This is a genomic window from Rhodoligotrophos defluvii (assembly GCF_005281615.1).
Lineage (GTDB): Bacteria > Pseudomonadota > Alphaproteobacteria > Rhizobiales > Im1 > Rhodoligotrophos > Rhodoligotrophos defluvii.
The window spans coordinates 56,148-257,745 of record NZ_SZZM01000007.1; the positions used below are offsets into that span (position 1 = coordinate 56,148).

Sequence of the window (201,598 nt, forward strand, 5' to 3'; positions counted from 1 at the left end):
CGAGAGAATCTTCTTCAGCGATGCAACTTGTGGACTGGTGGTGCCCTGTTCAATCAGCGAAATTGTGCCGTTCGTGAGACCTGCCCGCCGCGCCAGCTCGCGCTGTGAAAGGCCGTAAGCCGTGCGTAGCGCGGCGAGCCTTGCGCCAACACCATCCGGATCATTCTTCTGTTTCTGATCGTTCATGCTCACTGTCTATCTACCACCATCTGAATCTGCCGCCGCAGAGGAATGTTCCTCAGCCGCCAATACTGCCTCACGTCATCGCCCAGGAGAATCCACTTTTCCGCTCTAGACACGGCTCCCTTGTTATGTAATGTTTGAAAAATCAAACACACTAAATGACGGGGAGGGTTGGAGTGGATTTCCAGCTTACCGATCAGCAGGCCCTTATTGTCGAAACGGCGCGCCGGTTCGTGACGACGCACCTCATGCCTCATGAAGAGAATATCGAACAGTCCGGGGAAGTTCCAGATGAACTTCGGCACGAGCTGGGCAGGCTGGCGCGCGAAGCCGGCCTCTATGCCGCGAACATGCCGGAGTCGGTGGGCGGCGCCGGCCTCGACAATGTGGAGTTCGCGCTCCTGGAACGGGAGCTCGGCCGGGTCAGTCTCGCCCTCTCGGCCTGTGTGCTGCGGCCGGCGCCGATCCTCAAGGCGTGCCGCGGGGAGCAGATCGAGCGCTATTTGAAGCCGACGGTAGCGGGAGAACGGATCGACTGCTTCGCCCTGACCGAGCCGGGCGCGGGGTCGGATGCCTCCAATATCGCCACCACGGCAAAGGCTGACGGCGATGACTTCATCCTCAATGGCACCAAGCACTTCATCAGCCATGCGGATGTCGCCGATTTCGCCATCGTGTTCGCGGTTACCGGGGTGAGTGACGGCCCGAGACCACGAAAGAAGATCACCGCATTTCTCGTCGACAAGGGCACACCGGGCTTCGAGGTACGGCGCATGCGGCGGGCGGTCGGCAACCGCGGCTATCACCAGTGCGAGTTGTTCTTCACCGATTGCCGGTTGCCGCGCACCCAAGTGCTCGGCGAGGTGGACCGTGGCTTTGATGTCGCCAAGGAGTGGCTGTTCGCCAGCCGCCTTGCGATCGCGGCCAACTGTGTGGGGCGGGCGGAGCGCATCCTGGACATGGCGCTCGAATGGGCATCCTCGCGCAAGACCTTCGGCCGGCCCATCGCCGAACATCAGGGCATCGGCTTCAAGCTGGCCGATATGGCCACCGAGCTCGAAGCGGCGCGGCTTCTGACCCTGCAGCTTGCCTGGAAGATGGACCGGGGCGAGGCCACCGAGGCCCTGGTCGCCATGGCGAAGATGTATTCGAGCGAGATGCTCGGGCGCGTTGCCGACGATGCGGTGCAGATCTTCGGTGGGATGGGCGTCATGCAGGAAATGCCCATCGAGCGCTTCTGGCGCGATGCCAGGGTCGAGCGGATCTGGGACGGCACATCCGAGATCCAGCGCCACATGATCGCGCGCGAACTGACGCGCCCATACAAGCAATGAGGGGAGAGATGACGACCCAATCATCGGTCAGGATCACGCGGCGCGGCAAGATCAGCATCGTCACGCTGGACCGGCCGAAGGCGAATGCCATCAACATCGCGACGAGCGAAGCCCTGGCGGCAGCGTTCAGGGAGTTCCGGGAGGACCCCGAGCTTTCCGTGGCGATCGTGACCGGCGCCGGCGAGAAGTTCTTCTGCGGCGGATGGGATATGAACGAGGCTGCCAGCGGGATTAAGGACAGCGAGGAACATGGGGCAGGCGGCTTCGCCGGGCTCCACGAACTGCTCGACTGCAACAAGCCGGTGATCGCCGCCTTGAACGGGCTGACGGTCGGCGGCGGCTGGGAGATCGCCCTGGCCTGCGACCTCGTGCTGGCAACGCCCAATACGCGCTTCTGGTTTCCGGAGGTTCAGCGCGGATTCATCGCGGATGCGGGCGGCGTGCAGCGCTTGCCGCGCATGCTGCCGAAGCGCATCGCCATGGAGGTGCTGCTCACCGGCCGCTGGTTCGAGCTCGCCGAGGCGGAACACTGGGGCATGATCAACGCGGTCGTCCCCGCGAACGAGCTGCTGCCGCGGGCGATCGCGCTGGCCGAGACGATCTGCGAAGGGGCGCCTTTGTCCGTTCAGGCGACCAAGGAGGTGGTGCGGGCCACCGAAATGCTGAGCGACCGCGAGGCGCTCACGGGCCTCGCCAAGCTCAACCTGCCCATTCACCGCCGCATGATGGCGTCGTCCGACTTCATCGAGGGCCCGACCGCCTTCACCGAGGGTCGTGCGCCAGTGTGGACCGGGCGGTAGGGACATCCCATGGCCGATCCGAAGAAGACCATCATCACCTGTGCGGTGACGGGCTCGATCCATACCCCCAGCATGTCGCCTTACCTGCCAGTGACGCCGAAGGAAATCGCCGAGCAGGCGATCGAGGCGGCGCAGGCGGGCGCGGCGATCGTGCACATTCACGCGCGCGATCCTCAAACCGGCGAGCCCGCATCGTCGCCCGCGCTTTACCGCGAGATCGTCACGCGCATTTCGGACGGTTGCGACGCGGTCATCAACATCACCACGGGCGGCGGCAACAATATGAGCGTGGAGCAGCGCCTGGCGGCGGCCGTCGAGCTGAGGCCGGAAATCTGCTCGCTGAACATGGGCTCGATGAATTTTCCCATGCACACGCTGCTCAGGAAATACCGCGCGTTCCGGTACGAATGGGAGCGCAGTTACATCGAGGAAAGCCGCGACTTCGTCTTCAAGAGCACCTTCAAGGATATCGAGGAGACGATCGCCTTGCTTTCGCCACTGGGCACGCGCTTCGAGTTCGAATGCTATGACGTGGGCCATCTCTACACCCTGGCTTTTTTCGAGCGCGAGGGCTCGCTGAACGCGCCCTATGCGGTCCAGTTCGTGATGGGGATTCTTGGCGGCATCGGCGCCTCCATCGAAGAGCTGGTCCACATGAAATCGGCCGCGGACCGGTTGTTCGCGGACAGGTACCGCTTTTCGGTCCTGGCGGGCGGCAAGGCGCAGATGCAGATCGCGGCCGCGGGGGCCGCAATGGGCGGGAATATCCGGGTCGGGCTCGAGGACAGTCTCTACATAGCGGCGGGCGAGCTCGCCAAGAGCAACGCCGAGCAGGTGCGCAAGGCGGTACGGATCCTCACCGAGCTGTCCTGCCCCATCGCCACGCCCGAAGAGGCGCGGCGCATATTGCACCTGAAGGGCAGGGGAGGTTAGGTGCCGTGGCTGCGGCGCAGATCTGCTGCCTTGTCGCCAGTCCCCGGCGCGATGGCAATTCTCACCTTCTGGCGCAGGCCCTGGCCGAGGGCGCGCGCGAGGCGGGGCATTCGGCTTCCACGTTGTTCGTGGACGATTTCGTCGCCGGCTTCCTGCGGGATTGCCGTTCCTGCCGCAGCGCGGATGGCACATGCAGCATCAACGATCGCTATGACGAACTCCTGTTGGAGCACCTCTTGCCGGCAGGCGCCGTTGCCATGGCAGCGCCGATCTACTGGTACGGCCTTCCCGCCCAGCTCAAATGTATCATCGATCGCCTCGTCTGCTACACGAGCCGCGCCCATCCCCGGTCCGAGGACGTGATGCGGGGCCTGGCCGGCAAGCGCTATGCGCTTCTGCTGTCCTCAGAGGAAAGCAGCTATGGGATGTCGGTCGGCATCGTGCAGCAGATCTCGGATTTCAGCCGCTATACCCACGGCTCGCTGGTGGCCCTGCTGAACGCGGTGGGCAACCGCCGGGGCGAAATCAAGCATGACCCCGCAGAACCGCTGACTGCCGCGCGGCGGATCGGCCGCGACCTGTTTCGGCTGCGCGCCACGGACTACAGGATTGACACACAAAGGCCGGGCGCAGTGTGGGGCGCGGGAGGAGATCATCCATGACTTGCGCAAGTCCGGTCAGTTTGCCGGTAATGGACAGGGTTGAGCGCCCGCAGGCGGTGCTCTCCACCTTCGAGAGCGTGAGCAAGACCTATGACGGCAAGATACGGGTCGTTGCGGATCTCGATCTCGAGATCATGGAGGGCGAGTTCCTGACGCTGTTGGGGCCGTCCGGCTCGGGCAAGACCACCACCTTGATGATGCTGGCGGGCTTCGAGCATCCGAGTGCCGGGGATATCCGGTTCCAGGGCGCTTCACTGCTCGATGTGCCGGCCTATCGGCGCAATATCGGGATGGTCTTCCAGAATTACGCGCTCTTCCCGCACATGACCGTGGCACAGAATCTCGCCTTTCCGCTGCTCATGCGCGGGGTCGGCAAGGCGGAACGGGAAAAGCGCGTGAAAGCGATGCTCGACATGGTCCGGCTGCCGGAGGCGTTGGACCGCCGGCCGGGCCAACTTTCCGGCGGCCAGCAGCAACGCATCGCGCTCGCCCGCGCCCTGATCTTCGAACCGCAGCTGGTGCTCATGGATGAACCGCTCGGCGCGCTCGACCGGCAGCTGCGCGAGCACATGCAGCTGGAAATACGTCATCTGCACGAACGCCTCGGCATCACGGTCGTCTATGTGACGCACGATCAGGCGGAAGCGCTGACCATGTCCGACCGGGTCGCGGTCTTTGCGCGCGGACGCATCCAGCAGGTGGCCAAGCCGGTGGACATCTACGAACGGCCGGCCAATGCCTTCGTGGCCGATTTCATCGGCGACAACAACCGGATGCAGGGTGTCGTGCGGGCGCGCAACGGCCATCGCTACGAGGTCGATTGCGGCGGCCTCACGCTGCTCACCATATCGGAGGCGGCCCATGCCATCGGCGATGACGTGGTCGTGGTGTTCCGCCCGGAAGATGCCGTGATCGGGCATCCGATTCCGCCGATGCCAAACCGCATGGACGTGGAGGTGGTCGAGAAGATCTATCTAGGCGACCATTTGCGGCTGCGCTGCCGGGCTGCGAACCGGGAATTGGTATCGGTTAAAATTTCAAACAAACGGGGCGGTGGAGATCTGGTGCCGGGACGGTGCGCTGTTCTTTACTGGCCTGCCGAACACTGCCGTTGCTTGCCCATCGTTGATGAAATACGCCCGGCCACAGCAATGTAGCAAGGGACTAGACGGGAGACTTGGTTGTGCGGTAAGTTTAAAATATTAAACATAAGGGGAGAACGACTATGCACAGAGCAATGGTTCGATCTGTCATCGGCGTGGCTTTCATGGCCGCCGGAGCATCAGCAAACGCGCGCGACCTGACGATCGTCGCCTGGGGCGGGGTAGGGCAGGAGGCCCAGCGGGCGGCATTCTTCGATCCCTATACCAAGGCCACCGGCAAGGTTGTTCTCGAGGACCAGACGCCGGTATTGGCCAAAATCCGTAGCATGGTTGAGTCCGGCAACGTGACGTGGGACCTCGTCGATCAGGAATCGGCCGAGGTAATGATCGGCTGCGAGGAGGGTCTCTTCGAGAAGATCGACTGGAGCCAGATCGACCGTTCGAAATATGCCGAGCACGTCCATAGCGACTGCGGCTATGGGATCTATACGGCCGGAAATGTGCTGGCCTATGACGGGAATCGCCTCAAGGACAATCCGCCGAAGAGCTGGGCGGACTTCTTCGATACAAAGAAATATCCGGGCAAGCGGGGCTTGTGGAACACGCCCAAGGGTGCGCTGGAAGTGGCGTTGATGGCGGATGGCGTGCCCCCGGCGGAAGTCTACAAGGTGCTGAGGACCCCGGAAGGTGTCGACCGCGCCTTCGCCAAGCTCGACACGATCAAGCCCGATATCCTGCTCTGGAGTTCCGGATCCGAGTTCTTGAGCCGGCTGGCGAGCGGCGAATACGTGATGACCTACGCCTGGAACGGGCGTATCCCGACCGCCAACAAGTCGGACAAGAAGAACCTCAAGATCGCTTGGGATGCGGGCTACACCTACGTGACCGACCAGCTGGCGATCGTCAAGGGAAGCCCCAACGCCGCCCAGGCGATGGACTATATCAAATTCATCCACCAGCATCCCGAGCTGCAGGCCGAATATGCCAAGCGAACATACTACAGTTCGACAAGCCTCGCCTCGCTCGACTACCTCTCGCCGGAGGTGAAGGAGCAGCTGCCGCTCATTCCCGAACGCCTCAAATACGGGGTGGCGGTCGATGACGAATTCTGGGTGGAGAACCTGGACAGCCTGACCGAACGCTTCAACGTCTGGGCCGCCCAGTAGGCCGATCTGACAGATCCTGTTAAGCGGCGACCACGGGTCGCCGCCGTTCCCGGAGAACATCGTGAACACGTCCGCGAGAGCAACCCGCCTTCAGTTCATGGGCAACGCAGCATTGATCGCACCATTGCTGCTCTTTCTCACCGTGTTCTATTTCTATCCCATCGCCGCCTTTCTGTTCCGCAGCGTGAGCACGCAGGAAGTCACCAACGTGATTCCCCGGACGACGGCGGCGCTGCGCAACTGGGACGGTGAAGACCTGCCGGAACCGGCGGCCTACGCAGCCCTCGTGGCCGATCTCAATTCATCCAGCCAGGGCGCTGCCATTCTGGGCCGCCGGCTCAACGCGCTGGCGCCCGGCCTGCGCACGGCCGTGCGCAAAGCCACCAGTGCCGCTCAGGATCACGGGGCCGCCACGCCGAGCGAGGTGAAGGCGGCACTGATCGCTGCCGACGGCCGATGGGGTGAGCCGGAGACATGGCAGCTGATCCGGCGCGAAACCGGTCCGGTCACCGGAACATTCCTGCTTGCCGCCGTCGATCTCGAGCGTGGCGAGCAGGGACTGCACACGAGAGGCGGCGGCGAGAGCCTGTTCGTTCCGATCTTCCTGCGCACATTGGCGATCTCCCTCGCCGTGACGATCATCTGCACCGCGATCGGCTATCCCGTCGCCTGGGTGATCGCACAGGCCCCGCCCCGCACCGCGACCTGGCTGATGCTGCTCGTGCTCGTGCCGTTCTGGCTGTCCATCCTGGCGCGGACGGCAGCCTGGGTCATCGTGCTGCAGGGCAGCGGCCCCATCAACAGCTTCCTCGTCTGGACGGGGCTTGCAAGCGCGCCGGTTCCCCTCATCTTCAACCGCTTCGGCGTCATCCTCGTGATGGTCCACGTCATGCTGCCCTTCGTGGTCCTTCCGGTGGTCAACGCCATCCGCGCCATACCCAAATCCTATTTCCAGGCCGCTGCCAATCTGGGCGCGCCCCCGGCCAGCGCCTTCCTCCGCGTGATCCTGCCCTTGACCCTGCCAGGCATCTGGGCCGGCGCCTTCATCGTGTTCATCCTGTCGATCGGCTATTACATCACCCCGGCGCTGGTCGGCGGGCCGAGCGACCAGATGATCAGTTCTTTCATCGCCTTCTACACGAACCAGTCGGTGAACTGGTCGCTTGCCTCTGCATTGAGCGCCTGGCTGCTCGGCGGCATGCTGGTGCTGGTGATGGTCAGCCAGCGTTTTGTCGGCCCGATGATCAAGAGGGCGACATGAATCGCGAACCGGCCAGTGGATGGACATTGCTGGTGCGCGGCTTTGCGGCGCTGGTCTTTGCCTTCCTGCTCCTGCCGTTGCTGGTGCTGATCCCGGTGTCGCTCACCTCCGGCACGCTGCTGGTCCTGCCGACCCCGGGCTATTCGCTGCGTTGGTATGAGGATGTGTTCCACAACCCGCTCTGGATGAACGCCCTGCGCAACAGCCTCATCATCGCCGCGATTACCACCTCGGTGTCGGTCGTGCTGGGCACGGCCGCGGCGATCGGCATATGGCGGATGGCGCCGCGAGTTCGCGGTCTTGCGCTGGCCGTGGTGAGCGTGCCGATCGTCACCCCGGCCGTGATCGCCGCCGTTGCCATGTTCATCTTCCATGCGAGCCTCGGGCTCGGCGGAACCATGACCAGCATCGTGGTGGCTCACATCACCATTGCAGCACCCTTTGTCGTCATTGCCGTGCTGGCGAGCCTCGACGTCTTCGACAAACGCCTGGCGCTCGCCGCCGCCAGCCTCGGCGCGCCGCCACTCTCGGCGTTCCGTCACGTCATGCTGCCCATCCTGGCGCCGGGAATCCTGTCAGGCGCGATCTTTGCGTTCCTCACCTCGTTCGACGAGATCGTGCTCGTGCTTTTCCTGGGCAGCCCGAGCACACGCACCCTGCCGCTGGAGCTGTTCAGCGGCATCCGGGAACAGATGAGCCCGTCCGTTACCGTGGTGGCCAACCTCCTCATCGTCGTGGCGACCGCCGCGATCATCGCGGTCGAGGTGCTGCGCCGGCGCGCCACGGCGGCAAGCACCGAGAAAGCTGCAGTGCCAGCGCATTGATGGCGCCACCCCCACGCTGATCATCTGAAAGAGACATCTCGTCATGCAACCAGTCGCGCGTGAACCCGTCCAGGATTGTCTGGAGCGGTCGTGCCGGGAACAGCTTCTGGCTTTCCAGCTGCAGCGCCTGAAGGCGCTGCTCGCCCATGTTTCGAGCACCAATGCCTTCTATTCGGAGGTCTGGCGCCGGCACGGCGTCGACATCGACCGTATCGACAGCCTAGAAGACTTCACCACCGGGATCCCGGCCGTGGAGAAGGCCGACTTCATCGCTGACCAAGAAGCCGAACCACCGTTCGGCAAGCGGTTGAGGCACCTCGCCGGCGTGCCGGAGCCGCTGATGCTGTTCACCACCAGCGGCACCTCCGGCCAGGGACAGGAGCTGCATGCGCAAACCCGGCGCGAGCTGCAGGGAAGCGCGGAGGTCTATTCGCACATGCTGCGCTGGGCGGGGCTGCGCCCGGGCGATGTGGCGCTGCTCACCCTGCCGCTGACCATGCTGGGCGGCGGCAGGCTGGAATATCACGGGGCACATGATTACGGGCTGACCGTGCTGCCGGCAGGGAATTACGACGTGGAACGGAAACTGGCGCTGATCCGCCGCTTCCGACCGAAGGCGCTGATCGGCACAACGTCCTATTTCTGGCATTTGGCGGCGGTAGGGGGCAAGGCGGTGCGCGAGCAGGGCGTCGAGGTACTCTTCTGCGGCGGCGAGGGCGCCTCGCTGCCCTGGTATCGCCGGCTCGAAGAGGAATGGGGCGCGCGGGTGTTCGATCGTTACGGCTCAACCCAATCGCGCAACGACCACATGTTCACGTGTGAGGAGGGAATAGGCTCGCCCGATCGGCCCGGCCTCCTCCACAACATCGACTCTCACGTCCTGCTCGAGGTGATCGATCCGCGGACAGGCCGGCATGTGCGCGACGGGGAGCGGGGCGAGGTGGTGATCACCAGCCTCTATCATTTCGATACGCCGGTGATCCGCTGCCGCATGAAGGATCTCGCCACCTATCGTAGCGGCGCCTATTGCCGCTGCGGCCGCCAGTTCTCCGGCATCGAGATCGGCTCCATCACCCGGCTGGATGACATGTACCGCATCAAGGGCATCAACGTCTGGCCGCAATCGATCGAGCAGGCCCTGCTGTCCTTCCGAGAGGTGGACGAATATGAAGTGGTTCTGTCGACGAGCAAGGACGGCTCCGACCACGCGGAACTGCTGTTCATGCCGAAGAGCGCGCTCAGCGAAGACGGGGCGGAGGCTCTGTGCGCGCAACTGGCTGAGGCCATCCGCAGCCGGATCGGGCTGCGCTTCCAGGTGCGGGCGCTGGCGCCGGGCGGCCTCGCCCGCAGCGAATACAAGGCCCGGCGTTGGATAGATCGGCGCGAGCACATTTTTGATCCCGCCCGAAGGCAATCCTAGATCCGCGCCACGGGCGACCTATGCCCGGCCGCTCCCAATCGTTGTCATGGAGCGGTAGCGCTGGCGATAGCGGCTCGGCGTCGTGCCCGTCATGCGCTTGAACAGGCGGCGGAAGAACACCGGGTCCTGGTATCCCACCGCATGGGCGATCGCATCAGTCGGATCAGCGGTCGTCTCCAGCATCTGCTTGGCTTCTTCGATCCTCAGCGCCTGCACATAGTCCATCGGCGCATAGCCCGTCGCCATCTTGAACCGCCGCTTGAACGTCCGCTCCGGCAGTCCGGAAAATCCTGCCATCCGGGCCACCGGATTGGGCTGCGCATAATGGTCGGCGACCCACTCCTGGCATCGGCCTATGGCGGCATCGGGGTGCCCGGCTACCCGCCCCATGGCGGCGAAAGGAAGCTGGCCCTCGCTGCGGTCGCCGAGAACGAAGATCTTGGCGATGCGCACCGCTTCCGCCGGACCGCAGAACCGGGCAATGAGATAGAGGGCGAGGTCGGTCCAACTGCCTGCGCCACCTCCGGTGATGATGCGATGCTCCGGTCCGGACGGGCAGATGATGCGCTCTGGGCACAGCTTCACACCCGGATAGTGCTTCGCGAAAAGCCGCGCTGTGCCCCAATGGGTTGTCGCCTCGATACCGTCGAGCAGGCCTGCCTCGGCCAGGAACACCGAGCCCGTGCAGACGGAGCAGATGGCAGCGCCCCTGGCGAACTGATCTCGTACCCAAGCTGCCTCCGTTCTCCATCGGCCGCCGGGGCAGCAGTCAGGCGCGAGAGCAAGGTCGGTGACGATCACCGCGTCCGCCGCCACCTCATCCAGCGCCGCGTGCGGCACGATGGGCAGGCCGAGCGGCGAGGGGAAGGGCGCAGCATCCCGGGCGACGATCCGCGCATCGAGGCGCCGCGCCTCGACAGCCTCGCCGGTCATTTCAGCCCAGGCCACGCCGACGGCGGAGAAGATCTCGTAAAGCCCGTAGATTGCCGTTGGCGTCGCCTCCGGCAGAGCAAGCAGCCTTATCTGCGCCGGTCCCGGGATCGGTGAAGCACTCATGGGGAGATCTTTGGCACGAAAGCCCTTGTCTTGTCCATTTCCGCACTTCGACCCCCGCGTGCTCCTGGTTATTCCCAAGCGCAGGTCAACCGCAGCAGGAGAGGACAATGGATCTGGCGCTGGAGCAAAGCACGTTCGACATGCAGGCGGCGGAAGCGTTCGCCGGCAGAATGGGCGACATTCTCAATGCAGGCGCCGTGGCGGTGATGGTGTCGATCGGCCACCGGCTCGGCCTGTTCGATGCCATGGCCGCGCTTCCGCCCTCGACCAGCACGGCCATCGCGCAGCGGGCCGGCCTAGCCGAGCGCTATGTCCGGGAATGGCTCGCGGTCATGGTAACGGGCGGCATCGCGACCTACGATCCGGCCAGGAAGGCCTATGGCCTGCCGGCCGAACATGCCGCCTGCCTCACGCAGGGCGCGCCGCTCGGCAATCTGGCAGTCTATGCCCAGACCGTCGCGCTGATCGGGCAAATGCAGGAGAGACTTCTATCGTGCTTCAGAACGGGTGAAGGGCTCGCCTATGGCGATTATCCCTGCTTCCACCAGGTCATGGCCGAAGACAGCGCCCAGACCGTGGTGGCGCGGCTGTTCGACGCGATCCTGCCGCTGGCCGACGGCCTTTGCGAGCGGCTCGACAAGGGGATCGACGTGCTCGATGCGGGCTGCGGGCGTGGCCTGGCCCTGATCGAAATGGCGAGGCGGTACCCGAAAAGCCGCTTTATCGGCTACGATCTGTGCGCCGATGCCATCGCATTCGCCAGCGAGGCGGCCGGCAAGGCAGGTCTCACCAATATCCGTTTCGAGCGGCGCGATCTGACGGGCTACGACGAGAAGCAATGCTTCGACCTTATCACCAGCTTCGATGCCGTGCACGACCAGAAGGACCCGCAAGCACTGGTTCTCAGCCTTCGCGCTGCCCTGAAGCCCGGCGGGGTCTATCTAATGCAGGATATCGGCGGCTCGGCCCATCTGGAAAACAATGCCAATTTTCCCATGGCCGCACTGCTCTATGCCATCTCCTGCTCACATTGCATGCCCGTTTCACTCGGCCAGGGTGGCCTAGGCCTCGGCACGATGTGGGGGTGGGAGACGGCACAGGACATGCTCAAAGCGGCGGGCTTCCGCTTAATCGAGCGGCACATCCTGCCGCACGATCCCATGAATGTCTGGTTCGTGGCGCGGGCGTGAGCCCCATGTCCCGCCAGCGGGCGTGGGGCTGCGGCGGTCAGCTCGCCTTCTTCGTCACCAGAACGAGCGTGCCGTCGGACTCCACATTCGCCGCAATGACGTGCCCCGAGTTCAGGCCCTTTGCTTCGAGGGCTGCCTTGATTTCGGCATTGCCATCGATCAAGCCGCGTAGCTCCTGGAGGGCATCGTCGCCCTGCTGGGCCACGATCTCGTTGACCTGCGACTGCGCCTCCGGCGGGAGCTCCTGAATGTCGACGATGGCGAGGGCGCGAATGACCGGCGTCTGCGACTGCGCCTCGGGTGTGTTCGCCTGCGGCGCAGCCGGCTGCTGCGCATAGCTAGGCGCGGCAAGAGCGAGCACGGTGCTCATCGCCAGTATCGAGAGCATGCGCATGGAAACTATCCTTATGTTGAGGGGTGAAACGGGCATTAAACACGCCCATTGCGTTGATAGGCGGGTTTTCCCACGTCCGTTCCGTGGCCATAGAAAGGCGAGAATGCGTCGAAACGGGGTGAAAAACGGCTTAACGGCGTACGGTGTCAGATTTCGTTCATGCTTTGCGGAATAAGCTCGCGCGCCCGCTGTCCCACAGGACGGCGCGGCAGCCAGCGTCCCCGCCGCCGTTTGCATGAATGGCCCCCATGATGATGCCGCGCCGCCTTCTGTCGATTGCCACCACTGTCGGCTGCCTCTTGCTCGTTGACTGCACGAAGGTCGCCGCGCCACCGCCTCTTACGCCATCGGTCCCCATCGTCCAGTCAAACAAGAACGAGCCGGTGATCTTTGACGGTCAGCGCTTTACGGTCAGCTTCGACTATCTGAGCGAGCAGGGCGTCTATGACGTGAGCGTGAGACGCACCGCGCGTCCCTTAAGCGAACGGGAAGGCGACCTCAAGGCTGCCGAACGGGTCGCACAGTCCACGCTCACGCACTATGCCTGCCCCGGCGCGAGCAAGGCCCGCAGGGTCGATGATCGCGCTATGCTGGACAAGAAGGGCGAATGGCGGTCGCAGTTCCGCTGCGCCTGAGGGCGGGAAAATCAGCCTGAGGGGCGGTACGCAGCCCCCGGGCATTCCGCGTCAATGAGATGGTGGTGAAACGTGCTGCCGGACGAGCTGCAGGGCCGTCTCGCGCAGGTCGGCGGGCGTGGCCTGCCGCGGATTGAGCGACCAGTCGAGCCAGAGCCCGTTCTGCAATGCCGCCAGGGCGGCGGTCACGCTCTTGACCTCCTGGTCGGACATGCGGTTGCCGACGACATCGCTCAAGAGGCGTGACATCAGCCGGCGATAGCGCTGGTTTACCTCGCTATGCACCTGGCGGATGACAGGGTCGGTCATGGCCACGCCCCAGAGCACGAACCGCACCGTAATATAGTCCTTCGAGAGAATAGGCGGCGTGAAGCCGGCCTCAATGAATGTCACCAGTTTTGCCCAGTCGTCCCCTTGGGCCGCATCGACTGCATTCTTGATGTGGTTGAACAACAGGTCGGAGGCGTAGCGGTAAGTGGCTGAAATCAACTGCTTCTTCTCACCGAAATGATGGCGGATCAATCCCGGCGAAACACCGGCCTCGGCGGCGATCACCCGCACGCTTGTTCGAGCATGGCCATGTTTTCCCAAGCAACGGAATGTGGCTTCGATCAATTCCTGACGGCGAACCTGGGGATCCTCGCGAGAATAGGTCCGCCGGGCGTTTTGGGTGGCTGCTCCAGCGCTCACATGGCGCATTTGCAATCTCCGGTTTATGATTATTTCCAATGCACGCAACTCTAATGAGCCGCGCGAGGAATGCAACCATAGGATACGTTTAAGTAGAAAAATCGCCTAAAGATTGTAAAACGAATGTGCGTCTGCGAACCGAATAACAAGGTCCGTTCAATTGGTTAGCGCCTCGCACGCGCAGCACCGGTTGCAACCTGAAGCAACGGTAACGAAGAGGATGCGCCTGCCGTTCTAGCGTGCAGCAAGGGAGGATGGGGCCGACTCAGGTTAGGGCCGCGAGCATTGGGGAGCCAAAAAAAATCGCGCTATCCCGTGGTGCTGTAGTGCAGGCTGAATGCCTCTCTACAGCCTAAGGCGTGCAGCCTGCGTCAGCCTCGCTCCAGTTCGGCTTGTCGGGAGGACAGACACAGGCGATCTTCTCCGCACTCCACACGCGACCACCGCTGCAAATCTGCAGTTGTGGCTTGGGCGGCTCGCTTTGCCGCGGCGTCGCTGCCCGCGGTTCGCTCGTGCGAGGGGGCGAATCGCTCTCGTCCTCCCCATCTTGGCGCGGTGAGGTCGTGCCCGGCGATGCGATGCAAGAGCTGGAGATCTTGTCCCAGATCGGGCGCTCAGCCGGACATTTGCATTGCTTGGACTCCGCATCCCATCGCTGATCGCCAGGGCAGACGATCGCCGTGGGCGCAGGCTCGCTCCTCGGCTGACTGGGTGCAGGTCCGCCATCGCCCGGCACGGCGGGTTGGGCCGAAGAGGATGGGGGTGGAGTTGCGGCATCCGGCTCTGGTTGCGGTGCGGCGTCCGGCTCTGGCGCGGGGGGCGCGGGCTCGGTCGAGGGCGTGGGCTCGGCGGAGGGCTCAGGCTCGGCGGGGGGCGCCGGCTCTGGCGCGGAGGGCTCAGGCTCTGCCTGGGTCGGTTCCGATGGGGCGCTGCCGTCGGCGCCTCCACGGCTCATACGCAGGCGCGGCTGATAAGGGGAGCAACGGCCCTGCGTCACGTCCCAAAGCGGGGCGTCGCTCGGGCAGGCACAACGGTTCTCACCCGCATCGAACTGACGGCCGCCGCTGCACATCGTCTGCAGAGGTACGCAGCGGCCCTCGATCAGCAGGCTGGATGCGTTGCAGTCCGGGGCGGCGCTCAGCGCTCTGCCTGCCCGCCGCAGAGGGATGCTCGCGCAGTCGCGATCGCCTGACGATCGCAAGTCGCCGTTGCCCCATTGTCCGAACAGATCCGAGAGCAGAGCGTCGTCGATCTCACCGCCGCCGCGGCGGCCCTCATCGGCGGCAAAAGCGCGAAGAGCCTCGCGGGTCTTGGGGCCCGCAAGCCCATCCACCGGTCCGACGTCGTAGCCGAGCTTGGCCAGGCTCTCCTGCACGAGGCTGTTGCGGGCCCTCAGCATGCCGTCCGACCAGGACAGCCGAGCACAGTTCTGCACGCGAACGGCTGGCACTCGCCACGGTACGAAATCGACGCGCAGCGATACGCTGGCACCAGGCTCGAGCGAAACATTAGGGCGTGTGCAGGCGAAAGTCGTCGCCCGTCTCTGGCACGACCAGCTGCGTGGCGACCAGTCCGCGAGATTGGCGACCGCGGTGTCCACCTCCTCGGCGATGGTAATCGGTCCGCGGTAAGGGCCGGGGCCGTTATTGGTCACGATGATGGTGAATGGGCAGCCGTAAGTCGGAGCACAGCGCTCCACGCCGCCGCGCACCGCGATGCTGAGGTCGTAGGGTGCCGGCAGCGCCACTTGGCCTGGGGCCGCTTGCTGCGAGGGTTCGGTGCTGGCCCCGGGGTCGGTCACATCCGTTCCCTGCTGCGGTGAAGCGCTGGGCGTCTCCGGCTGCTCTCCCGCCTCGGGCAGTCGGACCGGATTGCCGAACTGATCGACCGCTCCTCCCTCAGCTGGCCCGGCCTGCTGCCCCGGCGATGCCTGCTCGTTCTGCGACGCTCCCGTGCCGGAGTCGGCGCCGGCTTCCCCGCTCTCGGCCGCCGCCACCGCGCGGCTGCCGGCACAGTTCTGCACGGCGGCGATATCGCCCACATGGCCGGCGACATTCGGGTCTTCGAAGCGGTCGTCATAGTCGAGGTAATAGCTCTTGAACGGGGGCAGGTTGTCGGCGCGGGTCAGCGCGAGTGGCAGGCCCTGCGCGCCGTGCACCACGAGCGGACCGCCTCGGCTCAGGCGCTCCGCATCCCGGCTGCTCTCCCGCAGGCTGTCGCCGGTGACCCACAGGGTGCCCCAGCACGATTGGGTATCCAGCTTGCCGTCGCGGTCATAGCCATAGCCGAGCGCGACACCGCCGGCCGCGTTCTGATGGGTGGCGGGAAAGCCGACTGCATATTCGAGCGGATCAGGCGACCACGCGCCATCCGCCGCAGGGGTGAAGCGCAGGACCCGTGACCGGCGGGGCAGGGCGAAGGTGCCGTAATCGTAGCGCGAGCGGATCTCGCCTCGCTGAGCGGCGTAGAGCCGGCCCTCCCCGTCGAAGGCAAGGCTCGCCACGGGATAGGGCTTTGGTTCGGGCGACAGGGTGATCTCCCGCCGCGCGTCATTGGCGAAGGCACCGCTGTCTGTGATGCCCACCGACCAGATCTCCGACCCACCCCATACCGCGTAATAGAGACGGCCACGGGTGTAGGCGAGGCCCCAGATGCGGCGCTCGACCGGGGTGAGGCCCCAGCTCTCCGGGTCCTCACTGTCAAAGGCGGCAGAGGTGATGTCGGCGCGCTTACCATCATCCGGCACGGGCGCGAGGTCCGCGGCCTTGCGGCCGTCCACCCCGTGGTCGAAACGGCCGAGATGCTTACCCGAGATATCGAGCGCATGGATGAGGCCGGTATCGAAATCGGAGACGAAGAACTGCTGATGGTCGGGATCGAAGGCGATATCGCCGAGCCCTGGGCCGCTATTGGCCGCATCGCTGTCGCCGATGGTCGCGAAGAGGGTGACCGCGCCGGTGCGTCCGTCGATGCGCCAGATGCTGCCCGGACCGCCACCCTCACCGAACTGGCCGGGCATCCAGGCCGCATCCGCCTCACCGGTCTTGATACGGATCGCCTCGCCGTCTGCCGGCTTTCGGATCAGCTGCAGGCCGAAGGCCGAGCTGGCGGCGGCATAGATGTTCGGCGCTTCCGCGTCGTCCAGGGCAATGCCGAACACCTGGCCGATCCGCCGCGCCGGCACCGACAGGATTGGCGCCCCACGCAGCAGCTGCGCGTCGGGCGCGCCGCCCGCATTGGCCACATTGAACACCTTGAGCGAGCCGCCATCGAGGTCGATCATGGTCTCATCGAGGCTCGGCGTGGACCGGAACAGACCCCCGCCTCGAGACGACGTGCCTGAAAAGCCCGAAATGACGAGCGCGCCGTCAGCGCTCACCGGCGGCTTCACCTCCTGCGCCTGCGCCGGGGCGAAGAGGCCGGCCGCGGTCGCCAGCGCCAAGGCAAAAGAGAGGCCCCGCCCAAAGCCTGATCTGGTCATACGCTCACGCTTCCCAACCAAACGGTCCTGCAACCCTGTGCACGCAGCCATTGGTCATGGGCCGCGTCAATCGTCAACCGCTACACCACATGAGAGAAACGGCAGAAATCAGGCGCGGACCTCAGAGCACCACGCCAATCACGGCTCGATGTCCCGCCAGCCGGGGTCAGGCGCAAATCGCGATCCGTGCTGATCGGCCAGCTCCTCCAGAACCGAGACGACCCGCTCCACGCCGCGGCGCCGGGCATAGTGGATAGGACCGCCGCGAAACGGCGCAAACCCGGTGCCGAAGATCACCCCGGCATCGGCCGCATCCGTATCTTCCACCACTCCCTCGCGCACGCAGCTGACGGCCGCGTTCACCAGCGGCAGAATGAGACGGTCCTCTAGGAAAAGGTCGGGCTTGCTATCGACCTTGGCCTTTTGCGGCTTGCCGTCGACCCACTTGTAAAGGCCCTGGCCGGTCTTGCGGCCGAGCTTGCCTTCCGCCACCAGCTTGGTGAACCAGTCCGGCAGTTCCGGGGTGGCACCACCCACCGCGGCCTTCATGGTCTGGGCCACGTGCTGCGCCACATCGAGGCCGACCGTATCGGCAAGCTCCAGCGGGCCCATGGGCATGCCGAAATCCACCGCCACCGCATCGATGAGCTCGGGCTTGATGCCCTCGTCATAGGCGAGCAGCGCCTCCAGCATGTAGGGGGTGAGCGTCCGGTTGACGAGGAAGCCCGGCGCCGACTTCACCGGCAGCGGCAGCTTGTCAAGCGCGTTGACGAAGGCGAGCGCCGCGCTCTTCACTGCAGGATCGAGCCGGTCATGGGTGACGACCTCGACCAGCGGCATCTTGGCCACCGGGTTGAAGAAATGGATGCCGACGAAGCGCTCGGGGTGGGCCAGGCCCTCCCGCAGCGTCTCCAGCCGCAAGCTGGAGGTGTTGGTGGCCAAGATCGCATCCGGCCGCATCCGCCGCTCCGCCTGCGCATAGACCGCCTGCTTGATCTCGGGCTTCTCCGGCACGGCTTCGATGACGAGATCGGCCCGGGCAAGCCCGATGCCCTCGGGGTCCGGAATGAGGCGGTCGAGCGCACTGCGCCGCTCTATCTCGCTGCCGCGCCGGCCGAAAAGTTCGCTTGCCCGTTTCACCGCCGGCCCGATCAGGGCATAGCTCTGGTCCTGCAGCGTCACGCGGAGGCCGCGGGCCACGCACCAGGCGGCGATGTCGCCGCCCATGATCCCGGCGCCAATCACATGCACATGCCCGATTTTGCGCGCCTCGCCCTTGCCATAGGCCTTGAGCCGCTCGCGCAGGAAGAACACGCGAATCAGGTTCTGCGCAGTCTCGCCGGTAATCAGCCGGGCGAAGCTCTCGGTCTCGGCCGGGCGCATGGCCGCCGCGCTGCCGCCATGCTCGCGCCAGAGGTCGATCAGCGCATAGGGCGCGGGATAGTGCTTGCGGGGCGCGCGCTTCTCCGCTTCCGCCGCCATGCGGGTGGCAATCAGCGCCCGTGCCGGGGGTAGGCGCATCGCGAGGGCCTTGGCGGAGCGCTTGCGGGAAAGCTCGAGCTTACCGTCCGCCGCCCATTGCACCGCAGTCGCGATATGGCGCTCGGGCACCACCACGTCGACCAGGTTCATGCGCTTGGCCCGGCGCGCGTCCAGCGTGCGCCCGGTGAGCATCAAGGTCATCGCCTCGATCGGGTCGGCAGCAATGTCGAGCGACCGCCATGTCCCGGACAGGCCGGGATGCAGGCCGAGCAGGATCTCGGGAAAGCCGAGCCGCGTATCATCGCGCGCGATACGGATGCGGCACGCAAGAGCAAGTTCGAGGCCGCCGCCCAGGCAGAATCCGTGCACGACGGCAATGGTCGGCGCCCTGAACTTCGCCAGCCGGTCGAGCACCGCCACGCCCTGGCTCACCAGGTTACGGACGTCGGCTTCCACCACCATGCTGCGGAAGTCGCCGATCTCGGCGCCGGCGGCAAAGCCGTTGGGCTTGGCGGACCGCAGCACCAGGGCCCGGGGCGCTGCCGTCTCCACCTCGCTGATCAGTCGGTCGAGCTCGGTCATCACGTCGGCGGAAAGCGTGTTGGTGCTGGCGCCCTGCTTGTCGAAGATGACCCAGGCGAGACGGGCATCGCCCATATACCAGCGCCAATGCCGGTAGGGCTCGGCCGCCGCGGGTTGCCCGGCGGCCGGGTGCCCCAGCGTCAAGCGTTCCTCGGTCAGCTGCTCCAGGGCGGCGTGGCGGACGGGATCGATCATGCGCATCTGTCTACTCCGTCAGCTCGAGCAGCATGGCGCCGCCGAGGCCGCCGCCGACGCATTCGGTGGCAACCCCCAGCCGGGCGCCGAGCCTGCGCATCACATGAGCGAGATGCAGGGTGATGCGGTTGCCGCTGCTGCCCACCGGATGGCCGAGGCTGATGGCGCCGCCATCCACGTTCAGAATGGCGCGGTCGATTGCACCGAAGGGCTGATCCAGTCCGAGAATATCGCGGCAGAACCCCTTGTCCCGCCAGGCGGCGAGGCAGGCGAGCACCTGGGCGGCAAAGGCCTCGTTCAGTTCCCAGGCGCCGATGTCCTCGCGCTTGAGGCCGTTGCGTTGGAGCAGTGCGGTGGCACTGAGCACAGGGCCAAGGCCCATCACCGACGGATCGAGCGCCGACCACACGCAATCGACAATGCGGGCCATGGGCTTGAGCCCATATTTCTCGACAGCCGCTTCGGAGGCGACGATCGTCCAGCTCGCGCCATCGGTGATCTGGGAGGAATTGCCGGCCGTCACCTTGCCGAAAGGACGCTCGAACACCGGCTTGAGGCTGGCCAGCTGTTCCAGCGTGTTCTCCGGCCGCACGCCGTCATCATGATCATAGACCGTGCCATCCGGCGCAATCACGGGCATAACCTCTGTCAGCCAGCCTTCCTGCCGTGCCCGGGCGAGCCGCTGGTGGCTTTCCAGCGCATAGGCATCGGCCTGTTCGCGGCTGATGCCGAACTGGTGCGCTAGCCGCTCGGCGGTCTGGCCCATGTTGAGCTTCACCACCGGGTCGGTCAGGCCCCGCAAGATGCCGATGGACGGACTGAGGTAGCCGGGCCGGAACTTGCTGATCTGGGCGAGCTTGCCGCCAAGCCCCTTGGCGGCATTGAGCCCGCCGAACCAGCGGACCGCCTCCTCCTTGTAGAGCAGGGGCGCGTGGCTCAGCGCCTCTGCCCCGCCGGCGAGGATCAGGTCGCCATCCCCCGCGGCAATGTATTTGAAGGCGGTATCGATCGACTGCATGCCCGAGGCGCAATTGCGCTGCACGGTCCAGCCGGGCATCTCGATGCCGCAGCCCAGGCGTAGCGCGGCGACCCGACCGGGATTGACCTCGTCCGGATGCACGTTTACGCAGCCCAGGATCACCTCGTCGAAACCATCGGACGGAAAGGGCTGGCGGGCGAGCAGCAGCCGGCCGGCCTGCACCGCGAGATCCACCGGCGTGAACGGGCCAGGCCCGGTGCGCGCCTTGAGATAGGGCGTCCGCGCGCCGTCGACCAGGTAAACCCGGCGCCTTCCGGCACCGGCTGCAGCGCGGCGCAGCACCTGGGGCGGGGTGGCCGGTATGGCAGTCGCAGGCTCGGGCGGAGCCGCTGCTGGCGCAGGCGTGGCCGGCTCCGCCTGGGGCGGTTCTACCGTCGCCCGATCATCAGTCGCGACCGGTTTCACCTCGTCGCGGATCGTATCGGTGGTGATGGTGGCCTCCCTATGTGAGTCCCGGATGGATCTCGGTGCCGGCATCGAGGAACTCGCCAGGGTGCGGCGTCGATGTGGCTGGCTTTGCCTCGCCCTTCCGGGCTGCAGGGCCGCCGCTACTCAGGCCCTTGATCTCATCCAACGTGAAATGGTCGACTTCGAGCACCGCATGCACCATGTCGTTCGTGCGCCGCAAGTCTTGCGCTTCATCGGCGCTGATCACCCCCTGGGCCACCGCCGCATCGAGATCGCGCAGCTTCGCCTGACGCAGCCTGAGCCGCACCGGCTCGAGCCGCGCCACTGCAAGGAAGGCCTGTTCCAGCCGGCCAAGCGGCGTCTCGTCGCTGCCGATATAGATGCCTGCGGTCAGCCGGTCGCGCACCGGCCCCGGTTGGATCACCAGGTCCGCAACATCGCGCGTTAGCCCGTCGGACGGGGCGGGGTAGAGCGCGCCCAGCGGCCGGATGATCGCCTTGAGCGAGAGGGCGAGCGCCCGGCTCGGCAGGTTGTCCAGCGCATCCTTCAGGCGCTGCTCGGCCACGTGCAACGAGGACTGCGCGGCCCAATGGACCAGCGGCAGGTCCTCCCGCGGCCGGCCGTCATCGCGCCAGCGCTTGAGGATGGCCGATACGAAATAGAGCTCGGACAGTACGTCCCCCAGCCGCGCCGAAATCATTTCACGCCGCTTGAGCGCGCCGCCCAAGGTGGCCAGCGTGGCGTCGGTGACCAGGGCGAGCGCCGCGGACAGCTGCGCAATGCCGCGGAAATAGCGGGCGGTCTCGTCATGCACCGGCGAGGGGCCGATGCGCCCGAGGCTCAGGCCGCGCACAAGGGCACGCATCTTGTTCTTGGTGACGTGGCCGAGATGCGCAAACAGTGCCTTATCGAAGTCGCTGAGACCTTGGTCCTGGTTCGGGTTATGGGCAGCCGCCATCTCGCGCAGGAGGAAGGGATGGCAACGGATCGAGCCCTGGCCGAAAATGATCAGCGAGCGCGTGAGGATATTGGCGCCTTCCACGGTGATGCCGATCGGCACCGCCCGATAGAGATTGCCGAGATAATTGTTGGGGCCGTCACAAATGCCGCGGCCGCCATGGATGTCGAGCGCATCATCCACCACGCGCCGCAGCGCCTCGGTCGCGTGATATTTCAGGAGTCCGGAGATGACCGCCGGCTTCTCCCCCATATCCAGGGCCGCCAGGGTCAAGCGCCGGCCCGAATCGATCTTGTAGGTGGTGGCAGCCATGCGGGCGAGCACCTCCTGCACGCCCTCGAACTTGCCGACCGGCAGGTTGAACTGCTCGCGGATGCGTGCATAGGCACCGCTGGTGCGCACGCTGAGCTTCATGCCGCTGGTGGAGAGCGAGGGCAGGGAGATGCCGCGGCCGGCGGCGAGCGCCGCCGTCAGCATGCGCCAGCCCTGGCCGATGCGATCTGCCCCGCCGATGATCGCATCCAGCGGCAGGAACACGTCGCGTCCCCAGTTCGGGCCATTGGCGAAGACCTGCATGGCCGGATAATGGCGGCGGCCGATTTCCACACCCGGCGTATCGGTGGGAACGAGCGCGAGCGTGATGCCGAGATCCTCCCTCTCGCCCAGAAGGTGCTCGGGGTCGCGCAGCTTGAAGGCCAGGCCAAGCACCGTGCAGATCGGCCCTAAGGAGATGTAGCGCTTGGCCCAGTTGAGCCGCATGCCGAGCACCCGCTCGCCCTTCCATTCACCATAGGCGACCACGCCGGTGTCGGTCATGGCGGCGGCATCCGACCCTGCATCGACGCTGGTGAGCCCGAAGGCGGGGATCTCCCGCCCATCCGCAAGCCGCGGCAGGTAATAATTCTTCTGTTCATCCGTGCCGTAATGCACCAGCAATTCGCCCGGTCCGAGCGAGTTGGGCACGATGACCGAGACGGCAGCGGAGGCGGAGCGGGAGGCAAGTTTCATCACCACGGCCGAATGCGCCGTGGCCGAGAAGCCGAGACCCCCGTACGCCTTCGGGATGATCATCCCCAGGAACTTGTGCGCCTTGATGAAGTCCCAGATATGCGCCGGCACATCACGCTCGATGAAGCAGATCTGCCAATCGTCGATCATGCCGCAGAGCTCTTCCACCGGGCCGTCGAGAAAGGTCTGTTCTTCGGCCGTGAGCTTGGGCGCCGGCGTCGCCAGCAGCCGGTCGAAATCCGGCGAGCCGCTCATGAGCTCGGCATCCCACCATACGGTGCCGGCCTCCAGCGCCTCGCGCTCGGTGTCGGACATGGAGGGCAGGATGCGGCGCACCCGCTCCAGCACCGGGCGCGAGATCCGCTCTTGCCGGAATGTCGCAAGGTCTATCGCCATGTCCGGTCATTCCTCGAAGGGGGTATCGAACCACTGGGCATCAGGCCGGTGCATTGAACCACAAGTCAGATGAGGGGCACAATCGGCTCAGCCGGAGGTGCTAGGATATCAGCAGCTTAGAGCCGATCCCATACTGGCCGGCCGGGCAGTATCTGAACATCTCTTGCTGACAGATCCCAGCAGCGGCCATGTCGATGTTTAATCAGTTGTTGCAAAAGGAAAAGCCCGCGCATGGACAGCGCGGGCTGGTCGATAGACGTTCGTGCTTCAGGCTTCAGGAGACGCTCGGGCCTTCCGGCGCGACCTGACGGCGCTCGGCCATGAACCGATCGAACTCCTCCTGGTCGCGGGCGGCGCGCAGCCGCTCCACATAGTCGCTGAACGCGCGCTGCTCTTCCTCGAGCCGCCGCAGCGTCTCGCGCTTATACTTGTCGAAGGCGGCATTGCCTGTGCTGGTATGCATGTGCATGCCGGAGCACCAGGTCCGGCTGAAGCCGAAGCGGTGGTTCGAGCCATTGCGCTCGCTCAAACGGTCGCGCAGCCTCCGGAAATCGTCATCGATCTGGCCACCCCAGAGGATATAGGCGAGAACCGCCAAGCCGATCGGCCACCACACCATGAAACCGAGGACCAGCGTGGCGACGCTCAGTGGGGTCCACCGGCGGCCGGTCGTCTTCGTGAGTGTCATCGAGAACCCTCCATGCTAGGCATGGTGGTATATGGTGGGTAAATGCGCCCCTTCAAGGTGATAGCGGGAAGACCTGGAGGCGAGAGGATGAGTATCGAAGAGGTTCAGCTGCCGAGATATGAGGACGTTGCGGCGGCAGCACGGCGCCTGCGCGGGCGTGCGGTGCGAACGCCGCTCCTGGGCACGCCCAGCCTCGACGACAAGCTCGGCTTCAGGCTGCGCATCAAGGCCGAGACTCTGCAGCGTACCGGCTCGTTCAAGTTCCGCGGCGCCTTCAACCGCATTTCACAGATCGACCGCGCGCAGAACCCCGGCGGGGTTGTCGCCTATTCCTCGGGCAATCACGGCCAGGGCGTGGCCGCCGCAGCCGCCCTCTGCGGCCTTCCGGCTGTCGTGGTGATGCCGGCTGATTCCCCGCAAATAAAATTGCGCAACACTGCCGGCTACGGCGCGGAGGTCGTGACGTTCGACCGGGCGAAAGAAGATCGCGAGGTGATCGCCGCCCGAATAGCGCACGACCGCAAGGCGGTGATCGTGCCGCCCTATGACGACCCAGCCATCATCGCGGGCCAGGGCACCGCGGGCCTGGAGGTCGCGGAACAGGCCAAGGCGGCGGAGTTGGCGATCGATCATCTCGTGGCGCCGGTCAGCGGCGGCGGCCTGATCGCCGGCATCGCGCTCGCCATGGAGCAGCTGTCGCGCGGCACCAAGCTGTGGACGGCCGAGCCGGCTCAATTCGACGACCATGCCCGCTCACTGGCCGCGGGCCGCCGGGAACAGAACGCGGCGCTGAGCGGGTCGATCTGCGACGCGCTCATGGCCCGGTCCCCGGGCGTGCTGACCTTCGCCATCAACCAGCCGCGGCTGGCCGGCGGTCTGGTGGTCTCGGACGACGAAGTGCGCGATGCCATGGCGGTCGCCTTCGATGTCCTCAAGCTGGTGATCGAGCCGGGCGGAGCGGTGGCGCTTGCGGCAGTGCTTACGGGCAAGCTCGACATCGCTGCGGGTGAAACCGTGGTTGTTGTGGCCTCGGGCGGCAATGTCGACCGCCGCAGCTTTGCGGAGGCTCTGGCCGCGGGCGGCTCTCTCTAACGCCAAGGAGGCAGGCGTCTGTCGCGTGGCCCTAGACCTCATGTGCCGGCTTAGCGGTCTTCCCCAACGTCATCCGTCTCGGATGGGCTCTCGGGCGCCTCCTCGGCGAAGTCGGGGAGGGGCGTCAGCGCGGCGCTGGGCTTGCGCACGATGACGATGCGGCCCTGCGCGCCACCATCTTCGCCTCCTTTCGTTTCCGCCTTGTCTGCGGCGGGCTGGGACGGGCGGGCGCTCGGCTCGGCATTTCCCGAAACGGCAGCCTGCCCCGCGGGCCGACGATCGGGCGGCAGTATTTCCGCCTTGCTGGCCATGGATGGAGTGCCGGTACGGCTGCGTTCGTCCGCGAGGGCCTGGTCCAGGGTGCGCAGGAGGGTCAGGCCGCGGCGGACTGCCAGCGCCACGCCGTGGTGGTTCTTCGACAGCTTGGCCAGCTTTTCGACCGCTCGCGCCAGCCGCCGGCGTGTTTCGGGGCTGGACGTCTCCGTGGCGATATCGTTGTGAGCGCTGCGCAAGATCAGGATCAGCTCGTCCAGATCGGCGCTCTGCCGGCTCAAGCGGCTGTCGATGGAGCGGAATGCGTCGCTGCGGGCCTCGATACGGTCGGCCTCGCTGCCGGTGCTCGCCAGGATGGCGGTGACGTCGCTCAGCGCATCCCGCAGGAGGCCGCGGATCTTATGAACCGCGTTGGAGCTCTCGAGCGAGGGCACGAACTCGACGGTCTGCGCGCTGACCACCCGTTCCAGCCGTTTGATCGCATCGAGCAGGATGCGGGTGTCCGCCGCGCGATTGCGCCTGGCATATTCGGCCAGGAACCAGCGGCCGCGTGGGGTTTCCATGACCGCCTGTTCGATCAGCTCGTAGTCTTCCTCGCGAACCGGCGTCAGTCTGCGGCCATCGCTCATACTCGAACATCCCACCACAATCCTCGACGGACGCCCTCTCCGCGCCCGTAGCCGATATCGGCCATACGTGCACTCGGCCGCGCCCACGCGCGTCCGGCGTGTTTAACGGAGTATTGTGTGGAATGATTGAGGAAGCGTTGCCCGCAACCCGATGCGTTAACCCCAGAGTTCCGGCGGTGGCGGGAACATCGTGCTGCCCTCGAAACGAATGCCCGGTTCGCGGTCGCGGGCCAGGAGCAGCGGCCCATCGAGATCCACCACCGCGGCGCGCTGGGCCACGATCATCGCAGGCGCCATGGCAAGGGAGGTGGCCAACATGCAGCCGACCATGATGCGCATGTTCCGGTCCGCCGCCGCCTGGGCCAGCAGCAACGCCTCGGTGAGGCCACCCGTCTTGTCGAGCTTGATGTTCACTGCGTCGTATTTCCCGACCAGTCCGTCGAGCGTCTGCAGGTCGTGCACCGCTTCGTCCGCGCAGACCGCAACCGGCCGCTCGATACCGGCGAGGGGGGAATCATCGAGAGCCGGCAGCGGCTGCTCGATCAGTTCGACGCCCAATTCCGCACAAGCCCGGAACAAGTCCGGCAGCTGGTCGGGGGTCCAGCCCTCATTCGCATCGACGATGAGGCGACTGTCGGGGGCAGCGCGCCGCACCGCCTTAAGGCGCGCGATATCACCATCTCCGGTGCCAAGCTTCAGCTTGAGAAGCGGCCGGTCCGCATAGCGGGCAGCCTGCTCGCCCATGGCTTCGGCACTCGCGAGGCTCAGCGTGTAGGCCGTGACCAGGGGCTTGAGCTCGGGCAGTCCGGCCATCAGCCATGCGGGCCGGCCCGAACGCTTTGCCGCCAGATCCCACAGAGCGCAGTCGATCGCATTGCGCGCCGCGCCCGCCGGCATGCTGGTCCGCAGCGCCTCCCGGTTAATGCCGTTCTCGATATCGCGCCGCAGCCCCTCGATTGCCGCCGTGACGGATTCGACCGTCTCGCCGTAATGGGCGTAAGGCACGCATTCGCCCCGGCCAATGGCGCCGCCTTCCTCCAGGGTGACCACGACCACCTCCGCCGAGGTCTTCGAGCCGCGCGAGATGGTGAACGAACCGGCGATCGGCCAGCTCTCATGGGCTATCTTGAGGGTGGGCATGGGCGGCGGCCTACAGCTTAGCGAGGGAATTGCGCAATGACATTATCGACAATCGAGGCAATTCCATAGCGAATCGGGTCGGTCGCGGGGAGACTGTAGTCGCGCGAAACGCTATCGAGATAGGCCTTGGCCTCGTTATCCCCCAGGGCTTGGGTGTTGACCGCAATGCCCACGCAGCGGATTGCCGGATTGGTGAGCTGCCCCTCGAGGATGGTGCGGTCGATCACCTGGCCGATGGTCGGCAAGGGGTGCTCGACCCCGCGCATGGTCTTGCGGGTCGGCTCGTGGCACACCACGAAGGCATCGGGCTGGGCACCGTGCAGCAGGCCGAGCGTCACTCCGGCGAAGGAGGGATGGAAGAGCGAGCCTTGGCCCTCGATCACATCCCAGTGGCTGGGTGCGGCCGCGGGCGAGATCCATTCGGCCGCGCCCGAGATGAAGTCGGCAACCACCGCATCGATCGCAACGCCGCGCCCGGAGATCAGCACGCCCGTCTGGCCGGTGGCGCGGAACTCTGCGTCGAGCCCGCGGGCCCGCATTTCCTTTTCCAGCGCCAGGGCGGTGTATTTCTTGCCGACGGAGCAGTCGGTGCCTACCGTCAGAAGCCGCAGCCCCGGCCGCTTGGTGCCCTTGCCGGTCGCGAAGGCGTGATCGGAGAACCGCACATCATGCAGCTTGCGGCCGTGCCTCCGCGCAGCCTCGGCGATGGCCGGCACCGAGGCCAAGCGCTTATGGAGGCCGGTTGCCACATCAAGCCCCGAGTCCAGCGCCTCCACGATGGCCGAGACCCAGTGGTCCGGCAGCACGCCGCCCGCATTGACCACGCCGACGACCATGGTCTTCGCCCCCGCGGCAGCCGCTTGCGCAATGGTCATGTCCTGCAGTCCGCAGTCCGCCTTGCATCCGGGCAGCCGCATTTGCCCGATGCACCAATCACGTCGCCAGTCCACCACGCCCTGCGCCGTCTTGGCCGCCAGCTGGTCATGAACATCGCCCAAAAACATCAGGTAGGGCTTGGCAATTTCCATGAATACGTCTCCCGAGATCCCGCCGCAGCGACATGACGCGCGGACAGCATGTCAAACACTGAAACGCGCCTGTCCGCAAGGGGCGGGCAGGCGCCTATGTCGTCGCAGGATGGGAGCGTCATCCGGGGGTAGGGCGCTGCCGGCTCGCCTGGGCTGAGAGAGGCGAGCCGGCGGCTGGAGTCAGCCTTTGATCCGCCCGGAGGACTTGCCGAGCATCAGGTAGATCTTGCCGGCTTCGGTGGCGAGGCAGGCATCCACGAGGTCATCGCCGTTTCGCGCACCGGAGACTGCGTCGAGCAAGCTCTCGAACTCAGACATGTAGCTGCGGACGTCGGCCTGGAACGCCGCCTCATTGCGATAGCGCTGAGCGATGCTCTGACGCAGCGCGTCGCTTTCGAGCTCCCACAGCCGGCGCATGAAGGCATCGCGCTCGCCGCCCTTGTAGCGGCGCCAGATATCCGCGGGGGGCGTTTCGTCGAGGGCCCGCGTCAGGTCGACGGAAATGTCGTAGAGCCGCGCGAAGATCTTCTGTGCCCGATCCGGCAGCAGCGAGAGCGGCATCTCGGCGCTTTCCTCGAGTGACGGTGCCGGGGCCTCTTCCGGCTCGTCGGCCGGCACCGCAAGGATGGGCTCTGCGAGGCGGCTCGAGGCGCTGTCCTTCGCCTGCGGCGCGCCCCCGGGGAGCTCAACCTGGGCGGCGGCGGGATCGTGGGGTCCCGCCTCGGCAGCGAAGCTCCGCTCCGGCTGCCACGGTTTCAGGGCGCCAGACGTCCTGGCCGTAGCGACCATGGACGTGGCGCCCTCAGATTTTCCCAGGCGACGGCCCCCGTCCACCTTTTCGGGAATCTGGATGCCGGGACCGGACAGGTCCAGCGACTTGCCGTGCCGCTTGACCACCTCGGCCAGCGCCGTGAGCGCCGCCAGCTGGTCGGCCACCACCTGCCGCATAGCATCCGCGTTGCTGCGGGTCTCCTCAGGCAGCTCGAAGATCGCGCGCCGCATCTCGTCGCGGGTCGCCTCGATCTCTTTCACCACCGTTTGGGCGGCCGCGCGCATTTCCTGGGCCGTCTCGTTGAAATGGCCGCTCGTGTTGGACAGAAGCTCGCTCATCGCGGCGAGCGCCCGGTCATATTGCGCCTGCAGCTTCTCGGCGGCAGCCGCAATCTGGCTGTCGGCCTCGACCTGGAGCCGTTTCAGCTCCTGGTCGAAGCTGCGCACCGTCTGACCGGTCTGGTTCTCGAGCTGGGTGCCGACCTCGCGCGCCCGGCGCTCGACAAGGAGCAGCGACTCCTCCACCAGCCCGGTGAAGCTGCGCATGACGTTGTCGAGCTCTTCCGTCTTCTTGCCCAGGCGGTCCAGTACCGCATCGAAGCTTTCCTCGCGGCTGTCGACGATGCGGTCGACCTCGGACTTGAACGCCTGCATGGTCTCGGTCAGCAGGCGCGTCATGTCGCCCATACGCGCGACCACCGCCTCGCTGGTGCCGCCAACGCTGTTGGTCACCTCCGATCCGGTCCGGGCAAACTGCTCCATCACGGCGCGGCTGCGCTCCTCGAGCTGGCGGTTCATATCGAGGCCCATGGTTTCCAGCTGACGGGTGAGCTGCTCGGCCGTACCCGTGAAGCTCTCCATCGTGGATTGGGTGAGGGTGCTCACCTGCGTGGACAGCTTCGTGGTCAGCTCGCTCAGCTCGCCGGACAGCTTGCCGCCGATCGAGCCGAACTCCTCCATGGCGGTGGTGCTCGCGGTCTCCAGCTGATCGTGGAGGGCGCTGGTGATGAGCTGAAGATCGGTCGTGATCCTGGCGCTCGTGCCCTGCACGCGGCTGGTGATATCGTTGCCCTGTGCCGAGAGCGCGCCGAGAATGTCTTCGACCGCCTTCTGCAACTCTCCTGTGAGGCCTTGGCTGATCCGCTCGAGGCGGGTGTCGAGGTCGGTTGCGCTCTCCGCCAGCTGGGAGGTGAAGTAGTCGTTCGCCGCAGTCAGGTGCTTGGCGAACTTGGCCCCGGCATCCTCCAGGCGCAACGCCGTCTCCGAACCGGTGGTCTCCAGCGTGATCGTGGCCCGGTCGAGATGGTGGGATACGTCGCTGGTCGCCCGCTCGAACCGGTCGGCAATGCTGCTGCCGACGATCCCGACCCGGTCGGCCACCTGCTCCACCACCCGGTCCACGTCCTCGAAGATCTGGTTGCCGGCCTTCTCCACCACATCCTTGAAGATGATGCTGGCCGACTGAAGCTTCTCCGTCACCGCGGCTGCCGTGCGATCGAAACGGTCGGTCGACTCGTCCAGCCGGTGGGTGACCTCCGCGGACGTGCTGTTGAAGCGCTCCACCACCTCCGTGCCGATCTTGGCGATGCTTTCGCGGACCGAGCCTGCGGCCTGGTCCATATGGGCGAAGACCTCGTCATTGGTCGACAGTATGGTGCGGTTGAAGTTGTCCGCAGCGAGATGCACCTGGCTGACGAGCTTGCTGCCGGCGATCTCCAGGTTCTGGTTGACGCCGGACGCAGCCTCGCCGAACTCGTCGAGCACCCGCCGGCTGATCGTGTCGAGGGTGGTGGAGATATTGCCGGCGAGGCTGCCCACGTCGGCGCGCATGCGCTCGCGGGCGCCCTCGACGGTGGTCGAGAGAGATTCGAGCAGCTTGTCGATATTGCTGCCCACCTCGGTTCCGGTCTGGTTGACGGCGAAGGTGAGGGAAGCCACCGTCTCGCCAAATCTGCCCACGACGGTCTCGCCGGTATCGCCCACCGACTTGGTGATGATCCCTGCCGTGTCGTTGAGCTGCGCCACGAGGCGCTCGCTCGTGCTCTCCAGGTCGCGATGCACGGTGTCCACCAGGAGCCCCACGCGCCCGACCAGCTGGTCGCTCGTGGCGCTGATGGCTTGGTTGACCCCATCCAGCGCATCGCCGACCTCGCCGACGATCCGCTCCCGGGTCGCCGCAAGGTCGCTCTGCACGAGCCCTGCAATCTGACCGAGACTGCCGACCACCTCCTCGCCGGTGGCGGACAGCTGGCGGCTGACGCTGCCGGTCATCTCGCTGACTTCGCTGACCACCCGACCGCTGGTTGCGGACAGGCTCTCGGTCAGGGTGCCGATGACGCTGCCAAGCTCGTCGCCCACCCGCATGGCGGAGTTGTCGAGCTCGGAGCGGATCGAGCCCGCCACCTGTTCCACATGGTTGATGGTCCGCTCGCTCGCCACTTCCAGGTTGCGGGCCACCGTGCCGGCCAGCGAGCTGATGCGGCCGACCACCTTGTCGCCGGCGCTTTCCAGCGACAGGTTGACCGAGCTGACCATATCGCCGATCTCGCCGAGCAGACGCTCGCCGGTGGCGTGCAGCCCCTCGGTGACCGAGCCGGTGAGAGTGGCGATCTGCGCCACCGTGCGTTCCCCGGTGCTGTCGAGGCTGCTGGTGACCGCGCCGACCATGTCCCCGATTTCCTGCACCACTCGGGTGCTGGTCTGGTCCAGGCTCTCGTTGATCGAACCGGCGACATCGCCGACCTGCGACACGAGGCGGACGCTCGTCGCCTCGAGATTCCCGGCGATCATTCGCACCGAACGATCGAGCTCCTCCGCCACCCGCTGCGTCGAGCTGTCGAGGCTCGCGTGCACGAGCTCCACCGCCTCGCCAACCTTGGTGGACAGGCGGTCGCCCGCGCTCTCCACGATCCGGTTCACCTCGCCCGTGGCGCTGTCGATCTGGCTCGACAACCGCTCGCTCGCGCCCTCGAAGCTGCTGCGGAACGTCTCGGTGGCATTGTCGAAGTGTTCGATCACCCGGTCGCCCAGGCTGCCAACCGCGTTATTGGTCCGCCCGGCGGCATCCTCGATCTGGCCGACAAGCCGCTGGGTGGTGCCGTCGAGAGTGTAGGTGACGCTGGTCGCGGCCTCCTCGATGCGGCCCAGGACACGCTCGCTGACCCCCTCCACATCGCGGGCAAAGCGCACGCCGGTTCCATCGATGCGGCCGGTGACGTCCGTGGTGATCCGCTCGAACAGCGAACTTGCCTCATCCAGACGGTTTCCGAGGCTCTTGACCGTGTCGTCCAGCCGGATGAACAGCTGGTCGCCGGCTTGGTCGAGCGTCTGCGCCACGTCCCCGGCCCGGGCGTCGAACCGGCTGAGAATGGAATCGGCGGACCGGTCCATAATCGTCGCGACCTGGTCGGATGTCGCCCTGAAGTGATCGGCCACCCGGGCGTGGGTTGAATCGAACCGCTCGAGGACGCGCAAGGCGTTCTGTTCCATCCGTTCGGAGATCTCCGCATTCGCGGAATCGAACCGGTCGATGAACTGCGCCGAGCTCTGCTCCATCCGCTCGGTGATCTCGCTGCCGGAGCGCTCGAGGTAATCGAACAGTTCGGATCGGGCGCGCGAGAGGTTCTCGATGAAGCCTGAACTCGCGCTCAGCAGTCGTTCGGCGACGGCGCCCCCGGCCATATCGATCTGCTCGGCGAGTTCGGAGCCCGACCGTTGCAGCTGCTGGGCGACCTCATGGGACGATTCACGCAGCTGATAGCTCACGTTCGAGCCGGTGGTCTGAAGCAGCTCCAGCACCTCCCCGGTCGACTCCCGCAGCTCCTCGTGGAACTTGCTGCTGATCTCGCCGAGGTTTGATACGGCCTCCGCATGGGCGCCCGAGACATCGCTGCTGGTTGCGCGAATAAGCTGCACGAATTCTTCGCTGGCCTGCTTGAAGCGGGCATGAATGGCATCCGCCGTGCCGTTGACGTGGTTGACGAAGCCCTGGTTGGCCTCGTCGATCCCGGATGTGGCGAGCCGCAGGGACTGCACCACGTCGCTGGCGCTCTGCTGGATCTGGCCGGAGAACTGCTCGGTCATCCGGCCCATCTCGGTCGAGATCTGCAGGTTGGTGTCGGTAAGCGACTTGGCGGAGTGCGACAGGGCCTCCACCTGTGACGACAACTCGCCTGAGAAGACGCGGATATCGTCCAGCACCTTGGTCGACAGCGACTCGAGGCGCCCGGTCTGTGCCGTGATCTCCGCGCTCGCGGAGCTGGTCCGGTTCGCAATGGTCTCGATCGTGCCGGCAAGTTCCTCAGTCGAGGATTTCAAGCCGTGCTCGAGAGAGTGCAGAGTGGCGCTGGCCTGGTCAATGATGTTGCGCAGCGAGCCTGAGCTGTCCTCCACACGGGTGAGCAGCGGTCCGGTCTCGGAGCTCAACATATAGACGGTTTCTTCCAGCGCAGTCCGTTGGCTCTCCAGGCCGCTCACCAGCGTGCGGATGCGCTCCTCGTTGCCGCCGAAGGCTCGTTCCAGCGCGGAGATCTCCTTGTGGACCAGCGTCTCGAGCTCGCTTGCCCTCTGGATCGCCTGCTCCACGCTGCTCAAGAGATTCGCCACCTCGCGCCGCACGGTCTCGGTGACCGTGGACAGCTCCTCGCTGGCGACGTCCTGCGGGCGCACCAGGCGGATGGCCGTCTGGACCAGCGTTTCGGAGACCTGCCGCATGTGCTGGGCGCGGCGCATCATATAGGCAATGCTCCAGATCAGCAGCACCGGCAGGCCGGCCACGATGGCGAGAGTGGCCGCCGGCAAAGTGGGCGCTGAGGCCGCGAGGTTGCGCCCCGGCTCGGAGCCGAAATAGCCGATCAGGGAAGTGACCGCGATGACGACCCACAGGACGGAAATGACGGCAGCACCCCAGTATGGCAAGCTCGACGGCTTCCGCTTCAAGCTGCCGATCAGGGCTGCCGTCGTGGGCTCGTTCTCATTGGCCGGGCGACCGGACAGCGGCGCCCCGCCGCGCCGGCGGTCGACCTCAGGCGCGGCATCGTCAGCCGGCACGGTCCGCGATCGTTCGAGTTCGCTTGCGGATCGCCTCATGAGACGCCTCTGCGACCTTCTGCGTGGGTCGATAGGGTTGCTGGTCATACTCTGGTTCTCCGCAACGCACTTAATCCCGCCCGCTGAATCATCAGACTCACGTGCATCTGTTTTCCGCCGAGGAGGACACTAAACAGTGGGAATACCAGCTGAACAAATGTATTTAGTGCGTCTGTCCCCATCATTCACCATATATGGTAGTCATGCCGCTGCCCAACCCGCCGCACGGGCGCAATCCATCCTCACCGCTTATTCCGCAAACGGTGTTGCATGACAACCACAGACGTGTGGATCAAACGCTGCAGCGTGGCCTCCGCTCGTCCCTCCAAGTGCAGTCGCCTACAATACCTTAATAAATGAAACGGACAAACCCACCCTGAATTCACCCTTTTGGCTAAATGTATTGTTGGTTAATATCCTTCGTTTTCAAGGGGTTATGATGGGAAAGGCGTAGCTGGCGCGAACTCATGGTCTCCGGTGCGAGTCGAGGCCAGGTCCGTTTTGTTAACCATTTGACAACGGTTGGCGGCTATGGATATTTGTTTTTTCGTCCTGGATCGGTATGGCTTCAGCCCGCAATGACAGGGGTCCCGTGCGGTCGACGGGAGGGCCGCCGATGCCGATCGATTTCGAGCACTTGAATCAGTATACCGCCGGGGACAAATCCCTGGAGGCGGAGGTGTTGCGTCTGTTCGCCGAAACCGCGGCGGCGGCGCAGGCTGTGCTCGACACGACGAGCTCCGCGGAGGAATGGCGGCGCGCCGCCCATAAGCTGAAGGGGTCGGCTCTGGCCATCGGGGCCTGGCAGCTGGCCGATCTCGCTGCCCGCGCGGAAATGTCCGGCCCGGCGCCGCCCGAGGGCCTGCAGCTGCTCGAAGCCGTGCGGTCAGAGGTCGCGGTGGTCACGGCCGCCATCGCAAGCGCTCCCGGATGCCTTGCTGATCGCTGATGCGACAAATGCGCGTCCGCCGAGAGCTGCCCAGCGCCCATATCGGACTATTCGTCGCGCGTGGTTTCATGCTAGAGGCTGGCGGCCGCCCCGGCCGGATGGATAACGACTTCCAATAGAGCAATGCCGAAGATTACCTTCATCGAATCCAATGGCACCACCCACATTGTCGATGCCGAGCCCGGTATGACGCTTATGGAAACCGCGGTGCGCAACATGGTGCCCGGCATAGACGCGGACTGCGGCGGAGCCTGCGCCTGCGCCACGTGCCATGTCTATGTGGATCCCGAGTGGTTCGACAAGCTCGGCACGCGCAATGAGATGGAGGAGGACATGCTCGACTTCGCCTTTGATGTGCGCGAGAACAGCCGGCTGTCCTGCCAGGTGAAGGTCACCGACGCGTTCGACGGGCTTGTGGTCCGCATTCCGGAAAAGCAATTCTAAGCCGGGCCCGCGCGCTCTTTCATCATTTGGCCAGACTTGCACCGAACAGACCCTCGCTTGGGTGTGCGATGCGCGAGGTGCTCTTTGAATGCAACTTCAGGTATTGAAGAATCAGTGGCTTTCTCTAAGGTGGTGCCACAACATGTCAGCATGGGAGGCTGATCATGAACAGGGCACGTCGTCCCGGGCGGGCGAAGTGTTGGTCCGTGTTCTGTATCGTTCTCAGTGGCGTGATGGTTCAGGGGTGCGTACCCAAGGTCGGGTCGGAATGGTTCAGCAGGGTGACGGCGAGGCCCTTGGCGCAAGGTGAGTTGACGCCGGTTGCCGCGGTCGAGCAGCATCTGGTGACCGCCCCCGGCCCCGAAGTTTCGGTGGAATTCGAAGCCATCGTACCCCGGCCGAAACCGGCCGACCGGCCGAGCGTCCGCGCCACGCGCTCAGCAAAGCCGGCGCGCGCCGTCGCCATGAAACGACAGCAGCTGCCGGAGGACCGGGCCGGGATGCCTCCGGTCGAGGTGCCGTCGAACAGCGATCCGGCGGCGGCCCTCGACAGCGGCGCGGAACCCGTGCCGGATACGACGACGCCGGCACCTGCTCAGCCGGCGCTGGCGGTCGCATCCGCCCCGTCGGCGCCTGCGAAGGCGCCAGCTGCATCTCAGCCGAGCTCCGCGGCCGTCGCCACGCCCAACCCGAGCACGCCACCACCCTCGGCTAACGCCCGGAGAGTGAGCGACTCGGCCGGTCCGCGCGTGGTCAGCGCGCGCAAGTCGGACGCGGGCGAGCCGAATGCTCTGATCTTTCAGGTGCAAACGGTGCCGGATGTCACGATACCGCAATTCACTTTCGACAGTCTGGCGAGCCATCCGCCGGTTGCCGGCGGCACGGCCTCGGACATGGTTCTGGAGTAGGACGATCTGTCAGGTACGACTTAGCGGTCATGTGCGCTGGCGAAAAGGGCCTGACGGCTTGCGCTTGAGCAAGCCGCGCCGGTCTGTCATGAGGGGGTCGAGCACAGCAGTTCCAGGATGACGATGGCCCAGCCCGTGTACGCGAGTAAATCCAGCACCTGCACGAAGGTGACCGACGATAAGCCGTCGGTCTGGGTGCTGGCGGGCGTCCACGCTGGCGATACGGCGCAAGCGCTGGCTCTGGCACGCAGCCTTGGATGGCGCTGCGAGCTGAAGCAGCTCATCTTCAACCACTTATATGTGATTCCTAACGTCATTTCGCGGCATCGTCTGTGGGGGCTCAGCCCTGCGGCGCGGAAGGTGATCCAGGCGCCCTGGCCTGATCTGGTGATCGCGGTCGGCCGCCGGTCGGTCCCGGCCGCACAATGGATCAAACGCCAATCCGGTGGCCACACGAAGCTCGTCCATCTCGGCCGGCCGCAAGCGCCGCTCGCCTGGTTCGACCTGATCATCACCACCCCGCAATACGGTCTGCCCCAGGGCCCCAACGTGCTCCACAATCTCACACCGCTGACGGAGGACCCCGCCCTGGTCCCCGCGGATGAACTCGCCACATGGCAGGCACGGATCCAGCACCTGCCGCGGCCGTGGATTGGCGTATTGGTGGGCGGCAGCCGCGAGCCCTATGTCCTCGACGAGAATGCCGCACGGGACCTGGCAGAGGCGGTATCCGCTCGCGCCAGGGCCGCGGGCGGATCGCTGCTGGTCTCCACCTCGCCACGAACCGGTGCGGCCGCGGCCGCCGTGCTCCAGCAGAGCGTAAGCGCACCGGCCCATGTCCATATCTGGACACGCGGCGGCGAAAATCCGCATAAGGCCTTCCTCGCCTTGGCCGACCGCTTCATCGTGACGGGCGAGAGTGTGTCGATGATGACCGAGGCTTGCCGGACCGGACGGCCCACCGAAGTTTACGCGCTGCCGCGCGCCGAGCGCGCGCTTTTCGGCGCACGTCGGAGCCGAAGCCCATCCGCGCCCGGTCAAGCGAATTGGCGAGAGAGGCTCCGGGCGCGGCTGCATGCGGCCGGCTTGATCTCGCCGCGGCGAAACGTGGAGCTGTTTGTGGATGAGCTGGTGGCCAGAAGGCATCTCACCCGGCTCGGGGAACCGGAGCTGCGGCAGATTGCGCCGCTGCCCAATCCCATGGACGAGGCGCTCATCCGGGTGAGGGCGCTGTTCGGCGCAGCCTCCTAATAGTCTCTAGGAGCGCGACAGGCGCTCGTGTAGCTTCGGGGCGAAGGAGCCCCGCCCATGACTGAAGCCGCCGGTCCCGAAAATCAGCCCACGCCGCCGAACCAGAGCGCCGCCACGCGCAGCCATGCCCAACCGGCGGGACAGGACTCCTACACGGCTTTGATCGTAGCCTTCGTGCTCTGCTTTGCGGTAGCGGCCATCGGCAGCGCGTTCATCATCTCCAACCTGTCACCCTGGTATGCCGGCCTCGTCAAGCCCGCCTTTGCCCTGCCGAGCTGGCTCATCTGGCCCATCCAGATCATGCTCTATTCCTTGATGGCCGTATCGTTGTGGCTGGTCTGGAAAGCGCCTGCCGCGCGCAGCCTGAAATTCCCCGCGCTCTTCATCTTCGGTGTGCAGCTCGTGCTGAACATCGCTTGGCCGGCCCTATTTTTCGGCGCGCAGAGCCCGGTTCTGGGGCTGCTGGTGCTCATCTTCCTGCTTGCGGCGGTTCTGGCGACCGTATTCAGTTTCTACCGAATTAACCGGTGGGCCTCTTTACTATTGTGGCCGCATTTGGTCTGGATCACATATGATCTTCTGCTGAATATCGCGATCTGGTGGCTGAATTGACAGGGTATGTCCCAAGAAAAAGGCGTGTCGAAGTCGCCCTCGACACGCCCTACGCATTGGCCGGAGCGGCCAGCCAGTTACGCAACTCACTTAGCTAAAATTATGGGAGCTCTCTTAAAACTTTCCTAAACGGTAGGGTACCCGCTGCACGGCTGCGCACCTCTAGTAGAAGAATTGTTCAGCAAGCACCCGGTCGGCCAGATTATGCCCGGGATCAAAGAGCATTGTGACGCTGACTTCAGTATCCTGTTCAACATCGACCTGCATCACGTCCCGGAACTCCGTGTGATCGGCCACCGCGCTGACCGGGCGCTTGTCCGGCTCGATCACCTCGATGCGTACCTTGGCCTGCTGGGGCAGGATGGCTCCGCGCCAGCGCCGCGGGCGGAAGGCGCTGATCGGCGTGAGCGCCAGCAGGGGCGAGTTGATGGGCAGGATCGGCCCATGCGCCGACAGGTTGTAGGCGGTGCTGCCCACCGGGGTTGCAACGAGGACGCCGTCGCAGATCAGCTCGCTCATGCGCACGATGCCGTCGATGGAGATGCGCAGCTTGGCTGTCTGGAAGGTCTCGCGCAGAAGATAGACGTCGTTGAACGCAAGGGCCCGGTGGCCATTGCCGTCCCGGGTCAGGGCCTGCATGCGCAGCGGCCTGATCTCGGTGCGCTCGGCCTTGGCGATCCGCTCGAGCAGGCCCTCTTCCGCATAGCTATTGGTGAGGAAGCCCAGAGAGCCGCGGTTCATACCGTAGATTGCCTTCTGCTGGCTGACGAACCGGTGCAAGGTCTGCAGCATCAGCCCGTCGCCACCAAGGGCGATGATGATCTCGGCCTCCTCGGGCGTGGTCGAGGGGTATCGGCGCATCAGCCGACGCCTCGCCCGCCGTGCGGAGTCGTTATCGGCGGCAATAAACGCGACCTTGATTGACATAGGATCTTGCCCTCCGAATCCGGACGGCGTTTATTGCCATAGGCCGGGCCGAAAGGCGACAACGTCCTCGCGAGCGAAAGACATGCCAAATCATCGCCTTGCTGCCGCAAGGACAGCAGCCGGGACATGAGAACGTTCGCGTCAGCTGGATGCGGGGCCAGGCGGCGTGCCCCCTCGCGGCGTGTCCGCTCGCGGCTTGCCGCCTCGCGGGTTGCGGCCTTGCTGATCGGCGTGAGCAATGCCGCGGTGCCGGCCCTTGCGCAGGAGGCGCAATTTGCCGTTCTCGAAGGGCTGTCTGGTCAGTGGAGAGGGCTTGGCGCCCTGCGAACCAGCGCGTCCGCTGCGCCGCAGCGGGTGGAATGCAGCCTCGACGTTCAGTGGTCGGCGGGATCCCGCCGGATGCAGCAGAGCCTGGCCTGCAGCGGACGCGGCACGCGCTTCGTGCTCGCCGGAGAACTGGTTCTCCTCGGCAGCCATCCCTTGCTGTCCGGTTTCTTCTCGGCATCCGACCAGGCCGGTGGCAGCTTCGCCCATTGCGAGTTCCGGGGCAGGGGGCTCTACATCACCATGGTCAGCCGCCCTCATGGCGATAACGATCGGCAATCGATCAAGTCGGGCGGCACCAGCCATTGGGTCCTGGTGCTCAACCGCGGCGACCGGCGCCTGGGCAGCGTGGTGCGCCGACAAGACGCGCGGGGCCGCAGCTATGAGGCCTTGAGTCTCACTCTGGTGAAGCAGAGTAGCGCGGCTCCAACCCGCCCGCTGGTGGCAGCACCGCTGCCGAATGCGCCGAAATCCCAGGGGTTTGCCGACCCGCCCGTTGCCCGATGAGTATGCGAAGCGCATGGCTGTCGTGCGGCTCGTTCACCTGCCGAATGCCGTTGCAGCACAGTCCGCACGAGCAGAAGGCACGCGGGTAGGCTCGATGATCCGTTCATCGCCAATTTAGTTTTAAATTGCAAGAAACATCAGTCCGGCACACGGCCGAGCAATGTTGATACATTGCTCATATTTAATTGTCGCGAGCATTGTGCTCGCTATGGTTGTATGCTAGTTATTCTGCGTGAATTTCATGAGATTGCGTATCATAAGGTTATTTGAAGGTGGACTATGGCTATAGGTGAGAGCTTTGTCGCCGCTCTTGAGGACGGTGCCCTTGAAGAAAATGCAATTCTAAATGCTGAAAGGTCAGTTTTGGGAGCGCCCGGGGCCTTCAGGGATTGGGGTCTGGCGGAGCACAGCTACAACCCGTTAGAGGCTGAGGGCGCCGTCGGAGCGGGCTTCAACGCGCCGCTGGAGCGGGGCGCACCAGGCGGGTTCAGGGCCTATGAATCGCCGAGCGGTGAGGCGAATCTCAGCTTCGAGCGCGAGCAACAAGGGCTGCGGTGGGTAAAAGAAGGCGATCAGTGGCACCAGTACACGAAAGATAGCGAGGGATATTGGGGAAGGTCCTCGAGTGATGGCGGAACACATACGAGCCCCACGGCGGACAGCCATGGCGCCACGCATTTCGAAACTCCTGTCGAAACCAACCGGGAAGTGGACGTAACCTGGACCGCAGGAAATCCCAAAATCGAAATGCAGGCCGTAACCGCAGATCCGGTCGTACATTTTGCAAAGTCTCATCCTGTTGAAGGCACGCCTGACGGTGAATTGAACACCACGCAGACGCTGACCCGAACCGAGGACATGCCGCATGTGCAGACGCTGACCCGGACCGAGGACATGCCGCATGTGCAGACGCTGACCCGGACCGAGGACATGCCGCATGAGCAGACGCTGACCCGGACCGAGGATATGCCGCATGAGCAGACGCTGAACCGGACCGAGGACATGCCAAATATTCCCCTGACCGCGTCCACCGGATCCAGCACGGACCATGCCTTGACCGCGTCAGCCGAGACCCAAACCGAGGCGTCGGGTGGATCATCCAAAGGCGCGCTGCTCGGTGTCCTGGCCGTTGGCACACCCCTCGCGGCCGCTGGAGCGGCGGCAGCGGGAGCCTATCTCGGCACCCATGGCAGCGGCTCCGACGACAAGGGTCCGGTGAACCCACCGTTAGAGCACCGTGGCGACCTGCTGCCGCACGACCCGGTACCGTTGCACCCGGACGACCAGGTGCATCACCAGACGCCGCACGATATGAGCTCGATGTCGTGACGTCAGAACCCAAGCAAGGACGTGCGCTTGACTCCCAGCTGAACTTCATCACATGGCGCGATATGTATATTCGTTAATATAAGCAGTTGCCGCGAGCATTACAGGTTGTGTTATGGCTGGTCCTTTTTTTGAGCCTGTTTTAGAAAGTATTCCCGAAGAGGAAGAGCTTATTCTCAATTCCTCGCGCGGATCTAACATCCTCAGCAGCCCCAGCGGGCCTTTTGCTCGTCTAGACAAGCTGGTCGACGACTTGGTGACGCTGCCTCAGAAGGCGGATTGGGGGGCGAGTCCGCTCGCCCCCGAAGCCCCGGTGGGCAAATTTGACGTCTTCGTGCAGGAGCGAGTGGAACCGCTTCCGACGGTGCGTGGCGCGCCGGACGGGTTCAAGGGCTATGACACGCCAAGCGGTGAGGCTAATCTCAGCTTCGAGCGCGAGCAACAAGGGCTGCGGTGGGTAAGAGAAGGCGATCAGTGGCACCAGTACACGAAAGAGGCCGATGGGATTTGGGTGAGGTCCGCCGCCATCGAAGCGCATACCAGCCCTACAGTGGACGCAGCCGATAACCCCATTCTGGACGACAGCTTTTTTGATAGACTGACAAATGAAATCCAGCAGGATAGACACATAGATCTAAAAGATCTGGCCAACTCGAAAATAAATCAGCTTGTTATGGAGCATAGTCTTGATGGCCGAGACGCCAATGCTTTGAGAGAATATGTTTACAACGTTGCCAAGGACGTACATGACCGCTTGTACGGTCAGGTAGAGCAGGTTTCTGCTCATGATATTACGCATGAACTCACTGCACGGGAGAGCGCGCATTCTGAGCCACATAGCCCTGTGCCTACGCTGAACCCGACCGAGGACATGCCGCATGTGCAGACGCTGAACCGGACAGAGGACGTGACAAGTTCTCCCCTGACCGCGTCCGCCGGAACCAGCACGGAACCTGCCCTGACCGTGTCCGCTGGAACCAATACGGAGCCTGCCCTGACCGTGTCCAAGGAAACCAGCACGGATGCCCCCCTGACCACCTCGGCTGGAACCAACACGGATCACACCCTGACCACGTCCACCGGGACCAGCACGGACCATGCCCGGGTCGCGTCAGCCGAGACCCAAACCGGGGCATCGGGCATGTCTCACATCCAGACGCTGAGCCGGACCGAGGACATGCCAAATGCTCCGCTGACAGCGTCCACGTCCACCGGATCCAACGCCGATCACACCTTTATCGCGTCCACCGGACCTAGCGCGGACCATGCCCGGGTCGCGTCAGCCGAGACCCACACCGAGGCATCGGGTGGATCATCGAAAGGTGCGCTGCTCGGCGTCCTGGCCGTCGGCACACCCGTCGTGGCTGCTGGGGCGGCGGCAGCGGGAGCCTATCTCGGTACCCATAGCAATGGTTCTGACGACAAAGCGGATCCGGCTCTGAAGCAGCCTGCTGACCTGCTGCCGCACGCCCCGGCACCGTTGCACACGGATGACCAGGCGCATCATCAGGTGCCGCACGACATTGGCCCGGTATCCTGAGGGATCGAGAAATGATGTCGCGGCATTCACAAGACCTGGCGCGCACTTCCCGACGGGGGCTGCGCGCGCGCTTGGGGCGCGTCACGCATGGCTTGATTGCGTGGCTTTTGGGCATCCCTACGAGCGCGGGTGGGGAGGACGGCCCCCAGACGTGGCGGGAAGCGGATCCTTCGGCTGACGCCGTCACCGCGAGCACGAGCGCTATGCTGGCCTTGCCGCGCGCCGCCTTTGAGCCGCAAGCGCCAGCTCTGCCGGCCGATGGACGCGAGGATAGCTCAGCGGCGGCACCACTGCTGGACGCAGCGGTCCATCGTCCAGTGCCGGTCATGCTGACCGAGCAGGACACGTCCACGTCCCAGGTCGGCATCGATCATTCCGCGCACGCCGATCACGCCTACGCGCCGGCAGATGAGGTGCGCGGCGCGGAAGATACCCATTCGGCGGCTGTACGAGACGAGATCGTCTCATAGAGCAGGGACGACTTGCGTTCGAGCAAGGCCCTGCTCAGCCGATGCTGCGGATGATGTGATTGTCCCAATGCCCGGCGGCCACGGGCAGCTCCCCGCCGGTAGATCCGCGCCATTGCCGTGCAATGCCGTGCAGGGACAGCGACCCGTCGCCGCTCGAGAGCAGGAAGCGATGCCGTCCCGCTGCAGCTATGCCGCAGCCGTCACTGATCTCAGCCGTATCCAGCAGGCGCCCGTCGGCCATGGACCAGAAGGTCATGATGCCGCCGCGCGGCGCAGAGATCCCCAGCACCGACCCGCTCTCGTCCAGCGCTGCCGAGCCGCAGTAATTGCTCATGCGGCGCAGCACCGGCTCGGATGCCTCGAGCAGCTGCGGCGCCTTGCCCCGCCAGATGAACACGAGCGGCGGCAAGTCGCTGCGCGGGCCTTCATACTGCATGGCCACCCCGATCTGCCCGGCGTCATTCACCGCCATATGGCGGATGGAAAGCTTGTGCAGTTCCCGCGGCAGCTTGACCTCGGATACGAGCTTGCCGGTGCGCGCATCCACCAGCACGAGCGAGGGGCTCATCTCCGGGATGTTCAGCTTGCGGCGGCCAAGATCGGGATGGGTGAGAATGCCGCCATTGGCGATGGCCAGTGTGTATCCGTCCGGCATCAGACGGATGTCGTGCGGGTCGATGCCGAAGGACGGGAACTCGCCGACCCGGCGGTAGCCGTCCCGTGCATCCCAGACGCCGATCACCCCGTCGCCGCTTTCATAGGCGTTTTCGGTCGTATAGAGCACGCGGCCCTTGCGGTCATAGATGCCGTGACCGAAGAAATGCCGGCCTTCGGGCGAAGAGAGGCTTGCCAGAACCCGCCCTGACCGGCGGTCGAACACCACTGCGAAGGTGCCGGGCCGCCGGGCGAAGATCACCGTGTCGGCGGCCACGGGCGAGAACGCGCCGCCATGGCCGCGCGCCGGCAGGCCGATGCGGGCACGCGTCTTGCCTTTGTCGTCGAACACCACCGCGAAGTGATCTTTGTCATCCCCGGTAAAGGCCGAGAGATAAAGCGGCGTCTGGGGCGCCTTGGCCAGAACCTCCGCCGCCCCGGCCAGCGGCAGGGCGGCAAGCCCGGCAAGAACGGCCCGCCGGTCGAGGGAAGACGCGCGGGCCATGCTCAATCTCCGTCCCGGGAATTGAAGCCAAGGGAAGCATCGAGGGCTGCGCCGAGTACCTCGACTGCATGATCGCGCACCCCGGCGAGGTGGAGCTTGAGGAAATCCGCCGCCTTCCATCCGGCCTCGCTCTCCAGGGGCTCGCCGAGCAGCTGGGGATGCCCGGCCACGAATTCCGCCGCATAGGTGAGGCCCTCTGCGGCCGCCTTGCGCAGGTCGGCCGCGGGGCCGCCGTTCGCTGTCTTGGCCTTTGGGTCGATGGCTGCCGCAAGCCCCGGCACCGCGCCCGCTTTCGGCCCCGAAAACAGGTCAGCCAGAGCGCGCAGATTGGTTTCGAGATTGCGCTCCGCCATGTGGCTGCGCCAGGTTTCGGCACTCTTCGGGCGCGCGCTCTCCGGCGACTTGCCCATGGGCGCGCCGAGTTTGAGGTCGCGCAGAACTTCGAGCTGCTCGACGAAGGCCCGGTAGAAGTCGGTCACGATGGCACGGGCTTGCGCATCGGTGAGACTTGCCGCGGGCGCCACATAGTCCCGCTGCCAAGCTTCCGCCGTGCCCTTGGCCATGGCGGCGAGATTGCGCGCGATGGCCAAGGCAAGATTGCAGGCTGGCGCGCTTTCCGGGGCGGTATCGGCGAGGCCCTCGGCGGCATCGCCATAGAGGACCCGCTCGAGCGCGGGGAAGCCTTGTATGGCGACGCTAGCCTGGGCGATGCGGTTGAGGTCGAAGCCGGCCAGCCCGCCGGGCCCTAGGAGTTTGCGCAGCTGCTTCTCGCCCTGGCCGTGCTTGTCCGGCCAGTATTCGATCCGGTAGTAGCGGTCGTCCTGCATCACAGGGCCGAAGCGAATGTGCTGGACGCGCTGCCAAGCCGTGAGGGCGGCGGTGAAGGCCTGGCGCACCGCCTCCAGCCGCCGCGGATTGGGCGCACCGCAGAGTTCGGCGGTGGCCGCCGCGAGCTTGGCGCTCTCAGCGGCAAAGCTGCGGTAGCCCGGCGCGGCGTGTTCCGCAACCAAGCCCTTGGCCAGCTCCACCATGCCGACGGGCTGCACCTCCATTTGCGGGGCGCGGGGTTCGGCCGTACCGTTCTCTGGCGTGGTGCTGTCGGCGGGCGCAGCCGGTGCCTGCGCTGTGTCGGGCGCCATCTGTGCCCGCAGCTGACCGGGCAACGCAACGGCCAGCGCTACCGCCGCAAGCCTTGCAAGTGCATTCAGGCGCTTGCTTCGATCCACCGCTGCCGCCACCGTCATATCCCTTCGCAGCTCAGAGGGCGTTCACGAAAGCCAGCAGGCTTGCACGCTCCTCCGGCGACAATGTGATCACCCTCTGTTTCGCCGTCTCGGCCTCACCGCCATGCCAGAGGATCGCCTCCAGCACGCTACGTGCCCGACCGTCATGCAGGAAAGTGCTATGGCCAGCAACGGTTTCGGTCAAGCCTATGCCCCAGAGAGGGGCCGTGCGCCACTGTCGTCCGTCCGCCGCCCTCTCGCGGAATCCGTCGGCGAGGCCGGGCCCCATGTCATGCAGCAGCAGGTCGGTGTAGGGCCAGATGGTCTGGCCGGCAAGCTCCGGCTGAATGTCAGGGCCGCTGCCGGTGACGAAGCTGGGCCTGTGGCAGGCAGCGCAGCCACTGCGGTAGAAAATCGCGCGCCCGGCAAGAAACTCAGGGCTTCCAGCGTTGCGCGCCTGCGGAACCGCCAGATTTCGGGAATAGAAGACCACCAGGTCGAACATGGAGTCCGCCACCTCGTTCGGGCCGCGCCGCGGCGTCGCCCCGTTCGGTGCGGTAAGACAGTCTTTCTGATGCGCGGTGCAGTCGCCCGCGTGGGCAGTCACGAGCCGCGTGGACAGCCCCATGTCGCCGGCAAAGGCGGCCGCCGCCTGATCGGCAATGGTGGCCTGGCCAGCCTTCCAGCCGAAGCGTCCCAGCATCACTCGGCCGTTGGCCGGGCTCCAGACCCGGTTGGGCTGGCCGACGATACCTTCTGCCTTGGCGGCCGGCATCTCCGGACCGGCCAGGATGTCCTCCTCGCGAATGGCTTCGAGCAGCCCGAGCCCGATCATCTGCGGGGCAACCCGCGGCGAGGTCATGAGGTCGGGGGAGGGCGGTCCATAGCGCGGCTCGCGGATCTCGTAGCGCGGCTTCCGCAAGGTTACGGTTTCGCCACCGGGTAGGGTGATGGGCGGCAGTTCCTGGTAAGTTATCGCCAGGCGTCCTTCGGGCTGATGTCCCTGGATGGCGAATTCCTGAAATTGCGCGCCATAGACCGGATCGGGGATGCTGCCGAGGCTCGCCCCCGCGAGCTTTGCGCGCTCCTCCTCGTTCCGCGGCGGCACGCCGAGCTTGAGCAGCATCGATACCGCACGGTCGTCCGCATTGCCGACGGCCGGGGGACGCCCGCGGCCATCCTTCAGATGGCAGTTCTGGCAGGCGCGGGCATTGTAGAGCGGCCCCAGCCCATCAGAAGCGGTGGTCGAAGAGGGCGCCGATACCCATTGCTTGCGGAAGACGCCGTTGCCGATCTTGAAATCGAACTCGCGCGCAAACGGCAGGTTGGCGGAGGAATGGGAAAAGGCGTTCCGGTCCGCCGGACTGAGCGATGTGGCAGCACCCCCTGGCAAGGCTTCCGATGGCCGGTACTCGGGAACGGCGCAGTCGGCCAGAAGCTCAGTCTTCGGCGAGGGGTCTGGGGACGGCAATCCGGCTGCGAAGGCGCAAACAGAGCATCCGCCGAGGACGCAGGCGAAAGCAAGCAGGCGTGATAAAGCGGAACGAAGCCCCTCACGGACCAGCATCGGTCCGTCTCCGCCCCGTGACCGAGTCGATCTCACTGCAGCACGGCCTCGGGATTGTCGAGACTCTCCGATCCTTCGAAACCGACGTCCTTGAGCCCGAGCGTCTCCACGGCGGCCTCGATCGAGCGGGTTTGGTTGAGCAGTGCGGTGATTGCGGCCTCGATGACAGCATTCCCCTGCGCATTGTCGGCCGCAAGCATCTGGTCATAGTGCTCGCCGCTCTTCGCCCGCTCCACGATGGCCTTCATCGCGGCAAGGGTGACGCTCAGCTTGGCTTTGAGATCCTCGTCCACTGCGGGGCTCTTCGCCGCGACGAGCTCGGAGAGGCTTGCGCCCTTCACCTCGCTGTCATCAATGCGCTTGTAGCGGCCGAGATAGACATTCTCGATCCCCAGCACGTCGTAATAGTGGCTGGCGGGCGTGTTGTCGGAGAAGCAGTCGTGCTCTTCCTCCGGGTCGTGCAGCAAGAGGCCCAGCTTCATGCGCTCGCCCGCGAGCTCGCCATAGGACAAGCTGCCCATGCCCACCAGCATAGCGCGCAAGCCGTCTTCCGGCGTGCCGTCCAGCACGGCTTTGCGCGCGTCCCCCTCCGGCTTCCAGGCGTCCGCCATGTCGCTTAAGTCTTTCACCAGCAAGTCGGTTGCCGCCTGGAGGTAGGCGGCGCGCCGGTCGCAATTGCCATTGGTGCAGTTCGCCATATCGAAATCGGTGGGCGGCCGGTCGCCCGCGCCGGGGCCGGTGCTGTTCCGGTCCTGGCCCCACAGCAGGAACTCGATCGCGTGATAACCGGTGGTCACATTGGTCTCGATATCGCCGGCTTCCTGCAGCTGCTCCAGCAGCTCCGGGGTGATGGTCGAGGCATCCACCGTCTCGCCACCCACGGTGATGGTCTTGTTCGCAATAATGTTGGCCGTATAGAGCGGGTTCTCGTCAGACTCGCTGCCATAGGTCGCCTGGTCGACATAGTCGATCAGCCCTTCGTCCAGCGGCCAGGCATTCACCTTGCCTTCCCACTCGTCCACGATCGGGTTGCCGAAGCGGAAGACCTCGGTCTGCTGGTAGGGCACACGCGCGGCAATCCATGCCTCGCGCGCCTTGTTCAGGTTTTCCTGGGTTGGCGTGGCGATGAACTGCTTCACCGTCTCGTTGAGGCTGCGGGCCGCATTGAGCGAGTCCTCGTAGGCTGCCTGTGCGATATCGGCGTAGTTGGTCAACACATCCTTGACCTCGACGGCGCCCGCCGATCCGGACATGAGCATGAGCGTGGCGAGCCCCGCGCCGGCCAATTTAACGAGATGCCTCATCGTGATTTCCCTCGGACTGGTTGCCGTTCCATCGCTTTCATATTGGGCCTGATCATGGCCGAATATTGAGGTGCTCCATCCCTCGAGGCCTCGTTTGCCGCGTTCGCGGAACCTCAACCCCGATCGGCCGGGGCAAAAGAAGGGAGCCTATCCGTACGCCCATAGGCGTCGTCGCGCCGACGCGCCGAGAAACGCGCCACCCCCGACCATGTGGCAGAGCTGGCCATAATTGTCCAACGGATTCAGGGTCTTGGAATTAGATTAGTTCTAATGTTGCTGCGACCTTGTGCCCGGGGCGTAGAATTCCCAACTTTTTATTGCAACATTAGCGGGGTCGCGATACAGGACTTGGCATCGGTTTCGTGATGCGTCGTCCGGCGCGCGGCCGGAGCGCACTCTTGGGGCTTCTGCATGTACGTCTGCTCGTGCAATGTCATCACCTCGCTTGAGATCAAGCGGGCTATCGCCGAGCTGCGCACGGCAGACCCGATGCGAGTCCTCACTCCTGGCCTCATCTATCGCGCCATCGGCTATCGGCCCAAATGCGGGTCGTGCCTGCCCCATGTCAGCAAGCTGATCGCTGCTGCCGACGAGCTCGGCGTCGAGCTCGTGCTGGAGGAAGATTATCCCTTGGCACGGACCGCCTGATGGGGCCGTCGGTCAGGGCCCCGGCCTAGGCGTGTCGCGGCCGTGCCGAAGGGCGCGCGCCGCCCAGGCTTGGCGATGGTTCTCGATCACCCACGGGCGCCTGCCGGCGGCGCGGCGGGCGGTCGCGACGGTGAGGCGGCCGTCGGCTTCCCTGTCGATGCGATGAGCGCCTTCCGCGAGCAGAACGCGCCGGTCGATGAAGACTTCCGCAGAGGGGCAATCCCGATTGTCGGCACGGAAGGGGACGATCACCACCCGAGCGTGTCGGCAGACCAGCCGCAAGGCATCAGGCTCGTTCACATAGGCCAGCGCGATCTCTCCGCGCAATAGGCCGGTGCAGTTGCGCTTCTCGCAGGCCAGGCCTTCACGCCGCGCGGCGTCACCGTGGCTTGCTTCGTCTCCATCCCGCGCCAGCCAGACCTTGGCGGCGAACCGGCCGCGCCGCCCATCGCTCAGGGCCAGCAGGCCCGCCTCGTTGCGCAAGGCGATGATCCGGCCCTCTCGCTCGACAAGGAGATCCGGCCTTGCCCCATGCGGGGCCAGGGCGAGGCCGGCAAGGATCGGCGCAAGTCCGGCAAATCGCAGGAGCGTTCGGGAGAGGCAGAGCCAGAGAATGCCAGCCAGGATCAGAAGAATGGCGCCGATCGGCTGCACGGGTATCATGCTGGCTGCTCCGGGAAGGGCCGCCACGGCGTTGGCGATGCGGATGAGCCCGTCGATCCCTATGCCGGCGACCACGAGGGGCGGGAACTCGAGGCCAACCGGCATCAGCAGCAAGGACACCAGCAGAAAGGGCATGACCAAAAGGCCCAGCACCGGTGCGCCCAGCAGGTTGGCGAGCAGGCTGTAGCCCGATACCCGCTGGAAATGGAACGCGGCGACCGGCGCCGTCGCCAGCCCGGCAGTGACCGTGGTGATCAGATCGATCATCACCATGGCGCCAAACAGGCGCAGACCGCGCCGGGTCCAGCCGGAGGGGGCGGCCATCGGCATCTGCAGCCGCTTTGCGCGATAGTGATTGACCGCCTCGAACATGGCGACAAGCGCGATCACCGCCAGGAACGACAGCTGAAAGCTGGCGGAGAGCACCGTCTCCGGCGAGATCAGCAGCACCACAATCGCCGCCAGCGCCACGTTGCGCATGGAAATGGCCGGGCGATCGAGCAGGACGGCCATCAGCATGATGACGATCATGATATAGGCCCGCTGGGCGGCGACCGCTTGGCCGGAGATCAGGAAATAGCCGGTCGCAGCGCCCAAGGCGGCCATTGCCGCGATTTTCTTGACGGGCCAGGCGACCGCCAGCGGGAGCAGGGCGAGCAGGGCCCGTACCAGCCCATAGGCGCAACCCGCGATCATGCTCATGTGCATGCCCGAGATGGAGATCATGTGGGCGAGGCCGGAGATCTGAAACGCCTCGGTCACCTGAGCGGGAATGCCGCTGCGGTCGCCATTGACCAGGGCCACCGCCAGGCCGCCGGTCGCGCCAGGCAGCACGGCGCGGATCCGGGTGCCGATCGTATCGCGCAGCCGCTCCACCGAGACGTACAGGCGCCGTACGAGACCTGGCTCGTAAGGCAGAACCTTGACCTCGCCCATGGCGAAGCCGGTCGCGCCGATACCCTGAAACCATAGGGACCGACCGAAATCATAACCGCCGGGCACCGCCGGGCCCGCCAGGGGGAACAGCCGCGCCTTCACCCTGATCCGTGCGCCTGCCTTGAGCGCGGCACCGGCCTTGCCGACCGCGAGGCGCACCCGCTGCAACGGCCGCCCGCCGGTCACGTCATCGTGGTCCAGGGTCTCGACCGTTTCCATGTCGAGCACCACCATGCGCCTGCGGCCCGGCTCGCCCTCCACATGCCTGACGGTGCCGGTCAGGGTTACCATGTGGCTTGCCCAGATCAGGCTCGGCGTGTCCACCAGCGCCGTTCGGAGGCTGCCGAGGGCAAATCCTGCACAGACCAGCGCCACGAGAAAGGTTACCGCGACGGCGCGCCGGCAGGAGATCGAGAGCGCCAGCAGGCCCATGGCGGCAACGGCCACCGCCAGCGTCTGGCGCCAATCGGGCTCGAACGGCAAGGCGAAATAGAGCGCGATTCCGGCAGCGAGAAACACCGGGCACCACAGCACCGCGGCGGCCGTCTCTTCCATGAGGGCATGGTTGAGCCAGCGCCAAACGGCGCCGGCCGCTTGCCGGCGCGCCTCCTGATCCCGCAGCCAGACCAGCTGCCCGGAAAGGGCAGCGCGCGAGCTGCGAAGCCCGCCGATGAAGTCCATCGCCATGGCGCCCCCGAGGCCTTGCGATCAGACAACCACCCGATCGGCACCGCGCGCCGTATCGGACTTTTGCAAGGCCTGGCGTCGCGTGCTATTGGGCGCGTTGCACCATGCTAGCGCCGCGCATTCCAGATGCACCAGCCGGATTCCATGTGATGTCCACAAGTGTCGTGACCCGATTTGCTCCTTCGCCCACCGGTTATCTCCATATCGGTGGCGCACGCACGGCTCTGTTCAACTGGCTCTATGCCCGCCACACCGGCGGCAAGATGCTGCTCAGGATCGAGGACACCGATCGGGAACGGTCCACCGCCCAGGCGATCGACGCCATATTCGAGGGACTGCGCTGGCTCGGCCTCAGCTGGGACGACGAGGTCGTGATGCAGTCGACCCGCATCGCCCGCCATCAGGAGATCGCCCATGCGCTGCTGGCGGCCGGCCGCGCCTATTACTGCTATGCCACGCCCGAAGAGCTCGCCGAGATGCGCGAGAAGGCTCGTGCCCAGGGCCGGCCGCCGCGTTATGACGGCCGTTGGCGCGATCGGGACCCGTCGGAGGCGCCGGCGGGCATCAAGCCGGTTGTGCGTCTGAAGGCGCCGCAGACCGGGGAGACCGTGGTCGAGGACCAGGTCCAGGGCCGGGTGGTGTTCCCCAACAGCGATCTCGATGATCTGGTGCTGCTACGCTCCGACGGCACGCCGACCTACATGCTGTCGGTGGTGGTCGACGACCATGACATGGGCGTCACCCACATCATCCGCGGCGATGACCACCTCACCAATGCGGCCCGCCAGACCCACATCTACCTTGGCATGGGCTGGGACGTGCCGGGCTTCGCGCATGTGCCGCTGATCCATGGACCCGACGGGGCCAAGCTGTCGAAGCGGCATGGGGCGCTGGGCGTCGAGGCCTATCGCGCCATGGGCTACTTGCCGGAGGCCATGCGAAATTATCTCGTGCGCTTGGGCTGGGCCCACGGCGATGACGAGATCATGTCGCTCGATCAGATGATCGCCTGGTTCGATCTGCCCGGTATCGGCCGCTCGCCCGCCCGTTTCGATTTCACCAAGCTGGAGAATCTCAACGGTCATTACATCAGGCACAAGGACGATGCCGCCCTGCTCGATGCGCTGATCGCGGTTCTGCCGGTGATCGAGGGCGGGCCGGCCATGCTGGCCAAGCTCGACGATGGCATGCGCGAAAGGCTCCTGGCAGCCATGCCGGGCCTCAAGGAGCGTGCCAAGACCCTGGTCGAGCTGGCCGGCAATGCCAGCTTCCTGTTCGCCGAACGCCCCCTCGCACTGGACGAGAAGGCCCAGGCGCTGCTGGATACGGAGGCCCGCCGGCTGCTCGGCCGGCTGATCCCCCGCCTGGAGCAGGTGGGCGCGTGGCAGCCGGGTCCGCTGGAGCAGATCGTGCGCCAGCTTGCCGACGAGGAAGGACTGAAACTCGGGAAGATCGCACAGCCTCTGCGGGCGGCGCTGACCGGCACCACCGTTTCGCCGGGCATCTTCGACGTTCTCTCCGTGCTCGGACGGGACGAGGCCCTGGCCAGGCTTGGAGACCAGGCCGTTCCTGCCTAAAATCTAGGCAGTTCCTCAACCTGCCGGTGCTTGCGATAGGCAGAGGATTCGGCTAGGCCAGGGCTGGATCTCGGAACAGCTGGGGGCGGTCGTAAGCGCGTGACGAATGCCACCGCTCTCGATCCGTCTGCTTTGACATCACAAAAAGGGCGAAGCCATGGACGAGCACGTCACAACCAAACCGGCGACCTTGACCATTGACGGTGCGACCCACGAGTTGCCGGTCATCCAGGGCACGGTGGGCCCGAGCGTGATCAATATCTCGAAGCTCTATTCGGACACGGGACACTTCACCTATGATCCGGGCTTCACCTCGACTGCGAGCTGTGAATCCAAGATCACCTATATCGACGGCGATGAAGGCGTGCTGCTCTATCGCGGCTATCCGATCGAAGAGCTGGCCGAGCACGGCGATTTCATCGAAACCTGCTATCTGCTGCTCTATGGCGAGCTGCCCAACGCCACCCAGCGCAAGGAATTCGAGACGGCAATCACTTATCACACGATGCTGCATGAGCAGATGAACCGGTTTTTCTCCGGTTTCCGTCGCGATGCGCATCCCATGGCGGTGATGGTCGGCGTGGTTGGCGCGCTCTCCGCCTTCTATCACGACTCGACCGACATCCATGATCCCTGGCAGCGCGAGATCGCCAGCCGCCGGATGATCGCCAAGATGCCGACCATTGCGGCCATGGCCTACAAATACTCGGTCGGCCAGCCCTTCATGTATCCGCGCAACGACCTCGATTACGCCTCGAACTTCCACTACATGTGCTTCGGCGTGCCCTGCGAGCCCTATAAGCAGAACAAGATCCTGGCACGGGCGATCGATCGCATCTTCATTCTGCACGCTGATCACGAGCAGAATGCATCGACCTCGACCGTGCGGCTCGCCGGCTCGTCGGGTGCCAATCCCTTCGCCTGCATCGCCGCCGGCATCGCCTGCCTGTGGGGGCCCGCGCATGGCGGCGCCAACGAGGCCGCGCTGAATATGCTCACGGAAATCGGGCACCCCGAGAACATTCCCAAGTTCATCGAGCGGGCGAAGGACAAGAACGATCCGTTCCGGCTGATGGGCTTCGGCCACCGGGTCTATAAGAATTACGACCCGCGCGCCAAGCTGATGCAGCGTACGACGCACGAGGTGCTGGAGGTTCTCGGCATCAAGGACGACCCGCTGTTCGAGGTGGCCAAGGAACTCGAGCAGATCGCGCTTCACGACGAATATTTCATCGAAAAGAAGCTCTATCCCAACATCGATTTCTATTCCGGCATCACGCTCAAGGCGCTGGGCTTCCCGACCTCCATGTTCACCGTGCTGTTCGCGGTGGCGCGCACCGTGGGCTGGATTGCCCAGTGGAAGGAGATGGTCGAGGATCCGAGCCAGAAGATCGGCCGGCCCCGCCAGCTTTACACGGGCGCGCCGAAGCGCGACTATGTACCCGCGAGCCAGCGGTCCTGAACCGCAAGGAGGGGCGTGGGCGTTGCCGGTTGAAGGCTTGAGGCGTTGACATGTCCGCACATCCCGGCACAGGCGGAACGGCGCTCATCGTCGTCGATATCCAGAACGACTTCTGCCCCGGTGGCGCTTTGGCGGTGCCGGGGGGTGATGAAGTGATCGCACCTGTCAACCGCCTGATCGCCGGCTTTGAGACGGTGGTGCTCACCCAGGACTGGCATCCCGCCGGCCATTCGAGCTTCGCGTCCCAGCATCCGGGCCGCGCGCCTTTTTCCTCGGTCGAGATGTTCTATGGGCCGCAGACCCTGTGGCCGGACCATTGCGTGCAGGGAACGCCGGGCGCCACGTTCCATCGCGATCTCATGCGTGACCAGGCGCGGCTGATCATCCGCAAGGGCATCCACCGGCATATCGACAGCTACTCGACCTTTTTCGAGAATGACCGCCGCACGCCGACCGGCCTTGCCGGCTTCCTGCGCGAGCACGGCGTCAAGCATGTGGTGCTGGCCGGCCTCGCACTGGACTACTGCGTGGCCTATTCGGCTCTGGATGCCGTCACTCACGGTTTCGAGGTGACCGTGGTGCCGGAAGCCTGCCGGGCGATCGACCTCGACGGCTCGCTGAAGGCTGCCGAGGTGAGCATGCGCGAGGCCGGCGTGCGCTTCGCCAGCCCCGATGACGTGCTTTCGACCATCCGTTAGCGCATCCTCGCCTGTGACCTGGCGGCCGAGACCGTCAGGTTTCAGTTCCTCACCAGCGCCTTGTGGGCGTCTGCGAACTCCCCCATGCTGTTGAAGCGGAAGGCATAACGGGGCATGGTGCCGGGATCACGGGTTGCGCCATAGCCCTGCTGCGTATGCCGCCTGTCGATCCAGCACGAGGTGAGGCCCAGCTCGTTGGCCGGGCGATGATCGTGATAGAGGCTTTGTGCCGTGTGCAGAATGTCGCCCCGGGTGATGCCGTAGGCGGTGAGCTTCTCCAGCATATATTCGAAATTGCGCAGGTTCGGCTTGTAGGACCCGATATCCTCCGCCGTGAAGATGGCATCGAACGCCACCTTCAGCCGCTTGTTGCTCTCGGCGAAGGAGGCATTGTCCACGTTGGACAGGATCACGAGCTTGTAGTGGTCCTTCAGGTAGAGCAAGGCCTCGGCAGAATCGGGGAAGGCCGGCCAGTCCTTGATCGACTGGCCGAAGGCCACGCATTCGTCCCAACTGACGGGCAGCGCCCATTCCTCCGAAAGCCGCTTGTAGACAACGGCCAGCAGCTCGGAATAGCGCTTGGTCGGGGTATAATGCTGCTGGGCGCCTTCGTGCCGGGCATAGGCCTCGAGGATCTCGTCACGGGTCAGAGGCCGCGAAAGCCGGGATGTGAGCGGGTTCAGAGCCTCGACCAGACCCGTTTCCCAATCGATCAACGTACCGTAGCAGTCGAAGGTGAGCACCTTGAAATCCGTGATCTGCATGATCTCCTCCGCATGGCTGCTCAGCCAATGTCTTAGCGGCGCAGGCGTTCCGAGGGAAGAGAAGGCGCGGATTCTGCATAAGCGCTGACCGATTTGGTCAACGGTCACAGCGTCACGCGGGCAAAGGCCCCGCCACTCGCGACCTGGCGGGCCAGGCGATCGAGCGCGGGCCGATGGTGGGCCATGTAGTGCCGGAGCCAGTAGGCATAAGCGCGGGGCGCGGCCGCAATTTCACGGGCCAGCTCATCGAGCGGGCGGAGCGCAACACGATCGGCTTCCGCAGGGTCCGGTGTGATCTTGCCGTTGGGCGCGCGGCCGCCGAAGATGTAGACGAACTCGTTCTCGATCATGCCCCTGTCGAGCTTCGCCTGATAGCGGGCGTGAAAGGCGAACGAGAGATCTGCAGCGATGTTCAGCTCTTCCACGAGCCGCCGCGCGGCCGCACGGTGCGTGGTCTCGCCCGGCCGCGGATGACCGCAGCAGGTGTTGGCCCAAAGCCCGGCCGAATGATATTTTCCCGCAGCACGCCGCTGCAGAAGCATTCGTCCCTCTCCGTCGAAGAGAAAGATCGAAAAGGCGCGATGCAGCAAGCCTTGGCGGTGGACCGGGTATTTCTCTGCGGTGCCGACGCGCCGATTTCGTTCGTCGATGAGGATCAGGGCCTCGCGGGCATCCGCCGGCATCAGCATGAGTGACTTCCCCTCCTGTGGCCATGCGGGTGGCGTCCCCGACACGACCTCGTTCATGCCCCCTGCGCCCTTCATAGCCTCTGCCCCGAGCGCTTGTCATGCGCTGGTGCAATAAACCGCGCGATATGGTGAAGCTGTCGCCGGCGATCGTCGGCGACAGCTGGAGTTCGCATGATAAGAGCTCAGAGATTCCGGTGCAGGAGATGGTACACCGTCAGGACCGCGACTGAGCCTAGTGTCGCCACCAGCAGGCTGTAGAGGTTCAGGCCCGTGATACCGGCGGCACCGAAGAAGCTGAACAGCAGCCCACCAATCACCGAGCCGATGATCCCGAGAGCGATATCGGTGAGCAGGCCGTGACCGGACCTATTCACGATCTTGCTGGCGATGAACCCGGCGATGAGTCCCAGAAGGATCCAACTAACAACCGACATGAAATCACCTCTTAGGTTTTGTGTCAGGACAATATAAACGTATTTCCGTATAGAATCCCTAAATCACTCATGGGAGTGATATTACCACTGATGCAAGAAATCCGGTGGAAATATAGATAAGAGGACGTTAAGATGGGACTTATTGACGACGCTCTGCCTGGTGGAAATCTCACCAAGCCGGTGCTGGTGGCGGTCGGTTCTTTGCTGCTCGGCAAAATGTTGATTGGCAGCAATCCGTTCAGCGGCCTGGACCCCAACGCTCCGGCGACGTCCAGCGCAGCAACGCCAGGCGCAACACCTGCCGCGAGCGGCGGGCAGGACAGCGGGTTGCTTGGCGGTCTGTCGGGTCTACTGAACAAGCTGGTCGATTCCGGCCACGGGGACACGGTGAATTCCTGGATAAGCAACGGCCCGAACAAGCCGATCGACCCGAACCACTTGGGCAAGGCGCTCGGCCCGCAAACCGTGAACAATCTGGCAAACCAGACGGGCATGCAGCCTCAGGATCTGCTCACCCAGCTCGCGCAGGCTCTGCCGGGGATCATCGACAAGCTCACGGCCAATGGACAGCTGCCGACCCAGCAACAGATCGCTCAGATCTTCCAGCAACAGCAGCAGCAGCAATAACAGGCTATCGATTGCCTGATCGGACCGCCGCCCGGGCCCTGAACGACCCGGGCGGCGAATTTCGCGTTGCCGCGCCGGCCCCGAGCGAAATTCCAGCCGCTATGCCAGTCCCCAACAAGCTCTAGGCAAGGTTGGGAAAAGGTTCTAATCATTGAGCTCGCCATGACGCGGCGAGCTTTTCATTTTCGACTATTTTAACCGAAAGGCCCGCGGCAGATCGACCCCAACTGCAGGGAATGCTGGAGCGGCAACCGGGTTTGGATTAATTCAAAACTAGCGACGGGCATGAAAGCCGCGTCGTCGGATGTGCAGGGAAGAAGTCGGATGCCAGCTTATCGTTCCAGAACAACCACCCATGGGCGCAACATGGCCGGCGCGCGGGGGCTCTGGCGCGCTACGGGCATGAAGGACGAGGATTTCGGCAAGCCGATCATCGCGGTGGTCAATTCGTTCACGCAATTCGTCCCGGGTCACGTGCACCTCAAGGACCTGGGGCAGCTGGTTGCCCGCGAGATCGAGAAGGCCGGCGGCGTTGCCAAAGAATTCAACACCATCGCCGTCGACGACGGCATCGCCATGGGCCACGACGGAATGCTCTATTCGCTGCCCTCGCGCGAGATCATCGCCGACAGCGTCGAGTACATGGTCAATGCCCATTGTGCCGACGCCATGGTGTGCATCTCCAATTGCGACAAGATCACGCCGGGCATGCTGATGGCGGCCCTGCGCCTCAATATTCCCGTCGTGTTCGTCTCGGGCGGGCCGATGGAGGCCGGCAAGGTGGTGCTGCAGGGCAAGGAAAAGGCGCTCGATCTGGTCGATGCGATGGTTGCCGCCGCCGATGACCGGGTGGGGGATGAAGAGGTGCAGGTCATCGAGCGCTCGGCCTGCCCGACCTGCGGGTCATGTTCGGGCATGTTCACGGCCAACTCCATGAACTGTCTGACCGAGGCGCTGGGCCTTGCCCTGCCGGGCAATGGATCGGTGCTGGCCACCCATGCCGACCGGAAGCGCCTGTTCGTGGAGGCGGGACATCTCATCGTCGATCTGGCCCGCCGCTATTACGAACAGGACGACCAGAGCGTTCTGCCGCGTGCGATCGCGTCCTTCGCGGCGTTCGAGAATGCCATGACCCTGGACATCGCCATGGGCGGCTCGACCAACACGGTGCTTCATCTCTTGGCCGCCGCCCACGAGGCGGAGGTCGACTTCACCATGAGCGACATCGACCGGCTGTCGCGGCGGGTGCCGGTGCTGTGCAAGGTGGCGCCGGCCAAGAGCGACGTGCATATGGAAGACGTGCACCGCGCCGGGGGCATCATGGGCATTCTCGGCGAGCTTGACAGGGCGGGGCTGCTGGATACCTCGGTCGGCACGGTTCATTCGGACGACCTTGGCGCGGCGCTGGAGCGCTGGGATATCAAGCGCACCAAGAGTGCCTCGGTGCATGACTTCTACCGGGCTGCACCGGGCGGGGTGCCGACACAGGTCGCCTTCTCGCAGTCGCGGCGCTATGACAGCCTGGATGAGGATCGCGAGAGGGGCGTCATCCGGGCGGCGGAGCACGCTTTCTCCCGGGATGGCGGCCTTGCGGTGCTCTATGGCAATCTCGCCGAGGACGGGTGCATCGTGAAGACCGCCGGCGTGGACGAGAGCATCCTGCGCTTCAAGGGCCCCGCGCGGATCTTCGAGAGCCAGGATGCGGCGGTGAGCGCCATTCTAACCAACAAGATCAAGGCAGGCGACGTGGTGGTGATCCGGTATGAGGGGCCGCGCGGCGGTCCGGGCATGCAGGAGATGCTCTACCCCACGAGCTATCTCAAGTCGAAGGGCTTGGGCGCGGCCTGCGCCCTGGTGACCGACGGCCGGTTCTCGGGCGGCACGTCCGGGCTGTCGATCGGCCATGTTTCTCCGGAAGCGGCTGACGGCGGCACCATCGGCCTGGTGGAGGAGGGCGATCTCATCGAGATCGACATCCCCGGCCGCCGCATCCATCTCGCCGTCGACGATGACGAGTTGGCCGCGCGCCGTGCCGCCATGACAGCACGGGGCGAGGCTGCCTGGAAGCCGGCGGCCAAGCGCAGCCGGAAGATCACCACGGCGCTGCGCGCCTATGCCGCCTTCGCGACCAGTGCGGCCAAGGGCGCGGTCCGCCACGTGCCGTTCTAGTCGGTTTAGTCGGGATCGCCTCGAATGGGTGTTCCCATGTATGTCTGTAGGAATAGCGGTTGGCAGGGGGAATAGCGTGCGCGTGCTGGTGGTAGAGGACGAGGCTATGGTCGCGATGCTGATCGAAGACATGCTCCTCGAGGCCGGCTGTGACAATATCGAGGTCTGCAATCGCCTCGGGCAAGCGATCCGTCTTCTCGAGGGCGCCGACTTTGATCTGGTCATTCTCGACCTCAATCTAGAGGGCGAACTCACCTATCCGGTCGCCGATATCCTCATGGAGCGCGGGACCCCGTTCGTCTTTGCGACGGGCTATGGTACCTCGATGCTCGAGGGCCGCTATGCAGCGATTCCCACCTTGCAGAAGCCGTTCAGACCGGAGGACGTGGAGCGCATCCTGAACGATCTGTGCGGCGGTATTGGGGCCCGCAGCACGACATCCTGAGATTGCTGCACCGACGCGCTCGCATCCTGCGCCTTTTCCCCTCCGCGGCAAACCTGCATCAAGAGGTCGCTCCATGTCACGTCCGGTCATCATCTGTTGCGCCGTCACCGGCAGCGGCGATACGGTCTCGAAAAATCCGGCAGTTCCGGTTACGCCCGCGCAGATCGCCCGCTCAGCACTGGACGCCGCGGCGGCGGGGGCGGCGATCGTCCACATCCATGTGCGGGACCCTGAGACCACCAAGGCGAGCCTCGATCTCGATCTTTATCGCGAGACGGTCGGCCTGATCCGGGCCGAGAACAAGGATGTGGTCATCAACCTCACCACGGGCACCGGCGCCCGCTTCGTTCCGGGGGCGGATGATCCGCGGCAGCCGGGGCCAGGCACCAGCCTTGCCTCGCCCGAGCTGCGCACCCGCCACATCAAGGTCCTGAAGCCCGACATCTGCAGCCTCGACATGGGCACCATGAACATGGGCGACACCGTGTTCATGAACACGCCCGGGCATCTCGCCGAGATGGCGAAAGTCATCGCCGAGGCGCAGGTCGTGCCGGAGCTGGAAGTGTTCGAGGCAGGACATGTGCGCCTCGCCACTGCCATGATCGAGCGTGGCCAGCTGGTTCCGCCGCACCTCTTCCAGATCTGCCTCGGGGTGCCATGGGGGCAACCGGCGACCACCGAGGCCATGGCCTATATGAAGCATATGCTGCCCGCCGGGGCGCAGTGGTTTGCCTTCGGCATCGGGCTGCATCAGTTCCCGATGGTGGCCCAGTCGGTGGTGCTGGGCGGCCATGTGCGCGTGGGGCTCGAGGACAATCTCTATCTTGGCCGCGGACAGCTTGCGCCGAGCAACGCGGCGCTGGTGGAGCGGGCGGTGAGGATCGTGGAGGCGATTGGGCATCCGATCGCCACGCCCGCCCAGGCCCGGGAGATCATCGGGCTTTAGAGGACAACCGGTCGGGTGAGGAGGGCCGACGCGCGCCCACGCCGGCCCTCCTCACATCAGCCGAGATGGACCCAGACCGATTTCGTCTGGGTGTGGTGCAGCATGGTCTCGAAGCATTTGTCGCGGCCGTTGCCCGACTGCTTGAACCCGCCCCATGGCTGGGTCATGTCGCCGTGGTCGAAGCAGTTAACCCACACCACGCCCGCATCGATGTCGCGCGCGGCCTTGTGGGCGGTGGACAGATCCTTGGTCCAGATGCTGGCGGCCAGCCCATAGATGCTGTCGTTGGCAATCTCGATCGCCTCGTCGATGCTGCGGATCGGCATGACCGCTGCGACCGGCCCGAAGATCTCCTCCCGGGCGATGGTCATCTGGTTCTTCACGCCAGTGAACAGGGTAGGGGCCACATAGGCGCCCTTTTCCAGGCTCTGGGGCACGCCACCGCCGAATTCGAGCTTGGCGCCTTCCTGCTTGCCCTTCTCGATATAGCCCAGCACGCGCTGCTGCTGCTCGCGGGTGACCAGCGGACCCATGGTGGTGGAGGGGTCGAGCGGGTCGCCGGGCTGGAACGCCGTCTTGCTCTTCTCGACGAAGCGCTGGACGAACTCGTCATAGAGCTTGTGGTCGACCAGCAGACGCGAGCCCGCGTTGCACACCTCGCCCTGATTTCCATAGATGCCGTTGACGGCATAAGTCACCGCACGGTCGAGATCCGGCGTATCCGCCATGATGATCTGCGGGGTCTTGCCGCCGCATTCGGTTGTGACGCGCTTCATGTTCGATTGGCCGGCATAGACCAGCATAAGCTTGCCGACCTCGACCGAGCCGGTGAACGCGATCTTGTCCACATCCATGTGCAGGGCGAGGGCCTTGCCGGCCTCGTGCCCCAGCCCCTGGACCACGTTGAACACGCCGGCCGGCCCGCCCGCTTCCATGAACAGCTTGGCCATCAGCGAAGCGCTGTGAGGTGATTGCTCCGCGGGCTTCAGCACCACGGTGTTGCCGGCGGCAAGCGCCGGCGCCACCTTCCAGGCGGCCATCAGCAGCGGGTAGTTCCACGGTGTGACGCAGCCGACGACGCCAAGCGGCTGGCGCAGAATGTATTGAAACTCGCTGGCGGCCGTGTTGGTCACCTGCCCATCGATCTTGTCGATGGTCTCTGCGAAGTACTGGAAGGTGAGGGCTGCGCTGGGCACGTCGACATTGAGCATGTCCATGATCGGCTTGCCCATGTCGAGGGTGTCGAGCAGGGCGAATTCCATGGCGTGCTCATTGATGAGCTGGGCATAACGGTAAAGCACGCCCATGCGGTCGCGCGGGGCCATGCGCGACCATACTCCGCTCTTGAAGGCCTTGCGGGCGCTGGCAACCGCCGCATCCACGTCCGCGCCGTCGCTGCGGGTCACGGCTGCCACCACCTCGCCGGTTGCGGGATTGACCTTCTCGAAGGTCTTGCCGCTCTTGGCCGCGACGAACTCGCCGTTGATGAAATTACGCCCCTCGAAGTTGATCTTGCCCGCGTGCGCGGCCCAGGCCGCGCGGTCGAGCTTCTTCACATCTTCCATCAGCATCGCTCGTGTTCCTCCGCCTCCTATCCCGGCCATTGCCGTGGAGTCCTGCGGTATCTTGGCGAAGGGTTTCGGGCCTGTCCAGATCGCGCTCGGTGGTTTTGAACAAACGTTCAACGGCGATCGACGGTGGCGGGTGCACCTGTAAGGGGTTTTCAGGTAGGATCGCCGCGCTTGGCAGGGGAACCACACGAGGCGGCAGCAGTTCAAACCGATGATGGCAGTATCCGCAGCAGACCACAGTGTTTTCGACGAATCCGGATCGATCGGGCTCCGGCGCGAGCCGGATTGGGCCTTGTTCCTCGATCTGGACGGCACCCTGTTCGAGCTGGCCCCCCGGCCGGAAGACGTGAAGGGCGACCCGGCGCTATGCGGGATGCTGACCGATCTCGCCGCATCGTTCGATGGCGCGCTGGCTGTCGTCAGCGGGCGCACGCTCGAGAGCATCGATACCTTGCTCGCGCCGTGTCGACTGCCTGCTGCTGGACTGCACGGGCTCGAGCGGCGCAATGTGCAGGGCGATCTCGAGGAGCTGCCGGTCGACTATGACGCGTTGGCTGCCGTGAAGGACGAGTTGCGCCGTTTCGCCGAGCGCCATCCCGGGGTGCTGCTGGAAGACAAGGGCAAGGCCATCGGCATGCATTACCGCCTGGTGCCGCATCTCGGCCTCGAAGTGCTGGATGCCGTGACCAGGGTGGTCGCACCGTTCACGTCATCGCTCGGGCTGCAGCCGGGCAAGATGGTGGTGGAGATCAAGCCGCGCGGTGCAAGCAAGGGCACCGCGATTTCCTGCTTCTTGGCCGAGCCGCCGTTCAAGGGCCGGCGGCCGCTGGTTGCGGGCGATGACATCACCGACGAAGATGCTTTCGCTCTGGCGCGCAGCTTTGGCGGTATTGCGCTGCGGGTCGGCGACCCGCAGCGGACACTGGCGGATGAACGCGTGCCCAGCGTCGCGGCATTCCGGGCGTGGCTTGCAAGCCTTATCGTTCCGCAGCCCGAGGGCAGAGCCCCAGCGCCTCCGGCAGCATCTGCCCAGGCAGCGTCTGCCCAGGCAGCGTCTGGTAAGGCAGTATCTGCCGAGGCTGCGTCTGCGCCGGCGGCGCGTCAGGGGGCGATCGCGATGGCGCCTGATGCGGCGGGCACGAAGGGCGGCACGGCCGGCTCCTGAGAGCGGCTGACCAGGGCGCGGGTGAAGTTCGCCCGCCACGTGTCGAGATCATTCTGCTTCAGCTTGTCCATCAGCGCCCGATGGCGCGCGATCCGCTCGCTGAGGCTCATATCGAGCGCCTGGCGAATGGCGCAGGACGTCGCTGCAGGATCATGGGGATTGACCAGCAGAGCCGCATCAAGCTCCTTGGCCGCACCGGCCATGGACGACAGCACCAGCACGCCTGGGTCGCGGGGATCCTGGCAGGCGACATATTCCTTGGCAACGAGGTTCATGCCGTCACGCAGCGGCGTCACCAGGCCCACATTGGCGGCACGGTAGAAGCCGAACAGGGTCGACTGGGCGAAGGACTTGCGCAGGTATTTGATCGGCACGCCATCGAGGCCGGCATATTGTCCGTTGAGGCGCCCGATCGCCTCTTCGACCGCCTTCTGCAGCCGACGATAGGCGGGAATCTGGTCGCGGGTGGGGGGCGCGATCTGGAGGAAGCTCACATCGTTGAGCCGCTCGGGGAAGCGCTTGAGGAAGTGGTCAATGGCCGCGATACGCTGCAGAATGCCCTTGGTGTAATCCAACCGGTCGACGCTGATCACCAGGGCGCGCCCGTCCAGGCTTTTGAGCAGGCTCTGGGTCTGGAGCATTCCGGCGGCCCGGGCTGCGTCGGCGGCAATCTTGCGCGCATCGATGCTGATGGGAAAGGCGGTGACCCGCAGCCGCGTTTTCCCGGCGCGCGATTCCTCGCCCATGAAATTGAGCTGCAAAACCCGGCGCAGGAATTCGCGCATGCACTGGGCATCATCATCGGTTTGGGTGCCGATCAGATCATAAGCCGCCAAGGCCTCCGCAATGTCGCTGTGCACGGGAAGGGCCGATATGATCTGCCAGGGCGGGAAGGGCGTGTGCAGGAAGAAACCGATGCGGTGGTGAGCGCCCATGGCCCGCAGATGGCTGCCGAGGGGGAACAGCTGGTAATCGTGGACCCAGATCACGTCATCGGGCCGCAACAGCCGCATCAGCTCCACGGCGAAGCGCTCGTTCACCCGCTGATATGCCTCGTAATCGGCCTGATGGAAATCCATGAGATCGGTGCGATAATGCAGGAGCGGCCACAATGCACCGTTGGAGAAGCCTGTATAGAACCTTTGAAACTCGTTGCGCTGGAGGTCGACGGTGGCGCGGATGATCGGCCCGTGCACCTCGCGCCGCGGCGGGCCGGGCTCGCCGTCGACTGTGTCGCCGCTCCAGCCGAACCAGATGCCGCCCTGATCCTCCAATGCCGATTTGAGCGCTGTCGCTAGTCCTCCGGTATTCGCCTCATTCTGACCAAATCGTGCAACGCGGTTGGAGACGACAATGAGACGAGGCATCTGCTTTGTTCCGTTATTCTCGTGTAGTGGGCGGAGAGCTGACGCGTAAACGGCTTTTCGATCAGAAAGTTCCATACTCCTTAGCAAACATTTACCGGGACCACTCTTCTTTTGCGATGCAGCATAAATAATCCGTAACCTAGACGCAAGACCCCCGCTGGCCGCCGAGACGCCTCGTTTTGGACTTGGTTTGGCCACCGACCATCTTTGGGGGAATCATGGGGACTGCGCAAACACTAAAAAGTTGTATTACGGGGATATTCACCGTATAAAGGTTGTGGTTGCGCCGTCTCAACGGTGCAGCGGCCTGGATCTGGTCCATTGCCGCCAAGCATCTCCGCCCCTCCCGGCTCCGCCGATGGTGCGGAGAGGGGTCGGGTGCCGCGCTTCTCTCTCCCCACTGGCGTCTGATTGTACTTGCAGCGCCCCTCGAACCGGCACCCGACCCCGTTCACGGGATTTCCACAAGAACCACCCATCCCATGGGAGCTGCTCCGGCGAAGGGACTTGTCAACAGAACAAAAATGAAACAAAATGCGTACACTTGCGGGGTGCACGCGGTTCCGTTGCGCGGCACAGACGCATGTGAAATAAGGAGCGCCAGATGTCGAGACCAGAATTACGGGTGATCGAGAGCGGGGCGATGGACAAGCAAAAGGCGCTCGAAGCGGCCCTCGGACAGATCGAGCGGCATTTCGGCAAGGGCTCCGTCATGAAGCTCGGGCAGGGCGACAAGGCGGTGGAGACCGAAGCCGTCTCGACCGGCTCGCTGGGGCTCGACATCGCGCTCGGCATCGGCGGCCTGCCGCGGGGCCGGGTGATCGAGATCTTCGGACCGGAATCGTCGGGCAAGACCACGCTCGCGCTTCACACGGTCGCCGAGGCGCAGAAGCGCGGCGGCATTTGTGCGTTCATCGACGCCGAGCATGCGCTTGATCCGGTCTATGCGCGCAAGCTGGGGGTCAATCTCGACGAGTTGCTGATTTCGCAGCCGGATACGGGCGAGCAGGCGCTGGAGATCGCCGATACGCTGGTGCGCTCGGGCGCCATCGAGGTCCTGGTCATCGATTCGGTCGCCGCGCTCACGCCCAAGGCCGAGCTCGACGGCGAAATGGGCGAAAGCCTGCCCGGTCTGCAGGCACGTCTGATGAGTCAGGCGCTGCGCAAGCTCACGGGCTCGATTTCCAAGTCCAATTGCATGGTGATCTTCATCAATCAGATTCGGATGAAGATCGGCGTCATGTTCGGCAATCCCGAGACCACCACGGGCGGCAACGCGCTCAAGTTCTACGCCTCGGTGCGTCTGGATATCCGCCGGATCGGCGCGATCAAAGACCGGGACAGCGTGGTGGGGAACCAGACTCGGGTAAAGGTGGTCAAGAACAAGGTGGCGCCGCCGTTCAAGCAGGTGGAGTTCGACATCATGTATGGCGAGGGCATTTCCAAGACGGGCGAATTGCTCGATCTCGGTGTCACCGCCGGCATCATCGAGAAGTCCGGCTCCTGGTTCTCCTATAATTCGGAGCGAATCGGGCAGGGGCGGGAGAACGCCAAGAGTTTTCTAAAGGCCAACCCGGACATTGCGGCGCAGATCGAGCAGGCAATCCGGAGCAATGCGGGGCTGGTGGCGAGCTCGCTCTTGCGGGGCGAGGAGAGCGACGCGGTCGATCTCGATTGAGCAGCCCGCCCGGGCTTGGGGCTGTTGCCGATCACGCCGGTCCAAGCGGCGGGATGATGCTCGTGAGGTCGGGTGCTGCCGTGCGGGCGCCCCCGATCGTGGTTGTGTTTCGGTCGTTGGTTGCTCATGTCACGACCGCCGGTCTTTTCGGGCCGACCGGCGTCGGGCGGATGCTGATCGGCTCCGGACGGTTCGGCTCGATCTCTTGCGACATGCCGATGGTTGACCCGCCCGCCCCTTATTGCGGATCTCCCTGTGCTGGGGCCGCCAGACCGTGGGCGGGATTGGGCAGCTTTCAAGGCTTCGAGCCTGCAAATTTACGCCGCCTTAACCTTGCCGAACATATATAGAACGCGTATAAGGGTTTCGTCTTTGTTCTCTTTCGAGTCGGCGGCCGTTTTCAAATCGTTCGCCGCTCGCCAGCCGGGATTGGCCTGATATGCTGACGCGCAAGCAACACGAGCTTCTGATGTTCATTCACGAGCGCCTCAAGGAAGCTGGTGTGCCGCCTTCGTTCGAGGAGATGAAGGAGGCGCTGGACCTGCGGTCCAAATCCGGCATTCACCGCCTGATCACCGCTCTGGAAGAGCGGGGCTTCATTCGCCGTTTGCCGCACCGGGCACGGGCGCTCGAAGTTGTCCGGCTGCCTGATAGCCATGCGGGCAGCCTGGGTTCGTCTGCACCCAAGCGCTTCAGCCCCAATGTGATCGAAGGATCTCTGGGGAAGGTGCGCCCCACGGCGGGCGGCGACAAGGACTCGCTGACCCCGGCCATCGTTCCGGTCATGGGGCGCATCGCGGCCGGCGTGCCGGTCGATGCGATTCAGGATCATACCCACAACATCGCCGTGCCGCCCGATCTCTTGGGAAGCGGCGAGCATTTCGCCTTAGAAGTCAGAGGCGATTCCATGGTCGATGCGGGTATACTGGAGGGTGACACGGTTCTTATCCGGCGCGCCGATCACGCCAATAACGGCGAGATCGTGGTTGCTCTGGTGGACCGGGAGGAGGCGACCCTCAAGCGGCTTCGGCGCAAGGGCGATTCCATCGCTCTGGAAGCCGCGAACCCGGCCTATGAGACCCGCATTTTCGGCCCCGACCGGGTGCGTATCCAGGGCAAGCTCGTCGCGCTGATCCGGCGGTATTAGGGCTGGGGATTGCCGCATTATGAGCTTTGGGGCGTGCGATGCCTTGTGCTCAAGGGAGGTAGCGAGATACCGCTGGCTTTCCGTCATGGCCTCTGTGTGGACTGCCGCGCGCGGCAGTGACGCAAGTTGCTGGTGTCGTTGGAAAAAAGGTCATGGCTTGGCTCCGCTGGGCCGTCAGGGCCAAAGCAGACACTGATGCGGGCTGCCGAGCAGCCTTCACAGTCCGCCCGTCGTATTCAACTCCCCGAGCGCAATCGAGAGGTGTGAGTCCGGCTCCATTAGGGAAGGGGCGCGGGGCCATCCCCACGCTCCTCAATTCGACGGGGCGTGGTCATTGGGGTGATCACCAGGCAAGGCCAACGATCTGCGCCAGGGAACCGGAGATCCACGAGGGGAACGCGGACACTGGTTTTCGGAGAAGGACTACGCCCAACGCGGGATTCGCAGGATTGGAGCGGGATGGCGGTTCAACGAACCATCATCCCGTTCTAGAGCTGTTCCGCTTTTCTTTGAATCGCGGAACCGCTTCAGGTTCTTGCTTGGTCGCATTTTCTTCACGCGAACCGGCATCCCCTTCGCTCGAGAATGCTTTGGGAATTGATCCCGGAGGGGAACAGGCAATTTGGGGAACGCGGGTCGCGAGCGCACCACGCGGGGTCACGCCGCCAATCGAGGCTCAGGCGAGAACCAGGAGATCCGACGTTCCCTCGGCGGCGTGAGCGGAATGAAATTCGCCATGGGTCTCCTCGCGGAGGTCACTCTCGTCGTTCTGCTTGGGCGTGCGGACGCGGCTTGCAAGGGCCATCGCCGAACAAGGGCGGCCGATGGCGTGAAGGCCGTCGCAAATCTTCTTAAGCAGGGCGGGATTGATCGGCAATTCGAGATGGGGATGATAGACAGGCATCCGCTCGGTGCTTTCATGTGCCGTCGCAGGCTGGGCGGGCAGGTCTGCACTTGTGGTTGCCGCTTCCTGCCGAGCTGTTTCCTCTTCAGGTTCGAGGCCTGACCATAGGACCAGCGCGGAGAGCATGGCCTCCGCAATCCCGGCATCTCCTGCGGATGGCAAAGCCTCGGCCGTCTCGTCTTCTTCGTTTGCGAAAGCCCTGTCGTCGGCGACTGCCAGGATCGCAGGCGCGACGAGCGGCAGCTGCTCGGGAATCGCGTTCTCATGCGATGGTTCCGCCGGGGCAAGCGGAAGCTCGACGGCGGTGGCGGTCTCGTTTGGCGCGCCCACGTGGTCTTGGTCGGCGTCGGAGCCGCCAAACAGGCTGAAGCCGAGCTTTACGAGCAGTCGAATGGGAAAGAACAACTCCGCGGCTGTAGCGAGTTGGTGCATCATCATTTGCGCTCCCGTTTAGGACGGGGGGAGCCAATAACTAGCCATTTGGGCAAGAAGGCGAAGGCATTGGATCGCTCCCATGGCCATGAAAGATGCCACAGGTGCCAAACTACACCCGGAACGCGAAGCCGCGTTGCCGGGCATCAAAGAAAATGATCCCGGCGAACGCGTACAGCCTCCGTGTCCAATCAGATCAACGGCCAGATGTCGATAAAGGGAAGCTTATCCCACATCGGGAGCCCCGGTCCGCATGCGCCGGCATCGCCGGCCGCGGCCTCTTCGGTTTGCCGGCACGATGGTGTTTCATCGGCCGGCGCCGTCGCGCGCCGCCACTCCGTGATGACTCTTCCCAACACTGTGATGGGGATTAAGCCAAGCATAGTTTCGCACTCCACTGAGATTGCCACTGGGCAAAATCTCGGCGGGCGCTGTGGCAACAAGCTGAGCTGAATGCTGCGGAAGCTTGGCATGGCCCAGTTGCGGGCACTCAGCTGTCGCTCTGCTGTGCGGCGCATGCGCCGGGCCGGCAAGCCACATCGCGCTCTTCGAAAGCTTGATCGAGGCCAAACGGCGGGCCATAAGCGCCTCGATGCATGTGTTGACCGTCAGCAATCTGCCATTGGACGAGGCTCATCGGCTGGCCGATGAGATGGACCTGCTCGAGCCGGCCCCAGTTTCGGTGTCGCTGGTGGAGGAGGCGGACGAAGTGTGCTGGCGGGTGGAGGCGCATTTTGCAAGCCCACCGGATACGGCAGACGTTCCCATGCTCGCGGGGCGCCCCTGGTCGCTGGCGCCGCTGCCGCAACGGGACTGGGTGGCGGCGTCCCTAAAGGGCTTGGCCCCCGTGCGGGCCGGCCGATTCTTCGTTCATGGGGCGCATGATCGCGGACGCGCGCCGCCGGGCACAAAGGCGATAGAAATCGAGGCGAGCCTAGCCTTTGGCACCGGCCATCATGGCACGACCAGCGGCTGCCTTGCGGCCCTCGACCAACTTTTGAAAGAGCAGGCGCCGTGCAGCAGATGGCTGAGCCCGGCGCTCGACCTGGGCTGCGGCAGCGGAATTCTCGCCATCGCCTATGCGCAAGCGACCCGCCTGCCCGTGCTCGCCACGGATATCGACCCGGTTGCGGTGGCGCAAGCTTCAGCCAATGCAATCAAATGCAGGGTCGGCCCCCAGCTTGCGGCACGCTGTGCGCCTGGGCTGTCGCACCCGCTCATCCGCAGCCGCGGCCTCTACCGGCTCGTTATGGCGAATATCCTCGCCCAGCCGCTCAAGGCGCTGGCCCCGGGCCTGTGCGCGCTGCTGGCGGCGGGGGGGCGCGTGATCCTCTCTGGCTTCACCCACTCGCAGGAGGCGCGGATTCTCGCCGCCTATCGTCCGCACGGATTGTTGCTGCACCGCAGGATCCGCATCGACGGCTGGTCGACACTGGTGCTTGGCAAGCCCCGCAAACGAACAATGCCCCGAAGCGGTGCTTCGAGGCATTGTCCTTAACCCAGTGTCCGGTCCGCCTGGCGTAAGGTCGCATCGACCGCTCCACCAGACCAGAAACTCAGCGCTGGCGATCCGATACCGTTAGCGGCGGTGCTTAGCGCTGAGCCTCGGTACCCCAGACCATGCGGCGAATATCGCCGCGGTTGAGGCCGATATCGGCCAGGAGCCGGTCGTCCAGCTGGTCGAGCTCGCGCTCGGCGCGGGACAGCTCCAGATAACGCTTCGCACGGGCCAGGATCCGGCCGGCAAAGCCGGAGGAAGCCTGCTCGGCACCCCCCGCGCGGACAGAACGGCCATTGACCGAACGGTCCTTTTCGAAACTGATGACACTCATTTCATTCTCCATCGCATCTTGCACGGTGTCTCTCATCCGCGAACGGCCTTTCGGCTGCGGACCAGGTGCACCGCCCCCGGTGCTACACGTCTGGGAGAGAACCCCACCGCGTTGTTCCACGCGCTATATAGGCGTGGCCATGGTGCACTCGCCAGCGGCTTGTTTGCATCGCAGCATTGCGTTTCGCGCATGTCTCGTTAATCCCTCGTTAACATCCCACCCGCTGGTTGGAGTGGTGATCATCATGACGGCAGTTTTCGCGCAATTTAGAAGCAGTCGTGAAACGGCCCCGCAACTGAACGGCCGAAAAGCAGTCTCGTCTGCCATAGATTTGCCTAACTTACCCGAGGGGCACTGCCGATGTGAGCCTGCCCAATCGATAGGCGGTCGAGCGAGACCGGTGACACCGAAGCTCTTTCCCGTTCTGCACGGTACTGTTGTGATTAGCCTATGAGCTCGCGTTATAGATGTCAAACGGTCCCATCCAAGAGCTTTAGTATTGCGCTTTCAGCATGGCAGCTTCATGACATCTGCAGGAGCGGGGAGGCGGAGCCCCGATCTGCAGCCCATAATGGTGGCCTGCAGCCCGCAAATCGGAGGGCTGTTGCGCGATAGAGCGGCTCCGGATAAGCAGAAGGGACCGGAGGCCCAGCATGTTTCAAAGCTTCGAAGGCGGGAGTAATCACCGCGAGAGCGCCGAGCGGATTGCCGCACTGCGGGATGAGTTGCTGCAGCGCGGTCTCGACGGCTATATCGTGCCGCGCGCAGACGAGCACCAGGGCGAGTATGTGGCTCCTCATGCTGAGCGGCTGCGGTGGCTCACCGGCTTCTCGGGCTCTGCGGGGCTTGCGGTCATCCTGCTGGACCAGGCCGTCCTGTTCGTCGATGGCCGCTACACGATCCAGGCGCGAAACCAGGTCGACACAAACCTCATCGAGCTGCGCCATCTGGTGGAGGAGCCACCGGCAGAGTGGCTCCGTGGCGCCTTGAAGCGCGGGCAGCGCATCGGCTATGACCCGTGGCTTCTCACGATGGAGCAGGTGGAGCGCTATACCAAGGCCTGTGCCGCCGCGGAGGCCGAGATGGTCGCCGTCGAGGATGCCAATCTCGTCGATGCGATCTGGCGCGAGCAGCCGCCGAAACCGACGGCGCCGCTCACCACCCATCCCACCCAATATGCGGGCCGCCGCTGGGCGGAGAAGCGGACGGAGATCGAGGCAGCCCTTGCCAGGAGCGGCGCAGACGCGGTGGTGTTCACCCAGCCCGATTCCATCGCCTGGGCGTTCAATATCCGCGGGGCCGACATCGCCCATACGCCGGTGGCGCTTGCCTTCGCCATCGTGCCGCGGGAAGGCCGGCCCGAGCTGTTCGTCGACCCCGCCAAGGTCGACGAGGACGTGCGGGCACAGCTGGCCGGCGACATCGATTTGCGGCCACAGGAAGAGCTCTCGTCGGCGCTCGCCGCCCTGGGCAGCCGGCATGCGCGGGTGCTGCTCGACCCGGCCTGGACCGCCAGCCGCATTGCCGACCTGATCGAACGCGCCGGAGGCGAGATCGTGCAGGGGAGCGACCCCTGCATTCTTCCGAAGGCCCGCAAGAACCCGGTCGAGCTGGAAGGTGCGCGTATGGCCCACCGGCGCGATGCGGTCGCCGTCGTGCAGTTTCTGGCCTGGTTCGATCGTGAGGCGCCGACGGGCAAGCTCGACGAGATCGCGGCCGCCGAGGCGCTCGAGCAGTTCCGGCGCGAAACGGGCCTGCTCAAGGAGATCAGCTTCGACACGATCTCGGCGGCGGGACCACATGCGGCCATCCCGCACTATCGGGTGACGCGGGAAAGCAACCGCGAGATCCGGCCAGGAGAGATCTATCTCATCGATTCCGGCGCGCAATATCTGGACGGCACCACGGACATCACGCGCACCGTCATCGTGGGCGAAGCGACGGCGGAGATGCGCGACCGCTTCACCCGGGTGCTCAAGGGCATGATCGCGGTCACGCTGGCCCGCTTTCCGCAACGCACAAACGGCGCCCAGCTGGATGCTTTCGCACGCGCCGCGCTATGGCAGGCGGGTCTCGATTTCGACCACGGCACGGGCCACGGGGTGGGCAGCTATCTCTCCGTGCACGAAGGGCCGGCCCGCATCGCAAAGACCGGCATCGTGCCGCTGGAGACCGGCATGATCCTCTCCAACGAGCCGGGCTACTACAAGGAAGGCGAGTACGGCATCCGGATCGAGAATCTTGTTGTGGTGCGCGCGCCCGAGCCCATTCCGGGCGGCGACCGCCCCATGCACAGCTTCGAGACGCTGACGCTTGCGCCCATAGACCGGCGGCTGATTGCCACCGACCTGCTGGACGAGCGAGAACTCGCGTGGCTCAACGCCTATCATCAACGGGTGCACGACGAGGTGGGGCCGTTGCTCGACCCGGATGCGGCGCGCTGGCTGGCCCAGGCCACCGCCCCGCTGCGCTAGTTTTACTCGGCGGGATTAGCCCAGAAGCCAGCGCATGGCGATGATTGAAACGGCGCCAACCACGATGGTGGCCAGCAGCGGCAGCCGGAATGCGGCCGCGATGGTTATGAGGCCTGCCGCCGTTTCCGCCGGCCCGGTGAGGAACAGGGCGGGGGTTACCACCGCGGTCAGCACGGCCACAGGCAGCGCATCGAGAGCCGCACGCACGCGCGGCGTCAAGCTGACGTAGCGCAGCACCACAAGCCCGGCGATGCGGGTGAGATAGGTGGCCACCGCCATGGCCAGGATGGCGAGCAGCGCCTGTGGGTCGACACTCACGACGGCTGCTCCTGCTGGCGCGTCGGCGCAAGCATCAACGCGCCTGCCGCGGTTCCAGCCAAGCCGCCGATCAGAATATACCACGGGCCGGCGATCGCCTCGTGCGCGATGGCGGCCGCAACACCGCTCGTGCCCATGACAATGCCGGTCCGCGGGCCTTTCCAGAACCCCACCAGCAGCCCGACGAACAACGCCGTGAAGACGAAATCGAGGCCATAGCGCTCGGCGGACCCCATGGCTGCGCCGAGCAGGGCGCCGGCCGCTGTCCATCCGGACCAGCTCACCACCAGCACAAAGGCTATGCCCGCGAAATAGGCGGGATAGAGCGGAGCCCGCATGGCGCGCTTCTCGCAGAAGGCCCAGACCTCGTCGGTGAGGAAGAAGAGGTAGATCCAGCGCTCCACCGGCCCGAAATGCTGGAAATGCCTGCCGATCGAGGCCGACATCATCACGTGCCGAAGATTGACCGTGAGGGCGGTGACGCCCAGGAGAAGCCAGGGTACAGGCTGTTGCCAGATGTCGATGGCCACGAATTGGGAGGCACCGGCAAAGACCAGCAGGCTCATGAGCGTTGCCTCGAGCGGGCTCAGGCCCTTCTGGACGGCAAGGGCGCCGAAGATCGCGCCAATAGGAATGGCCGCAATGCCCACCGGCATGGCTATGGCCATGCCGCTCAAGAACTCCCGTACATTTCCTCGCCGTGAACTATCTGCCATTGGGGCCAGCCTTCAGCATTGCGGGTGAGCGAGAGAAGTGCCTGATCAGGCCTGCCTGTCGATGGTCTCGGCCACGAGTGCCAGGAACTCGTCGGCCTTGCCGATGCCCGCAACATCATCGGCTTCCACAACATAACCGAAATTGTCAGCGATCCGCTGGTAGAGCGGCATGCGATGGTGCAGCAGCTGCTCGAAGCCCCAGATCGCGAAGCCGTCGGGATCGACGTCATCATCACGCACGCAGCCGGTCAGGGTCTTGTACTCCGCCCATTTGCGCAGCAGGAAGGCATCCTGATAGTACATGGGCTTCGGTGCCGCCTTGAACCGCTCGGTCAGCATGCGCGCGTGCGCCTCGGTGCCGCGGACATAGATCATCAGAGTTGCCTCGGAAACGGTCTTCAGTACCGCGTCCGCCGGATTGTCTGGATCAACCACCTCGCACAGGCTGCCGCTCGCATCGGCCACGAAGTTGTTGTAGCCGTAGATATCCTGAGCCTTCTCGATGAATTCCGGCACGTCGAGCATGGAGCGGATCTCGGCCCGCCGGTGCTGGTTTTGCCTGCGGCGGTATTCCTCGAAGGGAAGGCCTCCCTTGGCGGGATTCCCGGGCTTGCCGAGATAGACGGACAAAGGCTCCAGATTGGCGAAGGTGACGTTGGAGCGGATATAGATCGAGTCGGAGAGCAGGAGGCCGCGAAGCACCGGGTTCTTCATGGCCTCCCGCTTTACGTTATCGACGATGTAGTTCTCCATGTAGCGGGTGGCGATCCGGTAATCGACCGAGTAGTGAAACCACTGGGCCTCGCGCAGGAGGCGTCCGATACGGGTCTTGCCAACCCCTGACATGCCGAAAACGGTCACCGCCTTGGCCGGCGCGGCCAGGAACGCGGAACCAGAGGGAAATCGCATGGAAGCTCCGGGGTTGAATGGTTCTCATCCCTTAGCGGTGCGGGCGGGAAGGTCAAGCCTCCTGGTGTCGGATAGGGTGGGCAGATCTTGCAGGGTCGGCCCGGGCGTTCAGCGTCCTTCGCGGCGGCCCAGGAAGGCAAGGCGCTCGAACAGCTGCACGTCCTGCTCGTTCTTCAGCAGCGCGCCGTGCAACGGCGGGATGAGCTTGCGACTATCCTGCTCGCGCAGGGTGTCGGGGCTTACGTCCTCATTCAGCAGAAGCTTGAGCCAATCAAGAAGCTCGGAGGTGGACGGCTTCTTCTTGAGGCCCGGCACCTGACGGATGTTATAGAAGGTGGTGAGCGCATCGGACACCAGCCGGCCCTTGAGGCCGGGGAAATGCACGTCGATGATGCTTTCCATCACCTCCCGCTCCGGAAACTTGATGTAGTGGAAGAAGCAACGGCGCAGGAATGCGTCCGGCAGCTCCTTCTCGTTATTCGAGGTGATGATCACCACCGGGCGGTGGACGGCCTTGATCGTCTCGCCGGTCTCGTAGACATGGAATTCCATGCGGTCGAGTTCCTGCAGCAGGTCGTTGGGGAACTCGATATCGGCCTTGTCGATCTCGTCGATCAGCAGGACCACCCGCTGGGGCGACTGAAAGGCTTCCCACAGTTTGCCGCGGCGGATGTAGTTGCGGACGTCCTTCACCCGTTCATCGCCGAGCTGGCTATCACGCAGCCGGGCGACGGCGTCGTATTCATACAGGCCCTGCTGGGCCTTGGTGGTGGACTTGATGTGCCAGGTGATCAGGCGCAGGCCCAACGCCTGGGCCACTTCCTCGGCCAGGACCGTCTTGCCGGTGCCGGGTTCGCCTTTGACCAGCAAGGGCCGCTCCAGGGTGATGGCGGCATTCACGGCGACCCGCAGATCGTCGGTGGCGACGTAGTTCTTGGTGCCCTCGAAACGCATTTGCAACATCTCGTCTGCAGAAGGAGCAATGGGATGATAGTCTCCTTGTAACGAAGGCGCGGCGTGCTGGCCAGCAGACATCATGGCCACGAGCCAATCTTAGGACCTTGTTCGACTTGCCTATTGTGGCGTGTCGCTCAGCCCGATATATACGCGCTTTCGGAGGGAGCCGCTTGGGCAGCATTGAGGGTATCAATGGGTGTGGACATTACCTCTGACTACAAGCCGTCCGAGAACGAACAGTTTATGAATCCCCGCCAACGCGAGTATTTCCGTAAGAAGCTGCTGGCTTGGAAAGAGGAAATCCTTCGCGAAAGCAAGGAGACGCTCGAGCATCTCCAGAACGAGTCTGCGCAATTGCCGGACCTGGCCGATCGGGCTTCGACCGAGACGGACCGGGCGCTTGAACTGCGCACGCGCGATCGTCAACGGAAGTTGATCGCCAAGATCGACGAGGCATTGCAGCGGATCGAGGACGGTTCTTACGGGTATTGCGAGGAGACGGGCGAGCCTATTGGGCTCAAGCGTCTCGACGCCAGACCGATTGCCACCCTGTCGCTCGAGGCGCAGGAGCGGCATGAGCGCCGGGAACGGGTTTATCGCGACGACTGACCGTCGCGGCCACCCGCGGTTGGAAGACTATGCATGTGCAGCCGGAGTGTGCCTTGCTGGCCGTCTCCCCTGGCTCTCCTGGCGTTTTCGGCATGCACAGGCCGACCACGGCATCAAAGGGCGCAGCCGGCGCGGTGCGCGCCCGTGCTGATGCGGACTAACGGTTCTAGGAGCGCTTCCGCTCTTCTTCGAAGCGCGGACCCACGTCTCAAGTTTTTGCCTGGTTGCATTTTCTTCACGCGAACCGGTATCCACTTCGCTCGAAAATGCTCTAGGCGCAGGGCGCCTCATTGTCCGCGCAGTTGCCTCGCTCAACCTCGATCGTGGCGTGGTCGATCCCGAACCGCGCCTTGAGCCGCTCCTTTATTCGGGAGACGGTATTTTCGGTCGCCGGGCCGTCGCGCAGCCTCGCGTGGAAGGTCAGCATCGGGCGCTCGTTGGTCAGCGCCCAGAGATGGATGTGATGCACGTTCTCAACCTCCTCGAAGGCACCGACAATGTCGTCGGCGATCGTGCGGGCCGAGAGGTGGGCGGGCGCGCCTTCGAGCAGAATATGACCAGCCTGCTTCACCAGCCGCACGGCGCTCGCCAGAAGCAGCAGCCCTACCAAGCCGGACAGGATGGGATCGATCGGCATCCAGCCGGTCGCCATGATGACGATGGCTGCGGCGATGGCGGCCAGGGAACCGAGCAGGTCGCCCATCACGTGGAGAAGGGCGCCACGGATATTCAGATTGCCGCGGTCCGCCCCGTGGAGAATGAAGAAGGCCACGATATTCGCGCCGAGCCCTGCAACCGCGATCCACAGCATGGTCCGGGCATCGACGTGTTCCGGCGCGTATAGGCGCGCAATGGCTTCGGCGAAGATCCAGGCCACGATCAGGATCATGGCCACGCCATTGGTGTAGGCAGCAACGATCTGCATCCGGTCGAAGCCGTAGCTGCGCTCCGCATCGGCAGGACGCCGGGCCAGGCGAAACGCATACCAGGCGAAGGCCAAGGAAACGCTGTCGGTGAGCATGTGTGCCGCATCGGCGATGAGCGCGAGCGAACCGGCCACGAGGCCGCCGGTCAGCTCAACGATCATGAAGCCGAGGGTGAGCGCCGCCGCCCAGAAGGTGCGGTTCTCGTTGGCCCCGTGCGCATGGCCGCCGAGGCCATGGCTGTGGTCATGGCTATGCGGGTGGTCATGATCTTGAGAATCATGACCGTGAGCGTGATCGGCAGAGGCCATGATCCACGAGCCCCGCAGGTCAGAACCGGTCGGAATTGCTGTCGCGGAACGCCCAACTCATGCCGCCCGGTCCGGCCGGTTCGGCCGCGGCCGCCCGCTCGTATCGGCCCGGTGCCGCGCCAAGCTCCTGGTCATCGAACGCTGACTTGGCGCCAGCTTCGTCGTTGACCAAGACTGGCTCGGGCCGCTGGTCGCCCGGAGCCGTGCCGCGCACCACCGCCAGCTTGGGCTGGGCGATGGGCCCCGGCCGCTGGTCCGACGGCTTCCTAGGCGGTTCGGGGCGAATGGGCTCCATCCGAGGCGGCGATGGCCGGAACGACGGTTCGATACGGGCGGGATCGGCCGCGCGCACGACGCCGGGCGCAATGTTCACCGGAGCCTCGGGGACCGTCGTCGCAGCCGGGGATGATGGCTCGAAGCGGCTCAGCGGGGAGCGGGAGCGGTCGGCGCGGATCACCGGCGGCCTTGCGGCATCAGGTGCCTGAGGAAGGCGGGGCTCGTTCGCCTCGTGCAGCGCGTCGTCATCGGGAAGGCGAAACGTGCTCGCGGACCCAGAGCGCGGTGCTTGCACCATGGGCGGCTCACGATCACCATCCACGTCGCTCAGGCGCATTTTATTTGGTTCGGCCGGATTGCTTTCGAAGGCGGCGGCGACAGGAACCCGCAAGCTGTCTTCCGGCTCGGCTGGCCCGGCATCCTCGCGCCGTTCGATCGACATTGCCGGTTGTGACGGCTCCGACCATTCCTCCGGTTCTGTGCCGAACGGCTCGAGATACGGGCTGCCGCCCAGCCCTGCCATACGGCCAGTCTCTGTGGATGGCCGGGCTCGGTCCGCCGCCGACGGCCCGCCGGAATAGAACGGGCCAGCAGGCTGGCGCGGTTGTGTAGTTGCGGGCGGCAGCGCAGGCTCGTCCTGCACGGGCGGAATGGAGGCCGTCCGCTCGCGCCCATCGCGCGCACCCCGGTTGGGGGCCGATGTGAGACGCACCACATCGAAGATCTCTGGACGTGCGCCGTCAGGCCGCTGTTCGGGGCGGTCCGGCATACTCACAGACTGCGCCGCGTGCGGCTGTGCCGCTTGTGGCTGCGCCCTTTGCGGTTGAGCCATTTGTGGGTGGGGTGGTTGTGGCTGCACCCTTTGCGGCTGAGGTACTTGCGGCTGGGCCACCTGTGGTTGGGCCCCCTGTGGCTGGGTCACCTGTGGCTGGGCTACCGGCGCGGGCGCCGCTGATTGCGAGAGTGCTGGGGAGGGGCGGGGAGCGCCCGCTCTGCGGCCCATCTCGTCATCAGTCCAACCGAGGGCGCTCGTGGTAGGCGCACTCGCTGCGCTCGTTGCGGGAGCGGGCATGGCGAGCGATGGTTCCGCACCCGGGCCGGGCGCCAGCCGCGGTGCCGCCGCCGTTACGCGCGCAGCCTCGGGCCCCGCGGGCTGTCCGGCGGACGGCCTCACATTGATGCCTGCTTCGACCACGAGGTCACGGCCGCCGCCAAGCAGCAGCAGGTGCTCGACATTGTCCCGCCTGATCAGCACCAGCCGGCGCAGCTTGTCGACTTCCTGGTACTCCAGAACTGCCAAGCGGGGGCCCTCGCGACCGCGAACGCGACCGCTCATCACACGTACAACCAAGGCGATCACCAACAGGACGGCCAGTCCTGCGATCACTGCGAGGCCGATCAGCAACAGATTGAGATCCATGTTCTTGTCCTGTCTGCCGTCCCTTCCTGAACTTCAGAATGCTGCCCCCCGCTTACAGCAGCAGCGGAGGATAAGCGAAAAATAAGGCGAAACATCTGTCCATCAACGAAAATCGGCCTATCCCTCGGCCGGGGCAGCCGTTACGCTCAAGTGTCGAACGTCCCAACTGTAAAGTCTAGCCGCTATACTGCAGCTGATTCGCGCGCTGGCGAGATTTATATATTGATGAATGATATCGGGGTGAAAGGACGGAGCGGCTCGCTTGGGCCCGTGCGAGGTTGGGTTTTGGGAGCGGCGGTCCTCTGTGCGACTCTGGCCCTGAGCGCAACCGTGGCGGTGAGCGGGGTGGAGGCGCTTGACACCGCCAGTATTCCGCTTTGGCTGCAAGTCGTTCTGGGATGTGCCATTGCCATAGGCGTATTCTTTATCTTGGGCTGGCTGACCGGGTTCGTGCAGGTCGGCAAGTCCAGGCGGGGCGTGGCCTTCCTGGAAGCGGTGCTCGACAGCTTTCCCGACGCCTATGTGGCGACAGATGACCGCGGGCGGGTGGTGTTCTCCAACCACGCCTATCGAAAGCTGCTGTCGGCGGCGGGGATCAGCCGCACCATCGGCGTTGAAGGACTCTATTCCGGCTATCCCGACATCTCGGACCGCATTTACCGCCTCACCCTGGCAGCCCGGGATGGGGAAGCCGCCTTCGAGGAATTCCGACTGGCCGCGGGCAGCGTTGCCGCCGGGGCGCGGAAGGATCGGCCGGCGTGGATCAGGGTCGCGGTGGAACGCAGCCCGCCGGCAGCGGGCGTGACCTATACGGTGTGGCGGGTGATCGACGTGACCGACGACCGCGCCCGTCAGGAAGCCGCGTTCGAGCATCTCCAGTACATTATCAACTATCTCGACCACGCGCCGGCCGGGTTCTTTTCGGCCGATGCGAACGGCAGGATCGAGTATATCAACGCGACGCTGGCCGAGTGGCTCGGCATCGACCTGGCCAAGACAACGGACGGCAGCTTCAATCTGCGGTCCATCGTGGCGGATGGCGGCGCCTCGCTCCTGCTCAACGTGCTGCCCCGCCGTGGCAGCAGCTCGGTCGAGAGCTTCGATCTCGACCTTACCGCGCAGGACGGGAGCTTGATCCCGGCGCGGATCATTCACCGGGTGGATTTCGACGACTCCGGCCGCCCGAAGCCGTCCCGATCCCTAGTGCTCGACATGCGGCCGCGCCGGGAAACGGGGCAACCGGCCGACTCGGCGGAGGTCCGCTTATCGCGGCTGATCAACAGCGCGCCCATCGGTATCGCGGAACTGGACGAGCAAGGGGTCATCCGCAACGCCAATGCGGCTTTCGCGGCGCTGGCACCGACGGCTGGACGGCGCGGTGCGCGCCTCGTCGATGCGGTCAATCCCGACGCCCAGCCTGCGCTGGACTCGGCTCTGGCGACGGCGCGAACGGGCAGGGCCCCGGTCACGCCAGTCGACGTGGCCTTGAAGGAAACGCCGGGTAGGACGGCCCAGCTGTTCATCTCCCGGATCCAGGAGATATCCGGCGACGGTTCGATCCTCATCGTCTACGCGGTCGACACCACCGAGCATCGCGCCCTGGAGATGCAGTTCGCCCAGAGCCAGAAGATGCAGGCCATCGGGCAGCTGGCTGGCGGCATCGCCCACGACTTCAACAATGTCCTGACTGCGATCATCGGCTTTTCCGACTTGCTGCTGGCGCGGCACCGGCCGACCGACCCGTCGTTCAAGGACATCATGAACATCAAGCAGAACGCGAACAGGGCGGCCAATCTGGTGCGCCAGCTGCTGGCCTTCTCGCGCCGGCAGACGCTGCGGCCCGAGGTGCTGTCGCTCACGGACGTGCTGTCCGATCTCGGCAATCTGCTGGGACGGCTGCTCGGGGAGAAGATCGAGCTCAGGATGAGCCATGGTCGCGATCTCTGGCTGGTGCGCGTAGATGTCAACCAGTTCGAGCAGGTCGTCATGAACCTGGCGGTGAATGCGCGCGATGCCATGCCCGAGGGCGGCAGCCTCACCATCCGGACCGCAAATGTCTCGGTGACCGACGGCAGCGTCAACACGCCGGACATCATGCCGGCGGGCGACTATGTGCTGTGCGAGGTGACCGATACCGGCACGGGCATGAGCCGGGAGGTGCTGGAGAAGATCTACGAGCCGTTCTTCTCCACCAAGGAGGTTGGAAAGGGAACCGGCCTCGGGCTGTCAACGGTGTATGGCATCGTCAAGCAGACGGGCGGGTTCATCTTCTGCGACAGCGAGCTCGGCCGCGGCACCACGTTCCGCATCTATCTGCCGCGGCATGTGATGCGTCCGGAGCAGCCAGGGGCGCAAGCGCCGGCCAAGCCGGAGAAGAAGGAAGCGAAGCGGACCGATCTCAGCGGCAACGGCACCATCCTGCTGGTCGAAGACGAGGAGGCCGTGCGGGCCTTCGCCTCGCGGGCGCTGACGCAGCGCGGCTACAAGGTCATCGAGGCGGAGAGCGGTGCCGCAGCCCTCGAATTGGTGGAGCAGGGCATCGACAGGATCGATCTGGTGCTGTCGGATGTGGTCATGCCCGAGATGGACGGTCCCACGCTGCTCAAGAAGCTGCGCAAGCGCAATGTGGATGCCAAGGTCATCTTCATTTCCGGCTATGCGGAAGATGCCTTCCGCAAGAACCTGGAGGAAATGGCCGATTTCGCCTTCCTGCCCAAGCCGTTCACGCTGAAGCAGCTTGCCGCGGCCGTGAAGGAGGCGATCGAGGGATAGGCGTTCAAGCAGGCGGCGGGCATGGCTCGGCCCGGGCGATCGGCGGCCGGGGCGCGCCGGACTGGATGAATTGCGGATCGAGACCGAAGGCGAGCGCGCCACTCAGCAGGCGCTGCCGGCTGGAGGTGAGCGGGTGGAAGCGCGCCGCCTGCGCATCGCGGAACAGCTGTTCGAGGCGGTTCACTGTATAGAAGGCGCCACCACCGGCCAGGTCCATCGCCCGGCTGACCACCGCCAGGACCTCGCGCTCGACCAGGCTGCGCGCCATCATGACGCGGTTGGTGCTGGCAAAGCCCGGCTCACCCTCCGCTGCTGCCTCGACCATGTCGCGATGGGCGATCCGCGCCGCATGCAGCAAGGTCTCGATCTCGCCCATTTGCGCCAGCCGGTGCTCATCGGGTGCGCGCTTCCCGGCCAGGGCCAGCACCCGATCGCGCGCGGCTTCCGCAATCCCGAGATAGGCGGCGTAGATGATGGGAAACGCCAATTGGGCGATCAGATGATTGATCATGCTCCATTGGCCTGCCGGCCGGCGGCCGAGCACCTGGTGTTCCGGGACAAACAGGTCTTTCATGACGACGTCGTGGGAACCGGTGCCGCGCATGCCCATGGTGATCCAGGTTCTCTCGATCGAGATCGCCGGATCGCTCATGGGCACGGCGAAGTGGATCACCTCATTGCCGCTGACGGCGCTGGTCATGAACATATCGCCCATCTCGGCGCCGCTCACGAAGCTCTTGCGGGCGTTGATCAGGTAGCCGCCGGGTGTGCGTTGCGCCATTCCCGAGCTTGCCAACCAGTCGGAACCGCCGGAGCTCAGGAACATAAGCTGGTGGCGCGCGGCCTCAGCCAGCAATTGCCGTGGGCCGTCGTGGCTTGCTTGCAGCCGCGAGAGGATCGCGACCTGGTGGCAATGCATGGCCGTGACCAGAGCGGTTGCGCCACAATGGTGGGCAAGCCTCCGCACCAGATCGCACAAGCCGGCATGGTCGAGACCAGAGCCGCCCAGCTCCTGCGGTATGCCGATGCTCAAGAGCCGGTGCTGCTTGAGCTCGCCTATGTTCTCGCCTATCCCAGCCGGGCTTTCCTCAAGCCGGCGCGACCGTTCCGCGAAGGCGGGTCCGAGCCGGCCGATTGTTTTCGCGACGAGATCGCAAGCCGATTGGGAGGGGCTGGCATTCGCCATGGCAACCATCATCCTGTGTCTTCCTGAACGTGTAGCAAGGCGCCTCCATAACCGATGGCAGGCGGACAGACACGCATAAAGTACAAAAAATGTATATGCTATTTATACGAGTGTATGGCATACAGGCCGAATGAAGACCTACGGACAGTTCTGCCCGGTGGCCAAGACAGCAGAGATTTTCGCTGAACGTTGGACGCCTCTGATCATTCGTGAATTGTGCTTCGGCCCGCGGCGCTTCAACGAGCTGCGCGCCGGCTTGCCGCAGATATCGCGCACCCTCCTGTCGCAAAGGTTGCGCGAGCTCGAGGCGGCAGCCGTGATCGTCAGCATGCCCAAGAGTTCAGGCGTCGGGCGCATTTACCGCCTGACTGAGGCCGGCGAGGCCTTTCGGCCGATCATCGAGCTGATGGGCGCGTGGAGCCAGCGTTGGGACCAGGGGCGGATCGGCCCGGACGATCTCGACCCCGGCCTCCTGATGTGGAGCATGCGCCGCCAGATTCGCCCGGAGGCCATGCCCAGCAGTCAGTTCGTCATCCAGTTCGAGTTCTTCGGGATGCCGAGGCGGGCCAATTCCTCTCGCTACTGGTGGCTGGTGCTGTGCCGGCCCGACGTGGACGTGTGCCAGAAGAATCCCGGATATGACGTGGATATTGTCGTCTATGCCGACCTCGCGGCATTCACACGGCTGTGGACCGGGGAACTCGGCCTGGATGACTTGCGGGCAGAGAACACGGTGATGCTGCAGGGCAGTGAAGACGCGCAGCGCATTGCCGTGCGCGCCTTGGACCTAAAGGCCCGTCCGGCTCCGAAGGCCTTCCTCTATCAGGGCACCGCCTTGCCTGAAGACGTCGGCTGACGGTGCCTCTCGGGCGCGCGGCGCCGAGCGGGACAGCGGTCTGTTCGGCAAGGCCTTCAGGCAGCCTTCGATCGGCCCGGCGCGCCGCGCCCGATCCACCAGTCGTGCAGGTCGAAATATTTCATGGCCAAGGGCACGAACCACGGATTGCCCGTATAAAGCGGCATGCTGCGCAGCGGTTGCGTCTCGAATACGGTGCTTCCCTCGGGGCGCCCCAGCACCTTATAGGCGAGCTTGCGGCCGAAATAGGTGCCCATCGGAATGCCGGCGAAGTTATAGCCTATGCCGTAATAATGGCCGTCTTCGCCGCCGATATGCGGCATGAAATCGAACGTGCCGGCGCATTGCCCGGTCCAGACATGCGACAGCTTCACATCGCCGATTCCCGGAAGGATGCGCCTGAGAATGGTACGCAGATCGGCCGCGATATGCCTCAGACTGGGCGTGCGGCTGCCGGTCAGTCCGCCCATCAGGATGCGCTCGGTGTCCGGCGCCGGGCGAATGAAGTTGATGTTCATGTTGGTCTGAAGATAGGTGCGCCGGTGTGGCAGCAAGCGATCGATGAGCGCCGTGGGCAGGATCTCGGTCGCGATCATGTAGCCCTGGAAGGGAATGACCCGCCGCGCCAGCCACGCGAGGTTCCGGTGGGTATAGCCGTTGGTGGCCTCAATTACGTTGGCGGCTTCGATGACGCCACGGCTGGTCTCGACTTGGAACCGGCGTGATGGGGCAGATCCCGCTTGCCGGACGGCCGTCACCGCCGTGTGCGGCACCAGCTTAACCCCGGCCGATGTGGCTCGGTCCACCAAACCCTTGTGGTAGAGACCGGGATGAATAGACCCGAGGTCGGGAATAATCGCCCCGCCGTAATAGATATCGGAGGCGATCTCGGAATGCTGCCCGCCACGCGGCACCATGTGATAATCAATGCCGAGCTTGCGCTTGTTGGTCTCGAGCTCCTTGGCGAGCAGCTCGTAATGGGTGGGCGAGGTGGCGCCGATGAAGCGGCCGCAGATCCGGAGATAGGCTTCGATCTGCTCCGTCGTCACCACCTCCTTGACGGTCTCGAAGGCTTCGTTCAGCTCGCGATAGACCCTGAGCGCATGATCCTCGCCATGGTGCTTTTCGAGCCAGGCAACGTCGCGCTTGAGGACACGGCCGAGAAAGCCCGCGTTGCGGCGTGAGGCACCATAGCCCACCGCCTCGGCGTCGATGACCACGGTGTCAGCGCCACTGCGCGCGAGGTAGAGGGCAGCGGTGATCCCGGTATAGCCGGATCCGACGATGACCACGTCGGCCTGGGCGGGCAGGGGCGGCGGTGGCGATACCTGCTGCAGCGGCGCCCGGTCCCACCAGTAAGGCTGCTCCTTGAAGTCCTCTGTAAAGATACCTTCTTGCGCCATGGTCCCTTCCGCCGTGGAAAACCCATCCCGGCTGGGATCGGAGCCAATCCTCGTCGACCTGTCAACAAGATCCCGGCAAACGGCTTGACGCTTCGGACCGGCCCCTCGATTGATCGGGCAGGTGAGTTCCGGCACCTCTCTCGGCCTGTTCAGCAGCAGAAGATTCCGCGACCTCATCGTGCGAGTCGCGCAGGGAAATAGGAGATGGCCGAAGCTCTTGCGGTGTCTTGGCCGTTCCTCCCTGCTTTCTCCACAATGCGTTGCATAAAACCAACGTAGGACTAAGCGCCTGCGTCGAAAGCTTTTTCGGCATTTTTGCCGGGCGAACCGCATAAAATTCCCGGTCGAGGACGTGCCCAGGGATTAACACAAGCATTGAGGGAAAATGAACTCGTGTGCTAGGAATGGTTGCAACGATCTCGGTGGCCTAACGGGGGAAAAATGCGACCATTGCTGCATACAACCGCTTTGTCGGCGCTGCTCGTCGTGGGGGGCTCGATTTTAACTCCTCTGGCGGCCCAAACATACAACGTTCTCGACTTCACCTGGCATGTGGGTCGTTATCAGCCGGAAAGCTTCGAGACGGCGACGGAAGCTCTCGGTCATCGCGAAAGAATCGGCGTGCTCACCGTGGGTGAAAGCGGCTTCCCCGCCAACCGCCCGGAAGATCAGCGAGGCACCTTTTGGAACCACCAAGGTGTCTATGCCAATACCGGGCTCACGAATGCCGATCTGGAGACCACCGGCCAGGTTTTCATTTCTGCCGACCTCTACGTGCCGGAAAGCTGGCGCCAGGCGGCGGGAGCAGGCGATGATGGCGTGACCGGCGTATATCAGGCGCCTTCACTCTGGGGCCAGTTCTCCAACAGCGAGGGCCAGGCCATCGGTTGGCCGATCCTCGGCTTTTCCAACATAAATGCCCAAGGCAGCACCACCGGTAAGATCGTCGTCTGGGACGACATCAACGGCGAGTGGAAAGACACAGGTGGAACCGTCAATTTCGGCGGATGGAACAATCTCCGTATCATCTACCAAGCAGATGACGAGAAGATCTTTCTTATGGCCAACGATGACTTGGTCTACACCATCGATCTGACCACCGGCTGCGATGGCGGCCCCTGCGATACCGAGGGCATACTCTCTCGGATGTTCCTCTCCAGCTACAACAATGGCACGCAGGGATACGAGACCTATTGGGCCAACGTCTTTACCGGCGTCGCTGACGACGAGATCGAGGAAGGCACGACTCACAACCGCAGTGTCCATTTGGAAGGAGATGGTGGGGTCGGCGATGGGACCGGCATCATTCACAACAATGTAACCATCAACGAAAGCCTGCAGATCAGCGAGAAGCGCGTGGCTTTCGGAGACAACATCCTCATCAAGGACGATCTCGTTCTGATAAACAACGCGGCCACGCAGGGCGGTTTGGATACGGCCGTTACGGTCGAAAGGGACGCCTTCGTCGACGAGCGTTCAACGCTCGGGGGCAATTTCAACATCCACGATGATCTCTATATCGCAGGCGTCATCTCGCCCGGCAATTCGGCGGGTATCACCAATATTGCCGGCGACTATACCCCTGACGCCAATGGCGCGACGGCGACCATGGAAGTGGATTTCGGCGCGACCAGCCATCAGGCTGGCGTGACCTACGATCAGATCAACATCGGTGGCGATGCGACCGGCACCACGCTCGTGCAACTCGTGCCCCTCGAAGGTACCAGCCTCGACGGCGGCATCGGCGATGTCAGCCAGGTCAAGCTCGTCACGGTTGCCGGCACGGTGGACGACGATGCGTTCGTTCTCGACAGGCGCTACGTAATGGGCGGCAAGGAAATCAAGCTGGTCACGCGAGACGAGGGCGGAACCACGATCTTCGCCCTAGACGCCGAGACGGTGGCTGAAGCCTTTGGCTTCGCCTCGCTGCCGGTTACCGCGGCAATGGCCGGCGACAAGCTGCTCGGCCGGTTCGTCGATCGCCGCGGCTTCGACTGGGCCAATGCGCCGCGGGCCTGGGCACGCGCGGTCGGTGGCGGCTTCGACATCGGCCGCAAGGAAGGCATCGGGGTTGACAGCAGCTTCGCCGGGGGGCTTGTCGGTCTCGATGTCATAGCCTTGCCGGCGCTGGGTCATGCCCGGGTCGGCATCCAGGCGGGATATGGTTATGCCGATGCCAAGTCCAAGCCGGGCCCCAGAATCAGTTCGGGCCTCGACCATATCGGCACGACCACAAATACGACCGCAGTGGGCGCCTATCTCACCCACGCCGATGCCAACTATTTCGCCGACCTGACGATCCAATATCGCTATCTGAGCATGGATGCCACGAACGGGATCAACCCCAACAAGTCCTCGGTCGACGGGCATGGGATCGATCTGGCGGGTGAAGTCGGCTACATGTACCCGCTCTATGACGGGGTGGCGCTCGTACCCACCGCTCAGCTCGTCTACCAGAGCTTGCACCTGGACAAGTTCAAGAGCGAAGAGCTGACCGTGAAATATGGAAGCGAGGACGTTCTGATCGGCCGGGCTACCGTGATGGCGCTGACCGCCTGGGATGGCGTGGTGGCCTATGGCGGATTTGGGGTCGCTGGCAACCTGTCGGGCTCCCTAAAGAGCAAGATCGCTGCCGGCGAGACGCTCAAGAGCAAGATGGGTGGCGCCAGGGCGGAGGTCGTGGCCGGTTTGCAAGCCGATCTTGCGTCGGGTGTTTCGATCAATGTCAGCGGCGAATACGGCGTGGGCTTCAGCAGCGATGTCGAGACATATCTCGGCAAGGCGGCGCTACAGGTCAGTTTCTAAGGAGTTCGCCCAACCATCGAGATCGAACCGGGCCTGTCACCGTCGGGTGGCAGGCCTTCCTATTTCAGGAGCCCGCGGCCTTGGAGAGCGCGACATGGGCGGCCACGATTTCGTTGAGGCCGGGCATCTCTGCATGGGGCACATGCCGGGAGGGGTCCCACAGGGCGGCGCTCTTCAAGGCGCGCCCGCAGTGCAGGAACACCTCGTCCACCTGAATGGCGATGACCGTGGCCGGCAGCCTGCCGTCTTTTGCAAAGCGCCGGAGAAGACCGGGATCGACGCTGATCGTGGCACGCCCGTTCACCCTCAGCGTTTCGGCCATGCCGGGAATGAAGAAGATCAGCCCGACCGCCGGATCGGCGAGGATGTTGCGCAGGCCATCAATCCGGTTGTTTCCCGGCCGGTCCGGCAGAGCAACGGTGTTCTTGTCGAGCACCTGGACGAAGCCGGGCTCGTCGCCCTTGGGCGAGCAGTCCATGCCGGCGCCGCTCCGGGTCGCCAGCACCAGGAACGGTGACTTGCTGATCAGCAGTCGGGCGTAAGGATCGATATGGTCGATCTGCTTGTGGCGAGCCCGCTCGCTCGGCTGGCCATAAAGGCTGCGCAACTCATCTTCCGTCGTGATCTTGTGGTCTTCGCGCATCGAAAATCCTGCGGGGCTGGCCAAGGGATGCACAAGATGCCCGACGAGCCGCAGCTGCCGCAAGGATTGGCGGGAAAAATTCCACCTCGTGGGCAGAATGCCGGCTGCTCTTGCCACTCGCCTGGGATCGGGGTAGCGCTGCCGCTGCAGAACGGCACACCTCTTCGCGGGGAAGAGGCAAATGAGGGCGCATGACGGTCTCCATCAGATTGGCAATCGGCAGCATCGTCATCGGCGTGGGGGTCTTCGCCCTCAAGCTCGCGGCGTGGTGGCTGACAGGCTCGATCGCCCTTTATTCGGACGCGCTCGAGAGCCTGGTCAATATTGCGGCCGCCGTCGCCGCGGTCCTTGCCCTCAGCGTCAGTGCGCGCCCGGCCGATCGCAACCACCCCTTCGGACATCACAAGGCGGAATATCTTTCGGCAGTGCTCGAGGGCGTGCTGATCGTCATCGCCGCCTTCTCCATTCTGAAAGAGGCGTATCTCGGCCTGAGCGAGCAGCGGGTGGCGGATCTTTCCGTGCCCGGGCTCACCCTCAACGGGGTGGCCACCCTGATCAATGCCGGCTGGGGTATGGTGCTGCTCCGGGCGGGTCGCCGGCGCCGCTCTCCAGCCCTTGTCGCCGACGGCAAGCACCTGTGGTCGGACGTGATCACTTCCGTCGGCGTGCTGCTCGGCCTAATTCTCGCGCGGGCAACCGGATGGCACGTTCTCGATCCGCTTCTCGCGGGGATCGTCGCGCTCAATATCCTGTGGATGGGGTACGGGCTCGTGCGGGAATCCGTTGGCGGCCTGATGGACGCTTCCGTCGATGCCGAGACGTTTTCCCGGATCCGTGCGATTATCTCCGAGCACGCGGCCGGTGCGATCGAGGTGCATGATCTGAAGACGCGGCAGGCGGCCCGGGTGACATTCGTCGAGCTTCACCTGGTGGTACCGGGTGACATGACGGTGGCAGCTTCGCACCACATATGCGACCGGATCGAGCAGGCGCTAAGCGCCGAGTTCGACAATGTCGAGGCCATCATCCATGTCGAGCCGGAAAACGAGGCGAAGCTGCGCGGCGTGGTCGTGCTGCACTCACCATGAGAAAGACACCCGATCGACGGCTTTCGCCACATTTTGAGTGTTCTATGAGAAACTGTGGCACCGAATATCCTCACATCACGGCATCGAGGAAACTGATCTCATGACCATAAGGGCTATGCTCATGGCCGCCGCGGCCCTGGCTCTTCTCTCGGCACCGGCGGCCGCGCAGCAGAGCGTGCCGCCCGCCGCGGCAAGCTGGCTGCGCTGCGCGGCCCTGGGCGCGCTCGCCGAGCGGGGGGCGCCCGATGCCATGAGCAAGAAAGCGTCGGCCGCGGTCCACGCCCGCTACCGCGACCTTTTCGTCGCCTATATGGTGGCCTTGGAGGGCAAGAAGGTCGACCCGCGCGTGGTCGGGACGCGGGTGGCCGGCACCATCCAATCCCTGATCGCCGAGCGGCGGGGGCTTAACAGAACGGAGCAGCCGATCTTGCTGGCCTGTCTCAAAGACTTGGACCGCCTGACAGCGAATGTTCCGGAAACGGTGAGAAAAATGGTCGCGGCCACTCCGCGTCCCACACAGACCACCATGCACCGGGACATGTGGGCGACTTGCGCAGTGGCGCTGCAATGGTCGCTTGAGTCGGGCTTGACCAGCGATCCGGAGGCGCGGGCGGCCGCACGGCGCTACCATCAGCTGTTTCAGGGTGCCGCCAAGCAGCAGGGGCTGAGCGATGCGGAGATCGAGAACGGGTTGAAAGAGCTGAAGGCGATCGCTGCGAAGAAGTCGCCGAACGATCTGAAGTCGGCAATCACCAGCTGTGTGCGCGAGAAGCCCTAGGGCTACTGGGGACTGATTGCTGCACGATCCGCCCTTGTCGATTATTCTGTTCCGTATTGTCGGGTAACGAGTGGGGTGCCCAAGGAATGTTTTCGTCGGTTCTGATAGCCAACCGCGGCGAGATCGCGGTGCGTGTGATGCGGACGGCCAAGCGGCTGGGGCTGCGCACCATCGCCGTCTATTCCGACCAGGACGCGGCGGCCCTGCACGTGCGGCTGGCGGATGAAGCCTACAGGATCGGCCCGGCCGAAGCCGCACGGAGCTATCTCAGGGGCGATCGGATCATTGAGGTCGCGCGCGAGGCCGGCGCCGACTGCATCCATCCCGGCTATGGGTTTCTCTCCGAGAATGCGGAATTCGCCGAAGCCTGCGCAGACGCCGGCATCGCCTTTGTCGGACCGCCCCCGGCGGCGATCCGCGCCATGGGACTCAAGGATGCGGCCAAGGCCCTGATGCAGCAAGCCGGCGTGCCGGTGGTGCCGGGCTATCACGGCGACGTGCAGGGCGATGCCTTCCTGAAGCAGAAGGCCTACGAACTCGGCTATCCCCTGATCATCAAGGCGGTGGCCGGCGGCGGGGGCAAAGGCATGCGCCGGGTCGACCGGCATCAGGACTTCGCCGACGCTTTGGCGGCTTGCCAGCGCGAGGCCCGCTCGGCGTTTGGCGATGATCGCGTGCTGATCGAGCGTTTCCTGAGCAAGCCCCGCCACATCGAGGTTCAGGTCTTCGGTGACGCCCACGGCCATGTGGTGCATCTGTTCGAGCGCGACTGCTCGCTCCAGCGCCGCCATCAGAAGGTCATCGAGGAGGCGCCAGCCCCGGGCATGACGCCGGCCATGCGCAGCCGCATGGGCGAGGCCGCGGTCGCCGCGGCCAAGGCGGTTGGCTACCAGGGCGCGGGCACCGTCGAGTTCATCGTCGATGCGAGCGATGGCCTGCACGAAAATGCCTTCTATTTCATGGAGATGAACACGCGACTGCAGGTCGAGCATCCGGTGACCGAGGCCATCACCGGGCTCGATCTCGTCGAGCTGCAGCTGAGGGTCGCGGCCGGCGAGCCGCTATCCTTCGACCAGCAGGCGCTTGGGGTGCCGGTCGGCCACAGTGTGGAAGCCCGCCTCTATGCGGAGGATCCCGCGCACGGCTTCCTGCCGCAGACGGGCCGGCTCGCCCGCCTGAGCTGGCCCGAGGACCGGGAGGGCCTCCGCATCGACACCGGAGTGGAGGAGGGCGCCGAGATCAGCCCGTATTACGACCCGATGATTGCCAAGCTGATCGTCTGGGGCGCCGACCGGGACCAGGCGCTCGCCCGCCTTGGCCAAGCCCTGCGCGAAACCACCATCCTCGGCATCAAGACCAATCTGGGCTTTCTCGAGCGCCTCGTCGCATTCAGGCCGTTCGTGGATGAAAGCTTCGATACCGGACTGATCGACGCCCGCATAGACGCCCTGGTGCCGGATGTCTCGCTGGCCCTGCGCGACGGGTTGGCCGCCGGCCTCTGGCTCGCGCATCTCAAATCGCTCAACACGGCACGCGAGAGCATGCTCTCGGACGAGCCCGGCTCGCCCTGGTCGCTTATGAACGGCTGGACCTTGGGCGGCGAGGCGCGCAGCAGGCTGGACCTGCTCATCAACGGCGAGGCGGTCGGCCTCGATCTCGTATGGCGACGTGACGGCGCCCTGTTGGTCGGCAGCACGGAGGTGGAGGTGAACGAGGTTGCGGTGAGCGACGGGCAGGTACGGGCCGTCATTGCCGGCCAGTCGGAGACCGCGATCATGCTCGACGAGGGAAACGCGGTCTATGCCCAGTGGCGCGGTCATCACCTGGAGATCCGCGCCCAGGACCTGCTGGATCGGGATGCCGAGGCCGCCGAAGGAGAAGCGGTGATCCGGGCGCCCATGTCCGGTAAGTTGATCCGGCTTCTGGTTGCGGAAGGCGAGGCGGTTGAGCGCGGCGCCAGGCTTGCCATTCTCGAGGCCATGAAAATGGAGCATGCATTGGTGGCGCCCACGTCGGCCGTCGTGCGCACCCTCGGTGCTCAGGAAGGCCAGCAGCTGGCAGAGGGGCACGTGATCGCCGTGCTCGAAACACCCGAGGCTGCCGCATGACGGCTGCGCAGTCACGCCTGTGACAATTCGGCCACATATGGCCTATTGCGCCGCTGCAGTGTTCCGCCGATAGTGCGGAACGATCCTGATCGCGGCTCTTGGGGAAGGCTGCGGTGGGCAGGATCGGGGGAGTGTGGGGAAAGAACTATGTTGGCATCCATCGCTGCGGTGAAAGCCGCATGCGGGACGCGACGCGCGCTCATCAGTGGGGCAGTGATCGGTCTCGTGTCGGGAGCGCTGCTGACGGCAACGCTCACATTCGATCTTCTATCGGGGCCTCGGGAACGGCTCTCGATCGAGAAGAAACCCGAAATGATCATCATCGACCCGCGGAGCCGCTACTCCGGCACCAGGATCGTGTGACGGGGTGAGGTCGCTCCGGCTGAGCTCCCTCAGCTCGGCTGTGGGCTCGCTGACCGCTGGATCACGTCGGCGAGTATCGCCGGCTGCTGAGCGCCCATCACCGCATATCGGCCGTCGATGATGAAGCAGGGCACGCCGGTGATGCCGGCCTGGCGCGCCGCATTGATCTCGCCGCGGACGGCCACGAGCTCGTCATCGCCGGCGATGAGGCGCTCGGCGTCCGCACGGTCCAGGCCCACGTCGTCTGCCGCATCGGCCAGCACTTGCCGATCGCCAAGGTCGGACCCTTCCTCGAAATAAAGAGCAAACAGCCGCTCGACGAGCGCATCTTGCGCCAAAGCATCTCCTGCAGCCCAGTGAATGAGCCGGTGCGCGGTGAGCGTGTTCGGCGACCGGGTGATTCGCTCGAAGGCGAAGGCGATACCGACCTCAGCGCCGGCGGCCGCCAACTGAACGTGCATTTCGGCAAGGCGGCCACCCGAGCCGAACTTTCGTTCGAGATAGGCCTTGCGATCCACGCCTTCCGCCGGAATCGTGGGATCGAGCTGGAAGGGATGCCAGCGCACTGCAGCCGAGACATCGGGCACTATGGTAAGGGCCTTGGCCAGCCGGCGCTTGCCCACATAGCACCAGGGGCAGACCACGTCGGACACGACATCGATGGTGATAGGGCGTTGAGTGGACATGGGATTACTCCTTAGGGCCCGGCCCTGCTCGATTGCTCGGCGACCGCACCAGGCGGCATCAGCGCCACGAGGGCGGACCGCTTCACCTTGCCGTTCGGCGTCCGTGGCAGCTCCGCGACCGCATAGGCAGCCCGTGGCAGCTTGTAAGCGGCAAGTTCGCCCGCTGCGAAATCCAGCAGCGCCCGAGGTGTCAGCACCTTGCCGGGCTTGACGACAAAAAAGGCCGCAATGACAGACACATCACTGCGAACCTTCACTTCCGTCACCGCCACGTCGGCAACGGCGGGGTGACGGCCGAGCACGGATTCGACTTCCAGCGGTGATACCCGGTAGCCGAACGCATTCATGATATCGTCGGCCCGGCCTTCGAACCATAGATAGCCATCGTCGTCGAAACGGCCAAGGTCGCCTCCGATGAACCAGTCGCCCCGGAACGCCAGTGCCTCTTCCCGGGGCCGGTTCCAATAGCCCAGCATCAGGCCCGGGTCGGACCGGTGCACGGCAATAAGGCCTGAGCGGTTCGGCGGCAGGGGCTCGGTGCTGTCGCTGCCGGCATCCAGGATCGCCACTGCGCGGCCCGGCTGCGGTTTGCCGACGGCCCCGGGCTTGGGTGGCACGCTGGGCGAGGACGAGATGTAGGTCGAGATCTCGCTCATCCCAAGGGCTTCATACAGCACGAGCCCGGTTCGCTCACGCCAAGCTTGCGCCAGGGACTGCGGCAAGGCCTCGCCGGCCGTGAGCGCGTGGCGCAAGGGCGCCAGGCTCCCCGGCGCGAGCGCGCCATATTTCAGCATCTGCCGATAGAGGGTCGGCACCGCCGCCATGATGGTGGCTCCGTAACGTCCGATCAGCTTCGGCCAGACCGAAATGTCCTTTGGCCCGGTATAGACGATGGTGGTCAAGCCGTTGGCCCATGGGTCAAACAGCCCGCTGCCGAGCGTGTAGGTCCAGTTGAACGCGCCCGCGTGTAGGACGACGTCGTCCTCCGCGTAGCCGTACCAGCCCCGATACATGGGCCGCCGGCCCCAAACGGCGCGCTGGGCGTGTAAAACCCCCTTTGGCCTGCTCTGGGTGCCAGAGGTGTAGATGAGGAAGGCCGGATCATCAGCCTTCGTCTCCGCGTAGTCGCCGCGCGGCGCCTGCTTGAGCGCGGCGATGCGGTCGGGGCCGATCACTCCGGTGCCGTCCGGCAGGTCGGGCAGCGGCAAGGTTCCGTCGGTCACGACGGCGGCGGCGCCGGCATCGGCGATGAGGAACCCCGCTTCGCGCCCCGAGAGCATGGCGGACGCCGGGATGGGCACGAGCCCGGCCGCATTGGCGCCGAAAAACAGGAGAGCATAATCGGCGCTGTTGCCCATGCGCAGGAAGATGCGGTCTCCCCGCGCAAAGCCGCTGCGGCGCAAACCTTCGGCGATGCGGAGAACCTCGTCTTCCAGGGCTGCATAGCGCCAGCGGCTACTCGCTTCCACCTCGTTCGCATCCTCTGCCACGATCAAGGCGACCGCTTCAGGACACGTTCTTGCGCTCTCGGCAAGACAGTAGCGGGCGAGGTTGAACGAGCGCGGCGGCAGGGGGGCGGAATAGGTCAGCGGCATGCCGGGACATTAGACCGAATCCTGCGCGGGCGCAGCCAGATCATGGCGATGGTGATGCCCTCCCAGCCTTACGAGGGAGCCCGCCACCAGGCATCAATCTGATAGCCGTAAAGCGGGGTTAGCGCGGGATGCTCGATATGTTTCCAGCGCGCCACCCACTGGGCAGGCGGGTGGAAGAGAGGGACCACGTAAAGGCCCGACATCAAGACCCGGTCCAGCGCGCGAGTCGCCGCCATCAGCTCATGGCGGCTGGCGGCCGCGACCATCCTGGCGATCAACGCATCGACCGCCGGGCTCTCGACCCCCATGTAATTGCGCGTGCCGGGATGGTCTGCCCCGTATGACCCCCAGTAAAACGCCTGCTCGTTGCCTGGCGACAGGGAATTTGCCCAGGTATAGGGGATGACGTCGAAGTCGTAGTCCGATAGGCGGGCCTGGAACTGGCTCGAATCCACCTGCCGGATGCGAGCGGTGATGCCGACGCTGGCCAACATCCGCGCATAGGCCAGCGCCAACCGCTCCATATCCAGGGTCGTGGTCAGGATTTCGAAGGTGAATGGCTTGCCGGTCGCTTTGTCGACCAGCTGCGGTCCGCGGATGGTGAAACCTGCCGCTCGCAGGAGATCGAGCGCCTGCCGCTGGCTTTCCCGATCCCTGCCGCTGAGCGAGCCCTCCGGAAGACGGTAGGTGCCCTCGAGGACGTCAGGCCGCACCGCTCCCGGAAAGGGCGCGAGCAGCGCCCGCTCGTCCTCACTTGCCGGCCGTTGTGCCGCCGACAGCTCCGAGCCGGCGAAATAGCTGTCGGTGCGCACGAACTGATCGAAATAGAAATTGCGGTTGATCCAGGCGGCGTCAAACAGCTTGAGCAGCGCCTCGCGGACGCGAATGTCGGAAAACGGCGCCCGACGCGTGTTGAACACGAAGGCGGAAAGCGGGGCTGGCAGGCCGGTCCTGAACGCTTCCTTCTTCACGTCCCCCCGCACGGCTGCGGGAAAATCGAAGCCTTTCATCCAGCGGCCGGGGTCGGTTTCCAGCAAGACGTCGACCAGCCCCTTCTTGAACGCCTCAAAGGCACTGTTCACGTCGCGGAAATAGACCAGCCGGATCTCGTCGAAGTTGTGGCGTCCGCGGTTGAGGGCGAGGTCCCGTCCCCAGTAGTCGGGGTTGCGCCGGTAGGTGATGGAAGCGCCTGGCCGAACCTCCGCCACCACGTAAGGTCCGCTGCCCAGCGGCCGCTCGAGCGAGGTCAGGTCGAAGCGGCCCTTGTCATAGCGGTGCTTGGGGAGCACAGGCATGAGGCCGAGGATGAGAGGCAGCTCGCGGTCCTGCGCATCGCGGAACACGAAGCGGACGCTGCGCGGTGCGAGCGGCTCGGCCAGCTCAACCTTCTGATAGTATATGCGCAGATTGGGACGGCCCTGGTCGCGCTGCACCTCCCAGGAGAAGATGATGTCTTCGGGGGTGACCGGGGTGCCATCGGCAAAGCGGGCCAACGGGTTCAGCGCGAAGGTGACGGAACGGCCATCCGGCGCCAGATCGATGGTTTCCGCAATCAGGCCGTAAAGCGTGAAGGGCTCCTCGCGACCCCGTGCCATGAGGCTCTCGAATACATAATCCCTGAGGCCGCTCGGCGCCTGGCCGCGCAGGATGAAGGGATTGAGGCTGTCGAAGGTGCCGACCACGGGCAAGGTGAGGGTGCCGCCCTTCGGCGCTTCGGGATTGACGTAATTGAAATGGCTGAATGTTGCGGGATAGAGCGGCTCGCCATGCATTGCGATGCCGTGGGCCGGCGCGCTTTGGGCGGGCGATGGCCAGCCCGCGAGTAGGGCGCCACAGCTCCAGCCTGCCGCCAGCAGAGCCAGTGTGAGCCGCGCGCCGTTTCCCCGCTTAGTGGGCCTTCCGCGCGGCAAGCCGGTAAACGCCCTGCTGCTCGTCGAACCTCTCGAACATCTCCTGAACCTGCGGATGGCGAACGGGCTCGCCGCTGTCGTCTCTGAGCAGGTTCTGTTCTGAAACATACGCTATGTACTCGCTGTCGTCGTTTTCAGCGAGCAGATGGTAGAAGGGCTGGTCTTTACGCGGCCTTATGTCCTCAGGGATGGACAGCCACCATTCCTCGCTGTTGGAGAAGATCGGATCGACGTCGAAGATCACACCGCGGAAAGGAAACACGCGGTGCTTAACCACCTGCCCAATCTGGAACTTCGCGGTTCGGTTGATCTGAGTCATCGCTTTCAATCGCTACCATCCTACAGCCGCGCTTGCCAAGATCCATCCGCATTGCGCCGCTCGCCCGGATGGGAGCGGGTGGGGAGGATTCTGCAATGCGGTCGGATAAGTGTTCCGCAATACGGCATATGCGCCGCGCATGGCAAGAGCCAATCGCCGCATGCCTGGTCGATACCAGCCTCTAGATCCCAATTCCCTGCTGCATGATGGCGCGCCTCAGCGGCCCCAAGCGGCTCAGGGCCTGCAGTGCCACGGCCCGCGCTGCCTGGGCGGGCAGCAGGCCCGATAGGAGCGAGCGGTTCATGAGGTCGACACCGATGCCGCGGGGCAGAATATCCCGGTGACGGGCCTGGTCATAGGCCGCAAGCTGCGCCTCGTCGCCGGGGTCTTCGCCAAAGGCCAGCGCGTCGGCGATCTGCCAGGCTGCCGCCTTTGCATCCCGCACGCCGAGATTGAGCCCCTGTGCCCCTATGGGCGGGAGAACGTGACCTGCTTCGCCGACCAGGAACACGCGCTTGGCTGCGAATTGTCTAGCGATCAGGGTTTTTGCGGCGAAGGCATGCCTGGGACCGATGCCGCCGATCTCCCCGAGATCCTCCCCCACATGCTGCTGGAGTTCGGCAGCAAAGGCCCGGTCATCAAGGGCCATCAGCCGCTCAACCTCCAGAGGACTGTCCATCCAGACCAGGCTGGAGCGGTTGCCGGGCAGCGGCACCGTGGTGAGGGGGCCGCAGCGCCTGTGACGCTCGGTCGAGCAGTCGTGATGCGGCTCGGAATGCGCGAAAGTCGTGGCTATCGCCTGCTGCTGGTAGACAGTGCCATAGGTTTTGATGCCGGCAGAGCTCCGGCAAGGGGAGCCCGCACCGTCCGCGGCGATGATGGCGCGGGCGCTGAGGCATCGCCCATCCGACAGGTGCGCAAGCGTGTACCCATTCCGCGGCTCGAGCCATCGGACGACGGCATCGTCGTAGACCGTAATGTCCTGCCCGGCGATCAGCGTCTGCAGCGCTTGGCTAAGAGCCTCGTTGGGGATGTTCCAGCCGAACGGCTGATCGCCAAGCTCGCGCGCATCGAAGGTGACGCTGGGCGACCGCACCAGCCGGCCGGTCTCGTCGATGAGCCGCAGACGCCAGAGCGGAGCCGCTTCACCGATGAGCGCACCGGGCCATACGCCCAGCAATTCGAGAATCGCCAGGCTGCTCTGCATCAAAGCGGCCGTGCGCGGGTCAACCTCAGCCCGCCGGGTACCGGGCACGTGGGCTGGCCTCAGCCCGCGTGCGACGAGCAGGGCACAAGCAGTGAGCCCGGCAGGGCCGGTGCCGACCACGACCACGTCATGGCGGGGGTCGTCCTCGCGCATCATCTCAAGCCTGGCAGCCTCCCCGTTGCGAAACACCTCTCACGGCAGAGGTGCCCCGGTCGAGCGCACAAGGCAACTCCTTTAACAGGACTTGCCCGCGGTGGCCAGACTCGAGGCCCCTGCTATGCCGGCAGTGGGAAGTCCCAATCCGGTGCCGGAAGGATCAAGGGATCATCCTCCATAGACGGCTTGGTATGAACCACAGAGACGTCGAGCTCTTTGAGCAGCGCAAGCTCCGCCTCCTTATAGCCGAGGCCGCTGTCCCGCAGCTCGCGCCACACATCGCTCTGGACGTTCAGGGAGGTGAGCAGGCGATCTGATGCGGAATCGTGAAGGAGGACGTCGACGGCAGGAACGCGTTCTCTGCCGCTGACAGCAAGCTCATCACTCAAGACGTTGAACTGGAACTCAACATACGGTTGCGCTGGCTCGATGGTGTTTGGCAACAGGGCACCGTGCTCGGGGACGGCGGTGCCTTTCGGAAGGACCAGCGTCACTGCGTCGTGCTGAGGATTGAAGCGCCAAAAGCCATGGGGAATCGCGCTATCGGATGTGCCGTCGACGATAATGTTGCGGCCGGCTTCGGGCGTCAAAGCGACGCCGCAGAACATTCGCTGCCCATCTTCATACGGCGCGCAGAATGTGCTGTACCCGGTCTTGGCTTGATAGGCATAGCCGTATTTGGCCGCTGTTGCCACGGTAACGGTGGACGGTATGTCGTCGGCTGTGTACGTCACAGTAAGTATTCCTGTAAAAAAGATCACGATATATTTTTGATAGATAGAATAATAGGGATAAACCTACGCCTGTTTTCCTCCCCTCGGTTGCACAAAAAATAAGACCAGGTCGTGAGCGCACTCCCGGTCGTCAGTTCGCGAGATCCGATAAGTCCTCAGCGGCCTTGACCAGGTGAACAGCCTGGGCCGATTGCGCATCGGCCGCAAGCAGCTCATCAGGGGCATCGGCATCGGTCAGTGGTCGCGTCGCCGCCGCTGCGGCTCCGGGCTCCCGCAGGCGGGACCCACCCTTGAAGATCAGGGATGCTTCGAGCATGGCGAGCTCTCGTTGTGCGGAGGGCGGCTCGATCCGTTCACCACAAAAATCCTGCATGAACTCTTTTGGTCGCCACCACCACCGCGGATCCAGAACCAGGCTTCCGACCGGTCGCTGCAGCTCGCCCTCGTGCCATTTCAGGAACACAACGGACTTGTCATTCTCCGTTCTCATAAGCGAGAACGAGAGCTTCGAGCGCGCGTCGGCGGAAGCGGTCGACAGCAAGAACTCCGTCAGGGACCGCCCATCGGGCAGGGTGAACTCGACCTGGTGCACGCGCGGGGTGAAATTGACGTAATGAGGATGCACCTCATTTGCCGCAGCGAGGTTGAATTCTGCTGTGCCTGGCTTACTCGGCGACATGCTGATCACGCACGAGATGTCGGCGCCATCTTTCCCCAGCCGGCATGTGGTCAGACCTTTATTGCGAAAACCAGCCGCCGCCTCATCCAGGTCGGCAATAGTGTGGAGTGGTTTATAGCTGGAATCCATTGCCATTTGTTACTCATGAAATGGAAAGATCATCTATGGGGTTACTGATATATGACTTAGCGCCAATCGGATTTCCATCAGATAATTCCGGATGGTCTTGCAAGCGATTCTGCAATGTCGTCAAGGCTTTTTGGACCAGCTCAGGCCGTTGGGCGAGCCGCTCCGAGGGATGACCGCCGCCATCGCCGCATTCGATTTCCCCGGAGCTGCTCTGCACCACGATGGCCGGCGACGTCACCTCCGCTCCAGCGCCTTGATCGACAAGGCTTGCAAGCCATTGGAGGGGTTTATCGTCCTGAGGCTCCACGTCCGAGGCGGCCTTTTCGTCGGTTGTCATGAAAGGCGTCCGTTTCCCATCAGCGGGCTCGTTCACGCCATGTCCATGAAGGAAAAAACCGGTTCCTGAAGAATCTCTGTCTTATAGTGGAACGAGGTTGTTGCCTTTGATCGCATTTGACCTTCGGTATGATCATCGTCCGGCCAGTATGTCGGGGCCAGCGACAAGGTCCCGAGAACATGCGGCGCGTCACCGTCATAATGCATGACCGTAAATTCCAAGCCGGCTTCGCCCTCAGAGCGTTCCCACGTCAGGTAAATGCGAGGCTGGTCCGGGCTATCTGCGACAGGCCACCGGCTGCCGTCCTCTGGTGTCGCGGTGCCCGCTTTTACCACCAAGCCGATCACGTCCTCGGACGGGTCGAAGCCGTGATAAGTCACGGGTACGCTCGGTTCGCGTGTTGCATCGAATTTTACGATCTCGGGCTTGTTCGGTGTGAGAAGGACGTTCCGGGCATTGGGAGCGGTCATTGCTGGGGCTCTCCGTCGATTGGCTTGCTGTGGCTGCGGGCCGCTAGCTCAACGCGTGCAGATCGGCCGCAGCATCCGAGCTGGCGGCCAGAGGCTGATACTCCAGCACGACCGGATCTTCGGACGCGGATACGAGGCGCGCGAGGATCTTCTCCAAGTAGTCGTTGAGGTCGTCTGGGTTCAGGCAGGTGAGCGCTTCGAGCTCGGCTGGAATGGACATCTTGGACCCGCCCGCTTGACTGTCTCCGGCCTGGCCTGCTTCATGTGTCCGCGCCGGCTCGATGCCGTCGGAAGCGACTGTGGGCCCCGTGGCGTTTCCTGGTTGGGCATTCATGATCTTGTCCCTTGCCTATTTTCCCACGGCGTCGTTACTGTGGCTGTGATTGTGGCGCCCTTGCGAAATTTGCGCGCCTACACCATGGCGTGACGGCCGTCTGTCTGGACTCGTTGCCGCCTCGTGCTCGGGATGTTATGCAGCATTCCGTCTGATGGCCTCGGTGAGGCACCGCTTCAATTTGGATCCGCAATGAGTGTCGACGAAAAGACAGTCCGCCACATCGCGCGCCTGGCACGGATCGCCGTGACCGACGATGAAGCCCGCGCCCTGCAGGGGGAGTTGAGCGCGATCCTGAACTGGGTCGAGCAACTGGACGAGGTCGACACCAGCGGGGTTGAGCCCATGACCAGCGTGGTCGCGACCGCCATGAAGATGCGCGATGACACGGTGACGGACGGGAACGATCCGGAAGCGGTGGTGCGCAACGCGCCCGTTTCCGACGACGACTATTTCGTGGTCCCCAAGGTCGTCGAATAACCGGCCAGCGAAGGAAGACGCAGCGTGACCGATCTCACACGGCTGACCATTGCCGAAGCCCGCGCCGGCCTCAAGGCCAAGGAATTCACCGCCACCGAGCTGACTTCGGCCTATCTTGCGGCCATGGAGGCGGGCAGGGCCCTGAATGCCTATGTGGCTGAGACGCCCGAGCGGGCGCTTGCCATGGCGCGGGGCTCGGACGAGCGCCTGGCCGCCGGAGGGGCGGGGCCGCTCGAAGGCATTCCGCTCGGCATCAAGGACCTGTTCTGCACGCGCGATGTGCACAGCCAGGCCTGCTCCCACATTCTCGACGGCTTCAAGCCCCCCTACGAGTCGACCGTGACGGCCAATCTGTGGGCTGACGGCGCGGTGATGCTCGGCAAGCTCAACATGGACGAGTTCGCCATGGGCTCGTCCAATGAGACCTCCTATTACGGCCCGGTCATCAATCCCTGGCGGGCGAAGGGCAGCAATACGAGCCTGGTGCCGGGCGGATCGTCCGGTGGCTCGGCGTCCGCGGTTGCCGCCTGGCTGTGTGCGGGGGCGACCGCAACCGATACCGGCGGCTCCATTCGCCAGCCCGCAGCCTTCACCGGCACCGTCGGCATCAAGCCTACCTATGGCCGCTGCTCGCGCTGGGGCATCGTGGCCTTCGCCTCCTCCCTCGATCAGGCGGGCCCGATCACCCGCGACGTGCGCGATGCGGCCATCATGCTCAAGTCCATGGCGAGCGTCGACCCGAAGGATACGACCAGCGTCGATCGGCCGGTGCCGGACTATGAGGCCGCCATCGGCCGGAGTATCAAGGGCCTGAAGGTGGGCGTGCCCAGGGAATACCGTGTCGACGGCATGCCGGAAGAGATCGAGCGGCTGTGGCTTGAGGGGGTGGAATGGCTGAAGGACGCCGGCGCCGAGATCCGCGAAGTGTCGCTGCCCCACACGAAATACGCGCTTGCCGCCTATTATATCGTCGCACCGGCCGAGGCCTCGTCCAACCTCGCCCGCTATGACGGGGTGCGCTATGGCCTGAGGGTCAATGGCGACGACATCATCGACATGTACGAGAAGACCCGTGCGGCCGGTTTCGGCGCCGAGGTCAAGCGGCGCGTGCTGATCGGCACCTATGTGCTCTCGGCCGGCTATTACGACGCCTATTACCTCAAGGCGCAGAAGGTGCGTACGCTGATCGCCCGCGACTTCGAGCAGGCCTTCAGCGAGGTGGACGTGCTGCTGACGCCGACTACGCCGAATGCCGCCTTCGCGCCCGGCGCGATCACCGATCCCCTCAGCATGTATCTCAATGACGTGTTCACGGTGACGGTCAACATGGCGGGCCTGCCGGGCATCTCCGTGCCGGCTGGCCTTTCCGGGCAGGGGCTGCCGCTGGGGCTGCAGCTCATTGGCCGCCCGTTCGACGAGGAAACCTTGTTCCGCACCGCCCATGTACTGGAATCGGCCGCCGGCTTCCAGGCGGAACCCGAACGCTGGTGGGTGTGAAGCCATGAGCAAGAGCCCCGCCGAATGCCAGGATATGAGCGACCTCCGCGCGGAGATCGACCGTATCGACGAGGCGCTGGTGGCGCTTCTGGCCGAGCGCACCCGCTATGTGGACCGGGTGGTGGAGGTGAAGACCGCGTTGGGGCTCCCGGCACTGATCGAGGCGCGGGTCGAGGAGGTGGCCAGCAGGGTGCGGTCGCTGGCGGCCGCTTCGGGCGTGGATGCGGACTTTGCCGAGCGCCTGTGGCGCATGATGATGGACCATTTCATCGCTTATGAAGAGGCGAAGCTCGGGCGCTAACACCGTTTGCCCGATCGCAAGAAGCGGATGCAGGGATGATCGAGGACACCAGAACTGTAGACCAATCGAGGCTCATCAGCGGCGCGACGGGCGATTGGGAAGTGATCATCGGGCTCGAGGTGCATGCTCAGGTCACCTCCGATGCCAAGCTGTTCTCCGGCGCGTCGACCGCCTTCGGGGCCGAGCCCAATGCCAATGTGTCGCTGGTGGACGCGGCCATGCCCGGGATGCTGCCGGTCATCAACCGCTTCTGCGTGGAGCAGGCGGTCAAGACCGGCCTCGGGCTCAAGGCGAAGATCAATCACCGTTCGGTCTTCGACCGCAAGAACTACTTCTATCCCGACCTGCCGCAGGGCTACCAGATTTCCCAGTACAAGCAGCCGGTGGTGGGCGAGGGCCATATCCTGCTCGACATGCCCAATGGCGAGGTGGTGAAGGTCGGCATCGAGCGGCTGCACCTGGAGCAGGATGCCGGCAAATCCCTGCACGATCAGCACCCCACCATGTCCTATGTGGACCTCAACCGCTCGGGCGTCGCGCTGATGGAGATCGTCTCCAAGCCCGACATGCGCTCCGCCGACGAAGCCAAGGCCTATGTCGGCAAGCTGCGCACCATCCTGCGCTATCTCGGCACCTGCGACGGCGACATGGAGAAGGGTAATTTGCGCGCCGACGTGAACGTCTCGGTACGGCGGCCGGGCGAGCCCTTCGGCACCCGTTGCGAGATCAAGAACGTGAATTCGATCCGCTTCATGGGCCAGGCCATCGAATACGAGGCGCGCCGGCAGATTGGCATCCTGGAGGATGGAGGCTCCATCGACCAGGAGACGCGCCTGTTCGACGCCCGCAAGGGCGAGACCCGCTCCATGCGCTCCAAGGAGGAGGCGCACGACTACCGCTACTTCCCCGATCCGGATCTTCTTCCGCTGGAAGTCGAGGAGGCCTGGATTACGGAAATCAAGGCGAGCCTGCCGGAGCTGCCGGATGAGAAGAAGCAGCGCTTCATGAGCGATTACGGCCTCAACGCCTATGACGCAGGCGTGCTGGTGGCCGACCGCGACATGGCCGATTATTTCGAGGCGGTGGCGAAGGGACGGGATTCCAAGCTCGCGGTGAACTGGGTGACCGGCGACCTTGCCGCCCATGCCAATGCCCGCAACACGGGCGTGCTGGAGCTCGGCATCTCAGCCGATCACCTGGGCGAGCTCATCGACCTGATCCAGGACGGCACCATTTCCGGCAAGATCGCCAAGGACGTGCTGGCCATCATGGTGGAGGAGGGCGGCTCGCCCAAGGCCATCGTCGAGCAGCGCGGCCTCGTCCAGGTCACCGATATCAGCGCGCTCGAAGCCATCATCGACCAGGTGATCGCCGCCAATCCCGGTCAGGTCGAGCAGGTGAAGACCAAGCCCAAGACCATCGGCTGGTTCGTGGGCCAGGTGATGAAGCAGAGCGGCGGCAAGGCCAATCCGCAAGCGGTCAACGAATTGCTCAAGACCAAGCTCGGGGTGGAGTAGGGAGCGGGCTAACCCGACCCACCTTCGGCCCCTCAAGGGGAGGGAAGTGGGGCGCAGGCTGAGATATCCCTCCCCGGAACGGGGAGGGTGGCCGCCGCAAGGCGGCCGGGCGGGGGTCAATATCGGGTGAGATCTGAAGGTACGCTAGAGGAGGAGACTTGATGGCCACGCTTCGCTCGAGCCTGTCTGTCAGCGCGCCGGAATTCAGGACCAATGCGGCGGCCATGGCGGACCTGGTGGCGGATCTCGCGGCCAAGCGGGCGGAAGCCGCGCAAGGCGGGCCGCAGAAGGCACGCGACCGACACGTGGCCCGCGGCAAGCTCCTGCCGCGGGACCGGGTGATGCAGCTGATCGACCCGGGCTCGCCCTTCCTCGAGCTGTCGAGCCTTGCGGCCTACGGCCTCTACAGCGGCGATATCCATGGCGCCGGGCTGATCACCGGCATCGGCCGCGTTGAAGGCCGCGAATGCATGATTGTGTGCAATGATGCCACCATCAAAGGCGGCACCTACTACCCCATGACGGTCAAGAAGCATCTCCGCGCCCAGGAGATCGCCCTGCAGAATCGGCTGCCCTGCATATATCTCGTCGACTCCGGCGGTGCGAACCTGCCCAACCAGACCGACGTCTTCCCCGACCGCGAGCATTTCGGCCGCATCTTCTACAATCAGGCCAACATGTCGGCGGCCGGCATTCCGCAGATCGCGTGCGTGATGGGCTCCTGCACCGCGGGCGGCGCCTATGTGCCGGCCATGTCGGACGAAACCGTCATCGTGAGGCGCCAGGGCACCATCTTCCTGGGCGGCCCGCCCTTGGTGAAGGCGGCCACGGGCGAAGTCGTCTCGGCCGAGGACCTGGGCGGCGCCGACGTGCATGCCCGCCAGTCCGGCGTTGCCGACCATTACGCGCTGGACGACCGGCACGCGCTCGCCATCGTGCGCTCGATTGTCGCCGGTCTCAACCGGCGCAAGCAAATCGACATCGCGGTGCGCGAGTCGGTCGAGCCGCTCTACGACCCGGAGGAGATCAACGGCATCGTGCCGAAAAGCCTCTCGGTGCAATACGACATCCGCGAGGTCATTGCGCGCCTGGTCGACGGCTCCGTCTTCGATGAATGGAAGGCGCTTTACGGCACCACGCTGATCACCGGCTTTGCCCATATCTGGGGCATTCCCGTCGGCATCCTCGGCAATAACGGCATCCTTTATTCCGAATCCGCCCAGAAGGGCGCCCATTTCATCGAGCTGTGCTGTCAGCGCCGTATTCCCCTGCTGTTCCTGCAGAACATCTCGGGCTTCATGGTGGGCCAGCGCTATGAGGCCGGCGGCATCGCCAAGGACGGGGCCAAGCTGGTGACCGCGGTGGCCTGCGCCCAGGTGCCGAAGATCACGGTGATCGTCGGCGGCTCGTTCGGCGCCGGCAATTACGGCATGTGCGGCAGGGCTTACTCGCCGCGGTTCCTGTTCATGTGGCCCAATGCCCGCATTTCGGTCATGGGCGGCGAGCAGGCCGCCTCCGTGCTCGCGCAGGTGCGCCGCGACAACCTGGAGGCGGACGGCAAATCATGGGCGCCAGAGGAGGAGGACGCATTCAAGCAGCCCATCCGCGAGCAGTATGAGCGCGAGGGCCATCCCTACCACGCTACCGCCCATCTGTGGGACGACGGCATTATAACACCCGCGGAAACCCGCATGGTACTCGGCCTCGCCTTTTCCGCCACACTCAACGCGCCGATCCCGGAAACCCGCTTCGGCGTCTTCAGGATGTGACCCGATGCTTGCACCGCTCCTCATTATCTTCGCTGCTCTTGCCGCCATGCCGGCTGCAGCGCAGTCCACGACGGACTGCGGCAATGCAAAGACCCAGGCGGATATGAACCAGTGCGCCGCACAAGCGTTCGAGAAGGCGGATGCCGAGCTCAACCGGGTTTTCCAGCAACTGCTTGGGAAGCTGGAGCAGGACGGCAAGGGCTATGCACGGGATGCGCAACGGGCCTGGATCGCGTTTCGCGACAAGGAATGCGTCTTCCGGGCGGGCGGGCCGGCGGACCAGGGCGGTTCCATCTGGCCCATGATCTATGCGGAATGCCGGGCCGAGCTCACCGAGGATCGCGTGAAACAGCTCCAGACGCAGGTGAAATGCCCCGGCGGCGATCTGTCCTGCCCAGAGTGATTCTCATGGCCGGCGGCGGTTTTTCACCGCCTGGATCTCGTTCTCTAGAGCATTGAGAAAAGCCGAACGGTCGCGCGGCGTGAAGCCGGCATTGAAGGTCTGCACACCCTCGGCTTCGCGATGATGCTGCATCAGCGCCCGTGTCGCCAGGGCCATGCCGATATTCTCGTCGGTGAATGGCTTGCCTTTGGGACTGAGCACCCGTGCGCCCTTTTCCAAGCAGCGGGCGGCGAGTGGGATATCGGCGGTTATGCAGATGTCGCCGCCGCTGATCTTGTCCGCGATCCAGTCATCAGCGGCATCAGGGCCTTCCATGACCAGCACGTTGCGGATCAATGGGTTGCCGCTTGGCCGAACCCCGCTATTGCTTACCAAATGGATAGTAAGACCATGGCGGGTCGCCACGCGCTCCACCTCCGCCTTGACCGGGCAGGCATCCGCATCGACGAAAATGTCGGGCGAGCGGGTCAGATGGAAAAACTGGTGCCACAGCCGCAGGACGAGGTCGCCTGCGGATTGTTCACCTTGAACGACGCCCCGATCAGGCTGTCCTCGAAATCGATCTCGGACCCGATCATGTAGAGCATCGACATCGAATCAACCCGCACCACGGCGCCGTTACGGACCACCTCGACATCGTCCTCCTGCTTGGCGTCATCCAGCGAGAACTCGTACTGGAAGCCGGAGCAGCCACCGCCCAAAACGCTGACCCGCAGCGCCTTAGGTTGCTTCTCGCTGGCCACAATTTCGTTGATCCGCTTGGCGGCCCGCTCTGTCACCGTGATCGGCTCGGCCATTCTCTTCACTCGATCGGCTTGGATTTGTCACTGCTCACCGATATTTAGGATCATGTAGCGATCCGGTCAATCGGACCGGGACTGGCAAGCCAGGAGCACGTCCCCTGAGATACGAGCTGGCGCCCTTCGCCTCCATTGCCGAACAGAGCCGCGGCCGCTTTGTCGCCGAACCCGAGCAGCCGCCGCGCAGCCCCTTCGAGCGCGACCGGGACCGGATCCTCCACTCCACCGCCTTCCGCCGGCTCAAGCACAAGACGCAGGTCTTCGTCTATCACGAGGGCGACCATTTCCGCACGCGCCTTACCCACAGTCTGGAGGTGGCGCAGATCGCCCGTTCCTTGGCCCGCCGGCTTGCGCTCGACGAGGATCTGACCGAGGCTCTGGCCCTTGCGCACGACCTCGGCCATACCCCATTCGGGCATGCGGGCGAGCGTGCGCTCGACGCGTGCATGGTCACGGCGGGCGGCTTCGACCACAACGCGCAGGCGCTGCGCATCGTCACCCGGCTCGAGCGCCGCTATGCGGAGTTTGATGGTCTGAATCTCACCTGGGAGACGCTCGAGGGCCTGGTCAAGCACAACGGCCCACTGATCGGGCCGGACGGCGCCCCCATCGGACACTATCTCGGCAAGACCCTGCCGCAAGCCATTCTCGACTTCGCCGGCGCCAACGCCCTGGCGCTGGACACCTATCCGTCGGCCGAGGCGCAGGTCGCAGCCATCGCCGACGACATCGCCTATAACGCTCACGACATGGACGATGGCCTGCGGGCCCGCTTGTTCGATATCATCGATCTGGCCGATATTCCGCTGGTCAGCGCGGTGCTGTCGAACGTGGTCGCCCGCTATCCCAATCTGGAGCGGCCGCGGCTGATCCACGAGACGGTGCGCCGGGTCATCTCCATCATGATCGAGGATGTCGCCGCCGAATCCGCCAAGCGGGCAAAGCGCCTGCAGCCCGCTTCGGCCGACGACGTCCGCACACTGGGCCAGCCGTTAATCGGATTTTCCCCGCAGCTCGCCGAGCATAACCGGCTGTTGCAATCCTTCCTGCTCCGGCGCATGTACCGGCACGAGAAGGTCATGCGCATCATGGAGCGCGCGCAGCGGATCATCCGCGATCTGTTCGACAGCTACCAGCGCGATCCCCATCTCATGAGCAAGGAATGGCAGGCCGGCATGGACGGGTTGTCCGCCGATAAGCGAGCGCGGCGCATCTGCGACTTCATCGCCGGAATGACCGATCGGTTCGCGCTTGACGAGCACCGCCGGCTGTTTGACCTCGACCCACTTTTCCGATAGTCGCGGGGGCATTGCTCACCCAGCCGTTAACATTTGGGCAGAGCCGATCTGCTAACGCTAGTTGTACAGTAGGGAGTCCTCATCGGGATGAATATTTTCGCGCATTTCGAGACGATCGTTGAGGCTGCCATCGACCGGCTGATTGCGCGAGGCCGTCTCCCACAGGGGCTCGACCTTTCCCGCGTGATCGTCGAGCCGCCGCGCGATCCGAGCCACGGCGAGGTCTCGACCAATGCTGCACTTATCCTGGGCAAAGCGGCCGGGCGCAAGCCGCGCGAGATTGCCATCGATCTCGCCCTGGAACTGGAAGGCACGCCCGAAGTTGCCGCCGCCGAAGTGGCGGGGCCTGGCTTCGTCAATCTGCGCCTGAAGCCGAGCTTCTGGCCCAAGGTCGTGGCCGCCGCGCTCCGGGAAGGGGAAGCTTTCGGCGCAGCCAATCTCGGCCAGGGCGAGAAGGTGAACGTTGAATACGTTTCGGCCAATCCGACCGGGCCCCTCCATGTCGGCCACTGCCGCGGCGCCGTGTTCGGCGATGCCCTGGCCAATCTGCTGGCCGCTGCCGGCTATGACGTCACGCGCGAATATTACATCAATGACGCCGGGGCGCAGATCGACGTGCTCGCCCGTTCGGCTTTCCTGCGCTACCGGGAAGCGCTCGGCGAAGATATCGGCGAGATACCGGCCGGCCTCTACCCCGGAAGCTACCTCAAGCCGGTTGGCGCGGCCCTTGCCGAGCAGTACGGGCGCAGCCTCATGCAAAAACCCGAAGCGGAGGCGCTGGCCATCGTCCGCGACTTCACCGTGGCCGCCATGATGGACCTGATCCGCGAGGATCTCGTTGCGCTCAATGTGCGCCACGAAGTGTTCTTCTCCGAAGCCACCCTGCACGATCACGACATCCCGGAGATGATTGCCGAGTTCAAGCAGCGCGGGCTCGTCTACGAGGGGCGCCTGCCGCCGCCGAAGGGCCAGCCATCGGAGGATTGGGAGGATCGCGAGCAGCTCCTGTTCCGCGCGTCCGACTTTGGCGACGACATCGACCGGCCGCTGCAGAAGTCGGACGGCAGCTACACCTATTTTGCGGCTGACGTGGCTTATTTCCGCTCGAAGTTCATCCGCGGCTTCAAGGAAATGATCTATGTCCTGGGCGCGGACCATGGCGGCTATGTCAAGCGCCTGGAGGCGGTGGGACGCGCCATAGCGGGCGACAGGGCCCGGGTGATCGTCCGGCTGTGCCAGCTGGTCAAGCTCTTCCGCGGGGGCGAGCCGGTGCGGATGTCCAAGCGCGCGGGTGAGTTCGTCACGTTGCGTGACGTCGTCGACGAGGTCGGCGCGGATGTCGTGCGCTTCATGATGCTGTACCGGAAGAACGATGCGCCCCTCGACTTCGATTTCGAGAAGGTGACGGAGCAATCGCGCGACAACCCGGTCTTCTACGTGCAATATGCTCACGCGCGAATCTGCTCAGTGTTCCGCAACGCGGAAAGCGAGCTGAAACAGTCCTTTACGGATGGAGACCTCGAGGCGGCCGACCTGTCCGTGTTGACCGACGAGGCGGAACTGGCGATCATTAAGCGGCTTGCGGAATATCCCCGGATCTTCCAGGCGGCGGCCCTGTCACAAGAGCCGCACAGAATCGCGCATTATCTCTATGATCTCGCGAGCGATTTTCATGCGCTTTGGAATCGCGGCAAAGAGTTGCCGCATTTGCGGTTCATTATTACTCAAAATGCTAATGCCACATACGCGCGGCTCGCAATGCTGCGCGCGATTAGGTATGTTCTGCAGAATGGTTTGCGTATCATCGGGGTTAAGCCGGTGATGGAGATGTGACGGCGGACGTCCCTTATGGATGATAATGACAACAGGAATGATGCAACGCGCCGGGATAGGCCGAGTTGGCGGGAGCGTCTTGGTCTGAATGCGGAGGCAGCCCGGGGCGGGCAGGGCGACCCGCGCATGCTGCCCAAGCTTGGTAACCAGTTTGCGCCACGGGAGGCAAGCGAAGGCGAGCAGCCGGCGCAGCCTACCCGTCCCGAGCCGCTCACACGTCGCTTCGAGCCGCGTCCGCCGAGTTCCGATCTTCGCGAGCCACGGTTGAGCGCTCGTTCGGGCCCGGTCCCCTCTGCCGGGAATGGGGTCTTCACTCCGCCATCCGCCAATGGCGCCGAACGGGCCGCATCACAGGCAGGCCTCGAGCGCGAGCCGGGCGGGACCATCGATCGGCCCGGTCTGCGCCCGCCGCTTGGGGCAGGCGGCGGGCAGCCGCAATCAGCGCCCGCCGCGCCCCGTAGCGTGCCGGGAGAGCCGCGCCTGGACAGCCATCCCGTTCGGGGCCAAGCCGGTGCGCCATCGGAGCCTCGGCTGCGGCAGCCCTTGCAGCCAAGGCCGTTCCAGCCACGGCCAGGTGTGGCACCAGCTGATCTGCCGAGCCCTCCCACCGGGCGCGGAACTCTGCCGCCCGGTGCACCGGCAGCGGCTGGCCCCCCTGCGGGAAGCCCGCAAAGGGCAGCTGTCCCGCCGGGAGGCATGCCGCGGGGAGGTGCAGCGGAACCAACGGTCAGACCCGCCATAGCCGGTCAGCCACAGCGGACCGCTGGGCTCGCGCGGCCGGGGATCGGCGCACCACCATCGGATGGTGTGGCGCCTGGGCCTCTTGCCCGTCCAGCGGCGCGGTCCGAGGCGGAAGGGGATATGCCGCCGCGCCTGCGTCCGGAGCTGCGCCCGTCGCTGCCGCCGAACGAGGCGGGCCCGCTCCCGCCTGCCGGCGAAACGCGTGCCGTGCCTCGGCCGGATCTGGCGCGGGTGATCGGCAACCGGGCGGAACCGGCGGCTGCTGCAGGGGTTGTACAGCCCATCGAGCCGGCGTTGCGCGTCAACCCCGCGGAAGAGGGCAAGCCTGCCGATACGCCGGCCCGCGAGCGTCCGATCAGCTTCGGCCGTTCGGACTTTTCCCATTTCCGGCAGCCGAGCCCTGCACCGTCCGAGCAGTATTCCGCCTCGCTTGCGGATGTGAGCGAGCAGGATGCCGCCGATCTTTCCTTGAGCGACATCGCGGTGTCGCCCGTTCTCACCGAGCCCGCGGAGCCGATGCAGGCGGCAAGGAAGGGGCTCGGCGGGCTGGGCACAGGCGCGGCATCCCCTTCCGTGCGGTCGCCAGCGCCCTTGGGGCCAGCGCCCTTGGGGGAGCAATCGCGTGACGAGCTGGCCCAGGCTCCTGCGCCGCGTGCCGAAGCGCCGGTCGCGCCGGGCATTCGCCGCGAGCTTCGTCCGGGGGGCGGCATTGCGGAAGCGCGCGGTCCGGCCGCCGGCGCAAGTGGCCTCGGCGCGAATGCCGCCGGCACCACAGCCGGAGAGGCCCGCATGCCGCGGCTTGGCTCGGCACAGGATACGGGGCCGCGGACATTCGAGGAACTGGCGGAGCGCAACAGGCGCTCATCAGGAATGACGCCGGCAGGACGGACGCCGACCGGTGATACGCCTGTATGGCCAAGCGTGAGCCGTGGACCTGCGGCGCGCGCCATACCGCGCGAGGGCAGCGAGCAACCACCCGTATTTCGCGCCGCGTCCGCCGCCTCTGCGGCGGCCTTGGCGGACGAGCAGGATGGGCATGCGGCCTATGACGGCGGCACGCCGGGGATCGACGACGGATACCGTGGCGCCCATGCCCGCGAGCTGCGCCAGGTGGAGGATGGCAGCGATCCGTCCTTGGCAGCAGGTGTCTCGGGGCAGCGGCGGCCCAGCGCTGCGGAGTATCAGGAGGCCTATCGGGAATACGAGAGCCGGATGGAGCGGCCTTCCTTCCTGGAGGGCCGCATGCCTTACTACCTCGGCGCCGGTGCCTTGAGCGTGATCGTGATCATCGGTCTTGCGGTTTACATGATGCGGGGATCGAGCACGGTCAGCCTGTCCGACACCCCGCCGGTCATCGCCGCGCCGACCCAGCCGGCCAAGATCCAGCCGGAGGAGGGGGCGCAGGAGCCGATCGTGCCGCGCCAGAGCAAGCTGATCTACGATCGTATTCTCGGCGACAACCCGGGCACTGGCGAGGAACGCCTGGTGCCGCGCCAGGAAGAACCGCTGATGCCCGCCATGCCGAACGGTGAAGCGGAGCCAGAGGACCAGGGCGCGCTGCCACCGGCCGTTCCACCGCCGCCGACCGGAAACCAGTCTTCCATAACGGATGGCGACACCACGATTGCCGCGGCATCGGCGATGCCTGGTGAAGGCGCTAGCCTGGGCGATGACGGAAGGCTGACGGGCTTTCCTCTGCCGGGGCAAGGCGCATCGGCCGACGCCCCGGCGGAGGCGGAGCCGGTCCCGTCGCCTGCCGAGGCCGCTGCACGGCCTACCACGCCATTGCCGAAGCCGAAGCCGGCCATACCGCGTGCGCCCACATCCTCGCCGGCGCCCGCAGCCGTCGCCGCCTCGCAGCAAGGTCCGGTGGTGCTCACCGCACCGGGGCTCCCGGCCACACCGACGGTCCAGGCTGCCGCATCGGGGCAACAGGTTGCCCTCGCTACGCCCGGTCAGACCCCGGCGGTCTCCGCCGCCGGGCAATATCTCATCCAGCTTGCTTCGTTCCGGACCCAGCAGGACGCCGCCACCGAATTCAACCGGCTAAAGAGAAGCTTTCCCCAGCTGCTCGGCAATCTTTCCCCGTTCATCCAGGAAGCCGACCTCGGGGCGCGCGGAAAGTTCTATCGCCTGCGTATCGGGCCACTCGCTTCGCAAGAGGGCGCTTCTCAGCTCTGCAATACGCTGATCGCCTCCGGGGAAAAGGACTGCTTGGTTCGTCGGCAATAGCAGCCGAAACTTCTATTCTGTTTGGCCCTTTCTCTTAAACCATTGCAATGACAGTCTCTGCTCTCATCGTTGGCTGCTCCGGCGTGGAATTGACCTCAGACGAAAAGGCCTTTTTTCGGGAGGCCGATCCCTGGGGTTTCATTCTGTTCAAGCGCAATTGCGAAGAGCCGGAGCAGGTGCGCAGGCTGGTTGATGCCATGCGCGACACGGTCGGCCGCGGCGAAGCGCCGGTGCTGATCGACCAGGAAGGCGGACGGGTGCAGCGGCTGAAGCCACCCCATTGGCCGACCTATCCCGCCGGACGTCGCTTTGGCGAACTGTTCGAGCGTGATCCGGAGCGCGGCCGCCGGAGTCTTTACAACGTGACGCGGCTCCTGGCCGAAGACCTGGCCACGCTGGGCATTACGGTGGATTGCATGCCGGTGCTCGACATACCGGTGCCCGGTGCGCATGACGTGATCGGCGACCGCGCCTATGCCCGCGATCCGGAAACGGTCGCGCTGCTCGGGCGCCTGGTCTGCGAGGCGCTGCTCGACGGCGGTGTGCTCCCGGTGATCAAGCATGTGCCCGGCCATGGTCGGGCCGGGGTCGACAGTCATCTGAGCCTGCCGGTCGTCGAAACCTCGGCGGACGAGCTGCGGGCCACCGATTTCGCGCCGTTCAAGGCGCTGGCCGACATGCCGCTCGCCATGACGGCGCATGTGGTCTACACCGCGCTCGACCCGGAGCGGCCGGCCACCACGTCGCCGCAGGTGATCGGCGAGGTGATCCGGCGGGAGATCGGCTTCGATGGCCTGCTCATGTCGGACGACCTCAGCATGCAGGCGCTGGCGGGGTCTTTCGCCGATCGCATGGGAGGATGCCTTGCCGCGGGTTGCGATGTCGGCCTGCATTGCAATGGCGCGATGGCGGAAATGGTCGAGGTGGCGAAGGTCGCACCGCCGCTCGAGGGCGAGGCCATGCGCCGGGCCGAGGGGGCGTTGGCCCGACGGAAAGCGCCTTTGCCATTCGACCGAGACGCAGCCCTTGCAGACCTGGCAGTCCTCATGCCCGAATCGGTGTAAGCTGTACCGATTTTTGATGGGCGAAAGAGCAGTGTGCGTGAGCCTGGGGTAAGTCACGGCTTCGATGCCGAGTGGCCCGATGGTGACGGGCCATTGCGCAGGCCACCTGATGAAGGCGGCCCGGAGTCCTCTGCTGCGCTCAGCCAGACCGAGGCGCTCATCATCGACGTAGAGGGATTTGAGGGTCCTCTCGACCTGCTCCTCACCTTGGCCCGACAGCAGAAGGTCGACCTATCTCGCATCTCGATCTTGCGGCTTGCCGAGCAGTACCTCGATTTCATCGCGCAGGCACGGCATATGCGTCTGGAGGTTGCCGCCGACTACCTGGTGATGGCGGCGTGGCTCGCCTATCTCAAGTCGCGGCTGCTGCTGCCCGAGCCGGAACCGGAAGACGAACAGCCCGCTGAGGAATTGGCTGCCCAGCTGGCCTTCCGTCTGCGCCGGCTGCAGGCCTTGCGCGACGCGGCAGCCGCTTTGTTTGCCAGGGACAAGCTGGGCGACGAGGTGTTCGCCCGCGGCGCGCCCGAGCCGGTGCCAGGCGAGCGGAGGGTTCTCCAGGAAGACACACTGTTCGATTTGCTGCAGGCCTATGCCGAGCGCCGCCAAAAATTGGTCGCGCATCGGTCCTACAGCGTGCGGGCACCGGCGGTCATGCCGTTGAAGGAAGCGCGCGAGCTGTTGGAACGGCTGGTCGGCGGTCTGCGCGATTGGTCACGGCTCGATGGCCTCCTGCTTCGCTATCTAGCGCGGCCGGGCCAGGTGCGCAGCGTGCTGGCGTCGAGCTTCAGCGCCACGCTGGAGATGGCCCGGGACGGGCTGATCGAAATGCGTCAGGAGGGGCATTTCGCGCCGATCTACATGCGGGCCAGGCAAGAGGGCCCAGAGGGAGCTGTGAGGACATGATGCGACCCCGCCATCGCATTCGCGAATCCCAGGATGATCTTATGGAGCTTGGCGAGCCTATGGACCTGGCCATGCCGCTGGCGACGGACGCGCCTGTCGCGGGCGATGTGGATGGCGATGTCGCCAGCGGGAACGTCACCCATCTGCGCCAGGCTGATCGCACGGAGCATCTGCGGATCGTCGAAGCGGTGATTTTCGCCAGCAGCGAGCCCGTGGCCGCCGCTGATCTCGCGCGCAATCTGCCGGAGGGCTGCAATGTCGATGGCTTGATCGGCGAGCTTCAAGGCCTTTACGCGGGGAGGGGCGTCAATCTCGTGCGGGTCGCCGGCAAATGGACGTTCCGCACCGCGCCGGATCTCGCCTCCGCCCTGCAGGTGGATGCCGTCGAGCGGCGCAAACTCTCGCGCGCCGCCATGGAGACCCTCGGCATCATCGCCTATCACCAGCCGGTTACCCGCGGCGAAATTGAGGAAATCCGCGGTGTATCCCTGTCGAAGGGCACGCTCGACACGCTCATGGAACTGGGCTGGGTCAAGATGCGCGGCCGTCGGCGCACCCCCGGCCGGCCGGTTACCTATGGCACCACCGAGGGCTTCCTGGTTCATTTCGGGCTCGATAGCCTCGCCGACCTGCCGGGCGTGTCCGAGCTCAAAGGGGCAGGACTGCTCGATGCCGGCCTCCCGCCCGATTTCGACATCCCGCTGCCTGCGGAGGGCGACGCCCTCGCGCCGGATGAGGACCCGATTGAGGATGGTTTCGAGCCGGCGCTGGAGATGCATCTGCCAGCGGCCGCCGACGAAGCGTGAACCGTCCACCGATGCGCGACCGATTGTCCGGCGGAAAATCCTGGCAAGCTGCATGAAAATTGCTAGGGTCCGCCCATGACTCTGCATACTGCCATTCGAGAAGCCGAGCTTGCGGACCGTCAAGGCGCTCATCTGTCTGAGACGCCGGCACCCGGCGAGACTGTGCTGACCTTCGACCGGGTCAGTCATGCCTATGGCGATCTCATGGCCATTTGCGAGGTGTCCTTCTCGCTGTGTCAGCGGGAGATCGTCTGCCTGCTCGGACCGTCGGGCTGCGGGAAGACCACGCTGCTCAGGGTTGCCGCGGGCCTCGAGCGGCCGATCGCCGGACGGGTGCTGCTGGGCGGGCGGGTGCTCACCGGGCCCGAGGTCATGGTCTCGCCGGAACGGCGCGGCATCGGGCTCATGTTCCAGGATTATGCCCTGTTTCCGCATATGAGCATTCTGGACAACGTGGCGTATGGCCTGAAACGCCTGAGCCGGGCCGCCGCACGTCGGGAAGCCCTGGCGGCCCTGCAACGGGTCGGCATGCAGCATTATGCCAAGGCATATCCGCATGAGGTCTCGGGTGGCGAGCAACAGCGGGTGGCCTTGGCCCGTGCCATCGCGCCGAGACCGGGGGTTCTGCTGATGGACGAGCCGTTTTCCGGGCTCGACCAGCGCCTGCGCGATGCGGTGCGCGGCGAAACCCTCGGCCTGCTCAAGGAGATTGGCGCAAGCGCGCTTCTGGTGACCCACGACCCGATGGAAGCGATGCGGGTCGCTGACCGCATCGCCCTCCTGAGGGCCGGTCGGCTCATCCAGATCGATCGCCCCGAGGCCTTCTACCGCCGTCCTGTCGATGCACAGACCGCCCGGTTTTTCAGCGATGTTAACGAGCTTACCGGTATTGTGCGGGACGGAGTGGTGGACACGGCGCTGGGCCGCTTCGCGGTGGACTTGCCGGAGGGCAGCCGAGCGCAGGTGCTGATCCGCCCGCAGGGCATCGAGATCGCGGCCACTGGCCCGGAAGCGCATGTGGTGGATTTGCGCTTCTTCGGCGATGTCAATCTGGTGACCCTCGGCGTGGCCGGATTGCAGGAGCCGCTGATCGCCCGCTTGCCGGCCGAGCAGGATCTTGCCCAAGGCGAGGTGGTGCGGCTGCGGCTGCGTGAAGACCATGTTCTGGTGTTTCCGACCGGCGCGTGACATCGCCGCATCCGCTGCCCCCGTCGCAAGGCTATTGCCATATGGGGCGCGGTGGTGGACGTTGCAGGCCGGCAGGTCATCCGCGATAATGCAGGGCTGCGCGGGTGGCACTGGTCTGCCGATACGGCGTCAAGGTATTGAAGTGAATGTTTGACATCAGTGCGACCGAGCTTCTGATCATCGCCGCGGTGGCGCTCGTCGTTATCGGTCCCAAGGACCTGCCCGACATGCTGCGCGGCCTCGGTCGCTTCGTGCGCAAGCTGCGCATGATGGCCGGCGATTTCCAGCGGCAGCTCGATCAGGCTGGTTTCGAGGACGTGCGCAAGGGGTTCGAGGAGGTGCGCAGCCTCACCTCGCCCTCCGGCGTGATCGCCCGCAGCGTCGCCTCCTCGCTGGAGGTGGACGAGACCAAATCCACCCTCGAACAGAAGGCGGTGAGCCCGGCTTCATCCACGCCCGAGGGCACCTCCACGCCGGAGGACGGCAAGGCCGTCCCCTCAGATGGTGTGGATACGACCGTGGTGCGCGTTTCCACCGCCAATGAGGCAAATGCCCTTGGAGCCGAAACCGTGGTGGCCTCGTCCGCGGCCCCGGCGTCCTCCGCCGAGCCTTCGCCCAGCGCGCCACCCGAGGACAGCAGGCCTGCAACCAAGGCCGAAACCGTGGCTGGGCGCGGCGACAGTTGAGCCCCCAATCTCCGATGAGCAAAGAAGATATCGACGCCACCCAGGCCCCGCTGATCGATCACTTGATCGAGCTGCGCTCACGGCTGATCAAGTCCCTGCTCGGTCTGCTGGTGGCATTCCTCGTCTGCTTCTATTTCGCCAGCGATATTTTCAACATCCTGATCTGGCCTTACGAATGGGCCGTGGGCGATGCCACCCAGGTGCGCCTGATCTACACCGCGCCTCAGGAATATTTCTTCACTCAGCTCAAGATCGGGCTCTGGGGCGGCATTTTCCTGGGCTTTCCCGTGATCGCCAGCCAGATCTACATGTTTGTGGCGCCTGGCCTTTACAAAAACGAGCGCCAGGCCTTCCTGCCGTTCCTGATCGCGACCCCGTTCCTGTTCCTGCTGGGCGCCTGCCTCGTCTATTTCTTCGTGCTGCCCGTTGCGCTCGCGTTCTTCGCCAGTTTCCAGCAGACCGGCACGAGCGGTGCCATTATCGAGCTCTTGCCCAAGGTCAGCGAGTATCTCGACCTGATCATGACGCTGATGCTGGCCTTCGGCATCTGCTTCCAGCTGCCGGTCATCCTGACCCTGTTGGTGAAGGTGGGCCTGATCACGACGGATGGGCTGCGGTCCAAGCGGCGCTATGCCATCGTCGCGGCGTTTGCAATGGCCGCCATCCTGACCCCGCCCGACCCGTTCAGCCAGATCGGCCTGGCCTTGCCGGTCATCGGGCTCTACGAAATCTCGATCATCGCTGGCCGAATGATCGAGAAGCGGCGGGCGGCGCTTCAAGCTGCCCGCGAGGCCGGCGAGGCGGAGGCCTGATCAGCCTCCGATCCCGTAGATCTTGGGCGTGGTGGCGCCGGCGCTCAGCCGGCGGGAGCGGGTGCGACGAGCCCCTGGGTGCGGTCGTCCCAGCGCCAGCACCGCTGCGTCGTCAGATGCGTGCCGCCCCACCACCGATCGATGCCGTTTCTTTCCACATGGTCGGCCTGGCCGGAAAGCACGGCGCGGCCGAACGTGGTCAGTGAAAGCTCGGCATTCAGATAAGCCTCGATCCTTTCCGGATCTGGCGCCTGCGGAACCAGGAGCTCCGGGGTGAAACTTTCCGCGACCTCACAGTGGATGTCGCGGAAGCGCTCGGGCAGGCCGCTCACCAGCGGCTCGGGCGCGAAGGCCAGCTCGTCGAGCCGCCGCCAGAAACTCCAATCTCCCAGGAAAACCGCCTGCTCGCTGCGCTGGTTGTCAGCAAAAAGCTCGTTCGGCGTGGCATACCCCTCGGCCAGAGCCTGCAGCAGGCGCCGTTCGGTGCGGCTCAACCCGTCATAGGCGCCGGGCAGCTCTTCGATGGCCCGGATCATGGCCGAGCGCAGGAACGGAAAACGCGCCAGATCGGGGTCGGTGGACAGCGCGGCCCACGCCTCGGGCGTGGCGGCGCAATAGGCGGTCCACACCTGGCTTCCGATCTCGAAGTCGATCTCGGTCAAGGTGCGCTTGGCGCCGGCGAAGCGGATGATGGAATCGGGCGCATGGCGGCCGAGATAGTCATTGGCCTGCACCAGGTGAACGTTGGTCACGGCGCCGTTGCGGTTCAAGGCGTCCAGCGTCTGGAACAGTTGCAGCTGGTCATAGAGGTCATGCTCGAACCACAGCTCGACCGGCTGGCCGGGGGTGATTGCATCGATCTGCTGGCGGCGGGCGGCAAATTCGTCCTCGATCTCGTGCCGGGGTACGGCGAACGCTTCGCTGAGGAAGGCCGCGCGGATCTCGTCCAGCGTCGCAAGATCGCTGGTCAGCGGCACCGGGCCGTCGACCAGGGTATCACGCCACGGAACGATCGTGGTGGAGAGCCCGGCAGTCTTCAACGTATCGGCGACCATGTCACCATTGGTGATGATCAATGTCATTCAGCATACCTCACTGTCACTCCCAGCCGCGCGACTGTGGGCCCAGAATGCGACGATTCCTGGGCTCGTCGCCCCGGAATCGGCAATTGCTGGTCACTCGTGACAGCCGTCGGTGTATAGGCGTGGGGCAGGGTGCGCCCAAGCGCCTTCGCGGTGGCCACTTCCACGACAAGCCGTGGCCGGTTATAGAACCACCGCCCGTGCCATTCCCAAGAAGTGGAGCCCCTATGACCGCCATTGTCGACATTACTGCGCGCGAGATCCTGGACAGCCGTGGAAATCCTACGGTCGAGGTTGATGTGGTTCTTGAGGATGGCTCCTTCGGCCGCGCCGCGGTCCCGTCGGGCGCGTCCACAGGCGCGCACGAGGCGGTCGAGCTGCGCGATGGGGATGCGACCCGCTATGGCGGCAAGGGCGTGACCAAGGCGGTGGCGGCGGTGAATGGCGAGATTTTCGAGGCGATTGCCAATTTCGATGCCGAGGACCAGGTCGATATCGACCGTACGCTCATCGAGCTGGACGGGACAGACAACAAGTCGCGGCTCGGCGCCAACGCCATTCTCGGCGTGTCGCTCGCGGTGGCGCAGGCAGCGGCGGATGCCAGCGGCTTGCCGCTCTATCGTTATGTGGGCGGCACCTCCGCCCGTGCACTCCCGGTGCCGATGATGAACATCCTCAACGGCGGGGCACATGCCGACAACCCGATCGATATCCAGGAATTCATGATCATGCCGGTCGGCAGCCCAAGCTTCGCGGAAGCGCTGCGGGTGGGTGCGGAGGTGTTCCATGCCCTGCGCAAGGAGCTCAAGGCGGCGGGTCACAATACGAATGTAGGGGATGAAGGCGGATTTGCCCCCAACCTGTCCTCGACCGACGAGGCTCTGGGTTTCATCATGCGGGCCATCGAGCTTGCGGGCTACACGGCCGGCGAGGACGTGTTCCTGGCGCTCGATTGCGCATCGACCGAGTTCTACAAGGACGGCCGCTATCACCTGGAAGGCGAGGGCAAGGTGCTGGATGCCGACGGCATGGCCGACTACCTGAACGACCTCGTGGCACGGTTCCCCATCATTTCGATCGAAGACGGCATGGCCGAGGACGATTGGGAGGGGTGGCAGGCCTTGACGGCACGGCTTGGCCAGCGGGTGCAGCTGGTGGGCGATGACCTGTTCGTGACCAACCCGGCCCGCCTGCGCGACGGCATCGCAGCGGGAGCCGCCAACGCCATTCTGGTGAAGGTCAACCAGATCGGCACGCTCACCGAGACCCTGGAGGCGGTGGAGGTGGCGCACAAGGCGGGCTACCGGGCCGTGATGTCGCACCGGTCGGGTGAGACCGAAGACAGCACCATCGCCGATCTGGCGGTTGCCACCAATTGCGGGCAGATCAAGACTGGCTCCCTTGCGCGCAGCGACCGTCTTGCCAAATACAACCAGCTCCTGCGCATCGAGCAGCAGCTGGGCACGGCGGCGAGCTACGCCGGCCGTTCGGTGCTCAAGGGGTGACCGTCACAGCAGGCGGTCCTGCTCTGGCGCTGTGACGTGTGGCCGCGGCTCGTCGTCATCTATGAAAGGGATCGGATCCGGCTCGACGGGATATCGCGGCGTCTCGCTCACGTAGTGGTTCAAGTCTGTCTTGAATTGATGGATGAGGCCGTCCATGGCGGTGCCATCGCCATTCGCCGCGCCGAAAACAACATCGTCGAGCCGGTGTAAGAGCCATAGTCTCCGGGCGTCGATGGCTTCGGCCGTCGGGATGCCTTTCGGCGGGTGCGCCGGCAGAAATCCACCCAGTCCCTCGACGAGCCATTCGGCGCGCGCCCCCAACTGATCGGCCACGAGCATTCGGTCAGCGTCAGGCAGCGGCATTCCGGCGAGCGTCTTCAGCTTCGCGAGCTCGTTGTCGATCATAAACTGGAACCTCACGAGGCTTTGGGCCAAGGCATCGGAGGTGCGCAGCGAATAGCTTTCGAAAGCAGGCTCCGGGGGAGGCGGTCGAAGATCGCTGTTCTGCTCAAGCAAGGCGTGGATCCATTCCGTTGGCTGGCCGCCCCGTCTGGTTCCGTCAAGCATCGGGTCGGAGCCGAGCGATCCGGAGACCCGCCCTGCGGGATCCGGAGTGCTGGTCCCGCTGCTGGCCTGGCTGAGTGTCGCGTATCCTTCAGAACCATAGGGCGATCCCGAGCGGCCAAGGCTCACAGCGTCATGGCTCAGACCACGCCACATAGGCTCGTTCGGACTGAAATGCCAGCTGCCGGTGCGGAGATCGGGCAGGTTATCGTAGAGACTGGCCAGTGAAGGCGAGCGCACGAGGCCGTCAGGGCCGCCATAGGTGTGGAGGGATATGCTGGGCGTGGAGATGCCGGCCAGCATATGACCATCGTCTCGCGCGCCAAACGGCTCGCCGCTTTCTAGAAATCGCGCCGTGAGTGCATTTGACGGCGAGGGCTCATACGGGGGTTCCAATATCTCCGCAGACGTGGTGAACCCGCAAAAGAGACGTCCAATGAACTTTGAGAACGAACCCACTGTGGATAACCCTGTTTCGGGATTGGCGCTCAGTGCCGCCGCGCTGCCGATCAGAAATCCGCGGCAGGTTAGAGACCGTCGCGCTTTATTGCAACCTTATGTTGCATAAAGCGGGCTCGGGCCTCTGGCCAACGCGATGCCAGCTCTTCAGCGCCGGCTGAAGCGGGGGGATCCGTGTGTCCGGCCCTATTCACGTCAGCCAGGAGGTTCCAGCCTGGTCGGACGCCGCGGCGGACTGGTGGTCCGGTGAATGCTGCTGGTCCGCGATGTGATGGCCGGACTGGTCTGGTTGCGCTGCCAGAGGCGCGCCCGTTGCCGCGCCTTCCACATGGTGGTGGGCGGACGCTGGCTCTGAGGGGCGGAGTTTCAATACGCCGCTTTCGGCCCATTCCCGCTTCTGGCTCTCGCTTAGAAAGGCGGTGATCGGAGCGGCGCGATAGTCATGGCGGTGAAGCCCAGAAAGGTCTTGAGGCGATGTGAATCGCGGATCGAAGTTCGTGCCGCTCATGTCGAAATGGGTACCTCCCAGATCAAGATGCGTGCCCTGAACCTCAAGGATGCTTTGTGCCTGATTGTGATTTCCTAAGTCCTTGCCGGCAGGTTGAAGGTTCCTGGGCAAGGGTATTGTGGGTAGGCCAAATGCACGATCGAGAAAACTGGCCCAATCTCTCGGAATTCCGCAACCTCTCTGTGTCAGGATCTGCTCCAGCATTCGAGCGCCTCATCTTGCTAAAATAATTAGAGCTGACGTCGCCCTGGTCGACAGCTTCTGAAGGTGACGTTTGATCGGCCGCCTGTGCTGCGGGGGTGTGACCCAAACCCAAATGGCACGTTGTCTGGAAAAGCTGACATGGAAAGGCAGCGCCGCTCGGGATTGCAACCCAAAATAGAATAAGCCGAGCGAAGTGGGCATTAAATATTGTTCACAAATTCTTAGCGCACTGAGCGCATAGTCGCCTCAGGCTGCCGTCCGGACATTCCATGCGTCTCAAATCGAAATCCGCTGTCGTCTTCATGTTCGCCGCCTTGGGTGCACTGGGCTATTTCACCTGGCACGGTCTCCATGGCAGCCGCGGGGTCGAGCGGGTCGCGGAATTGAAGCTCGAGGTGGGCCGGCTGAAGGAACAGCTCGCCGGGCTCAGGGAACAGCGTCTGGCCCTGGAGCGGCGGGTGGTACTGCTCAGGCCCGAAAGCATCGACCCGGACATGTTGGATGAGGAAGCGCGCGCCTCGCTGGGATTCGTTCACGAGAATGACAGGTCGATTCCTGTCGAGCGCAATGGCGGCATGGCCCACTTCGTCGAATAACCAAAATCGAGTTAATCCGGAAAACTATAGCCAAATCAGTGTGTTAATAACTGAACTTGGCCGTCACTTCCCGGTGGCATCCCATCGGTGAAGACGCTATTCTCTCGCGCGCAACCGTTTGGGGAGACAGTGATGGCGCCACCCAGGGCCAGAGCCGCAGCCAAGAACAGCGAGACGAGCAAGGACGCCCGGAGCCGCAGGGCGGCAAAGCCGTCCGCGTCGGCCACACCTTTCGCTCTGGCCGACCTGACACGCGAGCAGGAGCTTTCTGCCTATCACGACATGCTGCTGATCCGGCGGTTCGAGGAGAAGGCGGGGCAGCTTTATGGCATGGGCTATATCGGCGGCTTCTGTCATCTCTATATCGGCCAGGAGGCCGTGGTGGTGGGCATGCAGATGGCGCTCCAGCCCGGCGACCAGGTGATCACCTCCTATCGCGATCACGGCCATATGCTGGCCACCGGCATGGATCCCAAGGGCGTCATGGCCGAGCTCACCGGCCGCCGCAGCGGCTATTCCAAGGGCAAGGGCGGCTCCATGCACATGTTCAGCCGCGAGAAGGCGTTCTTCGGCGGCCATGGCATCGTCGGCGCTCAAGTGCCGATCGGGACCGGCCTCGCCTTCGCCAACAAATATCGCGAACTCGATTCGGTGTGCCTGACCTATTTCGGCGAGGGCGCGGCCAACCAGGGCCAGGTCTATGAGAGCTTCAACATGGCCTCCCTGTGGAAGCTCCCAGTGGTCTACATCATCGAGAACAACCAATATGCCATGGGCACCTCGGTCACCCGCGCCGCCGCCCAGGCGGAAGAGCTCTACCATCGCGGGCTTTCCTTCGGCATACCTGGAGAACGGGTGGACGGGATGGATGTGCGCGCCGTGAAAGGCGCGGGCGATTATGCGACGGCCCATTGCCGGGCCGGCAAGGGACCCATCATTCTCGAGATGCGCACCTACCGCTATCGCGGCCACTCCATGTCGGACCCCGCCAAGTATCGGACGCGCGACGAGGTGCAGCGCATGCGCCAGGAGCACGACCCGATCGAGCAGGTGCGCAAGCGATTGCTGGACAAGGGCATGGCGAGCGAGGACGAGCTCAAGGACATCGATCGCAGGGTCCGCGAGCAGGTGACCGAAGCGGCTGAGTTCGCGCAGTCCGATCCGGAGCCCGATACGTCCGAGCTGTGGACCGACGTCTATGTGGAAACGGCCTAGCAGCCTCGCGCTTGGCTGGAGCTATCCCCAATCCTTTTCCCGCGGGAATTGATGCATGCCCACTCCTGTATTGATGCCGGCCCTGTCTCCCACCATGGAGGAGGGCACGCTGGCCAAATGGCTGGTCAAGGAAGGCGACAAGATCTCGTCCGGCGACGTGATCGCCGAGATCGAAACCGACAAGGCCACCATGGAGGTCGAGGCCGCAGACGAGGGCACGCTGGCCAAGATCCTGGTTGCGGCGGGAACCGAAGGTGTGAAGGTGAACACGCCGATCGCCGTGCTGGTGGGTGAGGGCGAAGATGCTACAGCCCCATTGCAGGAGCGCGAAGCCCCGCCCGCCGGCGAGAAGCCCTCGACCGCATCGCCCGAAGCGGTGGTCGAGAAGGCGCCGTCAGAAGGCTCGGGCTCTCGCCCGGCGGCCGGTCCCCAAGGCAGGCCGGCCGCTGCCGGTGGTCCGCCGACCACCGGACGGGCGTTGCAGGGCGACCCCGAAATCCCGGAGGGCACCGAGCTCGTATCGATGACGGTGCGCGAGGCGCTGCGGGATGCCATGGCGGAAGAGATGCGCACCGACGACCGCGTCTTCGTCATGGGCGAGGAAGTGGCGGAATACCAGGGCGCCTACAAGGTCACGCAAGGATTGCTCGACGAGTTCGGCCCGCGGCGGGTGATCGACACGCCTATCACCGAGCACGGCTTTGCGGGCCTCGCCGTGGGCGCGGCGTTCGGCGGCCTCAAGCCGATCGTCGAGTTCATGACCTTCAACTTCGCCATGCAGGCCATGGACCAGATCATCAATTCCGCCGCCAAGACCCTGTATATGTCCGGCGGCCAGATGGGCGCGCCCATGGTGTTCCGCGGCCCCAATGGTGCGGCCGCTCGGGTTGCCGCCCAGCACAGCCAGGACTTTTCCTCGTGGTATGCTCATGTGCCGGGTCTCAAGGTGATCGCGCCCTATACGGCGGCCGATGCCAAGGGCCTGCTCAAGGCGGCGATCCGCGATCCCAATCCGGTCATCTTCCTGGAGAACGAGCTGCTTTATGGCCGCGCCTTCGAGGTGCCGAAGCTCGAGGACTGGGTGCTGCCCATCGGCAAGGCCCGCATCGCGCGGCCCGGCCGCGACGTCACCATCGTGTCCTATTCCATCGGCATGCACTATGCGCTCGACGCGGCCGAGAAGCTCGCCGCCGACGGCATCGAGGCCGAAGTGATCGACTTGCGCAGCCTGCGCCCCCTCGATTCCGAAACGGTGATCGAGAGCGTGAAGAAGACCAACCGCTGCGTGACCGTGGAGGAAGGGTGGCCGGTCTGCTCCATCGGCTCGGAAATTGCGGCACGGCTGATGGAGCACGCCTTCGACTGGCTTGATGCCCCCGTGCTGCGGGTCAATGGCAAGGATGTGCCGATGCCCTATGCGGCCAATCTGGAGAAGCTCGCGCTACCCTCGGTCGATGAAGTGGTCGAGGCGGTGCACAAGGTTCTCTATCGCTGATCCCTGTTCAGGACGCTGCTCATGCCAACCCCCATCCTCATGCCGGCGCTCTCTCCCACCATGGAAGAAGGCAAGCTGGCCAAGTGGCTCGTGAAGGAAGGCGACACGGTTGCATCCGGCGACGTCATCGCCGAGATCGAGACGGACAAGGCGACCATGGAGGTGGAAGCCGCCGACGAGGGCAAGCTGGGCAAGATCCTCGTTCCCGAGGGCACGGATGGGGTGAAAGTGAACACGCCGATTGCCGTGCTGCTCGGCGAAGGGGAGAGCGCCGCCGATATCGGCGACGTGGCAGCAGCAGCCAAACCAGCGCCTAAGACAGAAAAGCCTAGGGCGGAAGCGTCCAAGGCGGAGGCGCCCAAGCCCCCGGCACCTGAGGCCCAAATATCCAAGGCGCAAGCGCCACAGGCGCAAGCGTCACAGGCGCAAGCGCAACGGGCGGAGGCCGCCAAGCCGGTAGCGGAGGAGGGCAGGGGCGAGCGCATCTTCGCTTCGCCATTGGCGCGCCGCCTGGCCCGGGAGGCCGGCTTGGACCTGGCCGCCCTGCAGGGCTCCGGGCCTCATGGCCGCATCGTCAAGGCTGATATCGAGCAGGCGATCAGCACCGGCATCCCAGTAAAGGCACCGGCCCAGCCCGCACCGGCTCAGGCCGCCGGCTTCGTTGCCGGTCCCTCCAGCGAGGAAATCCGCAGGCTCTACGAAGAGGGCAGCTACGAGCTCGTGCCCCATGACAGCATGCGCCGCACCATCGCGCGCCGGCTGACCCAGGCCAAGCAGACCATTCCGCATTTCTACCTCACGGTCGATGTGATCATCGACGCGCTGCTCGAAGCACGGGCGCGGCTGAATGCCCGGGCGCCGAAGGGACCCGACGGCGCACCAGCCTACAAGATCTCCGTCAACGACTTCGTCATCAAGGCCATGGGCTCGGCCCTGCAGCAGGTGCCGGATGCCAACGTGACCTGGACGGAGGAGGGCATGCTGCGCCACCGCAAGTCCGATGTGGGCGTGGCCGTGGCCATTCGCGGCGGGCTGATCACGCCGGTGGTGCGCAATGTGGAGACCAAGGGCCTGGCCACCATCTCCAACGAGATGAAGGATTATGCCGCCCGGGCCCGGGCCCGCAAGCTGAAGCCGGAGGAGTATCAGGGCGGCACCACGGCCATATCCAATCTCGGCATGTATGGCATTAAGGATTTCGCCGCGGTCATCAACCCGCCCCAAGCGACCATCCTGGCGGTGGGCGAGGGCGAGAAGCGGCCAATCGTGATCAATGACGCGGTCGTCGTGCGCACCGTGATGTCGCTCACCCTGTCCACCGATCATCGCGCGGTGGATGGAGCGCTTGGCGCCGAGTTCCTGCAGGTCATCAAGAACCTGCTGGAAGATCCGGCGATGATGCTGGTTTAGAGGCTGGAGCACATGGCGGACAACGCATTCGATGTCATCATCATCGGTTCGGGGCCCGGCGGCTATGTCACCGCGATCCGCTCGGCCCAGCTCGGCTTCAAGACCGCCGTGGTCGAGGAAAAGCATCTCGGTGGCATCTGCTTGAATTGGGGCTGCATCCCGACCAAGGCGCTGCTGCGCTCGGCCGAGGTCTATCATCTCATGCAGCATCCCGGCGATTACGGCCTTTCGGCCGAGAAGGTGAGCTACGACCCGGCCGCGGTGGTCAAGCGCTCGCGCAACGTGGCGGGCCAGCTCAACCGCGGCGTCGCCCACCTCATGAAGAAGAACAAGGTCACCGTCATCGATGGCCGGGCGCGCCTGGACGGGCCGGGCAAGATCATCGTCGCGAAGGACGGTAAGGAGCAGGGCCGCTACAGCGCCAAGCACATCATCCTGGCCACGGGCGCCCGACCGCGCGTCCTCCCCGGCTTGGAGCCCGACCAGAAGCTTGTCTGGACCTATTTCGAGGCCATGGTGCCCGAGAAGATCCCGGCCTCGCTGCTGGTGATCGGCTCAGGCGCGATCGGCATTGAGTTCGCATCCTTCTATCGCACCATGGGCGCGGAGGTGACCGTGGTCGAGGTACTGCCGCAGATCCTGCCGGCGGAGGATGCGGAAATCGCCGCCCATGCCCGCAAGCGCTTCGAGAAGCAGGGGATCAAGATCTTCACGTCAGCCAAGGTGGCGAGCCTCAAGAAGGGCCAGGACAGCGTCACCGCCGTGGTCGACGACGGCAAGACCCGCCAGGAAATCACCGTCGACAGGGTGATCTCGGCGGTTGGCGTGGTCGGCAATGTCGAGGACATCGGGCTCGAGACCACTAAGGTGAAGGCCGAGCGCGGCATCATCGTGGCCGATGGCTTCGGCCGCACGGCAGAGCCGGGCATTTATGCCATCGGCGATGTGGCGGGTCCGCCCATGCTGGCCCACAAGGCCGAGCACGAGGGGGTAATCTGCATCGAAAAGATCGCCGGGCTTGACCCCCACCCGCTAGACAAGCTGAAGATCCCCGGCTGCACCTATTGCTATCCGCAGGTCGCCTCCGTCGGCCTCACTGAGGCGAAAGCCAAGGAAGCGGGTTATGAGATCAGGGTCGGTCGCTTTCCCTTCATCGGCAATGGCAAGGCGATCGCCCTGGGTGAGCCGGAAGGCCTGGTCAAGACCATTTTCGACAAGGCCACCGGCCAGCTGCTCGGCGCCCACATGGTGGGCGCGGAGGTGACCGAGCTCATCCAAGGCTTCGTCATCGCCATGACGCTGGAGACCACCGAGGAAGAGCTGATGCACACGGTCTTCCCCCACCCGACCCTGTCTGAGATGATGCACGAGTCGGTGCTTGACGCTTATGGCAGGGTCATCCACATGTGACGGGGTCGTGAGCAGCGGCCGCGTCACATAGGCGCTTGCGGGCGCGAGGGATCGGATCTGGTTGAAAGGAGCGGGGGTGATGGAGGGCGTCGGTTGGATCTCGTGGATCATCATCGGCATCATCGCCGGCTGGATTGCCGAAAAGGTGATGGACCGCAGCCATGGCCTGTTCACCAATTTTCTCGTGGGCGTGATCGGGGCGGTGCTGGGCGGATGGCTTGCCCGCACGGTCGGGATCGAGGTGGCGCCGGGCTGGATCGGCTCGCTGATCGTGGCCACCATAGGCGCGATCATCCTTTTGTTTCTTCTGGGCGTTTTTTTCCGCAAGCGGTAGCAAGTGCCGGGTTTGGCGGGTTTGAATGGTCACGCTGATCGACAGGATGGAACCGCCGGCGGCGCGCCACCCGGAGAAGGCGCATCGTCCTGACAGTCCCGTGCTGCGCAAGCCGGACTGGATCCGCGTGCGTGCGCCGGGTTCGCCCGTGTACCAGGAGACTCGGGCGATCGTGCGCGAGCACAACCTGGTCACGGTGTGCGAGGAAGCGGGCTGCCCCAATATCGGCGAGTGCTGGTCGAAGAAGCACGCCACCTTCATGATCATGGGCGAGATCTGCACCCGTGCCTGCGCCTTCTGCAATGTGCGCACCGGGCTGCCGCTGGCGCTCGACCCGGACGAGCCCGCCCACGTGGCGGATGCGGTGGCCAAGCTCGGCCTCAGCCACGTGGTCATCACATCCGTGGACCGCGACGACTTGCCCGATGGGGGCGCTGAGCACTTTGCCCGGGTTATCCACGCGGTGCGTGGGCGCAATCCGGCCACCACCATCGAGATCCTCACGCCCGACTTCCTGAGGAAAGACGGCGCGCTCGACGTCGTCGCAGCGGCCCGCCCCGACGTGTTCAACCATAATCTCGAGACCGTTCCCTCCCGATACCTGCGGGTCAGGCCCGGCGCGCGCTACTTTCACTCCCTGCGGCTGCTGCACCAGGTGAAGGAGAAGGACCCGTCCATCTTCACCAAGTCCGGCATCATGGTCGGCTTGGGCGAAACCCGCGACGAGGTGCTGCAGGTCATGGACGACATGCGCGCAGCCGATGTGGATTTCATCACCATCGGCCAGTATCTACAGCCGACCCGCAAGCACATCGCGGTCGATCGTTTCGTAACGCCGGAGGAGTTCAAGGCCTACGAGTCGATTGCCTATGCCAAGGGCTTCCTGATGGTCTCGTCGAGCCCGCTGACCCGTTCGTCGCATCATGCGGGCGACGACTTCGCGCGGCTGCGGGCTGCCCGGGCCGCGAAGCTCGCCGGCCGCAAGCAAACCTCGCAAAGCTGAGCCTGATGCGCGATTTCAAGACGAGCTATCGCATGCCCTATAGCGCGGACCAGATGTTCGCGCTGGCGGCCGATATCGGCAGCTATCCCGAATTCGTGCCGCTGTGCGAGAAGGCGGTCATCCATAGCCGGGCACCCCTGGCCGACGGGCGCGAAGCGCTGAAGGCCTCCTTGGTGGTGGGCTATGAGAAGCTGCACCTCAACGAGACTTTCGTGAGCGACGTGACCCTGGATCCGGCGCGCGGGCACATCCAGTCGATTTCGAACACCGGTCCTGTCAAGCAGCTCCAGGCGGACTGGCATTTCGTGCCGCTGAGCGAGAGCGCTTCGCGCATCGACTTCAACCTGACCTACCAGATGCGCTCCTTCACGCTGCAGATGCTGATGTCGGTCATGTTCGACAAGGCGTTCCAGCGGATCGTGCACGCGTTTCGCGACCGTGCCGACCACATCTACGGCAACACGCTGAAGGCGCAGGTCGCGCGCATCTAGATCCGCCAGCCGCTTCCGCGCATGACGGAGAAGGACGTTCAGCGGTTCATGCCGACTGGTAGACCGCGGCCGTCACACCGTTGCCGTGCTCTCGTCGAGCTGCTGCGAGATCAGCACGAAGGCCGTCCGAACGCTCAGAATGCGGATCCGGTGCCGCCCCTGGTTGCCGAACAGCATGCGACGGTGCAGGGTCGGCCCATTGCGCGCGGCGCAGGCAAGATGCACGAGCCCCACGGACTTTGCCTCGCTGCCGCCGTCGGGCCCGGCAATGCCGGTGACGCTGACCGCGATATCCGCCTTCGAGCGCTCCAGCGCCCCTTCGGCCATGGCCCTGGCCACCTGCTCGCTGACCGCACCATGGGTCTCGATCATATCGGCCGGGACGCCCAAGAGCTCGCTCTTGGCCTCGTTGGAATAGGTGACAAAGCCGCGATCCACGAAGGCGGAAGAACCGGGTATCTCCGTCAGGCAGGCGCTGATCAGCCCACCCGTGCAGGATTCGGCCGTGGTGATCTTCATCTTGCGACTGGCGCAAAGGTCGAGCACGGCGCGCGCTTCCCGGATGACTTCGTCATCGAACATGTCCTTGCTCCTCACCTCAAGGGCAGCCGGACCGTGGCCGTGGCATAGGCCACCATGCCTTCCCGGCGGCCGATAAAGCCCATCTGCTCATTGGTGGTCGCCTTGATCGCCACCCGATCCTCGGTCACGCCGAGAACGGGCGCAAGCTCAGCCTTCATGGCCGGCACATGCGGCTTTATGCGCGGCGCCTCGCTCACCATGGTGATGTCGCAATGGGCGATGATGCCCCCCAAGGCATGCACCTTGCGCACGGCCTCTTTCAGGAAGACCGCCGATGCGGCACCCTTCCACTGGGGGTCGCTCGGCGGGAAGTGCACACCGATATCGCCTTCGCCAATGGCGCCGAAAATGGCATCGGTCAGGGCATGCATGGCCACGTCCGCATCCGAATGGCCCACCAGCCCGTGCGTATGCGGGATACGGACCCCGCACAGGGTGACATGCTCGCCCGGGCCAAATTGATGCACGTCGAAGCCCTGGCCGACGCGGATATCGGCGAGCGCAGCCCATTCCGCCTGGCGCAACCGGGTATCAGCCATCTCAATGTCGTCGGACGTGGTGAGCTTCACGTTCTGCCTCTCTCCCTCGACCACTGCGACGGGCACCTCAGCCCATTCCGCCAGGGAGGCGTCATCGGTGAAATCGGTGAGATTGCCATCTGCCGCCCGTTTATGAAGCTCGAATATGGTATCGAAACGGAAGGCTTGCGGTGTCTGTGCGCCCCACAAGCCCTGACGGTCCACCGTGGCCGCGATCGTGCGCGTCTCGCTCACCCGCTTGATGGTCTCGGCAATGGGCACGGCGGGAATGGCAGCGTCATGCTGCCGGAGCGCGCCGATCACAGTCGAGATCAGGGTGGTACTGACGAAAGGACGGGCGCCGTCGTGAATGAGCACCGCTTGCGGCGCCAATGGCTCGAGCGCCTGCAACCCATTGAACACGGAGCCCTGCCGGGTTGCCGCTCCGGCCACGGGGGGGAGCAGATTCAAGCCGGCCAGCGCTTCGGCGCAGAGGGCGTGGTGATCGGGGCCGATCACCACCTGAACATGGTCGACCTCAGGATGATGGAGGAAAGCCTCGACCGTCCGCCGCAGCACCGGCTGGCCGCCGATGGTCTGGTACTGCTTGGGCAATGGCCCACCGGCTCGGACACCGGATCCTGCAGCGACGATCAGGGCGGCTGTGGTCATATCAGCAATGCCTTGCAGTAGAGGAAAGCCACGAGCGCTTTAAACAATCTGCCGGAAAAGTCGACCGTCGATTTGTTGCGGGGTCGCTGCGACATCTGCGCTCTCCATCTACCGTCGCATTGCGCAAGCCTTGCGCTTTGGAGAAACTTGCCGCAGATTGCTCAACAGTTAATCGATGCGGTGGATTGCCTATTTTATGAGCATCGCGATCGGCTCTCGTGACATTCGCAACCGGGTGTTCCTGGCGCCCATGTCGGGGGTGACGGACCTGCCGTTCCGGCGTCTGGCCTATCGGTTCGGCGCCGGCCTCGTCGTGTCCGAGATGGTGGCGAGCGAGGCGCTGGTCACCGCTAATCCCGAAACCTTACGCCGCGCCGCCGGGGCAGGGGAGGTCAGGCCGCTGGTGATCCAGTTGGCTGGCCGCGAGGAACGGTGGATGGCCGAGGGCGCCCGCGTAGCCGAAAGTCTGGGGGCCGACATCATCGACATCAACATGGGCTGCCCGGCCCGCAAGGTGACCAACGGCCTCTGCGGCTCGGCGCTCATGCGCGACCTCGACCATGCCACGCGCCTGGTGCGGGCAACCGTCCGGGCGGCAACCGTGCCGGTCACCCTCAAAATGCGGCTCGGCTGGGACGAGACCTCCATCAACGCGCCCGAGCTTGCCCGCCGGGCGGAGGCGGAAGGGGTGGCACTGGTCACCGTACATGGCCGCACCCGCTGCCAGTTCTATACGGGCCGGGCCGACTGGGCCGCGATCCGGGCGGTCAAGCAGGCCGTCACCATACCGGTGATCGCCAATGGCGACGCGACAAGTCTCGCCGACATCAGGCGGATGCTCGAACAATCGGGCGCCGACGGGGTGATGATCGGCCGTGGCGCCTACGGCCGGCCGTGGCTGCCGGGCACCCTTGCCGAGGCGCTGGACCCGGGCCGCGGCCGCCCGGCGCCCGGACTTGCCGAACAGCACGCGCTCGCGATGGAGCACTACGAAGCCATGCTGGAGCACTATGGGCGTGACATGGGCCTGCGCTGCGCCCGCAAGCACCTGGGCTGGACAGTCGAGGTGCTGCGCGATGACGGGCACCTCACGGCCGCCGCCGCAGCTGCGTGGCGGCAGCGCCTTTGCGCGGCCGGTGAGCCGGGCATGGTCCGCCACCACCTCAACGCGCTCTATGGCGAGGCGAGCGACAGGATGGCCGCGTGATGCCGAAAGCCGCAGATCTGTTGCCGCAGCCAGAGCCGCCGGAGGCGGATATGTTGGTCAGCGCTTTGCCCGACCCGCTGCTGACCGTGGATGCGGACGGCCGTGTGCTGTTCGCCAATGTGGCGGCGGAAGGCTTCTTCCAGACCAGCGCGCTGCTGCTCAAGCGCCAGCGATTGGCCGAGCTGGTGCCGTTCGCGAGCCCGATTCTCACGTTGGTGGACCAGGTGCGGCAGACCGGCGTCAGCATCCACGAATACGCCGTGGATGTCGGCACACCGCGCACCGGAGGCGAGCGGCTCGTGGACCTGCAGGTGGTGCCGGTGCCGGAGCGTCGCGAGCTCGTGTTGATCGTGCTGCAGCCGCGCTCCATGGCGCATAAGATCGACCGCCAGCTGACCCATCGCAATGCGGCCCGCTCGGTCACCGGCATGGCCTCCATGCTGGCGCATGAGATCAAGAACCCGCTTTCGGGCATCCGCGGCGCCGCCCAGCTGCTGGAGCCGGCCCTTTCGGACGAGGACCGGGCGCTCGCGCGGCTCATTTGCGAGGAGACGGACCGTATCTGCACCCTCGTGGATCAGATGGAGGAATTTGCCGACGAGCGTCCGGTGGAGCGCGCGCCCATCAACATCCATGCGGTGCTGGACCACGTGAAGGCGGTGGCGATCAACGGCTTCGCCCGCGGCATCCGGATCAACGAGGAATACGACCCGTCCCTGCCGCCAGTGCTGGCCAATCGGGATCAGCTGATCCAGGTGTTCATGAACCTGGTGAAGAACGCGGCGGAGGCCATCAGCTCAGACGGGGACAGTGGCGAGATCACCTTGTCGACCGCGTTCCGGCCGGGCATGCGGCTCAAGGTGCCGGGCTCGAACGAGCGCGTTACCCTGCCGCTCGAATATTGCGTGCACGATACGGGGCCCGGCATTCCAGAAGAGCTGATGCCGCACCTGTTCGATCCGTTCGTGACCACGAAGCCCTCCGGCAAGGGGCTGGGCCTTGCGCTCGTGGCCAAGATCATCCGCGATCACGGCGGCATCATCGAATGCACCTCCCAGGACGGCCGCACCACCTTCCGCATCCTCATGCCCATGCATAACCAGCTGCACCGCGAAGAGGACTGACGCGCCCATGCCCGCCAAGACCATATTGCTTGCCGATGATGACAGCGCCATCCGCACTGTCTTGAACCAGGCGCTGGGACGGGCCGGCTATATCGTGCGCTCGACCGGCAATATCGGAACCCTCTGGCGCTGGATGGCGGAAGGGCAGGGTGACCTTGTCATCTCCGATGTCATGCTGCCGGACGGAAATGCCTTCGACATGCTGCTCAGGGTGAAGAAGCAGCGGCCGGAGCTGCCGGTCATCCTGATGAGCGCCAAGAACACCATCATGACCGCGATCACCGCGGCCGAGCGGGGCGCCTACGAGTATCTGCCCAAGCCGTTCGATCTGAACGAGCTCTTGTCGGTTACCGCCCGCGCGCTGGACCAGGCCAAGCGCAAGCCTGCGGCGGTGGAGATGCCAGGCGACGACGAGAAGCTGCCGATCATCGGCCGCTCCCAGGCGATGCAGGAGATCTACCGCATCATCGCCCGCCTCACCCAAACGGACCTCACCGTGATGATCATGGGTGAGTCCGGCACCGGCAAGGAACTCGTTGCCCGGGCACTGCACGATTATGGCCGGCGGCGCAAGGGGCCCTTCGTTGCAGTGAATATGGCGGCGATCCCGCGGGAGCTGATCGAGTCCGAGCTGTTCGGCCACGAGAAGGGCGCCTTCACCGGCGCTTTGACCCGCTATGCCGGCCGTTTCGAGCAGGCGCAGGGCGGCACGCTGTTCCTGGACGAGATCGGCGACATGCCCATGGAGGCGCAGACGCGGCTTCTGCGCGTGCTGCAGCAGGGCGAGTTCACGACCGTTGGCGGCACCCACCCGATCAAGGTCAATATCCGCATCATCGCCGCCACCCATCGCGATCTCAAGGCGCAGATCGCGCAAGGGCTGTTCCGCGAGGACCTGTTCTTCCGGCTGAATGTGGTGCCGCTGCGCCTGCCACCCTTGCGCGAGCGCCTGGAGGACATTCCCGACCTTATCCAGCACTTCCTCGCCCAAGCCGAGCAGCAGGGCCTGCCGGTCAAGCAGATCGAGCCGGACGCCATGGAGCGGCTCAAGAAGCACCGTTGGCCCGGCAACGTCCGGGAGCTTGAAAATCTCGTCCGCCGCATGAGCGCGATCTATGTGGATGAGGCGATCACGGCCCGGATCGTGGAGCAGGAGCTGGCCGACCTGGCTGAGCCGCAGGGACCCTCGCCAGCCGGCGAGCCGGCCAGCCTCTCCGAGTTCGTGGAGAACCATCTGGCCGACTATTTCGCCGGCTTTCGCAACAGCACGCCGCCGCCCGGCCTCTACAACCGATTTCTGTCTGAAGTGGAGCCGCCGCTCATCAACGCTTCGCTTGCGGCCACAAACGGCAACCAGATCCGTGCCGCCGAGCTTCTGGGAATCAACCGGAACACCCTGCGCAAGAAGATCAGAGATTATGGCATAACCGTGATCCGTGCGCCGATTCCGCAACGGTAAAGCTTTTCTTGCCGCAATCTGAATGCCCGCAGAAAACTGCGCTTCTCCAACTCAACTGTTGCCGATCGGCAACAACACTGTTGGATTTTCGCAACAGAATCGTCTATCACCTTGCCCTGGGGAGAGGGGCGATTCAAAACTGCGGGCACAGGGGCAAATCGGTAAGGGCATCGAGCAGCGTCGGAAATGACGCCGTTTGTGACGTGTCGCTGGAGTGCCGGCGCGAAGCTGGCCGTCACTGCCGGGTCACGTAAGCAAGTCCTTCCTGCGGATGCGTGTCGTGAGCGCGCATCATTTGCGCCCTCGCAATCTGAGCGAGGTCATGGTCGTCGGGGTCGAAACAGCTAGACTGCCTGCCGCGGAGTCCCCGCGCCGCCAGGTCAGGATCGAGGCACAGCCCAGCCAGCGCCGCATTCCGGCGAAGCTGGGGGTGTTCCTGGTGATCACCTCGATCGTGACGGGACTCGCCACCTATTCGATCCTGACCGGGCTCACCCCGCTCGAGCCGACGCCGGACCTCATCGTCACCCTGCTCGGGGTGAACCTGGTCCTGGTCATGTCCATGGCCGCCCTGATCGCCTGGCAGGCCTACGTGCTGTGGCAGGCGCGCCGGCAGGGCATCGCGGGCGCCAGCCTCCACATCCGCATCGTCTCGCTGTTCTCCATCATCGCGGCCTTGCCGGCCATCATCGTGGCCCTGTTCGCGACCGTGACCCTCAATCGCGGCCTCGACACCTGGTTTTCGGAGCGCACCCGCGAGATCGTCGACACCGCCGTCAACGTGGCGGAGACCTATATCGCCGAGCATGGGGAGGTCATCCGCGGCGACGTTGCCGCCATTGCCGCCGATCTTAGCCGCCGCAAGCTGGAGTTCGACACCGACCGGGAACAGTTCACCCGTCGGCTTGCCACCCACGTGGCCATCCGCGGCCTGGCTGCTGCCTATGTGATCGACAGCGACCGCCGTCGCATCGAATCGAGCGTCACCATCAACGACCAGATCCAGTTCCAGCCTCCCAGCGAGACCGAGCTGGCCAAGGCGGCCGAGGGCAAGCTGGTGGTGGACGGGCCGGGGCGCAGCAATGTCATCCGCGCGCTGCTGAAGCTCGACGGCTTCAACAACTCCTATCTCTATGTGCTGCGGCTGGTGAATCCCAAGGTGATCGAGCACCTGCAGCGCACCCGCGAAGGGGTGATCGCCTATGAGGCGATGCAGAACCAGCGCACCGGCGTGCAGGTCACCTTCGCGCTCATGTATATCGGCGTGTCCTTCATCTTCCTGCTGGCGGCGGTCTGGCTGGGCCTGTGGCTCTCGGACCGCCTGGTGCAGCCCATCGTGCGGCTGGTGGATGCGGCCCGTCGCGTCTCGCTGGGCGAGCTGGACGTGAAGGTGCCGGTGCGCCGGGCCGAGGGCGATCTCGCCACCCTGGGGCGCACCTTCAACCGCATGACCCGCCAGCTCGAATCGCAGCGCAGCGAGCTGATCAACGCCAATGTGCAGCTCGATTTGCGGCGGCGCTTCACCGAGGCGGTGCTGTCCGGCATCAGCGCCGGCGTGCTCGGCCTCGACCGCACCGGCCGAATCACCCTAGCCAATAGCTCGGCGCAGGCGCTGCTGCACAAGAGCGATGGCGATCTCACCGGCACCATGATCACCGACGCGCTTCCGGAGCTGGACACGCTGTTCCGCAAGGCGCTCAAGAAGCGCTCAGGTTCCGCGGAAGGCCACATCAACACGCGTGTCGATGGCGAGGAGCGCAATCTCTTCGTGCGCATCACCACCGAGAGGGCCCGCGAGGACGAGCAGGGCTATGTGGTGACGATCGACGATGTGACGGAACTGGTGTCGGCCCAGCGCAACACCGCCTGGTCCGACATCGCGCGGCGCATCGCCCATGAGATCAAGAACCCGCTCACGCCGATCCAGCTGTCGGCGGAACGCCTGCGCCGCAAATATGCCAAGGAGATCCGCACCGATCCCAAGGTGTTCGAGCAGTGCACCGAGACCATCATCCGCCAGGTCGGCGATATCGGCCGGATGATCGACGAGTTCTCCGCCTTCGCCCGCATGCCCAAGGCCGAGCTGGAAGAAGCCGATCTCGCCGCGGCGGTGAAGGAAGCGATGGTGTTGCAACGGGTCTCGAGCAGCGACATCGATATCGACGTGCGCGTGCCCGAGGCGCCGGTCGTGGTCGGTTTCGACCGCCGGCTCATCACCCAGGCCATCACCAATCTGGTCAAGAACGCGCGGGAGGCCGTGGAAGCGCGCGTGCAGAAGGACCCGCGCCATCGCGGCCGGGTCGACGTGGTGCTGTCACGCGAGGGCGACCATGTGGTCATCGGCGTCGCCGATAACGGCATCGGCCTGCCCAAGGACAACCGGCAGCGGCTGCTCGAGCCCTACATGACCACACGCCAGAAGGGCACCGGCCTTGGTCTTGCCATCGTCAAACGCATCATGGAAGAGCACGGGGGGCAGATCACCTTGTCGGATGCGCCGGCGGCGTATGACGGCGGCGCGCTGGTCCGGCTGCTGCTGCCGGCGCAGGGGGCGAGCTCGGCGGCAAGCGCGGACGGCGCGACCGACACAGCGCCGACAGGGCTGGCCGCGGCGGGGCAGGGCGGTGATGGCGGCAGCGAGGGGAACACTGACGAGCAGGCGCCTGTCGCGGCGATCGCGCCGACGGCGATGCTCGCAACCGCCTCGGCGGGGGCAACGGAACGGAGAGAGCAGAGCGTATCAGGGGCGGTCAATCGAGAACCTGGAAACGAGAGGGACCAATAGATGGCTTCGGATATTCTCGTCGTGGATGATGAGGCCGACATCCGCAATCTCATCGCCGGCATTTTGGAGGATGAGGGGTATGACGCGCGCCTTGCCCATGACAGCGACAGCGCGCTGGCGGCGATCCATGATCGGCGCCCGTCGCTGATCATTTTGGATATTTGGCTGCAGGGGTCGAAACTGGACGGGCTCGACCTGTTGAACGTGATCAAGAAGAGCCATCCCGATCTGCCCGTGGTGATCATTTCGGGCCATGGCAATATCGAGACGGCGGTTTCCGCCATCAAGCGGGGGGCCTACGATTATATTGAGAAGCCGTTCAAGGCGGACCGCTTGGTGCTGGTGGTGGGCCGTGCGCTCGAGGCCAGCCGCCTACGGCGCGAGAACGAGGAGCTGAAGGAGCGGGCAGGGGCCCTGGCCGAGCTGATCGGGGAATCCGCGGTCATGCGCCAGCTGCGCCAGTTGGTGAAGAAGGTCGCGCCCACCAACAGCCGGGTGCTGATCTCAGGCCCGCTCGGCTCCGGCAAGGAACTGACCGCCCGCGTGCTACATGCCTGGTCGCACAGGGCCAAGGGGCCGTTCGTCATCCTTCCGGCCGCCACCATGGCGCCCGAGCGCATGGAAGAGGAGCTGTTCGGGGTGGAGAATCCCGACGGCACCCTGGCCCGGGTCGGCGCCTTGGAAGAAGCGCATAGCGGCACCTTGTTCCTCGACGAGGTTGCCGACATGCCGATTGAGACCCAGGGCAAGATCCTGCGGGTGCTGGTGGAGCAGAGCTTCCAGCGGGTCGGCGGGTCCAAGCGGGTCAAGGTGGACGTGCGCATCGTCTCGTCCACCGCGCGCGACCTGCGGCGGCTCATCGAGCAGGGGCTGTTCCGCGAGGATCTCTACCACAGGCTCAATGTGGTGCCGATCCGGGTGCCCTCGCTGAGCGAACGGCGTGATGACATCCCCGCCCTGGTCCAGAACTTCGTGCGGCAGTACTCGGCCATTTCCGGCCAGCCGCCGCGGGAGATCGCCGAGGATGCGCTGGCGATTCTGCAGACGCTGGAATGGCCTGGCAATGTGCGCCAGCTGCGCAACAATGTGGAGCGGCTGATGATCCTGGTCGGCGGCGAGCCCGGCACCGAGATCTCGGCGTCCATGCTGCCTTCGGAACTGGGTGGGGTCATGCCGCCACTCGCCAACGGGAATGGCGCGGAGCAGCTGATGTCGCTGCCGTTGAGAGAGGCCCGCGAGATCTTCGAGCGGGAATACCTGGCCGCGCAGATCGCCCGCTTCGGTGGCAACATCTCCAAGACAGCCACCTTTGTCGGCATGGAGCGCTCGGCGCTGCACCGCAAGCTGAAGCTGCTCGGCGTCGGCGAGAAGTCTTACGAACTTCATTGATCGCCTTTTGCATGCAGGCGGGGGCATTGCCCCTCGCCTGCATGCGAAGATAACGCCTACGTCTTGGGTATGGTCCATGCCAATATGGCGCAAGCGCCTTTGCTCAAACGGCGTTTGCACGACCATGCCCGAACTTGCTAGATCTCCTGCATGAAGATTCTCATTTGCGGCGCCGGGCAGGTCGGCCGTGGCATTGCCGAGCGGCTGGCCAAGGAAGACAACGACGTCACCATCATCGACAAGTCGCCCGCGCTCATCCAGGCAGTCACCGACAGCCTGGACGTGCAGGGAATCGTGGGCCATGGCTCGCATCCCGACGTGCTGGAGCGAGCCGGGGCGCGCGATGCTGACATGATCATCGCCGTCACCTTCGCCGACGAAGTGAACATGCTGGCCTGTCAGATCGCCCATTCCCTGTTCGACATCCCGACGAAGATCGCCCGGGTGCGCGCCCAGGGCTATCTCGATCCGCAATGGCGCAACCTCTATTCCCGCGAGAACCTGCCCATCGACGTGATCATCTCGCCGGAAACGGCAGTGGGCGAGATGGTGCTGCGCCGCCTCGCCCTGCCCGGCGCGTTCGAGGCGGTCCATTTCGTGGACGAGGCGGTGATCGGGCTGGGCATCCGCCTCGATGAGAACTGCCCGGTGGTCGACACGCCGCTCAGGCAGCTGACCGAGCTCTTTCCGGATCTCCAGGCGACAGTGGTAGGCATCTTCCGCAACGGCAGGCTGTTCGTGCCCCATGGCGCCGACCAGATGCTCGTCGGCGACGACGTGTATGTCATTGCCGACCGCCAGCAATCCACGCGGGTGTTGAGCCTGTTCGGCCATGAGGAGAAGCCAGCCCGCCGGGTGGTGGTCGCCGGGGGCGGCAATATCGGCCTCTATGTCGCCCGCAAGCTGGAGGAGCGGCATGGCCGCGCGGTCCATGTCAAGATCATCGAGCAGGATAGGGCGCGCGCCAGCCATATCGCCGAGGAGCTGAAGCGCACCCTCGTCCTGCACGGAAGCTCCTTAGAGCAGGAGCTGCTGCAGGAGGCGGGCGCCCAGGATGCCGATGCCTTCGTGGCGCTCACCAACGACGACAAGGTGAATATTCTCTCCGCGGTGCTGGCCAAGAACGAGGGGGCCCAACAGAGCTTTTGCCTCGTGTCCAGTCCGGACCTCAACCCGGTGCTCAACACGCTGGGCATCGACACCTATATCAGCCCGCGCGCGGTGACCATCTCCAGCATTCTCCGCCATGTCCGGCGCGGCCGCATCCGCGGGGTGCACCCGGTGCAGCATGGCGATGGGGAGATCCTGGAGGCCGAAGCCCTGGAAACCTCACCGGTCGTCGGCAAGGCGCTCCGCGATGCGGAATTGCCCGATGGGGTCCGCATCGGGGCCATCGTGCGCAACGGCAAAGTGTTCATTCCGCAAGGCGGGACCGAGATCCGCCCGCGGGATCGCATCGTGATCTTCGCGCTGGCCGGGCTGGTCCGCGATGTCGAGCACCTCTTCCGCGTCAGTCTCGAATATTTCTGAAGGGGCAGGGTGCTGCGGCGCCGTGCTCTGTTGCAGATCGAAGCGCGAGTCGATTTATGTTAGCCTGACTTGGGCACCTCTGCCCCAATGCCGTCAGCCTTTTGGTTTAGACGTCGATAAGGACGAGCACGACGTGTGTGTGTGCGGCATCGTCTTCAACAAATTACGCGAGAACGACAATGGCATCAGAAAAGCAGCAAAACCTGCAAGACGTATTCCTGAACAAGGTCCGCAAGGAACATATTCCGCTCACGATCTTTCTGGTGAACGGCGTGAAGCTGCAAGGAGTGATCGTGTGGTTCGACAATTTCTGCGTGCTGCTGCGCCGGGACGGCCTATCGCAACTGGTCTACAAGCACGCCATATCTACGATTATGCCGAGCGCGCCCATCAAGCTGTACGAGGAAGGCAACGGCGGTAGTGACGAATAGACGACGACAAGGTGGAGACGGGCACAGCAGGCCCGTCTCCTTCCAGATCGAAGGGCCCGAGGCCACGCGCGCCTATGTGGTACATGTGGGCTTCAAGCCGGGCGCTCTCGGGCCAAGCCATGCGGCCGGTCTTCTGCGGGACGAGGCCGAGCGCCTCGAGGAGGCCCGTGGCCTTGCGGCGGCGATCGACCTGGACATTGTCGGGGACAGCACGGTGATGCTGTCACGGCCCGTGCCCGCCACCCTGATCGGCGGCGGCAAGGTGGCCGAGATCGGCACGGCGGTCAAAGAGCTCGAGGCTGAGCTCGTGGTCGTCAACGCGACCCTGAGCCCGGTACAGCAGCGCAACCTGGAGCGCGCCTGGGGCGCCAAGGTGCTCGACCGCACCGGACTTATACTGGAAATCTTCGGTCGCCGGGCCGGGACGAGGGAAGGGCGCCTGCAGGTGGAGCTTGCCCACCTCACCTACCAGAAGAGCCGTCTAGTGCGCTCCTGGACCCATCTCGAGCGGCAGCGTGGCGGCTTCGGGTTCCTAGGCGGCCCGGGTGAAACCCAGATCGAAGCGGACCGGCGGGTCATTCAGGAGCGCATCACCAAGATCCGCGGCGAGTTGGACAAGGTAAAGGCCCGGCGCGAGCTGCACCGCGAAAACCGGCGCCGCGTGCCTTATCCGATCGTCGCCCTGGTCGGCTATACCAATGCGGGCAAGTCAACCCTATTCAATCGGCTGACCCGAGCCACTGTGCTGGCCGAGAACATGCTGTTCGCCACGCTCGATCCGACCATGCGCCGGCTCGCCCTGCCGCATGGGCGCGTGGTGATTCTCTCCGACACCGTCGGCTTCATCTCGGAGCTGCCGACCGACCTGGTCGCCGCTTTCAGGGCCACCTTGGAAGAGGTGCTGGAGGCAACCCTCATCCTGCATGTGCGCGATATCAGCCACGCGGAGACCGATGCGCAGGCTGCCGACGTGCTGCAGGTGCTGGATGCGCTCGGCATCGATGAGGATCGTCGCGAGCACATCATCGAGGTCTGGAACAAGGTCGACCGGCTGGATGAGGCCGAGCGCACTGCGTTCGCGAACCAAGCGGAGCGGCGCGATGACGTGGTGATGGTGTCGGCGCTCACCGGCGAGGGCGTGGCCGACCTTCTGGCCAAAGTGGAAGAGCGGCTGGCCACATCTGCCGATATCCTGGAATTGCGCATCTCGGCAGGCGAGGGCGCGCGGCTTGCCTGGCTCTACGAGGTGGGCGAGGTGTTGTCGCGCGACGACCTCGACGATGGTTCCGTGGCAGTCACTGTACGCGTGCCGGCGGAAAAGGCGTCCCTGGTGCGGTCGCGCTATCAGGACGAGATGCTGCGCGCCGCCGCCGAATAAGCCGGATTTCTTCAGAGGCCGCGCGCCTTCGCCTCGTCCCACAAAGCATCCATGCCTGCCAGACCAGCGGCTTCCGGCGTTTCACCCCGCGCTTCAAGGGTCTGCTCTATATAGCGGAATCTTCTGACGAATTTCGCGTTGGCAGAGCGCAGCGCGTCTTCCGGGTCGATCTTGAGATGGCGCGCGACATTGGCGATCACGAACAAGAGATCGCCGATCTCTTCGGCCATGTCGCTCCTGCCGCCGCCATTCTCGAGCACGTCGCGCAGCTCGCCCAACTCCTCCGCCGCCTTGTCCAGCACGGGTTCGAGCGATGGCCAGTCAAACCCCACGCGGGCGGCTCTGTTCTGGAGCTTCGCCGCGCGGCTCAGGGCAGGGAGAGCCTGCGGCACATCATCGAGCAGGCTAGGGGCGCTTGCGGCGCCTGCCCGGCCGGGCTCACCGGCGGCCGGGCCGGCGGCCGCCTTGGCCTCGCGCTCGTCGGCCTTGATCCGCTCCCACATGCCGGGCGTAGCACCCCGTGCCCGTGCCGCCGCATCGCCGAACACATGGGGATGGCGGCGGATCATCTTGGATGTGATCGCCTCGATCACATCGGCGAAGGTGAAGGCGCCGGTCTCCGCCGCAAGCTGCGCGTGGTAGACCACCTGCAGCTGGAGGTCACCCAGCTCGTCGCGGAGATCGCCCAGGTCGCCGCGCGCGATCGCATCGGCCACCTCGTAAGCTTCCTCGATCGTATAGGGCGCGATGGTGGCGAAGCTCTGCTGGAGATCCCACGGGCAGCCGCTCTCGGGATCGCGCAGCGCCGCCATGATGGCGAGCAGCGTATCGATCGACTTCGGGTCGCCGAGCGGTCCGGCGTCGGCGGCGGCCACATCAGCCTGCCGCGGCTCTTCTGGATCCTGAGCAGGGCTGTCACTGGTCATAGGGGGCTCCCGATATCCGCCAGTCGCATAATCTATATTATGGAAACTAAATCGGTGGCCCAAACACCACCGGCAGCCGCATGCCGTCATAGGCTGGCTCGATGCCGTCCGGCAGGCTTTTCCGCAGGCTCTCGTAATCCAGGTCGATATGCATGTTGGTGAGCACCGCATGCCTCGGCCGCATGCGCCCGATCCAATAAAGCGCTTCATCCACGTTGAAATGGGTGGGATGCGGTGCCGGCCGCAGCGCGTCGATTACCCAGGTGTCGAGCCCGGTGAGCGCCGGCAGCGCGGCGTCGGGAATGGCGCTCACATCCGGCGTGTAGGCGAGGCCACCAATCCGCAGGCCCAGCGCCGTGATATCGCCATGCACCAGATCGAACGGCAGAATGTCGATCGGGCCGCCCGCGCCTGGGATGCTCACATGTTCGCCCGCCTCCAGTCGATGCGCTTGCAGGATCGGCGGATAGCTCGATCCCGGCGGGGTTTCGAAGCAGTAGCCGAAGCGATGATAGAGCTCGCGCATGGTGCGGTCGTCGGCCCAGACCGACACGCGGCGGCGGGCATTGATCGCCACGGCGCGCAGCTCATCGATGCCGTGGCAATGATCCGCATGCTCATGGGTGAACACCACGCCGTCGAGCAGGCCCACATCGGCCGCCAGCAGCTGTTCGCGGACGTCGGGCGTCGTGTCCACCAGCACCCGGGTCACGCCGCCCTCGCCCGCGCGCTCGATCAGGATCGAGCAGCGCCGCCGACGATTGCGGGGATTGGCCGGATCGCACGCGCCCCAATAATTGCCGATCCGCGGCACGCCGGCCGACGAGCCGCAGCCGAGGATGGTGATGATCCCAGCCGGCTCTTCGCGCGAGGCAGCCGTCATGGCCCCGGCACCTTCGCGAACAGGCGATGGAAATTCGCCGTGGTGATGTCGGCCATCTCCTGAGCGCCGAGGCCTTTGACCTCGGCCAAAACCTTTAGCGTATGAACCACATAGGCGGGCTCGTTCACCTTGCCTCGCATGGGCACCGGCGCAAGGTAGGGCGCGTCCGTCTCCACCAGCAGCTTGTCCATGGGCACGGCGGCAACAATGTCGCGCAAGGCTTGCGCGGTCTTGAAGCTGATGATGCCGGAAAAAGAAACATAAGCGCCAAGCGCCAGGCTGCGCTCGGCCAGGCGCGCCTCCGACGAGAAGCAGTGGAGGAGGGGTTGAAAAGCCCCCTTCCCCATCTCCTCCTCGAGCACGCGCGCCGTGTCGTCTTCCGCCGAGCGGCTATGGACCACCAGCGGCAATCCGGTGCGGCGCGCCGCCTCCGCATGGACGCGGAAGCCGGCCATCTGGTTTTCCCGGGCGGAATAGCCGTAGTGATAATCGAGCCCGGCCTCGCCGATGCCGACCACCTTGGGATGGCGCGCGAGTTCCGCGAGGTCGTCCGCCGTGACGTCCATTTCCTCGTCGGCATTATGCGGATGGGTGCCCACGGTGCAGAAGACATCGTCGTAAGCCTCGGCAATGGCGCGGATTTTCGCGAATTGCCGCACCTTGGTCGAGATCGTCACCATCTTGGTGACGCCCGCATCGCGCGCGCGGGCGACCACCGCGTCCAAATCGGCGAATTCCGGGAAATCGAGATGGCAATGGCTGTCTACGACACCGGACACCGCACTGGTCATTGGCCGCCCTTGTCCTCGTCTTCCTTCTCCACATAGCGGGGGAACACGCCCTGCGGCTGTGGCAGTGCCGTGCCGGGCACGAGGCCGTCGCCAAGCGCCGCAAACCCGCGTGCATCAGCCGGAACGGCCAGCATGTCGAGCAGCTTTCCCGCCGATCGCGGCATGAACGGCTGCGTAAGCAGGCCGATCCGCCGGATGACCTCGGCGGCCACATAAAGCACCGTGCCCATGCGCTGAGGATCGGTCTTGCGCAGGGCCCAGGGTTCCTGCTTGGCGAAATAGCGATTGGCCTCGGCCACCACCCGCCAGATCGCATCCAGGGCCTTATGCACCGCCTGCTCGTCCATATGCGGCCGGATCTCGGCCAGCAGACGGCCGCTCTCGTCCAGCAAGGCCTGATCCTCGGCGGAAAACGCAGCGGGCTTGGGAACTTGGCCGCTGCAGTTCTTGGCGATCATCGATAGGGAGCGCTGGGCGAGATTGCCCAGGTCATTGGCGAGATCGGCGTTGATCCGGTTGACGATCGCCTCGTGGCTATAGTTGCCGTCCTGGCCGAACGGCACCTCGCGCATGAAGAAATAGCGCACGGGGTCAAGCCCGTAATGCCCGATCAGCGCCAGGGGATCGATGACATTGCCCACCGACTTGGACATCTTCTCGCCCCTGTTGAACAGGAAGCCGTGGCCGAACACGCGCTTGGGCAAGGGAATGCCTGCGGACATCAGGAAGGCGGGCCAATAGACCGCGTGGAACCGCACAATGTCCTTGCCGATCACGTGCACGTCCGCCGGCCAGAACCGCTTGAACTGCTCCGACTGTTCATCGGGAAAGCCGACCCCGGTGATGTAATTGGTCAGCGCATCGACCCACACATACATCACGTGCTTGGGATTGTCCGGCACCGGCACGCCCCAATCGAAGGTTGTGCGCGAGATCGACAGGTCGCGCAGGCCGCCGCGCACGAAGCTGATCACCTCGTTGCGCCGGGTCTCGGGGCCGATGAAATCCGGATTGGCCTCGTAATGGGCGAGCAGCTTGTCCTGATAGGCGGAGAGGCGGAAGAAATAGCTCTCCTCCTCCACCCACTCCACCGGCGTGCCTTGCGGTGACAGCCGCTGGCCGTCGGGTCCCTTCGTGAGCTCGCTCTCGTCGTAATAGGCCTCGTCCCGCACCGAGTACCAGCCGGAATAGGTCGAGAGATAGATGTCCCCATTCGCCGCCATACGCCGCCAGATCTCCTGCGAGGCGGCGTAGTGGCGCGGCTCGGTGGTGCGGATGAAGTCATCATTCGAGCAGTCGAGCGCCGCCACCATCTTCTGGAACAGCGGCGTGTTCCGTTCGGCCAGCGCCCGCGGCGCAAGCCCTTCCCGGCTCGCGGTCTGCAGCATCTTGATGCCGTGCTCGTCGGTGCCGGTGAGGAAGAACACGTCATAGCCATCGAGGCGCTTGAACCGGGCGAGCGCGTCGGTGACCAGCGCCTCATAGGCATGCCCGATATGCGGCGCCCCATTGGGATAGGAGATGGCGGTGGTGATGTAAAAGCGCTTGTCGGACATCGGCGTTAGACTTCTCTCGGAGCGGTCATGGGCGGGCGGTGGCATCGATCAGCCGCATGGCCTGAACGATCACCTCGCGGCGATCGAGGTTTAGGGCATTTGCGCGACCGATGGAATGGACGATCGCCTGGTGCACCTCGCTCCATTGCCCCAGACGGTTGAGCGGCATCCGGCCGGCCCAATCATCGACCCCGCGCGCCGCATCGCGAATCCGGCGCGACAGCCACTGTTCCATGAGCTCGGTAAACAACCGATAGTCGTCGAGAGCCTGCGCCCCGCGCAGACGCTCGGCAAACTCGAACAGCCGGCCATAGTCGAGGCCGGGCACCTGCTCGAGCAGAGCCGAGAAGTCCCTGAACAGCTTGAGCCCGCCTCCCTGCAGCAGCTGCAACGCCCGGCCGGGGCTGCCCTCGGCCAGGGCGATTGCCAGCTGCCGCTGCTCCGCGCTCGGCTTGCCTCCCTCCTCCAGCACCACGTCCAGCACCCGCTCGACCTCCTCGTCGGCCAGCGGCGCGAGATCGAGCCTGATACAGCGCGAGCGGATCGTCGGCAGAAGCCGTCCGGACACATGGCTCACCAGAAGAAAGACGGTCCGCGGCGGCGGCTCCTCCAGGCTCTTCAGCAAGGCATTGGCCGCACTGGCGGTCATTTCATCGGCCGCATCCACGATCACCACCCGCCAACCGCCCTCGCCCGCGGTTCGCCCGAGAAATTGGCTCGCCTGGCGGGCCTCATCCACCCCGATCTCCGCCTTGAGCCGCTTGTTGCGCGTATCGTAAGCGCGCGTGATGGTGATGAGATCCGCATGTCCCTGGGCTGCCACCCGGCGGAACACCGGATCCGCCGGGTCCACATCGCAGCCTTCGCGGACGCCCGCCGGCACCATTGCCGGATCGGGATAACGCAGCAGGAAGCGCGTGAAACGGTAGGCGAGCGTGGCCTTGCCGATGCCGCGCGGGCCATTCAGGATCCAGCCGTGGTGCAGCTTGCCCGACCGGTAGGCATCGAGCAGCCGGCGCTCGGTCCCGCCATGCCCGATGAGCACGGCCCGGTGCCGCGGATGCAGCCGCTCATCCAGCTCTTGCGCGAGATCGTCCTTCATAACCCGCGGGCGTATCAGGCCAACAGCCGGGATGCAACCGTCTGCCAAATGGCTGCGGTCACCGCTTCGAGCGGGGCCGCGGCATCGATGACCACGCAGCGATGTGGATCGGCCTCGGCGGTGGCGAGAAAGGCGCGGCGCAAGGTCTCGTGATACGAGAGGTGCTTTCCCTCGAACCGCCCTTCCCCACCGCGGCGGTTGGCGGCCCTCGCAAGACCGAGCGCGGGGGCGATATCGAGCACCAGGGTCAGCCCCGGCCAATGATCGCCGATCACGCTGCGTTCGAGCGCGGCGATCAGGGCGGGATCGGCGCCGCCTGCCGCACCCTGATAGGCGCGGGTCGAGTCGGCGAACCGGTCGCAGACCACGAAAGCACCGCGCTCGAGCGCGGGCAGGATGATACGCCGCAAATGGTCGTCCCGCGCCGCATAGTTGAGCAGGGCCTCGGCCGTGGCCGACCAGCGGTCGGCGCGGCCGTTGACCAGCAAGGTACGGATAGCCTCCGCCCCCTCGGTGCCGCCCGGCTCGCGCGTGAGCACCACCTCGCTGCCGGTTTCCTGCCGCAGCCGCTCGGCCAGGCGCCGCGCCTGCGTGGACTTGCCGGTGCCCTCGCCGCCTTCAAGGGTAATGAACCGCCGGTGCGCCATGGGACGGAGGCGCCGGCTCAGGTGCCGAACATCATGAGGCTGAGGGTGTCCACCGCGCGGCGCAGCATGCCCTCCGCAGGCAGCACTTCGTTGCCGGCATAGAGCGGCACTTGCGACACGAGCTTGCCGTCCAGGCTGAACCGGAGCTGGCCGATCTCGTCACCCACCCGCACGGGCGCATAGAGGGGGCCCTTATACACGATCTCGGCCGCCATGCGGTCGCGCTCGCCCGGCGACATCATCAGCCGCACCGGCTCGTGCGCCACCAGGCCCACCCAGCTGCGGTCGCCACCCCATACCCGGGCCTTGCCCACGGTCTCGTTGGCATTGAACAGGGTCACCGTCTTGTAGCGGCGGAAGCCCCAGGCGAGCAGCTTGCCGGCTTCGGCCTCGCGCTCCTTGGCCGAGGGAAGGCCCGCCACCACCAGGATCAGCCGCCGTCCGTTCCGCTCGGCGGATGCCACCAGGCCGTAACCGGATTCTTTGGTATAGCCGGTCTTCAGCCCATCCACCCCCTGCACCACGCCGAGCAGTGGATTGCGGTTGCGCTGCTTGATGTTGTTCCAGGTGAACTCGGGGTTGCCGAAATAGGTCCGGTAATAGTCAGGGTAGGTCTGGATGATATAGTGGGCGATCACCGCCAGATCGCGCGCAGTGGTGTGCATTTTCGGGTCCGGCAGGCCCGAGGCGTTGGTGAACACGGAATCTGTGAGGCCCAAGCGTCTCGCCCGCTCGGTCATCTGAGCGGCAAATGCCTCCTCCGAGCCTGCCATGCCCTCGGCAATGGCAATGCAGGCGTCGTTGCCCGATATGGTGAGCGCACCCATGAGCAGGTTGTGCACGGAAACCTTGGAGTTCACCTCCGCATACATGGTCGAGCTGCCGGATGGTGCTCCGCCGCGCCGCCAGGCATTCGGCGATATGGTGAACTCCTCTTCCGGGGAGATTTCGCCTCGTTTCAGGGCATCGAACGCCACCACCGCGGTCATCAGCTTGGCCATGCTGGCCGGCGGGAACGGAGCATCCGCGTCCTTTTCGTAGATCACCTCGCCCGAACCCGCCTCCATAAGGATCGCCCGTGGCGCCCGCGAGACAAAGTCGGGCTGGTCGGCGCCTTCCGCGTCACCTTGCGCCCATCCAGCAGCAACGGACATGACCAGCGCCGCCACGCTCACCAGCGCGAGCAGCAACCTACAGCGAAGTGCTGCCGTCATCGGGTCTCGCTTGCCTCCTGTGCCGAAAAGAGCCAGCTCTCCGGTCTTTTACCGCCGCTTGCCGTCAGGGTAGCGGCGTCAACGCTCGAAATCAACAAATCGGGGCGTGAAGGCGCATTTCGTGCACTGGAGGCGTAAACACTTCGTCAGTAGGACGCCGGAACGATCCTGGCATCGGCATAGCCCGCGGCAATGACGCCGCGCAGCGTCGAATCGGCCGATGCCGGATCGGTGAGCGGACCGACCCGGACGCGGAATAAGGTGCGCGCGCCGGCTTCGACCGGCATGACCTCGACAGGACCGAGGCTCGCGAGCTGGCTGCGCACGCGATCAGCATTGTCGGGATTGGACAGGGCGGCCGCCTGGATGTAGTAGCCCTGCCCGCCCGGGCTGCCGGTCGATACGGGGACCGCTGGGGTCGCAGGCGCCGCAAGGCTCGCGGTGGTGGTCGATGCCGTGGAGCTGGGCGCCAGCGGCGTGGTCGGCTGCGGCTGCGGCTGCGGCGGGTGCGCAGGCGTGGCGTGCGCCACCATGACCGGCACCCCGCCCCTCCCCGCGCCAACCCGGCTGTCGGCGGCAGCGATCATGTAGCGCATCGGTGTTCCGCGTCTCAGTTCCTCGTTCATGGCCATGAGATGCCGGCCTTGATCGTTGAGCGGGGCCGGGCCGATATACTGCACGCGGACGGTGCCGGTGCCTTTCCTCTTGACCTCCAAAAGCTCCGCACTGCGCTTCGACAGGTCGATGATGCGGTTGCCGACGAACGGACCCCGGTCGTTCACCCGCACGATCAGCGATCGCCCGGTGGCCACATTGGTCACCTTGGCATAGCTCGGCAGCGGCAGGGTCGGGTGGGCGGCGGAGAGGTATTCCATGTCGAACCACTCGCCATTGGACGTCATCCGCCGGTGGAACTGCGGACCATACCATGAGGCCGTCCCGATCTTGTCGTAGCCGGGATCCACCCGCGGGACATAGGTCCGTCCGGCGATCTCGTAAGGCTTGCCCACGTGATAGCGGCCGCCGCCCTTCGGCAGAGGACCATTGCCGGGGTAGATGGGACTGCCTTTGCCGGCGAAGGGATCACGTTTCTGGGAAACCTTGCTGCTGGAGCAGCCGGTCAGGGCCACGGCGCCGCCGATGACCAGCAGCGCAGCAAGAGGTGCAAGGAAACGGACCTGGCGGAGCGTGAGCTTCAGGACGGAGCCCCGCCGTCCAATACGGATCTTGATCAATGTCGCTACCCGGAACGCAACCTCGACCGCGCTTCCCCGCTCGACCGGGCATGCGGATCGCTCCCCGACACTGCGCGAAACGCCGTAAAGGCGACGTTTACGAACGTGGTTAAGCCGCCGTTAAGACGTCACGGCTGGGGTTGAGCCCCTGCGGTCGGGCTCCTGTGCGCCTGGTCACTGCCCTGCCCCATGGCGGCGAGCCGCTCCAGGTTGCGCTTGGCGCCAGGATTGTCCTTGGCGGCCGCGGCGGCGTAAAGGCGGCGGGCTTCCTTCATATCCTTCGGCACGCCCCAACCGAGCTCATAAAGCCCGGCAAGGTTGTTCTGCGCCCAGTCATTGCCCTGATCGGCCGCCTGTTTGAGCAGCCGCGCCGCTTCCTTGTAGTTCCGCGAAACGCCGTTGCCGGTGAGATACATGAGCGCCAGGCTGTTCTGTGCGTCAGCCAGCCCGTTTTCCGCCGCGCGGCGATACCAGATCACGGCCTGGTCGGCATTCTTCTCGATGCCCAGCCCATGCTGGAGTGCATAGCCGAGCCGGTATTGCGCTTCGATCTGACCGTACCGCGCCGCGGTCTGGTACATGCTGACTGCGAAGGCCGGGTCGGCCGGCAGGTTCTCGCCCCCAACCTCCAAGAGGCGGCCGAGCCGGTACTGGGCATCCACATTGCCCTTGTTGGCCGACTGCTGGTAAAGCTCGGCCGCACGCCGCAGGTCACGCTTGACGCCGTTGCCGGTTTCATAGGCTGTGCCCAGAACGCATTGGGCTATATCGTTGCCTTTGGAGGCCAACACGGAATTCTCCCCGGGCGACTGGTCGTTCTGGCAGCGGCTGCCCGGTGCCGGCGACTGAGCGATGGCCGCGGCCGGCGCGATCGCCACCAGGACCGCCGAAACCATTCCGATCCGCTTCAATCTCGCCTTGTCCTGCATGATCGCAACGCACCCTCTTCAATATCTTTGCCGGCACAGACAAAAGTCACCCTTGAGGTGCCTGTGGTCCCGCCAGCATGATATCATGGCCTTACGACCAGCGAGAACCACCAGGGGAGGCCTGATTGACGTCCGCAGCCAATAGCCGGGAGTGCCAGCAATCCCGGCCCGTGCCGCCGAGAGCATATCCTCCTGAAGTTGCATGGGATGCCCCCCTCAATCCCTCCACCCTTCCCGAGATTTTTGACCAGGCGGTGAAACGCTTCGGTCCAAAGCGCTGTACGAATTTCCTCGGGCAGGTTCTCACGTATGACGAGCTTGCGGCCATGACGGACGAAATTGCCGCCGGGCTCGCCCGGCAAGGCATCGGCGTCGGCAGCCATATCGGGCTCGTTCTGCCCAACACGCCTTTCTTCATCGCCTTCTTCTATGCCGGCCTCAAGCTCGGCGCCACCATCGTGAACTTCAATCCGCTCTATACGGTGGACGAGCTTGCCCAGCAGGCGAAGGACGCCGAGGTGACGGTCATGGTCACGGTCGACATCGCGGCGGTGTTCGACAAAGTCGGCGAGCTCGTAAATCGAGGCCTCATCGAGAAGGTCATCGTCTGCCCCTTTGCCAGCGCCCTGCCCCCGGTGAAGCGGCTGCTGTTCACCACGTTCAAGCGCAAGGAAACGGCCGCGGTGCCGGCGGGCGGCGCTTTTGTCCGCTTGCAGGAGCTGCGCAGCCACGGCCGCAGCTACCCCAAGCCGGATCTCGATCCGCAGGATATCGCAGTCCTGCAATACACGGGCGGCACGACCGGCACGCCCAAGGGGGTCATGCTCACCCACGCCAACCTCACCATCAACCTGCAGCAGGTGCGGCTCTGGTTCCACGGGGTGGCCGATGGCGAGGAGCGCATGATGGCGATCCTGCCCTTCTTCCACGTCTTCGCGCTCACGGGCGTCATGAATTTCTCGATCGCCTATGGCTTCGAGATGATCCTGATGCCGCGTTTCAATCTCATCGAAGCCTTGCGCCTGATTCGCCGCACGCGTGCGACCATCCTGCCTGGGGTGCCGACGATCTTCGGTGCGATCCTCAACCACAGGGGCGTCGATCCCAGCGATCTCGCCTCGCTGAAGTTCTGCATCTCGGGCGGCGCACCCCTGCCCGTCGAGATTCGCAAGGGCTTCGAGAAGCTGTCCGGCTGCCGCCTGGTCGAGGGCTACGGGCTCAGCGAGACGTCGCCCGTGACCAATATCAATCCGTTCACCGGACCGAGCAGGGACGGCTCGATCGGCCTCCCCGTGCCCGGCACCATCGAGCAGATCCGCTCGCTCGATGATCCAACCCAAGTGATGCCGACGGGAGAGATCGGCGAGCTGTGCATCGCCGGTCCGCAGGTGATGAAAGGCTATTGGAAGCAGCCGCAGGAGACCGCCAAGGTGTTTACTGGCAATTTCCTGCGCACCGGCGATGTCGGCTACATGGACGAGGACGGCTTCGTGTTCCTCGTCGACCGGATCAAGGACATCATCATCGCCTCCGGCTACAAGGTCTATCCGCGCCGCATCGAGGAGGCTGTGCACGAGCATCCCGCGGTTGCCGAGGTGACGGTGATCGGCATCCCCGATGCGTATCGGGGGGAAGCGCCCAAGGCCTTCGTGAAGCTGCGTGATGACGCCAGCGTCACCGAGCGGGAGCTTCTGGAATTCCTGCGGCCACGGCTGTCGAAGATCGAACTGCCGAGCGCGATCGAGTTCCGCGGCGAGCTGCCCAAGACCCTGATCGGCAAGCTCTCCAAGAAGGAGCTGCGCCCGGCCGGACCGGCGGCAAGCTAGTCGAGAATCGCAACCGCTCGGGTCCACCCGGCGGATGCCTTGCGGATCTTCACAGGGAAGCAGGCCACCCGGAAGCCGGTCGGCGGCAGCGCTTCGAGATTGTGCAATTTCTCGATCTGGCAGTAGCCGGCCTCCCGGCCCGCCTTGTGCCCTTCCCAGATGATCGTGGGGTCGCCGGTCTCGGCGAAGCGGCGCGCCGTGTGGGAAAATGGCGCATCCCAGCTCCAGGCATCGGTGCCGACCACGCGAATGCCGTAGCTGGTGAGGTGCAGCGTGGCCGCACGACCCATGCCGCAGCCACTGTCCACATAATCGGCCTTCCCGAAACGTGCGCCGGCGCCGGTATTGACCAGCACGATGTCCAGCGGGCGCAGGGTATGGCCTATGCGGCGAAGCTCGGCATCGATTTCTGCGGGCGAGACCACATGGCCATCCGGCAGATGCCGGAAGTCGAGCTTCACGCCGGGCTGGAAGAACCACTCCAATGGCAGTTCGTCCACCGTGAGCGCCCGTGCCCCGCCATCCATGGTGGGATGGTAGTGCCAGGGCGCGTCCACATGGGTGCCGTTATGGGTCGAGATGCTGACGGTTTCGACCGCCCAACCCTGCCCGTCCGGCAGATCGTCCGGGTTGAGACCCGGAAACAGGCTCGCCATTGCGGCGGCCGTTTCCGCGTGGGTCTTGTAGTCGATGCGTGGCCGCTGGAACGGCGGATCCGCCGGAACATCATTCTCCAGCGGTATGGAGAGGTCGATCAGGCGCACGGCACGCTAGCCCGCCGTGGGCGCGGGAGCGCCGGTGCCGCCCGCCTCCAGCGCCTCGAGGCGCTCACGCGCGGCCCGGTGGTCACGGGCGACATAGACATAGACGGCCGGTGTCACGAACAGGGTGAACAGTGTGCCAATGGTCATGCCGGCCGCGATCACCAGGCCGATGTCGAAGCGGCTGCGGGCACCGGCTCCATCGGCAATGAGCAGCGGCACCATGGCCACCACGATGGCAGCGGTGGTCATCAGAATCGGGCGCAGGCGCACGCCGGCCGCATGGATGATCGCATCCTGTTTCGACATGCCCTCCTCTTCCTGCAGCTTGTTGGCAAACTCGACCATCAGGATGCCGTGCTTGGAGATGAGGCCGATCAGGGTAACCAGGCCGATCTGCGTATAAATGTTGACGGTGGCGAGCTGAGGAATCATCGCGATGGGCAGCAGCGCGCCGAACATGGATGTCGGCAACGCGATCAGGATGATGAGCGGATCGCGGAAGCTCTCGAACTGCGCCGCCAGCACCAGGAAGATGACGATGAGGGCGAACACGAAGGTGTAGATCAGGGTGTTGCCTTCCTGCACATATTGCCGGCTCTCGCCCTGGAAGTCGTAGGTATAGCCCTCCGGGAACAGCTCCTGCGCCTTTTCACGCAGGAAGGTGAGCACGTCCCCTTGCGTGCGCCCGGGGAAGGGCACGCCTGAGAGTGTCGCCGAGTTCAGCTGCTGGAAGGTGGTCAGCGAATTCGGCTGCACGGTCTGCCCGATGGTGGCGAAGGTCGACAGCGGCACCATCTGGCCGGTGGCGGTGCGCACCTCGTAACGCTTGAGCCAGTCGACCGTCATCCGGAATTCGCGCGGCACCTGCGGTATGGTCTTGTAGCTGCGGCCTGCGAGATTGAACCGGTTGACATAGTTGCCGCCCAGCATGGTGGCGAGGCTCGCGCCGATCTCGCGCATGTCGACGCCAAGACGATTCGCCTTGTCATGATCGATCTTGACTTCGATCTGCGGCGAGTTGAAGCGCAAGTCGATGTCGGTGAACAGGAATAAGCCGCTCTGGTTGGCTGCGTTCTGCAGCTGCTGGGCGATCTCCGCCAGCTCCTCGTAGGGCCCGGTGGTGGTCACCACGAACTGCACCGGCGCGCCGCCGGTCGAGCCGGGCAAAGGCGGCGGCGATATGGCCAGCACCTGCACGCCGGCAATGCCTGCGAGCTTGCCCTGGAGGTCCTGCAGCACCTGCTGTACCGAACGCTCCCGCTCGCTCCACGGCTTGAAGATCAGCCCGCCGATCGCCTGGCGCACGCCGGCCGAACCGTTGATCATGAAATAGTTGGCATATTCCGGCACCGCCATGAAGATCTTGCCGACCTCATCAGTATAATGCTCGAGATAGTCCAGATTGGCATATTCCGGCGCCGAGATGATGCTGAAGATGAACCCTTGGTCCTCGTCCGGGGCGAGTTCCTTCTGCGCGGTGGTATAGAGGATGCCGGTGGCGATGATCGTCCCGATCAGCACGACGATCATGGCCGGCTTGGCGCGCAGCGTGCCGGTGAGCCGACGTTCATAGCGCTGGCGCAGGCCCTCGAACCGCCGGTTGATGAACCGGGTGAAGCGGCTATCGCCCGTCTTGGCACTGAGCAGCTTCGAGCACAGCATGGGCGACAGGGTCAGCGCGACCACACCGGAGACGATCACCGATCCGGCAAGGGTGAAGGCGAATTCCCGAAAGAGGGCGCCGGTAAGGCCGGTGGTGAAGCCGATCGGCGCATAGACCGCCGCCAGGGTGATGGTCATGGCGATGACCGGCAGCGCAATCTCGCGCGCGCCCTTGATCGAGGCCTCGAACGGCGCCATCCCCTCTTCGATGTGGCGGAAGATATTCTCAACCACCACGATGGCGTCGTCGACCACCAGGCCGATGGCCAGCACCAGGGCGAGCAGGGTCAGGAGGTTGATGGAATAGCCCAGCGCCAGCAGCAGCACCATGACCCCGATCAGGGACAAGGGGATGGTGACGATCGGGATCAAGGTCGAGCGCAGGTTGCCGAGAAAAAGGAAGATCACGACGATGACGATGACGGCCGCCTCGCCAAGCGTCTTCACCACCTCCTCGATCGAGGCGTTGATGAAGTCGGTGGCGTCATAGGCGATCGAAGCCTTCATGCCGGAGGGCAGCTGCGCCTGGATCGACGGCATGGTTTCGCGCACGTCCGAGATGACCGTCAGCGGGTTGGCGGTGGGCGCGGTGTAGATGCCCATGAACACTGCCTTGAGCCCGCCGAACACCGAACTCGTGTCCGTGCTCTCCGGGCCCAGCTCCACGTCGGCGATATGGCCTAGGCGGATCAGCGCGTCGCCCTCGGACTTGATCACCAGCTGGGCGAAGGCGTTGGCGCTCTTGAGCGAGGTGTCCGCGTTTATGGTGGTTTGGATGAAGTTGCTTTTGACCTGCCCGGCGGCGCTGGTGAAGTTGTTGGCGGCCAGCGCGTTGGCCACGTCCGACGGGGTGACGCCCAATGCCGCCATGCGCTCGGGCTTGAGCCAGGCGCGCATGGCGAAGGTCTGGCCGCCCAGGATCTCCGCCTTCGACACGCCATTGATGGTCTGCAGCTTCGGCTGCACCACCCGGGTCAGATAATCCGTGATCTGCGCGCCGGTCATGGTGTCGCTGTTGAAGCCGATATACATGAGCGCGTAAGGATCGCCCGTCTGCTTCACCACCACCGGGTCGTTCGATTCCTCCGGCAGTTCGCCGCTGATCTGGTTGAGCTTGGAGAGAACATCGGTCGCTGCCCGATCCGGGTCGGCATTGAGCCGCAGGTTGAGCGTCACCGTGGAGACGTTCTGCTGCGAGGACGAGACCAGCGTGTCGATGCCCTCGGTACTCGCCACCGCCTGCTGGATCGGTGTGGTGATGAAGCCCTTGATCAGATCCGCATTGGCGCCCGGATAGGTCGTGGTGATGGTGATCGTGGTGTTGGTGAGCTCCGGATACTGCCGGATCTGCAGGCTGAACATGGCGCCCAGGCCCACGAGCAGAATCATCAGGCTGACGACCGTCGCCAGAACCGGCCGCTTGATGAAGATGTCGGTGAAGGTCATCTGCGGCTCACCCCTTGGGCGGTGTCTCGGGCGGAACCAGCGGGTTGGTGTTGTCCACCCGCGCCGTCATTCCGCCCTGGAGCTTGTTCTGGCCGGAGGTCGCCACCAGCTCGCCAGCCTTCAGGCCCTCGACGATTTGGACGCGATCGCCGATCTGGGCACCGGTCTTCACCACCCGCCGCTCTACCTTGTAGAGCTGTTGCTGCTGGGACTGGTTTTCCTGGCCGCCTTTGTCGGCTTCCTGCGCCTGGGCGGATTCGATTACGCCGCCGCTCTTGTTCTGGGAAACGGCCGAGCCGTTCTTGCCCTGGTTCCCGTCCTGCGGCGTCAGCACGAAGACCGTGTCGCCATAGAGGCTATAGGTCACCGCGGTGGCCGGCACGGTCACCACCATCTGCTGCTCACCGGCGATCACGTCCACATTGGCGAACATGCCGGGAAGCAGGCGCTTGTCCGGGTTGGGTAGCGAGGCCCTGACCAGAATGGCCCGCGTCTCAGGGTTGATGCGGCTGTCGAGCGCCTCGATCTTGCCGGTGAAGGTTTCGCCCGGAAAGGCATCGGTGCGCACCTCCACCGTAAGCCCGTTGCGCAACGATGCCGTCTGCTGCTCGGGGATCGGAAAGTCCACATAGATGGGGTCGAGCGTGTGCAGCCCCACGAACGGGGTACCGGGCGTCACATATTGTCCGACGTCCACGAGCCGGATGCCGAGCCTTCCGTCGAAGGGCACCGTGATGCGCTTCTTGGCGATCTGCGCCCGGGTGAGCTCGACCGCCGCCGCGGCCTGGTCGCGCGCGGCCAAGGCATCGTCCAGATTCGCTTGCGACGTCGTCCTCGACTTGAACAGCTGGAGCTGGCGCTCATAGGTGAGCTGAGCGCTCTTCAGCGTGGCGAGATCGCTCTTGAGCTGAGCCTGCTCCGTCGAGTCGTCGAGCTGGATGAGCTCGGCGCCCGCCTTCACGTCCTGGCCGGACTCGAAGTTGGCGATCGTGATCCGTCCGGCGACCTCGGACGTGACCTCGATGCCGCGGGTCGCGCGAACCGTGCCGATGGCCGAGATGCGCTGCTGCCACGACTGCTCCTTGGCGGCCTCCGCCGACACCGTCGCGGTCGGCATCGGCGAGCTCATGATGATGTTCCTCACCAGCTCCGGCTCGAACACGAGCTTGTAATAGCCGATCCCGCCGACGACAGCGATAACGAGGACGCTGACGATCAGAAACCGCTTTATCATGACCCGATCCGAATAAGACCGGCACCAAGCCGGGATTTCGCTCCGTTGCGCCAGCTGTTATCAATCCAGCTTGGACGAGCGGTGGCCACCTCTGGAGGCCGCCAGCTGTAGCAGGGTAATCGCTGCGGTCAAGCCACTTACGCTTGTCTTCGCGGTTACGATAAACTAATGAGGGTGTGGATTAGCAAGATGGCTAGGGGCGTCTGTGGGCAAGCCGCACAAGTGTTCTATAGGATGCCTGCCGAGGTGTTATAGTCCCGGTCCGTGGAAGCGGCCCTCGACCGGTTGAGCCCGGCTATAGTTGAAGAAGAATGGCGCCTATTATAGAAGTCAGTCATGTAACCAAACGCTTTGCCAGCCTGATCGCGGTGGATGATTGCAGCCTCGCGGTGGAAAAGGGCTCCATTACCGGTCTCATCGGTCCGAATGGTGCCGGGAAGTCGACGTTATTCAATCTCATCGCGGGCCGCTATGCCCCTGACGAGGGGACCGTGACGCTAGATGGACGCAATGTCACGGGCTGGACACCGCACGCTCTGTTCGCCGCCGGTCTGGTGCGCACCTTTCAGATCCCGCATGAATTCTCCAACATGACGGCGCTCGAGAACCTCATGATGGTGCCGCCCGTCCAGTCTGGCGAGAGCCTCTTTTCCGCCTGGTTCCGGCCGGCGCGGGTGCGTGAGGAGGAGGCGGCCGTGCGCCGCCGGGCCGAGGACGTTCTGGATTTTCTCAAGCTGTCGCCCGTGAAGAACGAGCTTGCGGGAAACCTCTCCGGCGGACAGAAAAAGTTGCTGGAGCTCGGCCGCACCATGATGACGGACGCGCGCGTCGTGCTGCTCGACGAGATCGCCGCCGGCGTCAACCGCACCCTGCTCAAGGACCTGGCGGAGAACATCCGCCGGCTCAATCGCGAGTTCGACTACACTTTCTTCCTCATAGAACACGACATGGACTTGATCGCGCAGCTTTGCGATCCGGTGATCGTCATGGCCCAAGGCAGGGTCATGACCCAGGGCCCGATCGAACAGATCCAGGCGGACGAACGGGTGATCGAGGCCTATTTCGGCGGTGCACCGACCAAGGCTCCCGCTGCGCAGCCGGCTGCGGCGGTGCGCGTATGAGCCTGATTGCGGCGAGAGAGCTGCATGCCGGCTATGGCGGCATGAACATCCTCAATGGCGTGTCCATTTCGATCGAGCCGCACGAGATCGGCGTCATCGTCGGACCAAACGGCGCCGGCAAGTCCACCACGCTGAAGGCGCTGTTCGGGCTTTTGACCATAACCGCGGGGACGGTCACCCTCGATGGCCGCGACATCACCAATATGGAGCCCGACCGGCTGGTGCCGCTCGGCATGGCCTACGTGCCCCAGGAGCACAACGTGTTCGTGTCGCTCACCGTCGAGGAGAATCTCGAGATGGGGGCATTCATCCGCCGCGACGATTTCCGGCACCTGATCGACCAAGTCTATGCCATATTCGAGCCGCTGAAGGAAAAGCGCCGCCAGCCGGCGGGCGAGCTGTCCGGCGGGCAGCGGCAGATGGTCGCGATCGGCCGGGCGCTCATGACCGAGCCGAAGCTTCTGCTCCTGGACGAGCCGACTGCGGGGCTGTCGCCCCTGTTCATGTCGGAGATCTTCGACCGGATCATCGCCATCAACCGCCAGGGCGTAGGGGTGCTCATGGTGGAACAGAACGCCAAGCAGGCTCTGGCCATCGCGCACAAGGGTTTCGTGCTCGCCAGCGGCCAGAACCGCTACACCGATACCGGTGCCGCGTTGCTGGCGAACCCGGACGTCGCCAGAAGCTTTCTGGGGGGCTGAGATGGCCGAGCTCGTATTTTTCCTCAACAAGGTGGTGGTGGCCGGCCTGATCATCGGTTCGATCTATGCCTTGGGTGCGGTCGGCGTCACGTTGATCTTCTCGATCCTGCGCTTTGCCCATTTCGCCCATGGCGACATGATGACAGTGGGTGCCGGCTTGAGCCTGATCCTGTCGTTGATCCTGGTCGGGCTCGGCCTCGACGGCTCGGTGCTGGCGGTCTATCTGGCCGTGCCTTTGGCCATGATCGCGACAGCGGCTCTGGCCATCGGCATCGACAACGTGTTCTACAAGCCTTTGCGCGATGCGGGTGCGAGACCCGTTGCCCTGGTCATGGCCTCGATCGGCGTCATGCTCATGATGCAGGGCCTGGTCCGGATAATCGGGGGCACCGCGGCCCGCGACATGTACATTACCGGTCGCAAGGAGATCTACCGCATCCCCCTGCCCTTTGCCGGCGACCGGCCGCTGATCCTCACGGAACCGCAGCTTCTACTGATTGTCCTGACGCTTCTGGCGGTGGTGGCCCTGCATCTGTTCCTGACCAGGGCGCGGCTCGGCAAGGCCATGCGCGCCATGTCCGACAATCCCATGCTGGCGAAGGTTTCCGGCATCAATACCGAGCGGGTTGTGCAAGCGACCTGGATCATCGGCGGCGGGCTTGCGGCGCTTGCCGGCACCATGCTCTCCTTCGATGTGAGCCTGAAGCCAGACCTCTCCTTCAATATCCTGTTGCCCATCTTCGCCGCGGCCATCCTGGGCGGCATCGGCCAGCCCTACGGGGCGATCCTCGGCGGGTTCGTCGTAGGCTTTGCCGAGACGCTGGCCGTGTTCAACTGGGCCATCCTGCTGCGGCCGTTCAAGGAGACCTGGATCGGCAACCTCGATCTGCCGAACCAGATCGCCTTCGTGCCGACCGAGTACAAGCTGATCGTGCCCTTCGTCATCCTGGTGGTCATCCTGATCTCGCGGCCGACCGGCATCCTGAGGGGGCGGGTGCTATGAAGGCCATCTCCGACACGCGGCGCGACCTTCTTCTCCTGGCATTGCTGCTGGTGCTGCTGGTCGGCGTGTGGCGTTCGCTCGGTCTGCCCTTCACGGTGCGCATGCTGGTCGAGGCCAGCTGTTATGCCATTCTCGCCCTCGGCCTGACCATCCAATGGGGCTATGCGGGACTGTTCAACGCCGGCGTCATGGGCTTTGTCGCCCTTGGCGGCTTCCTGACGGTGTTCCTGTCCTTCCCGCGCAACGACGCGTTCTGGGACAGCAGTCTGCCCGGTGAGCTTTGGCACGTGTTGCTGGTGGCCGCGGCCGGCGCCCTTCTCGTGGGGGCGGCGAGCCAGATCACCCGGCTTGGCGCGCCGAAAGGCTTGCGAACGGCGTTGACCCTCGTGCTGCTGGCCGTCGTCTATCTCGTGCTGATGGGCGAACTCGACCCGGTCGCCAGCCAGATCGAGGCGGGTCCTGGCTGGGTCGGCGGCTTGGGCCTGCCGGTCGGGCTCGGCTGGATCGGCGGCGGCATTGTCGCCGGCCTGGTGGGCTACGCGATCGGCCGGATCTGCCTCGGCCTGCGCAGCGACTATCTCGCCATTGCGACGCTCGGTATCGCCGAGATCATCAAGGCACTGCTCAAGAATGCCGATTGGCTCACGCGCGGAACCCTGACCGTCTCCCCCCTGCCCTGGCCCGTGCCCGGGGCGGGCCAACTCGGTTTCGTCAGCGCCCGCGCGGCCTATCTTGCGGTCACCGCCTCGATCATCGTGGTGATCTACCTGCTGCTCCAGCGCGCCTACTACGCGCCTTGGGGTCGGATGATCCGCGCCATCCGCGACAACGAAGTCGCCGCCGCGGCCATGGGCAAGGACGTGAACCAGCGGCGGCTGCAGATCTTCACCCTGGGCTGCGCCATCATGGGCCTCGGCGGGGCGGCGCTGGCGAGTTTTGTCGGCATTTTCGATCCCGGCGGGTTCGCGCCGCTCAACCACACGTTCCTCGTATGGGTGATGGTGATCGTCGGCGGGTCCGGCAACAATCGCGGCGCGATTTTCGGGGCCCTGCTCGTCTATATCATCTGGATCATGTCCGAACCTGCCGCCCTGTTCCTGTTTGGCCTGGCCCGCGACCTCGGCCACGAATGGTTCGGCTGGGTTGCGCCCGCTGACCTCGACTCGCGCGCCCTGCAGATGCGCGTCTTCGTCATCGGGCTCACCATCACGCTCGTGCTGCGGCTGGCACCGAAAGGGCTGATGCCGGAACCGGTGCGGCGGAGCGACTGAGTAAAGACCCCTCCGCCCCGGCCATCAATCCGAGGCGGAGGGAACGCCTTGATCCTACTGGATTTGGCCGACCTCGACGAAGCGGCCGTCTTTCACCAGCATCTCGACGATGACGCCCGGCACGTCGCCATTCTCGTCGAAGGTCATGGCGCCGCCGGCGCCGGCATAGTGGATGTCCTTGCCCTCGGCGATCAGCCGCTTGGCCTTCTCCCACTCGCCGGGCAGGATCGCCTCGCCCTTGCCGCTGGCGACCTCGCGCAGAGCCTTGTTGAGGCCTTCGCGCTCGGCCTTTCCGCTTTTCTCGATGGCGAGCGCGATCAGGAAGGCCGCGTCATAGGCCTGCGGCGCATAGACAGCGGTCGGATCGAGCCCGGCATCCCTGGCGAGCTTGGCGAACACTTCCGCGCCCGGGATCTCCGGCCGGCCGGCCTTGGTGCCGATCATGCCTTCCAGCCGGTCGGCGCCAATGGCGGTCACCAGCTCGTCGGCAATCATGCCGTCGCCGCCCACGAACTTCTGGAAGTCGCCGCCCTCGATCGCCTGGCGGATGATGGTCTGGCCCGAGCCAGAGGCGTAAGCCAGCACCACCAGCGTGTCGGCACCGGAGGACGCAAGCTGCCCGATCTCGGCCCGGTAGTCCGCCTTGCCCTCCTCATGGGCCTGCTTCGTGGCAACCGTACCGCCGGCATCGGTAAAGGCCTTCTCCAGGGCGTCCGCGAAGCCCTTGCCGTAATCGTTGTTCACATAGGTGATGGCGATGTTGTCATAGCCCTTTTCCTTGAGCAGCTTGGCCATGGCCTCGCCCTGGTAGCTGTCGGATGGCGTGGTGCGGAAGACGAGGTCCTTGTCGTCGAGCTCCGACACCGCCGGCGAGGTGGAGGCGGGCGATACCATCAGCACGCCGCCGGGCACCGCGGCGCTGTTGGCGGCGGCAATGGTCTCTCCCGAGCAGAGAGCGCCGACGATCGCGATGACCTTCTCCGCGTTGACCATGCGGTCGCCGGCGGCCGCGGCGGCGGTGGCATCGGTGCAGGTCGAGTCGGCGCTGACCATATTGATCTTTTCGCCGTCGAGCACCCCGCCCTGGTCGTTGACATTCTTCACCGCGAGCTTTGCCCCTTCGAAGATCGGCGGCGTGAGCGCTTCGATCGGCCCGGTGAACCCGCCGAGAAAGCCGACCTTCACGTCAGCCCAGGCAGCCGGTGCGGTCAGCATCGTGACGCATACCGCAGCAAGCAGTGACCGTCGCAGAGATCCCATCATTCCGTTACCCTCCTCATATTGCCCCTGGCCTTCCAGCGGCCCGAGATTGCCCGATAGTGAGCATCGGAAGCATGGTGTTGTAAAGCTTTGAAAAGCTTGAGCCAGGCGGTGATGGGCCGTTATGGTTTCCCTCGCTGCCAGCCAGCCCCGGTGGCGCCAGCAAAGGATGTCGCATGAAGCCCGTATTCGTTCAGATCAAGTGCGCCCTGGGCCAGGCCTATACCGTGGCCACCGCCATCGCGGACGCCGAGATCGCCTCGGAGATCTACTCGACCGCCGGCGGCTACGACTTGCTCGTGAAGTTCTACCTGCCGGAAGGCGAGGATGTCGGCCACTTCATCAACGAGAAGCTACATGCCATTCCCGGCATCACCGACACATACACGATCATCACGTTCCGGGCGTTCTAGCTGCGGCTCTGATGGCCCATTACTCTCGTCACCGCGGGACTGATGGTCGGGCGATGCAGGCCGCAAGGGGAAAGCGCATGCCGGACGCCCCGGCCCTGGCGCCTGGGCCGGCAGATGGTATGGCCTTGGCGCCGTCCCGTCAGCTCAGCTTGATCTTGCTCTGCTTGCCGTCGCGTTCGACTTCGTAGCACGCGGTCTCGGCCACCGTCATGCCCTGGAACTGGCGCGGCTGCGGACGATTGACCAGCGTCTCCACCACCAGCTTGCATTGTTCGAGGGTCGGCGTGGCGGCGCCGGTGTCGCGCTCCTTGCGGCCGACAGGGTCGGTGAACTCGACCACCGGCACATAAACCACGTCCAGGGTCTGATTCGCCACGGCGATTCGCGGCTCCTGGGGCAGCGCGGCCGTTGTGCTCGTCGTCTGGCAGCCAGCCAGCACAAGCCCTGCGGAGAATAATGGCGGGATCAATAGCGCGGTCTTCATTCGGAATTCTGCTCCTCGGGACGGCGTTAAACGCATGACAGCATCATCACGACCCTGAGACAACAACGATCCACGAAGACGACGCACACGTGAAAAGCGGCGGAAGCCGAGCGCTTCCGCCCTGACGTGAAGATTAACGCGAATAGAACTCGACCACCAGATTCGGTTCCATGTGCACGGGATAGGGCACGTCGGACAGCGCCGGAACACGGCTCAACCGTGCGGCAAAGCCCTTCTGGTCGAGCTCGATGTAATCGGGCACGTCCCGCTCGGCGAGCTGCTGGGCCTCGAGCACCAGGGCGAGCTCGCGCGACTTGTCCTTGACCTCGATGAGGTCGCCCGGCTTCACCCGGTAGCTCGGGATGTTCACACGGCGCCCGTTCACCTTCACGTGGCCATGGTTCACGAACTGGCGCGCGGCGAAGATGGTCGGCACGAACTTGGCACGATAGACGATCGCGTCCAGACGACGCTCCAACAGCCCGATCAGGTTCTCGGACGTGTCGCCCCTCATCCGGGCCGCTTCCTGATAAATGGCGTTGAACTGCCGCTCGTTGATCGAGCCGTAGTAGCCCTTTAGCTTCTGCTTGGCGCGCAGCTGCTGGCCGAAGTCCGACAGCTTGCCCTTGCGGCGCTGCCCGTGCTGGCCGGGCCCATATTCACGCTTGTTCACGGGGCTCTTGGGGCGGCCCCAGATGTTCTCGCCCATGCGGCGATCGATCTTGTGCTTCGCCTGAATACGCTTGGTCATTCGAGTCTCCAAAAGAAAGACGACGGCGCGAGGGTGCGCCATCGACCGGGGAACTCGCCCTCCTCCGCCGAGATCATTCGGCCGACAGATGCGCCGCCCCAAGCAGAAGCGGCAGATCACGGGCAAGCAGAAAAGCCGGCATTCACGCCTGCCAGCTTGCGGGTGCTGATACAGATATTGGCCGGCGCTGTCAAATCAAGCAGGCACAGGGCCTTTCAAGCCATGGCAAGCACCTCATGGTCGGGATAACCTGCGCGCGCGTAGGCCTCGAGCACATTCTGGTTGGCCGGGCGCGCCGTGAGCAGCACGCTGCCCGGCCTTGCCGCGCCATTCAGCGCTCCGGGCTGCCGGCCCTTCTCCGCCACCACCTGCACCACGCGCCGGGCGATCGCCGGCGCCGGGTCGAGGAAGGTGACCGGCCAGGGCGCGGCCTTCGCGAGCTCTTCCAAGAGCAGCGGATAGTGGGTGCAGCCCAGCACCACCGTATCGGTCAGGCGGCCATCCCGCTTGCGAAATGCCGGCCGGATCTCGCGGCGGAGCGCCTTCGGATCCGGCGTGATGCCATAGAGCTTGCCTTCCGCCATGGCGGCAAGCCCCTCGGCCCCGTGCAGGAACACGGTGCAGTGGCTGGCATAGGTCTCGATCAATGCACGGGTATATTCCCGGCGCACCGTGCCCGGCGTGGCCAGCACGCCGATGAGCCCGGTCTTGGACAGCGCGGCCGCCGGCTTGATCGCCGGCACCGTGCCCACGAAGGGCATGCTGGGGAAGCGTTCGCGCAGGCGCCAAATGGCGATGGTGCTGGCGGTATTGCAGGCAACCACAACCACGTCGGGCCGGCCGCGCTCGATCAACGCAGCCATGAGCACGAGAAGGCGCTCGACCAGGGGTTCCTCCGCCCATGCGCCATAGGGAAAGCCGCCATTGTCGGCGGCATAGATCAGGTCGGCATTCGGCAGCGCGTCCGCCACCGCCCTAGCCACGGTGAGGCCGCCGGTGCCGCTGTCGAACATGAGGATGCGCAGCCGCCGATCGTCAGTCATCCTGCGGCTCTCCAGGCTCGAACCGCTGCCGGGCAAGGGATGACACGATACCGTGCAGGGTGCGCACCTCGCGCTCGGTAAGACCTGCGCGGGCAAACAGGTTGCGCAGGTTGCGCACCATGATCGGCGCCTTTTCCGGCGGATAGAGGAAGCCAGACCGGGTGAGCGCCGCCTCCAGCCGGGTGAAGAAATTGAGGAGCTCCGCCTTGGTCGCGAGCCGCGTCTCGGACATGGGCGTACCCTGCTCCCCGCTGGGGTCGACCGGGGTTGCCCGCCCGAGCCCCTGCTCGCCGGCCTGCTTGAACCATTCATAACCCACGAGCAGCACCGCTTGCGCGAGGTTGAGCGAGGCGAAGGCCGGGTTGACCGGCGCCATGACGATGGCATCCGCGAGCGCCACGTGGTCGCTTTCGAGCCCCGTCCGTTCCGGCCCGAACAGGACGCCTACGCGCCCACCTGCGGCAATCCGCCCCTGTGCGGCGCGGGCCGCCTCTTCCGGCGCCAGCACCGGCTTGATCATGTCGCGGCGGCGGGCAGTGGTGGCGAGCACGTAGTCGAGATCGCCAATGGCCTCCTCCACCGTGTCGTAGAGCTTGGCGCCGTCGATGACCCAGTCGGCACCGGACGCATTGGCCTTGGCTTGCGGATTGGGCCAGCCGTCGCGCGGCTTCACCAGCCGCAGTTCGCTCAAGGCGAAATTGGCCATGGCTCGGGCGGCCGCCCCGATATTCTCGCCAAGCTGCGGATGGACGAGGATCACGATGGGCGCTTCGACCGGCATGGACCGCTTGGGGCTGTTGAGGAATGGGTGAGGCGCTGCCTTTTGCCCGAGGCAGGCGGGCAAGGCTCAATAAGACATCCGGTGGGATTGATCAATCCGGCGAGAATGCTATGAAGGCGCCGCATTTCGAGAACCCTGCGGCACACTCCAACCGAGGTCCCCAAGCGATGGCGAAGATCAAGGTCGACAATCCGGTCGTCGAGCTCGACGGCGACGAGATGACCAGGATCATCTGGCACTTCATCAAGGACAAGCTGATCCTGCCCTATCTGGACATCGACCTGAAATACTACGACCTCGGCATCGAGCATCGGGACGAGACCGAGGACAAGGTCACGGTGGAGGCCGCCGAGGCGATCAGGCGCTATGGCGTCGGCGTGAAATGCGCGACGATTACGCCGGACGAGGCGCGAGTCGAGGAATTCAAGCTGAAGAAGATGTGGAAGTCGCCCAACGGGACCATCCGCAACATCTTGGGCGGTGTCGTGTTCCGCGAGCCCATCATCTGCTCCAACATCCCGCGCCTGGTGCCGGGCTGGACGCAGCCCATCGTGATCGGCCGCCATGCTTTCGGCGATCAGTACCGGGCGACCGATTTCACCGTGCCGGGCAAGGGCAAGCTCTCGATCAAGTTCGTCGGCGACGACGGTACGGTCATCGAGCACGAGGTCTTCTCCTATCCCGGCGGCGGGGTGGCCATGGCCATGTACAATCTTGACGAGTCCATCCGCGATTTCGCCCGGGCCTCGTTCAACTACGGCCTGATGCGCAAATATCCGGTTTATCTCTCCACCAAGAACACGATCCTCAAGGCCTATGACGGCCGCTTCAAGGACCTGTTCCAGGAGGTGTTCGACGCGGAGTTCAAGGACCGCTTCAAGGCGCTGGGCCTCACCTACGAGCACCGGCTGATCGACGATATGGTCGCCTCCGCCCTGAAATGGTCCGGCGGCTATGTCTGGGCCTGCAAGAACTATGATGGCGACGTGCAGTCCGATACCGTGGCGCAGGGTTTCGGCTCGCTCGGCCTGATGACCTCGGTGCTGATGACCCCCGACGGCAAGACCGTGGAGGCGGAGGCGGCCCATGGCACGGTGACGCGCCACTACCGGCTGCACCAGCAGGGCAAGGAGACCTCTACCAACTCCACCGCCTCGATCTTCGCCTGGACCCGCGGCTTGAGCCACCGTGCCAAGCTCGATAACAACGAGAAGCTGAAGGCTTTCGCGGCGACACTGGAAAAGGTCACGGTCGATACCATCGAGGCCGGCCACATGACCAAGGACCTGGCGATCCTGGTGGGGCCGGATCAGAAATGGCTGTCGACCACCGGCTTTCTCGACAAGGTGCGCGAGAACCTCGAAGCGGCCATGGCGCGGGCCTGAGCTCGCAAAAACAGTGGTCATCCGCCCTCGATCGGATCGAAAGTCTCGCCGAGCCGGGCGCGGGCCGTGGCATGAAAGGCCTCGGCCAGGCTCGGGTTCTTGGCCAGCAGCCGGTCGAGATCCGCGGCATCCAGCACCAGGAACTCGCAAGCCGTGACCGCGCGGATGGTCGCTGAGCGCACCCGGCGGCCGAGCAGCGCGATCTCGCCGAAAAAGTCGCCGGGGCCGAGCTCGATGGCCTTGCCGTCGAGCTGGACCGCCACCGTGCCGCTGGCAATGAAGTACATGCAGTCGGCGATCTCGCCCTTGCGGATGATGACGGTGCCGGGCGGCACGCTGCGCGCCGACAGCATGCGCACCACCTCGGCGATGTCGGCCGCGTCGAGCTCGGCGAAGACCGGCACCCGCGCCACCATGCCATAGCTCACCACGAAATTGCGGCGGCGGATCTCGTCCTGGAAGCCGGTGGCGATAATGCCGACCGGCAGTGCGAACAGGCCCAATCCCACCACCACGGTAATGCCGCCGATGACCTTGCCGAGCGGGCTTATGGGCACGACGTCGCCGTAGCCAACGGTCGCCAGCGTCACGATCGCCCACCACATGGCGCTGGGCACGTCGCCGAACTTGTCCGGCTGCACGTTCCGCTCGGCCAGATACATGGCCATGGACGAGACCAGCATGGCGCTCATCATCAGCACCGCTGCAGCAAACAGCGAATGGCGCTCCGCCGAGAGAACCCGGCCGATAGTGGCCATGGCGGTGGAATAGCGGGTCAAGCGGAAGAAGCGGATGAAGCGCAGCACCCGCAGGATCGAGAGGTCGGCCGGAAAGATGATCTGGAGGAAAAAGGGAAGGATGGCGATCAGATCGATCATCATCAGCGGCGAGGCGGCAAAGCGCAACCGCGCCTTCCAGGGCGAGAGATGCCGCACCATCGGGTGCTCGCGGGCGGTCCACAGCCGCGCGATGTATTCCACGAGGAAGATGGTGACGCACAGGGTGTCGAACGCGTTGAACGCCTCGCCATAGCTGGCGGCGATCGCGGGAACGGTCTCGATCACGGCCGCCGAAACATTGGCGATGATCAGGATGATGAGAAAGAGATTGAAGGCCCGGGGCGCGGGGCCGGCCCTTCGGCCCCCTTCCAGCAGATCAAAGGCCGATCGGCGTAAGGACCTGAGCCACGCGGGACCGGCGGCCACCGGGCACTCCTATATGGCGAATTAGACGCTCAGTCGGCAGCGAAGGCGATGCCCTCTTCGACCTCGGCAATGGCCTGGTCCACGAGCCCGATTGCCCGCTCGCGATGACCGCCCTTGTTCGGGACCGCATTCTCGAGATTGGCACGGGCTTCCCGGAGATTGGCGAGCGCGTTCTCCATGAAGGGCTGATTGGCGGCAGCCGGCACCATGAGCTGCTGCACACCGACAGCCGAAACGATACCCAGAACAAAGGCACCAGCGACGGCCATACGCGGCGCGGTCAACTTCATCCACATGACACTTCCCCAAGCCAGAACAACTGGGCATGCGACATGATCGTCGCCCCATGCAGGCAGGAATTGAACCAGAACACCTGCGATTGGGAAGACGTTTTCTTGCGCGGTCGGATTTTCGCGCAAGCTTGCTTAACGCTCCGCCAACAAGCGGAGCGCTTGAGGAAAGGCCCTCGCTGCTCAGCTCGGTGCGGCCGCTTCGACCCTTTCCGCGATGGCACGCAGGGCCTCCTCGGCGCGGGCGCCGTCGGGTCCGCCGGCTTGCGCCATATCCGGCCGCCCGCCGCCGCCCTTGCCACCCAGCTTTTCCGCGCCGATCCGCACGAGATCCACCGCATTGAACCGCTTGATAAGGTCGTCGGTCACCCCAACCGCAATGCTCGCCTTGCCCTCGGCATTCACGCCCACCAGCGCGATGATCCCCGAGCCGAGCTGCTTCTTGCCGTCATCCACCAGGCTGCGCAGATCCTTGGGGTCGAGTCCCTCGATCTTGCGAGCCCTGAGCCTCGTGCCGCCCACCTCTCGGTCGCCAGCCTCACTGGCGCCATTCTGGGCGCCGGTACCCTGGGCCATCACCGCCTTGCGGCGCGCATCCGCAAGGTCGCGCTCGAGCTTGCGGTTGTGCTCGATCAGCGCCTTCACGCGCTCAACCAGGTCCTGCGGCCGGGTGCGCAACAGGGCCGACAGCTCCTCGACTCGGGCATCCTGCTCGGCGAGATAGGCGCGCGCCGCCTCCCCCGCCACCGCCTCGATGCGGCGCACGCCGGCCGCCGAGGCCTGCTCGGCGATGATCTTCACCAGCCCGACATCACCGGTCCGCGCAACATGGGTTCCGCCGCACAGCTCCATGGAGAACACCGGATTATTCCCCGCACCATCGGGGTTGCGGCCCATAGAGACGACCCGCACCTCGTCGCCGTATTTCTCACCGAACAAAGCGCGCGCGCCTTCGGCGATCGCCTCGTCCACGGTCATGAGGCGCGTGGTCACGGGCTCGTTCTGCGCGACCACCCGATTGCTGATCTCCTCGACCTTGGCGATCTCCTCGGGCGTCATCGGCTTCTGATGGGCAAAATCGAACCGCAGCCGGCCGGGCTCGACGAGCGATCCCTTCTGCGCCACGTGATCGCCCAGCACCTGGCGCAGCGCCTCGTGCACCAGATGGGTCGCCGAGTGATGCACCCGCGTGGCGCTTCGCCGCTCGTGATCGACGATCAGCTCGACCGCGGTGTCGGGCTTGAGGTTGCCCTTCTCCAGTCGGCCGCGATGCACATGGAGGTCGCCGAGCCGCTTTTCCGTATCGAGCACCCGGAACAGGGCGCCGTCGGCCGTGCGGATAATGCCTTGGTCGCCCACCTGACCGCCGGATTCCCCGTAGAACGGCGTCTGATTGAGGATCAGGCTCGCCTCCTCGCCTGCGTTCAGCACGTCCGCCTCGGCACCGTCCTTGACGATCGCCAGCACCACGCCTTCCGCGGTCTCGGTGTCGTAACCGAGGAAGTCCGTCGCGCCGTGCTTGTCACGCAGGCTGAACCAGATCGCATCGGTCTGGGCCTCGCCGGAACCGGTCCATGCCTTGCGTGCTTCCGCCCGCTGGCGCTCCATGGCCGCCTGGAAACCGTCCGTATCAACCTCGATGCCACGGGCGCGCAGCGCATCCTGGGTGAGGTCCAAGGGGAAGCCATAGGTGTCGTAGAGCTTGAACGCGGTCTCGCCGGCGAGCCGTCCGCCTTTGCCAAGACTCGCGGTCTCCTCTTCGAGGATGCGCAAACCACGCGCCAGGGTGCCGCGGAACCGGCTTTCTTCTAGCTTCAACGTCTCGGTGATCAGGGCTTCCCCACGCACGAGCTCCGGATAGGCCTGGCCCATCTCGCGGATCAGGGCTGGCACCAGCCGCCACATCAGCGGCTGCTCGGCGCCGAGCAGGTGAGCATGGCGCATCGCCCGCCGCATGATCCGGCGCAGCACGTAGCCCCGGCCCTCGTTGGAAGGCAGCACGCCATCGGCGATCAGAAAGCTCGAAGCCCGCAAATGGTCGGCAATGATGCGGAAGCTCGGTTTGGCTTCGCCCTCCGCCCGGCGGCCCACCAGCTCCTCGCAGGCACCGATCAGGGCCCGGAACAGGTCGATCTCGTAATTGTCGTGCGTGCCCTGCAGCACCGCCGCGATGCGCTCGAGGCCCATGCCCGTGTCGATGGACGGCCGAGGCAGATCCACGCGCTCGCCGCCGCCCAGCTCCTCATATTGCATGAAGACGAGGTTCCAGATCTCGACGAAGCGGTCGCCATCCTGCTCGGCCGTGCCGGGCGGGCCGCCCCAGATCTGGGGCCCGTGGTCATAGAAGATTTCCGAACACGGGCCGCAGGGGCCGGTATCGCCCATGCGCCAGAAATTGTCGGAGGTCGGGATGCGCACGATGCGCTCGTCCGGCAGGCCGGCGATCTTGCGCCAGAGGCCGTGTGCCTCGTCATCCTCGGAAAAGACGGTGACGGTTAGCCGCTCCTGCGGCAGGCCGAACTCCCTCGTCACCAGGTTCCAAGCAAGCTCGATCGCCACATCCTTGAAATAGTCGCCGAAGGAGAAATTCCCCAGCATCTCGAAGAAGGTGTGGTGCCGGGCGGTATAGCCCACATTGTCGAGGTCGTTGTGCTTGCCGCCGGCGCGCACGCTCTTCTGCGCCGTGGTCGCGCGGGTATAGGGCCGCTTCTCCACCCCGGTGAACACGTTCTTGAACTGCACCATCCCTGAATTGGTGAACATCAGGGTCGGGTCGTTGCGCGGCACCAGCGGGCTCGAGGCGACCACTTCGTGACCGTTCCTGCGGAAGTAGTCCAGGAAGCGTGAGCGGATTTCGTTGACGCCGGTCATTGAGATGGTCCTGTGGTTTCGCCCGCCCGAGGGCGCGTTCATCGATCAGTGAATAGATGGGAACGAACCGGGAGCAGCGCGACCCGCCCCCGGCCAATACATCAGCCGCAATCAGCTTGCGGCCAGAATATTCGGCTTGGCGGCGCGCCGGGCAAGTAGCTTGTTCAGAGCACCCACATAGGCGCGGGCTGCGGCCACCATGGTGTCCGTGTCGGTGCCGCGTCCGGTGAACGACCGGCCGTCCTCCTCGAGGCGCACGCTCACATCCGCCTGGGCATCGGTGCCTTCGGTCACCGCCTTCACCTGGAACAGCTGCAGATTGGCCTCGTGCGGCACCGCGCCCTTGATGGCATTGAAGGTGGCATCGACCGGCCCGTCGCCGGTCGCTTCCTTGGTGATGTGCTTGCCTTCCATGCTCAGGGTGATGGTCGCCTTCTGCGGCCCGCCCGTGCCGGCGATCACCGTCAGGGCCTCCACGCGGATATATTCCTGCGAGCGCGAGACCTGATCGTCGATCAAGGCCTCGATATCCTCGTCATAGACGTGCTTCTTCTTGTCGGCCAAGGCCTTGAAGCGCTCGAACGCATCCTGGAATGCATTGTCGGACAGTTGATAGCCCAGCTCTTCCAGCTTCTTCCTGAAGGCATGGCGGCCGGAATGCTTGCCCATCACCAGGGACGACGACTTGAGCCCCACATCCTCCGGGCGCATGATCTCGTAGGTCGAGGCGTCCTTCAGCATGCCGTCCTGATGGATGCCGCTCTCATGGGCGAAGGCATTCTTGCCGACGATTGCCTTGTTGAACTGCACGGGGAAGGAAGTTGCCGCCGCCACCAGCTTGGAGGCCCGGGTCAGCATGGTCGCGTCGATATTGGTCGCATAAGGCAGCACGTCGGCGCGCACCTTCATCGCCATCACCACCTCTTCCAGCGCCGCGTTGCCGGCGCGTTCGCCGATGCCGTTGATGGTGCACTCGATCTGCCGCGCACCGCCCTGCAGCCCGGCCAGCGAATTGGCCACCGCAAGCCCCAAGTCATTGTGGCAATGCACGGAGAAAATGGCTTTGTCCGCATTGGGCACGCGCTCGCGCACCGCCTTGAACATGGCGCAATATTCTTCCGGCGTGGCATAACCGACCGTATCCGGCAGATTGATGGTGGTGGCGCCCGCCTTGATCGCCGCTTCGACGCAACGGGCGAGGAAATCGATCGGCGTGCGGGTCGCATCCATGCCGGACCATTCCACATCATCGACCAGGTTGCGTGCCTGGGTCACGGTCGCTACCACGATCTCCAGCACCTCTTCCTGGCTCTTGCGCATCTGGTGCTGCAGATGAATGGGCGAGGTGGAGACGAAGGTATGGATGCGGGGCCGCTTGGCGTGGCGTACCGCCTCGCCCGCACGGGCGATATCGGCGGGGATCGCCCGGGCAAGTCCCGCGATCACCGCACGCTTGGCTTGGCGGGCGATCTCCGACACAGCCTTGAAGTCGCCCTCAGAGGCGATGGGAAAGCCCGCCTCGATCACATCCACGCCCATCTGGTCGAGCAGATCGGCAACCTCCAGCTTCTCCTCGAAGGTCATGGTTGCGCCGGGCGACTGCTCGCCGTCGCGCAAGGTCGTATCGAAAATGATGACTCGGTCTTTGTCGCTCTGCGCCGCTACGCCTGCGCCTTGCGTCCGGGAATCCACGGTCATGGGACGTTTCCTGAAGCTTGGGACCCGACTGTCGGCGGGTCATGGAAATTCGGGGTTCGGCATCTTCATCCCCTGAATACCCGCCTCGCAGTCGAAGCTGTCGGCACTCAGGGGCTGCTAAGGAGGAGGGCGGCAAGCGCAAGGGCGGCAGCCGAAGCTGCGGCCAGGGCGGCCAGAGCCGATGCAGCAAGAGCCAAGGCAGACGCGGTGGAGCGCCAACGGTCGGCAGCAGTGCCGATCGTCTCACTCCATCCGTAGCTGGTGGTCACACCAGACATTCCCGTCACATGCCTCGCTTGGCGCTGCCCGCTGTTTGGAGATCAGACGCCGATTCGCGCAATCTTCACCGCGTGCAGCCCGGAATGGATGCACGGAGCCGCCATTTAAACCGATTTCGCCGATGCATGCAACGGCCGATCCAGCCCATGGACGCGAGGGGTCGGCCGGCAGCTTACTCCACCGTGACCGACTTCGCGAGGTTGCGCGGCTGGTCTACGTCGGTGCCGCGCAGCACCGCTGCGTGATAGGCCAGGAGTTGCACAGGGATCGCATAAAGCAGCGGATTGATGAAGGGATTGGCCTGCGGCACGGTCAGCGTATCGAAAGCGGAATGCCCGTTGCGCCGATGCCCGTCCGCATCGGTGATGAGCACGATGCGTCCGCCCCGTGCGGCCACCTCTTCCATGTTGGACACGGTTTTGTCGAACAGCTCGTCATGGGGGGCGATGACGATGACCGGCACCTGCTCATCGATGAGCGCAATGGGGCCATGCTTCAGCTCGCCGGCCGCATAGCCTTCCGCGTGGATATAGGAGATTTCCTTAAGCTTCAGTGCCCCTTCGAGGGCGATGGGATAATTGATGCCCCGCCCCAGGAACAGCACGTCGCGCGCGGTGACGATATGCTTGGCGCTCTCCTCGATCGCCCCCTCGTCCTTGAGGATCTCGGCCACGTGGCGCGGCACCTCGACCAGCGCCTGCACCAGTTCCTGCTCCTGCTCGGCACTCAGCACCTCGCGCGCCCGGCCGGCGGCAATGGCAAGGCACGCCAGCACGGTGAGCTGGCAGGTGAAGGCCTTGGTGGAGGCAACGCCGATTTCCGGCCCGGCATAGGTGGGCAGCACATAGCCTGCCTCGCGGGCGATGGTTGATTCCGGCACGTTGACCACGGCCACGGTCTGTTGGCCCTGCTGGATGCAATAGCGCAGAGCCGCCAGGGTGTCCGCCGTCTCTCCCGACTGGGAAATGACGATGGCCAACCCGCCCTTAGGCATAGGCGCCTCGCGATAGCGGAATTCCGAGGCGATATCCACCTCGACCGGCAGCCGCGCGAACCGCTCGAACCAGTATTTGGCCACCAGGCCGGCATAGTAGGCGGTGCCGCAAGCGGTGATGGTCACCCGGTCGAGCTTGGCGAAGTCCACCTCGAAGCTCCTCGGGAACGTGGTGCGGAGCTCCGCGAGATTCACATATTCGGCCAGGGTATGGCCGATCACCTCCGGCTGCTCGGCAATCTCCTTCGACATGAAATGGCGGTGATTGCCCTTGTCTACCAAGAGGCGCGAGCTCTGGCTAACGCGGATGTCGCGGGTGACCCCTGCCCCGTGCTGATCGAAGATCTGGGCCTGATCGCGGGTGAGCACCACCCAGTCGCCATCCTCGAGGAAAGCCACCCGGTTGGTGAATGGAGCCAGCGCGATGGCGTCCGACCCCAGGAACATCTCCCCCTCGCCATAGCCGACCGCCAACGGACTGCCGCGCCGGGCGCCGATCATCAGGTCGTGCTCGCCGGCGAACAGGATGACGAAGGCGAAGGCGCCGCGCAGGCGCTGCAGGGTCTCGAACACCGCCTCGGCCGGCTTGCGCCCTTTGGCAAGCGCTCGCTCGATCATGTGGGCCACGACCTCGGTGTCGGTCTGGCTTTGGAACTCGGCCCCCTCCCGCGCCAGCTCTTCCCTGAGTTCGCGGAAGTTCTCGATGATGCCGTTATGCACGATGGCAACACGACCCACCACATGGGGATGCGCGTTGTCCTCGGTCGGCGCCCCATGGGTCGCCCAGCGGGTATGCCCCATGCCGGTGGTGCCGAACAGAGGAGCGGCCGAGACCTTGGCTTCCAGGTTGCGCAGCTTGCCCTCGGCGCGCCGCCGTTCGATCTTCCCGTCTTCCAGCACCGCGATGCCGGCCGAATCATAGCCGCGGTATTCCAGGCGCTTGAGCGAATCGACCAGCATCCGGTCGACGGGCTCATTGCCCAATATTCCAACGATCCCGCACATGCCTTATGCCCTCAATCCGCCTGGCCGCCCGCTTTGACGAGCGTGTCCCCGGCTGGCCGGCCCTCGCCCGCCTCGCCGGCGGCGCCATTGGCGGATTTCGCCTTGGCCGCCGCCTTCTCGGCCCTGAATCGGGTGGCCCAGCCCGGTTTCACCACCTGAACGCCGCGCGCCAGAGCGAGCGCACCGGCCTCGACGTCCCGCGTCACCACGCTGCCGGACCCCACATAAGCCCCATCCGCAATGGTGACCGGCGCGACCAACGCCGAGTTGGAGCCAATGAAGGCCCCGGCGCCGATATCGGTCATGTGCTTGTCGAACCCGTCATAATTGCAGGTGATGGTGCCCGCCCCGATATTGGCATTTTCCCCGACGCGTGCATCGCCCACATAGCTCAGGTGGTTAATTTTTGCTCGCTCGCCCACGCGGGCGTTCTTGGTTTCGACGAAATTGCCGACCTTCGCCTTGGGCCCGAGCCGGGTCCCCGGACGAAGCCTGGCGAACGGCCCCACGTGGCAACCAGCCCCCACATGGGTCCCTTCCAGATGCGAGAAGGCATGGATCACGGCACCACTCTCCACCGTGACGCCCGGGCCGAAGACCACATTGGGCTCGATGAGCACGTCGGCGGCAAGCTGGGTGTCGAACGTCAGGAACACCGTTTCCGGTGCCTGCATGGTGACGCCGGCGAGCATGGCCGCTTCCCTCAGCCGCACCTGCATCAGCGTTTCGGCCCGCGAAAGTTCCAGGCGATTGTTGATGCCTTGCACTTCTGATTCGTCGCAGGTCTGGGCGCGTACTGCCATGCCCCGTTCGACCGCGAGCGCGACCGCATCGGTGAGATAGTATTCGCCCTTGGCATTGTCGTTGCCGATGAGCGGCAGAAGCTCGCGCAAGGCCTCGGCATTGAAGGCCATCACCCCGGAATTGCAGAAGGTTACGGCCTTTTCCTCCGGCGAGGCGTCGTTCTCCTCGCGGATCGCAACCACCTGCCCTTGCGCATCTCGTAGGATGCGGCCATAGCCGGTCGGCCGGCCCGTCTCGAAACCGAGCACCGCGATCGACGCTCCGGCCTCGATATGGCGAGCCAGATTGGCAATGGTGCCCGGTGTGATCAGCGGCGTGTCACCGAAGAGGACGATGACGGTGCCCGAGGGCCTCGGCAGCGCCATGAGCCCGATACGCACCGCATCGCCGGTGCCGAGCCGCTCTTGCTGGACGGCGACTTTGCACGCGAGGCCGACCTTTTCGCCCTCTGCCGCGATCTCCGCCATATCCGGCCCGATCACCAGCGCGACCTCGCGCGCCCCGATCTCCGCCACGCTGGCCAGCACATGAGTGACGAGCGGCCGTCCGGCGATCTGGTGCATGACCTTCGGCCGATCGGATTTCATGCGCGTGCCCTTGCCGGCCGCGAGAACGATACAGGAGAGCTCGGTCATTGGGTGATCCGTGTCAGGAAATGTCGCGCTTGGCCTTTTTCATCCCTATAGCATCCCAAGCCGCCCTCGCGAAACTGTGTCCGATCTGGCTCCTGCATCTGCTTGCAACTTAAAATTGCTTTATTGATGGATTTAAACGATAGAGAGAAGAGGGCGTGCTGCTGATTCGGGGGGATCTCTGCAGCCCTGAGGCTCGACCAAAAGCAGCAAGCGCATGCCGATGCACCAGGATCAGCCATCCAAGAAGCGTGCTTACGGGCGCAATGCCCCTCGATCTTCCGTGGTGCTGGCGGCAGCGCTTTCACTGATCTATGTCAGCCTGGTCCTGTTGTTCCCGCCCAATGATGCATTGGCGATTCTCACACAGGATGTGGTCAAGAGCGAGTACGACCCGCGCCTGCGCAAAGCCTCCCGCCTCTCGCCGGCGCAGAACAGCAGCGTGCCAACCAACCGGCCCGAGGTTGCCACCAAGTCCGACCTGATCACCCCGTCATTCGGCATCTTGCTGGGCATGGTCTCTTCTCATCTGGAGGGGATCAGGCTGTGGCGCGTGCTGGCCAGCCGGCACGGCGACCTGCTCGCGCTGCTGCGCCCTCGCCTGTTCGAAGCCGCCCGCAGCCGCAATCAAACGGTGTATGGCGTGATGGCCGGCCCGTTCGACACCAGCCGCGCCGCCATGGAAACCTGCAGCATCCTTGCGGCGCGCGGCGTTGAATGTTCCGTGACCGAGTTCCGCGGCATTTCCCCCACCGCGCAGAGGGCGGTGCCCTGATACCGTTAGGGCGTGGCTTCTAGCGCACCTCCCCGGGGGCGACATCGGCTTCAACTGAAAAGCCACGTCACATCTCCTTTGACCGCCCTCGACACACTAGATCTTTGGGATCGCCAAGCGGCAGCACGCGTCTTAGCACCGCATTCACCTGTCTGGGTTGTTTATCCCTTGACAGTGCGCGTCCTAAGGTGGTGGAAAGCGGCAGCTTCCGCTCAACGCGCGGGGAGCCCGTAGCTCAGTTGGTAGAGCAACTGACTTTTAATCAGTAGGTCCAGGGTTCGAATCCCTGCGGGCTCACCATCACTCAGGTTGTCCGGGCCGGAGACACAGGTAACAGTTTGTCCCTAAGACATGGGTGACAACCTCGTGCCGAACGGGTTGTCGATGGTCTGCAGGTTTTCTGCTCCAGGTCGATATATCCCAGGTCATAGTGCATGAAGCTCACGAGCCAAATGCCATCGTCCACCTCCTTGATACCGAGCCGCTGACCGGCGAGCACGGTGCTGGCCTCACATTTCCGTTCTAAGCCGGATCCAGGGCGCGCACCTCGGTACGGTGCCAGCCTTCCTCGTGCTTGCGCCAATAGGCCGCTTTTAGAGCCAGTGAAATCGGCCCCGGCCGGTCGTTGCTGAGGATGGCCGAACCAATCCGCGAGATCGGCATGACGCCTCCCGCCGTGGTCGCCGCAAAAGCCTCGTCCGCACCCTCCAGCGACGCGCGCGGGATGGCGCATATGCGGGCTTCGATGCCCATCTCCGCGCAGAGCTCCAGCACCGACTTTCGGGTGATGCCATGCAGGCTGCCGCGATCCGGCGTCATCACCTTCCCGTTGCGAACCATGAAGATGTTGAAGCCCGGCCCTTCGGTCACGAACCCGTCGGCATCGCACAGAACCGCGGTATCGAAACCATGATCGTGGGCCTCGAACAGGCCCGACGTCAGATCGCTCCACTGATAGTTCTTCACCGTGGGGTCGACCGATGCGTCGGGAACCCTCGGTGTCGACGCGATCCAGAGATGGGCGCCCCGCTCCTGCACATCCTTAGGGATGACGTCGATCCACGGAATGGCATAAGCGACCAGATGGTTGTCGCAATCCTGCGGCCGACGGGAGCCGGCAACCCGCGGCCGGCCGCGCAGCGCCACCATGGCCACATAAGCGTTCTCCAGCCCGGCAAGCCCCACGCAGCGATGCAGGATGGCTTCGATTTCCTCGCGGCTCTCCTTGGGCTTCAGCCGGCGCGCCGCCATGGATGCCATGAACCGGTCGAGATGGTCGTCCAGCCGGAAGAAACCGTGGCGAAACACGTGAACCACATCGTAAACCGCGTCAGACCGGGTGAAGCCCCAATCCGTCACCGGGATCTTGGCTTCGTCAATGGGGACGAACTGGCCACCGATATAGGCGGCACCTGCGGCAAATCTCGTTGGCTCCATGACAGCAATCCTCGCGTGGCGCCTGCGGCATGCTTCGGCAATTCCATATTGCCCACCGAGCTTAGCCACCTTACTGTTCGCAACGCAAACAAAGCTGCCGCCCCACATCGCGGTCTCCTGGGGAAGGCAAGGATATACGGGGTGAGTTTCCGCGCTCGAGGGCAGCATCAGGGATGAGTATAGAGGCGCCGTCCGCTCAGGATCTCGCCGCGCTCGCGAAACGGTTCGGGCTTGAGCCATCGGACGCGGATCTTTCAGCTTTCGAGGCGTTCGCGGGCGGGCTCAGAGTGTCCTATGACTGGCTCGATGAGCAGACGGAGCCGCAGCCGCCCAGGTTCGCGGGCGAACGCTTGCCAGGCCATGCACCCCGCGATGCCGAAAACCCCTACAATGCGTGGGCGTGGATGAGCGACATCAGAGGCAGTGCCAGCGGCCCCCTCGCCGGTATACGCATCGGCGTGAAGGACAATATCGCGGTGGCGGGTCTGCCTATGCGCAATGGCAGCCGCACGCTCGGCAATTTCGTGCCCACCATCGATGCCACTGTCGTCACCCGGATACTCGAGGCGGGCGGCACCATCGCCGGCAAGACAACCTGCGAGGACCTCTGCTTCTCCGGGGGCAGCCATACCAGCTGGCCGGCACCCGTCAGAAATCCGCGCAAGCCCGGCCATGCCGCCGGCGGCTCGTCCAGCGGCAGCGCGGCGGCCATCGCGGCTGGCGACGTGCGCATGTGCTTGGGCGGGGACCAGGGCGGCTCGATCCGCACGCCGTCCAGCTGGTGCGGCACCGTGGGGCTGAAGCCTACCCACGGCCTGGTGCCGTATACCGGGATCTTCCCGGTAGAGCCGACACTCGACCATTGCGGGCCGATGGGCCGCACCACGGAGGACGTTGCCCGCCTGCTGGCGGTGATCGCTGGGCCCGACGGGCTCGACCCGCGGCAGCACAAGACGGTTGTTCGCGATTACATAAGCGCGCTCAACCTGCCTTTGCACGGGCTGAGCGTGGGCGTTGTCCGCCAGGGCTTCGGGCGGCCGGAGAGCGATCTGGCAACGGATGAAACCGTGCGCGACGCGCTGAAGGTACTGCAGCAGAACGGAGCCGAGGTCGAGGAAGTGTCCATTCCCTGGCATCCCGACGGCTTTCACGTCTATACTGCCATCGTGCTCGAAGGCATTGCCGAGATGATGCTGAAGGGCAACGCCATGGGCTATGGCTGGCAGGGATATTATTCGACGGAGATGCTCGAAGCCTTTGCCGGGCACTGGCGGTCGCGGCCCGATGAGCTGCCGCTGGCGGCCAAGTTCGTGCTCCTGGCCAGCGAATATATGCGCGACAAGTACCACGGGCGGCACTATGCCAAGGCGCAGAACCTGCGGCCGGCCTTCCGGGCTGCCTATGATGAAGCCTTGCAGCGATTCGACGTGCTGGCCATGCCCACCATTCCGTTCCGCGCGCCGCCGCTGCCGGAAACCGATTGCGGCCCCGAGGCGACAATCCTGCATTCCTTCAATATGGAGGGGAATACCGGGCCGTTCGACGTTACCGGCCATCCCGCCATTTCCGTGCCGTGCGGCGCGGTGGACGAACTGCCCGTGGGTCTGATGTTCGTCGGCAAGGCCTTCGACGAGATCAGCGTATTGAGGGCCGCCCATCATGCGGAAAGCCTTGCTCGTGCAGGAGGACGATGAGCGTAAAGGGCGCGGCGCCTTGCTGCACGAGTGATCAGACAGGGAGAGGACAATGATGATGATCCATCGCGCGAGGCGGTTGCATGGGCTGACCCGTCGAGGCCTGCTCACGGGAACCGCTGCCGGTCTGGGGCTCGCCTTGGCCGGCCCCCTGATCACGTCGAGGGCTGCCGCCCAAGTCGAAGACCAGCTCAGCATGATGGGCTGGGCCGACTATATCAGCCCGGACAACATCTCCGCCTGGGAGAGCGCCAATAACAGCCGCTTGATCTATGATTCCTATGCCAGCAATGACGAGATGTATTCCAAGCTCCAGCTGGCCCAGGGCAACAGCGGCTATGATGTGGGCATGAACACCGACTTCATGATCAAGCTGCTCATTGACAAGCAGCTGATCCAGAAGCTGGACAAGTCGTTGATCCCCAATATCGGCAATATCCGCCCGGAGGTCGCCAATCCGAATTTCGATCCCGGCAACGAGTACACCGTGCCGAAGAGCTGGGGCTCGCAGGGCTTCATCTACGACAAGTCGGTCATCACCCGGCCTATGAAGAGCTGGAGCGACTTCCTGGAGGCAGTGGTTAACGAGGCGAGCGGCCAGGTGTCGCTGCTCGACGACCCCTTGGCGATCGCCCCGCTGTTCTGGTCGAAGGGGCTGTCGTGGAACACCACGGACGAGGCTGCACTGAAGGATGCGGAACAACAGGTGGAGCAGCTTGCCAAGCACATCAAGGCGTTCAACTCCTATCCAGTGCAGGACGTGGCCTCCGGATCCGTCATCCTCGCCCAGTGCTGGAACGGCAATGCCAAGCAGGCGATCGATTCCTCGGGAAACGAGAACCTCGTGTTCGTCTATCCCGAGCCGATCTCGGAGATGTGGCTCGACAGCTATCATCTGCCGGTGGGCGGCAAGCACCCGAAGGCCGCCCATTCCTGGATCAACTTCGTGCTCGACCCGGAGGTGGCCGCAAAAGAGGTCACCTATACCGGCTTCCTCTCGCCGGTGGTCGCGGTTGAGAGCAAGCTCGACCCGAGCATTGCGGACAACCCGCTGATCTTCCCGCCGGCCGATGCGCAGAAGCGCGGCGAACGCACCCTGCGCAACGAGACCTATGACCGCCGCATCGCCATCCTCACCAAGTTCAAGGCGGCAGCGGCGCAGTAAAGCCGCCATTAACGATCCCTCCACGTCCCGGATGAGAGGATGGCAAGCGAAGTCAATATCGTTCGGATCAGCAAGGCTTATGGCGGGTTCAAGGCGGTCGACAATGTGTCCTTGCGCATAAGGCAGGGCTCTTTCGTCTCGCTGCTCGGCTCGTCCGGGGCGGGAAAGTCGACGGTTCTGCGCATGATCGGCGGGTTCGAGCTCCCCGACACCGGCCGGGTGGAAATCGGCGGGAGGGACGTGACGCAGCTGCCGCCTTATCGGCGGGACGTCAACACCGTCTTCCAGAACTACGCGCTGTTCCCGCACATGAGCGCTGCCGACAACGTAGCTTATGGCCTGCGGCAGGACCGCGTGCCGGCGGATGAACGGCGCAAGCGGGTGCGCGATGCGCTGGAGATGGTGCAGATGCTATCCTTCGCCCATCGCCGTCCAACCGAGCTCTCGGGCGGTCAGCAGCAGCGCATCGCCCTGGCGCGAGCCCTGGTGAAGCGCCCGTCCGTGCTGTTGCTGGACGAGCCGCTCGGCGCGCTCGACCGCAAGCTGCGCCAGCAGATGCAGATCGAGTTGAAGCTGCTGCAGGCACAGCTCGGTCTCACCTTCATCTTCGTCACCCATGACCAGGAGGAAGCGCTGGCCATGTCGGATCAGATCGCCATCATGCGGGATGGACGTATCGAGCAGCTCGGCAGCCCCACCGATCTTTACGACACGCCGCGCACTGCTTTCGTGGCGAGCTTCATCGGCGCGCAGAATTTCCTGGTGGGCGCACGTATAGCCGATACCCAACAGCTCGATGCGGAAGGCACACGATTCACCGCAAGCCGGATTGCCGAGGGCCTGCAGCCCGGCGCGACGGCACTTGGCGCGGTGCGGCCAGAGCATGTGGTGCTGACCACGGACGAACCTACCGATCAACCCAACCGTATCGCCGGTCGGGTCGCGGCCGTGGTGATGCTGGGCGACGCACTGGAATATCTGGTCAAGCTCGCGGGTGACCGCGAGCTGATCAGCAGGGTACAGAGGGGGCGCGCCGCCGGCCTGCCCAATACGGGCGAAGCGGTGTGGGCAAGTTGGGATGCAGCCCATTTCAGCCTCTATCCGTATGAGGACCTGCAGGCCCAGTCCAGCCGCATGAAGAGCAACTGAGCCATGGCCCAGGACTCTGCAGCACCGAGCCTGCCCGTAGCGCCGAATCTCAAGCCGTGGCCTCTGCCGCGCTGGATCCTGGCCTGGCCGGCGCTGGCCTGGTGGATCATCTTTTTCGTCCTACCCATCGCCTGGATCGTGCTCTACAGCTTCGGGTCGAAGCCGCAAGCGACCGAGCAGGGCTTCGTCTCCCTTAAGACGTTGTCCTTCGACAACTACTTGGCCGCAACCAGCGAACTCTTCTTCAATGTCTTCCTCGGCACGCTGCAGATCGCCGGTATCGGGACCATTGCCTGCGCGCTGATCGGCCTGCCCGTGGCCTACACGCTCGCCTATTACGTGGCGCCACGCTGGCGGCCTCTGCTCATCTTCCTGCTGATCCTGCCCTTCTGGACAAGCTTCCTGCTCAGGACCTTCGCCTGGCGCATCATCCTCGCGCCCCAGGGCACGCTGTCCAAGGCGTTGCAGTCGCTTGGCATCATCGATGGGCCCTTGCTTATCCTGGATACCAGCTGGGCTGTTCAGCTCGGCATCGTCTACAATTATCTGCCAGTGATGATCCTACCGATCTACGTGGCCTTCGAGCGTATCGACCCGGCGCTCGCCCGGGCCAGCATGGATCTGGGTGCGGGTCCCATCCGCACCTTTTTCCAGGTGACCCTGCCGCTTGCCGCGCCCGGCCTGTTCGGGGGCCTGCTGCTCACCTTCATTCTCGCCGCCGGCGATTATGTGGTGCCGACCATTCTCGGCGGCACCAAGGGGCTCATGGTCGGCAATCTGGTGGCCACCCAAATCCTGTCCGCCCAGAATCTTCCTGTAGGCGCCGCCATGGCCATTCTGCTCATCCTCATGCTGGCGGTGGTGATTGCTGCTGCCGTCGTGGTCCTCTGGGGCGCCTCACGCACACTGCGCCTCGTGCGGGGAGCAGCCCTATGAGCCTTCAGCCACGCAACATCCGCCGCATCATCGGCCTCACCTGGATGGCGCTGGCGTTCATCTTCCTGTTCCTGCCGATCTTCGTGATCGTGGCCTATTCCTTCAACGGCGGGCGAAACCTCTATGTCTGGCAGGAATTCTCGACCCGCTGGTATGCGGTCGCGCTGGACAATCCCCGGGTTCTGAGCGCCCTGGCGGTGTCGTTGAAAGCGGCGGCCATAAACGCACTCATCGCCGTGAGTCTTGGCGTGCTCGCCGGCCTCACGCTTGCCCGCCGCAAGGGACGCTGGCTGGTGCCCTATGTCATGCTGATCTTCGTGGTATTGGGCACGCCGGAGCTTGTCTCAGCCATCGGCCAGATGATCTGGCTGGACCGTCTCGGCATTTTTGACGGCATCACGAGGCTGTCCATCGGCCATTCAGTGTTCAATGTAGCGGTGGTCACGCTCATTGTCCGCGCACGGGCGGAGGGCATGGGCGACCAGCTCGAGCAAGCCGCCGCCGACCTCGGTGCCGTTCCCTGGCGTGCTTTCGTCACCATCACCCTGCCGCTGCTGTTTCCAGCGGTGCTGGCGGGCCTGCTCCTGTCCTTTACCTTCTCGCTGGACAACGTGATCACCTCGGTCTTCGTCCAGCGGCCGGGCACGACGACGCTGCCGCTCTATATCCTGTCCTCGTTCAAAGCCGGGCTGAAGGGCGACGTGGCGGCGATCGCCGTGATCATGCTGGGCGTCAGCATCGCGGCTATCGCCATCGCGGCGCTGCTGCTTAACCGTGGCGCGCGGCGCGGCAGCGTCATGGGCGGAGCGACGGGTTGATCCAAGCTAGCCCAGAGGCCGTGCTTATCATGGGGCCCGGCCATCCACTTCGCTCGAAAAATGCCCTAGGCCTGGTTGGGGGCGGAGAGAATGCCGACCACGGCGCTTGCCTCCTCGATACCGTAGAGCCCGCCGCTGTTCTCAACGATGGCATAGCGTGCGTCGGGCACCTGCCGTGGGCCTGCGCGGCCGCGCAGCTGCGTGACCAGCTCGTGTATCTGGGCAAGCCCGGTGGCACCGAGCGGATGGCCGCGTGATTCGAGGCCGCCCGATACGTTGATGGGAATCTTGCCGCCGAGCCGCGTCTCGCCATTCTCCGCCGCCCGGCCGCCTTCCCCGCGCGGCACGAGGCTCAGGTTCTCCGAATGCACCAGCTCGCCGAAGGCGGTGGCATCGTGCATCTCGGCAAGGTCGATATCGTCCGGCGTGACCCCGGCCTTCCTGTAAGCGATATCGGCGGCGATTCGGCCGATATGGCGGTCCCAGTCCATAGGGTCGCGGTCGACGCTGGAGCACAGCACCAGCGCCTCTATGGGAACGGCGATGGCCTCCGCGCCGAGCTTGCGCACCCCGTCCGCCGTGCACAGTAACGCCGCGGCCGCCCCATCCGAATAGGGCGCGCACATCGGCACTGTCAGCGGATAGGAGAGCGGACGGCCGGCCAGCACTTCCTCGATGGTGAACGGCCGCTGGAATTGGCAGTAGGGGTTGAGCATCGAATGGCCGTGGTTCTTGGACGAGATCGCCGCAAGCTGCGCTTGGGTGGTGCCGAAGTCGCGCATATGGCCACGGATCCAGTAGCCATAGACATCCATGAACACCGAGCGATGACCGTTCACCGGCGGCGCCTCCGGCCCGCCCGCGGCCACCGACTCGAGCGCGCGAATGACGCCCGCCCGATCGTAAACGTCCAGCCCACCGGTGAACAGCGCATCGCGCTTGTCGCCGGTGTCGGCGGACAGCTTTTCCGCCCCGACCGCAAGGGCGACATCGCCCTCCCCCGCCTTCAGCTGCAGCCAGGCCGAATAGAGGGCCGTCGATCCGGACGCGCAGCCATTTTCCACATTGGCGATGGGAATGCCCTCGAAACCCAGCGGACGCAGCGCGATCTGCCCCGGCGTCGCGGTCTGCCCCTCCAGCACCGCCTGGCCCATATTGGCATAGTAGATGGCATCCACGTCCTTCGGGCCGGCGCCCGCATCCTTGAGGCATGCCTCAACCGCCTCGCGGATCAGGTCTTTGATGCTCCGCTCCGGGTAGAGCCCGAAGCGGGTCATGCCGACGCCGACCACATAGATCCTGTCTGGTTTCATCTGCCTACCCTCTCGTTGGGATGGCGGGCCGCTCGCCGCCTGTGACTCGCCGCCTCGTCGCTCGCCACCTGGCCTACCACTTGGTGATGTCGGTCGGCACCGGGATCCATTCCGGCGTGGCGAGCACATATTCGCCATCCTTCACCGTCTCGATCTTCACCGAGCCGGTCAGCGGGAAAGGCGCATCCGCCGTGAACTTGAGGTCAGCCAGGATGCCCATCAGCTCGTCCTCCGTGAAGGTATGGGTGCGCAGCGTCTCGAACACCGCTTCCCCGGTGATCTTGTCGGCGCCCACCCGCTCGGCCGTGTGCTCGATGGCGCGCACGGCAACGAGGCCTTGGCTGATGCCCAGCAGGGTCAGCGGGTCCCAGTCCTCTGGCAGCCCATAGTCCTTGGCGAGGGTCTGATAGAACTCCCAAGCCTTGCCGGATTTTTCAGACGTGGGCGCGATGCCGGTTGCCACCATGTGCCCTTCCCACGGCGCATAGCTCTTCATCGCCTGCGAGACCGGCCAGATCGTGTGCCACGTCGCGGCGATGGTCGGAATGCTGACCCCATGCAGCTGCTCGGCCCGGATCGCCGCGCCGGCCAGCGTGGTATTCGCCGTGCCGATGATCACATCGGCCTTCGCATCGACGATCTTCTTCATGGGGCTCGCGAGGTCCACCGGCTGCGGCTCGACCCATTCGGTCACCGCCACCTCCGCCAGCCCTTTCGGCTTCAGCACGTCGTTGATGTATTTCGTCAGGCCATTGACAATATCCACGTAAGCCGGCGAGGCCTGTGACGACAGAAACGCGACCTTCACTGGCCGCTTATCTGGATTCTGGTCGATGAACCAGCGCAGCGCGGCCGCCCATTCATGCACATAGGTCGGCCGAATGGTGAAGATCCACTGGTCGGGCAGCCAGGCATAACCGTAGCCGGGCGGCGCGTAGAGGATGGGCACCTTGTCGCTCGGCAGGCGCTGCTGCAGAGCCGCCACGTCGGAGCCGCCGAGCCCCAGAGCCAGCACTGGCTCGTCCTCGCTCAGAATGCCCGGCCACAAGCTTGCCACCACCGAGGGGTCATAGCGGGTGTCGTAGTCCTTCGGCTTGAGCACAACGCCCAGTTCCTTGCCCTTGGTGTCGCTCCACCACTGGAGAACCTTGTTGCGCGAGATCAGCCGTTTACTGAGATCGGCGAAGGGGCCGGAATTGTCCACCAGTGTCGGTATGGTGTATTCCGTCTGCGCAAAGGCGGGCATCGCGGTCATCAGCCCCATCGCCACCGCCATTGCCAAGCTGCTTAGTCTCATCCATTCCTCCCTGTCGTTTTTCTGCCGCACCCGCCGAACTCACCCGAGCCAGCGCTTGCGCCGCTTGTAGTGCTTGACGTCCCTGAAGCTCTTGCCCTGCCCCGATAGGCTCATGCCGAGGTAGAACTCCTTAATATCCTCGTTCTCGCGCAGCTCGGCGCCGGAGCCTTCCAGCATGATGCGGCCGTTCTCCAGCACATAGCCATGATCGGCGATCGCCAGCGCCACCTTGGCGTTCTGCTCAACCACCAGGAAGGCGATTCCCTCCTCGCGCCGCAGCCGCTCGATCAGCCGGAAGATCTCCGCCACGATCAGCGGGGCCAGGCCCAGCGACGGCTCGTCCAGCAGCACGATGCGCGGCTTGGCCATGAGCGCGCGGCCGATGACCAGCATCTGCTGCTCGCCGCCCGAGAGGTAGCCCGACACCCGGTTGCGCAGCGCAGGCAGCTTGGGGAAATAGCCGTAGACCTTGTCCAGCATCTCCCGCCGCTCGGCCCGGCTGCCCAGGATCTTGCCTCCCACCAGCAGGTTCTGCTCGACCGTCATATGCGGCAGGATCTTGCGGCCCTCCACCACCTGCACGAGCCCGCGCCGCACGATGTTCTGCGGCTCCTCGCGCTGGATCTCGTCGCCGTTCAGCCGTACGGCGCCGGAGAGGATCTCCCCGTCCTCCGACCGCAACAGGCCGGAAATGGCCTTCAGCGTCGTGGTCTTGCCCGCCCCGTTCGCGCCCAGAAGCGCTACGATCTGCGCGGTGTCCACCGACAGGTTCACCCCCTTCAGCACGAGGATCACGTCGCTGTAGACCACTTCCAGGTTGTTCACATCCAGCAGCATGGAGCGGGGCCTCAATGGGGGAACGGCCAGATGCGGTAGCTTTCCTTGAGGATGTTCCAGCGGTGCACCAGGCCGCGCGGCTCGAACAGCACGAACAGGATGATGAGCCCGCCGAGCAGGATGTTCATGCCGGCAAACACATATTGCGAACCGAGCTGCGGCAGATACTGGTTGAGTGCGGGACCGGCGATGGTCACGAACTCCATCAGCAGGCGAATGACCACCGTGCCGATGATCGCACCCAGCACCGAGCCCAAGCCGCCGACGATCAGCATGCCCACATACCAGACCGACAGCCAAAGGGTGAACTGGTCCACCTGCACATAGCGCACGTAGTAGGCCCACAGCGCCCCGGCCACGCCCGCATAGAAGGCGCCGATGAAGAAGGCCAGGATCTTATAGTGGAACACGTCGATCCCGATCACCTCGGCGGCATTGTCATTGTCCCGCAGGGCGATGAAGGCGCGCCCGGTGCGGCTGCGCGCAAGCCCCCATGCCCCCGTGGTCATGATCACCACCAGCAGCAGCACCAGGAAATACATGCGCCGGTCGGTGTTGAAGGCAAAGCTGAACAGGCTCGCCGGATCGAGCCGCAGCCCTTGCGAGCGCCCGAACCACGAGGCCGGCAGCTTGAGCATGGCGAAGGTGAAGATGTATTGGGCGGCAATGGTGGTGAGCGCGAGATAGAACCCTCGGATGCGCAGCGCCGCCGACCCGAAGATGGCGCCGAACACCGCGGCGCCGAGCCCGGCGAGCGGGATCGTCAGCCAGAATGGAATGGCGAACTTGCTGGCCAGCGCGCCGCAGATGAAGGCGCCGGCGCCCATGAACGCGGACTGGCCCATATTCACCTGACCGGCAAGGCCCATGGTGATCTGCAGGCCCAGCACGGCGATCAGCGTGATGCCGATCGTGATGGCGATGCCGACCACCCGGCCCGAGGCGACCGCCGGCAGCAGCACCAGGAGCAGCATGAAGCCCACGAACCAGATCCACTGCCCGCGGGTCCGGATCAGCGCCTGGTCCTGCGCGTACGTTTCGGCGAACACGCCTCCGGGCAGGGTCATGGGTCAGATCCTGTCGATGGTCTTCCAGCCGAACATCCCCGTCGGCCGGATCAGCAAAATGAGGATCATGATGACGAAGGGCAGCACCTGCGCCACGCCGCCATCGAAGATCGGATCGAGGAAATAGGCGGCGAGATTGGCTGTGATGCCGATGATCAGGCCGGCCACCACCACCCCGCCGATCGATTCTAGGCCCGCCAGCAGCACCACCGGCAGGGCGGCAAAGCCGATATCCGCCGCAGCGAAGGTCAGCCCCTTCCCATTGAGGAAGACGATGGCGGCAATGGCAGAGAAGGCCCCGCTCAGCGCCCACGAAATGGCAATCGACTTGCGCACCGCAATGCCTAAGGACATGGCCGTCTGGTGGTCCTCGGCGACCGCGCTCATTTCGAGGCCGAGCTGCGTGCGGTTGTAGAACCACGAGGCAAGACCCGCGAGCAGAATGGTGAAGATGCCGCCATAGAGCAGCGCCGGGTCGATCACGATCGGGCCGATGCGGATGGCAGCCAGCGGTAGAATGGCGGGGAAGAAACGCATGTCCGGCCCCCATACCACCAGCACCACGCCGCGCAGCAGGATCAGCAGGCCGATGGTCACCATGACGAAGGAGAACACCTCTTCGCCGATGAGCCGCCGCAGGATCAGCCGCTCGATCACGAGCCCCAGCAGGATGCTGCCGCCGATGGCGAGCGGCACCGCCAGCCACCACTGCAGGTCATAGAAGAAGAAGAACGACCAGATCAGGAAGGCGGCGACCACGATGATCTCGCCCTGGGCGAAATTGAACACCCGGGCCGAGCGATAGATGATCACGAAGCTCAGCGCGATGAGCGCGTAGAGCAGCCCCATCAGCGCGCCGTTGATGATATAGGTCAAAAGGCTAGCCATTGGCGGCCCTCACCATGCTGACCGCCGCCTGCGGCACCGGCTTGTGCTGCACCTGCGGTGCCGTAACGTCATTGGCGAACACGCGTGCCTTGAGCACGCCGGTGCGTCCGTCCTGGTAGCGCACCGGGATCTCGGCGGTGAGCTCGCTCGCCCCCCGATAGATCGCTTCGATGAAATCCGCATATTTCTCTTCCAGGAACTTGCGCCTGAGCTTGCGGGTACGCGTTAGCTCGTCCTCGTCCGGGTCGAGCTCCTTGGGAAAGTTGATGAAGCGCTCGACCTGCGAGCCTTTGGGCAGTAGACCGTTCACCTTGCGGATCTCCTCGGCGATCAGCGCCCGCACCCGCTCGTTTTGCGAGAGATCCGCGAAGGTCGAGAACGAGATGCGGTTCTGCTCGGCCCACTTCCCCACGGTGACCGCATCGATATTGACCAGCGCGCCCACGAACGGCCTGGTCTCGTCGCCGAGGGTCATCACCTCCTTGACGAAGGGGCTGAAGCGCAGCCGGTTCTCGATGAAGCTCGGCGGGTAGGAATGCCCGCTGGCCAGCCGCCGCACGTCCTCCAGCCGGTCGAGGAAGATCGGCTCGCCGGCATCTGAGATATGCACCGCATCCCCCATCCGGTACCAGCCGTCGACCAGCTTGGAGCGGCTCGCTTCCGGATTGTTGTAATAGCCCTGGAAGCCCAGCCCGCCACGCACGAGCAGCTCGTTGTCGTCGCTGATCTTGTGGGAGATCGGCGGCCCGAACTTGGGGTGCACCGGCAGCCATTTGCCCACCGTTTCGAGGTCATAGGCCTCGCCCTGGTGCACCGTGAGCAGCCCGGCTTCCGTCGAGCCATAGATGTTGCGTAGAGGCACGCCGAAGGAATGGAACAGGCGGAACACTTCCGGCGCCATGCCCGAGCCGCCGGAAATCGTGAGATAGGCGGACTGGAGCCCCAGATTGTCCCTGATATGCCGCAGCACCGCAATGTCGGCAACCTTGCCGAGGATGCCCGACAGCGGCCCCACCGAACGCCCTTCCAGCTTGGCGAGATTGGCCTGGCTGCCCGCGGCAAGGCCCAGCCGGTAGATGCCGCGGCGGATCGGCCCCGCATCCATCATCTTGGCCTCGACCAGCTTGGCCAGGCTTTCCCACTGCCGGGGGGCCAGCATCAGCGCCTCGGCGCCGATCTCGCGAATATTCTCCTGCACCGTCTCCGGTTCTTCCGGGAAATTCACGATCAGCGGCACCAGCACCCCGAGCGCGATGCCGAAGATCTGCTCCGTCGCCCAGGCCGGAGAGATATAGGAGAGATACTGGGTGTGCGGCTTGAACTCGACAGCCGCCAGGAGCCGCGACGGCGTATCGAGCAGGTAGCTGTTGGTCAGGATGCAGGCCTTGGGCAGGCCAGTGGTGCCCGAGGTGTAGCTCAACACCGCAACGTCGTCGCCCTTGCCCGCCTTGACCGCCCGCGCGAACGCCGTGCGGTCGGCAGTCAGCACCTCCCGCCCCCGAGCCTGCACATCGTCGAGCCGCATCAGCTTGGGATGGCTGTACTTCCACATCCCCTTCGGGTCCCAGTAGACGATGGCCCCCAGGTGCGGCAGCTTGGGCTCGAGCTCCAAGGCCTTGTCCACCTGCTCCTGGTCCTCGCAGATGATGGTCACCGCCTCTGAATGGTCGAGAATGAATTCCATCTGCGCGGCGGTAAGGTCCGGGAACAGGCATACCACTTTGGCGCCGATGCCATTCGCCGCATATTGCGACCAGAACAGCTCCGGCTCGTTCTCGCCCACCAGCGCGACGGTCTGCCCGCGTTTCACGCCGAGCGCCTTGAGGCCCATGCCGATTTCGGCGACCCGCTCAGCCACCTCCTTCCAGCGGTAAGGCTGCCAGATGCCGAAATCCTTGCGGCGGTGGAACACTTTGTCCGGCTGCCGCTCGGCTTGATAGAGCAGCGCCTGAGGGATGGTGGCGACGCCTGCCGCCATCATCTCGTCCAGCCCGCGCCAGGCTGGATGCCCGCTCATTTGAGCCGTCATTGCAGATCCGCTCCCAGATAGGCCTGGATCACCGCCGGGTTCTGTTTGATCTCCGCCGGCACTCCGCGAGCGATCACATGGCCCCAGTCGAGCACCACGATCCGGTCGGCAACGTCCATGACCACCTGCATGTCGTGCTCAACCAGCAGCACGGGAATGTTCAGGGCCTCGCGGATGTCGAGGATGAAGCGGGCCATGTCCTCCTTCTCCTCCAGGTTCATGCCCGCCATAGGCTCGTCCATCAGCAGCACCTTGGGTTCCATGGCCAGTGCCCGGCCCAGGTCCACCCGCTTGCGCAGCCCATAGCTCAGCGAGCCGACCAGGCTGTGCCGGTATTGCTTGATCTCGAGGAAATCGATGATCTCTTCGACCGTGCGGCGATGCTTGATCTCCTCGCGATAGGCATAGGGCCAGTAGAAGAAGCCCTGCATCGCGTTGCTGGTCATGTGGATGTGCCGGCCGGTCATCAGGTTGTCGATGACGCTCAAGCCGGAGAACAGCTGCAAGCCCTGAAACGTGCGCCCTACCCCCAGCTGGGCGATGCGGTGGGGCTTGAGGCCCGTAATGTCCTTCCCATCAAAGATGAAGCGCCCGGCCTGCGGCCTGTTGAACCCGCTGAGGCAGTTGAGCGTGCAGCTCTTGCCTGCACCATTCGGCCCGATCAGCGCCAGGATCTCGCTGCGGCCGATATCGATGGAAACGTCGGACAAGGCGGTGACCCCGCCAAATCTCAAAGTCACGTCACGCGCTTCCATGAGTGGCGTTTCGGGCGCTGCCCGATCCACTGGCTTTGGCTCGGCGCGGGCCGTATTGAGGGTTGCAACCTCAGCCATGGGCGTGGCGCTCCTTCACTAGGCCACGGTCGATCAGGCCATTCGGTTGCTTGGGCAGAGACTCGACAAACGCCACATATTTCGGTCGCTTGAAACGGGCGATGCGCGCGGCCACGAAATCGGCGATCTCCGTTTCGCTGGCGCTGCAGCCGGGCCGGAGCACGCAGATGGCCTTGATCGTCTCACCACGCGTCTGGTCGGGAACGCCGATCACCGAAACCTCGGCGATGGCAGGATGCGCGGCGATGACCTGCTCGACCTCGCTTGGATAGACGTTCTCGCCGCCCGACTTGATCAGCTCTTTCGCCGGCGTACGGCCCTTGTACCAGAGATAGCCGTCCTCATCGAACTGGCCGAGGTCGCCGGTGTGGTGCCAGCCATTGCGCAGAGTGAATTCGCTATCCTGCGGCCGTTTCCAATAGCCGAGAAACACGCCCGGGCCCCGCACTACGATCTCGCCCGTCTGTCCCGGCGGCAGGAGCCGATCGTATTCGTCGACAACCCGCACGCGGGCCTGCAATGTTGGCCGGCCGGCCGAACCTGGCCGCGCCGCATGGGGCGACAAGGTGACGAAGCCCGACGTCTCCGACTGACCGAACACCGACCAGAAGGCCGCCTTCGGCCATTCCCGCTCCAGGCGGCCGATCGTCTCCGCCGTGTCGAGCCCGACCACCACGCGCAGGCTATCCAAGTCACCCGGCTGGGCGGTGTTCAGCAGCGTATCGAGAACGGGCGGAAACTCGCCCAACAGGGAGCCTTTACACGCCCGGACCGCCTGTACCACCGCCGCGGCGTCGAAGTCGTCAAAGATCGCGCTGGCGCCACCGGCACGCTGGGTGATCACCAGCATGACTAGCCCCGCCAGATGGAACAGCGGCAGGATCGCCAGATTGACATCCTGTTCCGTCACGCCCCAGCAGCGCAGCGGCTCCTCGCTGCCACTCAAAAGACCTCCATGGGAGATCAGCGCGCCCTTCGGCCGGCCGTCGGTCGCCGCCGTATAGAGCATGACGAACGGTTGGTCGGCGGCGACTTCAGCCTGCGCCTCTTGCGGCTCGCCATAAAGTGCGGAGACCGGTGCAAATCCCGCATGCAGCGTGCCGATTCCATAGCTCGGCAGCGTGGCGTCGCGCGCCTCGGAAATGGCCGCGAGCCGCGGCTGCTGGGCCTCGTCCGCGATGACAAGGACTGGCTCGGAATCGTCCAGGATATAGGCGATTTCCTCGTCCGCCAGTCGCCAATTCACCGGCACGATGATCGCACCGGCCACCGCAGCCGCGCCGATCAGCTCGACGAATTCCTGATTGTTCCGGGAAATGATCGCGACGCGCTCGCCCGGGCGAACACCGGCAGCAGCAAGGCCCGCGGCCAAGCGCTGGACTCTCTCGAAATGCGCGGCGTGGCTGACCCGCTCATCGCCATAGAGGAAAGCCGTCCGCTCCCCCCAAAGCTCGCTGTTCCGGGCAGCGACATCGGCCAGCGTGAAGTCTCGCGCTCCCAAGGCTCCCTCCCGATATCGCGGAGGATTCTGTTGTCCTCCATTAATTTACTGACTAGTAGGTTATTTCACGGAACGGGTCAAGTCCTCAACCCGAATCCCGGCAATCCCCTGTGGATTGCGCGCCCCGGGTTGCCCGCATGAAGAAAATGCAACAAAGCAGGGACTTGGAACCGTCTCGCAGGTCAGGAAAGCGAAGACACTCTAGCGGGTAGTCTCGGATGGTCGCAGGCCGGCAGTTAAAGGCGAAAGCGGCACGCGCGACGAGGTCCTCTCCCCGGCTATCCCCTGCAGCAGCACCTCGGCGAACAGTCGGCTGATCTCGTTTTTGTCGAGGCTGGCGCGCTCGGGATCATACCAGAAGGCCAGCCAATTCAGCGCACCGAACAGCACCATCTGCACCATGGAGGGGTTGCACGGCTTGATGGTGCCATCGGCCATGCCCCGGTCGAAGATCAGCTTAACCTGGTGCTCGAACGAGCGCTCCACCTCTCTCAGCTTGGCCGCGTTCTTTGGCGAGAGCTGGGTCCTGATCAGCCGTAGCGCACACTGGCCCACATCGGATGTTGCCCATTCCCCGTAGCGCAGCAGAACATGCTCGAGCAACTCGATGCCGGTGCGGTCGCTGGCAAACAGCTCCGGCAGCCCCTCGCTCAAGCGCGCCGCCGCCAGCTGACGGATGCGGACGAGCATCTCCTCCTTGTTGCCCACATAGTAATAGATCGAGGGTTTGGTCACATTCAGCGCCGCGGCGATGTCGCTGATCCCCACCCGGTGAAACCCGTGCTCCTTGAACAGCCTGGCGGCCGTCTCGAGGATCGCGAGCCGCTTGCCCTCGTGGCCGGCCGCATTCACGGAATCGTCAACCCACCGCGGACCCTTTTCTGGGGTCTGCTTGCCTCTCATGCCCCGAGATGGTCGGCTTATCATCGATTTAGGATGCAACCTCAGCCCTTTGCCGGCGTAACCTCGGCTGTATATATGCATCCTACTGCCCGGTAAATTAGGATGTGAGTCGAAAGGCGCCTTCAGAGCGGCAGTATCTTGCGCTTATGTGATGGCGCCCAGCCAGCGATTCGATACCATCGGGCGTGCCGCCGCCCAAACGCCATCATCTATCGCGTCATTCACTCGCTATGAAGCTCAACGAGCTTTAGGACGCGCGCACGGCGCCATTTTCCTCGAAGCGCGCGATATCGGCGGCAGCGAAGCCGTATTCCTCGAGCACCTCCCGGGTGTGCTC

At 64.7% G+C, this 201,598-nt stretch carries 172 protein-coding genes, 1 tRNA gene and 1 pseudogene (1 of these 174 running past the window's edge); 88 read left to right on the forward strand and 86 right to left on the reverse strand.

The genetic code is table 11. The annotated features are described in order from the left end of the window. On the reverse strand, positions 1-186 hold the beginning of the coding sequence (locus tag E4P09_RS22870) for a cupin domain-containing protein (RefSeq protein ID WP_137391974.1). Its footprint begins 387 nt before the window's first position; only the first 186 of its 573 coding nucleotides appear in the window; its start codon is at positions 184-186; its stop codon lies off the left edge, out of view. Positions 187-359: 173 nt separating this feature from the next. Between E4P09_RS22870 and E4P09_RS22875 the strand changes: the two genes are divergently transcribed. The 9 genes from E4P09_RS22875 (at position 360) to E4P09_RS22915 (ending at position 9,686) form a co-directional block, all read left to right on the forward strand. Continuing rightward, positions 360-1,517 carry an acyl-CoA dehydrogenase family protein gene (locus E4P09_RS22875; RefSeq protein ID WP_137391975.1) on the forward strand — a complete coding sequence of 386 codons (1,158 nt, stop codon included), beginning with the start codon at positions 360-362 and terminating at the stop codon, positions 1,515-1,517. A gap of 8 nt (positions 1,518-1,525) precedes the next feature. Continuing rightward, positions 1,526-2,317, forward strand: a complete 792-nt coding sequence (locus E4P09_RS22880; RefSeq protein ID WP_137391976.1) for an enoyl-CoA hydratase-related protein — start codon at positions 1,526-1,528, stop codon at positions 2,315-2,317. A 9-nt stretch (positions 2,318-2,326) separates the two neighbouring features. Then, the gene (gene kce / locus E4P09_RS22885) at positions 2,327-3,250 is read left to right on the forward strand and encodes a 3,5-dioxohexanoate:acetyl-CoA acetone transferase (protein WP_137391977.1); all 924 of its coding nucleotides are present in this window, start codon (positions 2,327-2,329) and stop codon (positions 3,248-3,250) included. Positions 3,251-3,255: 5 nt separating this feature from the next. Further along, positions 3,256-3,912: a flavodoxin family protein gene (locus E4P09_RS22890; protein WP_137391978.1), complete on the forward strand. Its 657-nt coding sequence runs from the start codon at positions 3,256-3,258 to the stop codon at positions 3,910-3,912. After that, positions 3,909-5,069, forward strand: a complete 1,161-nt coding sequence (locus E4P09_RS22895) for an ABC transporter ATP-binding protein (RefSeq protein WP_338049020.1) — start codon at positions 3,909-3,911, stop codon at positions 5,067-5,069. The genes E4P09_RS22890 and E4P09_RS22895 overlap by 4 nt, the downstream gene beginning before the upstream one ends. A 68-nt stretch (positions 5,070-5,137) precedes the next feature. Beyond that, entirely contained in the window at positions 5,138-6,181 is a 1,044-nt protein-coding gene (locus E4P09_RS22900; protein WP_137391979.1) for an ABC transporter substrate-binding protein, read from the forward strand. A gap of 61 nt (positions 6,182-6,242) precedes the next feature. Beyond that, the gene (locus tag E4P09_RS22905) at positions 6,243-7,442 is read left to right on the forward strand and encodes an ABC transporter permease (protein ID WP_205042263.1); all 1,200 of its coding nucleotides are present in this window, start codon (positions 6,243-6,245) and stop codon (positions 7,440-7,442) included. Beyond that, positions 7,439-8,266 (forward strand): ABC transporter permease, encoded by an 828-nt coding sequence (locus E4P09_RS22910; RefSeq protein ID WP_137391980.1) that lies wholly within the window; start codon positions 7,439-7,441, stop codon positions 8,264-8,266. Before E4P09_RS22905 ends, E4P09_RS22910 begins: the two co-directional genes overlap by 4 nt. A 43-nt stretch (positions 8,267-8,309) precedes the next feature. Further along, positions 8,310-9,686: a phenylacetate--CoA ligase family protein gene (locus tag E4P09_RS22915; RefSeq protein ID WP_137391981.1), complete on the forward strand. Its 1,377-nt coding sequence runs from the start codon at positions 8,310-8,312 to the stop codon at positions 9,684-9,686. An 18-nt stretch (positions 9,687-9,704) separates the two neighbouring features. Here the strand turns inward: E4P09_RS22915 and E4P09_RS22920 are convergent, their stop codons facing one another. Then, the gene (locus E4P09_RS22920) at positions 9,705-10,742 is read right to left on the reverse strand and encodes a GlxA family transcriptional regulator (RefSeq protein ID WP_137391982.1); all 1,038 of its coding nucleotides are present in this window, start codon (positions 10,740-10,742) and stop codon (positions 9,705-9,707) included. Positions 10,743-10,849: 107 nt separating this feature from the next. Between E4P09_RS22920 and E4P09_RS22925 the strand changes: the two genes are divergently transcribed. Beyond that, a complete protein-coding gene (locus tag E4P09_RS22925) occupies positions 10,850-11,932 on the forward strand; it encodes a class I SAM-dependent methyltransferase (protein WP_137391983.1) in 1,083 nt (360 codons plus the stop codon). Between the two features lie 37 nt (positions 11,933-11,969). Here the strand turns inward: E4P09_RS22925 and E4P09_RS26120 are convergent, their stop codons facing one another. Then, entirely contained in the window at positions 11,970-12,326 is a 357-nt protein-coding gene (locus E4P09_RS26120; RefSeq protein ID WP_170984593.1) for a hypothetical protein, read from the reverse strand. A gap of 248 nt (positions 12,327-12,574) precedes the next feature. Between E4P09_RS26120 and E4P09_RS22930 the strand changes: the two genes are divergently transcribed. Continuing rightward, positions 12,575-12,961 (forward strand): hypothetical protein, encoded by a 387-nt coding sequence (locus tag E4P09_RS22930; RefSeq protein ID WP_137391984.1) that lies wholly within the window; start codon positions 12,575-12,577, stop codon positions 12,959-12,961. 51 nt (positions 12,962-13,012) lie between these two features. Here E4P09_RS22930 and E4P09_RS22935 read toward each other — a convergent pair whose 3' ends face one another. From E4P09_RS22935 to E4P09_RS22960, 6 genes are all read right to left on the reverse strand, one after another. Continuing rightward, a complete protein-coding gene (locus E4P09_RS22935) occupies positions 13,013-13,660 on the reverse strand; it encodes a TetR family transcriptional regulator C-terminal domain-containing protein (RefSeq protein ID WP_275406518.1) in 648 nt (215 codons plus the stop codon). A gap of 343 nt (positions 13,661-14,003) precedes the next feature. Continuing rightward, complete coding sequence (locus E4P09_RS22940; protein WP_170984594.1) at positions 14,004-17,132, reverse strand: peptidoglycan-binding protein; 3,129 nt, start codon at positions 17,130-17,132, stop codon at positions 14,004-14,006. A 138-nt stretch (positions 17,133-17,270) separates the two neighbouring features. Beyond that, positions 17,271-19,397 (reverse strand): 3-hydroxyacyl-CoA dehydrogenase NAD-binding domain-containing protein, encoded by a 2,127-nt coding sequence (locus E4P09_RS22945; RefSeq protein ID WP_338049021.1) that lies wholly within the window; start codon positions 19,395-19,397, stop codon positions 17,271-17,273. Positions 19,398-19,401: 4 nt separating this feature from the next. Then, positions 19,402-20,907, reverse strand: coding sequence for an acetyl-CoA C-acetyltransferase (locus E4P09_RS22950; RefSeq protein ID WP_137391987.1), 1,506 nt, complete (start codon positions 20,905-20,907; stop codon positions 19,402-19,404). Further along, a complete protein-coding gene (locus tag E4P09_RS22955; RefSeq protein ID WP_137391988.1) occupies positions 20,873-23,200 on the reverse strand; it encodes an acyl-CoA dehydrogenase in 2,328 nt (775 codons plus the stop codon). Before E4P09_RS22955 ends, E4P09_RS22950 begins: the two co-directional genes overlap by 35 nt. A 274-nt stretch (positions 23,201-23,474) precedes the next feature. Then, positions 23,475-23,888: a DUF2852 domain-containing protein gene (locus E4P09_RS22960; protein ID WP_137391989.1), complete on the reverse strand. Its 414-nt coding sequence runs from the start codon at positions 23,886-23,888 to the stop codon at positions 23,475-23,477. An 87-nt stretch (positions 23,889-23,975) separates the two neighbouring features. Here E4P09_RS22960 and E4P09_RS22965 point away from each other — a divergent pair, with 87 nt between their 5' ends. Then, on the forward strand, positions 23,976-24,980 hold the full coding sequence (locus E4P09_RS22965) for a threonine ammonia-lyase (protein ID WP_137391990.1): 1,005 nt from the start codon (positions 23,976-23,978) through the stop codon (positions 24,978-24,980). A 50-nt stretch (positions 24,981-25,030) separates the two neighbouring features. Here the strand turns inward: E4P09_RS22965 and E4P09_RS22970 are convergent, their stop codons facing one another. The 4 genes from E4P09_RS22970 to E4P09_RS22985 all read right to left on the reverse strand — a co-directional run bounded on the left by E4P09_RS22970 (position 25,031) and on the right by E4P09_RS22985 (position 33,909). After that, the gene (locus E4P09_RS22970) at positions 25,031-25,882 is read right to left on the reverse strand and encodes a hypothetical protein (RefSeq protein ID WP_137391991.1); all 852 of its coding nucleotides are present in this window, start codon (positions 25,880-25,882) and stop codon (positions 25,031-25,033) included. 156 nt (positions 25,883-26,038) lie between these two features. Further along, on the reverse strand, positions 26,039-27,022 hold the full coding sequence (gene dgcA / locus E4P09_RS22975; protein ID WP_137391992.1) for an N-acetyl-D-Glu racemase DgcA: 984 nt from the start codon (positions 27,020-27,022) through the stop codon (positions 26,039-26,041). A gap of 17 nt (positions 27,023-27,039) precedes the next feature. Next, complete coding sequence (gene dgcN, locus E4P09_RS22980; protein WP_137391993.1) at positions 27,040-28,050, reverse strand: N-acetyltransferase DgcN; 1,011 nt, start codon at positions 28,048-28,050, stop codon at positions 27,040-27,042. A 180-nt stretch (positions 28,051-28,230) separates the two neighbouring features. Then, a complete protein-coding gene (locus E4P09_RS22985) occupies positions 28,231-33,909 on the reverse strand; it encodes an apolipoprotein A-IV repeat region-like domain-containing protein (RefSeq protein WP_137391994.1) in 5,679 nt (1,892 codons plus the stop codon). Positions 33,910-34,525: 616 nt separating this feature from the next. On the opposite strand from E4P09_RS22985, the gene E4P09_RS22990 reads away from it, so the two are divergent. From E4P09_RS22990 to E4P09_RS23010, 5 genes are all read left to right on the forward strand, one after another. Beyond that, positions 34,526-34,858, forward strand: coding sequence for an Hpt domain-containing protein (locus tag E4P09_RS22990; RefSeq protein ID WP_170984595.1), 333 nt, complete (start codon positions 34,526-34,528; stop codon positions 34,856-34,858). A 123-nt stretch (positions 34,859-34,981) separates the two neighbouring features. Then, positions 34,982-35,302 (forward strand): 2Fe-2S iron-sulfur cluster-binding protein, encoded by a 321-nt coding sequence (locus E4P09_RS22995; protein ID WP_137391996.1) that lies wholly within the window; start codon positions 34,982-34,984, stop codon positions 35,300-35,302. Positions 35,303-35,466: 164 nt separating this feature from the next. Further along, the gene (locus E4P09_RS23000) at positions 35,467-36,210 is read left to right on the forward strand and encodes a hypothetical protein (protein ID WP_137391997.1); all 744 of its coding nucleotides are present in this window, start codon (positions 35,467-35,469) and stop codon (positions 36,208-36,210) included. Between the two features lie 123 nt (positions 36,211-36,333). Beyond that, on the forward strand, positions 36,334-37,461 hold the full coding sequence (locus tag E4P09_RS23005) for a mitochondrial fission ELM1 family protein (protein WP_170984596.1): 1,128 nt from the start codon (positions 36,334-36,336) through the stop codon (positions 37,459-37,461). Between the two features lie 57 nt (positions 37,462-37,518). After that, a complete protein-coding gene (locus E4P09_RS23010) occupies positions 37,519-38,073 on the forward strand; it encodes a TspO/MBR family protein (RefSeq protein ID WP_137391999.1) in 555 nt (184 codons plus the stop codon). A gap of 162 nt (positions 38,074-38,235) precedes the next feature. Here the strand turns inward: E4P09_RS23010 and E4P09_RS23015 are convergent, their stop codons facing one another. Then, the gene (locus E4P09_RS23015; RefSeq protein ID WP_137392000.1) at positions 38,236-39,000 is read right to left on the reverse strand and encodes an NAD kinase; all 765 of its coding nucleotides are present in this window, start codon (positions 38,998-39,000) and stop codon (positions 38,236-38,238) included. A gap of 126 nt (positions 39,001-39,126) precedes the next feature. Between E4P09_RS23015 and E4P09_RS23020 the strand changes: the two genes are divergently transcribed. From E4P09_RS23020 to E4P09_RS23035, 4 genes are all read left to right on the forward strand, one after another. After that, on the forward strand, positions 39,127-39,831 hold the full coding sequence (locus E4P09_RS23020; RefSeq protein ID WP_137392001.1) for a hypothetical protein: 705 nt from the start codon (positions 39,127-39,129) through the stop codon (positions 39,829-39,831). A gap of 279 nt (positions 39,832-40,110) precedes the next feature. After that, complete coding sequence (locus tag E4P09_RS23025) at positions 40,111-41,160, forward strand: hypothetical protein (RefSeq protein WP_137392002.1); 1,050 nt, start codon at positions 40,111-40,113, stop codon at positions 41,158-41,160. 112 nt (positions 41,161-41,272) lie between these two features. Then, positions 41,273-42,697, forward strand: coding sequence for a hypothetical protein (locus E4P09_RS23030; protein WP_137392003.1), 1,425 nt, complete (start codon positions 41,273-41,275; stop codon positions 42,695-42,697). A gap of 203 nt (positions 42,698-42,900) precedes the next feature. After that, positions 42,901-43,167: a hypothetical protein gene (locus E4P09_RS23035; RefSeq protein ID WP_137392004.1), complete on the forward strand. Its 267-nt coding sequence runs from the start codon at positions 42,901-42,903 to the stop codon at positions 43,165-43,167. 34 nt (positions 43,168-43,201) lie between these two features. On the opposite strand, the gene E4P09_RS23040 is transcribed toward E4P09_RS23035, so the two are convergent. The 4 genes from E4P09_RS23040 to E4P09_RS23055 all read right to left on the reverse strand — a co-directional run bounded on the left by E4P09_RS23040 (position 43,202) and on the right by E4P09_RS23055 (position 48,420). Continuing rightward, the gene (locus E4P09_RS23040; RefSeq protein ID WP_170984597.1) at positions 43,202-44,326 is read right to left on the reverse strand and encodes a DUF1513 domain-containing protein; all 1,125 of its coding nucleotides are present in this window, start codon (positions 44,324-44,326) and stop codon (positions 43,202-43,204) included. A 2-nt stretch (positions 44,327-44,328) separates the two neighbouring features. Further along, a complete protein-coding gene (locus E4P09_RS23045; RefSeq protein WP_170984598.1) occupies positions 44,329-45,564 on the reverse strand; it encodes an imelysin family protein in 1,236 nt (411 codons plus the stop codon). Between the two features lie 19 nt (positions 45,565-45,583). Next, positions 45,584-47,020 (reverse strand): di-heme oxidoreductase family protein, encoded by a 1,437-nt coding sequence (locus E4P09_RS23050; RefSeq protein WP_205042265.1) that lies wholly within the window; start codon positions 47,018-47,020, stop codon positions 45,584-45,586. A gap of 128 nt (positions 47,021-47,148) precedes the next feature. After that, positions 47,149-48,420: an imelysin family protein gene (locus tag E4P09_RS23055; RefSeq protein ID WP_137392008.1), complete on the reverse strand. Its 1,272-nt coding sequence runs from the start codon at positions 48,418-48,420 to the stop codon at positions 47,149-47,151. A gap of 411 nt (positions 48,421-48,831) precedes the next feature. Between E4P09_RS23055 and E4P09_RS23060 the strand changes: the two genes are divergently transcribed. Further along, positions 48,832-49,068 carry a (2Fe-2S)-binding protein gene (locus E4P09_RS23060; protein WP_137392009.1) on the forward strand — a complete coding sequence of 79 codons (237 nt, stop codon included), beginning with the start codon at positions 48,832-48,834 and terminating at the stop codon, positions 49,066-49,068. A gap of 12 nt (positions 49,069-49,080) precedes the next feature. On the opposite strand, the gene E4P09_RS23065 is transcribed toward E4P09_RS23060, so the two are convergent. Continuing rightward, on the reverse strand, positions 49,081-51,354 hold the full coding sequence (locus tag E4P09_RS23065) for a ComEC/Rec2 family competence protein (RefSeq protein ID WP_137392010.1): 2,274 nt from the start codon (positions 51,352-51,354) through the stop codon (positions 49,081-49,083). A 149-nt stretch (positions 51,355-51,503) separates the two neighbouring features. Here E4P09_RS23065 and gltX point away from each other — a divergent pair, with 149 nt between their 5' ends. The 3 genes from gltX (at position 51,504) to pncA (ending at position 55,091) form a co-directional block, all read left to right on the forward strand. After that, entirely contained in the window at positions 51,504-52,931 is a 1,428-nt protein-coding gene (gene gltX / locus E4P09_RS23070) for a glutamate--tRNA ligase (protein ID WP_137392011.1), read from the forward strand. Between the two features lie 157 nt (positions 52,932-53,088). Further along, positions 53,089-54,393, forward strand: coding sequence for a citrate synthase (gltA, locus tag E4P09_RS23075; protein ID WP_137392012.1), 1,305 nt, complete (start codon positions 53,089-53,091; stop codon positions 54,391-54,393). A gap of 50 nt (positions 54,394-54,443) precedes the next feature. After that, on the forward strand, positions 54,444-55,091 hold the full coding sequence (gene pncA, locus E4P09_RS23080) for a bifunctional nicotinamidase/pyrazinamidase (protein ID WP_137392013.1): 648 nt from the start codon (positions 54,444-54,446) through the stop codon (positions 55,089-55,091). Between the two features lie 41 nt (positions 55,092-55,132). Here pncA and E4P09_RS23085 read toward each other — a convergent pair whose 3' ends face one another. The 3 genes from E4P09_RS23085 to E4P09_RS23095 form a co-directional block, all read right to left on the reverse strand. After that, on the reverse strand, positions 55,133-55,855 hold the full coding sequence (locus tag E4P09_RS23085; protein ID WP_137392014.1) for a haloacid dehalogenase type II: 723 nt from the start codon (positions 55,853-55,855) through the stop codon (positions 55,133-55,135). Positions 55,856-55,959: 104 nt separating this feature from the next. After that, positions 55,960-56,544 carry an isopentenyl-diphosphate Delta-isomerase gene (gene idi / locus E4P09_RS23090; RefSeq protein ID WP_170984599.1) on the reverse strand — a complete coding sequence of 195 codons (585 nt, stop codon included), beginning with the start codon at positions 56,542-56,544 and terminating at the stop codon, positions 55,960-55,962. A 182-nt stretch (positions 56,545-56,726) separates the two neighbouring features. Then, on the reverse strand, positions 56,727-56,978 hold the full coding sequence (locus E4P09_RS23095) for a GlsB/YeaQ/YmgE family stress response membrane protein (RefSeq protein ID WP_137392015.1): 252 nt from the start codon (positions 56,976-56,978) through the stop codon (positions 56,727-56,729). Between the two features lie 180 nt (positions 56,979-57,158). Here E4P09_RS23095 and E4P09_RS23100 point away from each other — a divergent pair, with 180 nt between their 5' ends. From E4P09_RS23100 to E4P09_RS23115, 4 genes are all read left to right on the forward strand, one after another. Then, positions 57,159-57,605 carry a YidB family protein gene (locus tag E4P09_RS23100; protein WP_338049022.1) on the forward strand — a complete coding sequence of 149 codons (447 nt, stop codon included), beginning with the start codon at positions 57,159-57,161 and terminating at the stop codon, positions 57,603-57,605. A gap of 324 nt (positions 57,606-57,929) precedes the next feature. After that, complete coding sequence (ilvD, locus tag E4P09_RS23105; protein WP_137392017.1) at positions 57,930-59,774, forward strand: dihydroxy-acid dehydratase; 1,845 nt, start codon at positions 57,930-57,932, stop codon at positions 59,772-59,774. 76 nt (positions 59,775-59,850) lie between these two features. After that, the gene (locus E4P09_RS23110; protein ID WP_239025330.1) at positions 59,851-60,219 is read left to right on the forward strand and encodes a response regulator; all 369 of its coding nucleotides are present in this window, start codon (positions 59,851-59,853) and stop codon (positions 60,217-60,219) included. A 73-nt stretch (positions 60,220-60,292) separates the two neighbouring features. Then, entirely contained in the window at positions 60,293-61,165 is an 873-nt protein-coding gene (locus tag E4P09_RS23115; protein WP_137392019.1) for a beta-keto acid cleavage family enzyme, read from the forward strand. 56 nt (positions 61,166-61,221) lie between these two features. Here E4P09_RS23115 and E4P09_RS23120 read toward each other — a convergent pair whose 3' ends face one another. Next, the gene (locus E4P09_RS23120; RefSeq protein WP_205042266.1) at positions 61,222-62,736 is read right to left on the reverse strand and encodes an aldehyde dehydrogenase; all 1,515 of its coding nucleotides are present in this window, start codon (positions 62,734-62,736) and stop codon (positions 61,222-61,224) included. A gap of 211 nt (positions 62,737-62,947) precedes the next feature. Between E4P09_RS23120 and otsB the strand changes: the two genes are divergently transcribed. Further along, a complete protein-coding gene (gene otsB / locus E4P09_RS23125) occupies positions 62,948-63,901 on the forward strand; it encodes a trehalose-phosphatase (RefSeq protein ID WP_137392020.1) in 954 nt (317 codons plus the stop codon). Here the strand turns inward: otsB and E4P09_RS23130 are convergent. Further along, positions 63,838-65,268 (reverse strand): alpha,alpha-trehalose-phosphate synthase (UDP-forming), encoded by a 1,431-nt coding sequence (locus tag E4P09_RS23130; protein WP_137392021.1) that lies wholly within the window; start codon positions 65,266-65,268, stop codon positions 63,838-63,840. The two genes, otsB and E4P09_RS23130, sit on opposite strands and share 64 nt — an antisense overlap. A 604-nt stretch (positions 65,269-65,872) precedes the next feature. Between E4P09_RS23130 and recA the strand changes: the two genes are divergently transcribed. Next, positions 65,873-66,946 carry a recombinase RecA gene (gene recA / locus E4P09_RS23135; protein WP_137392022.1) on the forward strand — a complete coding sequence of 358 codons (1,074 nt, stop codon included), beginning with the start codon at positions 65,873-65,875 and terminating at the stop codon, positions 66,944-66,946. Positions 66,947-67,385: 439 nt separating this feature from the next. Then, complete coding sequence (gene lexA / locus E4P09_RS23140; protein WP_137392023.1) at positions 67,386-68,093, forward strand: transcriptional repressor LexA; 708 nt, start codon at positions 67,386-67,388, stop codon at positions 68,091-68,093. Positions 68,094-68,769: 676 nt separating this feature from the next. Here lexA and E4P09_RS23145 read toward each other — a convergent pair. Next, positions 68,770-69,435, reverse strand: a complete 666-nt coding sequence (locus E4P09_RS23145; protein ID WP_137392024.1) for a hypothetical protein — start codon at positions 69,433-69,435, stop codon at positions 68,770-68,772. Between the two features lie 595 nt (positions 69,436-70,030). Between E4P09_RS23145 and E4P09_RS23150 the strand changes: the two genes are divergently transcribed. Continuing rightward, on the forward strand, positions 70,031-70,927 hold the full coding sequence (locus tag E4P09_RS23150) for a 50S ribosomal protein L11 methyltransferase (protein ID WP_239025331.1): 897 nt from the start codon (positions 70,031-70,033) through the stop codon (positions 70,925-70,927). 94 nt (positions 70,928-71,021) lie between these two features. Here the strand turns inward: E4P09_RS23150 and E4P09_RS23155 are convergent, their stop codons facing one another. Continuing rightward, positions 71,022-71,261 (reverse strand): DUF1127 domain-containing protein, encoded by a 240-nt coding sequence (locus E4P09_RS23155; protein WP_137392026.1) that lies wholly within the window; start codon positions 71,259-71,261, stop codon positions 71,022-71,024. A gap of 653 nt (positions 71,262-71,914) precedes the next feature. On the opposite strand from E4P09_RS23155, the gene E4P09_RS23160 reads away from it, so the two are divergent. After that, complete coding sequence (locus tag E4P09_RS23160; RefSeq protein ID WP_137392027.1) at positions 71,915-73,735, forward strand: aminopeptidase P family protein; 1,821 nt, start codon at positions 71,915-71,917, stop codon at positions 73,733-73,735. A gap of 15 nt (positions 73,736-73,750) precedes the next feature. On the opposite strand, the gene E4P09_RS23165 is transcribed toward E4P09_RS23160, so the two are convergent. The 4 genes from E4P09_RS23165 to E4P09_RS23180 all read right to left on the reverse strand — a co-directional run bounded on the left by E4P09_RS23165 (position 73,751) and on the right by E4P09_RS23180 (position 76,632). Continuing rightward, complete coding sequence (locus E4P09_RS23165) at positions 73,751-74,053, reverse strand: AzlD family protein (protein ID WP_137392028.1); 303 nt, start codon at positions 74,051-74,053, stop codon at positions 73,751-73,753. Further along, positions 74,050-74,721 (reverse strand): AzlC family ABC transporter permease, encoded by a 672-nt coding sequence (locus tag E4P09_RS23170; protein WP_239025332.1) that lies wholly within the window; start codon positions 74,719-74,721, stop codon positions 74,050-74,052. The genes E4P09_RS23165 and E4P09_RS23170 overlap by 4 nt, the downstream gene beginning before the upstream one ends. Positions 74,722-74,814: 93 nt before the next feature. Then, the gene (locus E4P09_RS23175; RefSeq protein ID WP_137392030.1) at positions 74,815-75,678 is read right to left on the reverse strand and encodes an ATPase; all 864 of its coding nucleotides are present in this window, start codon (positions 75,676-75,678) and stop codon (positions 74,815-74,817) included. A gap of 108 nt (positions 75,679-75,786) precedes the next feature. Further along, entirely contained in the window at positions 75,787-76,632 is an 846-nt protein-coding gene (locus tag E4P09_RS23180) for an AAA family ATPase (protein WP_205042267.1), read from the reverse strand. A gap of 195 nt (positions 76,633-76,827) precedes the next feature. Here E4P09_RS23180 and dksA point away from each other — a divergent pair, with 195 nt between their 5' ends. Then, positions 76,828-77,244 carry an RNA polymerase-binding protein DksA gene (dksA, locus tag E4P09_RS23185; protein WP_137392031.1) on the forward strand — a complete coding sequence of 139 codons (417 nt, stop codon included), beginning with the start codon at positions 76,828-76,830 and terminating at the stop codon, positions 77,242-77,244. A gap of 271 nt (positions 77,245-77,515) precedes the next feature. Here dksA and E4P09_RS23190 read toward each other — a convergent pair whose 3' ends face one another. Together E4P09_RS23190 and E4P09_RS23195 are read right to left on the reverse strand one after the other, a co-directional pair. After that, positions 77,516-78,478, reverse strand: coding sequence for a cation diffusion facilitator family transporter (locus E4P09_RS23190; RefSeq protein WP_137392032.1), 963 nt, complete (start codon positions 78,476-78,478; stop codon positions 77,516-77,518). Positions 78,479-78,497: 19 nt separating this feature from the next. Then, positions 78,498-80,174, reverse strand: a complete 1,677-nt coding sequence (locus E4P09_RS23195) for a flagellar biosynthetic protein FliO (RefSeq protein ID WP_137392033.1) — start codon at positions 80,172-80,174, stop codon at positions 78,498-78,500. A gap of 285 nt (positions 80,175-80,459) precedes the next feature. Between E4P09_RS23195 and cckA the strand changes: the two genes are divergently transcribed. After that, a complete protein-coding gene (gene cckA, locus E4P09_RS23200; protein WP_239025333.1) occupies positions 80,460-82,946 on the forward strand; it encodes a cell cycle histidine kinase CckA in 2,487 nt (828 codons plus the stop codon). Positions 82,947-82,950: 4 nt separating this feature from the next. Here the strand turns inward: cckA and E4P09_RS23205 are convergent, their stop codons facing one another. Beyond that, positions 82,951-84,144: an acyl-CoA dehydrogenase family protein gene (locus tag E4P09_RS23205; RefSeq protein WP_137392035.1), complete on the reverse strand. Its 1,194-nt coding sequence runs from the start codon at positions 84,142-84,144 to the stop codon at positions 82,951-82,953. A 118-nt stretch (positions 84,145-84,262) separates the two neighbouring features. On the opposite strand from E4P09_RS23205, the gene E4P09_RS23210 reads away from it, so the two are divergent. After that, positions 84,263-84,988 (forward strand): winged helix-turn-helix transcriptional regulator, encoded by a 726-nt coding sequence (locus tag E4P09_RS23210; protein ID WP_137392036.1) that lies wholly within the window; start codon positions 84,263-84,265, stop codon positions 84,986-84,988. A 56-nt stretch (positions 84,989-85,044) separates the two neighbouring features. Here the strand turns inward: E4P09_RS23210 and E4P09_RS23215 are convergent, their stop codons facing one another. Continuing rightward, positions 85,045-86,391: an NAD(P)/FAD-dependent oxidoreductase gene (locus E4P09_RS23215; protein WP_137392037.1), complete on the reverse strand. Its 1,347-nt coding sequence runs from the start codon at positions 86,389-86,391 to the stop codon at positions 85,045-85,047. Between the two features lie 450 nt (positions 86,392-86,841). Between E4P09_RS23215 and E4P09_RS23220 the strand changes: the two genes are divergently transcribed. Then, positions 86,842-89,196 carry an autotransporter outer membrane beta-barrel domain-containing protein gene (locus tag E4P09_RS23220; RefSeq protein ID WP_170984600.1) on the forward strand — a complete coding sequence of 785 codons (2,355 nt, stop codon included), beginning with the start codon at positions 86,842-86,844 and terminating at the stop codon, positions 89,194-89,196. A 64-nt stretch (positions 89,197-89,260) separates the two neighbouring features. Here E4P09_RS23220 and E4P09_RS23225 read toward each other — a convergent pair whose 3' ends face one another. Then, positions 89,261-89,839: an MSMEG_1061 family FMN-dependent PPOX-type flavoprotein gene (locus E4P09_RS23225; protein WP_137392039.1), complete on the reverse strand. Its 579-nt coding sequence runs from the start codon at positions 89,837-89,839 to the stop codon at positions 89,261-89,263. Between the two features lie 191 nt (positions 89,840-90,030). On the opposite strand from E4P09_RS23225, the gene E4P09_RS23230 reads away from it, so the two are divergent. From E4P09_RS23230 to E4P09_RS23245, 4 genes are all read left to right on the forward strand, one after another. Then, the gene (locus E4P09_RS23230) at positions 90,031-90,927 is read left to right on the forward strand and encodes a cation diffusion facilitator family transporter (RefSeq protein ID WP_137392040.1); all 897 of its coding nucleotides are present in this window, start codon (positions 90,031-90,033) and stop codon (positions 90,925-90,927) included. Between the two features lie 100 nt (positions 90,928-91,027). Next, the gene (locus E4P09_RS23235; RefSeq protein WP_137392041.1) at positions 91,028-91,705 is read left to right on the forward strand and encodes a hypothetical protein; all 678 of its coding nucleotides are present in this window, start codon (positions 91,028-91,030) and stop codon (positions 91,703-91,705) included. 86 nt (positions 91,706-91,791) lie between these two features. Then, positions 91,792-93,813, forward strand: a complete 2,022-nt coding sequence (locus E4P09_RS23240) for an acetyl/propionyl/methylcrotonyl-CoA carboxylase subunit alpha (protein WP_137392042.1) — start codon at positions 91,792-91,794, stop codon at positions 93,811-93,813. 147 nt (positions 93,814-93,960) lie between these two features. After that, positions 93,961-94,176, forward strand: coding sequence for a hypothetical protein (locus E4P09_RS23245; RefSeq protein ID WP_137392043.1), 216 nt, complete (start codon positions 93,961-93,963; stop codon positions 94,174-94,176). Positions 94,177-94,205: 29 nt separating this feature from the next. Here E4P09_RS23245 and E4P09_RS23250 read toward each other — a convergent pair whose 3' ends face one another. The 10 genes from E4P09_RS23250 to E4P09_RS26300 form a co-directional block, all read right to left on the reverse strand. Beyond that, on the reverse strand, positions 94,206-94,862 hold the full coding sequence (locus tag E4P09_RS23250) for a DsbA family oxidoreductase (protein ID WP_137392044.1): 657 nt from the start codon (positions 94,860-94,862) through the stop codon (positions 94,206-94,208). Between the two features lie 11 nt (positions 94,863-94,873). After that, on the reverse strand, positions 94,874-96,457 hold the full coding sequence (locus tag E4P09_RS23255; RefSeq protein WP_137392045.1) for a class I adenylate-forming enzyme family protein: 1,584 nt from the start codon (positions 96,455-96,457) through the stop codon (positions 94,874-94,876). A gap of 68 nt (positions 96,458-96,525) precedes the next feature. After that, on the reverse strand, positions 96,526-98,229 hold the full coding sequence (locus E4P09_RS23260; RefSeq protein ID WP_205042268.1) for an extracellular solute-binding protein: 1,704 nt from the start codon (positions 98,227-98,229) through the stop codon (positions 96,526-96,528). 115 nt (positions 98,230-98,344) lie between these two features. Continuing rightward, positions 98,345-98,686: a heat shock protein HspQ gene (gene hspQ, locus E4P09_RS23265; RefSeq protein ID WP_137392137.1), complete on the reverse strand. Its 342-nt coding sequence runs from the start codon at positions 98,684-98,686 to the stop codon at positions 98,345-98,347. Positions 98,687-98,867: 181 nt separating this feature from the next. Beyond that, on the reverse strand, positions 98,868-100,049 hold the full coding sequence (locus tag E4P09_RS23270) for an FAD-dependent monooxygenase (protein ID WP_137392047.1): 1,182 nt from the start codon (positions 100,047-100,049) through the stop codon (positions 98,868-98,870). A 119-nt stretch (positions 100,050-100,168) separates the two neighbouring features. After that, positions 100,169-100,783: a hypothetical protein gene (locus E4P09_RS23275; RefSeq protein WP_137392048.1), complete on the reverse strand. Its 615-nt coding sequence runs from the start codon at positions 100,781-100,783 to the stop codon at positions 100,169-100,171. 130 nt (positions 100,784-100,913) lie between these two features. Continuing rightward, the gene (locus tag E4P09_RS23280; protein ID WP_137392049.1) at positions 100,914-101,597 is read right to left on the reverse strand and encodes a hypothetical protein; all 684 of its coding nucleotides are present in this window, start codon (positions 101,595-101,597) and stop codon (positions 100,914-100,916) included. Positions 101,598-101,604: 7 nt separating this feature from the next. Beyond that, positions 101,605-101,928 (reverse strand): hypothetical protein, encoded by a 324-nt coding sequence (locus tag E4P09_RS23285; protein WP_137392050.1) that lies wholly within the window; start codon positions 101,926-101,928, stop codon positions 101,605-101,607. A 32-nt stretch (positions 101,929-101,960) separates the two neighbouring features. Continuing rightward, the gene (locus E4P09_RS23290) at positions 101,961-102,398 is read right to left on the reverse strand and encodes a hypothetical protein (RefSeq protein ID WP_137392051.1); all 438 of its coding nucleotides are present in this window, start codon (positions 102,396-102,398) and stop codon (positions 101,961-101,963) included. A 43-nt stretch (positions 102,399-102,441) separates the two neighbouring features. After that, on the reverse strand, positions 102,442-102,618 hold the full coding sequence (locus tag E4P09_RS26300) for a hypothetical protein (protein ID WP_205042269.1): 177 nt from the start codon (positions 102,616-102,618) through the stop codon (positions 102,442-102,444). A 306-nt stretch (positions 102,619-102,924) separates the two neighbouring features. On the opposite strand from E4P09_RS26300, the gene gatC reads away from it, so the two are divergent. The 6 genes from gatC (at position 102,925) to E4P09_RS23320 (ending at position 108,699) form a co-directional block, all read left to right on the forward strand. Beyond that, entirely contained in the window at positions 102,925-103,212 is a 288-nt protein-coding gene (gene gatC / locus E4P09_RS23295; protein ID WP_137392052.1) for an Asp-tRNA(Asn)/Glu-tRNA(Gln) amidotransferase subunit GatC, read from the forward strand. Positions 103,213-103,236: 24 nt separating this feature from the next. Next, complete coding sequence (gene gatA, locus E4P09_RS23300) at positions 103,237-104,709, forward strand: Asp-tRNA(Asn)/Glu-tRNA(Gln) amidotransferase subunit GatA (RefSeq protein ID WP_137392053.1); 1,473 nt, start codon at positions 103,237-103,239, stop codon at positions 104,707-104,709. Positions 104,710-104,713: 4 nt separating this feature from the next. Further along, positions 104,714-105,010 carry a chorismate mutase gene (locus E4P09_RS23305; protein ID WP_137392054.1) on the forward strand — a complete coding sequence of 99 codons (297 nt, stop codon included), beginning with the start codon at positions 104,714-104,716 and terminating at the stop codon, positions 105,008-105,010. Positions 105,011-105,045: 35 nt separating this feature from the next. Then, entirely contained in the window at positions 105,046-106,527 is a 1,482-nt protein-coding gene (gene gatB / locus E4P09_RS23310) for an Asp-tRNA(Asn)/Glu-tRNA(Gln) amidotransferase subunit GatB (RefSeq protein WP_137392055.1), read from the forward strand. A gap of 161 nt (positions 106,528-106,688) precedes the next feature. Continuing rightward, complete coding sequence (locus E4P09_RS23315) at positions 106,689-108,296, forward strand: carboxyl transferase domain-containing protein (protein WP_137392056.1); 1,608 nt, start codon at positions 106,689-106,691, stop codon at positions 108,294-108,296. A 4-nt stretch (positions 108,297-108,300) separates the two neighbouring features. Continuing rightward, complete coding sequence (locus tag E4P09_RS23320; RefSeq protein ID WP_239025334.1) at positions 108,301-108,699, forward strand: lysozyme inhibitor LprI family protein; 399 nt, start codon at positions 108,301-108,303, stop codon at positions 108,697-108,699. Between the two features lie 3 nt (positions 108,700-108,702). On the opposite strand, the gene E4P09_RS23325 is transcribed toward E4P09_RS23320, so the two are convergent. Together E4P09_RS23325 and erpA are read right to left on the reverse strand one after the other, a co-directional pair. Then, complete coding sequence (locus E4P09_RS23325; protein ID WP_137392057.1) at positions 108,703-109,170, reverse strand: YaiI/YqxD family protein; 468 nt, start codon at positions 109,168-109,170, stop codon at positions 108,703-108,705. Continuing rightward, positions 109,167-109,496, reverse strand: coding sequence for an iron-sulfur cluster insertion protein ErpA (erpA, locus tag E4P09_RS23330; protein WP_137392058.1), 330 nt, complete (start codon positions 109,494-109,496; stop codon positions 109,167-109,169). The genes E4P09_RS23325 and erpA overlap by 4 nt, the downstream gene beginning before the upstream one ends. Positions 109,497-109,600: 104 nt before the next feature. Between erpA and E4P09_RS23335 the strand changes: the two genes are divergently transcribed. From E4P09_RS23335 to tatC, 9 genes are all read left to right on the forward strand, one after another. Next, complete coding sequence (locus tag E4P09_RS23335; protein WP_137392059.1) at positions 109,601-110,797, forward strand: deoxyguanosinetriphosphate triphosphohydrolase; 1,197 nt, start codon at positions 109,601-109,603, stop codon at positions 110,795-110,797. 87 nt (positions 110,798-110,884) lie between these two features. After that, positions 110,885-112,630, forward strand: a complete 1,746-nt coding sequence (gene argS, locus E4P09_RS23340; protein ID WP_137392060.1) for an arginine--tRNA ligase — start codon at positions 110,885-110,887, stop codon at positions 112,628-112,630. Positions 112,631-113,491: 861 nt separating this feature from the next. Continuing rightward, positions 113,492-115,603, forward strand: coding sequence for an SPOR domain-containing protein (locus tag E4P09_RS23345; RefSeq protein ID WP_170984602.1), 2,112 nt, complete (start codon positions 113,492-113,494; stop codon positions 115,601-115,603). A 47-nt stretch (positions 115,604-115,650) separates the two neighbouring features. Further along, positions 115,651-116,667, forward strand: coding sequence for a beta-N-acetylhexosaminidase (gene nagZ, locus E4P09_RS23350; protein WP_137392062.1), 1,017 nt, complete (start codon positions 115,651-115,653; stop codon positions 116,665-116,667). Positions 116,668-116,700: 33 nt separating this feature from the next. Continuing rightward, positions 116,701-117,570 carry a segregation and condensation protein A gene (locus E4P09_RS23355; RefSeq protein ID WP_239025336.1) on the forward strand — a complete coding sequence of 290 codons (870 nt, stop codon included), beginning with the start codon at positions 116,701-116,703 and terminating at the stop codon, positions 117,568-117,570. Between the two features lie 71 nt (positions 117,571-117,641). Continuing rightward, on the forward strand, positions 117,642-118,376 hold the full coding sequence (gene scpB / locus E4P09_RS23360) for an SMC-Scp complex subunit ScpB (RefSeq protein ID WP_137392140.1): 735 nt from the start codon (positions 117,642-117,644) through the stop codon (positions 118,374-118,376). Positions 118,377-118,451: 75 nt separating this feature from the next. Then, the gene (locus tag E4P09_RS23365; protein WP_137392063.1) at positions 118,452-119,564 is read left to right on the forward strand and encodes an ABC transporter ATP-binding protein; all 1,113 of its coding nucleotides are present in this window, start codon (positions 118,452-118,454) and stop codon (positions 119,562-119,564) included. 146 nt (positions 119,565-119,710) lie between these two features. Beyond that, positions 119,711-120,250: a Sec-independent protein translocase protein TatB gene (gene tatB, locus E4P09_RS23370; RefSeq protein ID WP_137392064.1), complete on the forward strand. Its 540-nt coding sequence runs from the start codon at positions 119,711-119,713 to the stop codon at positions 120,248-120,250. A gap of 14 nt (positions 120,251-120,264) precedes the next feature. Then, on the forward strand, positions 120,265-121,062 hold the full coding sequence (gene tatC / locus E4P09_RS23375; protein ID WP_137392065.1) for a twin-arginine translocase subunit TatC: 798 nt from the start codon (positions 120,265-120,267) through the stop codon (positions 121,060-121,062). Between the two features lie 44 nt (positions 121,063-121,106). Here the strand turns inward: tatC and E4P09_RS23380 are convergent, their stop codons facing one another. Next, positions 121,107-122,144: a DUF1835 domain-containing protein gene (locus tag E4P09_RS23380; RefSeq protein ID WP_137392066.1), complete on the reverse strand. Its 1,038-nt coding sequence runs from the start codon at positions 122,142-122,144 to the stop codon at positions 121,107-121,109. 227 nt (positions 122,145-122,371) lie between these two features. Between E4P09_RS23380 and eno the strand changes: the two genes are divergently transcribed. Beyond that, positions 122,372-123,649, forward strand: a complete 1,278-nt coding sequence (eno, locus tag E4P09_RS23385; RefSeq protein WP_137392067.1) for a phosphopyruvate hydratase — start codon at positions 122,372-122,374, stop codon at positions 123,647-123,649. Positions 123,650-123,652: 3 nt separating this feature from the next. On the opposite strand, the gene E4P09_RS23390 is transcribed toward eno, so the two are convergent. Both E4P09_RS23390 and E4P09_RS23395 read right to left on the reverse strand, forming a co-directional pair. After that, positions 123,653-124,516, reverse strand: a complete 864-nt coding sequence (locus tag E4P09_RS23390; protein ID WP_137392068.1) for a hypothetical protein — start codon at positions 124,514-124,516, stop codon at positions 123,653-123,655. A gap of 346 nt (positions 124,517-124,862) precedes the next feature. Then, on the reverse strand, positions 124,863-125,384 hold the full coding sequence (locus E4P09_RS23395; RefSeq protein ID WP_137392069.1) for a hypothetical protein: 522 nt from the start codon (positions 125,382-125,384) through the stop codon (positions 124,863-124,865). 269 nt (positions 125,385-125,653) lie between these two features. On the opposite strand from E4P09_RS23395, the gene E4P09_RS23400 reads away from it, so the two are divergent. The 8 genes from E4P09_RS23400 to E4P09_RS23435 all read left to right on the forward strand — a co-directional run bounded on the left by E4P09_RS23400 (position 125,654) and on the right by E4P09_RS23435 (position 133,338). After that, positions 125,654-125,980 (forward strand): FtsB family cell division protein, encoded by a 327-nt coding sequence (locus tag E4P09_RS23400; protein ID WP_205042270.1) that lies wholly within the window; start codon positions 125,654-125,656, stop codon positions 125,978-125,980. Between the two features lie 132 nt (positions 125,981-126,112). After that, positions 126,113-127,195 (forward strand): pyruvate dehydrogenase (acetyl-transferring) E1 component subunit alpha, encoded by a 1,083-nt coding sequence (pdhA, locus tag E4P09_RS23405; RefSeq protein ID WP_137392070.1) that lies wholly within the window; start codon positions 126,113-126,115, stop codon positions 127,193-127,195. 55 nt (positions 127,196-127,250) lie between these two features. After that, positions 127,251-128,690, forward strand: a complete 1,440-nt coding sequence (locus E4P09_RS23410; protein ID WP_137392071.1) for a pyruvate dehydrogenase complex E1 component subunit beta — start codon at positions 127,251-127,253, stop codon at positions 128,688-128,690. Positions 128,691-128,711: 21 nt separating this feature from the next. Beyond that, on the forward strand, positions 128,712-130,100 hold the full coding sequence (locus E4P09_RS23415) for a pyruvate dehydrogenase complex dihydrolipoamide acetyltransferase (RefSeq protein WP_137392072.1): 1,389 nt from the start codon (positions 128,712-128,714) through the stop codon (positions 130,098-130,100). A 12-nt stretch (positions 130,101-130,112) separates the two neighbouring features. Continuing rightward, positions 130,113-131,510: a dihydrolipoyl dehydrogenase gene (gene lpdA / locus E4P09_RS23420; RefSeq protein WP_137392073.1), complete on the forward strand. Its 1,398-nt coding sequence runs from the start codon at positions 130,113-130,115 to the stop codon at positions 131,508-131,510. 79 nt (positions 131,511-131,589) lie between these two features. Further along, entirely contained in the window at positions 131,590-131,844 is a 255-nt protein-coding gene (locus E4P09_RS23425) for a GlsB/YeaQ/YmgE family stress response membrane protein (protein WP_137392074.1), read from the forward strand. Positions 131,845-131,869: 25 nt separating this feature from the next. After that, a complete protein-coding gene (lipA, locus tag E4P09_RS23430; RefSeq protein ID WP_137392075.1) occupies positions 131,870-132,847 on the forward strand; it encodes a lipoyl synthase in 978 nt (325 codons plus the stop codon). Between the two features lie 5 nt (positions 132,848-132,852). Beyond that, a complete protein-coding gene (locus E4P09_RS23435; RefSeq protein WP_137392076.1) occupies positions 132,853-133,338 on the forward strand; it encodes a type II toxin-antitoxin system RatA family toxin in 486 nt (161 codons plus the stop codon). A 72-nt stretch (positions 133,339-133,410) separates the two neighbouring features. Here E4P09_RS23435 and E4P09_RS23440 read toward each other — a convergent pair whose 3' ends face one another. Beyond that, positions 133,411-133,920, reverse strand: a complete 510-nt coding sequence (locus E4P09_RS23440) for a CinA family protein (protein ID WP_137392077.1) — start codon at positions 133,918-133,920, stop codon at positions 133,411-133,413. 11 nt (positions 133,921-133,931) lie between these two features. Then, positions 133,932-135,110, reverse strand: coding sequence for a bifunctional 2-C-methyl-D-erythritol 4-phosphate cytidylyltransferase/2-C-methyl-D-erythritol 2,4-cyclodiphosphate synthase (locus E4P09_RS23445; protein WP_137392078.1), 1,179 nt, complete (start codon positions 135,108-135,110; stop codon positions 133,932-133,934). A gap of 196 nt (positions 135,111-135,306) precedes the next feature. Between E4P09_RS23445 and dusB the strand changes: the two genes are divergently transcribed. From dusB to hflX, 8 genes are all read left to right on the forward strand, one after another. After that, positions 135,307-136,317 carry a tRNA dihydrouridine synthase DusB gene (dusB, locus tag E4P09_RS23450; protein WP_137392079.1) on the forward strand — a complete coding sequence of 337 codons (1,011 nt, stop codon included), beginning with the start codon at positions 135,307-135,309 and terminating at the stop codon, positions 136,315-136,317. Continuing rightward, positions 136,317-137,441 carry a two-component system sensor histidine kinase NtrB gene (locus E4P09_RS23455; RefSeq protein ID WP_137392080.1) on the forward strand — a complete coding sequence of 375 codons (1,125 nt, stop codon included), beginning with the start codon at positions 136,317-136,319 and terminating at the stop codon, positions 137,439-137,441. The genes dusB and E4P09_RS23455 overlap by 1 nt, the downstream gene beginning before the upstream one ends. A gap of 7 nt (positions 137,442-137,448) precedes the next feature. Continuing rightward, on the forward strand, positions 137,449-138,900 hold the full coding sequence (gene ntrC, locus E4P09_RS23460; protein WP_137392081.1) for a nitrogen regulation protein NR(I): 1,452 nt from the start codon (positions 137,449-137,451) through the stop codon (positions 138,898-138,900). A gap of 280 nt (positions 138,901-139,180) precedes the next feature. Beyond that, positions 139,181-141,685: a sensor histidine kinase NtrY-like gene (locus E4P09_RS23465; RefSeq protein WP_170984603.1), complete on the forward strand. Its 2,505-nt coding sequence runs from the start codon at positions 139,181-139,183 to the stop codon at positions 141,683-141,685. Next, the gene (ntrX, locus tag E4P09_RS23470; RefSeq protein WP_137392083.1) at positions 141,686-143,074 is read left to right on the forward strand and encodes a nitrogen assimilation response regulator NtrX; all 1,389 of its coding nucleotides are present in this window, start codon (positions 141,686-141,688) and stop codon (positions 143,072-143,074) included. Positions 143,075-143,224: 150 nt separating this feature from the next. Then, on the forward strand, positions 143,225-144,604 hold the full coding sequence (gene trkA, locus E4P09_RS23475) for a Trk system potassium transporter TrkA (RefSeq protein WP_137392084.1): 1,380 nt from the start codon (positions 143,225-143,227) through the stop codon (positions 144,602-144,604). Between the two features lie 179 nt (positions 144,605-144,783). Beyond that, positions 144,784-145,035, forward strand: a complete 252-nt coding sequence (hfq, locus tag E4P09_RS23480; RefSeq protein WP_137392085.1) for an RNA chaperone Hfq — start codon at positions 144,784-144,786, stop codon at positions 145,033-145,035. Further along, the gene (hflX, locus tag E4P09_RS23485) at positions 145,025-146,413 is read left to right on the forward strand and encodes a GTPase HflX (RefSeq protein WP_137392086.1); all 1,389 of its coding nucleotides are present in this window, start codon (positions 145,025-145,027) and stop codon (positions 146,411-146,413) included. Before hfq ends, hflX begins: the two co-directional genes overlap by 11 nt. Positions 146,414-146,424: 11 nt before the next feature. Here the strand turns inward: hflX and mazG are convergent, their stop codons facing one another. The 9 genes from mazG to E4P09_RS23530 form a co-directional block, all read right to left on the reverse strand. Next, the gene (gene mazG / locus E4P09_RS23490) at positions 146,425-147,339 is read right to left on the reverse strand and encodes a nucleoside triphosphate pyrophosphohydrolase (RefSeq protein WP_137392087.1); all 915 of its coding nucleotides are present in this window, start codon (positions 147,337-147,339) and stop codon (positions 146,425-146,427) included. Positions 147,340-147,385: 46 nt separating this feature from the next. Further along, the gene (locus E4P09_RS23495) at positions 147,386-148,222 is read right to left on the reverse strand and encodes an MBL fold metallo-hydrolase (protein ID WP_137392088.1); all 837 of its coding nucleotides are present in this window, start codon (positions 148,220-148,222) and stop codon (positions 147,386-147,388) included. Beyond that, on the reverse strand, positions 148,219-149,013 hold the full coding sequence (locus E4P09_RS23500) for a TatD family hydrolase (RefSeq protein WP_137392089.1): 795 nt from the start codon (positions 149,011-149,013) through the stop codon (positions 148,219-148,221). Before E4P09_RS23500 ends, E4P09_RS23495 begins: the two co-directional genes overlap by 4 nt. Then, entirely contained in the window at positions 149,010-150,569 is a 1,560-nt protein-coding gene (gene metG / locus E4P09_RS23505; protein WP_137392090.1) for a methionine--tRNA ligase, read from the reverse strand. The genes E4P09_RS23500 and metG overlap by 4 nt, the downstream gene beginning before the upstream one ends. 25 nt (positions 150,570-150,594) lie before the next feature. Next, the gene (locus tag E4P09_RS23510; RefSeq protein WP_137392091.1) at positions 150,595-151,671 is read right to left on the reverse strand and encodes a DNA polymerase III subunit delta'; all 1,077 of its coding nucleotides are present in this window, start codon (positions 151,669-151,671) and stop codon (positions 150,595-150,597) included. 14 nt (positions 151,672-151,685) lie between these two features. Next, positions 151,686-152,318, reverse strand: a complete 633-nt coding sequence (tmk, locus tag E4P09_RS23515; RefSeq protein ID WP_137392092.1) for a dTMP kinase — start codon at positions 152,316-152,318, stop codon at positions 151,686-151,688. Between the two features lie 17 nt (positions 152,319-152,335). Next, entirely contained in the window at positions 152,336-153,532 is a 1,197-nt protein-coding gene (locus tag E4P09_RS23520) for a D-alanyl-D-alanine carboxypeptidase family protein (RefSeq protein ID WP_137392093.1), read from the reverse strand. 146 nt (positions 153,533-153,678) lie between these two features. After that, on the reverse strand, positions 153,679-154,767 hold the full coding sequence (locus tag E4P09_RS23525; protein ID WP_137392094.1) for a septal ring lytic transglycosylase RlpA family protein: 1,089 nt from the start codon (positions 154,765-154,767) through the stop codon (positions 153,679-153,681). Positions 154,768-154,895: 128 nt separating this feature from the next. Beyond that, positions 154,896-155,678 carry a tetratricopeptide repeat protein gene (locus E4P09_RS23530; RefSeq protein WP_170984604.1) on the reverse strand — a complete coding sequence of 261 codons (783 nt, stop codon included), beginning with the start codon at positions 155,676-155,678 and terminating at the stop codon, positions 154,896-154,898. A 272-nt stretch (positions 155,679-155,950) separates the two neighbouring features. Between E4P09_RS23530 and E4P09_RS23535 the strand changes: the two genes are divergently transcribed. After that, positions 155,951-157,522, forward strand: a complete 1,572-nt coding sequence (locus E4P09_RS23535) for a long-chain-fatty-acid--CoA ligase (RefSeq protein ID WP_428977737.1) — start codon at positions 155,951-155,953, stop codon at positions 157,520-157,522. Here the strand turns inward: E4P09_RS23535 and E4P09_RS23540 are convergent. From E4P09_RS23540 to E4P09_RS23550, 3 genes are read right to left on the reverse strand one after another with little or no spacing between them, the layout of a single operon-like run. Next, entirely contained in the window at positions 157,519-158,286 is a 768-nt protein-coding gene (locus E4P09_RS23540) for a cyclase family protein (protein WP_137392097.1), read from the reverse strand. The two genes, E4P09_RS23535 and E4P09_RS23540, sit on opposite strands and share 4 nt — an antisense overlap. Before the next feature lie 6 nt (positions 158,287-158,292). Continuing rightward, a complete protein-coding gene (locus E4P09_RS23545) occupies positions 158,293-161,394 on the reverse strand; it encodes a multidrug efflux RND transporter permease subunit (protein WP_137392098.1) in 3,102 nt (1,033 codons plus the stop codon). A gap of 7 nt (positions 161,395-161,401) precedes the next feature. Next, positions 161,402-162,628 (reverse strand): efflux RND transporter periplasmic adaptor subunit, encoded by a 1,227-nt coding sequence (locus tag E4P09_RS23550; protein WP_137392099.1) that lies wholly within the window; start codon positions 162,626-162,628, stop codon positions 161,402-161,404. Positions 162,629-162,948: 320 nt separating this feature from the next. Here E4P09_RS23550 and E4P09_RS23555 point away from each other — a divergent pair, with 320 nt between their 5' ends. Genes E4P09_RS23555 through E4P09_RS23570 form a run of 4 tightly spaced genes read left to right on the forward strand, consistent with a single transcriptional unit; the run spans position 162,949 to position 166,724 of the window. Next, positions 162,949-163,749: an ABC transporter ATP-binding protein gene (locus tag E4P09_RS23555; RefSeq protein WP_428977738.1), complete on the forward strand. Its 801-nt coding sequence runs from the start codon at positions 162,949-162,951 to the stop codon at positions 163,747-163,749. Then, entirely contained in the window at positions 163,746-164,450 is a 705-nt protein-coding gene (locus tag E4P09_RS23560; RefSeq protein ID WP_137392101.1) for an ABC transporter ATP-binding protein, read from the forward strand. Before E4P09_RS23555 ends, E4P09_RS23560 begins: the two co-directional genes overlap by 4 nt. A gap of 1 nt (position 164,451) precedes the next feature. Next, positions 164,452-165,453, forward strand: a complete 1,002-nt coding sequence (locus E4P09_RS23565; protein ID WP_137392102.1) for a branched-chain amino acid ABC transporter permease — start codon at positions 164,452-164,454, stop codon at positions 165,451-165,453. Next, on the forward strand, positions 165,450-166,724 hold the full coding sequence (locus E4P09_RS23570) for a branched-chain amino acid ABC transporter permease (RefSeq protein ID WP_137392103.1): 1,275 nt from the start codon (positions 165,450-165,452) through the stop codon (positions 166,722-166,724). Before E4P09_RS23565 ends, E4P09_RS23570 begins: the two co-directional genes overlap by 4 nt. A 54-nt stretch (positions 166,725-166,778) precedes the next feature. On the opposite strand, the gene E4P09_RS23575 is transcribed toward E4P09_RS23570, so the two are convergent. Then, on the reverse strand, positions 166,779-167,987 hold the full coding sequence (locus E4P09_RS23575) for an ABC transporter substrate-binding protein (protein ID WP_137392104.1): 1,209 nt from the start codon (positions 167,985-167,987) through the stop codon (positions 166,779-166,781). Positions 167,988-168,160: 173 nt separating this feature from the next. On the opposite strand from E4P09_RS23575, the gene E4P09_RS23580 reads away from it, so the two are divergent. Further along, a complete protein-coding gene (locus tag E4P09_RS23580) occupies positions 168,161-168,397 on the forward strand; it encodes an Lrp/AsnC ligand binding domain-containing protein (RefSeq protein ID WP_137392105.1) in 237 nt (78 codons plus the stop codon). Between the two features lie 139 nt (positions 168,398-168,536). On the opposite strand, the gene E4P09_RS23585 is transcribed toward E4P09_RS23580, so the two are convergent. The 4 genes from E4P09_RS23585 to E4P09_RS23600 all read right to left on the reverse strand — a co-directional run bounded on the left by E4P09_RS23585 (position 168,537) and on the right by E4P09_RS23600 (position 171,456). Beyond that, a complete protein-coding gene (locus E4P09_RS23585; protein WP_137392106.1) occupies positions 168,537-168,881 on the reverse strand; it encodes a hypothetical protein in 345 nt (114 codons plus the stop codon). Between the two features lie 133 nt (positions 168,882-169,014). Beyond that, a complete protein-coding gene (gene rpsD, locus E4P09_RS23590; RefSeq protein ID WP_137392107.1) occupies positions 169,015-169,632 on the reverse strand; it encodes a 30S ribosomal protein S4 in 618 nt (205 codons plus the stop codon). A 215-nt stretch (positions 169,633-169,847) separates the two neighbouring features. Further along, complete coding sequence (murI, locus tag E4P09_RS23595; RefSeq protein ID WP_137392108.1) at positions 169,848-170,675, reverse strand: glutamate racemase; 828 nt, start codon at positions 170,673-170,675, stop codon at positions 169,848-169,850. Further along, complete coding sequence (locus E4P09_RS23600) at positions 170,668-171,456, reverse strand: RNA methyltransferase (protein ID WP_137392109.1); 789 nt, start codon at positions 171,454-171,456, stop codon at positions 170,668-170,670. The genes murI and E4P09_RS23600 overlap by 8 nt, the downstream gene beginning before the upstream one ends. 167 nt (positions 171,457-171,623) lie before the next feature. On the opposite strand from E4P09_RS23600, the gene E4P09_RS23605 reads away from it, so the two are divergent. Continuing rightward, complete coding sequence (locus tag E4P09_RS23605; protein WP_137392110.1) at positions 171,624-172,841, forward strand: NADP-dependent isocitrate dehydrogenase; 1,218 nt, start codon at positions 171,624-171,626, stop codon at positions 172,839-172,841. Positions 172,842-172,858: 17 nt separating this feature from the next. On the opposite strand, the gene E4P09_RS23610 is transcribed toward E4P09_RS23605, so the two are convergent. The 6 genes from E4P09_RS23610 to glmU all read right to left on the reverse strand — a co-directional run bounded on the left by E4P09_RS23610 (position 172,859) and on the right by glmU (position 182,622). Further along, positions 172,859-174,046 (reverse strand): cyclic nucleotide-gated ion channel, encoded by a 1,188-nt coding sequence (locus E4P09_RS23610; protein WP_137392111.1) that lies wholly within the window; start codon positions 174,044-174,046, stop codon positions 172,859-172,861. Positions 174,047-174,075: 29 nt separating this feature from the next. After that, complete coding sequence (locus tag E4P09_RS23615; RefSeq protein WP_338049024.1) at positions 174,076-174,342, reverse strand: hypothetical protein; 267 nt, start codon at positions 174,340-174,342, stop codon at positions 174,076-174,078. A 177-nt stretch (positions 174,343-174,519) separates the two neighbouring features. Further along, on the reverse strand, positions 174,520-177,207 hold the full coding sequence (gene alaS / locus E4P09_RS23620; RefSeq protein ID WP_137392112.1) for an alanine--tRNA ligase: 2,688 nt from the start codon (positions 177,205-177,207) through the stop codon (positions 174,520-174,522). 111 nt (positions 177,208-177,318) lie between these two features. Beyond that, positions 177,319-178,905 (reverse strand): 2-isopropylmalate synthase, encoded by a 1,587-nt coding sequence (locus E4P09_RS23625; RefSeq protein WP_137392113.1) that lies wholly within the window; start codon positions 178,903-178,905, stop codon positions 177,319-177,321. A gap of 451 nt (positions 178,906-179,356) precedes the next feature. Beyond that, positions 179,357-181,183 carry a glutamine--fructose-6-phosphate transaminase (isomerizing) gene (gene glmS / locus E4P09_RS23630; RefSeq protein ID WP_137392114.1) on the reverse strand — a complete coding sequence of 609 codons (1,827 nt, stop codon included), beginning with the start codon at positions 181,181-181,183 and terminating at the stop codon, positions 179,357-179,359. Between the two features lie 11 nt (positions 181,184-181,194). Further along, positions 181,195-182,622, reverse strand: a complete 1,428-nt coding sequence (gene glmU, locus E4P09_RS23635) for a bifunctional UDP-N-acetylglucosamine diphosphorylase/glucosamine-1-phosphate N-acetyltransferase GlmU (RefSeq protein WP_137392115.1) — start codon at positions 182,620-182,622, stop codon at positions 181,195-181,197. Positions 182,623-182,902: 280 nt separating this feature from the next. Here glmU and E4P09_RS23640 point away from each other — a divergent pair, with 280 nt between their 5' ends. Beyond that, positions 182,903-183,394: an SPOR domain-containing protein gene (locus E4P09_RS23640; protein ID WP_137392116.1), complete on the forward strand. Its 492-nt coding sequence runs from the start codon at positions 182,903-182,905 to the stop codon at positions 183,392-183,394. A 224-nt stretch (positions 183,395-183,618) separates the two neighbouring features. Continuing rightward, positions 183,619-183,694 (forward strand) — tRNA-Lys (locus E4P09_RS23645). A gap of 44 nt (positions 183,695-183,738) precedes the next feature. Here the strand turns inward: E4P09_RS23645 and E4P09_RS26625 are convergent. Together E4P09_RS26625 and E4P09_RS23650 are read right to left on the reverse strand one after the other, a co-directional pair. Further along, positions 183,739-183,905, reverse strand: a pseudogene (locus tag E4P09_RS26625) (transposase); the annotation flags it as partial. A gap of 11 nt (positions 183,906-183,916) precedes the next feature. Continuing rightward, complete coding sequence (locus E4P09_RS23650; protein WP_137392117.1) at positions 183,917-184,831, reverse strand: aminotransferase class IV; 915 nt, start codon at positions 184,829-184,831, stop codon at positions 183,917-183,919. Positions 184,832-185,004: 173 nt separating this feature from the next. Here E4P09_RS23650 and E4P09_RS23655 point away from each other — a divergent pair, with 173 nt between their 5' ends. The 5 genes from E4P09_RS23655 to E4P09_RS23675 are packed head-to-tail and all read left to right on the forward strand — an operon-like array spanning position 185,005 to position 190,593. Next, positions 185,005-186,525 (forward strand): amidase, encoded by a 1,521-nt coding sequence (locus E4P09_RS23655; RefSeq protein ID WP_137392118.1) that lies wholly within the window; start codon positions 185,005-185,007, stop codon positions 186,523-186,525. Between the two features lie 52 nt (positions 186,526-186,577). Next, entirely contained in the window at positions 186,578-187,690 is a 1,113-nt protein-coding gene (locus E4P09_RS23660; RefSeq protein ID WP_137392119.1) for a polyamine ABC transporter substrate-binding protein, read from the forward strand. Positions 187,691-187,729: 39 nt separating this feature from the next. Further along, a complete protein-coding gene (locus E4P09_RS23665) occupies positions 187,730-188,839 on the forward strand; it encodes an ABC transporter ATP-binding protein (RefSeq protein ID WP_137392120.1) in 1,110 nt (369 codons plus the stop codon). 3 nt (positions 188,840-188,842) lie between these two features. After that, positions 188,843-189,775 carry an ABC transporter permease gene (locus tag E4P09_RS23670; protein ID WP_137392121.1) on the forward strand — a complete coding sequence of 311 codons (933 nt, stop codon included), beginning with the start codon at positions 188,843-188,845 and terminating at the stop codon, positions 189,773-189,775. Beyond that, positions 189,772-190,593 (forward strand): ABC transporter permease, encoded by an 822-nt coding sequence (locus E4P09_RS23675; protein WP_137392122.1) that lies wholly within the window; start codon positions 189,772-189,774, stop codon positions 190,591-190,593. Before E4P09_RS23670 ends, E4P09_RS23675 begins: the two co-directional genes overlap by 4 nt. Positions 190,594-190,658: 65 nt before the next feature. Here the strand turns inward: E4P09_RS23675 and E4P09_RS23680 are convergent, their stop codons facing one another. The 9 genes from E4P09_RS23680 to E4P09_RS23720 form a co-directional block, all read right to left on the reverse strand. Further along, a complete protein-coding gene (locus E4P09_RS23680) occupies positions 190,659-191,906 on the reverse strand; it encodes a thiolase family protein (RefSeq protein WP_137392123.1) in 1,248 nt (415 codons plus the stop codon). A gap of 73 nt (positions 191,907-191,979) precedes the next feature. Further along, the gene (locus E4P09_RS23685; RefSeq protein ID WP_137392124.1) at positions 191,980-193,203 is read right to left on the reverse strand and encodes an ABC transporter substrate-binding protein; all 1,224 of its coding nucleotides are present in this window, start codon (positions 193,201-193,203) and stop codon (positions 191,980-191,982) included. 39 nt (positions 193,204-193,242) lie between these two features. Then, the gene (locus E4P09_RS23690; protein ID WP_205042271.1) at positions 193,243-194,040 is read right to left on the reverse strand and encodes an ABC transporter ATP-binding protein; all 798 of its coding nucleotides are present in this window, start codon (positions 194,038-194,040) and stop codon (positions 193,243-193,245) included. Between the two features lie 11 nt (positions 194,041-194,051). Then, positions 194,052-195,107, reverse strand: a complete 1,056-nt coding sequence (locus E4P09_RS23695; RefSeq protein WP_205042273.1) for a branched-chain amino acid ABC transporter permease — start codon at positions 195,105-195,107, stop codon at positions 194,052-194,054. Positions 195,108-195,110: 3 nt separating this feature from the next. Further along, positions 195,111-195,995, reverse strand: coding sequence for a branched-chain amino acid ABC transporter permease (locus E4P09_RS23700; protein ID WP_137392125.1), 885 nt, complete (start codon positions 195,993-195,995; stop codon positions 195,111-195,113). Further along, complete coding sequence (locus tag E4P09_RS23705) at positions 195,988-198,012, reverse strand: AMP-dependent synthetase/ligase (protein WP_205042275.1); 2,025 nt, start codon at positions 198,010-198,012, stop codon at positions 195,988-195,990. The genes E4P09_RS23700 and E4P09_RS23705 overlap by 8 nt, the downstream gene beginning before the upstream one ends. 8 nt (positions 198,013-198,020) lie before the next feature. Then, positions 198,021-198,857: an ABC transporter ATP-binding protein gene (locus tag E4P09_RS23710; protein ID WP_170984605.1), complete on the reverse strand. Its 837-nt coding sequence runs from the start codon at positions 198,855-198,857 to the stop codon at positions 198,021-198,023. Then, entirely contained in the window at positions 198,850-200,358 is a 1,509-nt protein-coding gene (locus E4P09_RS23715; protein WP_137392126.1) for an AMP-binding protein, read from the reverse strand. Before E4P09_RS23715 ends, E4P09_RS23710 begins: the two co-directional genes overlap by 8 nt. Positions 200,359-200,559: 201 nt before the next feature. After that, complete coding sequence (locus E4P09_RS23720) at positions 200,560-201,210, reverse strand: TetR/AcrR family transcriptional regulator (protein ID WP_170984606.1); 651 nt, start codon at positions 201,208-201,210, stop codon at positions 200,560-200,562. Positions 201,211-201,598 lie beyond the last annotated feature (388 nt).

Excerpts from the sequence above, each read along its gene's own strand:
- E4P09_RS22880 (WP_137391976.1), top strand. The coding sequence starts at position 1,526 with ATGACGACCCAATCATCGGTCAGGATCACGCGGCGCGGCAAGATCAGC.
- kce (WP_137391977.1), top strand. The coding sequence starts at position 2,327 with ATGGCCGATCCGAAGAAGACCATCATCACCTGTGCGGTGACGGGCTCG.
- E4P09_RS22895 (WP_338049020.1), top strand. The coding sequence starts at position 3,909 with ATGACTTGCGCAAGTCCGGTCAGTTTGCCGGTAATGGACAGGGTTGAG.
- E4P09_RS22900 (WP_137391979.1), top strand. The coding sequence starts at position 5,138 with ATGCACAGAGCAATGGTTCGATCTGTCATCGGCGTGGCTTTCATGGCC.
- E4P09_RS22910 (WP_137391980.1), top strand. The coding sequence starts at position 7,439 with ATGAATCGCGAACCGGCCAGTGGATGGACATTGCTGGTGCGCGGCTTT.
- E4P09_RS22915 (WP_137391981.1), top strand. The coding sequence starts at position 8,310 with ATGCAACCAGTCGCGCGTGAACCCGTCCAGGATTGTCTGGAGCGGTCG.
- E4P09_RS22920 (WP_137391982.1), bottom strand. The coding sequence starts at position 10,742 with ATGAGTGCTTCACCGATCCCGGGACCGGCGCAGATAAGGCTGCTTGCT.
- E4P09_RS22925 (WP_137391983.1), top strand. The coding sequence starts at position 10,850 with ATGGATCTGGCGCTGGAGCAAAGCACGTTCGACATGCAGGCGGCGGAA.
- E4P09_RS26120 (WP_170984593.1), bottom strand. The coding sequence starts at position 12,326 with ATGCGCATGCTCTCGATACTGGCGATGAGCACCGTGCTCGCTCTTGCC.
- E4P09_RS22930 (WP_137391984.1), top strand. The coding sequence starts at position 12,575 with ATGATGATGCCGCGCCGCCTTCTGTCGATTGCCACCACTGTCGGCTGC.
- E4P09_RS22935 (WP_275406518.1), bottom strand. The coding sequence starts at position 13,660 with ATGCGCCATGTGAGCGCTGGAGCAGCCACCCAAAACGCCCGGCGGACC.
- E4P09_RS22940 (WP_170984594.1), bottom strand. The coding sequence starts at position 17,132 with ATGACCAGATCAGGCTTTGGGCGGGGCCTCTCTTTTGCCTTGGCGCTG.
- E4P09_RS22945 (WP_338049021.1), bottom strand. The coding sequence starts at position 19,397 with ATGCGCATGATCGATCCCGTCCGCCACGCCGCCCTGGAGCAGCTGACC.
- E4P09_RS22950 (WP_137391987.1), bottom strand. The coding sequence starts at position 20,907 with ATGCCGGCACCGAGATCCATCCGGGACTCACATAGGGAGGCCACCATC.
- E4P09_RS22955 (WP_137391988.1), bottom strand. The coding sequence starts at position 23,200 with ATGGCGATAGACCTTGCGACATTCCGGCAAGAGCGGATCTCGCGCCCG.
- E4P09_RS22960 (WP_137391989.1), bottom strand. The coding sequence starts at position 23,888 with ATGACACTCACGAAGACGACCGGCCGCCGGTGGACCCCACTGAGCGTC.
- E4P09_RS22965 (WP_137391990.1), top strand. The coding sequence starts at position 23,976 with ATGAGTATCGAAGAGGTTCAGCTGCCGAGATATGAGGACGTTGCGGCG.
- E4P09_RS22970 (WP_137391991.1), bottom strand. The coding sequence starts at position 25,882 with ATGAGCGATGGCCGCAGACTGACGCCGGTTCGCGAGGAAGACTACGAG.
- dgcA (WP_137391992.1), bottom strand. The coding sequence starts at position 27,022 with ATGCCCACCCTCAAGATAGCCCATGAGAGCTGGCCGATCGCCGGTTCG.
- dgcN (WP_137391993.1), bottom strand. The coding sequence starts at position 28,050 with ATGGAAATTGCCAAGCCCTACCTGATGTTTTTGGGCGATGTTCATGAC.
- E4P09_RS22985 (WP_137391994.1), bottom strand. The coding sequence starts at position 33,909 with ATGAGGCGATCCGCAAGCGAACTCGAACGATCGCGGACCGTGCCGGCT.
- E4P09_RS22990 (WP_170984595.1), top strand. The coding sequence starts at position 34,526 with ATGCCGATCGATTTCGAGCACTTGAATCAGTATACCGCCGGGGACAAA.
- E4P09_RS22995 (WP_137391996.1), top strand. The coding sequence starts at position 34,982 with ATGCCGAAGATTACCTTCATCGAATCCAATGGCACCACCCACATTGTC.
- E4P09_RS23000 (WP_137391997.1), top strand. The coding sequence starts at position 35,467 with ATGAACAGGGCACGTCGTCCCGGGCGGGCGAAGTGTTGGTCCGTGTTC.
- E4P09_RS23005 (WP_170984596.1), top strand. The coding sequence starts at position 36,334 with ATGGCCCAGCCCGTGTACGCGAGTAAATCCAGCACCTGCACGAAGGTG.
- E4P09_RS23010 (WP_137391999.1), top strand. The coding sequence starts at position 37,519 with ATGACTGAAGCCGCCGGTCCCGAAAATCAGCCCACGCCGCCGAACCAG.
- E4P09_RS23015 (WP_137392000.1), bottom strand. The coding sequence starts at position 39,000 with ATGTCAATCAAGGTCGCGTTTATTGCCGCCGATAACGACTCCGCACGG.
- E4P09_RS23020 (WP_137392001.1), top strand. The coding sequence starts at position 39,127 with ATGAGAACGTTCGCGTCAGCTGGATGCGGGGCCAGGCGGCGTGCCCCC.
- E4P09_RS23025 (WP_137392002.1), top strand. The coding sequence starts at position 40,111 with ATGGCTATAGGTGAGAGCTTTGTCGCCGCTCTTGAGGACGGTGCCCTT.
- E4P09_RS23030 (WP_137392003.1), top strand. The coding sequence starts at position 41,273 with ATGGCTGGTCCTTTTTTTGAGCCTGTTTTAGAAAGTATTCCCGAAGAG.
- E4P09_RS23035 (WP_137392004.1), top strand. The coding sequence starts at position 42,901 with ATGCTGGCCTTGCCGCGCGCCGCCTTTGAGCCGCAAGCGCCAGCTCTG.
- E4P09_RS23040 (WP_170984597.1), bottom strand. The coding sequence starts at position 44,326 with ATGGCCCGCGCGTCTTCCCTCGACCGGCGGGCCGTTCTTGCCGGGCTT.
- E4P09_RS23055 (WP_137392008.1), bottom strand. The coding sequence starts at position 48,420 with ATGAGGCATCTCGTTAAATTGGCCGGCGCGGGGCTCGCCACGCTCATG.
- E4P09_RS23060 (WP_137392009.1), top strand. The coding sequence starts at position 48,832 with ATGTACGTCTGCTCGTGCAATGTCATCACCTCGCTTGAGATCAAGCGG.
- E4P09_RS23065 (WP_137392010.1), bottom strand. The coding sequence starts at position 51,354 with ATGGCGATGGACTTCATCGGCGGGCTTCGCAGCTCGCGCGCTGCCCTT.
- gltX (WP_137392011.1), top strand. The coding sequence starts at position 51,504 with ATGTCCACAAGTGTCGTGACCCGATTTGCTCCTTCGCCCACCGGTTAT.
- gltA (WP_137392012.1), top strand. The coding sequence starts at position 53,089 with ATGGACGAGCACGTCACAACCAAACCGGCGACCTTGACCATTGACGGT.
- pncA (WP_137392013.1), top strand. The coding sequence starts at position 54,444 with ATGTCCGCACATCCCGGCACAGGCGGAACGGCGCTCATCGTCGTCGAT.
- E4P09_RS23085 (WP_137392014.1), bottom strand. The coding sequence starts at position 55,855 with ATGCAGATCACGGATTTCAAGGTGCTCACCTTCGACTGCTACGGTACG.
- idi (WP_170984599.1), bottom strand. The coding sequence starts at position 56,544 with ATGCTGATGCCGGCGGATGCCCGCGAGGCCCTGATCCTCATCGACGAA.
- E4P09_RS23095 (WP_137392015.1), bottom strand. The coding sequence starts at position 56,978 with ATGTCGGTTGTTAGTTGGATCCTTCTGGGACTCATCGCCGGGTTCATC.
- ilvD (WP_137392017.1), top strand. The coding sequence starts at position 57,930 with ATGCCAGCTTATCGTTCCAGAACAACCACCCATGGGCGCAACATGGCC.
- E4P09_RS23115 (WP_137392019.1), top strand. The coding sequence starts at position 60,293 with ATGTCACGTCCGGTCATCATCTGTTGCGCCGTCACCGGCAGCGGCGAT.
- E4P09_RS23120 (WP_205042266.1), bottom strand. The coding sequence starts at position 62,736 with ATGCTGATGGAAGATGTGAAGAAGCTCGACCGCGCGGCCTGGGCCGCG.
- otsB (WP_137392020.1), top strand. The coding sequence starts at position 62,948 with ATGATGGCAGTATCCGCAGCAGACCACAGTGTTTTCGACGAATCCGGA.
- E4P09_RS23130 (WP_137392021.1), bottom strand. The coding sequence starts at position 65,268 with ATGCCTCGTCTCATTGTCGTCTCCAACCGCGTTGCACGATTTGGTCAG.
- recA (WP_137392022.1), top strand. The coding sequence starts at position 65,873 with ATGTCGAGACCAGAATTACGGGTGATCGAGAGCGGGGCGATGGACAAG.
- lexA (WP_137392023.1), top strand. The coding sequence starts at position 67,386 with ATGCTGACGCGCAAGCAACACGAGCTTCTGATGTTCATTCACGAGCGC.
- E4P09_RS23145 (WP_137392024.1), bottom strand. The coding sequence starts at position 69,435 with ATGATGATGCACCAACTCGCTACAGCCGCGGAGTTGTTCTTTCCCATT.
- E4P09_RS23155 (WP_137392026.1), bottom strand. The coding sequence starts at position 71,261 with ATGAGTGTCATCAGTTTCGAAAAGGACCGTTCGGTCAATGGCCGTTCT.
- E4P09_RS23160 (WP_137392027.1), top strand. The coding sequence starts at position 71,915 with ATGTTTCAAAGCTTCGAAGGCGGGAGTAATCACCGCGAGAGCGCCGAG.
- E4P09_RS23170 (WP_239025332.1), bottom strand. The coding sequence starts at position 74,721 with ATGGCCATAGCCATGCCGGTGGGCATTGCGGCCATTCCTATTGGCGCG.
- E4P09_RS23175 (WP_137392030.1), bottom strand. The coding sequence starts at position 75,678 with ATGCGATTTCCCTCTGGTTCCGCGTTCCTGGCCGCGCCGGCCAAGGCG.
- E4P09_RS23180 (WP_205042267.1), bottom strand. The coding sequence starts at position 76,632 with ATGCGTTTCGAGGGCACCAAGAACTACGTCGCCACCGACGATCTGCGG.
- dksA (WP_137392031.1), top strand. The coding sequence starts at position 76,828 with ATGGGTGTGGACATTACCTCTGACTACAAGCCGTCCGAGAACGAACAG.
- E4P09_RS23190 (WP_137392032.1), bottom strand. The coding sequence starts at position 78,478 with ATGGCCTCTGCCGATCACGCTCACGGTCATGATTCTCAAGATCATGAC.
- E4P09_RS23195 (WP_137392033.1), bottom strand. The coding sequence starts at position 80,174 with ATGGATCTCAATCTGTTGCTGATCGGCCTCGCAGTGATCGCAGGACTG.
- E4P09_RS23205 (WP_137392035.1), bottom strand. The coding sequence starts at position 84,144 with ATGATGGTTGCCATGGCGAATGCCAGCCCCTCCCAATCGGCTTGCGAT.
- E4P09_RS23210 (WP_137392036.1), top strand. The coding sequence starts at position 84,263 with ATGAAGACCTACGGACAGTTCTGCCCGGTGGCCAAGACAGCAGAGATT.
- E4P09_RS23215 (WP_137392037.1), bottom strand. The coding sequence starts at position 86,391 with ATGGCGCAAGAAGGTATCTTTACAGAGGACTTCAAGGAGCAGCCTTAC.
- E4P09_RS23225 (WP_137392039.1), bottom strand. The coding sequence starts at position 89,839 with ATGCGCGAAGACCACAAGATCACGACGGAAGATGAGTTGCGCAGCCTT.
- E4P09_RS23230 (WP_137392040.1), top strand. The coding sequence starts at position 90,031 with ATGACGGTCTCCATCAGATTGGCAATCGGCAGCATCGTCATCGGCGTG.
- E4P09_RS23235 (WP_137392041.1), top strand. The coding sequence starts at position 91,028 with ATGACCATAAGGGCTATGCTCATGGCCGCCGCGGCCCTGGCTCTTCTC.
- E4P09_RS23240 (WP_137392042.1), top strand. The coding sequence starts at position 91,792 with ATGTTTTCGTCGGTTCTGATAGCCAACCGCGGCGAGATCGCGGTGCGT.
- E4P09_RS23245 (WP_137392043.1), top strand. The coding sequence starts at position 93,961 with ATGTTGGCATCCATCGCTGCGGTGAAAGCCGCATGCGGGACGCGACGC.
- E4P09_RS23250 (WP_137392044.1), bottom strand. The coding sequence starts at position 94,862 with ATGTCCACTCAACGCCCTATCACCATCGATGTCGTGTCCGACGTGGTC.
- E4P09_RS23255 (WP_137392045.1), bottom strand. The coding sequence starts at position 96,457 with ATGCCGCTGACCTATTCCGCCCCCCTGCCGCCGCGCTCGTTCAACCTC.
- E4P09_RS23260 (WP_205042268.1), bottom strand. The coding sequence starts at position 98,229 with ATGCATGGCGAGCCGCTCTATCCCGCAACATTCAGCCATTTCAATTAC.
- hspQ (WP_137392137.1), bottom strand. The coding sequence starts at position 98,686 with ATGACTCAGATCAACCGAACCGCGAAGTTCCAGATTGGGCAGGTGGTT.
- E4P09_RS23270 (WP_137392047.1), bottom strand. The coding sequence starts at position 100,049 with ATGATGCGCGAGGACGACCCCCGCCATGACGTGGTCGTGGTCGGCACC.
- E4P09_RS23280 (WP_137392049.1), bottom strand. The coding sequence starts at position 101,597 with ATGGCAATGGATTCCAGCTATAAACCACTCCACACTATTGCCGACCTG.
- E4P09_RS23285 (WP_137392050.1), bottom strand. The coding sequence starts at position 101,928 with ATGACAACCGACGAAAAGGCCGCCTCGGACGTGGAGCCTCAGGACGAT.
- E4P09_RS23290 (WP_137392051.1), bottom strand. The coding sequence starts at position 102,398 with ATGACCGCTCCCAATGCCCGGAACGTCCTTCTCACACCGAACAAGCCC.
- E4P09_RS26300 (WP_205042269.1), bottom strand. The coding sequence starts at position 102,618 with ATGTCCATTCCAGCCGAGCTCGAAGCGCTCACCTGCCTGAACCCAGAC.
- gatC (WP_137392052.1), top strand. The coding sequence starts at position 102,925 with ATGAGTGTCGACGAAAAGACAGTCCGCCACATCGCGCGCCTGGCACGG.
- E4P09_RS23305 (WP_137392054.1), top strand. The coding sequence starts at position 104,714 with ATGAGCAAGAGCCCCGCCGAATGCCAGGATATGAGCGACCTCCGCGCG.
- gatB (WP_137392055.1), top strand. The coding sequence starts at position 105,046 with ATGATCGAGGACACCAGAACTGTAGACCAATCGAGGCTCATCAGCGGC.
- E4P09_RS23315 (WP_137392056.1), top strand. The coding sequence starts at position 106,689 with ATGGCCACGCTTCGCTCGAGCCTGTCTGTCAGCGCGCCGGAATTCAGG.
- E4P09_RS23320 (WP_239025334.1), top strand. The coding sequence starts at position 108,301 with ATGCTTGCACCGCTCCTCATTATCTTCGCTGCTCTTGCCGCCATGCCG.
- erpA (WP_137392058.1), bottom strand. The coding sequence starts at position 109,496 with ATGGCCGAGCCGATCACGGTGACAGAGCGGGCCGCCAAGCGGATCAAC.
- argS (WP_137392060.1), top strand. The coding sequence starts at position 110,885 with ATGAATATTTTCGCGCATTTCGAGACGATCGTTGAGGCTGCCATCGAC.
- E4P09_RS23345 (WP_170984602.1), top strand. The coding sequence starts at position 113,492 with ATGCCGCCGCGCCTGCGTCCGGAGCTGCGCCCGTCGCTGCCGCCGAAC.
- nagZ (WP_137392062.1), top strand. The coding sequence starts at position 115,651 with ATGACAGTCTCTGCTCTCATCGTTGGCTGCTCCGGCGTGGAATTGACC.
- scpB (WP_137392140.1), top strand. The coding sequence starts at position 117,642 with ATGCCGCTGGCGACGGACGCGCCTGTCGCGGGCGATGTGGATGGCGAT.
- E4P09_RS23365 (WP_137392063.1), top strand. The coding sequence starts at position 118,452 with ATGACTCTGCATACTGCCATTCGAGAAGCCGAGCTTGCGGACCGTCAA.
- tatB (WP_137392064.1), top strand. The coding sequence starts at position 119,711 with ATGTTTGACATCAGTGCGACCGAGCTTCTGATCATCGCCGCGGTGGCG.
- tatC (WP_137392065.1), top strand. The coding sequence starts at position 120,265 with ATGAGCAAAGAAGATATCGACGCCACCCAGGCCCCGCTGATCGATCAC.
- E4P09_RS23380 (WP_137392066.1), bottom strand. The coding sequence starts at position 122,144 with ATGACATTGATCATCACCAATGGTGACATGGTCGCCGATACGTTGAAG.
- eno (WP_137392067.1), top strand. The coding sequence starts at position 122,372 with ATGACCGCCATTGTCGACATTACTGCGCGCGAGATCCTGGACAGCCGT.
- E4P09_RS23390 (WP_137392068.1), bottom strand. The coding sequence starts at position 124,516 with ATGCTGGCCGGCATCTCCACGCCCAGCATATCCCTCCACACCTATGGC.
- E4P09_RS23395 (WP_137392069.1), bottom strand. The coding sequence starts at position 125,384 with ATGCTGGAGCAGATCCTGACACAGAGAGGTTGCGGAATTCCGAGAGAT.
- E4P09_RS23400 (WP_205042270.1), top strand. The coding sequence starts at position 125,654 with ATGCGTCTCAAATCGAAATCCGCTGTCGTCTTCATGTTCGCCGCCTTG.
- pdhA (WP_137392070.1), top strand. The coding sequence starts at position 126,113 with ATGGCGCCACCCAGGGCCAGAGCCGCAGCCAAGAACAGCGAGACGAGC.
- E4P09_RS23410 (WP_137392071.1), top strand. The coding sequence starts at position 127,251 with ATGCCCACTCCTGTATTGATGCCGGCCCTGTCTCCCACCATGGAGGAG.
- E4P09_RS23415 (WP_137392072.1), top strand. The coding sequence starts at position 128,712 with ATGCCAACCCCCATCCTCATGCCGGCGCTCTCTCCCACCATGGAAGAA.
- lpdA (WP_137392073.1), top strand. The coding sequence starts at position 130,113 with ATGGCGGACAACGCATTCGATGTCATCATCATCGGTTCGGGGCCCGGC.
- E4P09_RS23425 (WP_137392074.1), top strand. The coding sequence starts at position 131,590 with ATGGAGGGCGTCGGTTGGATCTCGTGGATCATCATCGGCATCATCGCC.
- lipA (WP_137392075.1), top strand. The coding sequence starts at position 131,870 with ATGGTCACGCTGATCGACAGGATGGAACCGCCGGCGGCGCGCCACCCG.
- E4P09_RS23435 (WP_137392076.1), top strand. The coding sequence starts at position 132,853 with ATGCGCGATTTCAAGACGAGCTATCGCATGCCCTATAGCGCGGACCAG.
- E4P09_RS23440 (WP_137392077.1), bottom strand. The coding sequence starts at position 133,920 with ATGTTCGATGACGAAGTCATCCGGGAAGCGCGCGCCGTGCTCGACCTT.
- E4P09_RS23445 (WP_137392078.1), bottom strand. The coding sequence starts at position 135,110 with ATGACCACAGCCGCCCTGATCGTCGCTGCAGGATCCGGTGTCCGAGCC.
- dusB (WP_137392079.1), top strand. The coding sequence starts at position 135,307 with ATGAGCATCGCGATCGGCTCTCGTGACATTCGCAACCGGGTGTTCCTG.
- E4P09_RS23455 (WP_137392080.1), top strand. The coding sequence starts at position 136,317 with ATGCCGAAAGCCGCAGATCTGTTGCCGCAGCCAGAGCCGCCGGAGGCG.
- ntrC (WP_137392081.1), top strand. The coding sequence starts at position 137,449 with ATGCCCGCCAAGACCATATTGCTTGCCGATGATGACAGCGCCATCCGC.
- ntrX (WP_137392083.1), top strand. The coding sequence starts at position 141,686 with ATGGCTTCGGATATTCTCGTCGTGGATGATGAGGCCGACATCCGCAAT.
- trkA (WP_137392084.1), top strand. The coding sequence starts at position 143,225 with ATGAAGATTCTCATTTGCGGCGCCGGGCAGGTCGGCCGTGGCATTGCC.
- hfq (WP_137392085.1), top strand. The coding sequence starts at position 144,784 with ATGGCATCAGAAAAGCAGCAAAACCTGCAAGACGTATTCCTGAACAAG.
- mazG (WP_137392087.1), bottom strand. The coding sequence starts at position 147,339 with ATGACCAGTGACAGCCCTGCTCAGGATCCAGAAGAGCCGCGGCAGGCT.
- E4P09_RS23495 (WP_137392088.1), bottom strand. The coding sequence starts at position 148,222 with ATGACGGCTGCCTCGCGCGAAGAGCCGGCTGGGATCATCACCATCCTC.
- E4P09_RS23500 (WP_137392089.1), bottom strand. The coding sequence starts at position 149,013 with ATGACCAGTGCGGTGTCCGGTGTCGTAGACAGCCATTGCCATCTCGAT.
- metG (WP_137392090.1), bottom strand. The coding sequence starts at position 150,569 with ATGTCCGACAAGCGCTTTTACATCACCACCGCCATCTCCTATCCCAAT.
- E4P09_RS23510 (WP_137392091.1), bottom strand. The coding sequence starts at position 151,671 with ATGAAGGACGATCTCGCGCAAGAGCTGGATGAGCGGCTGCATCCGCGG.
- tmk (WP_137392092.1), bottom strand. The coding sequence starts at position 152,318 with ATGGCGCACCGGCGGTTCATTACCCTTGAAGGCGGCGAGGGCACCGGC.
- E4P09_RS23520 (WP_137392093.1), bottom strand. The coding sequence starts at position 153,532 with ATGACGGCAGCACTTCGCTGTAGGTTGCTGCTCGCGCTGGTGAGCGTG.
- E4P09_RS23545 (WP_137392098.1), bottom strand. The coding sequence starts at position 161,394 with ATGACCTTCACCGACATCTTCATCAAGCGGCCGGTTCTGGCGACGGTC.
- E4P09_RS23550 (WP_137392099.1), bottom strand. The coding sequence starts at position 162,628 with ATGATAAAGCGGTTTCTGATCGTCAGCGTCCTCGTTATCGCTGTCGTC.
- E4P09_RS23560 (WP_137392101.1), top strand. The coding sequence starts at position 163,746 with ATGAGCCTGATTGCGGCGAGAGAGCTGCATGCCGGCTATGGCGGCATG.
- E4P09_RS23565 (WP_137392102.1), top strand. The coding sequence starts at position 164,452 with ATGGCCGAGCTCGTATTTTTCCTCAACAAGGTGGTGGTGGCCGGCCTG.
- E4P09_RS23570 (WP_137392103.1), top strand. The coding sequence starts at position 165,450 with ATGAAGGCCATCTCCGACACGCGGCGCGACCTTCTTCTCCTGGCATTG.
- E4P09_RS23575 (WP_137392104.1), bottom strand. The coding sequence starts at position 167,987 with ATGATGGGATCTCTGCGACGGTCACTGCTTGCTGCGGTATGCGTCACG.
- E4P09_RS23580 (WP_137392105.1), top strand. The coding sequence starts at position 168,161 with ATGAAGCCCGTATTCGTTCAGATCAAGTGCGCCCTGGGCCAGGCCTAT.
- E4P09_RS23585 (WP_137392106.1), bottom strand. The coding sequence starts at position 168,881 with ATGAAGACCGCGCTATTGATCCCGCCATTATTCTCCGCAGGGCTTGTG.
- rpsD (WP_137392107.1), bottom strand. The coding sequence starts at position 169,632 with ATGACCAAGCGTATTCAGGCGAAGCACAAGATCGATCGCCGCATGGGC.
- murI (WP_137392108.1), bottom strand. The coding sequence starts at position 170,675 with ATGACTGACGATCGGCGGCTGCGCATCCTCATGTTCGACAGCGGCACC.
- E4P09_RS23600 (WP_137392109.1), bottom strand. The coding sequence starts at position 171,456 with ATGCCGGTCGAAGCGCCCATCGTGATCCTCGTCCATCCGCAGCTTGGC.
- E4P09_RS23605 (WP_137392110.1), top strand. The coding sequence starts at position 171,624 with ATGGCGAAGATCAAGGTCGACAATCCGGTCGTCGAGCTCGACGGCGAC.
- E4P09_RS23615 (WP_338049024.1), bottom strand. The coding sequence starts at position 174,342 with ATGTGGATGAAGTTGACCGCGCCGCGTATGGCCGTCGCTGGTGCCTTT.
- alaS (WP_137392112.1), bottom strand. The coding sequence starts at position 177,207 with ATGACCGGCGTCAACGAAATCCGCTCACGCTTCCTGGACTACTTCCGC.
- E4P09_RS23625 (WP_137392113.1), bottom strand. The coding sequence starts at position 178,905 with ATGACCGTGGATTCCCGGACGCAAGGCGCAGGCGTAGCGGCGCAGAGC.
- glmS (WP_137392114.1), bottom strand. The coding sequence starts at position 181,183 with ATGTGCGGGATCGTTGGAATATTGGGCAATGAGCCCGTCGACCGGATG.
- glmU (WP_137392115.1), bottom strand. The coding sequence starts at position 182,622 with ATGACCGAGCTCTCCTGTATCGTTCTCGCGGCCGGCAAGGGCACGCGC.
- E4P09_RS23650 (WP_137392117.1), bottom strand. The coding sequence starts at position 184,831 with ATGGAGCCAACGAGATTTGCCGCAGGTGCCGCCTATATCGGTGGCCAG.
- E4P09_RS23655 (WP_137392118.1), top strand. The coding sequence starts at position 185,005 with ATGAGTATAGAGGCGCCGTCCGCTCAGGATCTCGCCGCGCTCGCGAAA.
- E4P09_RS23660 (WP_137392119.1), top strand. The coding sequence starts at position 186,578 with ATGATGATGATCCATCGCGCGAGGCGGTTGCATGGGCTGACCCGTCGA.
- E4P09_RS23665 (WP_137392120.1), top strand. The coding sequence starts at position 187,730 with ATGGCAAGCGAAGTCAATATCGTTCGGATCAGCAAGGCTTATGGCGGG.
- E4P09_RS23670 (WP_137392121.1), top strand. The coding sequence starts at position 188,843 with ATGGCCCAGGACTCTGCAGCACCGAGCCTGCCCGTAGCGCCGAATCTC.
- E4P09_RS23675 (WP_137392122.1), top strand. The coding sequence starts at position 189,772 with ATGAGCCTTCAGCCACGCAACATCCGCCGCATCATCGGCCTCACCTGG.
- E4P09_RS23680 (WP_137392123.1), bottom strand. The coding sequence starts at position 191,906 with ATGAAACCAGACAGGATCTATGTGGTCGGCGTCGGCATGACCCGCTTC.
- E4P09_RS23685 (WP_137392124.1), bottom strand. The coding sequence starts at position 193,203 with ATGAGACTAAGCAGCTTGGCAATGGCGGTGGCGATGGGGCTGATGACC.
- E4P09_RS23690 (WP_205042271.1), bottom strand. The coding sequence starts at position 194,040 with ATGCTGCTGGATGTGAACAACCTGGAAGTGGTCTACAGCGACGTGATC.
- E4P09_RS23695 (WP_205042273.1), bottom strand. The coding sequence starts at position 195,107 with ATGACCCTGCCCGGAGGCGTGTTCGCCGAAACGTACGCGCAGGACCAG.
- E4P09_RS23700 (WP_137392125.1), bottom strand. The coding sequence starts at position 195,995 with ATGGCTAGCCTTTTGACCTATATCATCAACGGCGCGCTGATGGGGCTG.
- E4P09_RS23705 (WP_205042275.1), bottom strand. The coding sequence starts at position 198,012 with ATGAGCGGGCATCCAGCCTGGCGCGGGCTGGACGAGATGATGGCGGCA.
- E4P09_RS23710 (WP_170984605.1), bottom strand. The coding sequence starts at position 198,857 with ATGGCTGAGGTTGCAACCCTCAATACGGCCCGCGCCGAGCCAAAGCCA.